This is a genomic window from Streptomyces sp. NRRL F-2580 (assembly GCF_000720115.1).
Classification (GTDB): Bacteria; Actinomycetota; Actinomycetes; order Streptomycetales; family Streptomycetaceae; genus Streptomyces.
In genome coordinates this window covers 57,672-288,357 of sequence record NZ_JOIR01000011.1, presented here as the reverse complement: position 1 = coordinate 288,357, position 230,686 = coordinate 57,672, and the positions used below count along the sequence as shown (strand labels likewise).

At 71.3% G+C, this 230,686-nt stretch carries 197 protein-coding genes, 7 tRNA genes and 2 pseudogenes (2 of these 206 only partly in view); 69 read left to right on the top strand and 137 right to left on the bottom strand.

All coding sequences use genetic code 11. From position 1 onward, the window contains the following. The 3 genes in view from IF88_RS0114750 to IF88_RS0114740 are tightly spaced (at most 55 nt apart) and all read right to left on the bottom strand, a layout consistent with a single transcriptional unit that may run on beyond the window. Window positions 1-233 carry the 5' end (the start) of a multicopper oxidase family protein gene (locus IF88_RS0114750; RefSeq protein WP_030711123.1) on the bottom strand. The gene continues 1,366 nt to the left of window position 1, outside the view, so 233 of the gene's 1,599 nt are visible here — the first part of the coding sequence; the start codon lies at window positions 231-233; the stop codon falls past the left edge of the window. Between the two features lie 11 nt (window positions 234-244). Beyond that, complete coding sequence (locus IF88_RS40315; RefSeq protein ID WP_199808074.1) at window positions 245-706, bottom strand: hypothetical protein; 462 nt, start codon at window positions 704-706, stop codon at window positions 245-247. 55 nt (window positions 707-761) lie between these two features. Further along, window positions 762-1,085 (bottom strand): darcynin family protein, encoded by a 324-nt coding sequence (locus IF88_RS0114740; protein WP_199808073.1) that lies wholly within the window; start codon window positions 1,083-1,085, stop codon window positions 762-764. A 153-nt stretch (window positions 1,086-1,238) separates the two neighbouring features. Between IF88_RS0114740 and IF88_RS0114735 the strand changes: the two genes are divergently transcribed. Together IF88_RS0114735 and IF88_RS46485 are read left to right on the top strand one after the other, a co-directional pair. Beyond that, the gene (locus IF88_RS0114735) at window positions 1,239-1,970 is read left to right on the top strand and encodes a TetR/AcrR family transcriptional regulator (RefSeq protein ID WP_030711119.1); all 732 of its coding nucleotides are present in this window, start codon (window positions 1,239-1,241) and stop codon (window positions 1,968-1,970) included. Between the two features lie 121 nt (window positions 1,971-2,091). Next, complete coding sequence (locus IF88_RS46485; RefSeq protein ID WP_030711117.1) at window positions 2,092-2,610, top strand: 2'-5' RNA ligase family protein; 519 nt, start codon at window positions 2,092-2,094, stop codon at window positions 2,608-2,610. A gap of 267 nt (window positions 2,611-2,877) precedes the next feature. Here IF88_RS46485 and IF88_RS0114725 read toward each other — a convergent pair whose 3' ends face one another. From IF88_RS0114725 to IF88_RS0114700, 5 genes are all read right to left on the bottom strand, one after another. Further along, on the bottom strand, window positions 2,878-3,783 hold the full coding sequence (locus IF88_RS0114725; protein ID WP_234323530.1) for a carbon-nitrogen hydrolase family protein: 906 nt from the start codon (window positions 3,781-3,783) through the stop codon (window positions 2,878-2,880). A 556-nt stretch (window positions 3,784-4,339) separates the two neighbouring features. Further along, window positions 4,340-5,194 carry a phosphotransferase gene (locus IF88_RS0114715; protein WP_063754798.1) on the bottom strand — a complete coding sequence of 285 codons (855 nt, stop codon included), beginning with the start codon at window positions 5,192-5,194 and terminating at the stop codon, window positions 4,340-4,342. 235 nt (window positions 5,195-5,429) lie between these two features. After that, the gene (locus tag IF88_RS0114710) at window positions 5,430-5,729 is read right to left on the bottom strand and encodes a hypothetical protein (protein WP_030711108.1); all 300 of its coding nucleotides are present in this window, start codon (window positions 5,727-5,729) and stop codon (window positions 5,430-5,432) included. A gap of 252 nt (window positions 5,730-5,981) precedes the next feature. Then, entirely contained in the window at window positions 5,982-6,941 is a 960-nt protein-coding gene (locus IF88_RS0114705) for an endonuclease domain-containing protein (protein ID WP_234323529.1), read from the bottom strand. Window positions 6,942-7,356: 415 nt separating this feature from the next. Continuing rightward, on the bottom strand, window positions 7,357-8,892 hold the full coding sequence (locus tag IF88_RS0114700) for a hypothetical protein (protein ID WP_158754380.1): 1,536 nt from the start codon (window positions 8,890-8,892) through the stop codon (window positions 7,357-7,359). Between the two features lie 303 nt (window positions 8,893-9,195). On the opposite strand from IF88_RS0114700, the gene IF88_RS0114695 reads away from it, so the two are divergent. After that, window positions 9,196-9,555, top strand: coding sequence for a hypothetical protein (locus tag IF88_RS0114695; protein WP_158754378.1), 360 nt, complete (start codon window positions 9,196-9,198; stop codon window positions 9,553-9,555). A 17-nt stretch (window positions 9,556-9,572) separates the two neighbouring features. On the opposite strand, the gene mobF is transcribed toward IF88_RS0114695, so the two are convergent. Then, the gene (gene mobF / locus IF88_RS0114690; protein ID WP_234323528.1) at window positions 9,573-14,006 is read right to left on the bottom strand and encodes a MobF family relaxase; all 4,434 of its coding nucleotides are present in this window, start codon (window positions 14,004-14,006) and stop codon (window positions 9,573-9,575) included. Between the two features lie 362 nt (window positions 14,007-14,368). Between mobF and IF88_RS43485 the strand changes: the two genes are divergently transcribed. Further along, window positions 14,369-14,572, top strand: coding sequence for a hypothetical protein (locus tag IF88_RS43485; RefSeq protein ID WP_078892888.1), 204 nt, complete (start codon window positions 14,369-14,371; stop codon window positions 14,570-14,572). A 308-nt stretch (window positions 14,573-14,880) separates the two neighbouring features. Here IF88_RS43485 and IF88_RS0114680 read toward each other — a convergent pair whose 3' ends face one another. The 17 genes from IF88_RS0114680 to IF88_RS0114600 all read right to left on the bottom strand — a co-directional run bounded on the left by IF88_RS0114680 (window position 14,881) and on the right by IF88_RS0114600 (window position 28,907). Further along, window positions 14,881-15,537, bottom strand: a complete 657-nt coding sequence (locus IF88_RS0114680; protein WP_234323527.1) for a hypothetical protein — start codon at window positions 15,535-15,537, stop codon at window positions 14,881-14,883. A 38-nt stretch (window positions 15,538-15,575) separates the two neighbouring features. Beyond that, on the bottom strand, window positions 15,576-15,854 hold the full coding sequence (locus IF88_RS0114675; RefSeq protein ID WP_030711095.1) for a DUF6211 family protein: 279 nt from the start codon (window positions 15,852-15,854) through the stop codon (window positions 15,576-15,578). 202 nt (window positions 15,855-16,056) lie between these two features. After that, window positions 16,057-16,665, bottom strand: a complete 609-nt coding sequence (locus tag IF88_RS0114670) for a DUF6349 family protein (RefSeq protein ID WP_030711089.1) — start codon at window positions 16,663-16,665, stop codon at window positions 16,057-16,059. Continuing rightward, complete coding sequence (locus IF88_RS0114665; RefSeq protein WP_030711087.1) at window positions 16,662-17,063, bottom strand: DUF6181 family protein; 402 nt, start codon at window positions 17,061-17,063, stop codon at window positions 16,662-16,664. Before IF88_RS0114665 ends, IF88_RS0114670 begins: the two co-directional genes overlap by 4 nt. A 42-nt stretch (window positions 17,064-17,105) precedes the next feature. Continuing rightward, on the bottom strand, window positions 17,106-17,555 hold the full coding sequence (locus IF88_RS0114660) for a DUF6197 family protein (protein WP_030711085.1): 450 nt from the start codon (window positions 17,553-17,555) through the stop codon (window positions 17,106-17,108). 58 nt (window positions 17,556-17,613) lie between these two features. Further along, on the bottom strand, window positions 17,614-18,312 hold the full coding sequence (locus IF88_RS0114655) for a hypothetical protein (RefSeq protein ID WP_030711082.1): 699 nt from the start codon (window positions 18,310-18,312) through the stop codon (window positions 17,614-17,616). 72 nt (window positions 18,313-18,384) lie between these two features. Then, the gene (locus tag IF88_RS0114650; protein ID WP_234323526.1) at window positions 18,385-19,398 is read right to left on the bottom strand and encodes a DUF3560 domain-containing protein; all 1,014 of its coding nucleotides are present in this window, start codon (window positions 19,396-19,398) and stop codon (window positions 18,385-18,387) included. A gap of 315 nt (window positions 19,399-19,713) precedes the next feature. Next, on the bottom strand, window positions 19,714-20,136 hold the full coding sequence (locus IF88_RS0114645) for a DUF6409 family protein (RefSeq protein ID WP_030711079.1): 423 nt from the start codon (window positions 20,134-20,136) through the stop codon (window positions 19,714-19,716). 119 nt (window positions 20,137-20,255) lie between these two features. Further along, a complete protein-coding gene (locus IF88_RS0114640; RefSeq protein ID WP_030711077.1) occupies window positions 20,256-21,146 on the bottom strand; it encodes a hypothetical protein in 891 nt (296 codons plus the stop codon). A gap of 123 nt (window positions 21,147-21,269) precedes the next feature. Next, complete coding sequence (locus IF88_RS0114635) at window positions 21,270-21,629, bottom strand: hypothetical protein (RefSeq protein ID WP_030711074.1); 360 nt, start codon at window positions 21,627-21,629, stop codon at window positions 21,270-21,272. 67 nt (window positions 21,630-21,696) lie between these two features. After that, a complete protein-coding gene (locus IF88_RS0114630) occupies window positions 21,697-22,071 on the bottom strand; it encodes a hypothetical protein (protein WP_030711073.1) in 375 nt (124 codons plus the stop codon). Between the two features lie 471 nt (window positions 22,072-22,542). Continuing rightward, complete coding sequence (locus IF88_RS0114625; protein WP_051836866.1) at window positions 22,543-23,649, bottom strand: hypothetical protein; 1,107 nt, start codon at window positions 23,647-23,649, stop codon at window positions 22,543-22,545. 378 nt (window positions 23,650-24,027) lie between these two features. Further along, window positions 24,028-25,245: a hypothetical protein gene (locus IF88_RS0114620; protein WP_234323525.1), complete on the bottom strand. Its 1,218-nt coding sequence runs from the start codon at window positions 25,243-25,245 to the stop codon at window positions 24,028-24,030. A gap of 136 nt (window positions 25,246-25,381) precedes the next feature. Next, window positions 25,382-25,804, bottom strand: a complete 423-nt coding sequence (locus IF88_RS0114615) for a hypothetical protein (protein ID WP_030711067.1) — start codon at window positions 25,802-25,804, stop codon at window positions 25,382-25,384. A 65-nt stretch (window positions 25,805-25,869) separates the two neighbouring features. After that, entirely contained in the window at window positions 25,870-27,648 is a 1,779-nt protein-coding gene (locus tag IF88_RS0114610; RefSeq protein ID WP_030711065.1) for a ParB/RepB/Spo0J family partition protein, read from the bottom strand. Window positions 27,649-27,744: 96 nt separating this feature from the next. Continuing rightward, a complete protein-coding gene (locus IF88_RS0114605; protein ID WP_030711063.1) occupies window positions 27,745-28,215 on the bottom strand; it encodes a DUF6197 family protein in 471 nt (156 codons plus the stop codon). 68 nt (window positions 28,216-28,283) lie between these two features. Continuing rightward, window positions 28,284-28,907, bottom strand: coding sequence for a DUF7168 domain-containing protein (locus IF88_RS0114600; RefSeq protein WP_158754376.1), 624 nt, complete (start codon window positions 28,905-28,907; stop codon window positions 28,284-28,286). Window positions 28,908-29,338: 431 nt separating this feature from the next. Here IF88_RS0114600 and IF88_RS0114595 point away from each other — a divergent pair, with 431 nt between their 5' ends. Next, window positions 29,339-29,788 carry a hypothetical protein gene (locus IF88_RS0114595; RefSeq protein WP_158754374.1) on the top strand — a complete coding sequence of 150 codons (450 nt, stop codon included), beginning with the start codon at window positions 29,339-29,341 and terminating at the stop codon, window positions 29,786-29,788. A 100-nt stretch (window positions 29,789-29,888) separates the two neighbouring features. Next, window positions 29,889-30,413, top strand: a complete 525-nt coding sequence (locus IF88_RS0114590) for an HNH endonuclease (RefSeq protein WP_078892906.1) — start codon at window positions 29,889-29,891, stop codon at window positions 30,411-30,413. A 67-nt stretch (window positions 30,414-30,480) separates the two neighbouring features. Here the strand turns inward: IF88_RS0114590 and IF88_RS46480 are convergent, their stop codons facing one another. The 5 genes from IF88_RS46480 to IF88_RS0114565 all read right to left on the bottom strand — a co-directional run bounded on the left by IF88_RS46480 (window position 30,481) and on the right by IF88_RS0114565 (window position 35,008). Next, window positions 30,481-32,424: a tetratricopeptide repeat protein gene (locus IF88_RS46480; RefSeq protein WP_158754372.1), complete on the bottom strand. Its 1,944-nt coding sequence runs from the start codon at window positions 32,422-32,424 to the stop codon at window positions 30,481-30,483. 829 nt (window positions 32,425-33,253) lie between these two features. After that, window positions 33,254-34,489 (bottom strand): tyrosine-type recombinase/integrase, encoded by a 1,236-nt coding sequence (locus IF88_RS0114580; protein WP_030711054.1) that lies wholly within the window; start codon window positions 34,487-34,489, stop codon window positions 33,254-33,256. Between the two features lie 104 nt (window positions 34,490-34,593). After that, window positions 34,594-34,667, bottom strand: a tRNA-Ile gene (locus tag IF88_RS0114575). A 190-nt stretch (window positions 34,668-34,857) separates the two neighbouring features. Beyond that, window positions 34,858-34,930 (bottom strand) — tRNA-Asn (locus IF88_RS0114570). Between the two features lie 5 nt (window positions 34,931-34,935). After that, window positions 34,936-35,008: transfer RNA gene (locus tag IF88_RS0114565), tRNA-Asn, on the bottom strand. 145 nt (window positions 35,009-35,153) lie between these two features. Here IF88_RS0114565 and IF88_RS0114560 point away from each other — a divergent pair. From IF88_RS0114560 to IF88_RS0114540, 5 genes are all read left to right on the top strand, one after another. Next, a complete protein-coding gene (locus IF88_RS0114560) occupies window positions 35,154-35,453 on the top strand; it encodes a hypothetical protein (RefSeq protein WP_030711052.1) in 300 nt (99 codons plus the stop codon). Between the two features lie 98 nt (window positions 35,454-35,551). Next, window positions 35,552-37,009: an FGGY family carbohydrate kinase gene (locus IF88_RS0114555; RefSeq protein ID WP_030711050.1), complete on the top strand. Its 1,458-nt coding sequence runs from the start codon at window positions 35,552-35,554 to the stop codon at window positions 37,007-37,009. A gap of 159 nt (window positions 37,010-37,168) precedes the next feature. Beyond that, window positions 37,169-38,902, top strand: a complete 1,734-nt coding sequence (locus IF88_RS0114550) for an ABC transporter ATP-binding protein (RefSeq protein ID WP_030711048.1) — start codon at window positions 37,169-37,171, stop codon at window positions 38,900-38,902. Next, window positions 38,899-40,875: an ABC transporter ATP-binding protein gene (locus IF88_RS0114545; protein WP_030711046.1), complete on the top strand. Its 1,977-nt coding sequence runs from the start codon at window positions 38,899-38,901 to the stop codon at window positions 40,873-40,875. The genes IF88_RS0114550 and IF88_RS0114545 overlap by 4 nt, the downstream gene beginning before the upstream one ends. A gap of 115 nt (window positions 40,876-40,990) precedes the next feature. Next, window positions 40,991-41,506: a GNAT family N-acetyltransferase gene (locus tag IF88_RS0114540; RefSeq protein WP_030711043.1), complete on the top strand. Its 516-nt coding sequence runs from the start codon at window positions 40,991-40,993 to the stop codon at window positions 41,504-41,506. Between the two features lie 53 nt (window positions 41,507-41,559). On the opposite strand, the gene IF88_RS0114535 is transcribed toward IF88_RS0114540, so the two are convergent. Then, entirely contained in the window at window positions 41,560-42,615 is a 1,056-nt protein-coding gene (locus IF88_RS0114535) for an RNA polymerase sigma factor (protein ID WP_030711041.1), read from the bottom strand. Window positions 42,616-42,788: 173 nt separating this feature from the next. Between IF88_RS0114535 and IF88_RS0114530 the strand changes: the two genes are divergently transcribed. Both IF88_RS0114530 and IF88_RS0114525 read left to right on the top strand, forming a co-directional pair. After that, entirely contained in the window at window positions 42,789-43,412 is a 624-nt protein-coding gene (locus tag IF88_RS0114530) for a hypothetical protein (RefSeq protein WP_107050544.1), read from the top strand. Then, window positions 43,409-44,389, top strand: a complete 981-nt coding sequence (locus tag IF88_RS0114525) for a nucleotidyl transferase AbiEii/AbiGii toxin family protein (RefSeq protein ID WP_030711037.1) — start codon at window positions 43,409-43,411, stop codon at window positions 44,387-44,389. The genes IF88_RS0114530 and IF88_RS0114525 overlap by 4 nt, the downstream gene beginning before the upstream one ends. On the opposite strand, the gene IF88_RS0114520 is transcribed toward IF88_RS0114525, so the two are convergent. Together IF88_RS0114520 and IF88_RS0114510 are read right to left on the bottom strand one after the other, a co-directional pair. Continuing rightward, complete coding sequence (locus IF88_RS0114520; RefSeq protein WP_030711035.1) at window positions 44,390-46,465, bottom strand: molybdopterin oxidoreductase family protein; 2,076 nt, start codon at window positions 46,463-46,465, stop codon at window positions 44,390-44,392. A gap of 306 nt (window positions 46,466-46,771) precedes the next feature. Continuing rightward, window positions 46,772-47,479 carry an ElyC/SanA/YdcF family protein gene (locus IF88_RS0114510; protein ID WP_051836862.1) on the bottom strand — a complete coding sequence of 236 codons (708 nt, stop codon included), beginning with the start codon at window positions 47,477-47,479 and terminating at the stop codon, window positions 46,772-46,774. Window positions 47,480-47,632: 153 nt separating this feature from the next. On the opposite strand from IF88_RS0114510, the gene IF88_RS0114505 reads away from it, so the two are divergent. From IF88_RS0114505 to dnaG, 4 genes are all read left to right on the top strand, one after another. Further along, entirely contained in the window at window positions 47,633-48,550 is a 918-nt protein-coding gene (locus IF88_RS0114505) for a CbiX/SirB N-terminal domain-containing protein (RefSeq protein ID WP_030711031.1), read from the top strand. A gap of 37 nt (window positions 48,551-48,587) precedes the next feature. Next, window positions 48,588-49,913, top strand: coding sequence for a deoxyguanosinetriphosphate triphosphohydrolase (locus tag IF88_RS0114500; protein WP_030711029.1), 1,326 nt, complete (start codon window positions 48,588-48,590; stop codon window positions 49,911-49,913). A gap of 93 nt (window positions 49,914-50,006) precedes the next feature. Beyond that, entirely contained in the window at window positions 50,007-51,281 is a 1,275-nt protein-coding gene (locus IF88_RS0114495) for an NAD(P)/FAD-dependent oxidoreductase (RefSeq protein ID WP_030711027.1), read from the top strand. Between the two features lie 34 nt (window positions 51,282-51,315). Further along, window positions 51,316-53,214 carry a DNA primase gene (gene dnaG / locus IF88_RS0114490; protein WP_030711025.1) on the top strand — a complete coding sequence of 633 codons (1,899 nt, stop codon included), beginning with the start codon at window positions 51,316-51,318 and terminating at the stop codon, window positions 53,212-53,214. A 7-nt stretch (window positions 53,215-53,221) separates the two neighbouring features. Here dnaG and IF88_RS47790 read toward each other — a convergent pair whose 3' ends face one another. Beyond that, window positions 53,222-53,686 (bottom strand): gamma-glutamylcyclotransferase family protein, encoded by a 465-nt coding sequence (locus tag IF88_RS47790; RefSeq protein WP_030711023.1) that lies wholly within the window; start codon window positions 53,684-53,686, stop codon window positions 53,222-53,224. 467 nt (window positions 53,687-54,153) lie between these two features. On the opposite strand from IF88_RS47790, the gene IF88_RS0114480 reads away from it, so the two are divergent. Both IF88_RS0114480 and IF88_RS0114475 read left to right on the top strand, forming a co-directional pair. After that, window positions 54,154-54,696 carry a hypothetical protein gene (locus IF88_RS0114480; protein ID WP_234323523.1) on the top strand — a complete coding sequence of 181 codons (543 nt, stop codon included), beginning with the start codon at window positions 54,154-54,156 and terminating at the stop codon, window positions 54,694-54,696. A gap of 130 nt (window positions 54,697-54,826) precedes the next feature. Then, a complete protein-coding gene (locus IF88_RS0114475) occupies window positions 54,827-55,543 on the top strand; it encodes a class F sortase (protein WP_078892885.1) in 717 nt (238 codons plus the stop codon). Window positions 55,544-55,564: 21 nt separating this feature from the next. On the opposite strand, the gene IF88_RS0114470 is transcribed toward IF88_RS0114475, so the two are convergent. Further along, entirely contained in the window at window positions 55,565-56,341 is a 777-nt protein-coding gene (locus IF88_RS0114470) for a sulfite exporter TauE/SafE family protein (RefSeq protein ID WP_030711017.1), read from the bottom strand. A 328-nt stretch (window positions 56,342-56,669) separates the two neighbouring features. On the opposite strand from IF88_RS0114470, the gene IF88_RS0114465 reads away from it, so the two are divergent. Genes IF88_RS0114465 through nirD form a run of 3 tightly spaced genes read left to right on the top strand, consistent with a single transcriptional unit; the run spans window position 56,670 to window position 60,917 of the window. Further along, on the top strand, window positions 56,670-58,061 hold the full coding sequence (locus IF88_RS0114465) for an NAD(P)/FAD-dependent oxidoreductase (protein WP_030711015.1): 1,392 nt from the start codon (window positions 56,670-56,672) through the stop codon (window positions 58,059-58,061). Between the two features lies 1 nt (window position 58,062). Beyond that, entirely contained in the window at window positions 58,063-60,588 is a 2,526-nt protein-coding gene (gene nirB / locus IF88_RS0114460; RefSeq protein WP_030711014.1) for a nitrite reductase large subunit NirB, read from the top strand. Beyond that, window positions 60,585-60,917, top strand: coding sequence for a nitrite reductase small subunit NirD (gene nirD, locus IF88_RS0114455; RefSeq protein ID WP_030711012.1), 333 nt, complete (start codon window positions 60,585-60,587; stop codon window positions 60,915-60,917). The genes nirB and nirD overlap by 4 nt, the downstream gene beginning before the upstream one ends. A 15-nt stretch (window positions 60,918-60,932) precedes the next feature. Here nirD and IF88_RS0114450 read toward each other — a convergent pair whose 3' ends face one another. Beyond that, window positions 60,933-61,346, bottom strand: a complete 414-nt coding sequence (locus IF88_RS0114450; RefSeq protein WP_030711007.1) for a VOC family protein — start codon at window positions 61,344-61,346, stop codon at window positions 60,933-60,935. 243 nt (window positions 61,347-61,589) lie between these two features. Here IF88_RS0114450 and IF88_RS0114445 point away from each other — a divergent pair, with 243 nt between their 5' ends. Further along, the gene (locus IF88_RS0114445; protein ID WP_030711006.1) at window positions 61,590-62,750 is read left to right on the top strand and encodes an alkaline phosphatase PhoX; all 1,161 of its coding nucleotides are present in this window, start codon (window positions 61,590-61,592) and stop codon (window positions 62,748-62,750) included. Between the two features lie 172 nt (window positions 62,751-62,922). Here IF88_RS0114445 and IF88_RS0114440 read toward each other — a convergent pair whose 3' ends face one another. From IF88_RS0114440 to dusB, 3 genes are all read right to left on the bottom strand, one after another. Continuing rightward, the gene (locus IF88_RS0114440; protein ID WP_030711004.1) at window positions 62,923-63,921 is read right to left on the bottom strand and encodes an ArsR/SmtB family transcription factor; all 999 of its coding nucleotides are present in this window, start codon (window positions 63,919-63,921) and stop codon (window positions 62,923-62,925) included. Window positions 63,922-64,308: 387 nt separating this feature from the next. Further along, entirely contained in the window at window positions 64,309-67,017 is a 2,709-nt protein-coding gene (gene ppdK, locus IF88_RS0114435; protein WP_030711002.1) for a pyruvate, phosphate dikinase, read from the bottom strand. Between the two features lie 364 nt (window positions 67,018-67,381). Beyond that, a complete protein-coding gene (dusB, locus tag IF88_RS0114430; RefSeq protein ID WP_051836913.1) occupies window positions 67,382-68,542 on the bottom strand; it encodes a tRNA dihydrouridine synthase DusB in 1,161 nt (386 codons plus the stop codon). 34 nt (window positions 68,543-68,576) lie between these two features. Between dusB and IF88_RS0114425 the strand changes: the two genes are divergently transcribed. The 4 genes from IF88_RS0114425 to IF88_RS0114410 all read left to right on the top strand — a co-directional run bounded on the left by IF88_RS0114425 (window position 68,577) and on the right by IF88_RS0114410 (window position 72,972). Beyond that, the gene (locus IF88_RS0114425) at window positions 68,577-70,025 is read left to right on the top strand and encodes an MFS transporter (RefSeq protein WP_030710998.1); all 1,449 of its coding nucleotides are present in this window, start codon (window positions 68,577-68,579) and stop codon (window positions 70,023-70,025) included. 433 nt (window positions 70,026-70,458) lie between these two features. Further along, on the top strand, window positions 70,459-71,502 hold the full coding sequence (locus tag IF88_RS0114420) for an aldo/keto reductase (protein WP_078892884.1): 1,044 nt from the start codon (window positions 70,459-70,461) through the stop codon (window positions 71,500-71,502). Between the two features lie 21 nt (window positions 71,503-71,523). Then, on the top strand, window positions 71,524-72,117 hold the full coding sequence (locus tag IF88_RS0114415; RefSeq protein ID WP_030710994.1) for a TetR family transcriptional regulator: 594 nt from the start codon (window positions 71,524-71,526) through the stop codon (window positions 72,115-72,117). Window positions 72,118-72,258: 141 nt separating this feature from the next. Beyond that, window positions 72,259-72,972: a VC0807 family protein gene (locus IF88_RS0114410; protein WP_037805917.1), complete on the top strand. Its 714-nt coding sequence runs from the start codon at window positions 72,259-72,261 to the stop codon at window positions 72,970-72,972. Window positions 72,973-73,052: 80 nt separating this feature from the next. Here the strand turns inward: IF88_RS0114410 and IF88_RS0114405 are convergent, their stop codons facing one another. Then, complete coding sequence (locus IF88_RS0114405) at window positions 73,053-74,435, bottom strand: glycine--tRNA ligase (RefSeq protein ID WP_030710990.1); 1,383 nt, start codon at window positions 74,433-74,435, stop codon at window positions 73,053-73,055. A gap of 155 nt (window positions 74,436-74,590) precedes the next feature. On the opposite strand from IF88_RS0114405, the gene IF88_RS0114400 reads away from it, so the two are divergent. Genes IF88_RS0114400 through IF88_RS0114385 form a run of 4 tightly spaced genes read left to right on the top strand, consistent with a single transcriptional unit; the run spans window position 74,591 to window position 77,735 of the window. Further along, window positions 74,591-75,571, top strand: a complete 981-nt coding sequence (locus IF88_RS0114400; RefSeq protein WP_030710988.1) for a metal ABC transporter substrate-binding protein — start codon at window positions 74,591-74,593, stop codon at window positions 75,569-75,571. A 29-nt stretch (window positions 75,572-75,600) separates the two neighbouring features. Further along, entirely contained in the window at window positions 75,601-76,392 is a 792-nt protein-coding gene (locus tag IF88_RS0114395; RefSeq protein ID WP_030710986.1) for a metal ABC transporter ATP-binding protein, read from the top strand. After that, entirely contained in the window at window positions 76,392-77,255 is an 864-nt protein-coding gene (locus IF88_RS0114390; protein ID WP_030710984.1) for a metal ABC transporter permease, read from the top strand. Before IF88_RS0114395 ends, IF88_RS0114390 begins: the two co-directional genes overlap by 1 nt. Window positions 77,256-77,306: 51 nt before the next feature. After that, window positions 77,307-77,735, top strand: a complete 429-nt coding sequence (locus IF88_RS0114385; protein WP_078892882.1) for a Fur family transcriptional regulator — start codon at window positions 77,307-77,309, stop codon at window positions 77,733-77,735. A 4-nt stretch (window positions 77,736-77,739) separates the two neighbouring features. Here the strand turns inward: IF88_RS0114385 and IF88_RS0114380 are convergent, their stop codons facing one another. The 5 genes from IF88_RS0114380 to IF88_RS0114360 form a co-directional block, all read right to left on the bottom strand. Continuing rightward, on the bottom strand, window positions 77,740-78,276 hold the full coding sequence (locus IF88_RS0114380) for a hypothetical protein (RefSeq protein ID WP_030710980.1): 537 nt from the start codon (window positions 78,274-78,276) through the stop codon (window positions 77,740-77,742). 32 nt (window positions 78,277-78,308) lie between these two features. Continuing rightward, window positions 78,309-79,130, bottom strand: a complete 822-nt coding sequence (locus IF88_RS0114375) for an isoprenyl transferase (RefSeq protein WP_030710978.1) — start codon at window positions 79,128-79,130, stop codon at window positions 78,309-78,311. A gap of 11 nt (window positions 79,131-79,141) precedes the next feature. Then, entirely contained in the window at window positions 79,142-79,888 is a 747-nt protein-coding gene (recO, locus tag IF88_RS0114370; protein WP_030710976.1) for a DNA repair protein RecO, read from the bottom strand. A gap of 94 nt (window positions 79,889-79,982) precedes the next feature. Further along, entirely contained in the window at window positions 79,983-81,536 is a 1,554-nt protein-coding gene (locus IF88_RS0114365; protein ID WP_234323522.1) for a nucleobase:cation symporter-2 family protein, read from the bottom strand. Between the two features lie 570 nt (window positions 81,537-82,106). Then, window positions 82,107-82,688: a TetR/AcrR family transcriptional regulator gene (locus IF88_RS0114360; protein ID WP_030710973.1), complete on the bottom strand. Its 582-nt coding sequence runs from the start codon at window positions 82,686-82,688 to the stop codon at window positions 82,107-82,109. 56 nt (window positions 82,689-82,744) lie between these two features. On the opposite strand from IF88_RS0114360, the gene IF88_RS0114355 reads away from it, so the two are divergent. After that, window positions 82,745-83,614 carry an alpha/beta fold hydrolase gene (locus IF88_RS0114355; protein ID WP_030710971.1) on the top strand — a complete coding sequence of 290 codons (870 nt, stop codon included), beginning with the start codon at window positions 82,745-82,747 and terminating at the stop codon, window positions 83,612-83,614. Here IF88_RS0114355 and IF88_RS0114350 read toward each other — a convergent pair. Beyond that, the gene (locus IF88_RS0114350) at window positions 83,611-84,306 is read right to left on the bottom strand and encodes a TerB family tellurite resistance protein (RefSeq protein ID WP_030710969.1); all 696 of its coding nucleotides are present in this window, start codon (window positions 84,304-84,306) and stop codon (window positions 83,611-83,613) included. The genes IF88_RS0114355 and IF88_RS0114350 overlap by 4 nt on opposite strands. Before the next feature lie 216 nt (window positions 84,307-84,522). On the opposite strand from IF88_RS0114350, the gene IF88_RS0114345 reads away from it, so the two are divergent. Further along, window positions 84,523-85,281 (top strand): SDR family NAD(P)-dependent oxidoreductase, encoded by a 759-nt coding sequence (locus IF88_RS0114345; protein ID WP_030710968.1) that lies wholly within the window; start codon window positions 84,523-84,525, stop codon window positions 85,279-85,281. 75 nt (window positions 85,282-85,356) lie between these two features. On the opposite strand, the gene leuA is transcribed toward IF88_RS0114345, so the two are convergent. Next, a complete protein-coding gene (leuA, locus tag IF88_RS0114340; protein ID WP_030710967.1) occupies window positions 85,357-87,120 on the bottom strand; it encodes a 2-isopropylmalate synthase in 1,764 nt (587 codons plus the stop codon). Window positions 87,121-87,485: 365 nt separating this feature from the next. On the opposite strand from leuA, the gene IF88_RS0114335 reads away from it, so the two are divergent. The 4 genes from IF88_RS0114335 to IF88_RS0114320 all read left to right on the top strand — a co-directional run bounded on the left by IF88_RS0114335 (window position 87,486) and on the right by IF88_RS0114320 (window position 90,504). Beyond that, window positions 87,486-88,559, top strand: coding sequence for a M4 family metallopeptidase (locus IF88_RS0114335; RefSeq protein ID WP_030710966.1), 1,074 nt, complete (start codon window positions 87,486-87,488; stop codon window positions 88,557-88,559). 9 nt (window positions 88,560-88,568) lie between these two features. After that, entirely contained in the window at window positions 88,569-88,838 is a 270-nt protein-coding gene (locus tag IF88_RS0114330) for a protealysin inhibitor emfourin (protein ID WP_030710965.1), read from the top strand. A 27-nt stretch (window positions 88,839-88,865) separates the two neighbouring features. Further along, window positions 88,866-89,696, top strand: coding sequence for a GNAT family N-acetyltransferase (locus IF88_RS0114325; protein WP_051836854.1), 831 nt, complete (start codon window positions 88,866-88,868; stop codon window positions 89,694-89,696). A 106-nt stretch (window positions 89,697-89,802) separates the two neighbouring features. Continuing rightward, window positions 89,803-90,504, top strand: a complete 702-nt coding sequence (locus IF88_RS0114320; RefSeq protein WP_030710963.1) for a class I SAM-dependent methyltransferase — start codon at window positions 89,803-89,805, stop codon at window positions 90,502-90,504. A 13-nt stretch (window positions 90,505-90,517) separates the two neighbouring features. Here the strand turns inward: IF88_RS0114320 and era are convergent, their stop codons facing one another. The 3 genes from era to IF88_RS0114305 all read right to left on the bottom strand — a co-directional run bounded on the left by era (window position 90,518) and on the right by IF88_RS0114305 (window position 95,007). Continuing rightward, on the bottom strand, window positions 90,518-91,468 hold the full coding sequence (era, locus tag IF88_RS0114315) for a GTPase Era (protein WP_030710962.1): 951 nt from the start codon (window positions 91,466-91,468) through the stop codon (window positions 90,518-90,520). Window positions 91,469-92,547: 1,079 nt separating this feature from the next. After that, window positions 92,548-93,840, bottom strand: coding sequence for a beta-xylosidase (locus tag IF88_RS0114310; protein WP_037805914.1), 1,293 nt, complete (start codon window positions 93,838-93,840; stop codon window positions 92,548-92,550). Window positions 93,841-93,957: 117 nt separating this feature from the next. Further along, entirely contained in the window at window positions 93,958-95,007 is a 1,050-nt protein-coding gene (locus IF88_RS0114305) for a GlxA family transcriptional regulator (RefSeq protein ID WP_037805912.1), read from the bottom strand. 71 nt (window positions 95,008-95,078) lie between these two features. Here IF88_RS0114305 and IF88_RS0114300 point away from each other — a divergent pair, with 71 nt between their 5' ends. Continuing rightward, complete coding sequence (locus tag IF88_RS0114300; RefSeq protein WP_030710959.1) at window positions 95,079-96,356, top strand: MFS transporter; 1,278 nt, start codon at window positions 95,079-95,081, stop codon at window positions 96,354-96,356. Between the two features lie 345 nt (window positions 96,357-96,701). On the opposite strand, the gene IF88_RS0114295 is transcribed toward IF88_RS0114300, so the two are convergent. The 12 genes from IF88_RS0114295 to hrcA all read right to left on the bottom strand — a co-directional run bounded on the left by IF88_RS0114295 (window position 96,702) and on the right by hrcA (window position 107,226). After that, window positions 96,702-97,061, bottom strand: coding sequence for a cytidine deaminase (locus IF88_RS0114295; protein ID WP_030710958.1), 360 nt, complete (start codon window positions 97,059-97,061; stop codon window positions 96,702-96,704). A 73-nt stretch (window positions 97,062-97,134) separates the two neighbouring features. After that, complete coding sequence (locus IF88_RS0114290; RefSeq protein WP_030710957.1) at window positions 97,135-97,488, bottom strand: MmcQ/YjbR family DNA-binding protein; 354 nt, start codon at window positions 97,486-97,488, stop codon at window positions 97,135-97,137. Beyond that, entirely contained in the window at window positions 97,485-98,789 is a 1,305-nt protein-coding gene (locus IF88_RS0114285) for a hemolysin family protein (protein WP_030710956.1), read from the bottom strand. The genes IF88_RS0114290 and IF88_RS0114285 overlap by 4 nt, the downstream gene beginning before the upstream one ends. Beyond that, complete coding sequence (gene ybeY, locus IF88_RS0114280) at window positions 98,786-99,283, bottom strand: rRNA maturation RNase YbeY (protein WP_030710955.1); 498 nt, start codon at window positions 99,281-99,283, stop codon at window positions 98,786-98,788. The genes IF88_RS0114285 and ybeY overlap by 4 nt, the downstream gene beginning before the upstream one ends. Before the next feature lie 13 nt (window positions 99,284-99,296). After that, window positions 99,297-100,340: a PhoH family protein gene (locus IF88_RS0114275; protein WP_037805910.1), complete on the bottom strand. Its 1,044-nt coding sequence runs from the start codon at window positions 100,338-100,340 to the stop codon at window positions 99,297-99,299. 157 nt (window positions 100,341-100,497) lie between these two features. After that, window positions 100,498-101,592, bottom strand: a complete 1,095-nt coding sequence (locus tag IF88_RS0114270) for a carbohydrate kinase family protein (RefSeq protein WP_051836850.1) — start codon at window positions 101,590-101,592, stop codon at window positions 100,498-100,500. A gap of 94 nt (window positions 101,593-101,686) precedes the next feature. Beyond that, complete coding sequence (locus IF88_RS0114265; RefSeq protein WP_030710952.1) at window positions 101,687-102,592, bottom strand: ribonuclease Z; 906 nt, start codon at window positions 102,590-102,592, stop codon at window positions 101,687-101,689. Between the two features lie 3 nt (window positions 102,593-102,595). After that, a complete protein-coding gene (locus IF88_RS0114260; protein ID WP_030710951.1) occupies window positions 102,596-102,955 on the bottom strand; it encodes a histidine triad nucleotide-binding protein in 360 nt (119 codons plus the stop codon). Window positions 102,956-103,084: 129 nt separating this feature from the next. Further along, entirely contained in the window at window positions 103,085-103,828 is a 744-nt protein-coding gene (locus tag IF88_RS0114255; RefSeq protein WP_030710950.1) for a 16S rRNA (uracil(1498)-N(3))-methyltransferase, read from the bottom strand. Further along, a complete protein-coding gene (locus tag IF88_RS0114250) occupies window positions 103,825-104,916 on the bottom strand; it encodes a nitronate monooxygenase (protein WP_030710949.1) in 1,092 nt (363 codons plus the stop codon). Before IF88_RS0114250 ends, IF88_RS0114255 begins: the two co-directional genes overlap by 4 nt. Window positions 104,917-105,072: 156 nt before the next feature. Further along, the gene (gene dnaJ, locus IF88_RS0114245; protein WP_030710948.1) at window positions 105,073-106,209 is read right to left on the bottom strand and encodes a molecular chaperone DnaJ; all 1,137 of its coding nucleotides are present in this window, start codon (window positions 106,207-106,209) and stop codon (window positions 105,073-105,075) included. Further along, window positions 106,210-107,226, bottom strand: a complete 1,017-nt coding sequence (gene hrcA / locus IF88_RS0114240; RefSeq protein ID WP_030710947.1) for a heat-inducible transcriptional repressor HrcA — start codon at window positions 107,224-107,226, stop codon at window positions 106,210-106,212. Between the two features lie 148 nt (window positions 107,227-107,374). On the opposite strand from hrcA, the gene IF88_RS0114235 reads away from it, so the two are divergent. Both IF88_RS0114235 and IF88_RS0114230 read left to right on the top strand, forming a co-directional pair. Beyond that, window positions 107,375-108,100: an MBL fold metallo-hydrolase gene (locus tag IF88_RS0114235; RefSeq protein WP_030710945.1), complete on the top strand. Its 726-nt coding sequence runs from the start codon at window positions 107,375-107,377 to the stop codon at window positions 108,098-108,100. Window positions 108,101-108,128: 28 nt separating this feature from the next. After that, window positions 108,129-108,932 carry a DUF3097 domain-containing protein gene (locus IF88_RS0114230; RefSeq protein WP_030710943.1) on the top strand — a complete coding sequence of 268 codons (804 nt, stop codon included), beginning with the start codon at window positions 108,129-108,131 and terminating at the stop codon, window positions 108,930-108,932. A gap of 1 nt (window position 108,933) precedes the next feature. Here IF88_RS0114230 and IF88_RS47785 read toward each other — a convergent pair whose 3' ends face one another. The 5 genes from IF88_RS47785 to lepA form a co-directional block, all read right to left on the bottom strand. Beyond that, window positions 108,934-109,071, bottom strand: coding sequence for a hypothetical protein (locus tag IF88_RS47785; RefSeq protein ID WP_234323521.1), 138 nt, complete (start codon window positions 109,069-109,071; stop codon window positions 108,934-108,936). Window positions 109,072-109,097: 26 nt separating this feature from the next. Beyond that, window positions 109,098-109,190 (bottom strand): Uma2 family endonuclease, encoded by a 93-nt coding sequence (locus IF88_RS47780; protein ID WP_234323520.1) that lies wholly within the window; start codon window positions 109,188-109,190, stop codon window positions 109,098-109,100. A gap of 56 nt (window positions 109,191-109,246) precedes the next feature. Beyond that, window positions 109,247-110,479: a radical SAM family heme chaperone HemW gene (gene hemW / locus IF88_RS0114220; protein ID WP_030710941.1), complete on the bottom strand. Its 1,233-nt coding sequence runs from the start codon at window positions 110,477-110,479 to the stop codon at window positions 109,247-109,249. Window positions 110,480-110,901: 422 nt separating this feature from the next. Further along, complete coding sequence (locus IF88_RS0114215) at window positions 110,902-112,791, bottom strand: AMP-dependent synthetase/ligase (protein ID WP_030710939.1); 1,890 nt, start codon at window positions 112,789-112,791, stop codon at window positions 110,902-110,904. Window positions 112,792-113,026: 235 nt separating this feature from the next. Further along, on the bottom strand, window positions 113,027-114,892 hold the full coding sequence (lepA, locus tag IF88_RS0114210) for a translation elongation factor 4 (protein ID WP_030384650.1): 1,866 nt from the start codon (window positions 114,890-114,892) through the stop codon (window positions 113,027-113,029). A gap of 198 nt (window positions 114,893-115,090) precedes the next feature. Here lepA and rpsT point away from each other — a divergent pair, with 198 nt between their 5' ends. Next, a complete protein-coding gene (gene rpsT, locus IF88_RS0114205; RefSeq protein WP_030384651.1) occupies window positions 115,091-115,357 on the top strand; it encodes a 30S ribosomal protein S20 in 267 nt (88 codons plus the stop codon). A 171-nt stretch (window positions 115,358-115,528) separates the two neighbouring features. Here rpsT and IF88_RS0114200 read toward each other — a convergent pair whose 3' ends face one another. Then, on the bottom strand, window positions 115,529-116,092 hold the full coding sequence (locus IF88_RS0114200; RefSeq protein WP_030710936.1) for a TetR/AcrR family transcriptional regulator: 564 nt from the start codon (window positions 116,090-116,092) through the stop codon (window positions 115,529-115,531). Window positions 116,093-116,184: 92 nt separating this feature from the next. Here IF88_RS0114200 and IF88_RS0114195 point away from each other — a divergent pair, with 92 nt between their 5' ends. After that, entirely contained in the window at window positions 116,185-117,564 is a 1,380-nt protein-coding gene (locus IF88_RS0114195) for an MFS transporter (protein WP_030710934.1), read from the top strand. A 52-nt stretch (window positions 117,565-117,616) separates the two neighbouring features. Here IF88_RS0114195 and IF88_RS0114190 read toward each other — a convergent pair whose 3' ends face one another. Together IF88_RS0114190 and holA are read right to left on the bottom strand one after the other, a co-directional pair. Further along, a complete protein-coding gene (locus tag IF88_RS0114190; protein WP_051836847.1) occupies window positions 117,617-118,408 on the bottom strand; it encodes an N-acyl homoserine lactonase family protein in 792 nt (263 codons plus the stop codon). A 162-nt stretch (window positions 118,409-118,570) separates the two neighbouring features. After that, window positions 118,571-119,563, bottom strand: coding sequence for a DNA polymerase III subunit delta (gene holA, locus IF88_RS0114185; RefSeq protein WP_030710930.1), 993 nt, complete (start codon window positions 119,561-119,563; stop codon window positions 118,571-118,573). A 76-nt stretch (window positions 119,564-119,639) separates the two neighbouring features. Here holA and IF88_RS0114180 point away from each other — a divergent pair, with 76 nt between their 5' ends. After that, on the top strand, window positions 119,640-119,882 hold the full coding sequence (locus tag IF88_RS0114180; RefSeq protein ID WP_030710928.1) for a hypothetical protein: 243 nt from the start codon (window positions 119,640-119,642) through the stop codon (window positions 119,880-119,882). 14 nt (window positions 119,883-119,896) lie between these two features. On the opposite strand, the gene IF88_RS0114175 is transcribed toward IF88_RS0114180, so the two are convergent. From IF88_RS0114175 to IF88_RS47235, 14 genes and pseudogenes are all read right to left on the bottom strand, one after another. Next, window positions 119,897-120,778 (bottom strand): YceI family protein, encoded by an 882-nt coding sequence (locus IF88_RS0114175; RefSeq protein WP_063754797.1) that lies wholly within the window; start codon window positions 120,776-120,778, stop codon window positions 119,897-119,899. Between the two features lie 136 nt (window positions 120,779-120,914). Beyond that, a pseudogene (locus IF88_RS43470) lies at window positions 120,915-123,305 on the bottom strand (ComEC/Rec2 family competence protein); the annotation flags it as partial. Next, window positions 123,302-124,168 carry a helix-hairpin-helix domain-containing protein gene (locus IF88_RS43465; protein ID WP_420710953.1) on the bottom strand — a complete coding sequence of 289 codons (867 nt, stop codon included), beginning with the start codon at window positions 124,166-124,168 and terminating at the stop codon, window positions 123,302-123,304. The gene IF88_RS43465 and the pseudogene IF88_RS43470, both read right to left, overlap by 4 nt. A gap of 290 nt (window positions 124,169-124,458) precedes the next feature. Continuing rightward, window positions 124,459-125,304, bottom strand: a complete 846-nt coding sequence (locus IF88_RS0114155; protein ID WP_030710923.1) for a DegV family protein — start codon at window positions 125,302-125,304, stop codon at window positions 124,459-124,461. Between the two features lie 163 nt (window positions 125,305-125,467). Then, complete coding sequence (locus IF88_RS0114150; RefSeq protein ID WP_030710921.1) at window positions 125,468-126,205, bottom strand: hypothetical protein; 738 nt, start codon at window positions 126,203-126,205, stop codon at window positions 125,468-125,470. Between the two features lie 185 nt (window positions 126,206-126,390). Next, window positions 126,391-129,261 (bottom strand): leucine--tRNA ligase, encoded by a 2,871-nt coding sequence (gene leuS / locus IF88_RS0114145; RefSeq protein ID WP_030710919.1) that lies wholly within the window; start codon window positions 129,259-129,261, stop codon window positions 126,391-126,393. A gap of 245 nt (window positions 129,262-129,506) precedes the next feature. Beyond that, window positions 129,507-129,579 (bottom strand) — tRNA-Ala (locus tag IF88_RS0114140). 131 nt (window positions 129,580-129,710) lie between these two features. Next, window positions 129,711-129,944, bottom strand: a complete 234-nt coding sequence (locus IF88_RS0114135; RefSeq protein WP_008738908.1) for a hypothetical protein — start codon at window positions 129,942-129,944, stop codon at window positions 129,711-129,713. 143 nt (window positions 129,945-130,087) lie between these two features. Further along, window positions 130,088-130,160, bottom strand: a tRNA-Ala gene (locus IF88_RS0114130). 133 nt (window positions 130,161-130,293) lie between these two features. Beyond that, complete coding sequence (locus IF88_RS0114125; protein WP_030710917.1) at window positions 130,294-130,950, bottom strand: histidine phosphatase family protein; 657 nt, start codon at window positions 130,948-130,950, stop codon at window positions 130,294-130,296. Beyond that, the gene (gene rsfS / locus IF88_RS0114120; RefSeq protein ID WP_030008628.1) at window positions 130,947-131,393 is read right to left on the bottom strand and encodes a ribosome silencing factor; all 447 of its coding nucleotides are present in this window, start codon (window positions 131,391-131,393) and stop codon (window positions 130,947-130,949) included. Before rsfS ends, IF88_RS0114125 begins: the two co-directional genes overlap by 4 nt. Before the next feature lie 119 nt (window positions 131,394-131,512). After that, window positions 131,513-133,186, bottom strand: coding sequence for an LCP family protein (locus tag IF88_RS0114115; RefSeq protein ID WP_030710915.1), 1,674 nt, complete (start codon window positions 133,184-133,186; stop codon window positions 131,513-131,515). 24 nt (window positions 133,187-133,210) lie between these two features. After that, entirely contained in the window at window positions 133,211-133,828 is a 618-nt protein-coding gene (nadD, locus tag IF88_RS0114110) for a nicotinate-nucleotide adenylyltransferase (protein WP_030710913.1), read from the bottom strand. 36 nt (window positions 133,829-133,864) lie between these two features. Further along, window positions 133,865-134,032 carry a hypothetical protein gene (locus tag IF88_RS47235; protein ID WP_037805903.1) on the bottom strand — a complete coding sequence of 56 codons (168 nt, stop codon included), beginning with the start codon at window positions 134,030-134,032 and terminating at the stop codon, window positions 133,865-133,867. 140 nt (window positions 134,033-134,172) lie between these two features. Here IF88_RS47235 and IF88_RS0114100 point away from each other — a divergent pair, with 140 nt between their 5' ends. After that, window positions 134,173-135,255: a M48 family metallopeptidase gene (locus IF88_RS0114100; protein WP_030710911.1), complete on the top strand. Its 1,083-nt coding sequence runs from the start codon at window positions 134,173-134,175 to the stop codon at window positions 135,253-135,255. Here the strand turns inward: IF88_RS0114100 and IF88_RS0114095 are convergent. From IF88_RS0114095 to IF88_RS0114065, 7 genes are all read right to left on the bottom strand, one after another. Continuing rightward, window positions 135,239-136,384 (bottom strand): hypothetical protein, encoded by a 1,146-nt coding sequence (locus IF88_RS0114095; protein ID WP_030710904.1) that lies wholly within the window; start codon window positions 136,382-136,384, stop codon window positions 135,239-135,241. The two genes, IF88_RS0114100 and IF88_RS0114095, sit on opposite strands and share 17 nt — an antisense overlap. A gap of 68 nt (window positions 136,385-136,452) precedes the next feature. After that, window positions 136,453-137,004, bottom strand: a complete 552-nt coding sequence (locus tag IF88_RS0114090; RefSeq protein WP_063754796.1) for a hypothetical protein — start codon at window positions 137,002-137,004, stop codon at window positions 136,453-136,455. 77 nt (window positions 137,005-137,081) lie between these two features. Further along, window positions 137,082-138,365, bottom strand: coding sequence for a glutamate-5-semialdehyde dehydrogenase (locus IF88_RS0114085; RefSeq protein ID WP_030710900.1), 1,284 nt, complete (start codon window positions 138,363-138,365; stop codon window positions 137,082-137,084). A gap of 214 nt (window positions 138,366-138,579) precedes the next feature. Continuing rightward, window positions 138,580-139,041, bottom strand: coding sequence for a hypothetical protein (locus tag IF88_RS0114080; protein ID WP_051836843.1), 462 nt, complete (start codon window positions 139,039-139,041; stop codon window positions 138,580-138,582). A gap of 34 nt (window positions 139,042-139,075) precedes the next feature. Beyond that, window positions 139,076-140,203 (bottom strand): glutamate 5-kinase, encoded by a 1,128-nt coding sequence (proB, locus tag IF88_RS0114075; protein ID WP_030710893.1) that lies wholly within the window; start codon window positions 140,201-140,203, stop codon window positions 139,076-139,078. A 76-nt stretch (window positions 140,204-140,279) separates the two neighbouring features. Continuing rightward, a complete protein-coding gene (locus IF88_RS0114070; protein ID WP_037805901.1) occupies window positions 140,280-140,708 on the bottom strand; it encodes a GtrA family protein in 429 nt (142 codons plus the stop codon). Beyond that, window positions 140,705-141,700 carry a glycosyltransferase family 2 protein gene (locus IF88_RS0114065; protein ID WP_037805899.1) on the bottom strand — a complete coding sequence of 332 codons (996 nt, stop codon included), beginning with the start codon at window positions 141,698-141,700 and terminating at the stop codon, window positions 140,705-140,707. The genes IF88_RS0114070 and IF88_RS0114065 overlap by 4 nt, the downstream gene beginning before the upstream one ends. 188 nt (window positions 141,701-141,888) lie before the next feature. On the opposite strand from IF88_RS0114065, the gene IF88_RS0114060 reads away from it, so the two are divergent. Together IF88_RS0114060 and IF88_RS0114055 are read left to right on the top strand one after the other, a co-directional pair. After that, the gene (locus tag IF88_RS0114060) at window positions 141,889-144,777 is read left to right on the top strand and encodes a bifunctional glycosyltransferase/CDP-glycerol:glycerophosphate glycerophosphotransferase (RefSeq protein ID WP_030710882.1); all 2,889 of its coding nucleotides are present in this window, start codon (window positions 141,889-141,891) and stop codon (window positions 144,775-144,777) included. Then, window positions 144,774-145,946: a glycosyltransferase gene (locus tag IF88_RS0114055; RefSeq protein ID WP_030710879.1), complete on the top strand. Its 1,173-nt coding sequence runs from the start codon at window positions 144,774-144,776 to the stop codon at window positions 145,944-145,946. The genes IF88_RS0114060 and IF88_RS0114055 overlap by 4 nt, the downstream gene beginning before the upstream one ends. Window positions 145,947-146,040: 94 nt before the next feature. On the opposite strand, the gene galE is transcribed toward IF88_RS0114055, so the two are convergent. From galE to IF88_RS0113955, 20 genes and pseudogenes are all read right to left on the bottom strand, one after another. Further along, entirely contained in the window at window positions 146,041-147,054 is a 1,014-nt protein-coding gene (gene galE / locus IF88_RS0114050) for a UDP-glucose 4-epimerase GalE (protein ID WP_030710877.1), read from the bottom strand. Between the two features lie 60 nt (window positions 147,055-147,114). Beyond that, window positions 147,115-148,731, bottom strand: a complete 1,617-nt coding sequence (locus IF88_RS0114045) for a glycosyltransferase family 2 protein (protein WP_037805896.1) — start codon at window positions 148,729-148,731, stop codon at window positions 147,115-147,117. A gap of 70 nt (window positions 148,732-148,801) precedes the next feature. Further along, window positions 148,802-150,247, bottom strand: a complete 1,446-nt coding sequence (gene obgE, locus IF88_RS0114040) for a GTPase ObgE (RefSeq protein WP_030710874.1) — start codon at window positions 150,245-150,247, stop codon at window positions 148,802-148,804. A gap of 168 nt (window positions 150,248-150,415) precedes the next feature. Next, a complete protein-coding gene (gene rpmA, locus IF88_RS0114035) occupies window positions 150,416-150,670 on the bottom strand; it encodes a 50S ribosomal protein L27 (RefSeq protein WP_030027134.1) in 255 nt (84 codons plus the stop codon). A gap of 13 nt (window positions 150,671-150,683) precedes the next feature. Beyond that, complete coding sequence (gene rplU, locus IF88_RS0114030) at window positions 150,684-151,004, bottom strand: 50S ribosomal protein L21 (protein ID WP_030013082.1); 321 nt, start codon at window positions 151,002-151,004, stop codon at window positions 150,684-150,686. A gap of 286 nt (window positions 151,005-151,290) precedes the next feature. Then, window positions 151,291-154,925, bottom strand: a pseudogene (locus IF88_RS40285) (Rne/Rng family ribonuclease). A 235-nt stretch (window positions 154,926-155,160) separates the two neighbouring features. Beyond that, complete coding sequence (locus tag IF88_RS0114020) at window positions 155,161-155,940, bottom strand: TIGR03936 family radical SAM-associated protein (protein ID WP_030710872.1); 780 nt, start codon at window positions 155,938-155,940, stop codon at window positions 155,161-155,163. Window positions 155,941-156,067: 127 nt separating this feature from the next. Next, window positions 156,068-157,153, bottom strand: coding sequence for a hypothetical protein (locus tag IF88_RS0114015; protein WP_051836841.1), 1,086 nt, complete (start codon window positions 157,151-157,153; stop codon window positions 156,068-156,070). A gap of 63 nt (window positions 157,154-157,216) precedes the next feature. Next, entirely contained in the window at window positions 157,217-159,142 is a 1,926-nt protein-coding gene (locus IF88_RS0114010) for a TIGR03960 family B12-binding radical SAM protein (RefSeq protein WP_199808072.1), read from the bottom strand. 72 nt (window positions 159,143-159,214) lie between these two features. Continuing rightward, on the bottom strand, window positions 159,215-160,735 hold the full coding sequence (locus IF88_RS0114005; protein ID WP_030710866.1) for a CYTH and CHAD domain-containing protein: 1,521 nt from the start codon (window positions 160,733-160,735) through the stop codon (window positions 159,215-159,217). 49 nt (window positions 160,736-160,784) lie between these two features. Then, a complete protein-coding gene (rodA, locus tag IF88_RS0114000) occupies window positions 160,785-161,984 on the bottom strand; it encodes a rod shape-determining protein RodA (protein ID WP_030710864.1) in 1,200 nt (399 codons plus the stop codon). A gap of 12 nt (window positions 161,985-161,996) precedes the next feature. Further along, window positions 161,997-164,195, bottom strand: a complete 2,199-nt coding sequence (mrdA, locus tag IF88_RS0113995; protein WP_030710862.1) for a penicillin-binding protein 2 — start codon at window positions 164,193-164,195, stop codon at window positions 161,997-161,999. A gap of 13 nt (window positions 164,196-164,208) precedes the next feature. After that, window positions 164,209-164,916, bottom strand: a complete 708-nt coding sequence (mreD, locus tag IF88_RS0113990) for a rod shape-determining protein MreD (RefSeq protein ID WP_030710860.1) — start codon at window positions 164,914-164,916, stop codon at window positions 164,209-164,211. 13 nt (window positions 164,917-164,929) lie between these two features. Then, complete coding sequence (gene mreC / locus IF88_RS0113985) at window positions 164,930-165,877, bottom strand: rod shape-determining protein MreC (RefSeq protein WP_037805894.1); 948 nt, start codon at window positions 165,875-165,877, stop codon at window positions 164,930-164,932. Window positions 165,878-166,012: 135 nt separating this feature from the next. Then, complete coding sequence (locus IF88_RS0113980; RefSeq protein WP_030710856.1) at window positions 166,013-167,032, bottom strand: rod shape-determining protein; 1,020 nt, start codon at window positions 167,030-167,032, stop codon at window positions 166,013-166,015. 306 nt (window positions 167,033-167,338) lie between these two features. After that, window positions 167,339-167,749, bottom strand: a complete 411-nt coding sequence (ndk, locus tag IF88_RS0113975; protein WP_030710854.1) for a nucleoside-diphosphate kinase — start codon at window positions 167,747-167,749, stop codon at window positions 167,339-167,341. 98 nt (window positions 167,750-167,847) lie between these two features. Continuing rightward, window positions 167,848-168,216 (bottom strand): DUF4233 domain-containing protein, encoded by a 369-nt coding sequence (locus tag IF88_RS0113970; protein WP_030710852.1) that lies wholly within the window; start codon window positions 168,214-168,216, stop codon window positions 167,848-167,850. Between the two features lie 3 nt (window positions 168,217-168,219). After that, window positions 168,220-169,758 carry a bifunctional tetrahydrofolate synthase/dihydrofolate synthase gene (gene folC / locus IF88_RS0113965; RefSeq protein WP_030710850.1) on the bottom strand — a complete coding sequence of 513 codons (1,539 nt, stop codon included), beginning with the start codon at window positions 169,756-169,758 and terminating at the stop codon, window positions 168,220-168,222. 352 nt (window positions 169,759-170,110) lie between these two features. Further along, window positions 170,111-171,265 (bottom strand): sensor histidine kinase, encoded by a 1,155-nt coding sequence (locus IF88_RS0113960; RefSeq protein WP_030710848.1) that lies wholly within the window; start codon window positions 171,263-171,265, stop codon window positions 170,111-170,113. A 327-nt stretch (window positions 171,266-171,592) separates the two neighbouring features. After that, a complete protein-coding gene (locus tag IF88_RS0113955; protein WP_030710845.1) occupies window positions 171,593-174,214 on the bottom strand; it encodes a valine--tRNA ligase in 2,622 nt (873 codons plus the stop codon). Between the two features lie 141 nt (window positions 174,215-174,355). On the opposite strand from IF88_RS0113955, the gene IF88_RS0113950 reads away from it, so the two are divergent. Further along, window positions 174,356-175,285, top strand: coding sequence for a hypothetical protein (locus IF88_RS0113950; RefSeq protein ID WP_030710843.1), 930 nt, complete (start codon window positions 174,356-174,358; stop codon window positions 175,283-175,285). A 71-nt stretch (window positions 175,286-175,356) separates the two neighbouring features. Here the strand turns inward: IF88_RS0113950 and clpX are convergent, their stop codons facing one another. From clpX to IF88_RS0113925, 5 genes are all read right to left on the bottom strand, one after another. Beyond that, window positions 175,357-176,643 (bottom strand): ATP-dependent Clp protease ATP-binding subunit ClpX, encoded by a 1,287-nt coding sequence (gene clpX, locus IF88_RS0113945; protein WP_030710841.1) that lies wholly within the window; start codon window positions 176,641-176,643, stop codon window positions 175,357-175,359. Window positions 176,644-176,796: 153 nt separating this feature from the next. After that, window positions 176,797-177,462 carry an ATP-dependent Clp protease proteolytic subunit gene (locus tag IF88_RS0113940; RefSeq protein WP_030710839.1) on the bottom strand — a complete coding sequence of 222 codons (666 nt, stop codon included), beginning with the start codon at window positions 177,460-177,462 and terminating at the stop codon, window positions 176,797-176,799. A 54-nt stretch (window positions 177,463-177,516) separates the two neighbouring features. Beyond that, window positions 177,517-178,134 (bottom strand): ATP-dependent Clp protease proteolytic subunit, encoded by a 618-nt coding sequence (locus IF88_RS0113935; protein WP_030649990.1) that lies wholly within the window; start codon window positions 178,132-178,134, stop codon window positions 177,517-177,519. A gap of 276 nt (window positions 178,135-178,410) precedes the next feature. Continuing rightward, complete coding sequence (gene tig / locus IF88_RS0113930; RefSeq protein ID WP_030710837.1) at window positions 178,411-179,805, bottom strand: trigger factor; 1,395 nt, start codon at window positions 179,803-179,805, stop codon at window positions 178,411-178,413. Between the two features lie 164 nt (window positions 179,806-179,969). Then, window positions 179,970-180,046, bottom strand: a tRNA-Pro gene (locus IF88_RS0113925). Window positions 180,047-180,214: 168 nt separating this feature from the next. Here IF88_RS0113925 and IF88_RS0113920 point away from each other — a divergent pair. Both IF88_RS0113920 and IF88_RS0113910 read left to right on the top strand, forming a co-directional pair. Further along, window positions 180,215-180,285: transfer RNA gene (locus IF88_RS0113920), tRNA-Gly, on the top strand. Between the two features lie 766 nt (window positions 180,286-181,051). Then, on the top strand, window positions 181,052-181,462 hold the full coding sequence (locus IF88_RS0113910; protein WP_030710833.1) for a VOC family protein: 411 nt from the start codon (window positions 181,052-181,054) through the stop codon (window positions 181,460-181,462). A gap of 186 nt (window positions 181,463-181,648) precedes the next feature. On the opposite strand, the gene IF88_RS0113905 is transcribed toward IF88_RS0113910, so the two are convergent. Beyond that, window positions 181,649-181,915: a hypothetical protein gene (locus IF88_RS0113905; RefSeq protein ID WP_030710831.1), complete on the bottom strand. Its 267-nt coding sequence runs from the start codon at window positions 181,913-181,915 to the stop codon at window positions 181,649-181,651. 223 nt (window positions 181,916-182,138) lie between these two features. On the opposite strand from IF88_RS0113905, the gene IF88_RS0113900 reads away from it, so the two are divergent. Continuing rightward, window positions 182,139-182,609 carry a hypothetical protein gene (locus IF88_RS0113900; RefSeq protein ID WP_030710829.1) on the top strand — a complete coding sequence of 157 codons (471 nt, stop codon included), beginning with the start codon at window positions 182,139-182,141 and terminating at the stop codon, window positions 182,607-182,609. A gap of 66 nt (window positions 182,610-182,675) precedes the next feature. On the opposite strand, the gene IF88_RS0113895 is transcribed toward IF88_RS0113900, so the two are convergent. From IF88_RS0113895 to IF88_RS0113885, 3 genes are all read right to left on the bottom strand, one after another. Then, the gene (locus tag IF88_RS0113895) at window positions 182,676-182,870 is read right to left on the bottom strand and encodes a membrane protein (RefSeq protein WP_030710827.1); all 195 of its coding nucleotides are present in this window, start codon (window positions 182,868-182,870) and stop codon (window positions 182,676-182,678) included. A gap of 176 nt (window positions 182,871-183,046) precedes the next feature. Further along, window positions 183,047-183,502 carry an HD domain-containing protein gene (locus tag IF88_RS0113890; protein ID WP_030710825.1) on the bottom strand — a complete coding sequence of 152 codons (456 nt, stop codon included), beginning with the start codon at window positions 183,500-183,502 and terminating at the stop codon, window positions 183,047-183,049. Further along, window positions 183,499-184,911 (bottom strand): pyridoxal phosphate-dependent decarboxylase family protein, encoded by a 1,413-nt coding sequence (locus tag IF88_RS0113885; RefSeq protein ID WP_030710823.1) that lies wholly within the window; start codon window positions 184,909-184,911, stop codon window positions 183,499-183,501. The genes IF88_RS0113890 and IF88_RS0113885 overlap by 4 nt, the downstream gene beginning before the upstream one ends. Window positions 184,912-185,476: 565 nt before the next feature. Between IF88_RS0113885 and IF88_RS0113880 the strand changes: the two genes are divergently transcribed. After that, window positions 185,477-186,112, top strand: coding sequence for a DUF4232 domain-containing protein (locus IF88_RS0113880; protein ID WP_078892879.1), 636 nt, complete (start codon window positions 185,477-185,479; stop codon window positions 186,110-186,112). Further along, complete coding sequence (locus IF88_RS0113875; RefSeq protein WP_030710819.1) at window positions 186,109-186,711, top strand: AAA family ATPase; 603 nt, start codon at window positions 186,109-186,111, stop codon at window positions 186,709-186,711. Before IF88_RS0113880 ends, IF88_RS0113875 begins: the two co-directional genes overlap by 4 nt. A 268-nt stretch (window positions 186,712-186,979) precedes the next feature. On the opposite strand, the gene IF88_RS0113870 is transcribed toward IF88_RS0113875, so the two are convergent. Together IF88_RS0113870 and IF88_RS0113865 are read right to left on the bottom strand one after the other, a co-directional pair. After that, window positions 186,980-187,795, bottom strand: coding sequence for an ABC transporter ATP-binding protein (locus IF88_RS0113870; RefSeq protein ID WP_030710817.1), 816 nt, complete (start codon window positions 187,793-187,795; stop codon window positions 186,980-186,982). Window positions 187,796-187,907: 112 nt separating this feature from the next. Next, window positions 187,908-189,050, bottom strand: coding sequence for a PP2C family protein-serine/threonine phosphatase (locus IF88_RS0113865; RefSeq protein WP_030710815.1), 1,143 nt, complete (start codon window positions 189,048-189,050; stop codon window positions 187,908-187,910). Between the two features lie 117 nt (window positions 189,051-189,167). Between IF88_RS0113865 and IF88_RS0113860 the strand changes: the two genes are divergently transcribed. Further along, window positions 189,168-190,403 carry a GNAT family N-acetyltransferase gene (locus IF88_RS0113860; protein ID WP_030710813.1) on the top strand — a complete coding sequence of 412 codons (1,236 nt, stop codon included), beginning with the start codon at window positions 189,168-189,170 and terminating at the stop codon, window positions 190,401-190,403. Between the two features lie 25 nt (window positions 190,404-190,428). Here IF88_RS0113860 and IF88_RS0113855 read toward each other — a convergent pair whose 3' ends face one another. Both IF88_RS0113855 and IF88_RS0113850 read right to left on the bottom strand, forming a co-directional pair. Further along, window positions 190,429-191,235, bottom strand: a complete 807-nt coding sequence (locus IF88_RS0113855; protein WP_030710812.1) for an Fpg/Nei family DNA glycosylase — start codon at window positions 191,233-191,235, stop codon at window positions 190,429-190,431. Window positions 191,236-191,304: 69 nt separating this feature from the next. Further along, window positions 191,305-191,790, bottom strand: coding sequence for a ribose-5-phosphate isomerase (locus IF88_RS0113850; protein WP_030710811.1), 486 nt, complete (start codon window positions 191,788-191,790; stop codon window positions 191,305-191,307). Window positions 191,791-192,008: 218 nt separating this feature from the next. On the opposite strand from IF88_RS0113850, the gene IF88_RS0113845 reads away from it, so the two are divergent. Next, entirely contained in the window at window positions 192,009-193,445 is a 1,437-nt protein-coding gene (locus tag IF88_RS0113845) for an amino acid permease (protein ID WP_030710810.1), read from the top strand. Window positions 193,446-193,551: 106 nt separating this feature from the next. On the opposite strand, the gene IF88_RS0113840 is transcribed toward IF88_RS0113845, so the two are convergent. After that, a complete protein-coding gene (locus IF88_RS0113840) occupies window positions 193,552-194,136 on the bottom strand; it encodes a biotin transporter BioY (protein ID WP_030710808.1) in 585 nt (194 codons plus the stop codon). Between the two features lie 287 nt (window positions 194,137-194,423). Between IF88_RS0113840 and IF88_RS0113835 the strand changes: the two genes are divergently transcribed. The 3 genes from IF88_RS0113835 (at window position 194,424) to IF88_RS0113825 (ending at window position 198,258) form a co-directional block, all read left to right on the top strand. Beyond that, on the top strand, window positions 194,424-195,815 hold the full coding sequence (locus tag IF88_RS0113835; protein ID WP_030710806.1) for an amino acid permease: 1,392 nt from the start codon (window positions 194,424-194,426) through the stop codon (window positions 195,813-195,815). Between the two features lie 222 nt (window positions 195,816-196,037). Further along, window positions 196,038-197,441, top strand: coding sequence for an amino acid permease (locus tag IF88_RS0113830; RefSeq protein ID WP_030710805.1), 1,404 nt, complete (start codon window positions 196,038-196,040; stop codon window positions 197,439-197,441). A gap of 160 nt (window positions 197,442-197,601) precedes the next feature. Next, window positions 197,602-198,258: a superoxide dismutase gene (locus IF88_RS0113825; protein ID WP_030710803.1), complete on the top strand. Its 657-nt coding sequence runs from the start codon at window positions 197,602-197,604 to the stop codon at window positions 198,256-198,258. Between the two features lie 151 nt (window positions 198,259-198,409). On the opposite strand, the gene IF88_RS0113820 is transcribed toward IF88_RS0113825, so the two are convergent. Next, window positions 198,410-199,054: a DsbA family protein gene (locus tag IF88_RS0113820; protein WP_030710797.1), complete on the bottom strand. Its 645-nt coding sequence runs from the start codon at window positions 199,052-199,054 to the stop codon at window positions 198,410-198,412. Between the two features lie 139 nt (window positions 199,055-199,193). On the opposite strand from IF88_RS0113820, the gene pepN (IF88_RS0113815) reads away from it, so the two are divergent. Next, entirely contained in the window at window positions 199,194-201,749 is a 2,556-nt protein-coding gene (pepN, locus tag IF88_RS0113815) for an aminopeptidase N (protein ID WP_030710795.1), read from the top strand. A gap of 301 nt (window positions 201,750-202,050) precedes the next feature. Beyond that, complete coding sequence (locus IF88_RS0113810) at window positions 202,051-203,013, top strand: hypothetical protein (RefSeq protein WP_030710793.1); 963 nt, start codon at window positions 202,051-202,053, stop codon at window positions 203,011-203,013. Here the strand turns inward: IF88_RS0113810 and IF88_RS0113805 are convergent. Further along, the gene (locus tag IF88_RS0113805) at window positions 202,989-203,876 is read right to left on the bottom strand and encodes a pyridoxamine 5'-phosphate oxidase family protein (protein ID WP_030710791.1); all 888 of its coding nucleotides are present in this window, start codon (window positions 203,874-203,876) and stop codon (window positions 202,989-202,991) included. The genes IF88_RS0113810 and IF88_RS0113805 overlap by 25 nt on opposite strands. Further along, window positions 203,876-204,334: a VOC family protein gene (locus tag IF88_RS0113800; RefSeq protein WP_030710789.1), complete on the bottom strand. Its 459-nt coding sequence runs from the start codon at window positions 204,332-204,334 to the stop codon at window positions 203,876-203,878. Before IF88_RS0113800 ends, IF88_RS0113805 begins: the two co-directional genes overlap by 1 nt. Window positions 204,335-204,467: 133 nt before the next feature. Between IF88_RS0113800 and IF88_RS0113795 the strand changes: the two genes are divergently transcribed. Beyond that, window positions 204,468-205,028, top strand: coding sequence for a CGNR zinc finger domain-containing protein (locus IF88_RS0113795; RefSeq protein WP_030710787.1), 561 nt, complete (start codon window positions 204,468-204,470; stop codon window positions 205,026-205,028). A gap of 262 nt (window positions 205,029-205,290) precedes the next feature. Further along, on the top strand, window positions 205,291-208,614 hold the full coding sequence (locus IF88_RS0113790; RefSeq protein WP_030710785.1) for a S8 family serine peptidase: 3,324 nt from the start codon (window positions 205,291-205,293) through the stop codon (window positions 208,612-208,614). An 86-nt stretch (window positions 208,615-208,700) separates the two neighbouring features. Here the strand turns inward: IF88_RS0113790 and IF88_RS0113785 are convergent, their stop codons facing one another. Next, window positions 208,701-210,194, bottom strand: a complete 1,494-nt coding sequence (locus IF88_RS0113785; RefSeq protein WP_051836839.1) for a M28 family metallopeptidase — start codon at window positions 210,192-210,194, stop codon at window positions 208,701-208,703. Between the two features lie 260 nt (window positions 210,195-210,454). Between IF88_RS0113785 and IF88_RS0113780 the strand changes: the two genes are divergently transcribed. Further along, window positions 210,455-211,483: an aspartate-semialdehyde dehydrogenase gene (locus IF88_RS0113780; RefSeq protein WP_030710781.1), complete on the top strand. Its 1,029-nt coding sequence runs from the start codon at window positions 210,455-210,457 to the stop codon at window positions 211,481-211,483. 164 nt (window positions 211,484-211,647) lie between these two features. Further along, a complete protein-coding gene (gene pepN / locus IF88_RS0113775; protein ID WP_030710779.1) occupies window positions 211,648-214,239 on the top strand; it encodes an aminopeptidase N in 2,592 nt (863 codons plus the stop codon). A gap of 177 nt (window positions 214,240-214,416) precedes the next feature. Here the strand turns inward: pepN (IF88_RS0113775) and IF88_RS0113770 are convergent, their stop codons facing one another. The 4 genes from IF88_RS0113770 to IF88_RS0113755 are packed head-to-tail and all read right to left on the bottom strand — an operon-like array spanning window position 214,417 to window position 218,674. Then, complete coding sequence (locus tag IF88_RS0113770; protein ID WP_030710778.1) at window positions 214,417-215,316, bottom strand: LysR family transcriptional regulator; 900 nt, start codon at window positions 215,314-215,316, stop codon at window positions 214,417-214,419. Between the two features lie 10 nt (window positions 215,317-215,326). Then, entirely contained in the window at window positions 215,327-216,334 is a 1,008-nt protein-coding gene (locus tag IF88_RS0113765; protein ID WP_420710951.1) for a DMT family transporter, read from the bottom strand. Window positions 216,335-216,375: 41 nt separating this feature from the next. Next, the gene (locus IF88_RS0113760) at window positions 216,376-217,308 is read right to left on the bottom strand and encodes an EamA family transporter (RefSeq protein WP_030710776.1); all 933 of its coding nucleotides are present in this window, start codon (window positions 217,306-217,308) and stop codon (window positions 216,376-216,378) included. A 49-nt stretch (window positions 217,309-217,357) separates the two neighbouring features. Continuing rightward, window positions 217,358-218,674 (bottom strand): MFS transporter, encoded by a 1,317-nt coding sequence (locus IF88_RS0113755; protein WP_051836837.1) that lies wholly within the window; start codon window positions 218,672-218,674, stop codon window positions 217,358-217,360. Between the two features lie 108 nt (window positions 218,675-218,782). On the opposite strand from IF88_RS0113755, the gene IF88_RS0113750 reads away from it, so the two are divergent. Next, entirely contained in the window at window positions 218,783-219,274 is a 492-nt protein-coding gene (locus IF88_RS0113750; RefSeq protein ID WP_030710773.1) for a MarR family winged helix-turn-helix transcriptional regulator, read from the top strand. A gap of 126 nt (window positions 219,275-219,400) precedes the next feature. On the opposite strand, the gene IF88_RS0113745 is transcribed toward IF88_RS0113750, so the two are convergent. Together IF88_RS0113745 and IF88_RS0113740 are read right to left on the bottom strand one after the other, a co-directional pair. Further along, window positions 219,401-219,640, bottom strand: a complete 240-nt coding sequence (locus IF88_RS0113745) for a hypothetical protein (RefSeq protein ID WP_030710771.1) — start codon at window positions 219,638-219,640, stop codon at window positions 219,401-219,403. Between the two features lie 20 nt (window positions 219,641-219,660). Beyond that, the gene (locus IF88_RS0113740) at window positions 219,661-221,655 is read right to left on the bottom strand and encodes a 4-alpha-glucanotransferase (protein ID WP_030710769.1); all 1,995 of its coding nucleotides are present in this window, start codon (window positions 221,653-221,655) and stop codon (window positions 219,661-219,663) included. Between the two features lie 230 nt (window positions 221,656-221,885). Here IF88_RS0113740 and IF88_RS0113735 point away from each other — a divergent pair, with 230 nt between their 5' ends. After that, entirely contained in the window at window positions 221,886-224,909 is a 3,024-nt protein-coding gene (locus IF88_RS0113735; protein ID WP_030710767.1) for a beta-N-acetylglucosaminidase domain-containing protein, read from the top strand. A gap of 263 nt (window positions 224,910-225,172) precedes the next feature. Here the strand turns inward: IF88_RS0113735 and IF88_RS0113730 are convergent, their stop codons facing one another. Further along, entirely contained in the window at window positions 225,173-225,709 is a 537-nt protein-coding gene (locus tag IF88_RS0113730) for an HNH endonuclease (RefSeq protein ID WP_030710765.1), read from the bottom strand. A gap of 260 nt (window positions 225,710-225,969) precedes the next feature. On the opposite strand from IF88_RS0113730, the gene IF88_RS0113725 reads away from it, so the two are divergent. The 4 genes from IF88_RS0113725 to IF88_RS0113710 all read left to right on the top strand — a co-directional run. Next, window positions 225,970-227,052: a mechanosensitive ion channel family protein gene (locus tag IF88_RS0113725; RefSeq protein ID WP_420710949.1), complete on the top strand. Its 1,083-nt coding sequence runs from the start codon at window positions 225,970-225,972 to the stop codon at window positions 227,050-227,052. 136 nt (window positions 227,053-227,188) lie between these two features. Further along, the gene (locus IF88_RS0113720) at window positions 227,189-228,442 is read left to right on the top strand and encodes an ROK family transcriptional regulator (RefSeq protein ID WP_030710761.1); all 1,254 of its coding nucleotides are present in this window, start codon (window positions 227,189-227,191) and stop codon (window positions 228,440-228,442) included. A 68-nt stretch (window positions 228,443-228,510) separates the two neighbouring features. Beyond that, on the top strand, window positions 228,511-229,845 hold the full coding sequence (locus IF88_RS0113715; RefSeq protein WP_030710759.1) for an ABC transporter substrate-binding protein: 1,335 nt from the start codon (window positions 228,511-228,513) through the stop codon (window positions 229,843-229,845). Between the two features lie 15 nt (window positions 229,846-229,860). Continuing rightward, window positions 229,861-230,686, top strand: partial view of a carbohydrate ABC transporter permease gene (locus tag IF88_RS0113710; protein ID WP_030710757.1) — the 5' portion only. The gene runs 116 nt beyond the window's last position; the window shows 826 of its 942 coding nt (coding positions 1-826); the start codon lies at window positions 229,861-229,863; its stop codon lies off the right edge, out of view.

Genomic DNA, 230,686 nt, shown 5'->3' with positions numbered 1-230,686 from the left:
CCCTCCCGCTGGTCGAGTTCGTAGAAGTCCGCGCCCGCTTCCGTGCGGGCCGGGCGCGCCGCTGGAGGCACCGGCAGCGGCACCCGGAACGGTTCGGGCACCGGACCCACCGTGCGCAGGATCCGTCCGGTGGAGGGCTGCGCGAGGCGGGAGTAGCCGGCCGCACCCAGGGTGATGGCCGCACCCGCACCGGCGGTCAGTCCCAGAAACCCCCGGCGGCTCAGCCTGCCCATACGCCGCGGGCTCACCGCGCCCCGCCCGCGACGTGAGCAGTCGGGCGGTGGGTGAAGGCCCAGCAGGTCAGGGCTGTTGCGCAGCCGAAGACGGCCATGCCGAGCGGCATGTGCCCGGCCAGTACGCGCGCCTCGCCCAGCCCCTGCTGCACGAAGACGAGCACGACCAGCAGGGCGCTCGCCGCGGCCGGCCAGCCCGGCCCGCGCAGCAGCCGCCACACCAGCACCGCCGCCACCGTCTGCACGACGGTCAGCGCGCCCAGCACGGCTGCGTTCGCCGCATGCCAGACCAGCAGATCGAGGTCGCCGGTCACGAACAGGCCCGCGAGAGCCGCCTGCACGAGGGTGTCCAGCAGCACCAGCACCGCGCCGGCCCGCAGCAGGCGCAGCGGCCAACGCCGCCGAGGCGGGGGCTCGGGCGGAGCCGCCGGGGCGACGGGGGCGGGTATGAGGTTGGGGATGGCACGGGGCATGACTGAACTCCCTGTATTCCTGGGCTGGTCGTCTCGGACTGCTCGGCTGCGCGGACTATCGGAGTCCGGCGGCGCGCGTGCGCTCGTACTCCGCGAAACCGTCGGCGACGCCCAGGAAGATCTCACCGAAGGACAGGTAGCCCTCGGCGATGAGCGGGGTGTCGCGCAGCGCCTCGACGAGGAAGTAGTAGGCGCCCAGGTCCTCGGTCTCCAGCACGGCGAAGTCGGAGAAGCGGCCGTGGAAGGCCTCGGCGTCGAAGAACCGGGCCGAGACCCGGTCCGCGTACGCGGCGAACACCGGCTCGATGTGCTCGGCGCGCATCGCGCCCCGTTCCGGGCGCGACAGCGCCAGCCAGCGCGGGGCGAACGTGTAGGTCAAGACGATGCCGTACTTCATGGGTCCCCCGGATCACAGCTACGAGCCAAAGCTAACGGTGTTAACTTTCGAGGGGTCAGCTAAAGTTACAGGTGTTTACTTTGTCAAGCGGGTCCACGTCCCGGACCCCGAGAAGGCACAGACCGAAAGGCCGCCGTGACCAGCACAGGCAAGCCCTCCCCGAGCCGCCGGCACCGGGTCCGCGAGGACGCGCTGGAGGAGATCCTGCGCACCGCCCGCCGCCTGCTCGTCGAACAGGGCCCGACCGCCGTCACCCTGCGGGCCATCGCCCGCGAGATGGGCATGAGCGCACCAGGCCTGTACCGCTACCACCCCAGCCACCACGACCTCATCCAGGCCCTGACGTCCCACCTGTACGAGGAACTCGCCACCGCCCTGGCCACTGCACGCGACCAGGAACCCGCCTCCGAACCAGGGAGGAGACTGCGGGCGGTAAGCCGGGAACTCCGCCACTGGGCGCTAAGCCATCCCCGCGAGTTCGGCCTGCTGTTCACCAAGCCGCTCACGGACGCCGACACCGCCCCCGGAACCGCCGCCCACGACCCCAGCTGGCGTTTCGGCGGCATCCTCCTGGACCTGATGGTCCAGATATGGCACCGCGGCGGCATCCAGCCACCCCCCACACTCGACACCACCTGGATCACCCAGCTCGAAGAAGTCCGCGAACACCTGGCCGGCGAACCGGTCCCTCTGGAGGTGATCTACGTCTTCGTCGCCTGCTGGACCCGGCTCTACGGGACCGTCGCCGTCGAGGCCTTCGGCCACCTCGACTTCGCCCTCACCGACCCCGAACCGCTCTTCGAACACACCCTCACCGACATCCTGACCACCCTGGGCGTAGCCGAGTCATCCCGGGACAGGACCTGACAGGCCAAGATCGTGAGACTGGAGGCCGGGCCATCCGAATGAGACAACGCGAGACGACACAGGCCGTCTCGACGGAACGGGACATTCAATTGCGGACCTACACGATGCCTGCCACGCGGCGATGACTCCCTACCCGATCCGGGCGCTCGGCAACGACCAGCTGCACCTCACCGTCGAGATGGTCACGGATACCACCGCCGACGCGATCGGTGACTCCGAGCGAGAGGTTCTCGTCGAAGCCCTGCGCGAGAAGCTGGCCGCAGCCGAACCGGTCCACACCGAGATCGGCCACCCTTACAGCAACCGCGCCGGCGTCCTGTTCGATGTCTGGCCCGACCAGGACCTGCTCAACGTGCGAGCACTGGTCCGTGACGCTGTGCGGGAAGTACGTGGAGACGGCGCCGTTTTCCATGACGGCGGCCGGCCCCACATGGCGCTCGGGTACAGCTGGGAAACCGCCGACTCCGACCCACTCAACAGCACCCTGCGAGCCATCACCCCGCGGCGGGTCCCGGTCACCATCTCCCGCCTGCACCTGCTCGACGTGACGTTCACCCAACAGCCCCGCGCCGACGGCCACAGCTCCTGGGACATCTCCTGGATGCCGATCGCCGTGCTCCCCCTCGGCCGCGGGCACTGAAACCTCACCGGCAAGCAGCCCGAACCCACAGCCCATACAAAACCCATTCACGAAGGAGCACCGCAGATGACGCTCACACCTCCTCTGGAAAAGACCCTGGTGCAGGCCGAACAAGCCCGACACCAGGGTCGGCTCAACGAATCAGAGCAGCTCTACGACAGCGTGGTCACCGCGCTCTCAGCAGTCCCGGACACCGACGAAGAATCCGAGGGGTTCGCGGGTACAGCATGGCTGCGCGCCGCGAACACCTCGGATTCTGCCTCTGCGCTAGAAGGCCGTAGTGCGGTCTTCGCTGCGCAGGTCGGTCACCTGGTGTCCTGCGTAGACGCCCGCGCGCGACTCACGACGCCAGGGACGCGCGTAGGTCACTGATTCGACGGCGGCCTCGGAATTGTCGTCAAGGTTCACGACTGCCACCGATGGCGAACCGTCCGCGGGGCACCGCTCGATCCAGTCGCCGTTGGGGGCGATGACTCCGGACGGCGCGGTGGCGCTGTGCTGTGTCGGCACCGAGAAGCTGACCCAGTAGCTGTTGACCGCGGCATGGCCTTGGGCTTGGGCTGCGACGGCACCTGGTGAGACGCCGGTCGTGGAGAACAGGACGCAGTCGACATCCAGCTTCTCGTATTCGGCGAACAACTCCGGGTAGTGGATCTCCATGCCGAGCAGGCAGCCGAAGCGCACACCGTCCACCTCGAAGGTCACCGGTGAGATGCCCGGCGAGTACATGTACGAGACCTTCGTCTTCGACAGCAGGCGCTCGTCGTAACGCGTGACGACCTCGCCGCGATCGGAGATGACGTAGAGGCTGTTGTGCGGGCGATTCGGCTCCGTCAAGCGGTGCACCGAGGCGATCACTGTCCACAGCCGCAACTCGCGTGCCAACTTGGCGATCGCAGCCAACTCCGATTGGAGAACCGGCCACTGGCACCGATCCCAGTCCGCCGGGCCGACCGCGTCAGGGCCGTGGACGGACATGACAAGCTTGTTGGGAAAGCAGATCGCGCCTTCCGGAAAGTGCACGATCCTTGCTCCCTGAGCACTAGCCTCGCGCATCAGAGCGCGGACCTGACGGCCACTGTTGCGCAGCGCTTCAACGTCTCGGGGGTCATCGCGTACGGGGGTCTGCGCTACGGCGAGCCGCACGCTCTTGAGATTCCTTGCTTCCGACATGACGTCTCCTGATGGAGTCGGACGGAAGTGCCGGAGGGCAGACGTGTAAGACTCGCCGGTCTTAGCGGCGCGGGCACGCACTTGGTCCTTGAAGTTCCTACGGGCTGTCATCGCGGCCTTCCACGCCTTGAGCGACGGTTCCCCAGCAACTTCGCCCGAGGCGATCGGGCTGCGACAACGACCTGAGACGCTGGTCCCTTTGCCTCCGATGGAAGACCGTGCTGGGGACGGTCGCGGGAGGTTCGGCGTAGGCCACGCAATGGGTCATCATGTCGTCGCCCACGGGCTCCGTCAACCTCGCCGTCAACCTGTCGAGTGCCTTCCGCGAGGTCCGGCACATCGAGTGCACCAGCGCCATCTGAGCATGACCTCCAGGGCCTGGCCGTCAGCTGATGCCGGAGGGAACCTTCTGGATGGGTCAAGGGGGGGTGGGGCGTAGACCGGAGCAAGGCCAGCGCTGCCGCGATGGACGCCGCGTCTGCGGGAGCTGACCGAGGCCCTCGCGTACGAAGTCGACGACCAGGTGGTCCGAATACCGCCACGTCCTGCGGACGCGTCAGGCCGCCTGAATTTCGGCCACCAACCGCGCGACTTCCTTCCTCGCCGGCACCAGCAGGGGATCGTCCTCGTAGGCATGGGGGCCGACGATCTTCGACAGGAAGAACAGCGCCATCAGCTTGCCGTCCCGGCTCTCCAGATCCGCCCGCCGCTCGCGGTGGACCCGGTCCGCGAGTTCCGGGACGGCAAGAGCGTTGCCCCACAACGTTGCTGCGTCCAGTCCGCGCGGAGCCATGCCCCAGTCCTCCCAGTCGATGACGCAGAACTCCGGGCCCATCACGTTCGCCCACGTCAGATCCGCGTGCGCCGCAGCCCACTGCCCGACCAGAGTGTCCTCGACCTCGGGGAATACCTCACCCAGCTTCGCCGTCACCAGTTCTTGCGTCATCAGCTCGGTATCCGGGGTGGCGACACGCAGGGTGCGGTGGGCGGCAAGCGCGTCGAGGGAGGTGTTCAGCGCGGCCCACCACGTCTCGGGCAACTCAGGGTCCCTGAGGGACAGGGCGCCCTTCCCGATCGGCGGGGCACTGATCAGCTCCAGCTCATCCGCCCGCCACATAGCCGGCTCACTCTCGTCCCGCCAGGCCAGCCCCCGGTACCACTGCGGCATCACCACACCGCCAAGGACAGCGGCGGCCTCGGTCCCGTTGCACCCCTGGACGCCGATCCGCTCGAACCCCCGCCGCTCGATCCGCACCCACGTACCCCGGTCGGTCCGGCCGCCCAGCGACCGGCGTTTACGGATCACCGCGGCCCGGTCCAGGCGCACCCCCAGCCCCTGCTCTACCCGGTCCAGCACCGCATCGACTGGTTCCTTACGCAGATCCACCATGCGAGCCGCAGCCAGAGCCATAAAAGCGAGGGTAGCGAGCCATCCCTGCTCAGGCAGACGATCCGGACACACCCACCGTTCGACACGCCGGGAGGGTGGGGCGGTATCGCTCCCCGGCTCGGGAGATCACCCCCGGGGTACGCAACCCGGACCGGCCAGGCCAGGCCCATGCCCGACGCCTTCGAAGACCCCCTAGCAACACGCTCCGAGGCTGACCGAGACTCGTTACCCGCGCGCACCACGAAGCGTCTACTGGTCAGACGGGATCGGTGAACGAGATCGGCTTGCCGGTGGCGTGGGCGTATGCGATCTCCCTGCTCGTGGACTCGCCGATATACCCGCCTGGGTTGACGACCAGAACCCGGTCAGCCAGGTCGATCTTGCGCAGGTGGAGGGCGTCCAGCGCGGTCTTCTGCTCGTTGGTGATCAACTCGCCTGCTTCGCCTGGCGCGACGACAATTGCACCTGCGAAAGTCAGATCACGGTTCGCCGTACGCATCTGGTCCACGAACCGGGTAGAGCCGCAGATGCAGACAATCTCAGGTCGGTCGGGCACGGCTCAGTCCTTCGGTCGATCGGGAAACCGTCAGTGTGCATGTTGACATCACAGACAGGCACATGAGCCAACGGTCTACGCAGCGAGATGAACACCACGCGGATGCACCGTCGCAGTCGGGAGGCGTGGCCCGTACTGGGAATGGCGCTGCTCGACGGCGAAGTCTGGGGTGCTTCCGGCTCACCACCTTTCTTTAGCAACACGGCCAGGGCCGAGCGCAGCTCAGCCCCGGGAGTACCACTGACATCGCGCCTACCTTGCACCTGACCTTTCATAACTACCGACGGACAGGGACAAGCGCAACGCAGCCCGGATCCGCTCGGCTGCCTGCCACCAGCCGCGGGACTCCCCCTGTGTGAACACCGGGGCCCCGGCCTCCTGGTGCGGCAGACGCAGCAAGACGTGGAGGGCTACCAAGCCGATGGACGTCGCGGTGAGCTCCAGAGCCGAGGACCGCCCCCTCCTGGTCCAGGTCCTGCCAAGCGTGACCTTCTCCAGCAGGCGTCCCAGCACCCTCTCCAGGCGCAGTCCGAACAAACCGGGGATGACGACGGTCACTGGCTGATGCCAAGCGGATCCCGCATCCGGCGGCCCGGCCTGCTGCGGGACATCCATCCAGAAGACAGGGGTGTTCTCCGCTACCCAACGAGGACCCTCGCGAGGCATGAGCTGGCCGGCGAGGTGCAGTCCGGCCGCCAGGCGAACAGTATCGAGCAGCTCGAAGTCTGCCCGGCTGATGGACAGGCGCCACCGTGCGTCACAGTCCTTGTCGCTACAGACCGCATACGCGTTCAGGTACCCGCCGGACAGATCACGAAAGACGTCTGTCCAGCTCTCCTCGATGTCCTCCCCTTCCCAGCGGCCATGGCAATAGATCTTGGTCTCTCCAGGATGGGAGAGGTCCATGACGAGCCTCAGCGTCGGACCGATGCGGGCAATGCGATTGCGCATCCGGGGGTGCCCAGCCTCCCGGCAGCCGGGGCAGCGCATCAGGTGCTGTACACCGCGATTGGTGTGCACCCAGAGGAATTCGCTGCCATTGCAACTGCGGCACAACGGGCCCCGGATCAAGCCATGGTCATGGCAGTGATCCCAAAACGCAGCCTGATCCGGACACAGGTCGCACCAGTACCCGCGTGCCGGCGGCCTGTACCCCGGCCGGTAACGGGACCCACTGTGCTGGCCGAGATGACCCTGCAATTCGTCGCTCATATCCGCACCGTGCTGGCCACCGGGTGAAGTCGTCACGCTTCTCATCATGAACGAACCCACCGACAACGCAGCGATTCGATGTGTCTCCCCGACGCACCCGCCTGCTCCCGGCTATGGCCGCTACCAGCCTGCGAACAGTGTCGTAGCGCCCCCCGAGAGGACGCCCCTCACCCTGCAGACTCCGCACCGTCGTCATCGCCCAAGCACCGGCCCACCGGCCGGCGCTGGAGCCGTACCCCGCCGCCCCGCCGTACGCCCAACCGTCGGTACGGCCTCTTCCTGTGACGTTGTACGGCGACGCGATCCCACCACCCGCACGTGACTACCCGCCCGAGGAGGTGCAGGAGATCACGTCGGACTCCCACGGTTCTTGGCCGGGCCGCCGGTCAGGCATCTGGATCAGTGCTGGCCCCTGTCAGCGGGTCTCGGTCTCACCGCCCAGCAGCCAGAGAGTCGTCTCTGAAAGGACGTTCGGCTCCGGTGGCCACGTCGCCGGCAATTTGCGTCCGGTCAGGGCCCCGGCATCCTGCACCTGGGCACCGGGGGCGCAGATGGCGGAGAGAAGTCCGGTGTACAGCCCCATCACGTAAGCGTGTTCGGCATACTCGGCCTCCTCGGCTGGATGGGGTTTCGTGCCCCCGTTCTTCACCACGGCGTCGTCGTAATACCCCTGGGTGATCTTCACAGCGTCAAGCAGGTCAGTGCCTGTGAGGAACACGGTGAGCTTGCTGACGTCCTCGATCATGTGTGCCGGATTGCCGTAGTTGGAGATGAGTACCAGCTCGGCGTCTGCGGGCCCGTGATCGCTGACATCGTCGAGGAACGCCAGCAAAAGGTGGATTCTGCCGTTGTCGTCGATGACCACCCCGAGGCCGGGCGCGGGCATGGCCTCGGGGAGGTGTACAGGGACCCGGTCGCTGGCGGTTGCCTGAAGGCGCAGGGTGGTCAGGACGCTGTGGCGGCCGCCGCTCCGCCAGGCTCCGAGGGCGGCGATTCGGTGCCCGTCCCACATGGCCTGGTCCACCGGCGCGTCGTACATCTCCACGAGCCAGGCCGCCACATGGTCACTAGGCACCCAGCACCACGGCTTCCATTGCTCGTGCTCACGGACGCGCAGCTCTTCCAGATTCTCGAAGACGCCGGGATACCTCTGGGTGGCCTGCATTTCCAGCCGGTGCCAGTGGTCTGCCGCCTCGCGGTAGATGTGGGCGGTGCGCCGGTTGCCGGCGTCGAGCTGGTGGTCCAGCGCGGCCTCGAAGACGCCGTGATCGACCTTCTTCGGGGTGGCGGCGAACTCAGGCGACGGCGCGAACATCTCGGACTGCTCGTTCACGTTGCGCATCCTCTGCGCGGCCCGCTCGGTGATGGCTCGGTGTGCGGTGTCGGCTCCGCTGGTCGTGCCGACCTGCACGCCCCGCTTCTTCGCCCTCAACTCTTTCAACGCCTGCGTGACGGCCGCGTGGGGCCGCTGTTCGGACAGTGTCGTGCTGTCCGCAGTGAGCGCGTACCAGGCGGCCACCACGGTACGGAGTGGGACAGCCGAGTAGAGCAGTCCGGACGGAAGCTCCTCGAGGCACAAGCGGGTGTCGAAGAAGGGGTGGAAGGACAGGTGCAGGTCGAAGTCCGGCACCATCGGGATCAGCCGGCCCCGCGCCACCGCGTCCGGTTCCTGGTCCTGGTCGGGCATCGCCGCCCACCAGGTCAGGTGCACGCCTGGGGAGAACCCCTCCATGGGAGGCCCCCAGGTGACCGCGACCACGGGAGCCCCCGGGCCGACATGCATCAACGGCTCTTCCGGAGAAAAGGCGAGCATCCCGGATGACGCCGGCAGCACGTCCGGGGTGAACGGCAGCGCAATCGACTGGTCCTGGCCGACCGCGCGGGCTGCCTGCACGAGGTCTCCGGTCATCGCGAACGTCGTTCCGTCGGAGACCCTCTTGCCCTCCGCCACGACCATGGACTCGATCTGCCGGGTCCGGGGCAGTGCCGACCACGAGGCGGGCATGATGAAGCTGTGCCCCCGGTTCATGAGCATGGCCCAGAGCTCACGGCTCACCGGGGCGCGCAAGAAGGTCAGAGTCTTGGACCGCAGGGTGGCGGCCTGGTCAGCCAGCGGGTGTGCAGGGGGCATGGGACAAACCCTAGATCGCGCCCCAGCGAGCGGGAACCCGTTCCGAAAGCCTGACCAGTCTTCAGCCGACATCCGCCACCCGGAAGTACGCAAACTTCGTGAACTTCGCCGAGCGATTCCCCCGTGCGAGATGCGAGGCAACGGGTCGAAGCGCTCGTCACCGCTGTACTGCAGGAAGCCGTTCACGATCTGTCGCGCACTACGCCGACCGGCGATCCGGTGACCGAATGCTGGCGTTGGCTCACCCGGACCTGGGATCCGAACGCCCCGGTGAAGTCCTCCTTCATCGAGCCGCTCCTGGCCGGCGAGGGCGCCTCGCGGAGCGGCTGGGTGCCGGATGCCCCCGAGCCCCGGTGGGGCGGGATGAGCCGGAGTATCGGGGCCGGCCTGCCCGACCTGGCCCTGGAGGTGTCCACGACCTGGGCGGCGGGTGTCGTCCAGACCGCGATCATCACCGAGCTCGGCGGACAAGGGCCGACCTAAGCAGTCTCCGGCGCCTTCTATACGGGCGGTGCGTCCTGTGCGTTGTCTGGCGGCGGACTGGGCTGTACGAAGTCCATCGCGGTTCGGTTGGCGTACGGGTACTCGGGCTTCGGGGCGGACCGTGCTGCGGACTCCTCTACGTCGGCGCGCTGACGCCCATGTTGAGTTCGCAGGGTCATCTCCTCCTGGAGGCCGGACACTCGGTGGTCGGCGCCGCGAGCAGTGCTGCGCGCCTTGGCTGCCTCGGTCCGGAGTTGTTTGGCTGCCTGGTTGTCCTTGTCCTTGGCACGTCGCAGGAGTGCGGCCTTCTCCTGCTGCGGCCTGTCCGCTTCGGTGAGCACGGCTTCGTGTTCGCTGACGGGTCCGGCCAGTTCGGCAGCCTCGTGGAGCCGCTTGTTCATCGGCTCCAGTTCCCGCCCGGTCTCCTCACACGTACGAAGCAGTTCCTCACGATCTGCCTGGACCGCAGCACGCTCGTCCCCGCGCAGCACCGAACGCCCGAACCGGCCGGTGGCGGTCAGCTGCTGTTCGAGTCCTTCGATTCGTTCATGCGTGTCGCGCAGTCCGGCAGTACGTTCCGCGATCGTGCTCCTCAGTGCCCGGACTTCGCGAATCGCCACGGCACGTTCGGCAACGTCCTGGTGTCGACGGTTGAGCGCGAGCGCGTTCGGCCCTGTTCCGGCGGCGGCCTGCAGTTCGGCACGGTCGGCGGCGGCCTCCGTCTTCTCAGCCGCCGTCCTGGTGGCGCGCGCGGCCGTGGCAGCCTTGCGCGCGGCGTCACGCAGGGCCGCGGTGCTGAGGTGAGCGTACGGGCGGTCAGCCGTCGGCGCGGGTTCCGGAGGTGTGGCCGGCGCCGCGGGCAGTTCCGTGGTGTCCGGAGTACGCCGATCCTCGGACTCCGGCGCGTCCTGGGTGCCGTCCACCTCGTGGGGGTCGCCGGTGCCGGGAGCGCGTGGGGTCGGCAGATCCGCTACGGCCTGACGGACGTGGGCGGGGACCGCGTTCTTGGGGAGTTCGGTGAGGATCATGCGCTCCTCGGTGCCGCTCTCGATTTCGCGGATGAGGCCCGCGACAGCGCGGTCAAGCTGTTCCTGCTCGGTGAGCGCGTCACCTCCACGAGCACGGTCGGCGTCGGACTCGTAGACGGACAGCGGCAGGAAGAGGTGGGACTCCTTCTTGTCGCGGCTCATCATCGTGTAGAGCGCGTTCGCCTGCGCGCCGGGGCCGTAGACCAGGGCCTCCTGGACGCTGAGGCCCTGAGACTTGTGGCCGGTGATCGCGTATCCGAGGCTGAGTCCGCCTTGCACGATGTAGTCGGCGTCGACCCATTCGGCGACGTCGCGGTGTCCGTCGGCGGTCTTCTCGCGCCACTCGACCAGAACCCGGCGCTCGGCGTCCACGGCTCGCACGATTCCGCGGTAGCCGTTCAGCACGTCTTCGTTCTCGCCTCGGCTCCGCTTGCCTCGGTAGTCGTTGGTCCGAAGGAGAACCTGGTCACCGACGGACAGCGTCAGTTCATCGCCACCTGGCAGGGCGTAGACGTGTTCCGGGCCGGTGAGGTCGCCGCTCGCCTTCCGCAGGGCGCGGGCGCCGACGTTCAGTTCTTCCACGATTTCGTTGGTGGCGGCGAGCATGAGGAGCTGCTGCACGGCCGTGTGGTCGTCGGTGTGCGCGGCGCGCTTGTCGGCCCAGACGGTGAGCATCGCGGCAAGGGTGGCGTCCTTGTCCGCGAGGGCGTGCACGCGGCCCGTTCCGGCGAAGGTACGGAGTGCTTCTACTCGGTTGTCGTCGCGCCACAGCTCCAGTGCCCGGCGCTCGACCATGTCCTTCTGCCGGAAGTTCTGGTTGAGGGTGAGGCCGCCAACAAGGTGGTGGACGGCGGCGAAGCTGCCGCCGATGCCGGGCGAGTGCAGCTGCTTCGGGTCACCGATGCCGACGACCTTCGTGCCGGTCTGGGCGGCGTGGGTGAGGAGTTCGGCGATGTCGCGGTCATCGCACATCGCGGCCTCGTCCACGACCAGCACGTCGACGCCCGTGAGGCCGGCGCCGCCGGTGCGGATGCCGGTGAGCCAGGACGCGAGGGTGCGTGAGGTGATCCCGGCCTCGGCCTTGAGGTTGGCCGCGGCGACGGCGGCCGTGCTCGCTCCGGCGATGACGAGTCCGTGTGCCTCCCATGCCTGCCGGGCGGTGTCCATGATCGTGGTCTTGCCCGATCCGGCGATGCCTACCACGGCGTCGATTCCGTGTCCGGCGGTCAGCAGCCGTTCGAGCACGGCGCGCTGCTCGTCGGAGAACTTGAAGGTGCCGCCGTGCTGGGCTTCGACGGTGGACAGGGTCATGTCGACCGTGTCGCGCCTTACGACGGCGGCCTGTGTGTCGAGACGGCTGGTCGCCTCGGAGACGATGAGCGTTTCCGCGGCCACCACGTCCGCCGTCGTGTACCGGTCGGCGTGCGCGAAGTGCTGGGCGCCCTTCGGGCTCAGCTTGACCGCGTGCCCGGCGTGCCGGAGCACGGAGTTGGTGAGCTGTTCGGCCTCCTCGGCGTTCGCGACTCCGTGCGGGAGGGCGTCCAGGACGGCAGCGATGGCGGCGGCGTGGGTGAAGTCCTTGGAGTGGCTGGTCAGGCCGGTCTTCGGGTCGAAGACCTGGGCACACAGCTCGTCCAGGCTGGGGTTCCGCTTCGAGCTGCCCTGCGCCATCGCGCTGGCCGCGATGGCGTCGGGGTCGTCACCGGCGGCGCGGCCTTCGGCCTGCCAGTAGTCGCGCAGTACGTCGTCCGCGACTCCGGCGGCTTCTCCGTTCTTCGCGGCCTTGGACGCGGTGGAGGCGGCAGTGCGCTCGCGTGTCGTGGCGCTGTCGTAGTCGATGCCCAGCTTGGTCAGCAGGTCCCGGACCTGGTTGTCGCGCTTGCTGAAGAGGCGGATCGTGGCCTCGGGGATCGCCGCGATTTCCCACGCGCCGGTTCGCTCTTCACGGCGGAAGCTGATGCCGAACTCGTCGGTCAGCTCGCGCCGGATGCGGGCGTTCATGAGCGACTGGGTGGCGCGGGCGTGCCGGTGAAGGTCTCGGCCCCCGCTGGCCATGGTGGACCACTTGCCGTCGGTGCCCTTGACCATGTTGGCCAGGGTGAAGTGCAGGTGGAAATGAGGGTCGCCGTGCGGGGCGCCATCCACAGGCCGGGCCGCGCGGTGGACCATCATCCAGCCGGAGAATCCGCTCGTCTTCACGGTCTCCGCCTCGTCACCATCGCCGTGGCGACCGCGCATGCCGTACGCGCTCCACCGCTCCAGGGCGCCGATGGACTCACGGCCGGCGGAGGTGTAGATGCCCTCCACCTGAGCGGCGATCTCCTTGGGCGCGTAGGCGAGGAACGCGGACTTCGACTTCGCGAGATCCAAGGTGACGTCGGCGCCGAAGTTGCCGACCTGCACTCGTCCTTCGAGGAGGGCTGCCTTGATCTCCTCGGCGTCCCACACGTCCTCGGGCGCGAGCCCTGCCGCCTTGGCCATGGCGACGGCTTCGCGGACGTCCATGGGCAGGTCCCGAAGGCGGCGTTCGCCCTCGCCCGTAGTCTGGACGTACCGGCGCTTCAGGGACGCCGCGGTGAACAGGTCGGTGGGCTGCTGCCCGGTCTCGGTGGCGCGGGCCTCGACGGCACGCAGGAGTGCGCGGGCGTCCAGGTGACCGCCCGCCTCGGCGGCCACGGCCTTCTCCAACGCGTCTTCGCCGTACAGGGCGACGGCGTCGATGCCGACGGCGTCAGCGAGCTTGAGCAGCGTGGAGACCGGGACGCGGTGCGATTCCCCGAACCGCTTGAGCTGGCTCTCCATCCTGCGGAAGGCGTCCTGCTTCCTTTTGGAGTCCAGCAAGGTCACGGGGTTCACGCTGCGTTCGGCGGCGGCGCGGCGGATGGCACGAGCCAACGGGGCGGCGGGGAGCTTCGCGGCCGGCGCTATGGCGAGCTTGGGCTCCACGAGGGTCTGCCCGGTCCGGGGGTCCTCGCCGTGCATGAGGCGGCGGGCGGCCTGGAAGTGCTCGGGGGCGAGGACGCTCCCGGGCGTGATGTCGAACTCAGTGAGACCGTTGCCGATCCAGACGAGGGGGCGTTCGCTGGCGTCCAGGTGGTAGTCCACCTGTCCGTCGGCGGCACGCTGGGGAAGGGCCTGCTCGCCGTACAGATCGCGGGCGTCGAGACCGGCTGCGGCGGCGACTTCGACGGCGTCGAACCCAGCGAACCGGGCCGCTCCCTTGCTGCGGATCAGTCCGCGGGCGCGGAAAAAGGCGCGCTTGGACTCGCGGGAGCCGAGCAAGGAGGCGACGGGGGCACCGGCCGCTTCGGCCTTGGCCTCGACGGCGGCGACAAGGGGGGCCGCGTCGACCGTGGTGGACTTTCCGCAGCCGTGACCGCCGGTCAGACGGTACTCAACCTGCTCGTCGGACGGGCCGATCATGGTCACCCACCCCATCGGCCCGCTCACCCCCCGCTCTTATCCGGTCAGATTCGGTCGTCTTGGCTGATTGTATCGTCACGAAGTGACGATACCTTGGTCCTTAAAATTCAAGATCATGATCAATGGGGAGGGACTGGGGGCACTCGGGGCGGCTGGTCGCTGCTGTGGATCGGGCTCCTTGGAGCCTGATGTCCTGGCGGACTGTTACCTCGGTGCCGTTGGGCATCGAGGTGTCGGGGGCTTGGGCATCACAGTCAGGGGGCGGGTCGCCGGAGGATGTAGGCAGGTGAGGACGTGGCAGCGCAGAGTCCGGGCCTGCGGCTGGTGACGGCTCTGAGCCGCGGGTCCGGCAGGATGCCGGTATGACGAACCGATACGGCGAGCCGATACGAACTGTGCGCGAGGCGCATTGCCCCCGCTGCAAGGCTGGGCGGGCGGAAATGGTCCACCTGCGCTTCGACGGCGATGCCGACGTGCGCCGCTGCGGCGAGTGCGGGGAAGAGTCCGGGCTGGAGATCCTTGTGTACGCCAAGCCGAGCGAGGTGACCCACCCGGGCGCAGGGTGACGCCACACGCTGCACTGACACCGCGCGGGGGCTCCGACCGGCCGGTGACTGGTGATACGGGAAGGTCCCCGTTCCGAGAACTGGAGCGGGGACCTTCTGATGTCACCGGGTGAGCTCGTGGCCGGGGCCTACGTGTTCAGCGGCCACTCGCCGAACGGCAAGGGTGCCTGGCGCTGGGCTTCGCGCACGGCCTCGTCCGTCCCGCACGTCGTGCAGATGAGGACATCGCGGTCAGCGGTCAGCCGGGAACGCGCGGGCCGATCACCGAGTCGGCCGCCGCAGCGTGGGCAGCGGGTATCGGTCAACGGTCACTCCTCGGGGTGCTCGCGGGCGGACTTGAGGATCAGGTTCCAGGTCGGGCGGGAGTAGGTCTTCTCCGTCTGCTCCTGGAGCTGGGGGATCAGCTCGGCGTTCGTCGCCCGAGGGTTTTCCGCGATGGCTCGCCGCGCGAGGGTCAGCCGTTCGTCCCCCTGATACGGGTAGGCCACCCGCGCGCGGGCGCCCGAGGGGCGTCCGCCGGCGTGGCCGCGGCCCTTGCGGTCCGCGAGGTACTGCCACAGCCTCCAGCGCTTCCACTTCGGGCGCCGGCGGGACGGGAGCTCGTCCCAGTCGTCGGGCTCGGGCCACCCTTCCGGCGGGCTCTTGACGTAGTGGGAGACGGTGGCGGAGTCGGCGAACCCGCAGACCTTCGCCGCTTCGGCCGGGGTCACCAGATCCTCGGGGTCGCCGTCGAGGTTCGGCGGGTTCGTGGTGCTCGCGGCAGCGCGCTGACGCTGAAGCTCGTGGTGCCACGTCGCCCATTCGTCGCCGTCCCAGTGCATGACGCCGTCGATGGTCTCCGTAACGGGCGGGTGCCCGTTGTTCTCCCGGTCGGTCCAGAGGTTCTGAAGCGTCGGCTCACTGATGTTGTGGACCTTGCGCAGGTCCGCTCGCGAGTAGAGCGTGCGGCCGGTCTTGCGGGGCACGGTCGTCTCCTGTTCGGGGTCGTGATTGCTCGGCGGGGTCATTGGAGGTCGTCCGGTTCCGGGGCCGGCGCCCACGTGCGGCTGCCGGTGGGTTCGAGCCGGGTGAGGGCGGCTATGTCGTCCAGGGGAACGGCGGCGGCCCAGTCGGCGCGGCCGGGGTGGTCGGCGGGGTGGTTGAGCACGAGGTGCCGACCGGTCGGAGGGAAGTCTTCGACGATGACGAAGCTGTCGGTGTCGTCGGCGCCGATGCTGTTACCCCTCTTGAGCTGGGCGATGTCGCCGGGCTGGGGACAGTCGGGGTGTCGGTCGCATAGCATGGTGGGGTTCTTTCTGGTGAGAGAACACTGACGGCCAGCGCCTTGTTGCCCATGTGCGCTGGCCGTCACTCGTTGTCTGGGGTGGTACGGCGTCGGTTCGACGCTCGGCCGGTCGGAGGTTGCCCTACTCCGCTGATGGCGAAGTAATTAAACCACCTTTACCGTGGCCGGGGCGGGGCCCTGGTCCGGAGGACGGCGGTAATCAGAAGAGGGCCCCCTGATCTGTCGGGGGCTCGCCCCGGTCGCTCGGCGGCTGGTCGATCCGGAGTTCGTAGCGGGGGCGTCCCGCGTGCGGTGGGGCATGGGCTTCGCGGCGGTGGCGGCTCCAGGCCAGGAGCGGTGCGCCCTGGTCCACCCACCCCGCCGGGTACAGGGATGTCAGCTGATTCCAGCGGCCTCGGCGTTGCGGGATCTTCCACCGGTCCTTGACCCTGGTGATCGGCGGCAGCGTCCGCCACCCAGGGAACGCGTGGTCGTGGGCGTCCTCCACCGCCTCGTTGTCACCGTCGCCGTACCCGTCGCCGCGGTGGACGGGGCCCTCCCAGTCACAGGTGAGGCACCCGCCGCGGAACTCCTGCTCATCCCGGCGGCCGGGGGGCCGGCTGCGGGAGAGCAGGGTCGGTGCGTGATGTGCGGGCCGGTCCCGTTCGTGCCCGAGGTCGCAGTACGCGCCGCCCGGGTGTCCGGGCTGGATGTGCCACGTCTGCGCCGCGCTCTGCTTCGCGAGGGCGCGCGTCCGTGCGGTGCGCACCCGCCAGTAGTACGTCTGTCGCGCTCGTGCGCCGGTCGGCTCGGTGACGGTCGCGGTCATGGCTTCTCGCTCCGTGCGGCGACGAGCACTTCGCGGAGGGGATCGGCAAGGACGGCTTGTTCGTCGGGGGCGTCGATGAACCGCGGGCCGTACGCGCGCCGGATCGCACGGCGGGCGTCCTGGTGGCGGTCGAAGTCGGGGTAGAACGGCGACCGGTCGAGTACGTCGTAGCCGTGCTGGGTGAGCACGTCGGCGATGAGTGATCGGACCTGTACGGGGTCAAGGGTGTGAAGGTCGGTCTCCACGGGGGCCGCGAGGAGTACGCGGATCAGCTCGGACGCGCTGAGCCGGGGTTGGAGTGGGACACCGATCCGGTGGACGCCGTCCCGGCTCGGAGTGGCGCCCCCGCGGCGGCTCGGCGTCCTGGTGGTGCTGCGGGATTCTGTCGTCTCGTCCATGGTGCTGGCCTTCGAAGACTCGATGTGGGGAGAGAGAGGCGGTCAGAGGGATAGAAGGCCCTGTGCGCCGTGCGCACGTTCAGCGCGGGCGGCGGCGGCACGGAAGGCGCGGGCGGCGTCGGTGGCGGTGCGGCCGGGCTCGGCGCTCCACCGGTCGATCACCTCGCGGTGTAGGGCTTTCTCGGCGGCGGGCTCGTTGGCGTCGCCGGGGTGACCGGTGAGGGTCTCGGCGAGGACGCCGAACGCGTGGTCGCGGGCTCGGTGGATGCGGTCCCAGTCGTACGTCCGGCCGGCGGCTCCCCGCCCGTGTCCGGCGGCGACTTCCAAGGCGCCGCGCGGCCAGCACGGCAGGGTGGCGGTGCGGCCGGGGCCGGCGAACAGGCGGGGGCCCTGGTGGATGCCGACGTGTTCGATGTGGTGGGCGGCCCATTCCAGGATTCCGGCCGGGGTGTCCGCGATGACGACGCTTTCGGGGCTGTAGCGGATCGGCATGGTGGTGTCCGTTTCGGGAGGCCGGGGGCGGCGGCGTCGCGCCGCCCCCGGGGTCGGGCTAGTGCTGGTAGGCGGGGATCAGCTGGCGGACCTTGTCCTTGCCGATGCAGCCGCCCTCGTGGCGGTGAGCGCTCGGCGGGGCCCCGTTGCGCCCGCGCAAGTGCGACCAGAACTTCGGGCCCTCCCACGGGCACAACAGGCAAGAGAGGAACCAGTGGTTATCGGAGCCCGGGAACCCTGTGAGGACCGCCCGCCAGTGGTGGGCCGCGAGTCCCGCGAACGCCGTCTGCGCGCTCTCGATGTTGCGATCGGTGACGGGCATCCGCGGGTGCAGCAGGGGCACCGGCCCGTTGAGCGGCTTGGGCGCTTCGGCCCGGACTTGGTCCAGGGGAACGGCGGTGATGCGTCCGGCGGCGTACTCCTGGGCTAGGTGGGCGGCAGCCATCTCGATGCCTGGGACGCCTGTGGGCGGGCGGCGGAGGTTGTGTTCCCCCGTGCTGGTGTCGACCCACCAGTCCCGGTGCCACCGGTGGGCGCGTCCGATGACCTGGTCCTCACCGATGATCACGGGGTACCGGCACGACATGTCCGGGACTCCGACGCGGTACGGCATGGCGGCCTGAAGGGAGGCGGTCGCCGCAACTTCGCGGACGGCCGTCCGGTGGTCGAGTTGGCTGGGGTCGGGAGTGCGGTGGTCGCCCGTCTCGTCGTCGGAGACGGTGACGATCGCGGGTCGTTCGAGGAGTTGAGTGCTCATGGTGGTGCCCTGTTCTGGTGAGAGAGGGGCCCGCCCCGGGACGCACGGCCGCCGGGGCGGGCGGGGCAATCGCTACGCGGCCTCGGCCGGGGCCGTCGGCTGCATCTCGTCGGCGCTCTTGCGTCCCGAGACGTCGTCGTAGGGGACGGTCCAGGTCCAGTCGTCGTGCCGGTTGCCCGTGGCGCGGACGACGTGCTGACCGACGCCGTTGTGGATGTGCGGGATGGTCACGGACTTCGGGTTGACGCGCAGGACCTCGTACCAGGTGCCTCGGTAGAGAACGAAGTCACCGCGCGTGAAGTCGGCCTTCGACCAGACCTTGAAGCCTTCGGCCTCGGCGTCCTTGATGATCTGCTGCCAGTGCTCGATCTCTTCGGTCAGTTCCTCGTGCCGGATCGTCAGCTCGGGGTCGTTGGGGTTGCGGGAATAGCCCTTGGCGGACTTGCCGCGCTGCCACTTCTCAACCGCGCGGAGGTCGGCCCGCAGCTTGTCGAGACGGCGGAGCGTGCGGCCGGGGTCCTTCTTGAACCGCTCGTAGTTCGCGGCGGCCTGGGCGCGGCCGGTCCAGTGCTCGGCACGGTCGCGCTCGCCGATGCTCTTGCGCATCGCGTTGTCCATCCGGGCGTGATCACGGCGGGCGCGGCCCTCGGAGTGGTGGCCGATGAGGATGGGCTGACCATAGGCAAACCGCTCGGATATCTCGTGGCTCGACTTCCACGCGGCCTCGGAGTTGCGGGCGGCGTTGTCGGCGTATCCGCCGAACCTCTCGGCCCGGCCCTCGGCCTTCTCCTCCCGGTCCTGCTCGGCCTCGGAGAACGATCGGCGGTCCGCGTTGTCGATGGTCAACGTGACCTCGAAGCCCGTGTCTCGGAGTCGCTGCGCGAGGAGTTCGAGCGAGGGGGTGTAGGTGGCGTGGTCGCGGCTGTGGGGGAGGTACCAGCAGTCAAGGTTCCTGCTCCAGCGGAAGGGCTGGCGCTGGGTGCGGCCGTACTCGCGGAGCCGCAGGATTTCGGCTGATCCGTCGTTCCGACTGGTGCCCTCGATCAGGGTTCCTTCTCGGCGAGTGTGGGTGATCTCGATTGTCACTGAACTGGTCTTTTCTGGTGAGAGTTTGTGGTCCGGCCTGTCCGGACCGTGCGTTGGCAGCGGTGCTGCACCACGGGCGCGGGCCGTGAGGGACGATCGGCTCGCGGGCCGTCGCGCCTGCGCGACGGCAGGGGCTGCCGCGCCCCCGCGGGGCGCGTCCTTCGCGGTCCGGTGCCCGTCGTCAGTCGGCGGAGCCGGCTGGCGGCGGTGAACGCACCGGACCTTGCTGCTGCCGCCCCGAAGGGGTGTCCGCTTGGGTGCTGGGGGCCTGCCGGTCCGGGGGTGTTGCCCTCCCCCGGACCGGCGGGGCCGTGGTCAGCTGCGGTGGAGCGTGTGCCGCGCGGCCGGGTCGGCGTCGGCCAGTCCGGCACGCTCGCGCCATGCCTGGCGCACGGCGGCGCGGAGTGCGTCCCCGTCGTCGTAGGCGAACCGTCCCCGGCGCAGGCTGCGGGCGATGTCGCGGAACGTGTCCTGGTGCATCGTGGTCAGCGTGTCGTCAATCGGCGTCAGCTCGTGCGGGAACATCGCCTGGACGCTGTCGCCGGGCTGCGGGGCACCGAGGGTGAAGTACCAGACCACGGACATGGTGGCCTCGTCCGCGAACTCCGGTCCGCCGAAGGGACCGACGACGACGGCGGGGCGGGTGTCGAGCTGGTGGCCCCGGAACCAGGGTCCGGCCAGTACGAGCGTCGCGGTGGGGAAGTCCTGGACGGTGGGGGTCTGGCGGGTGGAGAGCATGTCGTGTCCTGTCTGGTGAGAGGTTCCGCCGGGGCCGGTCGGCCCCGGCGGGGATGTCGGTCGGGGGTGTTGCCCTCCCCCTCCGACACCATTAATTAAACCATGTTCTTGGGTGAGGGTCAACCAGCCGGGGCAAGCTCGCGGCGGCGCTCGGCGGACGTGGCGACGGCGTGGGCGATGGCACGGCCGGTCTCGATGACGCGGACGGCGGACTCGTGAACCGGGGGCTTCTTGTCCTGGGTGATGATGCCCGCGAGCGGGGGCATGACGGCCGGTCCGGGGCCGACTCCGAGGATCAGCGCGGCGACGTGGGCGGCTGAGGCGACCTCGGCCGCGTGCTGACCGGGAAGCGGGGCGTCCGCCTCGGTAATGCGTCGCCATGCGTGGCCGTACAGCAGGATGCGGACGGCGTTGCCGGGGGCCTCCTGGGTGAAGTCGAACCCCCCGGCCTGCTCGGGGTCCTCGTGGTACTGGTCCCGGTACTGGCTCACCAGGACATCCCGGATGACCTCGGCGGCGAGCGGAGCAGCGGCGGGCGGCTCGTAGGCGTCGCCGTCGGTCTGGCTGATGTCGAACACAGGCCCCGCCTTGAAGCCGGACACCTTCCGCCCCTCCCCCTCGGCGGCGCCGTTGGCGGCCTCCCCCTGCCCGCTGTCGGCGGCTGCGGCCGCGGCATCCTGGGCATCTTCGGAACGGCGCTTAATCGGCGTCCATATGCGGATGGAGGTGGACCCCTTGACCGGGAAGCGCCCGGCCTTTCGCCAGTCTCCGGAGCTGAGTACGTGGGTTGCATGCGGGCACTGGGCGGCGACGGCGATGCAGTTGGCGGGGCTACGGTCGTCGCGGTCCGGGTGGGTCAGCTTCGCGGCCGTGCGCATGACCGTGGTCCAGAATTCCTCGCTGGCGACCATCGCGCCGTAAGCGCGATCCATGACGGCTTCGAGTTCACCGCGCATCTTGGCGCTGTAGGCGCGGCGCTCTTCGTCGGTCATCTTCGGCTTACGGGGCATGTCGCGGTCCTCCTGGTGAGAATTGGGAGTCCAGGGCCGGCTGGCCCTGCGATGTCGGTTCGGGGTGTTGCCCTCCCCTTCCGACACCACTAATTAAACCATGTTCTAGGGTTTTCGGCAACCCTAGATCCAGTGCAGCCCCTCCGCGTGGCACGCACCCCGGTACCCCTCTATGACCTGGTCCTCTATCTCTGTCCAGTGTTCGAGGATATCGGGGGCGGTTTCCCGGTCGCTGGCCGCACGCTTGGCCCTGCGCCACTCAATCGCGATTTTGAGCGTGCGAAGCTGGGAGCGAGTGAGAAGCCATCGGCCGGAATCCGGGAGTTCGTCACCGTAGGCCATTGCTACGGCGTTGTTGATGTTCTCGGTACCGGACCACACATTCTGTGCGGACTGGAGAGCAAGAGCCCGTTTAAGGGTGCACCGGAGGTGCGGGGCCTGCACGGTCCATCGCGGCTTGATAACGAATATGTCGGCGCTCATCGCGTGGCCTTTCGCCGTTGAGGGGGCGGCGCGCTACGGGAGCGCGTCGCCGGGAATGCTAGGGGGGTTAGAGGGCGTATTCGTGCTCGTCGCGCTCGCCCTCGGGGGTCTGGACGTGGGGCAGGAAGCGGCTTACTGCGAATACGACGGCGTCGGCAATGATCCGGGGCGCGTCGTTGAGCACGACGTTCACCGCGCCCCCGTCGAGCCCAATTCGCACTTCGCCCGGCTCAAGGTTCATGTAGATATAGGCACTTGTTCCGTCGACCCGGGTACGGGCTCCGGGAAGCCGGTCGGAAAAGTCGCGGGCGAGTTCTTCAACGTCACGTCGAGCCTCGGCCCGTTCGTGGTTGTGCTGCTTCACGCGCTCGTGAACGTCGCGGTGCACGGGGATGAGGTCGCCGGAGATCAAGGCTGCGATGTCTGCGGGGGCCTCGCTCATGGCGACGCGGACGCTGTCCCGCTCCCCCCTACGGAACGGGTAGTCCGTGGCGGGGAATGCGCCTCTGATGTGGAGTTGCCCGGGGTCGTCGAAGCGCTCGGAGAGGTGGAGCTGTCGGCCGTCGAGGTGGGTGAGGGTGGCGGCGTGGTTCAGTTCCTGGATGCCGTGGTACGCCTGCTGGCTCGGCCGGGCCCGGCCACAACGGGCCTGGGCGGGGTTCCCTCCTCGGTCGGACAGCTCCGCCGTACCAGGGTTCCGGGCGCGGTGTCCTGGCTCGCGCAGCGACCGCGCAGCGGCTCGGCCTGGACGCCGTGCCCGGGTTCCTGGTACGCCCCTTGGGGTGTCCGGCCGAGGAGGGAACCCCGCCTTCTACCTCAACCACGACGGCGCGGCACCCAACCGACCAGCCCCCACCCCCTCCGAGAGAGGACCCGCCGGAGGCAAGAAGCCTTTCCGGCCGGCACCCCGGCATCACCACAACGCGGACTGTACGGCGAACTTCCCGCTCGTCCACGACCTCGTTGGGGCCGGCGGGGTCTCGACGGGGGTGGTCGCTGGGCGCGGCGCCTTCACCGCGGGGCAGTATCCGCCTTCGTTCTCCCACTGGTCGGTCGCGTCGCTTCCGGCGCGCTCCTCTTGTTCAGCGAGCGTGACCGGTCGCCGGTACAGCCGCTGTGCGCTGGTGTCGAGCGGCGGCAGGCAGCGGGCGGCGGCCTTCTGCTCGTCGCGGCGCTTGTACCGTCGGCGGACCTGGGCGAATCGTGCCTCGTAGGCGGCCTGGTCGCTGGCGTGCAGTCCGGCCGGGTGCAGCCGGGCGAGTTCTAGGGCGACCTGGCCCATTGGGCTGGGGGTCAGCACGCGGGTACCGTCGTCCTGGCGGGCGGCGACGAGGAACCGGGCGGCGAACAGTGCCTGCGTCCTCTCCTGGCTGACCCTGCGGCCACCGCCGCATACGCCGTGCCGCGCCGCTTGCCGGGCTCGCCCGCCTCGCCAGTACAGGCGGCCGGTCTCGGCGGCTGCCAGCACACGGACGTGTCCCGCCGTCCAGCCGAGTTCGGCAACGTGCCGCTCCGCGAAGTACCGGTTCGCCGCCGCCCGATCCCGGTTCTCGCGGTCCATGCCGGTGGCGGCCCGCTCCTCGGCTTCCTGCTGGGCTTCCTCCTGGCGGCGGGCGCTCTCCTGCTCGGCGTACTCGGTCGCAGTCAAGGTCCGCTCCAGCTCGGCCCGCAGGTCGGCGGCCGTCGTCTCGACCCCGGCCGCCAACTGGGCGCGAACGGCGTGGTCGACGACCTCTCGGGCGCAGTACAACAGTGCACTGCCCGGCATGTCGTGGTCGTCGGCGTACCGCTCGGCGCGGTCGGCGTGTCCCTCGGCCTCGACGGCTTCCTTGTGGGCCGTGTGCATGGCCGCCTCTAGGCGGGCGGTGGCTCCGGATCGGCTGCGGCACACGGCGGTCATGGCGTCGTCGGCGGCGGTGACGGCGAGGAGGGCGGCTTGCCTGGCGACCTGGAGGCAGGTCTGCGGGGACGGCTCTCCTGACGGGGCGGCCGGACGGCTGGCATACGCGTTCTCGGGCATGGGGTGTCCCTCGTGGGTATCTCGGTGGTGCAGTCGGGGGCGTGCCGTGCCCCGGCCGGCGGCTCCCCGCCCGGGGTCGCGCGGAGCGCGATGGACAGCGCTGTCGTGCCCCCAGGGCATGCCCTTCGGCCCGGCGTCCGGACGGGGCGGGAGGGCCGCCCGCGGCCCGGACGTTCCGGCCGGCTGCGAGCCGGGCCAGGCTGAGCCGTCCCGAAGGGGCGCCCTTTGTACGGGGGCTGGTGTGCGGGGCCGGCCGCCGACGCGGTCGAGCTCGGTCGGCGGTGGGCGGAGCGTGGGGTGGGCGGCTCGATGCCGACCACCCCACGGCCCGGCGGCCGGGGTCCGGCCGGGCGGCGGCCCACCGCCCGGCCGGGCCTCCTACGCGGCGACCGGTTCGCGCTCCGCGACGCGGCACCGGGTGAGTACGGTCTGCGCGGTCTCGCCGTAGATGCTGTGGTCCTTGACCGTGCCGGTCAGCTCGACCTCGTCGCCCTGGTCGGGGACGGTCCCGGCGCTGCTGAACCAGACGAACACGTTGCCCTGCGGGTCCTGGAACTTCACCAGTCGGCGGCGCTGGGTCTGGTAGCCGTACGTCCGGCCCTCCAGCTCGATCACGGTCGTGACGGTGACGTTCGTGGTGATGCGCTCGCCCACGGTGCCCTGCGGCTTGCTGTTCTGGGCGGCCCGCTCGGTGGCCTCCTTCTCCTGGTCGCGGTGCCATCCCGCGATGGCGGACACCAGAGTCGGCAGGTGGCGCGGGTCGACGGTCTCCCCCTTGGCCAGCTGACCCACCTTGTGGCGATAGTCGGACAGGCTGCCGTACCCCTGGATGGCCCATGCCCGGACGGCGGCGGCGGTGCTCGGGGCGTCGGGCTCGGCGTCGACGGCGGCCCGCCACTCCATCGGGGCCTTACGGTCGAAGAAGTACGCTTCGACCGAATCGGCGGTCGGCACGGTGTTCTTCCACTGCTCGGACCGGCCGTAGAAACGGCCGTCCTGCTGCACGATCGCGGCGGCCACGCGCAGGACCTCAGCCACCGGCACACGGAGATCGGCCGGAATGCCCCCCTCGCCGCCGTCCCAGTCGGAATCCTTCAGCGTGCCGAACCTCCACAGGGCCTCAAGACCCTTGATCGGGAGACCGGTGTACGGCTCGACGCACGTCGTGCCCAACTGCTTCATCTCGCCGTTCTCGTGGCGGGCGAGATAAGTGGCGGTGCGGTGTCGGGCGATGTTGCAGCCGTGGCAGACGTTCGCGATGGCGTGGTGTCCGCGCACGGCCTCGGCGTCCTGCTCGGGCAGACCGGGGAACAGGCTGGTGATCGTCTCGCCCTCCTCGTCGTGGTCCAGGCGGGCAAGGACGGTCCAGCCGTGGTGACGGGGAATGTCACCGGAGATCGTCACGGTGACGGTGGGGCGCTTGCCGATCAGGCGCCCGTCAATGTCGTGGTAGTCAGCCAGGAAGGACGCGGAGATGTCGAGCGTGTACGCGGTGAGCTGGTGGACGGCGGCGCGCGCGTTGGTGGCCTCGACAAGCTGACGGACGCGGGACTGGGCCGTGGCGGGGATGGAAAATCGCATGGCTGCGCTGGTCATCGTGGGTGCTCCTGCTGGTGAGAGAGGATTCGAGGGCCCGGCCGGGCGGGTTGCCCTCCGCGTACGGCCGGGGTCGGGGCCGGCTGGCGGCCCGTGAGTCGGAGGAGGTGTTGCCCTCCCCCTCCGACACCACTAATTAAACCATGTTTTTGGATGTGGGGCAAGTATCCCGGCCGGGGATGTCGAGTGCGGCGCGGTCGCGCAGGAACGCGGCGAACAGGGCGGCGGTGTAGCTGTCGGCGGTGCCGTAGGTGCGGCGGCAGTCCAGGGCTCCGATGCGCTCGCCCCGGTGGCGGACGGGGAACGGCTGGCCGGTGGCGGGGATGGCGAGTGCGTACAGTCCGCGCGGGGTGTCCACGCGCAGGACGACGGCGGCGGCCTGGTGGTCGTAGGCGGCGGACCAGCGGGCGGGCCCGATGCCGAACTCCGCAAGTCCGGACGCGATGGCGCGGGCCTGCATGATGTCGGCGGTGGTGCTGGGGTCGGGCTCGGCGGGGGCGGGGACGCATCCGCAACCGTGGTCGTCGGCGTGGGTCTCGAACAGAGCTGTACGGGTCACTGCGGGGCTCCTGGGGTGGCCGGGGGCGGGGATTTTCCCGCCCCCGGCATCGGGCGACTGAGGGGTTAGGCGGCGGATTCGTCGTCGCTTGACGGTTCGTCGGCCTCGGCCTCCGGCTCGCTCGACTCCTCGTCAGTGCCGGTCTCCTGCTCGGTCTCCGGCTCACTGCCGGACGTGATCGCGGCGCGAGGCTTCTTCTTCGCCGGGTCGTACGGCTCCCCATCCACGACGGACTGCTCAATGGGCGTGAGCGGGTACCCCAGGGACTCCAGCACCCGGAACCACTGGCCGGTCGGCTTCCGCGTCCACGGGGCGTGCTGGTCGTCGGTCCGCCATGCCGACCGGTTCGCGCACTTCTCGCGGACGGCGGCTATGGCCGCGAACTGGAGCTGCGGGGCCCGGCGGGGGTCCTTGGCGATGTGCTCGGCAAAGCTGCTCCGGTCCTTGGCCTGCTGGGTGTTCAGCCCCAGGAAGGCGGCCAGGATGCCGGTGGTGCCTTCCTTGTTCAGGTCGTCGGAGACTCCCCACGTGCCGCTGATAAGAGCCTCGTTGACGTGGCCGATCAGGGCATTGGTGATGTTCTTCGCGAGAGTGCGGCGCTTGATGAGATCGGTGATCCACTTCCTGCGGACCGATTCGGCGGCGTCCCAGTCGATGTTCCCCTTCTTGACGGCGGCGCGGGCGGCGCGCTCGGCCTCCTTCTCGGCGGTGGTCTTCGTGCCGCCGTTACTGCTGCCGCTGGCACTCTCGGGCACCGTGTGGCCGTACAGGCCGGGGGCGGAGCAGTAGGGCTCGTACCGGTCGCCCCGCCGCTCGTCGAACACCCACACCAGCCCCTTGCACTCGGCGTGCTCCTCGGTGCTGGTGCCGCGCAGTCGCCACACGGGCATGGCGCGCTCGGACAGTTCGTCGGCGTCCCTGATCTTCTGTCCGGCCGTCTCCAGCTCCGCGCGGTGCGCTTCAGCCTTGGTCCGCTTGTCGCGCTTGGTCCGCTCCACGGCAATGGCCCAGTCGACGTCTCCGGCGTCCGCGTCGACCTCGGCGGCGGCCTCGGTGATCGCGGCGAGCGCTTCGGCATCGTCGGCAAACTCGGTGAGGGCGGCCATGTGCTCGAACGTCCACGCGTAGCTGCTCGCGCCCGTGAGGGCGGCGCTCAACTTCTCGTCGGACCGGACCTTGACGACTGTCTTCACGTCCTTCTGCCGCACGCCTGCGGCTCGGGCGATACGGCCGACCTGTGCGCCTGCCTCGGCGGCGCTGAACATCGCCTGGTTCATCTCGGACGGCGTCAGGCTCTTGCGGTGCTGGGCGGTCGTGATCATGTCGAGGAACTGCCCGGCCGCGTCGCGGTCGTCGTCGTCCCACTCGTACGGCAGGTGAGTAAGACCCGCGTCCTTTGATCCGTAGAAGCGACGGTTTCCGTCGTTGACCTGGAGGACTCCGCCGTCAACTCGCTGGATCTTGACGGGGATGCGGCACCCCTCGGTACGGAGGGAGTCCACGAACGCGCCGCTGATGTCGAGGTCTTCGCGGGCGTTCTTCGGGTGCGGGGTGAGCGCGTCGAGCCGGATGACCGGGCGGGACGTGGCCGGGACGGTCTCCAGCTCTGTGGCGACGGCGGCGGCGAGACGCTGGAACCCGTCGATGACCTGCGGCACGTCGCCGTGGGTCCGTACGACGTACAGCGGCTCCTTGACCCCGTTCTCCTTCACGTCCGCCAGCAGATCGGCCGGGGTCTCGATGGCGCGGAGGTTGCCGGGGTGCGCGGCGAGTTCGGCGACGGTGAGGGTCGGCCACGGGGCAGGGGCAGCCTGGACGCCGGCCTGGGTCTTGATGTTGGTCATCGTTCCTTCTCTTCCTGGTGAGAGTTCCGTCGTGGCCGTTCGGCCCGGTGGGGGTGTCGGTCGGGGGTGTTGCCCTCCCCCTTCCGACACCATTAATTAAACCATATTCTGAAGGCTGGGGCAACCGGGAGTGATGTGATCGGCGCCACTCGGGTAGAGGGCTGCGGCGGCGCGGATCATCGCGGCGGCCTCGGCGGTGGTCCGCTCAGGCCCGTCTCCCCAGCACCACAACATCGTGCGGCGGTAGGCGTCTTCGGTAAGCCGCAGCTTCCGCCACCGGACGCCGGACACGGGGCGGCCGTTGACGTGGTTGGTGAGCACCACAAGGGAGTCGGTAAGGGCTCGGTGGAAAATGTCCCACGGTTCGCCGCGTACGGACCAGCGGGGCCGGGCGGCGCGCACGCCGCGCCCCCATGCGTGCAGCACGGTGCACGGAGCGGTGTCGCCCATCCGGCCGGGCTGCCAGAGGTGGTCACCCTGGTACAGGCCGACGCGTTCGATGTGGTCGGCGGCGGCAGTGAGGATGCGGGCGGGAGTGGCGGGCGGCTTGCGAGACGGCACGATCATGCTCCTGGGGTAGGTCGCGGGCGGGGCGGCCGGGGGCGGCGGGACAGCCGCCCCCGGCCAAGATGTGGCTACGCGGCTATGGACCCGGCCGTTGTGCGGCCGATCCGCTTACCGCCGATGTCGGCGCGGCTCCCAGCGGCCCAACCTGCCCCGTACCCGTTGCCGGTCATGGTCGTCCGGCCGCCGCTACGGGCACGCGGGTACGCCTGCCGATAGCTACGCTCGACAACGGACTTGCGGTCCGCCAGCACAAGGGCGGCACTGCGGCCCGTGGCCGTGGTCTCGCCCCTGGCCTGCTCGCGTGCGCCACGCTCGGCCTCTTCGATCCGGTCGCCAACGCGGCTGATGAAGCCGAGGAGCCAGGATCGACGCCAGGCACGCACGCCGCTGCGCATGGGTACGGTCTGGGCGTTGAGTCCGCCGTTCATCTGGAGCAGGAGAGAGGTGTAGAGCAGTTCGACGCGCTCAAGATCGCTGGCGTAGCCGAAGATGTGCACCCGGCGGGCCGGGCCGTCGCCGTCGCGCCCAAGGTGGATGAGCTGGCAACCGAGAGCAAGGGCTATGCGGTTGATCAGTCGCACCCGCTCCATGGCCCAGGGGTTGTCCAGGACGATCTGACGGTCAGCCGGGGCGTCACCGGCCGGGTTCGCGTCGTTCAGCATCGCCTGCTCAACGCCGTACTTCGCCATCATCTCGAAGGCCCGCTTCCGGGCCAGCTCCGCTTCCGGCTCCGCTCGGCCGGGCCCGGCCACAACGGGCCTGGGCGGGGTTCCCTCCTCGGTCGGACAGCTCCGCCGTACCAGGGTTCCGGGCGCGGTGTCCTGGCTCGCGTAGCGACCGCGTAGCGGCTCGGCCTGGACTCCGTGCCCGGGTTCCTGGTACGCCCCTTGGGGTGTCCGGCCGAGGAGGGAACCCCGCCCTCTACCGCAACCACGACGGCGCGGCACCCAACCAACAAGCCCCCACCCCCTCCGAGAGAGGACCCGCCGGAGGCAAGAAGTCCTTCCGGCCGGCACCGACTGGGCGTCTGTGCCGACCGCTGCTGTGTGGTTCGAGATGTCCGCGGACCTGTGCCTACGGTGCGCGCGATGAGCAGCGATTTCGCACAGAACAGGGGGTACGGGTGAGCACGACACCGGCAGCATCGGTGAGCGCGGCAGAGCTGCGGCGGCGGGTTCGCGCTGTCGAAGCAAACCAGGCGAAGACACGGGAGATGGCCGCGGCGAACGTGTTGACAACGCGCGAGACCGCGACGAAGGCGGCGCGGGCGAAGGACGAGGCCGACATAGCGGCACGAGAAGCCGCTGCCGTAGCTCTGCGCTTGTTCGACAACGACACAGAGCTGGTCGCGAAACTGCTGGGGGTGCCGGCGGAGGAACTGGAACGCGAGGCGAAGCCTGTTACCGCCGCCCGCGCGAAGGAGATCATCGAGATGCTGCGGGCCCGCGCTGAACGCCCACGCACCAGCCGACCCCGTAAGTCTCGGGCGGAAGCGTCGGACCCGTCTCCTCCGGCTCTGGACACCACAGCTCCGATCCTCGCCCCGGACGGCAGTCGGGCTGATGGCGCCTGAGAACGACCTCGGGCCCGGACTCTTCCCGCTCACGGCGGTGAATGGGTCCGGGCCCGCTCCCGTTGATACACAGCTCGCCCTCATCGGTGAGCCAACGCCTGTGCGGATACCAGCGGTTGAGTGGGCGATCTGGCTGGCCGACGAGTCCGTTCAGGCCCGCTACTGGGCCAAGGTCTACCGCACCTCGTCAACCGAGGGCTGCTGGTTCTTCTGCGGCGGAATCTCCAGCACCGGCCACGCCAGTTTCCGTGCCGCCTCGCGGCCGGGCAGGACGCGCCGCGGCACGGTACCGGCTCACCTGTACGGGTACCAGCTCGCGCACGGCGTCATCCCTCGCCTCGGCTGGGGGACCGACAGCCCGACCGTCTGCCACACCTGCGACAACCACTCCTGCCAGCAGCCGGCGCACCTCCGGCTGGGCACGGCGGCGGAGAACCGGGCCGAATGGCTGGCCCGCCGCAGAGATCCAGGCAGCCCCTTGGCCGACCTCCGCGGCCCGGCCGGGCGCTCCCGCGCGATCGGCGCTGCCATCCGCGCCGGCCAGGAAGGCGGGGAGCCCGAAGGGGAGATCGCTACGCGCATACGCGTGGCGATCTCAGCGGGCCGCCCGCTCAGCCTCTGGTGACGACCAAGCGAGCCCACATGGCGAGAACATGACACTCAACGCCCCGCACCGCGCCCTGGTGTACGTATCACCTGTTGTCGGGTCGCCCTTCTTTCATTCTGGCGATCACTTGATTCAAAGCTGTCAGAAAGCCCGGAGTAATTATAGAATCTGGCTGCAATTTCCCCGAAGAAAGCGCGAGGTCGACCCAATAGGCAAACTCCTGTAAGTCGACACGATCTTCTCTCATCAAAAGTTTACCGAAGTCAAGTGCCGATTCGGGCCCTCGACGATCGAAGACTCGCCGCCACCAATACCTGGCTTCTTCTCGCGTTTCCCGCTCATAGAGGCTGTAGCCAACAAGAACCCACAACAGCAAGGCATCGTCCCCCGAGAGGGCCTGATCACAGAAGAGACGGGCCTCTGTCGGATCGATCTCGTAGAGCTCTACCACGATCTGCGACGCGAGAACTCGTCGATTATCACCCGCAGCCGCAATTGCCCTTTTCCACCAACTTCGAGCGAGATCAAGTTCATCATACTTCCGCAGCCACATCCCGATCTTCGCCGAAGCGGAAGCACCTTCAAGCTGGACTGCTTTATCCCACCACAATTCAGCTGCGTCGCGCTCGCCTTTCACGTGATGGGCAACCCCGATAATTCCTGCTGCTTCAGCACCTTCGCGGTCAACAGCGCGTTGAAGCCATACTTCTGCCTCGTCAGATTTCCCTGATGATCTGAGCCCCAGCCCATAAACCAACGCGCCACCCTGGAAATCACTTGCGGCAAGTTCCTTAGCTCCCGCCAGCACAACGTCCGCCCTGTCTACATGTGTCGCCGCAACCAGGATATGCAACAGAGTTTCATTTGTATCCGTGATGCTTAGGGCTGTTTTCCATGCCTGATCAGTTACGGATTGAGAATCTTCATCCCGTTCCACCACATCCACCAGATATTCGAACGGATACCATGCTCCGTCGATTGCGCCTGGAAGGAGCATGGACGTGACACCGAGGCGCACAGCAGTAACCCACTGCAACGCTGAATCCCACGGCTCCGGCCGAAGGGCTGGATCAGTCAGATAATACTGATGCAGCTCTTGGAGGAATGAAACCGGTACAGGCCAGCGGACTCCCGCGCGCACCAGGTCGATCGCAGCCGTGACGAGAGCAACGCCTCTCGGGTGCCCGCCACTACTGGAAGAACGGTTGGCCCTTACCAATTCATGGTGAAGCTTCGGCCCTGCAGCCAGATACTCGGCCACACCGTGAGGGCCGCTACTTTCTGCTGCGGCAATTAGGAGAGCGTCACCCGTTGATTCAGCACGAGCCAGTTCATCGGCGCTCCAGATTCGGTCAAACCTCACTAGTCGGGCAGCATTCAGAACTCGCGCCCCTGATTGCAGATGTAGGTAATCTACCGCCTGCCCAAAATCAAAGGGTGAATAGCTGCGGGACACGTCCTCGTACATGTCATACACATGGTCCCGGATCGTGGCCATCAAGAGAGTCTTGCTCCCTTTCAGTCCGGCCAATAGGCTGACGCTCACCGAGTTAGCGGAAAGGTACCTCTCTAGATCGTCTAACCAAACGATCACCGGATCCGCCACATTTGACACTAGATCCGGGAGTTCCCTAAGGTCGTCCTCAGGATCAGGAATTAGAACCCTGTTGCTGGGGAGCAAGCTTCGAATTGCTTGCACGGCAGAACGTGTCTTTCCTGCGGTGGAGTCCCCCACGAGCAGCAGGAATCCACCATCAGCCATTCCACTACGGACCGCTTCGCGTAATTCACGATCCGCATCCCGGAGCACGTAAGGGATCGCCTGCTCTCCGCTCGGGCCTGGCAGCGACCGATGCACACCGAGTTCAAGATCCGTCAGGTCCTTGACGCGAGGCCAAGTTTCGACGGAGCGCAGAGATTTTTCCGACTGAGTGACATAGAATTTTGGGTTCGTGAAGATCGGGGCGTTGGCGTCGCCGCCGATGGCGACAGCTGCGTCAGCGTTCGCCTGTACTTTCTTCCCGTTCACGGCTCGATCTCAGTGCTAATTTCGCCTTCAGCGTCCTGTCCGACGGTCACGCTTCCGGCCCCGGAGGCGGAGACACCTCCCGTCCTGCTCGATCCAGCGGCACCAGATCCCTTCACGCGAGTGGTGATCTTCTCTCGCGCGGAACCACCGATTGACACAGCGCCAGCGCCGGACGCGGTGACCTTGTTGCCTGTGTCCAGCAAACTGATCAGGACTTGAAGCAGCACGCCGATGATCACCAAGACGCCCAGACCCACCCACCAAGCCCAACCAGGCTCTTGTGTTGCGATGTTGGTGACGACACCACTAGCCGCTGCAACCACGACCGTCGCGCCAGCGGCAACTGCTCTCATCGCCCCCGATGCCATGTCTTCTCCCCGACGTCAGACAGCAGATGCATCGAATCATCCCCCACTGGTTTGCGTTGGAACAGGAAAATGGGAAGGTTCCCGCACTCAGTCCGCGGATGGGCTCAGATCGCGCCGATCATGCCACCCAGGGGAGCCGGACCTGACAGCCGGCGGTTCGCACTGGACTAGAGTCACCGACGCCGACACCCGCCTGGTCGTCGTAGTCGGCCGGCCGGTCGGTGGCCGATAACCATGCCGACTGCACGGCATGCGAGGAGTCCGGCGCCAGGGCCACGGTCATAGCACGGTCACGATCGCCGACGGCGGCTACCCGGGCACCGAGGCGTCCGCCATGCATGCTCGGCGTCGCCCGGATGCACAACCCCGCCCTCGCTGAATAGGGCGGCGGACCGTAGCGCAGCCCCCAGCCGAGGCAACTCGGAGGGGTGTCCGGCCTCCTGCCGTCCGCCAAGGCGCCCTCAGGCCGCCTTGGCCAGGCTCTGCGGAATCGCAGCGCTCATCGCCCACTTAACGGCTGCCACGACCTCATCGTCCGAGGACTCCAGGAGGTGTCCGTACCGGTCGACGGTCGTCGTGATCGACTCGTGGCCCAGGCGGGCCTGAATCACGGGCAGCGGGACCTTGCCGGCGATAAGCCAGGAAGCGTGGGTGTGGCGAAGGTCGTGGACACGCGGGCGCTTGGTGAGACCCGCGGCGTTGGCTCCGTCCAGGGCGGGCTTCCAGCGGTGCGCATGGAACACGCCGGAGTGCCAGGCCCCTCCCTCTGGGGCGGTGAACACCAGGTCGGTCGGCTTCTTTCCCCGGCAGATCCGCTGGAACAGCTCCACCTGCTCGGGAGTGAGCACGAGAGTCCGGCGCGACTTCTTCGTCTTGGGGGCCCCGAGGAACGTCCCACCCTCTCCTCTCCGCTTCCAAGCGCGCTGTACGCGCAGCGTCGGCCTCTTGGACGCGAAGGTGAAGTCCCGGGGTTGCAGCGCCGTCACCTCGCCCCAGCGGAGGCCGGTGCTCACCAGCGCGTCGATGATGTCGACGGCATCGGCACGTACGTGCGCCCGCAGGACTGCGTACTCCTCCGGCTCGAGGAACACCTCGTCGTCCTCGGTGTCGTTCCCTTTGGGCAACTTGGTGTGCGCGCAGGGGTTCGAGTCACGCAGCGCCGGATCGGCGTCCACGGCTGACTGGAGGATGCCGTAGAGCAAGCCGTGGAGGTTGGCAATCGTCTTCGCCGCGTACTTGCGGCGCTCCGTCCCCTGGGGGTGAAGGGGGCCGGGCCGCCCGTTCTGGAGGTCCAGAATCCACTGGCTGACGTGATCTCGGGTGAGCCTCTCCCCCCGATCGGAGGCGGACAGCTCTCCGAACCACGGGACCATGTGGTTGTCAATGAACCTGGTGTAGTTAGTCCTGGTGTGTTCGGATATGTCCGTCAGGAGCTCTACGTAGGCATGGGCGTAGGCCGGGAACTTCTCCGCTTCCAGTGCCGGCGACTCGCCCGACTCGACGAATCCCTCGCCCTTGACCCAGCCCGGCGGCCATTGCTGTCCGTGACCGTTCACCAAGTCGCGGAAACGTTCCGCCAACTTCTCATCGTCGAAGGTCTCACGGCACCAACGGCCCGTTCGGGAACCTCCAGCCCGCCACACAACGGTGTAGGAGGGGTCTCCGGACATACGTTCGTTGGTCTTGATCGAGGCCATACGGGGAATCGTACGGCGTGTCGGTGTGGCGCTCGTGTGGCGAACACCTCGGCGACGCTATCGTCAGATCAGCGTTTTACCTGGTCAGCGACGTTTCAGCTGAGTGGGGCGGGTGGGACTCGAACCCACGGCCGACGGATTATGAGTCCGCTGCTCTAACCGGCTGAGCTACCGCCCCTTCACGGCGTGGCGCGTACACGTGTGCGCGCCGTCTGCCGCAGCATAGCCGCTCATACGATCTCCTGCCTCGGATGCCTCGCATGATCGGCTTCGCCTGTTCAGAGAGACCGCGCTGCGGGCTGCCCGGTTCCGGGACGGGGTGGCAAAGAAAAGAAGAGGACCCCGTGGGGCCCTCTTCTTCTTCCGTGCTCCCCCGGCTGGACTCGAACCAGCAACCCTCCGGTTAACAGCCGAATGCTCTGCCAATTGAGCTACAGGGGACCGCGCTCCCCCGACTGGACTCGAACCAGTAACCTGCCGGTTAACAGCCGGCTGCTCTGCCAATTGAGCTACAGGGGATTGCTGCGGTGCATCGAACAGCCCACCTCCGGCCTTGCCGGGGGGCGAGTGCCCGTTGCGAGTCATAGATTAGCGCAAGCAGGGGGGTGCTCCGCCAATCGGTATCGGCAGCAGGCCGGGCACCACACGACGAAGGGTGACAGGCATGCGGTACAAGGTCACGTTCGTGGTCGGACTGGCCCTCGGGTACGTGCTCGGGACCCGGGCCGGACGCGAGCGCTACGAGCAGCTGAAGAAGTCCGCACGCGAGGTCGCGCAGAACCCGGCGGTGCGCAACGCCGCCGAGACCGCGGGCCACACCGGGCGCGAGTACGCCGGCAAGGCCTTCGCCGCGGTGAGCGAGAAGGTCGGCGACGCCGTGCCCGCCTCGCTGGCCGGGCGGGTACGGGGACTGCGCGACCGGTCCGGCGGCGGCGAGGACGACTGGGGCACGAGCAACACCTGAGGCGTCCGGCGTCCGCCGCGTGGGGTTCCCGGGACCGGTGAGGTTCCGGGGGCTCCGCAGCGGTCGAGACCGGCCCCGCGTGCGGCAGAATCCTCCACATGGGGATAGTCGCCGGGCTGGACAGCTCTTCCGCCTTCACACGCATCGTCGTCTGTGACACCGAGACCGGCGCCGTGCTGCGCCAGGGGTACGCGCCCCATCCGCAGCCCACGGGCGAACCCGACGGCGCCAGCCCCCACGAGACCGATCCACAGGCCTGGCTGCTCTCCCTCGGTGAGGCCGCCGGCGGCGGGCTCCTCGAAGGGGTCCAGGCCATAGGGGTCTCCGCGCAGCAGCACGGCCTGCTGCCGCTGGACCCGCAGGGCGGCCTGGTCCGCCCCGCCCTCGTCGGCAACGACAAGCGTCCTCAGGTCGCCGCCGTCGACCTCACCGAGGCACTCGGCGGCCGGCACGCCTGGACCGAGGCCGTGGGATCGGTCCCGCACGCCGCGCTGCCCGTCGCGAAGCTCGCCTGGCTGGCCCGCAACGAACCCGAGGCGGCCCGCCGGGTGGCCGTGCTGATGTCCCCGCACGACTGGCTGGTCTGGCAGCTGCTGGGCCGGCCGGCCCGGCGGACCACCGACCGGGGCGGCGCCTCGGGGACCGGGTACTGGTCGGCGGCCTCCGGAGCCTGGCGGCCCGACCTGGTGGAGCTGGCGCTCGGGCACCGGGCGCTGCTGCCCGAGGTGCTCGGCCCGGCCGACACCGCCGGGACCACGCCCGAGGGGCTGCTCATATCCGCCGGCACCGGCGAGACGATGGCCGCCGCGCTCGGGCTGGGGCTGGGCCCCGGCGACGCGGTGGTCTCGCTCGGCGCCTCCGGTTCGGTGATGGCGGTGCACCACGAGGCGCTGTCGGAGCCGGGCGGACTGATCACCTCCCTGGCCGACGCCACCGGCATGCACCTGCCCGTGGTGAACACCTCCAATGCCGTACGGGCCCTGCGCGGCACTGCCGAGCTGCTCGGCACCGATCTGGAGGGGCTGTCCGAGCTCGCGCTGAAGTCGACGCCGGGCGCGCACGGCCTCGTACTCCTGCCGTACCTGGAGGGTGAGCGGACGCCGAACCTGCCGCACACCGCCGGGACCCTGTCCGGGCTGCGCCGGGACTCGATGAAGCCGGAGCACCTGGCCCGGGCCGCGTTCGAGGGCATGCTCTGCGGGCTGGTGGACGCGCTCGACGTGCTGCGCTCGCGCGGGGTCGAGATCCGCCGGGTGTTCCTGCTGGGCGCGGCGGCCGAACTGCCCGCCGTACAGGCCGCGGCTCCCGGGCTGTTCGGGACGCAGGTCGTCGTACCGGCGCCGGCGGACTACGCGGCGCTGGGCGCGGCGCGGCAGGCGGCCTGGGCGCTCGGTGTGGCGCAGGGCACGCTGTCCCCGCACACCCCGCCGGTCTGGCCGGCCCCCGCGGCGCAGGTCTTCGAGCCGGGCGAGGAGTTCCCGGCGTGGCAGGCGGTGCGCCAGCAGTACATCGCGACGCGGGAGCAGATCCACCCCGGGGCGTTCCAGGGGGCGTGAGGGGGCCCGTCCGGGTCCGGCTCGTCTTGGAGGCCTAGGGCCGCAGCGCCCGGTGGCCTACTCCTTTTGACCGGCCTTTGCGAAATCCGCTGGGGATCGATGGGCCGGTTGGCCCAAGATGGGGTGAACCCCCTCGATCATGCCGACCGGAGCCTGCGCGTGCTCATACGACTTCTGCGGACCCATCTGGGTCTGTACCGGAAACCCATCGCGGTGCTGGTCCTGCTGCAGCTGCTGCAGACCAGCGCCAGCCTCTACCTGCCCACCCTCAACGCCGACATCATCGACACGGGTGTAGTCAACGGCGACACCGGCTACATCCTTCGCTTCGGCGCCCTGATGCTCGGCGTCTCGCTCGTCCAGCTCGTCTGCAACGTCGGAGCCGTCTACTACGGCGCCCGGACGGCGGCGGCCTTCGGGCGGGACGTCCGCGCGGCCGTCTTCGACCGCGTGCAGAGCTTCTCCGCACGGGAGCTCGGCCAGTTCGGCGCCCCGTCCCTGATCACCCGTACGACGAACGACGTCCAGCAGGTCCAGATGCTGGTGCTGATGACCTTCACCCTGATGGTCTCGGCCCCGATCATGTGCGTCGGTGGCATCGCCATGGCGCTCTCGCTGGACGTGCCGCTGTCGGGCGTGCTGCTCGCCGTGGTCCCGGTGCTCGGGATCGCGGTCGGCGCCATCGTCTACAAGACGCGGCCGCTGTTCCGCCAGATGCAGGACCGCCTGGACACCGTGAACCGGGTGCTGCGCGAGCAGATCACCGGCAACCGGGTGATCCGTGCCTTCGTCCGCGACGACTACGAGAAGGACCGTTTCCGCGAGGCCAACGCCGACCTGACCGGCGTCTCGCTGGCCTCCGGCAAGCTCCTGGCGTTCATGTTCCCCACGGTCATCGTGGTCGTGAACATCTCCAGCGTCGCCGTCATCTGGTTCGGCGCGATGCGCGTCGACAGCGGCGGCATGGAGATCGGCCAGCTGACGGCCTTCCTCGCCTACCTGATGCAGATCGTCATGTCCGTGATGATGGCCACCTTCATGTTCATGATGGTGCCGCGCGCCGAGGTGTGCGCCGAGCGCATCCAGGAGGTCCTGGACACCGAGTCGAGCGTGGTCCCGCCCACCGACCCGGTGCGCAAGCTGCTGCGCAGGGGCGTACTGGAGCTGCGCGGCGCGGACTTCGGCTACCCGGGTGCCGAGTCCCCGGTGCTGCGCGGGGTGAGCCTGGTGGCCCGCCCCGGCGAGACCACGGCGGTGATCGGCTCCACCGGAAGCGGCAAGTCCACGCTGCTGGGCCTGGTCCCGCGGCTGTTCGACGCGACCGGCGGTGACGTGCTGGTCGACGGGGAGGACGTACGCCGGCTCGACCCGGAGCTGTTGGCCAGGACGGTCGGCATGGTTCCGCAGAAGCCCTACCTCTTTTCCGGGACGATCGCCTCCAACCTGCGCTACGGGCGCCCGGACGCGAGTGACGAAGAGCTGTGGCAGGCGCTGGAAGTGGCGCAGGCCAGGGAGTTCGTGTCCGCGCTGGAGGGTGGCCTGGAGGCCCCCGTCACCCAGGGCGGAACCAATGTCTCCGGCGGCCAGCGCCAGCGTCTGGCCATCGCCCGCACCCTCGTGCAGCGCCCGGAGATCTACCTGTTCGACGACTCCTTCTCGGCCCTGGACTACGCGACGGACGCGGCGCTGCGCGCGGCGCTCGCCCGCGAGACCGGGGACGCGACCGTGGTCATCGTCGCCCAGCGGGTCTCCACGATCCGTGACGCCGACCGGATCATCGTCCTGGACGAGGGCCAGGTCGTGGGCGAGGGGCGCCACCACGAGCTGATGGCCGGCAACGAGACCTATCGGGAGATCGTGCTCTCCCAGCTGACGGAGGCGGAGGCCGCATGAGCGGGCCCGGAGGACGAATGATGATGGGGCCGGCCGCTCGGTCCATGGACTTCAAGGGCTCGGGCAAGCGGCTGCTCGGCCAGCTCGCGCACGACCGCGCCAAGATCTGGGGCATGGTCGCGGCCGTCGTCGGCAGCGTCGGCTGCGCGGTGGTCGGCCCGAAGATCCTCGGTGGCGCCACCGACCTGGTCTTCGCCGGGATCGTGGGCCGGGAGATGCCGGCCGGGATCACGAAGCAACAGGCCCTGGACGGGCTGCGCGCCAAGGGCCAGGACGGCATGGCGGACATGCTGTCCGGCACCGACTTCACCCCGGGGCAGGGCATCGACTTCGGCGCGGTGGGGGTCGTGGCGATCTGGGCGCTGGTGGTCTTCACCCTGGCCGGCCTGCTGATGCTGGTCGCGACCCGGCTGTCGAACCACGTCATGAACGGCACCGTCTACCGGATGCGCGAGGAGCTCCAGGCGAAGCTGTCGCGGCTGCCGCTGTCGTACTTCGACCAGCAGAAGCGCGGCGAGGTGCTGAGCCGGGCCACCAACGACATCGACAACATCGGCCAGACGATCCAGCAGACGATGGGTCAGCTGCTGAACTCGCTGCTGACGATCGTCGGCGTGCTCGCCATGATGTTCTGGATCTCGCCGCTGCTGGCACTGGTCGCGCTGCTGACCGTGCCGCTGTCGGTCTTCGTCGCGGCGAAGATCGGCAAGAAGTCGCAGCCGCAGTTCGTGGCGCAGTGGAAGACGACGGGAACGCTCAACGCCCACATCGAGGAGATGTACTCGGGGCACAACCTGGTGAAGGTCTTCGGCCGGCAGAAGGAGTCCGCGGCCGTCTTCGCCGAGCAGAACGAGGCGCTCTACCGGGCCTCCTTCAAGGCGCAGCTGGTCAGCGGCATCATGCAGCCGGTGATGTTCTTCATCTCCAACATCAACTACGTGCTGATAGCCGTCGTCGGCGGGCTGCGGGTCGCCTCCGGCACCCTGTCGATCGGTGACGTGCAGGCCTTCATCCAGTACTCGCGGCAGTTCTCGATGCCGCTGACGCAGGTCGCCTCGATGGCGAACCTCGTGCAGTCCGGCGTCGCCTCGGCGGAGCGGGTCTACGAGCTGCTGGACGCGTCGGAGCAGGAGGCGGACGCCGAGGTTCCGGAGCGTCCGGAGGAGCTGCGCGGCCAGGTCACCTTCGACAAGGTGGCCTTCCGCTACGAGCCGGACAAGCCGCTGATCGACAACCTCTCGCTGTCGGTCGAGCCGGGCCAGACGGTCGCGATCGTCGGCCCGACGGGCGCCGGCAAGACGACGCTCGTGAACCTGCTGATGAGGTTCTACGAGGTCACGGGCGGGGAGATCGCCCTCGACGGGGTGGACATCGCGAAGATGACGCGCGAGGAACTGCGCACGGGCATCGGCATGGTGCTCCAGGACACCTGGCTGTTCGGCGGCACCATCGCGGAGAACATCGCCTACGGTGCCGGAGTGGGAGGGGGTGCGCGCAGCGCACTCGGTCAGGGTGGTGGTGGGCGACGGGTGGGCGAGGTCACGCGCGCCGAGATCGAGGAGGCGGCGCGGGCCGCGCACGCGGACCGTTTCATCCGCACCCTGCCGGACGGCTACGACACCGTCCTGGACGACGAGGGCGCGGGCGTCAGCGCGGGCGAGAAGCAGCTGATCACCATCGCCCGGGCGTTCCTGTCGGACCCGGTGATCCTGGTGCTCGACGAGGCGACGAGCTCGGTGGACACCCGTACCGAGGTGCTGATCCAGAAGGCGATGGCGCGGCTCGCGCACGGCCGTACGTCCTTCGTGATCGCGCACCGGCTCTCCACGATCCGCGACGCGGACGTGATCCTGGTGATGGAGAGCGGCTCGATCGTGGAGCAGGGCACGCACGAGGAGCTGCTGGCCTCGGACGGCGCGTACGCGCGGCTGTACGCGGCGCAGTTCGCGCAGGCGGTCGTCGAGGTCGAATAGTCGACCAGGCCGTCTCTCTGGTGCGGCGCAGGGCGGAGGGGCGCTCGGGTACGGGACGTACCCGGGTGCCCCGGCACCCCGGGGCCCACGGCGCGACAGCCCTTAGCATGACGGCATGGCATTGGACGTGGTGATACGCCCGGCCCGGGCGGAGGACGAACACGAGATCCTGGAGCTGCACCGCTCGGCGTGGTCGCGCGTGAGCGAACCCGGCCCCAAGCGGCCGCCCGACGCGGCCGTCTTCGACGAGCGCCACGCCGTGGAGAGCTTCCTCGTCGCGGAACACGGGCGCAGGGTCGTCGGATACATCGCCCAGGCACCGGCCAGTCCCCTCGCGTCCAATCGGCACGTCCGTCACATCCAAGGACTGGCCGTACTCGAATCCGCCCGTGGCGGCGGAGTCGGGCAGGCCCTCGTCGAGGCCGCCTGCGCCGCCGCCCGGGCCGGTGGTGCCCGCCGCATGACCCTGCGCGTGCTCGGGCACAACGGGCCGGCGCAGCGGCTCTATCGGCGATGCGGCTTCGCGGTGGTCGGCGTCCTGCCCGAGGAGTTCCTGCTGGACGGGTCCTATGTCGACGACGTCTGGATGAGCCGGAGCCTGTCCGACCGCGACGGGCCCGCGCCCGCGTAGCCGGGGAACGAGGTGGGGGCGCCTGGCGGGGCGCCCCCCTTTCCCGTCGGCCGTCAGTCCAGGTAGCCCCTGAGCTGATCGGCGAAGGCGTGGTCGCGGAGCTTGTTGAGGGTCTTTGACTCGATCTGGCGGATCCGCTCGCGGGTCACGCCGAAGATCCGGCCGATCTCCTCCAGGGTGCGCGGCCGCCCGTCGGCGAGCCCGTAGCGCAGCTGCACGACCTTGCGCTCGCGTTCGCCGAGGGTCGACAGGACCGCTTCCAGGTGCTCGCGCAGCAGGAAGAACGCGGCCGACTCCACGGGGGAGGCGGCGTCCCCGTCCTCGATGAGGTCACCGAGGGCGACGTCGTCCTCCTCGCCGACCGGCGCGTGCAGCGAGACCGGTTCCTGGGCGAGGCGGAGCACTTCCATGACCCGCTCGGGGGTCAACTCCAGGTGGACGGCGACCTCTTCGGCGGTGGGCTCGTACCCGCGCTCCTGGAGCATGCGGCGCTGGACGCGCACGACGCGGTTGATCAGCTCGACGACGTGGACGGGCACGCGGATGGTCCGGGCCTGGTCGGCGAGGGCCCGGGACATCGCCTGCCGGATCCACCAGGTGGCGTAGGTCGAGAACTTGTACCCGCGGGCGTAGTCGAACTTCTCGACGGCCCGGATGAGCCCGAGGTTCCCCTCCTGCACGAGGTCGAGCATGGTGAGCCCGCGGCCGACGTAGCGCTTCGCGACGGAGACGACGAGCCGCAGGTTCGACTCGATGAGCCGGCGCTTGGCCATCCGCCCCATGACGACGAGCTTGTCGAGGTCCAGGGCGAGCCGGGAGTCGAGATCGGGGGTGTTGCCGAGCTTCTCCTCGGCGAACAGCCCGGCCTCGACGCGTCGCGCGAGGTCCACCTCCTCGACGGCGGTCAGTAGGGGGATCCTGCCTATCTCGCGAAGGTACTGCCGGAACAGATCGGCGGAGGGACCCGCTCCGCCCCCGCCGCCGTCGCTGCTGCCGCGCCTGCGCGGGGCGGGCACCGGATCGATCAGCTCCGGTACCTCGGGCTCTTCGTCCACGGCCTTGGCCTCCGAGGACTCGCTCACGTTCACGGTCAGGGTCCGGGTCTGCACGGGGGCGACCTCCAGGGCTCCGAGGACGGGGGCACCGCCTTCAGTGTGGGGTACGACACATCGCGGCCACGAGGGGCGTGCGAGCACTTTCTGAGTCCGGTGCGTGACCGGATGGTTACCCCCCGGCGGGAACCCCGATGCGGATCGGACGCATGTCCGAGATGATCGGCTCCATGTCTGAGTACGAGACCCACGTGACGGTGCGCTGCGCGGACGCGGCGGCACTGGACCGCCTCGACGCGTGGGCCCGGGCGCGGGATCTGAAGGTCACGCACATCGTGCTGGCCCGGGGCCGGATGGTGTCCCAGCCGATGCTGACGCTGCGGGACCGCACGAGCCACGAGAGCCTGGTCCCGCAGCTGTGGGCGGCCGGCTTCGACCCGGTGCGCGTCAAGGTGGAGACGGTCCCGTGGACCACGGACCCGCCGGGCCCGGGCGGCGGCTACTTCGAGCACCACCTCAAGCTGCGGCTCCCCGCGGACTTCGACCGCGCGGCCCTGGAGTCCCTGGTGACCCCGCACGGCGCCCACCTGTCGTGGAACGCGCGCCGGGCCCTGCCGGGCGGCGGCCACGAGCGGTTCGTGACCCAGCGCCGGCGGGGGACGGCGGCCGGGGCGACGGCGGCGTGCGACGCGCTGGTCGCGGCGCTCGGCTCGGCCGGGTACGAGATCCGCTCGGAGGAGCGGGAGTTCGTGCTGTACGACAGCGACCTGTCGGTGGACGACGGGTGGATCACCGAGGAGGGGGCGGCCGCCGAGCGGCTGCCGGCGGCGGTGTTCGAGGGGGCCGGACGATGAGTTCGTGGCGGGAGTTCGGCCTCGGGAGCACGCACCTGCCGAGCGAGCCGCTGGACGAGGAGACGCGGTCGGCCCGGTTCCTGCCCCGGACGCTGCGTCCGGTCGTCGGCGACGACGTACGGCAGCCGTCCGTCTTCGATCCGTCGCTGCGGCACCACTTCCAGGCCTACCGGGCCGGTGACCCGGTCTTCGACGACCCGGCGAAGACGGTCGCCTGGGCGCGGGCGCGGCGGGCCGCGATGGACGCCGTACTGCTGGCGGTCTCGCGGTCCCCGTGGGCTCGGTCCCTGGTGCTGCGCGGGAGCGTGCTGCTGGCGGACCGGTTCGGGCGGGCGGCGCGGGAGCCGGGCGACCTGGACTTCGTGGTGGTCCCGCCCACCTGGGTGATGGACGACGGGCGGACCGCCCGGATGCTGGACGGCATCGCGGCGGCGGCCGACGGGCGGGCCGGGATCAAGGCCTCGGGGGCGGTGTCCGAGGACATCTGGACCTACGACCGGGTGCCGGGGCGGCGGATGGTCCTGCCCTGGTCGGTGCCGGGCCTGCCGGACGGACAGGTCCAGCTGGACTTCGTCTTCAACGAGAGGCTCGCGGAGCCGCCGGAGCCGGTCGAACTCGCCTGCGGGGCGGTGGTCCTGGCGGCGACGCCGGCCCTGTCGCTGGCCTGGAAGGTGCTGTGGCTGGTCAGCGACCGGCACCCGCAGGGCAAGGACCTCTATGACGCGGTGCTGCTGGCCGAGCACTGCCACCTGCCGAACGCCCTGGTGCAGGAGGTGTTCCGGGAGGCCGGGGAGTGGCCCTACCCGAACGCCGAGCTGGGTCTGGCGCACATCGCCGACCTGGCCCCGAGCGGATACGTCGGCGCCGAGTGGGAGCACTTCGAGGCCGAGTACCCGCACCTGGCCGGGCCCGGCGAGGAGGCGTTCATCGCGCGCCTGGTCGAGGCCCTGCGCCCGACCTTCCCCGACGCCCCCTGATCAGGCAGGCTCGACGCGGACCGCGCAGACCTTGAACTCCGGCATCCGGGAGACCGGGTCGAGGGCCGGGTTGGTCAGGGTGTTGGCGCGGCCCTCGCCGGGCCAGTGGAAGGGCATGAAGACGGTGTCCGCGCGGATGGTGTCGGTGATCCGGGCCGGGGCCACCGCGCGGCCGCGGCGGGAGGTCACGGCGAGGGGGCTGCCGTCGACCGCGCCGATGCGGGCGGCGAGGCGCGGGTGGAGTTCGACGAAGGGGCCGGGGGCCGCCGCGTTGAGCTCCTCCACCCGCCGGGTCTGGGCGCCGGACTGGTACTGGGCGACCACGCGCCCGGTGGTGAGCAGCACCGGGTAGTCGGCGTCGGGGACCTCGTCGGCGTCGCGGTGGGAGACGGGCACGAAACGGGCCCGGCCGTCGTCGGTGGCGAAGCGGTCCAGGAAGAGGCGCTCGGTGCCCGCGGAGCCCTCGGGGCAGGGCCAGAACACGCCCTGTTCGGCCTCGATGCGGGCGTAGGTGATGCCCGAGTAGTCCGCAGGGCCGCCGGCGGAGGCGCGGCGCAGTTCCTCGAAGACCTCCTCCGGCGCGGTCGGGAAGCCCTTCTCGATGCCCATGCGGGCGGCGAGTCCGTGGAGGACGTCCAGGTCGGAGCGGACGCCCGGGGGCGGGGTCAGGGCGCGGCGGCGGAGCAGGACGCGGCCTTCGAGGTTGGTGGTGGTGCCGGTCTCCTCGGCCCACTGGGTGACCGGGAGGACCACGTCGGCGAGGGCCGCCGTCTCGGAGAGGACGACGTCGGCGACCGCGAGGAAGTCCAGGGAGCGGATGCGGTCCTCGATGTGGGCGGCGCGGGGGGCCGAGACCACCGGGTTGGAGCCCATCAGGAGCAGGGCCCGGACGTCCGTGCCGAGGGCGTCGAGGAGTTCGTAGGCGCTGCGGCCGGGGCCGGGGAGGTCGTCGGGGTCGACGCCCCAGACCTCCGCCACGTGCGCGCGGGCGGCGGGGTCGGTCAGCTTGCGGTAGCCGGGGAGCTGGTCGGCCTTCTGGCCGTGCTCGCGGCCGCCCTGGCCGTTGCCCTGGCCGGTGAGGCAGCCGTAGCCGGAGAGCGGGCGGCCGGCCCGGCCGGTGGCGAGGCACAGGTTGATCCAGGCGCCGACGGTGTCGGTGCCCTTGGACTGCTGCTCGGGGCCGCGTGCGGTGAGGACCATGGCGGATTCGGGGGCGCAGAACAGGGCGACGGCCTCGCGGAGCTTGGGCACGGGGACGCCGGTGATGCGTTCCACCAGCTCGGGCCAGTGGGCCATGGCGGCCGCCCGGGCCTCCTCCCAGCCGGTGGTGCGGGCGGCGATGAACTCCTCGTCCGTGCGCCCCTGCGCGACGATCAGGTGCAGCAGGCCGAGGGCGAGCGCGAGGTCGGTGCCCGGGCGGGGCGCGAGGTGCAGGTCGGCCTGTTCGGCGGTGCGGGTGCGGCGCGGGTCGATGACGATCAGGGTGCCGCCGTTGGCCTTGAGCTCGGTGAGGTAGCGCAGGGCGGGCGGCATGGTCTCGGCCAGGTTCGAGCCGACGAGGATCACGCAGCCGGTGCGCGGGATGTCCTCCAGCGGGAAGGGCAGCCCGCGGTCCAGCCCGAAGGCCCGCTGGTGCGCGGCGGCGGCCGAGGACATGCAGAACCGGCCGTTGTAGTCGATCTGCGAGGTGCGCAAGGCGACGCGGGCGAACTTGCCGAGCGCGTAGGCCTTCTCGTTGGTGAGCCCGCCGCCGCCGAAGACCCCGACCGCGTCCGGACCGTACGCGCGGCCCGTGCGGGTGAGGCCCTCGGCGACGGCGTCGAGGGCCTCCTCCCAGGTGGCCGGCTCCAGCCGCCCGGCGTGGGTGCGGACGAGCGGGCCGGTCAGGCGCACCCGGGAGGAGAGCACGGCGGGGGCGGTGCGGCCCTTGCCGCACAGCGCGCCCCGGTTCACGGGGAAGTCGGCCCGCTCCTCCACCGTCACACCCGCGCCGCCGTCCGCGGGGCGCAGGTTCATGCCGCACTGCAGCGCGCAGTACGGGCAGTGCGTGGCGGTGACCGGCTCCGAGGTGTGCATGCGACCAGGCTGCGCCGCCGGTGTTACGCGGACCGCAGCACCGCGTTACGGGCCGGGATGCTCTGCCTCAGCGCGGCCCGGCGGCGCCGGTGAGGAAGCCGCGGCCGACGGGGGTGCCGGCCCGGCGAGGGCTATCGGCCCGTCAGGTACATCACCGCCGCGGAGCCCGGGCCGCGGGCCCCGCCGGTGATGACGACGACCTTGTCGCTGAGATCCACGACAGCCACGGTTCCACACCCCTGATGCTCGGACGGACGGACCGGGCCGACTCTCATATATGACTATTCGAAATAGCCGGTGCGCGCGTCAGTCTGCCAGAGCGGCCAGGGCCCGCGACACCCCCTGCTCCTTCGGTCCGAGGAACCGCGGGGCCGGCTTGAAGGCCGCGTCCAGCGCCGCCTTGCCGGCCGCGAAGACCTCGCGGGTCTCGCCGTAGTACCAGGTGGCGTCGTGCACGTCGGCGACCCCGACGCCGTACGCGTCCAGGCCCGCCGCCTGGCAGAGGGCGACGGCCCGGCGGATGTGGAAGCCCTGGGTGACCAGCACGGCCCGCTCGACCCCGAAGATCTTCTTGGCCCGCACGCAGGAGTCCCAGGTGTCGAAGCCGGCGTAGTCGCTGACGATCTGCGTGTCCGGCACCCCCTTCCCCGTGAGGTAGGTGCGCATCGCGTTCGGCTCGTCGTACTCGGTGCGGCTGTTGTCCCCGGTGACCAGCACGACCTTGACCTTGCCGGTGCGGTACAGCTCGGCGGCGGCGTCGAGCCGGTCGGCCAGGTAGGGGGTGGGCCGGCTCCCCAGCAGGCCCGCCCCGAACACCACGGCCACCTCGGAGGCCGGCGCGTCGGCCGTGGTCCGCAGCCGGTCGGCGGCCGCCGCGTGCATCCACGCCGAGGGCAGCAGCGCCAGCACGCAGCCCGCCATGACGGTCTGCACCGCCAGCCTCCGGGCCCGTACGGTGCGCAGCGCGGCCGCCGTCCGGCTCCACGTGACTCTCGGCAGGCGCGGTCCGCGCATCATCCATCCCCTGGTGTCTCGACTGCTGGTCCCCTGGTCAGGACGTCGCCGGGGGCCGCTTGGTTCGCCGGCCCGCCCCACCGGGGGCGGGCGCGGCCCCCGGCAGGGGCGGCAGGAGCGGGCGCGGGCCCCGACATCCGGGCGGACGGCCCTGTGAGCACCCGGCAAAGACCCGTCACCCCCGCGCAACGCACCGGCAACGTCCGGCGCGCAGGATCGGTTCATGACGGAGCCGGTGCACCCTCCCGAATTTCCCGCCCTCCCCTTCGACAGTGCGGCCGAACTCCTCGGCCGCGTCACCCTCCAGCTGGGCACCCAGCTCAGCGGCCTGCGCCGACCCGGAGTCCGCCCATGCAGCCCACCCTCGTCGCCGTGGCCCACGGCAGTCGCGACCCGCGCGCCCCGCACACCGCCCTCGCCCTCCTCGAACGGGTCCGCGAGCTCCGTCCCCGGCTCGACGTCCGCCTCGGCCACATCGAGCTGAACGAGCCGCTGCTCGGCTCCGTCCTCGGGGAGCTGCGCGGTGCGGCGGTGCTCGTCCCGCTGCTGCTCGGCCGCGGGTACCACGTCAAGCGCGACCTCCCTGCGGCCGCCGCCGGGGCCGCGCACCTGAGGGTCCGCATCGCCGCCCCGCTGGGCCCGCACCCGCTGCTCGTCGAGGCCCTGTACGAGCGGCTCGTGGAGGCCGGCTGGAGCGCCGGCACCGCGGTCGTGCTCGCCGCCGCCGGTTCCCGCGACCCCGACTCGGCGGCCGACACCCGCCGCACCGCGGCCCTGCTCGCCGAGCGCCTCGGCGGTGTCCCGGTGGTCCCGGCCTACGCCTCGGCCGCCGCGCCGAGCGCCCCCGAGGCGGTCCGCGCACTGGCCGCCCACGGCCACCACCGGATCGCCGTGGCCTCGTACTTCGCCGCTCCCGGCCGGTTCGCCGCGCAGAGCGCCGCGGCGGCGCCCGCGCTCGCCGCCGCCCCGCTGGGCGACCACCCGGCCCTGGCCCGCCTGTTGCTGCACCGCTACGACGAGGCCCTCGCCCGCCCCGCCCGACCCGTGCGGCCGGAACTCGTCTCCGCCTGATCCCGGTTTGTCAGTCATTCCGGTTACCGTCTCTTCCATGGAAGGCACCGCGCACGCCCCCGCAGACGACCACGACGACCTCTACGACGCAGCCGACACCGAGCGCTGGGCCGCCGAACCCGACAAACGGCCCGGACGGACCGCCTTCCAGCGCGACCGCGCCCGTGTGCTGCACTCCGCCGCGCTGCGCCGCCTCGCCGGGAAGACCCAGGTCGTCACGCCGGGCACCCGCTCGTACGACTGGGACGCGAGTCCCCGTACCCGCCTCACCCACTCCCTGGAGTGCGCCCAGGTCGGGCGGGAGCTCGGCGCCGCGCTCGGCTGCGACCCCGACCTGGTCGAAGCCGCGTGCCTCTCGCACGACATGGGCCACCCGCCCTTCGGCCACAACGGCGAGGAGGCGCTCAACGAGTTCGCCAAGGACTGCGGGGGCTTCGAGGGCAACGCCCAGTCGCTGCGCCTGCTGACCCGGCTGGAGCCCAAGCGGTTCGTGCCCGACCCGGCGAGCGGCGAACTCGTCAGCGTCGGCCTCAACCTCACCCGGGCCTGCCTGGACGCCGCCACCAAGTACCCGTGGGCCCGCGGGAACCACCCCACCGACCCCGGCTCCGTGAAGTTCGGGGCGTACGAGGACGACCTGCCGGTCTTCGCCTGGCTGCGCCGCGGCGCGCCCGCGGACCGCAAGTGCTTCGAGGCGCAGGTGATGGACTGGGCGGACGACGTCGCATACTCCGTCCACGACTTCGAGGACGGCCTGCACGCCGGCCACCTCGATCCCAACCTCCTCTTCGCCGAGCCCGAGCGCACCGCGATCTGGCGGGTCGCCATCGGCCGCTACGTGCCCGCCGACACCGAGCCGGAGGAGCTGCGGGCCGCCCTGGACCGGCTGATGGAGGAGGAGTGGTGGCCGCACGGGTACGACGGCTCGGCCGTCGCCCAGGCCCGGCTGAAGGACGCGACGAGCCAGCTGATCGGCCGCTTCTGCCTGGCAGCCGAGGGCGCCACCCGTGAGGCGTACGGTTTTGGCCGCCTCACCCGGTACGGTGCCGAACTGGTGGTCCCCCGCGAGGCGCGCAACGAGTGCGCCGTGCTCAAGGCGGTCGCCGACCTGTACGTCATGCAGCGCGACGAGCAGGAGCGGATCCGCGCCGACCAGCGCATCGTCCTGGCCGAACTCGCGGAGGCGCTCAGCGCCCGGGCACCCGAGGGGCTGGACCCGCAGTTCCGGGCGATCTTCGACGCCGCGCCGGACGACCGGGCCAGGAAACGGGCGGTCATCGACCAGATCGCGTGTCTCACCGACGCAGCCGCCCGTTCCCTGCACGCACGTCTCACGCGGCGCACCCGACGCGCCGATGGGTGAGCCGATCGCGCCACTCCCCCTTCACGCGGCAGGCTCAGTGCGGGACGCTCGCATGTGGTCGCATGTGGCGGAGAGGTTATGAGGAGGCATCAGGTGGTCGACGCACACCGGACATTCGTCATCGTCGGCGCAGGGCTCGCCGGGGCTAAGGCGGCCGAAACGCTGCGGTCCGAGGGGTTCACGGGGCGGGTGATCCTGATCGGCGACGAGCGCGACCACCCGTACGAGCGGCCCCCGCTCTCCAAGGGCTACCTGATGGGCAAGGAGGACCGCGACAGCGTCTTCGTCCACGAGCCCTCCTGGTACGCGGCCTCCGACATCGAGCTGCACCTCGGCCAGCCGGCCGTCCAGCTCGACCGGGACGCCAAGAAGGTGGTCCTCGGCGACGGCACGGCCCTGCACTACGACAAGCTGCTGCTGGCCACCGGCGCCGAACCGCGCCGCCTGGACATCCCCGGCACGGGTCTCGCCGGGGTGCACCACCTGCGGCGCCTCGCGCACGCCGAGCGCCTGAAGGGGGTCCTCGCCGGACTCGGCCGGGACAACGGCCACCTGCTCATCGCGGGCGCCGGATGGATCGGCCTGGAGGTCGCCGCCGCGGCCCGCGGGTACGGCGCGGAGGTCACCGTCGTCGAGCCGGAGGCCACGCCGCTGCACGCGGTGCTCGGCCCGGAGGTCGGCCGGCTCTTCGCAGACCTGCACACCGATCACGGGGTGCGCTTCCACTTCGGGGCGCGGCTGACCGAGATCGTGGGTCACGACGGCATGGTGCTGGCCGCCCGTACGGACGACGGGGAGGAGCACCCGGCGCACGCGGTGCTCGCCGCGATCGGGGCCGCGCCGCGGACCGCGCTCGCCGAGACCTCCGGCCTGGCCCTGGTCGACCGGGAGCACGGCGGCGGGATCGCCGTGGACGAGTCCCTGCGCACCTCCGACCCGGACGTCTACGCGGCCGGGGACGTGGCCGCCGCCCACCACCCGGTGCTCGGGACCCGGCTGCGGGTCGAGCACTGGGCCAACGCGTTGAACGGCGGTCCGGCCGCAGCTCGGGCGATGCTGGGCCGGCAGGTCAGCTACGACCGGGTGCCGTACTTCTTCTCGGACCAGTACGACGTGGGTCTGGAGTACTCGGGGTACGCGCCGCCCGGCGGCTACGACCAGGTGCTGATCCGCGGCGACGCGGGCAAGCGGGAGTTCATCGCCTTCTGGCTCTCCGAGGGACGCGTGCTGGCCGGAATGAACGTGAACGTGTGGGACGTCACCGACCAGATCCAGGCCCTGATCAGGTCGAAGGCGCCGGTGGACCGGGAGGCCCTCGCGGATCCGTCCGTTCCGCTTGAGTCGCTGGTCACGGCGGAGGGTGCCTGACAGGTTTGCCCGCGCCCGGCCGTAGACTTCACGGGTGGCTGGACGGATCAATGACGACGACGTGAAGGCGGTACGGGACGCGGTCCCGATCGACGCCGTCGTCTCCGAATACCTCCAGCTGCGCAACGCGGGCGGCGGCAACCTCAAGGGCCTGTGCCCCTTTCACGACGAGAAGTCCCCGTCCTTCCAGGTCAGTCCCAGCAAGGGCCTGTACCACTGCTTCGGCTGCCAGGCGGGCGGGGACACCCTCGACTTCGTCATGAAGATCGACCACCTCTCCTTCTCGGAGGCGGTCGAGCGCCTGGCCGGCCTGGCCGGCATTACCCTGCGGTACGAGGAGGGCGGCTACACCTCCGGCACCAGCGGCCGCGGTGACCGCATCCGGCTGGTCGAGGCCCACAAGGCGGCCGCCCAGTTCTACGTCGACCAGCTCGGCAGCCCCGAGGCGGAGATCGGCCGCAAGTTCCTGGCGGAGCGCGGCTTCGACCAAGCCGCGGCCGCCCACTTCAGCGTGGGCTACAGCCCGGCCGGCTGGGACCACCTGACCCGCTTCCTGCGCGGCAAGGGCTTCACCGACAAGGAACTGATCACCTCCGGGCTCGCCCAGGACAGCCGCAGCGGCAAGCCCATCGACCGCTTCCGCGGCCGGCTGATGTGGCCGATCCGCGACATCAGCGGCGAGGTCGTCGGCTTCGGCGCGCGCAAGCTGCGCGAGGACGACAACGGCCCCAAGTACCTGAACACCCCCGAGACGGCGATCTACAAGAAGTCCCAGGTGCTCTACGGCATCGACCTGGCCAAGAAGGAGATCGCGAAGACCTCCCGGGCGGTCGTGGTCGAGGGCTACACCGACGTGATGGCCTGCCACCTCGCCGGCGTCACCACCGCCATCGCCACCTGCGGCACCGCCTTCGGCGGGGACCACATCAAAATCCTGCGCCGGCTGCTCATGGACAACGCGACCGCCGAGGTGATCTTCACCTTCGACGGCGACGCGGCGGGCCAGAAGGCGGCGCTGCGCGCCTTCGAGGACGACCAGAAGTTCGCCGCCGAGACCTCCATCACCATCGCCCCGGGCGGGATGGACCCCTGCGACCTGCGGCTCGCCCAGGGCGACGCGGCCGTCTCGGGGCTGGTGGAGTCCCGCACCCCGCTGTTCGAGTTCGCGCTGCGGCACATCGTCTCGCGGCACAACCTGGAGAACCCGGCGGGCCGCGCCGCCGCGCTGGCCGAGGCCGCTCCGGTCGTCGCGAGCATCAAGGACCTGTCGATCCAGCACGAGTCCGCGGTCCAGCTGGCCGGGATGCTGGGCATCCTCGACGAGCAGTTCGTCGTCAAGCGGGTCGCGCAGCTGGCGCGGTGGGCGCGCGAGCGCGGCAACCAGCCCCAGCAGCAGGGCCGGGGCCGCCCCCAGGCGCCGGCCCCCGCCGCGCCGTCGCCGGTCGGTGGCGGACCCGCCCTGAACCTGCGCAGCCCCGCCCACCGCACCGAGCGGGAGCTGCTCAAGCTGGCGCTCCAGCGGCCCGCGCTGGTCTCCCCCGCCTTCGACGCGTACGGGATCGACGAGTTCACCGCCCCGCCCTACGCCGCGGTCCGCCAGGCCATCCAGGACGCGGGCGGCGCCTCGCAGGCCGCCGACGACTACCTGGCCCGCGTCCGCGACGCCGCCCCGAACGACACCGTCCGCGCGATGGTCACGGAGCTGGCGGTGGAGGCCATCCACGCCAAGACGGTGGACGAGGTCTACGCCGGGGTCCAGCTGGTCCAGGTCCGCCTGCGCGCCGTCGACCGCCGGGTCCTGGAGATCCAGGGCGCCATGACCCGCCTGAGCCCGCAGGCCCCGCCGGAGCAGCACGCGGCGGTCCAGGAGGAGCTGTGGGTGCTCCAGCAGTACGGCCAGCGCCTGCGCAACCGCGGCGCCGAGGGTCTCTGACCGGCCGCTACCTCGTCCCGGCCGGGCCCCGGCGCCCGAACCAGTCGCCGCCCGGTATCTCGGTCCCCGATTCCCGCAGGTCGCGGGCGAGCAGCGGCGCCGCCAGGTAGACCCAGGCCCGGACCGCGCTGCCGTCGGGGCGCAGGGCCCGGCGGGCGATCCGGTCGTAGACGTTGCCCGGGCGGTCCGGGCCCCCGTACTCCTCCAGCACGTCCAGCGCGGCGAGCAACTCCCCGTACCCGCCCGGCGCCGCCGTGATCAGCTCGCCGACGACGGCCGAGCCGGGCCGGTGCACCGCGTACGGATATCCGGGGCCGTCGTAGAGCACCGCGTCCGGGAGGGTGGCGGGCTCCTCCGAGGCCGTGCGGCCGCGCAGGAACAGGGCGTGGTTGACCTCGCCGGGACGCAGCGTCCCGTAGACGAAGAACGGGAGCGGGGCGGTCGGGTCTTGTGGCCGTTCGACCGATGTCACGGGGCCCTCCCTCGGGATACGGCGCAGCGTCCGCCGACCGGGCCGAAAGTCCCGACTTCCCTGCGCCCCACCACCGTACGCACCGCTGTTGCAGAACCTCCCGGTGCCCGTGACCCGCGCCGTCCAGCGTCGGCCTCCTCCCCTCCCCTCACGGTTCTGCGCCCGTGACACTTCGTCCCGCCGGGGGCTCGCCGCCCTCCTGTGCGCCTGCGCGCTCGCCGCCGGCGGCTGCACCGCGCCCGCCGGCCCGTGTCGGCCGAACCCGGCCCGGCCCGAGCAGGGTGGGGAGTCACCCGGACGGCGCGGACCGCGCGGACGGCCCGGATGGCGGCACGAGCCGCCTTGACCTGCGGATACGGCTCGCGCGTGGACCGTGTACGGGCACACCTGACGGAACATCAGCAGGCGCGCGGCGGCCCGGCCGGGTTATCTCGGAAGCACGACCCCGTGTCTTCAGGAGAGCCCCCATGCGCCGACGTACCGCACACGTGCTGACCGCGACCGCGCTGACCGCCGCCGCGTTCACCGGGCCGGTCGCCGGCGCGGTCGCCGCCGTGGACCTGGGCATGGTGGGCTTCGCGCCCGGGGACTTCGCCCGGCTGGAGGTGTGGCCCAAGTCCGCCGCCCCCGCAGCCACCGTGACCGTGAACACCACCGCCTGCGGGTCCGGCAGTCACGCGGAGGGCGATGCCACCACGGTCGGCGGCGGCCGGTTCAAGCTGGTCCCGGGCACCCACAAGGAGGTGGTCGTGGGGCAGTTCCAGGTGGCCCACGGCACCCGGCCCGGCACCTATGGCATCGGCGCGACCTGCGCGAACGGCAAGTTCGCCACCGGCGACCTGGTCGTCACCGAACGCGGCCCGCAGGGCCACGTCAACACCGGGGTGGGCGGTGGCACGACCACCACCACCGACCCCGCCAAGATCGCGGTGGGAGCTGCCGTACTGGCCGCTGCCGCCGTCGGCGGTACCTGGCTCCTGCGTCGCCGGGCGAGCGGCACGCGGAGCTGACGGACGCCCACCGCGGCTCCGGCCGCGGTCCGACCGGTACCGTCCCCCGTCGCCCGCCCCGCGAGGTCCCCCCCGTTCGCGGGGCCGGGCGACGGCCAGTCACCCCGAAACGGAAGCCGAGGGGGTACGCATGGGTGGCGCATTCGGTGGTGTCCGGGGCCCCGACCGGCAGCCCTGGCCCCCGCCCGGCGGCCGCCCCGGACCCACCGCGCGCCCCCCGGCCCGGGGCATCCGCCCGACCGCCCGCCACGGGGGACTCGTCGCGCTCGCCGCCTGCATCGGCATCTGGCTCGTCACCAGCGGTTCCCGGGAGCCGGTCGGACCGCCGCTGCCCTCCCCCGCCGAAGCCCTGACCGCCGCCGGCATCATGGGCCCGGGCATCGCCCCGCTCCCCGGGTCCCCGCCCGGCAGGATCCGGATCCCCTCCATCCGGGTCGACGCGCCCCTGACCGGTCTGGGGCTGGAGCGGGACGGCAGCCTCGAAGTGCCACCGCCGGACCGGCGCGACCTGGCCGGCTGGTACAGCGAGGGCACCACCCCGGGCGCCACGGGCACGGCCGTCATCGCCGGGCACGTGGACGACGCCGCCGGGCCGGGCGTCTTCTACCACCTGGGCGCGCTGCGCCGGGGGGCCGCGATCGAGATCCCGCGCGCGGACGGCCGTACGGCCGTGTTCACGGTCCACGCGGTCGAGGTCTACGACGCCAAGGCCTTCCCCGACACTCGCGTGTACGGCCCTTCGGCGCGGGCCGAGCTGCGGGTGATCACCTGCGGCGGCGGCTTCTCGCCGCGCACCGGCTACCGCGGCAACGTGGTCGTCTTCGCGCACCTCACCGGGACGTACTGATCGCCAGGTCGAAAGAGAGGCTCAGCCCCACTGCTCGAAGCCGAGCTTGACCACCAGCGCGCCCACCACGGTGAGCAGCACGCCGCGGACGAAGCCGCTGCCCTTCTTGAGCGCCATGCGGGCACCGATCATGCCGCCGGCCAGGTTGAAGACCGCCATCAGCGCGGCGAGCTGCCAGAGCACCATGCCCTGGTAGGCGAACATCGCGAGCGCCCCCGCGTTGGTGCAGCAGTTGACGATCTTGGCGGTGGCGGAGGCGGTGACCAGGTCCAGGTGGAGGAGCGCGGTGAGCGCGAGCACCAGGAAGGTGCCGGTGCCGGGCCCGATGAGGCCGTCGTAGAAGCCGATGCCGAGGCCGGCGAGCGCGATGGCGAGGAGCACCCGTCGCCGGCTGACGGGCGCGGTCGAGGGGGCGGTGCCGAAGCCCGGCTTGAAGATCACGACGCCCGCGACGATCACGAGCACGCCCATGATCAGCGGGCGGAGCGCGTCCTTGCTGATGCCGCCGGCGAGCGCGGCGCCGCCCATCGAGCCGGCGAGCGCGGCCAGGCCGATGCGGACGGCGAGCTTCACGTCCACCGGCGCCTTGCGGACGTAGGTGACCGCGGCGCCCGCCGTGCCGACGATGGCCACGGCCTTGTTGGTGCCGAGGACGGTGGCGGGGTGGGCGTTCGGCAGGCCGAGCAGGAGTGCGGGCAGGAGCAGCAGGCCGCCGCCGCCCACCACGGCGTCGATCCAGCCGGCCGCCGCCGCTGCCACGCACAGGACAATGATCATGGTCGTTGATATGTCAGGCACGACATGACCTTATGGAGCTGTCAGCTGCAGGCACCATCAATCCCCGGAAACTTGCGCAAAGGTTGAGCTTTGCCGGGCCGGCGCCCGGTCCGCAGCCACCGGGGCCGCCGGGTCCACCACCGCCGCCCCGCCCAGCATCCCGCGCCTGACCCGCACCACCGCATCTCGCATGCGGAGCACGCCAAGGGTCCCGGCGGCGGTCCCGCCGATCCTTCAGACGGCCCTGAGGAAGGCCTCACCGACCCTCAACCCCGGCGCTGAGGCCGGCGTTCCGTCCGGGTAACAGGGGCGATGCGGAGGGGAAACAGCGGCCGCGCACGCTCATGCCATGACCTCGGACCAGCGTGTGGTGGTGATCGGCGGCGGCCTCGCGGGACTGCGACTGGCCGCGCGCCTGACCGGTGCGGCGGCGGTGACCGTCCTCGGCGAGGAGCCGCACGTCCCCTACAACCGCGTCCTGCTCGCGGAGGTCCTCGCCGGCCGCTACGCACCGGAGGTCACCGCCCTCCCGACGCCCGGCCCGGCGCTGCGCCGGGGGGTCCGCGCGGTGCGGATCGACCGCGCGGACCGGACCGTACAGTGCGACGACGGCACGGTGGCGGAGTACGACACTCTGGTGCTGGCCACGGGCTCCAACGCGGTGCTCCCGCCGCTGCGCGGGCTGTTCGAGCCCGAGGGGCGGGATCTCCCGGACGGGGTCCACGCCTTCCGCACGATGGACGACTGCCTGGCCCTCTCGGCGGCCGTACGCCCCGGGGTGCGGGCGGTGGTGATCGGCGGGGGCCTGCTGGGCGTCTCAGCGGCGCGTGCGCTCGCCGCGCGGGGGGCGGTGGTGGTCCTGGCCCAGCAGGGCGAGCGCCTGATGGAACGCCAGCTGGACACCGAGTCCTCGGCCCTGCTGGCCGCACACCTGACCGACCTCGGCGTGGAGATCCACACGGAATGCCGGGTCCGCGGCCTGACCACATCTGCGGCGCCGCTGCCGGGGGCTCTGCCCCCGGACCCCCGCGCCTCAAACGCCGGCCAGGCTGAAGTCGCCCTGCGGGCAATCCGGCCGCGCCGGCCAGGCGAGGCCGCACAAAATCCAGCCCCTCCGCCGTTTGAGGAGCGGGGTCCGGGGCGGAGCCCCGGCAGCGGCGCCGCACAGGGGCATCGCAAGGTCACCGGGGTCGAGCTCGCCGACGGCTACCGGCTGGAGGCCGACCTCGTCGTGCTCGCCTGCGGCGTCCGCCCCCGCACGGGCCTGGCCCAGGCCGCCGGACTGGAGACCCGCCGGGGCATCGTGGTCGACGACCACCTCCGCACCAGCGACCCCCGCGTCCACGCCATCGGCGACTGCGCCGAGCACGCCGGGCAGGTGTACGGCCTGGCGGGCGCCGCCCTGGAGCAGGCGGACGCCCTCGCCGCGGTCCTCACCGGAACCCCCGCGCGCTACACCGGCACCCGCGCCCTCACCCGCCTCACCCTCGGCGGAGCCGAGACCGGCTCCCTGGACCTCGCCGCCTTCGGCGAGACCACCCCCCGCCCCGGCGACGACGTGGTCCGCCTCGCCGACGCCACCCGCCGGACCTACCGCAAGGTCGTCCTCCGCGACGACCGGCTCGTCGGCGGCGTACTGCTCGGCGAGCTCTCCACCGTGGGCGCCCTCGCCCGCACCTGGGAGGGCGGCGAGTCCCCGGACGACCTGTTCCACCTGCTCACCGACGACGGAGGCCACTGAGATGACCGAGCCCCTGCCCACGATCGTGCTCATCGGGCACGGCATGGTCGGCCAGCGCTACCTCGAAGCGCTCGCCGAGCGCGGGGTCACCGCCACGCACCGGGTCACCGTGCTCTGCGAAGAGCCCCGGCCCGCCTACGACCGCGTGCACCTGACCTCGTATTTCTCCGGCAGCACCGCCGAGGACCTCTCCATGACCCCCGCCGGGTTCATGGAGGAGCACGGCATCGCCCTCCACCTCGACGACCCCGCCGAGCACATCGACCGGGCCGCCCGCACCGTCACCTCCCGCTCCGGGCAGGTGTTCCCGTACGACGTCCTGGTCCTGGCCACCGGCAGCTACCCCTTCGTACCGCCCGTCCCCGGCAAGGACGCCCCCGGCTGCTTCGTCTACCGCACGATCGAGGACCTCCTCGCGATCGAGGAGTACGCCAAGACCCGGACCAGCGGCGCGGTCGTCGGCGGCGGGCTGCTCGGGCTGGAGGCCGCCGGCGCCCTCCAGGGGCTCGGCCTCACCACCCGCATCGTCGAGTTCGCCCCGCGCCTGATGCCCGTCCAGGTCGACGAGGGCGGCGGCGCGGCCCTGTTGCGCACCATCGAGTCCATGGGCCTGACCGTCCACACCGGGGTCGGCACCCAGGAGGTGGTGACCGGCGAGGACGGCCGCGTCAGCGGCATGCGGCTCTCCGACGGCTCGACCGTCGACACCGACCTCGTGGTCTTCTCCGCGGGCGTCCGCCCCCGCGACCAGCTGGCCCGCGACGCCGGGCTGGACATCGGCGAGCGCGGCGGCATCGCGGTCGACGCCCGCTGCCGCACCTCCGATCCGCACGTCTACGCCATCGGCGAGTGCGCCCTCGCCGTGGACGGCCGGGTCTACGGCCTGGTCGCTCCCGGCTACGAGATGGCCGAGACGGCCGCCGAGGACCTGCTGGGCCGGGAGAAGGAGTTCACCGGGGCCGACCTCTCCACCAAGCTCAAGCTGCTCGGCGTGGACGTGGCATCCTTCGGCGACGCCCACGGCACCGCCCCCGGCAGCCTCGACGTCGTCTGGTCGGACTCCCGTTCCGGCGTCTACAAGAAGCTGGTCGTCTCCCCCGACGGGGTCCTCCTCGGCGGTGTCCTGGTCGGTGACGCGGACGCGTACGGCCTGCTGCGCCCGCTCACCGGCAGCGTCCCGCCCGTCGCCCCCGAACAGCTGGTGCTGCCCGCCGGGGTGGGCGCGCCGGTCGCGCTCGGCCCGTCCTCGCTCCCCGACCACGCCGTGATCTGCTCCTGCCACAACGTCACGAAGAAGGCCATCGCCGCCTGCGCCACCCTCGCCGAGGTCAAGAAGTGCACCAAGGCGGGCACCGGCTGCGGCAGTTGCGTCAAGGTGATCGGCCAGCTGCTGCCGGCCGCCGCCGACAAGGGGCTGTGCGGCTGCTTCCCGTACACCCGCTCCGAGCTGTACGAGATCGTCCGCACCCGGCGGCTGACCTCGTACGAGCAGCTCCTCGACGGCCACGGCCGCCCGGAGGCCCGCGGTGGCGACGGCTGCGAGGTCTGCAAGCCCACTGTCGGCTCGATCATCGCCTCGCTCGCCCCGACCCTCGGCGCCAGCGGCTACGTCCTGGACGGGGAGCAGGCCGCCCTCCAGGACACCAACGACCATTTCCTGGCGAACATGCAGCGCAACGGCTCGTACTCGGTCGTCCCGCGCATCCCGGGCGGTGAGATCACCCCCGACAAGCTGATCGTGATCGGCGAGGTGGCCCGCGACTTCGGCCTCTACACGAAGATCACCGGTGGTCAGCGGATCGACCTCTTCGGGGCGAGCGTGGACCAGCTCCCGCGGATCTGGGCCCGGCTCGTCGACGCCGGCTTCGAGTCCGGGCACGCGTACGGGAAGGCCCTGCGGACGGTGAAGTCCTGCGTGGGGCAGACCTGGTGCCGCTACGGGGTCCAGGACAGCGTCAGGATGGCCATCGACCTGGAGCTGCGCTACCGCGGGCTGCGCGCCCCGCACAAGCTCAAGTCGGCGGTGTCCGGATGCGCCCGCGAGTGCGCGGAGGCGCAGAGCAAGGACTTCGGGATCATCGCGACAGCGAGTGGCTGGAACCTGTACGTCGGCGGCAACGGCGGGGCCACCCCGCGCCACGCCGACCTCCTGGCCCAGGACCTCTCGGACGCGGAACTGGTCCGGCTGATCGACCGGTTCCTGATGTTCTACATCCGCACCGCCGACCGGCTGGAGCGGACCTCCACCTGGCTGGAGCGGCTGGAGGGGGGCCTGGCGCACCTGCGGGACGTCATCGTGCACGACTCGCTCGGGCTGTGCGCAGAGCTGGAGTCCCTGATGGCCGACCACGTGGCGCACTACCGGGACGAGTGGGCCGAGACGCTCCAGGACCCGGAGCGGTTGCGCCGGTTCGTGTCCTTCGTGAACGCGCCCGGCGCCCCCGACCCGACCGTGAGGTTCGTCCCCGAGCGCGACCAGGTCAAGCCCGACCTGGCCGTCCTGACCATAGGAGGTGCCGTCCGATGACCGTGGAACTGCAAGTGGCGCAGGGCTGGCTGACGGTGTGCGAACTGTCCTCGCTGGTCCCCGGGCGCGGGGTCGCGGCCCTGCTGCCCGACGGGAGCCAGGCCGCGGTGTTCGTCGACCGCGCGGGGCGCCCGTACGCGATCGGCAACCAGGACCCCTTCACCGGTGCGCACGTGCTCTCGCGCGGGCTGGTGGGGGCCGTGGCGGGCCGGCCCTTCGTGGCCTCGCCGCTGCTGAAGCAGCGCTTCGACCTGGAGTCGGGACGCTGCCTGGACGACGAGGAGGTGGCGGTCCGGACCTACCCGGTGCGGACCGCCGCGACCTCGTGATCATCGGGCGGACGGTCAGCCCTGGTCCTGGACCATGGCCGGGTCCATCCACATGATCTCCCAGGTGTGGCCGTCGAGGTCGTCGAAGGCGCGGCCGTACATGACGCCGTGGTCCTGGGCGGGGCGGGGCTCGGTGGCGCCGGCCGCCAGGGCCCCGTCCACCAGCTCGTCGACGGCGGTGCGGCTGGGGGCGCTCAGACAGAGCAGCACCTCGGAGGTCTTCGTCGCGTCCGCGATCTCCTTGTGGGTGAAGTCCTTGTAGCGGTCCTCGGTCAGGAGCATCGCGACGATGGTGTCGCTGATGACCATCGAGGCGCAGTTCTCGTCGGTGAACTGGGCGTTGAAGGTGTAGCCCAGCTTGCCCCAGAAGGTCTTGCTGGCCTCCAGGTCCTTGACCGGCAGGTTGACGAAGATCATGGTGGCGGACATCGAGGTCCCTCTTCTCTCGGGTGCGGCACGCGGTGCGTGCCGCTCGGTGCTTTCGGGAGGTAGACCGGGGGGCCGGGAGAAACTCATCGCTCCCCGCGAAGTTTTTTTCGGGATTGAACGTCGAGCGGTCGCTCGTGCGTAATGAGGAGTTGGCGCCCCGGCAACTGGCGTCTCCTAGGTTCCTCGACGCGTGCGACCCCGCACTCGACCGGGTGCGGGGGCCTTCCTCCCACAGGAGTGACCGTGGAACGTCGTACCTTCCTGCGCGGCGCCGTCATCGGCTCGTCGGCTGCCGCCTTCGGCGGCACGTTGATGCACGGGGCCGCCTACGCGGCGCCCGCCCAGCCCGGCGCCGGACCCTACGGGGCCCTCGGCGCGGCGGACGCCAACGGCATCATGCTCCCCAGCGGCTTCACCAGCCGGGTGATCGCCCGCTCGGGCCAGACCGTCGGCGGCACCTCGTACACCTGGCACAGCGCCCCCGACGGCGGTGCGTGTTTCGCCGACGGCTCGGGCTGGATCTATGTCTCCAACTCGGAGATCAACCCCTCCGGCGGGGCGAGCGCGGTGAAGTTCAACTCGTCCGGCACCGTCACCGGCGCCTACCGGATCCTCTCCAACACCCGGCAGAACTGCGCGGGCGGCAAGACCCCGTGGAACACCTGGCTGTCCTGCGAGGAGGTCGACCGCGGCTTCGTCTACGAGACCGACCCGTACGGCCTGAACGCGGCCGTGCAGCGTCCCGCGATGGGCCGCTTCAAGCACGAGGCAGCCGCCGCCGACCCGGTGCGCCAGGTGATCTACCTGACCGAGGACGAGACGAGCGGCTGCTTCTACCGGTTCATCCCGACCACCTGGGGCAACCTCTCCTCCGGCACCCTCCAGGTCCTCACGGCCGGCACCGCCACCTCGGGCTCCTTCACCTGGGCCAACGTCCCCGACCCGGACGGCTCCCCGACCGCGACCCGCAGCCAGGTGTCCGGCTCGAAGAAGTTCAACGGCGGCGAGGGCTGCCACTACGCCAATGACACCGTCTGGTTCACCACCAAGGGCGACAACCGCGTCTGGCAGCTCAACCTCACCAGCAACACGTACGAACTGGCCTACGACGACTCCCTCGTGCCCGGCGGCGCGGCCCCGCTGACGGGCGTCGACAACGTCACGGGGTCCTCGTTCGGCGACCTGTACGTCGCCGAGGACGGCGGCAACATGGAGATCTGCGTGATCACCCCGGACGACGTGGTGGCCCCCTTCCTGCGGATCACCGGCCAGTCCTCCTCGGAGATCACCGGCCCGGCCTTCTCCCCGGCCGGCAACCGCCTCTACTTCTCCAGCCAGCGCGGCACCACCGGCAGCTCCTCCGCCGGCATCACATACGAGGTCACGGGCCCCTTCCGCGTCTAAGCCCCGCCGCACCACCCCAGCCCTGCCACACCACTCCAGCCCCGCCACACCACTCCAGCCCCGCCGGCGTTTGAGGCGCGGGGGCTCGGGGGCAGCGCCCCCGCAACGGACCGGCACCCGCACAACCGGCCGCACCCCCACGGGCAACCCCGCAGGGTTGCGGCGGCCACCGTCATGAGGCCACGGCCCCGCCCTTGAGCAGCGCAGCGCCCAGCGGCGTCACGGTATGCAGCACCGCGTTCCCCCGCCGCAACGTGGTCACCAGCCCCGCCTCCCGCATCACACACGCGTGCTGACTCGCGGACGCCAGCGAGACCCCGGCCCGGCGGGCCAGCTCACTGGTGGTCGCGCCGTCCCCTATGGCCCTCAGCACCACCGACCGGGTGTGCCCCACCAGCTTGCCCAGGGTGCGCTGGCGCTGCTCCTCCACGGGCCGCGCCGCCTCACCCCCCGCCGGCGCCGAGGCCAACTGCGCCGCCGCCGGATAGACCAGCACCGGCGGCAGCTCCGGATCGTGCAGGGTCACCGCGGTGCGCCGGCAGAAGAAGGACGGCTGGAGCAGCAGCCCGCGCCCCCGCAGCCGTACGTCCCGGTCCACCGGGTAGTCGCACTCCAGCACCGGCGCCCGCCAGCGCAGCATCGGCGGCAGCGAGTCCAGCAGCTCGTCCGCGCCCCCGTCCAGCAGGGCCCGGCCACGCGCGGCGCGCTCGGCCTCGATCTGGGCCTGGATGTGCGTCCAGTACGGCTCCACGGCGGCCCGGTGGTACGCGCGGAGCTCGCCCATGAGCCGCGGCAGCTGCTTGTCGCCGCTGTCCATGAACTCCCGTAGCCGCGGCGTCATCGGAGCACCGGCGGCCAGCAGCTGGAGCTCGCGCCGCATGCGCTCGGGACGGATCCCGCGCAGCGCGTCGAGGCCCACGTCCCACCCGTACTGCCCCTCCACAGGGGTCAGGAAATCGGGGAAATAACCACGGCTCGGTATGAGCATACCGAGCGTGCGTGTTTCACTATTCAACCTGCTCCGGGTTTCCGTACGCCATTCACCGAACAACCGGGCGTCGCGCCGGTCTCTTAAGCGGTGAAAGCTGAGAATCGTTTCCCACAACGCATCGGGACGCCCTGCCATCCGTACGCGTGCCAGGTCCACTCCAGTGAAATGGATACGCAGCACCGAACCCCCACCTGTGCAACCGCAATCCCCCCGCCCCATGAGTATGCACGCCGTCACACGTGGTCACCACGCCCTTTCGGCCACAGTTGAAACCCCTTTCGGCAGGGGCGTGACAACCGAAATCCTGTACTCCGCCGGGCACACTCCGATGCGACCGAAACGCTCCGCGAAGGCCGTGGGGGGCTTTGCGGGGCCTGGCGGTCGGTCGCACCGGGAAGCGCCGACGTGCCCGGCAGAATGACAGCGGCGGTGGACGGGTGGGGATCCGTCCACCGCCTGCTGGCGTAAAGATTTGTTGAACAACGGAAATAGGCGCGCCCGCCACCGGGCAGTCAGGGAACCCGGGGGCAGGCGCGGTCTATGGGAGCCCTTGGCAGGGCCGGGGGGTCAGCGGCTGTCGCTGCCCTTCGCCTCGGCGGCCGCACGACCGGCCTCCAGGCGCGCCACCGGAATCCGGAAGGGCGAGCAGGAGACGTAGTCGAGGCCGACCTCGTGGAAGAAGTGGACGGACTCGGGGTCGCCGCCGTGCTCACCGCAGACGCCGAGCTTGAGGTCGGGGCGGGTGGCCCGGCCCTGCTCGACCGCGTGGCGCACGAGCGAGCCGACGCCGTCCTTGTCGATGGTCTCGAAGGGCGAGACCCCGAAGATGCCCTTCTCCAGGTACGCGGTGAAGAAGCTGGCCTCGACGTCGTCGCGGGAGAAGCCCCACACCGTCTGGGTCAGGTCGTTCGTACCGAAGGAGAAGAACTGCGCGGCCTCGGCGATCTGGGCGGCGGTCAGCGCGGCGCGCGGCAGCTCGATCATGGTGCCGATGGACAGCTTGAGGCTGGTGCCGGTGGCGGCCTCGACCTCGGCGATGACCTGGTCGGCCTCCTCGCGGACGATCTCCAGCTCCTGGACGGTGCCCACGAGCGGGACCATGATCTCGGCGCGCGGGTCGCCCTTGGCGTTCTTGCGCTCGGCCGCGGCCTCGGCGATCGCCCGGACCTGCATCTTGAACAGGCCGGGGATGACCAGGCCGAGGCGGACACCGCGCAGACCCAGCATCGGGTTCTGCTCGTGCAGCTTGTGCACGGCCTGGAGCAGCCGCAGGTCGTTCTCGTTGGCGTCCTGGCGGGACTCGGCGAGGGCGACGCGCACCGACAGCTCGGTGATGTCGGGCAGGAACTCGTGCAGCGGCGGGTCGAGCAGGCGGACGGTGACGGGCAGGCCGTCCATCGCCTCGAACAGCTCGACGAAGTCCTTCTTCTGCAGCGGCAGGAGGGCGTTGAGTGCCTCCTCGCGCTCGCCGTCGGTGTCCGCGAGGATCAGTCGCTCCACCAGTTCGCGGCGCTCGCCGAGGAACATGTGCTCGGTGCGGCACAGGCCGATGCCCTGGGCGCCGAAGCGGCGGGCGCGCAGCGCGTCCTCGGCGTTGTCGGCGTTGGCGCGCACCCGCAGGCGGCGGACGCGGTCCGCGTAGGCCATGATCCGGTGCACGGCGGCGACGAGCTCGTCGGCGTCGTCGGCGCCGGCGTGCATGCGGCCCTCGAAGTACTCGACGACCGGGGAGGGTACGACGGGTACCTCACCCAGGTAGACCTTGCCGGTGGAGCCGTCGATGGAGACGACGTCGCCCTCTTCGATGACCGTCTCGCCGACCGTCATGCGGCGGCGCTTGGTGTCGACGTCGAGCTCCTCGGCGCCGCAGACACAGGTCTTGCCCATGCCGCGGGCGACGACGGCGGCGTGCGAGGTCTTGCCGCCGCGCGAGGTCAGGATGCCCTCGGAGGCGATCATGCCGTCCAGGTCGTCCGGGTTGGTCTCGCGGCGGATCAGGATGACCTTCTCGCCCGAGCGGGACCACTTGACGGCCGTGTAGGAGTCGAAGACGGCCTTGCCGACGGCCGCGCCCGGGGAGGCGGCGATGCCGCGGCCGAGCAGGGTGGTCTTCGCGCCCTCGTCGAAGCGCGGGAACATCAGCTGCGCCAGCTGGTGACCGGTGACGCGCTGGAGGGCCTCGGCCTCGTCGATCAGGCCCTGGTCCACGAGCTGGGTGGCGATGCGGAAGGCGGCGCCGGCGGTGCGCTTGCCGACACGGGTCTGGAGCATCCACAGCTGGCCGCGCTCGATGGTGAACTCGATGTCGCAGAGATCCTTGTAGTGGGTCTCCAGCGTCGTCATGATCGTCATGAGCTGGTCGTACGAGGCCTTGTCGATGCCCTCCAGGTCCGCGAGCGGCACGGTGTTGCGGATGCCCGCCACCACGTCCTCGCCCTGGGCGTTCTGGAGGTAGTCGCCGTAGACGCCCGCGTGGCCACTGGCGGGGTCGCGGGTGAAGGCGACACCGGTACCGGAGTCGGGGCCCAGGTTGCCGAAGACCATGGAGCAGATGTTGACCGCGGTGCCCAGGTCGCTCGGGATGCGCTCCTGGCGGCGGTAGAGCTTGGCGCGGTCGGTGTTCCACGAGTTGAAGACGGCCTCGACGGCGAGGTCCATCTGCTCGCGGGCGTCCTGCGGGAACTCGCGGCCGGCTTCCTTCGCCACGATCTTCTTGAAGTGCTTGACCAGCTTCTTCAGGTCGGCGGCGTCGAGGTCGGTGTCGACGGTGACCTTCTTGGCGGCCTTGGCCTCGTCGAGGGCGTCCTCGAAGAGCTCGCCCTCGACGCCGAGGACGGTCTTGCCGAACATCTGGATGAGGCGGCGGTACGAGTCCCACGCGAAGCGCTCGTCACCGGCCTGGGAGGCAAGGCCGGTCACGGACTCGTCGGAGAGGCCGATGTTCAGGACGGTGTCCATCATGCCGGGCATCGAGAACTTGGCGCCGGAGCGGACGGAGACCAGCAGCGGGTCGTCCGACTGTCCGAGCTTCTTGCCCATCTTCGCCTCGAGGGCCGCAAGGTGGGCGCTGACCTCTTCGCGCAGCGCGGCCGGGGCCGTGCCGCTCTCGAGGTAGACCTTGCAGGCCTCGGTGGTGATGGTGAAGCCGGGAGGGACCGGCAGACCCAGGTTGGTCATCTCGGCGAGGTTGGCTCCCTTGCCGCCGAGAAGGTCCTTGAGGTCGCGGTTGCCCTCGGTGAAGTCGTAGACGAACTTCTGATCTTTGTTTTCCGACACGGGTCTCGACTCCTCGAGGCTCGGTGGCTGCCCTGACGGCCAGGAACATACCCAGATCGAAGGCTTCTGGGTACGTCCACTTGGTCGTCATGCGGCTGTAACCACCCGTGCGCCAGCAGATCGAAAGTAACTCATGGGTAATCAGAAAGTACGCACAGCGTTCACCTCTCGAAGGAGAAGGGGCCTCCTGGGGCCTGATCACGCTCGCATGAGCGATCATCGATCCATTTGCCTTCAAGAGTTGAACGCACAAAGGGTGGCACCCAGTGCCACCCTTTGAAAGTCTTACCCGTGACTTTAGTGCTCATCTGAGCGAAACCCTTCCCATGCGTGGCGTATATCACGCGCCACGGAGGGCGATTTGTCAGCCTCCGGAGGTGTCCAGTTCAGCGTCCTCGCTCACACCCGCGCAGTCGTACGGGTCCTTCAGCCAGCCGTCCGGCAGGACAACTCGGTTGTTTCCGGACGTCCGACCGCGCGGGCCGTCCGCACTCTCGGGCCACGCCTGGTCCAGGTCCAGCTCGCTCAGATGAGCGTCCAGCTCGGCCAGGGAAGAGGTGACCGCGAGCTTCTTGCGCATCTCGGACCCGACCGAGAAGCCCTTCAGGTACCAGGCCACGTGCTTACGGAAGTCGATCACCCCGCGCGCCTCGTCGCCGATCCACTCCCCCAGCAGCTGTGCGTGCCGGTGCATGGTGGCCGCGACCTCGCGCAGCGTCGGCTTGTGGAAGTCCTCCGGGCGGCCCTCGAAGGCCGCCACCAGGTCGTTGAACAGCCACGGCCGCCCCAGGCAGCCGCGGCCCACGACCACGCCGTCGCAGCCGGTCTCGCGGACCATGCGCAGGGCGTCCTCGGCGCACCAGATGTCGCCGTTGCCGAGCACGGGGATCTCCGGCACGTGCTCCTTGAGCCGCGCGATGGCGTCCCAGTCGGCGGTGCCGCCGTAGTGCTGGGCCGTGGTCCGTCCGTGCAGGGCTATCGCGGTGACCCCCTCCTCCACGGCGATCCGTCCGGCGTCGAGGTAGGTGAGGTGGTCGTCGTCGATGCCCTTGCGCATCTTCATGGTGACCGGCAGGTCGCCGGCGCCGGCGACGGCCTCGCGGAGGATCGCGCGGAGCAGGTTGCGCTTGTACGGGAGGGCCGAGCCGCCACCCTTGCGGGTGACCTTGGGGACCGGGCAGCCGAAGTTGAGGTCGATGTGGTCGGCGCGGTCCTCTTCGACGATCATCCGGACGGCCTTGCCGACCGTCGCCGGGTCGACCCCGTACAGCTGAATCGAGCGAGGCTTCTCGATCTCGTCGAAGTGGATCAGCTGCATGGTCTTCTCGTTGCGCTCGACCAGGGCGCGGGTCGTGATCATCTCGCTCACGAACAGCCCCTTGCCGCCCGAGAACTCGCGGCAGAGGGTACGGAACGGGGCATTGGTGATGCCGGCCATGGGCGCGAGCACCACTGGGGGCTGCACGGTGTGCGGGCCGATCGCGAGGGGCGGGGGGAGCGTGGTCATCCGCCCATTGTCCCGCATGCCGAGGGGGTGCGGCAGACGTAGCATCGGCGGCATGATCGAGCCGAGTCCCCGGCAGCGCATGCTCGTCCTGGCGATCTGCTGCATGAGCCTGCTGATCGTCAGCCTCGACAACACCGTGCTCAACGTCGCGCTGCCGTCGATGCGCCGAGAACTCGACGCCTCGGTCGCGGGGCTGCAGTGGACCATCGACGCGTACACCCTGGTCCTGGCCTCGCTGCTGATGCTCGCGGGCTCCACGGCCGACCGAATCGGCCGCCGCAAGGTGTTCGTCGCCGGCCTGCTGGCCTTCGGCTTGGGCTCCCTGCTGTGCTCGCTCGCCCCCAGCCTCGGCTGGCTCATCGTCTTCCGGATGGTGCAGGCGGTCGGCGGCGCGATGCTCAACCCGGTCGCGATGTCGATCATCACCAACACCTTCACCGATCCGGCCGAGCGGGCCCGGGCCATCGGCGTGTGGGGCGCGGTCGGCGGCGTCTCCATGGCCGCGGGGCCGCTGATCGGCGGGGTGCTGGTGGACTCGGTGGGCTGGCGCTCGATCTTCCTGATCAACTTGCCGATCGGTCTGGCGGCGCTCGTGCTGACCCTGCGCCACATCCCTGAGTCCCGGGCCGCCCGGCCGCGGCGGCCGGACCCGGTGGGCCAGGTGCTGGTCATCGCGCTGCTCGGCAGTCTGACGTACGGGATCATCGAGGCTCCGGCCGCCGGCTGGCGCTCGCCGCTGATCATGGGGTGCGCGGTGGTGGCCGTGGCCTCGCTCGTGGGGCTGCTGGTCTACGAGCCCCGGCGCGAGGAACCGCTGATCGACCTCCGGTTCTTCCGGAGCGCGCCCTTCAGCGGGTCGACCGTGATCGCGATCAGCGCCTTCGCCGGTCTGGCCGGCTTCCTCTTCCTGAACACGCTCTACCTCCAGGACGTACGGGGGCTCAGCGCCCTGCACGCCGGGCTCTACATGCTGCCGATGGCGGCCCTGACCGTCCTCTTCGCCCCGCTGGCGGGGCGGCTGGTGGGCAGCCGGGGGCCGCGGATCTGCCTGCTGATCGCGGGCGTGGCGATGGCGTCGAGCGGGCTGCTGTTCGCCCTGTTCGAGGCCGAGACCTCCAACCCGCTGCTGTTCACCGGGTACGTGCTCTTCGGGCTCGGCTTCGGCATGGTGAACGCGCCGATCACCAATACGGCGGTGTCCGGGATGCCGCGCTCCCAGGCGGGCGTCGCGGCCGCCATCGCCTCGACCAGCCGCCAGACCGGCGGCACGCTGGGCGTCGCGGTCATCGGCTCGGTCCTGGCGGCGGGGCTGGCCGGCGGCTCCGACTTCTCCGGGGCGGCCCAGCCAGCCTGGTGGATCATCACGCTGTGCGGGCTGGCGGTGCTGGTCGTGGGTGCGGTGACGAGCGGCAGCTGGGCCCGGGCGACGGCGGAGCGCACGGCCCGCACCCTGGAGGAGCCCGTCAGCCCGTCCGCGACGGCGGGTTCGCCGCGCGGCTGACCGCGGGCATGTGCACGCGCCCGAGCACGCGCGTGACCGCGCGGCCGGCCCGGGCGGTGGCTGCTCGCCGCACTCGAAGTCCTCGGCCGAGGTGTTGACCCGGTCGAGGAGGCCGCGCAGGAGTTCGCGCTCCTGCTCCGACAGCCCCGCGAACATGCCGCCTTCGACCTCGTCGAGGGCGGCGTTCGTCTTGCGCAGTGCGGCCTCCCCGGCGGCGGTGATGGCCACGTTGTGACGGATCGCACCCCCCGCAGCGGCTGGGCCTGCTGCTCGCCTGGCACGGAGCGGTCACCCAGACCCGGATGAAGAGGGCGCTCAGCGGTCCCGGACTCGTGGCTGCCACGGCTGGCACCCTCAAGGCCGGCGGATCCTCACGCAACACTGACGAGTGACAGATGTTGAAATCTGTCATCCGTCATGTCATTCTCGTTGCATGACGACGAACGAGAAGATCCCGACGACCACGATGACCACCCTCGGCAGCACCGGCCCCTCCGTCTTCCCGCTGGGGCTGGGCTGCATGGGGATGTCCGCCCTCTACGGCGAGGCCGACCGCGCCGAGTCCCTCGCGACCATCCACGCCGCCCTGGACGCGGGCATCACGCTTCTCGACACCGGCGACTTCTACGGCATGGGGCACAACGAGCTGCTGATCAACGAAGCCCTGCGCACGGCGCCCGCCGCGGCCCGCGAGCGGGCGCTGACCAGCGTCAAGTTCGGCGCGCTGCGCACGGTCGAGGGCGGATTCACCGGCTATGACGGGCGGCCCGAGGCCGTCAGGAACTTCCTGGCCTACTCGCTCCAGCGGCTCGGCCGGGACCACATCGACATCTACCGGATCGCCCGTGTGGACCCGGACGTGCCGATAGAGGAGACGGTCGGGGCCATCGCCGAGGCGGTCCAGGCCGGACACGTGCGCCACATCGGCCTGTCCGAGGTCGGCGCGGAGACCATGCGCCGGGCCGCCGCCGTGGCCCCGATCTCCGACCTCCAGATCGAGTACTCGCTGATCTCCCGCGGCATCGAGGAGGAGATCCTGCCCACCGCCCGCGAGCTCGGGATAGGGATCACGGCGTACGGAGTGCTGTCCCGCGGCCTGATCAGCGGCCACTTCACCCGCGACCGCGCGCTGGCCCCGGGCGACTTCCGCGGGATGAGCCCGCGCTTCCAGGGCGACAACCTCGACCGGAACCTCGATCTGGTGGAGGCCCTGCGCAAGGTCGCCGAGGACAAGGGGGTCAGCGTCGCCCAGACCGCGATCGCCTGGGTGCTCGCACAGGGCCCCCGGCAGGGCGTGGACCTCGTGCCGCTGGTGGGCGCCCGGCGCCGGGACCGGCTCGCCGAGGCACTGGGTGCCATGGACATCACGTTCAGCGCCGCGGACCTGGCGGCCATCGAAGAGGCCGTGCCCGCCGGCGCGGCGGCCGGCGAGAGGTACCCGGAGGCCCAGATGGCCCACCTCGACAGCGAGCACTGAGCTGACGGTACGGTCGTACCCATGCCCCCCGCTGCCGCCGAGCCCCTGACCCCCGAGCGCATCCTCGAGACCACCGAGGAGGTGCTGCGCCGCTTCGGCCCCACCAAGGCGACCGTGGTGGACGTGGCGCGCGCCCTCGGTGTCAGCCACGGCAGTGTGTACCGGCACTTCCCGTCCAAGGCGGCGCTGCGCGAGGCCGTCACGGACCGCTGGCTCGCCAAGAGCGTGGTCCTGCTGGAGGAGATCACCTCGGCACCCACCGGGAGCGCCCCCACCAAGCTGGAGGCGTGGCTCGGGGCCCTGTTCGAGGCCAAGCGCCACAAGGCGGGCGCGGATCCGGAACTGTTCGCGACCTACACCGTGCTGCTCGCGGAGAACAGCGGAGTGGTGGACGCGCATCTGGCCGAGCTGATCGACCAGCTGGCCCGGATCATCGCGGAGGGCGTCGCCGCCGGGACGCTCGCCGCCGAGGACGTGCCGGCCGCCGCCCGGGCGGTCTTCGACGCCACCGGCCGCTTCCACGATCCGCAGTACGCGGCCGACTGGCTGTCGCCCACGATCTTCACGGAGTTCGAGGCGGTCACCACGCTGATCATCCGGGGTCTGCGCGCCTGATCCGGGCCGGCGGGGCCTGTCCGGAACCAGTCGGTCCGGAGAACTTGATGATCATTTTGGGCGCGCTTGTCTTGTCCCTGCCATCCCCCCGTCCCTACGGTCCCCCTACCGCACTCCATCAGGCACGCCCCAGGGGGAACCTTGTCCACCCAAGTAGCACGACCCGCGCCTCCCGCCCGTTCGGGGGCCGCGACCGCCATCGGCTGGATCCTGACCATCGGCCTCAACGTGGTCGCGCCGATCATCACGTACAACACGCTCGTGGACGACCACGGCTGGAGCGAGTTCTCGGCACTGCTCCTCAGCAGCGCCTGGCCCGTGCTCGACAGCGCCATCAGCGTGGCCTGGCACCGCAAGCTCGACGAATTCGCCGTGGTCACCCTCGTGTTCATAGTGATCACGGCCGGGGTCTCGCTCGTCGGTGACCCCTCGGCTCGGGCCCTGCTGGTCAAAGACTCCGCCGTGACCGGGCTGTTCGGGCTGCTCTGCCTGTCCACCCTGCTGGCGAAGCGCCCGCTGATGTTCTACTTCGGCCGCAAGTTCGCCACCGACGGCACTCCCGAGAGCACGGCCTGGTGGAACGGCCTGTGGCAGTACGAGGGCTTCCGGACCACGATGACCCGGATGACCCTGGTCTGGGGCGTCGCCTACGTCATCGAGGCCGTCGTCCGCGTCATCCTCGCGTACACGCTGAGCACCAAGACCATGGTGACCCTCAGTCCGATCATGATCTACGGGGTGCTCGGCGCGCTGGGCGTGTGGACCGCCCTGTACGGCAAGCGCTCCCAGGCGGAGGGCGAGCGCCGCGCCGCGGAGGCCGCCGCAGCCGAGGCGGCCGGGGGCTCCGCGTCCTGACCCGACGCCCCGGAAGACGAAAGACCGGTGGCCCGGTGCGCTTCTCGCGCACCGGGCCACCGGTCTTCGTGCGTCCTGGCCTAGCAGCCGAGCAGGCGGCTGCCGAGGTAGGTCTGGATCTGGTCCAGGGAGACGCGCTCCTGCTTCATGGTGTCGCGCTCGCGCACGGTCACCGCGTTGTCGTCCAGGGTGTCGAAGTCGACGGTGACGCAGAACGGCGTACCGATCTCGTCCTGGCGGCGGTAGCGGCGGCCGATGGCGCCCGCGTCGTCGAACTCGATGTTCCAGAACTTGCGCAGGTCCGCGGCGAGGCCCTTGGCCTTCGGCGACAGCTCCGCGTTGCGGGACAGCGGCAGGACGGCGACCTTGATCGGGGCCAGGCGGGGGTCGAGGCGCATCACGGTGCGCTTCTCCATGACGCCCTTGGCGTTGGGGGCCTCGTCCTCGACGTACGCGTCGAGCATGAAGGCGAGCATGGCGCGGTTGACACCGGCCGCCGGCTCGATGACGTACGGGGTGTACTTCTCCTTGGACTCCTGGTCGAAGTACACGAGGTCCTGGCCGGAGGCGGCGGAGTGCGCCTTGAGGTCGAAGTCGGTGCGGTTGGCGACGCCTTCGAGCTCGGAGAACTCGTTGCCACCGAAGTTGAAGCGGTACTCGATGTCGGCGGTGCGCTTCGAGTAGTGGGACAGCTTCTCCTTCGGGTGCTCGTACCAGCGGATGTTCTCCTCGCGGATGCCGAGGTCGCGGTACCAGTTCCACCGCTCCTGCATCCAGTACTCCTGCCACTGCTCGTCCTCGCCCGGCTTGACGAAGAACTCCATCTCCATCTGCTCGAACTCGCGCGTGCGGAAGATGAAGTTGCCGGGGGTGATCTCGTTGCGGAAGGACTTGCCCATCTGCGCGATGCCGAACGGGGGCTTCTTGCGCGAGGTGGTCTGCACGGTGGCGAAGTTGGTGAAGATGCCCTGGGCGGTCTCGGGGCGCAGGTACGCCTTGGAGCCGGTGTCCTGGGTCGGGCCGAGGTGCGTCTCCAGCATGCCGGAGAACTGCTTGGGCTCGGTGAACTGGCCCTTCACGCCACAGTGGGGGCAGTTGATGTCGGCGAGGCCGTTGGCGGGCAGGCGGCCGTGCTTGGCCTCGTACGCCTCTTCAAGGTGGTCCGCGCGGTGGCGCTTGTGACAGGCGGTGCACTCGGTCAGCGGGTCCGAGAAGGTCGCGACGTGGCCGGAGGCCACCCAGACCTCGGGGGCCAGGATCACGGACGAGTCGATGCCGACGATGTCCTCACGCCCGGTGACCATCGCCTTCCACCACTGGCGCTTGATGTTCTCCTTGAGCTCGACACCCAGCGGGCCGTAATCCCAGGCGGCCTTGGAGCCGCCGTAGATCTCACTGCACGGGAAAACGAAGCCACGGCGCTTGCTCAGGCTGACGATGGTGTCGATCTTGTCGGCGGCCACGGTGCTCTCTTCATTACGAGGACGAACGGCGAAGTCTTTAGGTTACCGGCGCCCGCACCCCCCCTTTCAAATCGGATCCCCCTCCACGGCCGCCCGCCCGGCCCCCCCACCAGGGTTTTTGACAATCGTTTCCATTTTTGATGAAAATGGATGTCATGAACGTACGACGCCTCATACCCACCGCCGTCCTCGCCGGAGCCGTCGCCCTCGGCGCCACGGCCCTCACCGCCTGCTCCGGAGGCGGCGCCACCGGCGGCAAGGACGGCAAGCTCGGCGTGACGGCGTCGTTCTATCCGATGCAGTTCCTCGCCGAGCAGATCGGCAAGGACCACGTGAAGGTCGACGGCCTGACCAAGCCGGGCGTCGAACCGCACGACCTGGAGATCACCCCACGGCAGACCGCGCAGCTCGGCGAGGCCGATGTGATCCTCTACCTCAAGAGCCTGCAGCCCGCCGTCGACAAGGCCGTCGCCCAGTCCGGCGTGAAGAACGTCGTCGACGCCGCGACCCTCACCAAGCTGGAGGCTCACGCCTCCTCCGGCCACGACCACGGGGCCGAGGAGGGCCACGCCGAGGGCGAGGGCGAGGGCCACGACCACAGCCACGGCGAGTCCGGAACGGACCCCCACGTCTGGCTCGACCCCGCCAAGTACGCGGAGATCGCCAAGGGCGTCGGCGCCGCCCTGGAGAAGGCCGACCCCGCCCACGCTGCGGACTACAAGACGAACACCGACGAGCTGGTCGGCAAACTGACCGCGCTGGACACGGAGTTCAAGGACGGCCTGAAGAACACCGCCTCCCGGACCTTCATCACCACCCACTCCGCCTTCGGGTACCTCGCCGAGCGCTACGGCCTGGACCAGGAGGGCATCTCCGGCGTCGACCCCGAGTCCGAGCCGAGCCCGGCCCGGATGAAGGAGCTCCAGGAGGTCGCGAAGAAGGAGAACGTCTCCACCGTGTTCTTCGAGACCCTGGCCAGCGACAAGACCGCGAAGGTCCTCGCGTCGGACACCGGCCTGAAGACCGACGTCCTCGACCCGCTCGAGGGAATCAGCGACAAGTCCCAGGGCGCTGACTACTTCGAGGTCATGCGGTCCAACCTGAAGAACCTCCAGAAGGCACTCGGTAGCAAGTAATGGCAGCAGCAGCAACGGAGGCGCGAGCCATGCAGTCCACGCCCCGCCCGGCGGACGACCAGCCCGTCATATCCCTGCGCGGGGCCACGGCCTCGCTCGGCTCGCGCCCCGTGTTGCGCGGGATCGACCTCACCGTCCACCGCGGGGAGGTCGTCGCCCTGCTCGGTGCCAACGGCTCCGGCAAGTCCACGGCCGTCCGCGCCGTGGTCGGCCAGGTCCCGCTGACCGCCGGCTCCCTCAGCCTCTTCGGCACGGACTTCAAGCGCTTCCGCGACTGGTCGCGCATCGGGTACGTCCCGCAGCGCACCACCGCCGCCGGTGGCGTCCCGGCCACCGTCCGCGAGGTCGTCTCCTCCGGCCGGCTCGCCCGCTCCCGCTTCGGACTCCTGCGCAAGACCGACCGGGCCGTGATAGAGCACGCCCTGGCCCTGGTCGGCATGGACGGGCACGCCGACGTCTCGGTGGACGCCCTCTCCGGCGGCCAGCACCAGCGCGTCCTCATAGCCCGGGCACTCGCCGTCGAACCCGAACTGCTGATCATGGACGAGCCGATGGCGGGCGTGGACCTGGCCAACCAGGAGGTCCTGGCGGGCGCCCTGCGCGCGCAGGTCGCCGCCGGCTCCACCGTCCTGCTCGTCCTGCACGAGCTGGGCCCGCTGGAGCCCCTGATCGACCGCGCCGTCGTCCTGCGCGACGGCTGCGTCGTCCACGACGGCCCGCCGCCGGAGGCCGTCGGCCAGCACGCCCTGCCCGGCCACGACCACGTACACCCCCACGCGGCGCACGACGCCGAGCCCCTGCGGACGGGACTGCTGAGCTGATGGACATCCTCGACTACGCCTTCATGCAGCGAGCGCTGATCGCGGCCGCCCTGGTCGGCATCACGGCCCCCGCCATCGGCACATACCTCGTCCAGCGCCGCCAGGCGCTCATGGGCGACGGTCTCGGCCACGTCGCGATGACCGGCGTCGCCCTCGGCCTCGTGCTCCACACCAGCCCGGTCTGGATGGCCACCCTCGTCTCCGTCCTCGGCGCCGTCGGCATGGAGCTGATCCGCGCCCGCGGCAGGACCAGCGGGGACGTCGCCCTCGCCATGCTCTTCTACGGCGGCCTCGCCGGCGGCGTCATGATCATCAACCTCGGGGGCGGCCAGACGGCCAGCCTCCTGGGCTCCATGTTCGGCTCGATCACCACGGTCGCCGCCGAGGACGTGACCGCGATGGCGATCCTCGCCGCGTTCGTCCTCGCCGTCGCCATCGGCCTGCGCCGCCAGCTCTTCGCCGTCTGCCAGGACGAGGAGTTCGCCCGCGTCACCGGCCTGCCCGTGCGCGCGCTGAACCTGCTGATCGCGGTCACCGCGGCGGTCACCGTCACCGTCGCCATGCGCATCGTCGGCCTGCTGCTGGTCAGCGCGATGCTGGTGATCCCTGTCGCGGCCGCCCAGCGGCTCACCCGCAGCTTCGCCACCACGCTGGGCCTGGCCATGGCCATCAGCCTGACCGTCTCCCTGACCGGCACGGCGGCCACCTACTACATGGACGTGCCCTCGGGCGCGACGATCGTCCTGCTGGCCATCGGCGTCTTCATGGTGCTGACGGCCCTGTCCGCCCCCCTGGCCCGGCGCCGGGCGAAGGCGGCCCGCACCGCCGAAGAGGTGTGCACGCGGGACGACGTGAAGGTCTAGAGTCCTCGGCCGCCTGGCACAATGGCGGCAGGCCGATACGAGGAGGAACCGGTGGCGACTGCGCCTGGCGAGATGAATACCGCGCCAGTACGAGGGCGATCCACCCGGCAGCGGGCGGCCGTGGCGGCGGCGCTGGACGAGGTGGACGAGTTCCGCAGCGCCCAGGAGCTCCACGACATGCTCAAGCACCGTGGCGATTCCGTGGGCCTGACCACCGTCTACCGCACCCTCCAGTCGCTCGCGGACGCCGGTGAGGTCGACGTCCTGCGCACCAGCGACGGCGAGTCCGTCTACCGCCGCTGCTCCACCGGCGATCACCACCACCACCTGGTCTGCCGCAAGTGCGGCAAGGCGGTCGAGGTGGAGGGCCCGGCCGTGGAGAAGTGGGCGGAGTCCATCGCGGCCGAGCACGGCTACGTGAACGTGGCCCACACGGTGGAGATCTTCGGCACCTGCGCCGACTGCGCCGCCGCCGCGTAGCGGCTCACAGCCGCCGCAGGTTCCGGGCGTGGATCTCGCGGACCCGGCCCAGCTCGGCGTCCGTCAGGGCGGCGCGCTTGGGCAGCCACTTCACCGCGCCGTTCTCCTTCACCAGCAGGACGAACAGGTTCCGGGTCTCGCCATACCCGGCGCACCAGTCCCACGAGAACTCGCCCGAGGTCCCGTCGGGCAGCCGGGTCACCACCCCCGTGTCGCAGAGCGTGCAGCGGTACTCGGGGTACCGCGCCGACCGGTGGTACATCCGGTGCGCCCGCCAGTCCACGCTCAGGTACGCCCCGTACCAGCCGACGGCGGGCCCCAGCACGGCCAGCGCCAGCGTGTGTTCTGCCGGAATGCCCCGGGCGGCCCCCAGTGCGGCGGGCACCAGGGGCAGCCCCAGCCACAGGAGCAGCCAGAGGCGGCCCCTGAGCGTCTTGCGGATCCGCCACCTCAGCGCCTCGCGGGCATCGCCGGGGAGGGGACTGTAGTAGACCTCGACCTCCCCCGGGCCGACGCCCCGCACCTCGTCTGTCGCGTCCATGGCGGCAGAGCGTACCCGCAGGTCAGCCCGGGTCAGCCCTTCAGGCCCTCGGGCTGGTTCGGGACGGCGCCGCCGAAGCGGCGGTCGCGCTGGGCGTACTCCAGGCAGGCCGCCCACAGGTTGCGGCGGTCGAAGTCCGGCCACAGGACGTCCTGGAAGACCATCTCGGCGTACGCGCTCTGCCAGAGCAGGTAGTTGGAGGTGCGCTGCTCGCCGCTCGGGCGCAGGAACAGGTCCACGTCCGGCATGTCCGGGTAGTACATGTACTTCGCGAAGGTCTTCTCGTTGACCTTCGACGGGTCGAGCTTGCCGGCCGCCACGTCGCGGGCGATCGCCTGCGCCGCGTCGGCGATCTCCGCGCGGCCGCCGTAGTTCACGCAGAAGTACAGGGTCATGGCGTCGTTGTCGACGGTCTGCTCCTGGGCGACCTGGAGCTCCTGGACGACCGACTTCCACATCTTCGGCATGCGGCCGACCCAGCGGATGCGGATGCCCAGCTCGTTCATCTCGTCGCGGCGGCGGCGGATGACGTCACGGTTGAAGTTCATCAGGAAGCGGACCTCGTCGGGCGAGCGCTTCCAGTTCTCCGTCGAGAAGGCGTACAGGGAGAGGTTCTTGACGCCCATCTCCAGGCAGCCCTTGAGCACGTCGAGCACGACGCCCTCGCCGACCTTGTGGCCCTCGGTGCGCGGCAGACCGCGCTCCTTGGCCCAGCGGCCGTTGCCGTCCATGACGACCGCGACGTGGTTCGGGACGAGCTCGCCGGGGATCTTCGGCGGGACCGCGCCGGACGGGTGCGGCTCGGGAACCTTGTACTCGCGGCGAGAGCGCCCCAGAATCCCGCGTCGTGCCATGTGTCCAGCTCCTATTTCTCGACGTATCGCAGGGAGCGTAGCCCGCGCTCCAGATGCCAGTGCAAATAGGCCGAGACCAGCCCGCTGCCCTCCCGCACGTGACGCGCCTCGCACGCGTCGGCATGCCCCCAGTCGCCCGTCAGCAGGGCGCTGAGCAGGGCGATGGCCTCAGACGAGGGTACGACGCTGCCGGGCACCCGGCAGTCCCCGCATATCACTCCGCCCGCGGCCACGGAGAAGTGGCGGTTGGGGCCGTGGATCCCGCACTTCGCGCAGTCGTCGAAGCTGGGGGCGTACCCGTTGACGGCGAGGGAGCGCAGCAGGAAGGCGTCGAGGATGAGATGGGGTTCGTGTTCGCCGCGCGAGAGCGTGCGCAGGGCGCCGACGAGCAGCAGGTACTGCTGGACGGAGGGCTCGCCCTCGTTCTCGGTGAACCGCTCGGCGGTCTCCAGCATGGCGGTGCCGGCGGTGTAGCGGCCGTAGTCGGTGACGATGCCGTTGCCGTACGGGGCGATGATCTGGGTCTGGGTGCAGAGCGGCAGGCTGCGGCCGATCAGTTCGCTGCCGCGGGCGAAGAACTGCACGTCGGCGTGGGAGAAAGGTTCCAGCCCGGCGCCGAACTTGGACTTCGTACGCCGGACCCCGCGGGCGACGGCCCGCACCCGGCCGTGGCCCCGGGTCAGCAGCGTGATGATGCGGTCCGCCTCACCCAGCTTCTGGGTGCGCAGCACGATGCCGTCGTCGCGGAACAGACTCATGCGCCCATTGTCCCGTACGGAGACCCGCCCGGAGACAGTGATGACCCCTCGCCCGGGCGTCGGCCGGGCGAGGGGTCAGCACCCCTTGGGAGGATCAGCCGGCGGAGGACGTCTCCGCGTCGTCCGCCTTCTCGGCGCCGGCCGGCGCGGCCACCGGCTGGGCGGGCAGCTCGGCCTTGGCGGCTTCGGGGGCGGTGGCCGTGACGGTGGCGGTGGCGTCCGAGCCGGGCGCCGTGTCGACCTCCGCATCGGCGAGGGCCTGGGCACCCGCCTCCGGGGCGTCGTGGGCGCCGTCCTTGGCCAGGCCGTTGAAGACGAGGTTGAGGACGATGGCGGCCGTGGCACCGAGGGTGACACCGCTGTTGAGGAGCGAGGACAGGTCCGCGTCCATGTGCTTGGTGAAGAAGACCGGCACGGTCGCGGGGAGCAGCGCGAAGGCGAGGGAGACGCCGACGATCAGCGCGTTCCTCTCCTCCTTGAGGTCCGCCTTGGCCAGGGTCTGGATGCCGGCCAGGGCAACCATGGCGAACATCACGGTCGCGGCACCGCCGAGGACTCCGTGCGGGACGGCGGCGACGATCGCCGCGGCCTTGGGCAGCAGACCCAGGATGATCATGAACACGCCCGCGGCGACGACCACGAACCGGCTCTTCACCTTCGTCATCCGCACCAGGCCGACGTTTTCGGCGAAGGCGACGTACGGGAAGGAGTTGAGGACACCGCCGAGGGCGGTCGCGGCGCCGTCGGCACGCAGGGCGCGGGCCACGGTCTCGCTGTCGACCTCCTTGCCCACGATGTCGCCGACGGCGTAGGTGTCACCGGTCGTCTCGACCATGGTGATCAGCATGACGATGAGCATCAGGACGATCGGGAACCACTCGAACTTCGGGACGCCGAAGTGGAACGGGGTGCTGACACCGACCCAGTCGGACTTGCTCACGTCGCCGAACTTCGCGTCCCCGAGGAGGAAGGCGACGGTGGTGCCGACGACCAGGCCCAGGAGGATCGAGATGCTGGAGAGGAACGGCTTGCCGATCTTCATCAGGACGAGGATGAAGAGCATCGTGCCGCCGGCGTAGGCGAAGTTCTTCGGGTCGCCGAAGTCGGGGCTGCCGAGGCCGCCCGCCGCGTCGTTGAGGCCGACCGGGATCAGGACGATGCCCAGCACCGTGATCACCGTGCCGGTGACGACCGGCGGGAACAGCCGCATGACCGCCCGGAACGCCTTGGCCGGCAGCCAGGCGAAGGCGAAGGTCGCGATGCCGGCGGTGATGACCGCGCCGTAGATGACCAGCAGGGCGGCGGTTCCACCGCCCGCGCCGAGGCCGATGGCGATCATCGGGGACACGGCGGTGAAGGTCACGCCCTGGATCAGCGGCAGTCGGGCACCGATCCGGCCGATGCCCCAGGCCTGGATGATCGACGCGATACCGCAGGTGAAGAGGTCCGCGTTGATCAGGTAGACCAACTGTTCAGGGCTCAGCTTCAGCGCGTTGCCGACGATGATCGGGACGATCACCGCACCGGCGTAGAAGGCGAGTACGTGCTGGAAGCCGTACAGCGCGAGCTTGGGGAGGGGGAGCACCTCGTCGACCGGGTGCGTGCTCCGCTCTCCGTTTTCGGAAAGCCGGGCGGCGACACGTGCCATCTCTGCCTTGCCCTTCAAAAGGTAGGTAACTGAGAGGAATCTCTGGTTATCCCTGGCCGGAGTGGGTCGCTATCCCGTTTTCCGCCAGGGTTGTCAGTGCGTTCACGTGAATCGAAGCCCGCCTGTGTTACCGGCCGCGTCTCCCCGTGTGACCGGAATTGAACGCCTGTGGGGCCGCTCACAGATATCGTCGACTTCCACAAAGTGTTGAGGCTTGGCGATCTTCACTTTGGAGGGTTCTCCCATGGCGCTCAGCGCACCGGCGGAGTAAGGCACGGTTTCGCCGAGAGGTCCGTCCCCCCTGCGCGACTGCGAATACCACCCGCGGTGACCAGCGGGGGCAGGGTTCACGTCCTTCCGTGGCGCAAACCCGAGCGCATGATTCCGGCCATCGGATTGGGTGACCCACCGAGCGCGGAGGGTACGGCTCCACGCATTGCACGACCGTCGGCGGAACGCGGTTCACGTCCGCAAGGCCGGATCGTTACCTGAATTCGCCGTAGTTCGTACGCATTCCGGTATGACTTGTACGTTTTCCGGGACACGCGCACCTTCCGAGAGGGGAAGGGGTCAATTCCGGAGCGCCGCCGACACGATCGCGGCCGCCGCCGAGGCCGCCGTGAGCACCGGCTCCGGGGACCGGTTCGCGCGGCCGAGCATGAAGGCACCTTCCAGGAGGGCGATCACCGAGGTCGCCGTGGCCCGCGCGGAGCCGATGCCCCGGGAGGCGTAGGAACCGGCCAGGGCGTCGATCCAGGAGGCGAACACCTCCGCCGTGGCCCGCCGCAGCCCCTCGTGCGTACTGGCCACCTCCAGCGCGACCGTGGCGATGGGGCACGGGTCGGCGAAGTCCAGCGACTCCAGGGTCGCGGCCGCGCCGAGGAAGGCCTCGCGGGTGGCTTCCACGGGATCGGTGCCCGCGTCCTCGCCGAACAGCTCCCCGATCAGGGCCAGATAGGCCGCCCCCGAGGTGCGCACGACCTCCTCCCCCAGCTGGGCCTTGCCGCCCGGGAAGAAGTGGTACGCGGATCCGTACGGGGCCTCGGCCGTCGCCACGATCTGCTTCATGCCGGTGGCCGCGTAGCCCTGGCGCCGGAACAGCTCGGTCGCCGCGGTCAGGATGCGGGCTCTGGTATCGCCTGTCGTCGTCATCGCGACTAGCCTCTCACTAGATCGGTCTATCCAGAACCTTTCCACTGGGGGAACGCGTGCCTGTCATCGAACTCGCCTCGGGCGCCATCGAGTACACCGACACCGGCCCCGACCCGGCGCGCGAGACCGTCGTCCTCATCCACGGGCTCGGCTTCGACGAGTCCCTCTGGCAGCACGTCGTGGCGGACCTGCGGGCGGACTTCCGCGTCGTCGTCCCCGTCCTGCCCCTCGGCAGCCACCGCCGCGCCATGCGCCCCGGCGCCGACCTGTCCGCGCACGGGATCGCCGCCCTGCTCGCCGAGTTCCTCGACCGCATCGACCTGCGGGCGGTCACCCTCGTCCAGAACGACGCCGGCACCGCCCAGCTCCTCGTCGGCGACCACGACGAGCGCATCGGCCGCCTGGTCCTCACCTCCTGCGAGGCCCTCGACAACTACCCGCCGGGCCTCCAGGGCCGGACCCTCCAGGCCGCCTCACGCGTACCGGGCGGCGTCTTCCTGCTCCTGCAGTCCTTCCGCTCGCCCTTCCTCGCCGGGCTGCAGAGCTCACTGGGCGGCATGGCCAAGCGGCCGATCCCTTACGAGCTCGTCCGCCGCTGGTACCGCCCGTTGCTGACCGACCCGGCCGTCCGCCGCGACTTCACCGCGTTCCTGCGCAGCACCCGAAAGGACACCTACCTGCGGGCCGCCGAGCGGCTGCGCTCCTTCGACCGCCCGGCCCTCGTCGCCTGGGGCGCGGAGGACCGCATGATGCCGCCCGAGACCGGCCGCCGGCTCGCCGGGCTGCTGCCGCACGGCCGGTACGAGGAGATCCCCGACGCCCGCACGCTGATCCCGCTCGACAACCCGGCGGGCCTCTGCGCGGCGCTGCGCCGTTTCGTCGCACAGACGCCGCCGGCCGGGCAAGATCCGAAAGAGAAGGCCTAGGGGGCGCGTACCGCCGACAGCAGGCGCGCCACCTCGTCCGCGTCGATCCGCAGCGCCGCGCCGACGGTGGCGAGCACCTCGCGCTCGGCCGGGATGTACGGGCCGTCCGCGAGCGCGATACGGGCGCCCTGCAGCAGGATCGACTCGCGGCCCGGGCCCGCCAGGTGCGGGGCCAGCGGCTCCAGGGCCTCGTGGAGCTCTATCGACAGGGCGGCCCCGCAGCACTCCGGGACGTCGTACAGCCCGAGCCGGCCCTCGTCGGTGGAGAGCGCCTCCACGAGGGACTCCAGCTGTTCCTCCGTGCAGTCCGGGAAGCCGGCGGCCCGTACGGCGCCCACCGCGGCCTCCAGCGCGCTGCGCGAGGCCGTCCCGCCCGCGGTCAGCACGGCCAGCGCGACGGTGTGCACGGCGTCGCGCAGCAGCGCCGTGAAGCGGGTCGTGGTGAGGTGGTCCAGGACGTCGGTGCCGAAGCGGGCGCGGCAGCCCTGGCACTCGACGACGGGCCCCTCCTGTCCGCGCGGCAGCACCGGCACCCCGACGACGGTGAACCGGCGCCGCCCTGTACGCCTGCGGTAATTGCGGTCTCCACCGCAGGCGGGGCAGAAGAACTCCCCGTCGCCCACGGTGCTCCAGGTGGTACGGATGCCCCAGACCGTCAGCTTCCGGCCGTCCCCACCCCGAACTGGCAGCACGTCGCACCTCCGTAACTCCCCCGTCGCCCCGCGGGCACGGGAGGGACCCCCACGGCAGCATCGCCGGGTTGGCGTGATGTTAGCCACATCGGTGAGGATGCGTCAGTCGTGTGACAAGACAACATGTGCCGGAGCGCGCACTTGGCCGATCTGCGCCCCCCGCGTCCGCCCCTGTCCTCCCCGCGCCCCCGCCGCGCTCCCCCTAAGGTCGGCCGCATGGAAGAGAAGTCCTGTCTGGTGACCGGCGCCGCGAGCGGGATCGGCCGGGCGACCGCACGGCTGCTGGCCCGCTCGGGAGCCCGGGTCACCGCGGCCGATATCAACGGCCCCGGGGTGGAGTCCCTGCGTACGGAACTGGCCGCCGAGGGGTACGAGGTCACCGCGGTCGCCGGTGACGTCGCCGATCCGGAGGCCAGTCACGCGATGGTCGCCGCCGCCGTCCGGGCGTACGGACGCCTCGACGTGGCCGTCGCGAACGCCGGGGTGCTCCCCCTTTCGGACGTACGGGAGACCACCCCGGAGGACTGGGACCACGTCATGGCGGTCGACGGCCGGGGGATGTTCCTGACCTGCAAGTACGCCATCGAGGCGATGACGGCACAGCCTCGGCCCGGCGGGGCGCTGGTCTGCGTGTCCTCGATCTCGGGCGTGGCCGGGCAGGCGCGCCAGGCGGCGTACGGACCGGCGAAGTTCGTGGCGTCGGGGCTGACCAAGCACCTCGCGGTGGAGTGGGCCGCGCGCGGGATCCGGGTCAACGCGGTGGCACCGGGCACCATCCGTACGGAGCGGGTGATCGCGCTGAAGGACGAGCCGGGCGGGCCGGAGTACCTGGAGGAGATCGCCGGGTTGCACCCGATGGGCCGGCTCGGGGAGCCGGAGGAGGTGGCCCGGGTCATCGCCTTCCTGGCCTCCGACGCCGCCTCGTTCGTGACGGGCGTGGTGCTGCCGGTGGACGGCGGCTACCTGGCCCGCTGAGGCCGGGAACGACGCGGCCCCGCCCCTCCGGGAGGAGGGACGGGGCACACGTACGGGCGATGGGCTCCCGGGGGATCAGCGGCCCGCGCGGTTGACGGCGGAGATGACGGCCTTCAGGGAGGCGCGGGTGGTGTTGGCGTCGATGCCGATGCCCCACAGGACGCGGCCGTCGATCACGCACTCGATGTACGAGGCGGCCACGGCGGAGGCGCCCTCGCTCATGGTGTGCTCGGTGTAGTCCAGCAGGCGGGCGTCGATGCCGATGCCGGCCAGCGCGTCGAAGAAGGCCGAGATCGGACCGTTGCCGGTGCCGTTCAGCACGGTCTCCACGCCGTCCACGACCGCCTCGACGGTCAGCGTGTCCGTGCCGTCCTTGTCGGTGGCCGTCGAGCCGGAGCGCAGCTGGATGCGGCCCCACGGGTTCTCGGGGTTGGGCAGGTACTCGTCCTCGAAGATCGACCAGATCGCCTTGGGCGTGACCTCGCCGCCCTCGGCGTCGGTCTTGGCCTGGATGATCCGGGAGAACTCGATCTGCATGCGGCGCGGCAGCTCCAGCTTGTGGTCGTTCTTCAGGACGTACGCGATGCCGCCCTTGCCGGACTGCGAGTTGACCCGGATGACGGCCTCGTAGGAGCGGCCGACGTCCTTCGGGTCGATGGGCAGGTACGGGACCGCCCACTCGATGTCGTCGACGGTCTTGCCCTGGGCGGCCGCGTCGGCCTCCATGGCGTCGAAGCCCTTCTTGATGGCGTCCTGGTGGGAGCCGGAGAAGGCGGTGTAGACCAGGTCGCCCGCGTAGGGGTGGCGCGGGTGGACCTCCATCTGGTTGCAGTACTCGCTGGTGCGGCGGATCTCGTCGATCTGCGAGAAGTCGATCTGCGGGTCGATGCCCTGGGAGAACAGGTTCATGCCCAGCGTGATCAGGTCGACGTTGCCCGTGCGCTCGCCCTGCCCGAACAGGCAGCCCTCGATGCGGTCGGCGCCGGCCATCAGGGCCAGCTCGGCGGCGGCCACGGCGGTGCCGCGGTCGTTGTGCGGGTGCACGGAGATGCAGATGTGCTCGCGGCGGGTCAGGTTGCGGGCCATCCACTCGAAGCGGTCCGCGTGGGTGGACGGCGTGGAGCGCTCCACGGTCGCGGGCAGGTTCAGGATGATCTCGCGGCCCTCGGCCGGCTGCCAGACGTCGCAGACGGCCTCGCAGACCTCCAGGGCGAAGTCCAGCTCGGTGTCGGTGAAGATCTCCGGGCTGTACTGGTAGCCGAAGGTGGTCTCCGGGCCCAGCAGCTTGTCCGCGTACTCCATGACCAGGCGGGTGCCGTCGACGGCGATCTGCTTGATCTGCTCCTTCGAGCCGCGGAAGACCACGCGGCGGAAGGTGGGGGCGGTCGCGTTGTACAGGTGCACGGTGGCGCGCTTGGCGCCGACCAGGGACTCCACGGTCCGCTCGATCAGGTCCTCGCGGGCCTGGGTCAGTACGGAGATCGTCACGTCGTCCGGGATCGCGCCCTCTTCGATGATGGAGCGCACGAAGGCGAAGTCGGTCTCGCCGGAGGAGGGGAAGCCGACCTCGATCTCCTTGTAGCCCATGCGCACCAGCAGGTCGAACATCTCGCGCTTGCGGGCGGGGGTCATCGGGTCGATCAGCGACTGGTTGCCGTCACGCAGGTCGGTGGACAGCCAGCGGGGGGCCTTGGTGACGCGGGCGTCCGGCCAGGTGCGGTCCGGGATCTCCACCTGCTCGTAGGAGCCGTACTTGTGGATCGGCATCCCGGAGGGCTGCTGGGTGTGGGTCGCGTTGGTGATGGGCGTGGGGCGACCGACAAAAGGCTGCTGGCTCATGGCGTTGGGCTCCTCGCGTGTCCGCGTGTAGTTCGCTGAACGGCCGACGGCGGTCGTAAAAACCGCAACACCAAACTCCGCGGGGAGGGGGCCGGCCTACGACTACAGACCCTCGCCGCGGCAGCTAAGGAGAAGCAGCCCGAAACGCATGATGGACCGAGCCTAGCCGAGCCGCGCGGTGACGCGAGGACCTGTTTCAGTATGCAAGACCCCGCCGTCCGATTTGCACCAAATGTGAGCTAAGCCTCTTCCAAAGCGCCAGGGTCAGGGTGATCCGTCAATCCGGCGCCAGCTCTTTCAGACAAGCGAATGAATCATGGTCGCAGGTAGTGACACCGTCATGACCCACTGCCACATTGCCGGGCATGGATGCCTCCCACGCTCACCGCCACCCGGTCTTCTGCACCGTGGTGCCGCCCCACCTCCTCGACAAGGCCGCCCTGTCCGGGGACTCGCGGCGCGCCGATCTCGCCCAGCGCACCCTCGAACGCGACTCCCTGCTGCGTACCCGGCGCCGGGTCACCGCCGTCCGCGGGATCGTGCCGACGCTCGGGGCGCCGGCCTCCGACGAACCGAACCGGACGCTCTACGACGCCCAGCACCGCACGCAGCTGCCCGGGAAGAAGGTCCGGGGGGAGGGCGACCCGCTGAGCAAGGACGCCACCGTGAACCGCGCCTACGCGGGGCTCGGGGCCACGTACGAACTGTTCCTGAAGGGCTTCGGGCGGCGCTCGATCGACGATGCCGGGCTCCCGCTGGACGCGACCGTCCACTACGACGAGGACTACAACAACGCCTTCTGGGACGGGCAGCAGATGGTCTTCGGGGACGGCGACGGGGACCTCTTCCTCGACTTCACCGTGTCGGTGGACGTCATCGGGCACGAGCTGACCCACGGGGTCACCCAGTACACGGCGAACCTGAGGTACCGCGGGCAGTCGGGCGCCCTGAACGAGTCGATGTCCGACGTCTTCGGCTCGCTGATCAAGCAGTACTCGCTGGAGCAGACGGCCGACCAGGCCGACTGGCTGATCGGGGCCGGCCTGCTCGGCCCCAACGTGACCGGGGTCGCGCTGCGCTCGATGAAGGCGCCGGGGACCGCGTACGACGACGACGAGCTCGGCAAGGACCCGCAGCCGGCCACGATGGACGACTACGTCAACACCCACAGCGACAACGGCGGCGTCCACATCAACTCCGGCATCCCCAACCACGCCTTCTACATCGTGGCGACCGAGCTGGGCGGCAAGGCCTGGGAGCGGGCCGGGCAGATCTGGTACGACACCCTGACCGGCGGGGAGCTCGCCTCGAACGCCGACTTCGAGGACTTCGCCCGGCTCTCGACGGCGGCGGCCGTGACCCGGTACGGCGACGGCGGCGCCGAGCACCAGGCCCTGCAGAAGGCCTGGTCCGCGGTGGGCGTCCCGCTCGCGGGGTAGACCGCTCCCATGCGCATTCAGGTGGTTCGGACGGGCGGTTTCGCGGGCATCGAGCGCCGGGCCGAGGTGGACACCTCGGGCCGGCCGGACGAGGACGAGTGGCAGGCCCTGGCCCAGCTGGCGCTGCGGCCCGGCCCGCCGGGCGATCCGGCGGACCGGGTGCGGGACGGGTTCTCGTACCGGATCACGGTCGACGGCCGGACGGTTTCCTGCGCCGAGCCGCGCCTCTCGGAGGCGCAGCGGACGCTGATCTCGCGGGTCCTGAAAGAAGGTGCCTGAGCAGCACCGTTTTGCTTGGATGTCCGGATGACCGACCACATGATCGATTCGACGCTGTCCGAGCTGGAGCGGTACTACGACACGGCGCCGCGGGCGGGCGGGGCGCGGGCCGAGGACTTCGGCCCGCTGACCCTGTTCGTCCAGGAGGGCTCGGGCTGGCCGTACTACGCGCGGCCCGCCCTCGGCGGCTCCGGCGAGGTGAGCGCGGCGGACGTCCGGCGCGTGCTGTCCCGTCAACGGGAGCTCGGGGTCCCCGAGGCCTTCGAGTGGGTGGCCGAAACCAGCCCCTCGCTGCGGGCCGCGGTGGAGGAGGCGGGACTGTCCGTCCACGCGCATCCGCTGATGGTGCTGGACCCCTCGGCCGAGGTCCTCCCCCCGCATCCGGAGGTCCGTCTGCTCGGCGCGGACGACCCGCTGCTGACCGCCGCGGTGACGGTCCCGGCCCTGGCCTTCGCGGCGCCGGGCACGGCGGTGGGCGAGGCCGGGCCCGCGGAACTGGCGGCGGCGACGGCGGATCCCTCGGCCGAGGAGGGCCGGGCCCGGGTGTCCGGGAAGCTGGCGGCGGGCACCTCGGCCATGGCGGCGGCCGTACGCGACGGCGTCGTGCTCTGCTCCGGCATGTACACCCCGATCGGGGACGTCGCCGAGGTGGTGGGCGTCGGCACCCTTCCGTCGGCCCGCCGCCAGGGCCTGGCCCTCGGGGTGACGGCCGCGCTGGTCGCGGAGGCGCTGTCGCGCGGGGCCCGTACGGTCTTCCTCTCGGCCGGCGACGAGGACGTGGCCCGCGTCTACTCCCGCATCGGCTTCCGCCGGGTGGGCACGGCCCTGATCGCGGAGCCGCAGGCCGCCGCCGCGTAGGGACGGCCGCGCCGGATGTTTTGCCGGACCGGCAACAGGGTTTGCCGTGCGTGCCGGTCCGGGCGGAGCATCGGGGCCACCGAGACCCGTAGCGGAAGAGGCCCCCATGTCCAAGAACGAACACGTACACGAACACCAGCCCTCGCACTCGCACGCGCCTCACGAGCCCGCCGCGCCCGGCGCCCCGCGCGAGGGCGGCGCGGAGTTCTGGGACGAGCGCTACAGCGAGAGCACGCGCATCTGGAGCGGCAATCCCAACGCGACCCTGGTCCGGGAGGTTCAGCGGCTCGCCCCGGGCCGGGCCCTGGACCTCGGCTGCGGCGAGGGCGCCGACGCCGTCTGGCTCGCCCGCCGGGGGTGGCGCGTCACCGGCACCGACATCTCGAAGGTCGCCCTCGGCCGGGCGGCCGAGCACGCCGCCGAGGCGGGGGTGGGCGACCTGGTGGAGTGGCAGCGCCACGACTTCACCGAGTCCTTCCCCGAAGGGGAGTTCGACCTCGTCTCGGCGTGCTTCCTGCACAACTACGGGGACTTCCCGCGCGCCCGGGTCCTGCGCACGGCCGCCGCCGCCGTGGCCCCCGGCGGGGTCCTGCTGGTGGTCGGCCACGCGGGCGGGCCGTCCTGGGACCCGGACAGGCTCGCGGGGATCGGCTTCCCCACCCCGGACGACGTCCTCGCCCAGCTGGAACTGGCGGAGGGCGCGTGGGAGGTGCTGCTCGCGGAGGAGCACGTACAGGCCCTGACCGGCCCCGACGGCCGGCCCGGGACCCGTCCGGACAACGTGGTGAAGGTGCGGCGGCTGCGCTGACGCGCCGCGCCGGCTAGAAGCCCAGCTTGCGGAGCTGCTTGGGGTCCCGCTGCCAGTCCTTGGCGACCTTCACGTGGAGGTCGAGGAAGACCGGGGTCCCGAGCAGCGCCTCGATGTGCTTGCGCGACTTCATCCCGACCTCCTTCAGGCGGGAGCCCTTCGGGCCGATGATGATGCCCTTCTGGCTCGGCCGCTCGATGTAGACGTTCGCGTGGATGTCGAGCAGCGGGCGGTCGGCCGGGCGGTTCTCGCGCGGGATCATCTCCTCGACGACCACGGCGATGGAGTGCGGGAGCTCGTCCCGTACGCCTTCCAGCGCGGCCTCGCGGATCAGTTCCGCGACCATCACCATCTCGGGCTCGTCGGTGAGGTCGCCCTCCGGGTACAGCGGCGGGCTCTCCGGCAGCAGCGGCGCGATCAGGTCGGCCAGCAGCTGGACCTGGGTGTCGCCGACCGCCGAGACGGGGACGATCTCGGTCCACTCGAAGCCCAGCTCCTGGGCGAGCTGGTGGACGGCGATGAGCTGCTCGCCCACCTGCTTGGACTCGACCAGGTCGGTCTTGGTGATGATGGCGATCTTGGGGGTCTTCTTGATCCCCGCGAGCTCCTTGGCGATGAACTTGTCGCCGGGGCCGAGCTTCTGGTCGGCCGGCAGGCAGAAGCCGATGACGTCGACCTCGGCCCAGGTGGTCCGTACGACGTCGTTGAGGCGCTCGCCGAGGAGCGTGCGCGGCTTGTGCAGACCGGGCGTGTCGACGAGGACGAGCTGCGCGTCGGGGCGGTGCACGATGCCGCGGACGGTGTGGCGGGTGGTCTGCGGCCGGTTGGAGGTGATCGCGACCTTGGTGCCCACGAGTGCGTTGGTGAGGGTCGACTTCCCCGCGTTGGGGCGGCCGACGAAGCAGGCGAAGCCCGCACGGTGCGGGCTGGTGGACTCGGGGGAACGATCGCTCATACGGGCCATTCTCCCCGATGCCGCTCCCAGCGCCGACCAGATCACCGCAGTGAGGGCAAGCACAGTCGTCAGCCGGGGGTGCTCGGCATGCGCGGCGCGGCCCTGAGCTGTGGTTCCTTCGGCCCGGGCGCGCACCGTCAGCTCGGCCCATTCCGCGACGGGCGGACCCTCCCAGCGGGTGCCGAGGCGCACTTCCTGACCCGGCAGCAGTTCGGCGGGCAGGCCGGTGAGCTCGCGCCGCAGCAGCGTGCGGCCGAGGGCGCCGGAGGCGGTGAGGGTGGCGCGCGGGCGGAGGGTGACGTTGCCGGTGTTGTGGAGCGTGTAAGAGATCTCCGCGCCCGCGCCGCGGCGGTGCACGCAGACCCCCTCGACGGCGAGGGCGGCGAAGGTCGGTCCGGTCACCCGCAGGTACACGCGGGCGGCGACGGCCTGCTGAACGCCGATCCCCCGGTCCGTGGTGGCGGCGGGCCGGTCCTCCAGGGCCACGATGGCACCGGGATGGTCCCCGGGCTCCGCCCGCTCGGGGACGGCGAGGGTGAAGCCGACGCGGACCTCGCCCCGGGCCGGTACGGTCACCCGCTCCTGGTCGAGCCTCGCCCAGGCGGCGGTGGCCCGGCGCGCCTCGTCGGGGCCGCGCAGGGCGAAGCCGCCGTCGCGGGCGGTGTTGTAGGCGTCGGCGGCGTAGAGCCGGAAGGTGCGGGGGCGGTCGGTGCGGTTGGTGACGGTGACGGCGTCGGTGACGGCCTGGCCGGGCGCGGCGGCGAGGTAGAGGTACGGCCGCCGGCCGACGCCCGTCGCGGCGGGCAGCACGGACCACTGCCCGTCGTCCGACGCCTCGGCCGACGCGGCGGGCAGGAGGAGGACCCCGGCTGCGACGAGCAGGGCCCCTGCTGCGCGGAGCCGTCCTGGGGCTCCGCCCCGGACCCCGCGCCTCGAACGCCGGCGGGGCTGAATCGTCAGCCCGTCCGGCGTTTGAGGACCGGGTCCGGGCAGAGCCCGGGTGGGGGGCCCTCCCGGACGGAGTCTGGGGGAGGCGAAAGGGCGGGGTGGGGGAAAGGCCCCGCGCAGCGGCATCCGCAGGCGGGGCGTCACGACAGGGTCAGGGTCAGCACCGCCGTGTACGCCCCCGGCGGGGTGTAAGGCGGGACCCGCAGCGTCACCGTGGCGTCGATGGTGAAGGTCCCGCCGACCAGCGGGGCGTTGGCGGTGGAGGCCAGGAGGGCGCCCTCCGGGCCGACCACGCCCGCACTGCCCGGCGTACACGCGCTCGGGCTGCCGGCGGCCGCCACGCAGGTCGGGGTCCAGGACAGGGACGCGCCCGGGATGCGCACCCCGCCCGGTCCCGTGAAGTCGGTGACCTTGCCCGTCAGGGACCAGCCGGCCGGGCCACCGCGGGCGTCGGTGACGGTGACGGTGCCGATCCGGCCGGGGGCGGCGCCCCCGTCGCCGTACGGGACCGCGCCGAGGGTGATGTCCTCACCGGCCTGGGTCATGCCGAGGGCGCCCGGTTCGACGGTGGCCGTGACCTTGCGGGTGCCCGTCGTCATCGGGGCGACGTCGATGACGGTGTACGCGGCCGGGCCCGAGCCCCTGCTCGCGGACCAGGCCGGGCCCTCGTAGGCGATCACCGCGGTGGTGGCCTTGTCCGTGACGGGCAGCTCTACCGCGGCCGTGCCCAGCTCGTCGGCGGTGGCGCTCACCCGGTCCGCGGTTTCGGCGGCGCCGGCCCGTCCGGCCACGGTCAGGGCCGTGCCCGGGGGGAATCCGGCGGCGGTGACCTTGACCTTGGCGCCCGGTTTTCCGGAGGCCGCGGCGAGGAAGACGCTGCGCAGGTTGGCCGTGGGCAGCGCGGTGGCGGTCAGGCGTGCGGGGACGGGGGTGGCGGACGGTTCTGCGGCGGTGCAGGTGGTGTCGAGGTCCAGCGGGTGGCTGGTGTGCAGGGTGTAGCCGCCCGGGGCGAGGGTGGTCTCGCCGGGCGCGGTGACGGTGAAGGTGCCGGTCATGGTGACGGCGGGGAGGGGTTCGCCGGCCCGGACGGGGTCGTTGCGCTTGGCCCCGACGACGGTGACCTCGCCGCTCTGGGCTCCCGCCAGCAGGATCCGGCCGGTGGGGGTCAGCACGTCGGCGGGGAGTTCGCCGCCGGCCGGGTTGGCGGCGGGGGTCCGGACCACCTGGTAGGTCACGGTGACGGTGTCGCCGACCTGCGGAGCCGGGTTGTCGACGGTGATCCGGGCGGTGGTGGGCCCGTCGGCGGGTGGGAGTCCGGCCTCCTGGGGCGGCAGGCAGTGCGTCGGGAACTCCACCTGGCCGGGGGGTGTCTCCCCCTCGGCCGCGGCCGGTGCGCTCAGGGCGCTCCCGGCCGTGGCGGCGAACACCGCCATGCCGACGGCGGCCGACCATCTCCGCTTCCGCGCCCCTGTTCGCACTGCCCGCCCCCTGGGTTCCCTCGCGCCGAGCCCCTGCGCCGGGGGCCATTCACGAGCGGGCGGCGGAAGAAGTCAATGCACGGATCCGGCGCCAACTGATGACCCATCAGGAGATGGCAGGTTCCCGCCTCCGCGCCCCTCTTCGCCCGCGTCCCCGCCGGACGCGCGGAACGTGCGCCGGTAGGCCGTCGGGCTCACCCCCAGCGCCGCCTGCACGTGCTTGCGCAGCGACTGGGCCGTCCCGAAGCCCGTCTCCCGCGCCACCTGTTCCATCGGCAGATCGGTCCGCTCCAGCAGCCGCCGGGCCCGTTCCACCCGCTGTCCGACGATCCACTCGCCGGGGCTGATCCCGGCCTCCTCCCGGAACCTGCGCGTGAACGTCCGTACCGACATGGCCTCCTGCCGGGCCAGGTCGACCAGCCGCACCGGCTCGTGCAGCCGGTCCAGCACCCACGCGCGGGCCGCCGCGGTGCTGGCCAGCTGCGGCTGCGGCACCGGGCGTTCGATGAACTGGGCCTGCCCGCCGTCCCGGTGCGGCGGTACGACGGTCCGCCGGGCCACGTCGTTGGCGACGGCCGCCCCGTGGTCACGGCGCACGATGTGCAGGCACAGGTCGATACCGGCGGCGACCCCGGCCGAGGTCAGCACGTCCCCGTCGTCGGTGTAGAGCACGCCGGCGTCCACCCGCACGGCCGGGAAGAGCCGCTGGAAGTGCTCGGCGTGGAACCAGTGCGTGGTGGCCGGGCGGCCGTCCAGGAACCCGGCGGCGGCCAGCACGTACCCGCCCGTGCAGATGGAGACGAGCCGGGTGCCGGGCCGGATGTGCGCGAGCGCCGCGGTGAGCTCCGCGCTCAGCCTGCCCTCCTCGTACACCGGCCCCAGCTCGTACGAGGCGGGCACCACCACCGTGTCGGCCGTGGCCAGCAGCTCGGGGCCGTGCTCGACCTGGACCGCGAAGTCGGCGTCCGTGCGCACCGGCCCGGGGGTCAGGGCGCAGGTCAGGATCTCGTACAGCGGCCGGCCGGCGGAATCCTTGGCGCGGCCGAAGATCCGGTGCGGTATGCCGAGCTCGAAGGGCAGCAACCCGGTGAGCGCGAGGACGACGACACGGTGAAGGGCCATGGCCCGATCATATCGAAGGGTGTCGGTCAGGCCACTGTCGTCGGCGACCCTTCCGGCCGGAAGCTGTCCGCGTGACGCAGACAGCCCCCACCCCCGCCCCCACGACCACGCCTGCGGCCGTCCCGGGACGCATCCACCGCGCCTGGTTCGTCGCGGCCGTCGCCTTCGTGACGATCATCGGCGCCGCCGCCTTCGCCTCGCTGCCCGGACTGCTCATCGAGCCGCTGCACGAGGAGTTCGACTGGTCGCGCGGCACGATCGGCATCGCCGTCTCGGTGAACCTCGCGCTGTACGGGCTCACCGCCCCCTTCGCCGCGGCGCTGATGGACCGCTTCGGCATCCGCAAGGTGGTGGCCCTGGCCCTGCTGGTCATATCCGGCGGCACCGCGGCCACCGTGTGGATGACGGCGTCCTGGCAGCTGGTGCTGTTCTGGGGCGTGCTGGTGGGCCTGGGCAGCGGCTCCATGGCACTGGCCTTCGCCGCCACGGTGACCAACCGCTGGTTCACCGCCCGGCGCGGCCTCGTCACCGGCATCCTGACCGCGGCCGGGGCCTCCGGTCAGCTGGTCTTCCTGCCGCTGCTGTCCTGGCTGGTGGAGCACCACGGCTGGCGTCCGGCGGCGGTGACGGTGTCGCTGGCGGCCCTGGTCGTCGCCCCGTTCGTCTGGCTGCTGCTGCGCGACCACCCGGCGGACGTGGGGCTCGCGCCGTACGGGGGCACGTACGCGGAAAAGCCCGCCCCGGTGACGGGCGCGGCGCGGCGGACGGTGACGGTGCTGTTCAAGGCGGCCCGGACCGGCCCCTTCTGGCTGCTCGCGGGCACCTTCGCGATCTGCGGGGCCTCGACCAACGGGCTGGTCAAGACCCACTTCGTACCGGCGGCCCACGACCACGGGATGCCGGTGACGGCGGCCGCGGGGCTGCTCGCGGTGATCGGGGTGTTCGACGTCGTCGGCACCATCGCCTCCGGCTGGTTCACGGACCGCTTCGAGGCGCGCCGCCTGCTGGCGGTGTACTACGCGCTGCGCGGGATCTCGCTGCTCTTCCTGCCGATGCTGCTGGCGCCGTCCGTGCACCCGCCGATGGTCTTCTTCATCGTCTTCTACGGGCTGGACTGGGTCGCGACCGTCCCGCCGACCATCGCGCTCTGCCGTGAGCACTACGGGGAGGACAGCGCGATCGTCTTCGGCTGGGTGCTGGCCTCGCACCAGGTCGGCGCGGCGGTGGTGGCGTTCCTGGGCGGCCTGGCCCGGGACCTGACCGGCTCGTACGACGTCGTCTGGTACGCCTCGGGCGCGCTGTGCGCGATGGCCGCGCTGATGGCGATGGTCATCCGCCGCCGCCCCTAGCCTCCGGCGGACCCGCGCCACATCCAGCTCTGCCGACGGCGCGATCCGGCTCCGCCCGGGCCAAATCCGGCCCCGCCGCCACCTTCTCGCCCGCCCGGGCAACATCCAGCCCCGCCGCCACCCTCTCGCCCGCCCGGGCAACATCCAGCCTCGCCGGCGTTTGAGTGGGGGTCCCCCCGGACGAAGTCTGGGGAGGGTCCGGGCAGAGCCCGGTGCCCGGCGGAGCCGGGTTCTCTAGGGCTCCGCCCCAGACCCCGCGCCTCAAACGCCGGCGAGGCTGAAACCGGCCCGGCGGGGCTGGATGTGCGCGGGCGCGCAGAGAGGCGCGGCCACCCCGCCGGGAGGCTAGCGGCGGCCTGCCGGGGTGGTGGACTTCAGGGTGCCGTCCGGGGCGGCCAGCAGCACCGGCGTGTCCGGGCCGCCCAGGTCGCGGACGGCCGCGCGGTCGGCCTCGGCGGGGGCGTCGGCCGCGCTGACGACGGCCGCGGCCTCCAGGGACCGCGCCCCGCTCGCCACGGCCATCGCGACCGCGGTCTGCAGCGCGCTCAGCTTCAGGGAGTCGAGCTCCACCGTCCCGGCGACGTACGTGCGGCCCGTCTCGTCGCGCACCGCCGCCCCCTCGGGCACCCCGTTGCGGGCCCGGGCGCTGCGCGCCAGCGTGATGATCTTGCTGTCCTCGGGGTCGATCCCGGTGCTCTCGGTCATGGTCGAAAGCATAGGGAGCGCCCCGGCCGGGCCGCGCAACGACCCCGCCGCGGCGCCCCGGCCACGGCCCGGCTCACGGCCGGTCGAGCCTCAGCCGCTCCGCCCGCGGCAACCCGGCGACGACCAGGTCGTACGAGTCCTCGACGAGCTCGCGCAGCATCGCGTCGGGGATCCCGCCGACGGTCACCGTGTTCCAGTGCCGCTTGTTCATGTGATAGCCCGGCACGATCGCCTCGTGCTCCTCCCGCAGCCGCACCGCCAGCTCCGGCTCGCACTTGAGGTTGACCTTCAGCGGCTCCGCGTCCAGCGCGGAGAGCGCGAACACCTTGCCCAGCACCTTGAACACCGAGGTCTCCGGCGTGAAGGGGAACTCCTCCACCGACGCGTTGAAGCCCAGACAGAATTCCCGCAGCTCCGCCGGGGTCATTCCCCCTCCTCCCCCGCGGTCTCCGCCGCGGCCACCGGTTCCACCAGCACCGTAACGATCTTGTTCCGCCGCCCCGCCGTGGACTCGGCCGTCATCCGCAACGGACGCCCGTCGGGCAGTTCCACCAGCGCCGAGGCGCCCGCGATCGGCACCCGGCCCAGCGCCTTCGCCAGCAGGCCGCCGACCGTCTCCACGTCCTCGTCGTCGAAGGCCTCGACTTTGAACAGCTCGCCGAGGTCGGTGATGTCGAGGCGCGCCGTGACCCGGTAGCGGTCCTCGCCCAGGTCCTCGACCGGCGGGAGCTCACGGTCGTACTCGTCCGTGATCTCGCCGACGATCTCCTCGAGGATGTCCTCGATGGTGACGATGCCGGCCGTGCCGCCGTACTCGTCGATGACGACGGCGACGTGGTTGCGCACCTGCTGCATCTCGCGCAGCAGGTCGCCCGCGTTCTTGGTGTCGGGCACGAAGACGGCCGCCCGCATCGCCGTGGAGACCAGGTCGGACTCCGCCTCACGGCTGATGTGGGTCTTGCGGACCAGGTCCTTCAGGTAGACGATCCCGACGATGTCGTCCTCGTTCTCCCCGGTCACGGGGATGCGCGAGAAGCCGGACCGCAGCGCCAGCGTGGTCGCCTGACGGACCGTCTTGTACCGCTCGATGCAGACCAGGTCGGTGCGGGGCACCATCACCTCGCGCACCAGGGTGTCGCCGAGCTCGAAGACCTGGTGCACCATCCGGCGCTCGTCGTCCTCGATCAGCGATTCCCGCTCCGCGAGGTCCACCATCGCGCGCAGCTCCGCCTCGGAGGCGAACGGCCCCTTGCGGAAGCCCTTTCCGGGCGTGAGGGCGTTGCCGATGAGGATCAGCAGCTGCGGGATCGGCCCCATCACCCGGGCGAGGGGGACGAGGACGTACGCGGCCGCCGTCGAGGTGTTCAGCGGGTGCTGGCGGCCGATCGTGCGCGGGGAGACCCCGACGGCGACGAAGGAGACGAGCACCATCACGGCGATGGCCACGAGCAGCGCGGTCCAGTTGTCGCCGAACTCGTCGAGGCAGACGTAGGTGACGAGCACCCCGGCCGCCATCTCGCAGGTGACGCGGACCAGCAGCGCCACGTTGAGGTAGCGGGTGGGGTCGCCGGCGACCTGGGCGAGCTTCTCGCTGCCGCGCCGGCCCTCCCGTACGGCCTGCTCGGCGCGGAAGATCGAAGTGCGGGCGATCCCGGACTCGGCGCACGCCGCGAACCAGGCCACCACCACCAGCAGTACCGCGCCGGTGATCAGCTGCGCGGCGTTCACGAGACGGTGGGCGCCGGGGACGGACCGGTCATGCCGCGCTCACCGCGCCAGCCGTCGACGATGGCCGCCTGGAGGCCGAACATCTCGGCCTTCTCGTCCGGTTCCTCGTGGTCGTAGCCGAGCAGGTGCAGCACTCCGTGGACGGTCAGGAGCTGGAGCTCCTCGTCCATGGAGTGCTGCGTGGGCGCGTCCTCACCCTGCTTCTTCGCGACCTCGGGGCAGAGCACGATGTCGCCGAGGAGCCCCTGCGGGGGCTCCTCGTCGTCCTTCGCCGGCGGACGGAGCTCGTCCATCGGGAAGGACATGACGTCGGTCGGGCCGGGCAGGTCCATCCACTGGATGTGGAGCTGCTCCATCGCGTCCTCGTCGATGACGATGACGGAGAGCTCGGAGAGCGGGTGGATCCTCATCCGGGTGAGCGCGTAGCGGGCGATGTCGAGGATCGCCTGCTCGTCGACCTCGGTTCCGGACTCGTTGTTGACGTCGATCGACATGGTGCGCTGGGGTCTACTTCCGCTGGTGGCCGTTCGCGGCCTGCTGGCCGTCGTCGTACTTCTCGTACGCGTCGACGATACGGCCGACCAGCTTGTGGCGGACGACATCCTCGGACGTGAGCCGCGCGAAGTGGATGTCCGGCACCCCGTCCAGGATCTGCTGGACCTCGCGCAGACCGCTCTTGGCGCCACCCGGCAGGTCGATCTGCGTGATGTCACCGGTGACGACGATCTTCGAGTCGAACCCGAGCCGGGTCAGAAACATCTTCATCTGCTCGGCGGTGGTGTTCTGCGCCTCGTCGAGGACGACGAAGGCGTCGTTGAGCGTGCGTCCGCGCATGTACGCCAGGGGCGCGACCTCGATGGTCCCGGCGGCCATGAGCCGCGGGATCGAGTCGGGGTCGAGCATGTCGTGCAGCGCGTCGTAGAGCGGGCGCAGGTACGGGTCGATCTTGTCGAAGAGGGTGCCCGGCAGGAAGCCGAGCCGCTCCCCCGCCTCGACGGCGGGCCGGGTCAGGATGATCCGGCTGACCTGCTTGGACTGCAGGGCCTGGACCGCCTTGGCCATGGCCAGGTAGGTCTTGCCGGTACCGGCGGGGCCGATGCCGAAGACGATCGTGTTCTTGTCGATCGCGTCGACGTACCGCTTCTGGTTGAGGGTCTTGGGTCTGATGGTGCGGCCGCGGCTGGAGAGGATGTTCTGGGTGAGCACCTCGGCGGGCGTTTCCTCGGGCCCGTTCCCGTTGCCGTTGCCGCTCGCCTTGAGCATGGCGATCGAGCGTTCCACTGCGTCCTCCGTCATCGGCTGCCCGGTGCGGAGCACCAGCATCATCTCGTCGAACAGGCGCTGGATCAGCGCGACTTCCGCCGCGTCGCCGATCGCGCTGACCTGATTGCCCCGAACATGGATGTCGGCCTTCGGGAAGGCCTTCTCGATCACGCGCAAGAGGGCGTCACCGGATCCGAGCACCGTGACCATCGGGTGCCTGGCCGGGACGGTGAAGTGGGCTCGCGCCTGCCCCGGCACTGGAATGTGGGCTGTGGGTGTCTGAGTCATGGGCCGGCACTGTGGCCTGCACATACCTCCCGCTGAGGGGCCGCGCCGATCGACGACCTCCGGAATACCAAGCGTACGTCGCCGCCGCTGCTTCCCCGAGAGGTTTTACGCCCTCGCCGCGCGGCCCCCGTGGCGCCACGGCCCTGTGGCCGTGCGGTCACGCGGAGTGCCGGAAGCCGATCGTGGGCACGGCTCTGCGCCGGGCCGCCGGGCCGGAGCCGGGCGGGATCAGGTCGTCCAGGAAGCCGTAGCGGCCGCGCAACGCGTGCGGGGCGGTCCGCCACCAGTGGGCCACCTCCGGCCAGCCGGGGGCCGACAGGGAGCCGCCGAACTCCTGGACGGACAGGGCGGCCGTCAGCCCGGCGAAGGCGAGGCGGTCCGCGAGGGGCCAGCCCGCCAGGGTGCCGGTGACGAAGCCCGCCACGTACACGTCCCCCGCCCCCGTCGGGTCCAGCTCGTCCACCGTGATCCCGGGGACCTGGGCCGTCTCCCCGGTGCGCCCGTCCACCGCGTACGAACCCTCCGCACCCATCGTGACCACGGCGATCGGCACCTTCTCCGCGAGCGCCCGGGCGGCGGCGCGCGGGCAGTCGGTGCGGGTGTACCGCATGGCCTCGCCCGCGTTCGGCAGGAAGGCCTCGCAGTGCTCCAGGTCGGCCAGGGCCCCCAGGTCCCACCGCCCGCTGTCGTCCCATCCCACGTCCGCGAAGATCCGCGAGCCGTGCCGGGCGGCCTCGCCGATCCACTCCTCGCCCCGGCCGGCACCGAGCGCGGCCACGGCCGCGCGGGCCCGCGGCGGGCAGTGCGGGAAGGGGCCGGCGTCGGCGGGCGGCGGTGCCTCGTGGCCGTGCGAGACCATCGTGCGCTCGCCCTCGTAGGCCATCGAGACGGTGACGGGGCTGTGCCAGCCGGGGATCGTGCGCGACATGGACAGGTCGATGCCCTCGCCCTGCTCCAGGGCGTCCCAGCAGTACTCGCCGTAGTGGTCGTCCCCGAAGGCCGCGGCCAGCGAGGTGCGCAGGCCCAGCCGGGCCAGGGCGGTGGCCATGTTGGCGACGCCGCCGGGGCTGGAGCCCATGCCGCGCGCCCAGGACTCCGTACCGCGGACGGGTGCCGAGTCGAGGCCCGTGAAGATGATGTCGAGGAAGACCGTCCCGGTCAGGAAGACGTCACAGCCCGGTTCCTGCGGATCGCGCACCGGACCGAGCGGGTCCACTGCGGCTGCGCGGCTGTCGAGGTCCCTACTGGTCACGGTGTACTCCCCGATGAGTTTCCGGCGGAAAGCTGCCAGCCCTGCCCGCCCGGGGCAGGGCCGAACCCCAGTGTGGCGCAGATCACCCGCCCGTTCAGCCGCGCTTGGGGAGCGGCACGCGCACCAGGTCCTCCGCCACCGTCAGCTCGCCCTCGAAGCCCGCGGCCCGCGCCTGCCGTTCGAACGCGGAGGGGTCCGTGTACCGCTGCGAGAAGTGCGTCAGCACGAGGTGCCGTACCCCCGCGGCCCGCGCCACCCGCCCCGCCTGGCCCGCCGTGAGGTGCCCGTGGTCGGTGGCCAGCCGCTCGTCCTCGTCGAGGAAGGTCGACTCGATCACCAGCATGTCGCAGCCCTCGGCGAGCGCGTCCACGCCGGGGCACAGCCGGGTGTCCATGACGAAGGCGAACCGCTGTCCGGGCCGGTGCTCGCTGACCTCGTCGAGGGTGACCTCGCCGAGCCGCCCGTCGCGCTGGATCCGGCCCACGTCGGGCCCCTTGATGCCGTGCCGCGCGAGCAGCTCCGGCACCATGCGGCGCCCGTCGGGCTCGGTGATCCGGTAGCCGAAGGACTCCACCGGGTGCGAGAGCCGCCGGGCCTCCAGGACGTACGGCGGCCCCTGCGCCAGCGTCCCGTCGGCGGCCACCGGTTCCTCGCGCAGCGGCACGGTCTCGCGGTAGGCCGTGGCGTACCGCAGCCGGTCGAAGAACTTCTGTCCGGAGGCCGGGTAGTGGGCGGTGACGGGGTGCGGGACCTGGTCGAGGTTGATCCGCTGGATCACCCCGGCCAGTCCGAGGCTGTGGTCACCGTGGAAGTGGGTGACACAGATCCGGTTGATGTCGTGCGCGGCGACCCCGGCCCGCAGCATCTGCCGCTGCGTGCCCTCGCCCGGGTCGAAGAGGATGCCCTCGCCGTCCCAGCGCAGCAGGTATCCGTTGTGGTTTCGATGCCGGGTGGGCACCTGGCTGGCGGTGCCCAGCACGACGAACTCTCTTACGGACACGTGCTATCCGGGGGGCCACTGGAGGCCACGGCCTCCGATGACGTGCGCGTGCGCGTGGAAGACGGTCTGCCCGGCGCCGGGGCCGGTGTTGAAGACCACGCGGTAGCCGTGGTCGACGATCTTCTCGTCGAGGGCGATCTGACCGGCCTCGCGCAGTATGTCGGCGGCGACGGCCGGCTCGGCGGCGGCGAGGGAGGCCGCGTCGGGGTAGTGCACCTTGGGGATGACGAGCACGTGCGTGGGCGCCTGCGGGTTGATGTCCCGGAAGGCGACCGTGGTCTCGGTCTCGCGGACCACGGTCGCGGGGATGTGCCCCTCGACGATCTTGCAGAACAGGCAGTCCGCCTGCGGTTCCCCGGCCATTGCTGAGCCTCCCGTGATGTTGATCGGTCCGGGCATCGTATCCAGCCTGGGGCCCGCCGCGGGCGGCCGTTTCGGCCCGTCGGCCCGGGACCGGGAGGCGGAGCGGCCCCTCGGGACCGGCCGGCGCCCTCAGGCCCAGCGGCCGGTGCGGGCCAGCAGGACCGCCGTGGCCGCGGTGCCGGCCGTGGAGGTCCGCAGGACGGAGCGGCCCAGGCGGTAGGGGCGGGCCCCCGCCGCGGCGAAGGCCGCCAGCTCCTCCGGGGAGACGCCGCCCTCCGGGCCGACGACCAGGACGACGGAACCCGAGGACGGCAGTGCGGCCGTGGCCAGGGCGTCGGAGGGGGTGTCGCGGTCCTCGTGCAGGACCATCCCCAGGTCGGCTTCGGCGAGCAGCGCCGCCACCTGCTTGGTGGACATGGCCTCGGCCACCTCCGGGAAGCGGACCCGGCGGGACTGCTTGCCCGCCTCGCGCGCGGTGGCCCGCCACTTGGCCAGGGACTTGGCCCCCCGGTCCCCGCGCCACTGCGTGATGCAGCGGGAGGCCTGCCAGGGCACGATCGCGTCCACGCCGGTCTCGGTCATGGTCTCGACGGCCAGCTCGCCGCGGTCGCCCTTGGGCAGGGCCTGGACCACGGTGATGCGGACGGCCGGTTCCGGTTCCAGTCCGGCCGAGGACACGGCCACGACGAGCCGGTCCTTGCCCTCCGCCGCCTTGACCACCGCCTCCGCCCAGCCGCCCCGGCCGTCAGTCAGGACCAGCGCCTCGCCCGGGTTCAGCCGTTTCACGGACACCGCGTGCCGGCCCTCCGGGCCGTCCAGGACGAACTCCGCTCCCGCGGGGACCTCTTCGACCACGAACACCGGGGCGGTCATGACGCACTCCTCATCTGCATTGCCTTCAACGTGCTCTGTGCCTCGGCCAGTTCGGCCGCCAGTACCTCCACCAGCTCCGCCGCCGGCAGCGCCCGCGCCAGCCGGTGCCCCTGGCCCGCCCACAGGGCCATGCCCTGCGGGTCCCCGGCCGCGGCGGCCGCCTTGCGCAGCCCCGAGGTCAGGTGGTGGACCTGGGGGTAGGCGGCCGGGGCGTACGGGCCGTGCTCGCGCATGAAGCGGTTCACCAGCCCCCGCGCCGGCCGCCCGGAGAACGCCCGGGTCAGCTCGGTCCGGACGAACAGCGGGTCGGTCAGTGCCTTCTTGTGCGCAGGGTCCGCCCCCGACTCCGGGCAGGCCAGGAAGGCCGTCCCGAACTGCGCCGCCTCGGCGCCCGCCGCCAGCAGCGCCGCGATCTGCGAGCCCCGCATCAGGCCGCCCGCCGCGATGATCGGCAGGGCCACGGCCTCCCGCACCTGGGCCACCAGCGCGAGCAGCCCGACGGCCGCCGTGCCGTCGGCCTGCGGGTCGTCGCGGTGGGTGCCCTGGTGGCCGCCCGCCTCGACGCCCTGGACGCACACGGCGTCGGCGCCCGCCTGCTGGGCCGCACGGGCCTCCTCGACGGAGGTCACCGTGACGACCGTGTACGTACCGGCCTTGCGCAGGGCGGCGAGGGCGGAGGAGGAGGGGCAGCCGAAGGTGAAGGAGACGACCGGGACCGGGTCTTCGAGGAGGATGGCGAGCTTGGCGTCGTAGCCGTCGTCGCTGGTGCCGATGATGTCCTCGTCGGCGAGCGAGACCGCGTACCAGCTCGCCTCACCGGCCAGCTGCCCGCGGTACGCCTCCACCGCGGCCGGGTCCACGTAGCCGGTCTGCGGCATGTAGAGGTTGACGCCGAACCGGCGCCGGGTCAGGGCGCGCACCTGCTTGATCTCCTGGTACATCCCGTCGGCGGTCTTGTAGCCGCCGGCCAGGAAGCCCAGCCCGCCCGCCTCGCACACGGCGGCCGCGAGCGGCGGGCAGGAGACGCCGCCCGCCATGGGAGCCTGCACGATCGGGTAAGGGGAGAGACCGTTCGGCACGGAGGACATGGACTGCATCGTGCCATGTCCCGCTCATGGGGCCGAATCATGGCATTCGCCTGGCATAGTCCGCTTGCGGCCCCGCTCCCGGGCCGCCGCCGGGCCCATGCGAAGAGCCCGGCAGGGAATCCCCTGGCCGGGCTCTCGGCGGTGTCCGCCGGCCGCTCAGCGACCGTTGAACGCGTCCTTCAGGCGGCTGAACAGCCCCTGCTGACCTGGCGCGAACTGGCCCATCGGCCGCTCCTCGCCGCGCAGCTTCGCCAGCTGGCGCAGCAGCTCCTCCTGCTGGGCGTCCAGCTTGCCCGGGGTGGTGACCTCGACGTGGACGATCAGGTCGCCGCGTCCGCCGCCGCGCAGGTGGGTGACGCCCCGCCCGTGCAGCGGGATGGCCTGCCCGGAGCCGGTGCCGGGCCGGATGTCGATCTCCTCCAGGCCGTCCAGCGTCTCCAGCGGGCATTTGGTGCCCAGTGCGGCCGCCGTCATCGGGATCGTCACCGTGCAGTGCAGGTCGTCCCCGCGCCGCTGGAAGGTCGGGTGCGCCAGCTCGTGGATCTCCACGTACAGGTCGCCGGCGGGGCCGCCGCCGGGGCCGACCTCACCCTCGCCCGCGAGCTGGATCCGGGTGCCGTTCTCGACGCCGGCCGGGATCTTGACCGTGAGGCTGCGACGGGAGCGGACCCGGCCGTCGCCCGCGCACTCGGGGCACGGGGTCGGGACCACGGTGCCGAAGCCCTGGCACTGCGGGCAGGGGCGCGAGGTCATGACCTGGCCCAGGAAGGACCGGGTGACCTGCGAGACCTCTCCGCGGCCGCGGCACATGTCACACGTCTGCGCGGAGGTGCCGGGAGCGGCCCCCTCACCGGAGCAGGTGGTGCAGACGACGGCCGTGTCGACCTGGATGTCCTTGGTCGTCCCGAAGGCCGCCTCGTCCAGCTCCAGGTCCAGGCGGATCATGGCGTCCTGGCCGCGCCGGGTCCGCGAGCGCGGTCCGCGCTGCTGACTCTGCCCGAAGAAGGCGTCCATGATGTCGGAGAAGTTGCCGAAGCCACCGGCTCCGAAGCCGCCCGCGCCGCCGCCGCCCGAGGAGGACAGCGGGTCGCCGCCGAGGTCGTAGACCTGCTTCTTCTGCGGGTCCGAGAGGACCTCGTAGGCGGCGTTGATCTCCTTGAAACGCTCTTGCGTCTTGGGATCGGGGTTCACGTCCGGGTGCAGCTCGCGCGCGAGCCGCCGGAAGGCCTTCTTGATCTCGTCCTGCGATGCGTCGCGGCGCACGCCGAGAACGGCGTAGTAGTCCGTGGCCACTTACGACTCCGCCAGGATCTGTCCGACGTAACGTGCCACTGCGCGTACCGCTCCCATCGTTCCGGGGTAGTCCATGCGGGTCGGTCCGACCACGCCGAGTTTGGCGACTGTTTCGCCGCCCGAACCGTAACCGACGGAGACGACGGACGTGGAGTTCAGTCCCTCGTAGGCATTCTCATGCCCGATCCGTACGGCCATTCCCGACTCGTTGGCCTCGCCGAGCAGCTTGAGGAGCACGACCTGCTCCTCCAGCGCCTCGAGCACCGGCCTGATCGTCAGGGGAAAATCGTGTCCGAAGCGCGTGAGATTGGCGGTGCCGCCGATCATCAACCGTTCCTCGGCTTCCTCGACCAGGGTTTCGAGGAGCGTCGACAGCACGGTGGAGACCGTGCCGCGGTCCTCGGCCTCGAAGGATTCGGGGAGGTCCTGGACGAGCGGGGGCACATCGGTGAAGCGCCGCCCGACGACCCGGCTGTTGAGCCGGGCCCGCAGGTCGGCGAGCGAGGCCTCGCTGAAGGGGCTCGGGCAGTCGACGAGCCGCTGCTCGACCCGTCCGGTGTCCGTGATCAGTACGAGCATCAGGCGCGCGGGAGCGAGCGAGAGCAGCTCCACGTGCCGGACGGTCGACCGGGTCAGGCTCGGGTACTGCACGACCGCTACCTGCCGGGTGAGCTGCGCGAGCAGCCGCACCGTGCGGCCGACGACGTCGTCGAGGTCGACGGCGCCGTCGAGGAAGTTCTGGATGGCCCGGCGCTCGGGCGTCGACAGCGGTTTGACCCCCGCCAGCTTGTCGACGAAGAGCCGGTAGCCCTTGTCGGTGGGGATCCGGCCGGCGCTGGTGTGGGGCTGGGCGATGTAGCCCTCGTCCTCCAGCACGGCCATGTCGTTGCGCACGGTCGCGGGCGAGACGCCGAGCCGGTGCCGCTCGGTGAGCGCCTTGGAGCCGACCGGCTCCTCCGTCCCGACGTAGTCCTGGACGATGGCGCGCAGCACTTCGAGTCTGCGTTCGCTGAGCATCGCGGGCACACCTCCAGCTCTGGTCCGTTGCCGTGTTCTGCCGTGTTCGTTGGCACTCTGTCCGTTCGAGTGCCAGAGATCCCCCGCTCAGTGTACGGCCGGGTAGTCAGACCCTGGCAAGGGAGGCCCGCCAGGGTAGCGTCGCGGCATGGACGTGCGTTGGGAAGAGGAAGGCTGGGAACGGCTGACCGGACGGGCCGGCCGGCGGCGGCTGCCGGTGTGGGACTGCACCGTGGGGCTGGTGGTGGGCGACGAGTCGGTCCTCCTGATCGACCCCGGTTCCTGTCTCCGGGAGGGCGCGCAGGTGCGGGCCGAGGCGGAGCGGCTGGCGGGTCGGCGCGTGACCCATATCGCATTCACGCACGGCCATTTCGATCACGTGCTGGGCGGTGCCGCCTTCTCCGGGGCGGAGGTCTTCGGTGCGGTCGGGCTGGACGCGCTGCTCTCGACGGGCCGTGAGGACCTGCGCGGGGACGCGGTGCGCCACGGCCTGGCGGAGGCGGAGGCGGCCGAGGCGGTGGACCTACTGGTGGTGCCGAAGCACCTGGTGTCCGGGGAGTGGACGCTGGAACTGGGCGGGCTGCAGGTGCTGCTGGCCAATGTGGGGCCCGGGCACACCCGGCACGACCTGGCCGTCTTCGTGCCGGGCGAGCGCGAGACGGCGTTCTGCGGGGACCTGGTCGAGGAGTCGGGCGAGCCCTTGGCGGGTCCGGACGCGACGCCCCGGCAGTGGCCGGCCGCCCTGGACCGGCTGCTCGCGCTCGGCGGGGACGACGCACTGTACGTGCCGGGTCACGGAGCGGTGGTCACGGCCGACTTCGTCCGTGCGCAACGCGCCACACTGGCAGCCCGTTTCGGCGTGTCGGAGACATGACGCGGGCCGCTCTCCTACTGTCGGCCGGATGCGCGAGTACTCCCCCGACCTGACCCCGCAGTGGAAGCGCCCCCGGGCGGTGCCCGAGGTGGCGGCCGAGCCCGATCTGGTGGTCGAGGTGGCGGGTACGGACTTCTGCGGCGCGGTGGTGGCCTGCGAGGCGGGCACGGTCACCCTGGAGGACCGCTTCGGCAAGCGGCGGGTGTTCCCCATGGAGCCGCGGGGCTTCCTGCTGGAGGGCGCGGTCGTCACGCTGGTCCGCCCGCCCCGGGGCCGGTCGGCGCCCTCCCGTACGGCCTCGGGCTCGATCGCCGTCCCGGGAGCCCGGGCACGGGTGGCGCGGGCCGGGCGCATCTACGTGGAGGGCCGCCACGACGCGGAACTGGTCGAGAAGGTCTGGGGCGACGACCTGCGCATCGAGGGCGTGGTGGTGGAGTACCTGGAGGGCATCGACGACCTGCGGGCCGTCGTCGCCGACTTCGCCCCGGGCCCGGACGCCCGCCTGGGCGTCCTGGTGGACCACCTGGTGCCCGGCTCGAAGGAGTCCCGCATCGCGGCCTCGGTGACCTCGCCGGACGTCCTGATCGTGGGCCACCCGTACGTGGACGTCTGGCAGGCGGTGAAGCCGTCCGCGCTGGGCATCGCAGCGTGGCCGGTGGTCCCGCGCGGCCAGGACTGGAAGACGGGCATCTGCCGGGCGCTCGGCTGGCCGGAGAACACGGGCGCAGCGTGGCAGCACATCCTGTCCCGCGTGACGTCCTACAAGGACCTGGAGCCGACGCTCCTGGGCCGCGTCGAGGAACTGATCGACTTCGTCACGGCACCGGTCTGAGCTACGGCAGGGTGTCGAACTCCGCGGTGTCGAGCGTGACACCGAGGACGTCGAGCGGGACCGGTTCACCGAACGTGCCGGTCCGCTCGGTCCGGTAGTCGGCTTCCTCTCCGGCGCCGAAGGGTTCGGTGAGCACCACGCACTTGGCTTGGCAGGGGCCGATGATCAAATAGTGGGGATGCCGCCCGCCGCGTAGACGGAGCGCTTCGTCACGTAGTCGCGGAGCTTGCTGGTCTTGGAGACGACCTCGACCACCATCGCCAGAGCGGGGCCGCGCCTGGCCCCTCATTCGCAGCGATTCACTCCGCGGGTGATCAGTCCACCAGGTCGCGGACCACCGCGTCGGCGAGGAGCCGGCCGCGCAGGGTCAGGACGGCCCGCCCGGCCTCGTACGGCGCGGCCTCCAGCAGCCCGTCCGCGAGGGCCCTGCGGGAGGCGGCGAGCCCGGCCGGGGCCAGCAGGGACAGCGGGACGCCGTCCACGAGGCGCAGCTCCAGCAGGATCCGCTCGACCCGCCGGTCCTCCTCGGAGAGGAGCTCGCGCCCCGCGCCCGGGGAGCGGCCCTCCGCCAGCGCGGCGGCGTACGCTCCCGGGTGCTTGACGTTCCACCACCGGACGCCGCCCACGTGCGAGTGCGCGCCCGGCCCGGCGCCCCACCAGTCGGCGCCGCGCCAGTACAGCTCGTTGTGCAGGCAGCGCCCGGCCTCCGAGGTGGCCCAGTTCGAGACCTCGTACCAGGAGTACCCGGCCCCGGCCATGACCTCGTCCGCGATCAGGTAGCGGTCGGCGTGCACGTCGTCGTCCGTCATCGGGACCTCGCCCCGGCGGATCCGGCGCGCCAGCTGCGTGCCCTCCTCCACGATCAGCGCGTAGGCGCTGACGTGGTCCGGGCCGGCCCCGAGGGCCGCGTCCAGCGACGCCCGCCAGTCCTCGTCCGACTCCCCGGGCGTGCCGTAGATCAGGTCGAGGTTGACGTGCTCGAAGCCCGCGGCCCGCGCCTCGGCGACGCAGGCCTCCGGGCGGCCCGGGGTGTGGGTGCGGTCCAGCACCTTCAGGACGTGCTGCTTCGCGCTCTGCATGCCGAAGGAGATCCGGTTGAAGCCACCGGCGCGCAGCTCGGCCAGGTACTCCGGGTTCACGGACTCAGGGTTGGCCTCGGTGGTGATCTCCGCGTCCTCGGCGAGGCCGAATTCGTCGCGGATCGCCGCGAGCATCCGTACGAGGTCCCCGGCCGGCAGCAGCGTGGGCGTACCGCCGCCCACGAACACGGTCCGTACGGCCCGCGGGTCGTCCCCGAGCACCTTCCGTGCGAGGCGGACCTCGTCGATCAGGGTGTCGGCGTAGTTCTCCCGGGAGGCGAGCACGCCTCCGGTGCCCCGCAGCTCGGTGGCCGTGTAGGTGTTGAAGTCGCAGTACCCGCAGCGCGTGGCGCAGTAGGGGACGTGCAGGTAGAAACCGAGCGGCCGCTCCCCCGCGCCCACCAGGGCATGCGACGGCAGCGAGCCGTCTTCGGGCATGGGTTCACCGTCGGGCAGTGCGGAAGGCATACCCCCATCATCCCGCACGAAAAAAGCCCTGCGGGCGTTTGCGGCGCGGGCCTGCCCGGGAAGCGACCCGCACCACTCCAGCCCCGCCGGCGTTTGAGGCGCGGGGCCTGCCCGGGAAGCGGACCCGCACCATTCCAGCCCCGCCGGCGTTTGAGGCGCGGGGCCTGGCCGGGGGGGGCGGACCCGCACCATTCCAGCCCCACCGGCGTTTGAGGCGCGGGGCCTGGCCGGGGGGGGCGGACCCGCACCATTCCAGCCCCGCCGGCGTTTGAGGCGCGGGGTCCGGGGCGGAGCCCCGGGAAGCGGACCCGCAGGGCAGCACGGACCGGCAGCCCCCTCCCAGGCCCGCCAGGGAGCGGCGGGGGCCGGCGGGGTCCGCGGGGCGGCCCAGCCGCCCCGCCCTGCCAAGCCCGCGGCAGGCGCTACGCCTCGCGCGACCCCTCGTACATCTCCTCGATCAGGTGCTTGAACTCACGCTCGACCACCGGCCGCTTCAGTTTCAGGCTGGGCGTCAGGTCCCCGTGCTCGACGTCGAGGTCCCGCGGCAGCAGCCGGAACTTCTTGATCGTCTGCCAGCGCTGGAGGCCCTCGTTCAGGGTCTGTACGTACGTCTCGATCAGGCGCTCGGTCTCCGGCGCGGCCAGGACCTGTCCGTACGTCTTGCCCTCCAGCCCGTTGTCCGCCGCCCAGGTGAGGACCGACGGCTCGTCGAGGGCGATCAGGGCCGAGCAGAAGTTCCGGTCGGCGCCGTGCACGACGATGGTCGACACGTACGGGCAGATCGCCTTGAACTGGCCCTCGATCTCCGCCGGGGCGACGTACTTGCCGCCCGAGGTCTTGATCAGGTCCTTCTTGCGGTCGGTGATGCGCAGGTAGCCGTCGGCCGACAGCTCGCCGATGTCGCCCGTGTGCAGCCAGCCGTCGGACTCCAGGACCTCGGCGGTCTTGTCCGGCTGCCGGTGGTAGCCCTGCATGATGCCGGGGCCGCGCAGCAGGACCTCGCCGTCGTCGGCGATGCGGACCTCGGTGCCGGGGAGCGGCTTGCCGACCGTGCCGGTGCGGTAGGCCTCGCCCGGGTTGACGAAGGAGGCCGCGCTGGACTCCGTCAGGCCGTAGCCCTCCAGGATGTGGATGCCCGCGCCTGAGAAGAAGTAGCCGATCTCGGGCGCCAGCGCGGAGGCGCCGGAGACGGCGGCGCGCAGGTTGCCGCCGAAGGCCTCGCGGAGCTTGGAGTAGACGAGCGCGTCGGCGATCTTGTGCTTGGTGGCGAGGCCGAAGGGGGCGCTCGCCTGCCCGGTGCGGCGGAAGTTGTCCTGGGTGACCTTGGCGTACTCGCGGGCGACGCCGACCGACCACTGGAAGATCTTGTACTTGGCGCCGCCGGCGGCGCGGGCCTTGGCGGCCACGCCGTTGTAGACCTTCTCGAAGATGCGCGGGACGGCGGCCATGTAGGTGGGCTGCACGATCGGCAGGTTCTCGATGATCTTGTCGATCCGGCCGTCGACGGCGGTCACGTGCCCGGCCTCGATCTGTCCCGAGGTCAGCACCTTGCCGAAGACGTGCGCCAGCGGCAGCCAGAGGTACTGGACGTCCTCCCGGCCGATCAGGCCGGTGGCGACCATGGCCTTGGCCATGTACGACCAGTTGTCGTGCGGCAGCCGCACGCCCTTGGGGCGGCCGGTGGTGCCGGAGGTGTAGATGAGGGTGGCGAGCTGGTCGGAGGTGATGGCCGAGACCCGCTCCTTGACCGCCGCGGGGTGCTTGGCGAGGTACTCCTTGCCGCGCGCCTCCAGTTCGGCGAGCGAGAGCACCCAGCCCTCGGGGTCGCCGTCGGCGGCGACCGCGTCCGCGGCGTCGAGGACCACGACGTGCTCCAGCTTCGGCAGGTCGGCGCGCCGCTCGCGCGCCTTCGCCAGCTGCTTGGCGTCCTCGGCGATGAGCACCCGGCTCTCGGAGTCCGCCAGGATGAAGGCCGACTCGTCCGCGTTGGTGCTGGGATAGACGGTGGTGACCGCGCCGCCCGCGCACATCACGCCGAGGTCGGAGAGGATCCACTCGACCCGGGTGTTGGAGGCGAGCGCGACGCGCTCCTCGGTCTGCAGGCCGAGGGCGATCAGCCCGGCGGCGATGGCGAAGACCCGCTCGGCCGCCTGGCCCCAGCTGAGCGACTTCCAGTCGTCGGCGCCCTGGCCGTCGGCCGCGGGCACCGGGAACCGGTAGGCCTCCGCGTTCGGCGTCGCTGCGACGCGCTCAAGGAAGAGCACCGCCACGGTGGGCGGGCGGTTCTCGAGATAGGCCTGTGTGTCGCTCACGACATCCTCCGGACCGATCCACGCGGTAGTGCGTGGGCGTGGGGCGCTTGGGGGCGCTGGGGACTGGCGGGTTTGAGACGTGCCAGCTAGTGACTGGCGAGTAACCATCGAGCAGTGATCAGACTAAAGCCCGTCCGGCGCCTGCGTAAGAGCCCGCGAGCGGCCGGTTCATAACGAAACAGGCCCCCGCGCCGGAGCGTGGGGGCCTGGTTCCGTCGGGTGGCGGCGGCGACGGCTACTTCTTCTTGCCGCCGGACTCGTCGCTGGACAGGACGGCGATGAAGGCCTCCTGCGGGACCTCCACGGAGCCGACCATCTTCATCCGCTTCTTGCCTTCCTTCTGCTTCTCCAGCAGCTTCCGCTTACGGGAGATGTCACCGCCGTAGCACTTGGCGAGGACGTCCTTGCGGATGGCGCGGATGGTCTCGCGCGCGATGACGCGGGAGCCGATCGCGGCCTGGATCGGCACCTCGAAGGCCTGCCGCGGGATGAGCTCGCGCAGCTTGGCGACCAGGCGCACGCCGTAGGCGTAGGCGGCGTCCTTGTGCGTGACGGCGGAGAAGGCGTCGACCTTGTCGCCGTGCAGCAGGATGTCGACCTTGACCAGGCTGCCGGACTGCTCGCCGGTGGGCTCGTAGTCGAGGGAGGCGTAGCCGCGCGTCTTGGACTTCAGCTGGTCGAAGAAGTCGAAGACGATCTCCGCGAGCGGGAGCGTGTAGCGGATCTCGACGCGGTCCTCGGAGAGGTAGTCCATGCCGAGGAGGGTGCCGCGGCGCTGCTGGCAGAGCTCCATGATCGCGCCGATGAACTCGGTGGGCGCGAGCACGGTGGCCCGGACGACCGGCTCGAAGACGTCCGAGATCTTGCCCTCGGGGAACTCGCTCGGGTTGGTGACGGTGACTTCCTTGCCGTCCTCCATGACCACCCGGTAGACCACGTTGGGCGCGGTGGCGATCAGGTCGAGGCCGAACTCGCGCTCCAGGCGCTCGCGGACCACGTCCAGGTGGAGCAGGCCGAGGAAGCCGACGCGGAAGCCGAAGCCGAGCGCCGCCGAGGTCTCCGGCTCGTAGACGAGCGCGGCGTCGTTCAGCTGGAGCTTGTCGAGGGCCTCGCGCAGGTCCGGGTAGTCGGAGCCGTCGAGCGGGTACAGGCCCGAGAAGACCATCGGCCGCGGGTCCTTGTAGCCGCCGAGCGCCTCGGTGGCGCCGTTGTGCAGGCTGGTGATGGTGTCACCGACCTTGGACTGACGGACGTCCTTCACGCCGGTGATGATGTAGCCCACCTCGCCGACGCCGATGCCGTCGGAGGGGGTCATCTCCGGCGAGGAGACGCCGATCTCCAGCAGCTCGTGGGTGGCGCCGGTGGACATCATCCGGATGCGCTCGCGCTTGTTGAGCTGGCCGTCGACCACACGGACGTAGGTCACGACGCCGCGGTACGAGTCGTAGACCGAGTCGAAGATCATCGCGCGGGCCGGGGCGTCCTTGACGCCGACCGGGGCCGGGACGGTGGCGACGACCTTGTCGAGCAGCGCCTCGACACCGAGACCGGTCTTCGCCGAGACGCGCAGCACGTCCTCCGGCTGGCAGCCGATCAGGTTCGCGAGCTCCTCGGCGAACTTCTCCGGCTGGGCCGCCGGCAGGTCGATCTTGTTCAGGACGGGAACGATCGCGAGGTCGTTCTCCATCGCCAGGTACAGGTTGGCGAGGGTCTGTGCCTCGATGCCCTGGGCGGCGTCCACGAGGAGGACCGTGCCCTCGCACGCGGCGAGCGAGCGCGAGACCTCGTAGGTGAAGTCGACGTGCCCGGGGGTGTCGATCATGTTGAGGATGTGGGTGTTGCCCTGACCCTCGCCCGTGGTGGGCGCCCAGGGCAGCCGGACCGCCTGGGACTTGATCGTGATGCCGCGCTCACGCTCGATGTCCATGCGGTCGAGGTACTGGGCGCGCATCTGCCGCTGGTCGACCACACCGGTGATCTGGAGCATCCGGTCGGCAAGCGTCGACTTGCCGTGGTCGATGTGCGCGATGATGCAGAAATTGCGGATCAGCGCCGAGTCGGTACGGCTCGGCTCGGGCACGTGGCTGGGGATCGCGGGCACGCAGTGTCCTGATTCTCGGTCGCAGTCGGATCTCGGAACGAAGTCTGAGTCCTCCCATGGTCCCATGGATGGGGCAGTGCGCTCGGTTTGGGCCGCCCGGAGCGTGCCTGGTAGCCTGGGCAGCTGTGTCTCGTATGCCCTCTCAGCTGTCGAGGCACAATCCGAAGAACAAAACTCTGAACCTGAAAAGGCTCTTTCGTGGCGAACATCAAGTCCCAGATCAAGCGGAACAAGACCAACGAGAAGGCGCGCCTGCGCAACAAGGCCGTCAAGTCGTCGCTCAAGACCGCGATCCGCAAGGCCCGCGAGGCCGTCGTCGCCGGTGACGTCGAGAAGGCCACCGTGGCTTCTCGCGCCGCCGCGCGTGCGCTCGACAAGGCTGTCTCGAAGGGTGTCATCCACAAGAACGCCGCCGCCAACAAGAAGTCGGCGCTGGCCACCAAGGTTGCCTCCCTCCAGGGCTGAGCTCTCGATGTGAATCGCCGGTAAGGACCCAGCGGGCCCTCTCTTCCGCTCCTTCACCGGCACACCGCGCCGCACGCGGCCTGCGTTCGCCACGCGGGTGCGGCGCACCAACGCAGTGACCGAAGGCCCCGGCCTCCACCCTTCCCCAGGGTGGCGGCCGGGGCCTTCGTGTTACCCGCGGAGGGCGGCGAGGACGGTCGAGGTCAGGACCTCGGGGGCGTCGGCCGCGTCCATCCGGCCGGCCTGCACCTCGGCGGCGGCCGCGTGAACCAGGCTGTAGACGACGGTGACCAGCCAGTCGGCGGACAGGTCGGTGCGCACGTCACCGGCCTCCTGACCGGCCACGACCAGGCGGCGGACGGGGGCCAGGATCCGGTCGTGGCGCTCGCGGAGCTGTTCGGGCGGGAACGCGGCGGAGGCGGCGGCGAAGACGGCGGAGTGCCGGTCGAGCAGCCGCCAGGAGGTGCGGACGAGCGAGGCGAGGTCGGCCCCGTCCGCGAGGGCGGCGGCGGCTTCGTCGGAGGCCCGGGCGAAGGCCGCGTCGAGGAGCGCCTCGCGGGTGGGGAAGTGGGAGTAGAGGGTGACCCGGCTGACCCCGGCGGCGCGGGCGATGGCGGCCATGCTCGCCTGGGGGTCGGCGAGGAAGCAGTCCAGGCCGGCGTCGACGATCGCGGTGGTGTTGCGCTCCGCGTCGGCGCGACGGGGCCGGGGGGTGGGGGCGTCGGTTGCTGCCATGCAGCCAAACTTAACATCGCTGTTCACATTCCAGAGGCGGGCCCGCATACTCAATTCCTAACAGCCCTGTTAACTTTAGGAGCGGCCTCGCCATGCCCTCTCGCGCCCACGCCCACGCCGACTCCCCCGCCGGCTCCCACGCACCTGCGCCTCCGCATCCGCACCGGTGGCGGCTGCTGGCCCTCCTCTGCCTGGCCCAGTTCATGCTCATCGCGGACGTCACCGTCGTGAACGTGGCGCTGCCCGCCGTCGGCGCCGACCTCGCGCTCTCCGGCACCGGCCTCACCCGGGTCGTCACCGTGTACACCCTGCTCTTCGGCGCCCTCCTGCTGGTCGGCGGACGGCTGGCCGACCGGTTCGGAGCGCGGCGGATGTTCCCCACCGGACTGACCCTCTTCACCGCGGCCTCGGCGGCGGCCGGCCTCGCGGGCGACGGCGGCACGCTGATCGCGGCACGCGCGGGGCAGGGAATCGGCGCGGCGCTGCTCTCACCGGCCGCGATGTCGCTGGTCATGGCGCTGTTCCAGGGCCCGGCGCGGCACCGCGCCCTCGGCGTCTGGGCGGCGGTCGGCGGCGCGGGCGCGGCCGTAGGGGTCCTCCTCGGCGGCGTCCTCGCCGACGGGCCCGGCTGGCGTTGGATCTTCTACGTCAACCTGCCCGCCGGGATGCTGGCCCTCATCGCCGTCCCGCTGCTGCTCGGCCGCCCGCTGCGCGCACCCGGCGCCCGGGGGGCCGGCCGGACCCCCGTGGACGTGCCGGGAGCCGTCCTGCTGACGGCCGCTGCGGGCGGCCTGGTCCACGGGCTGACCGAGGGCTCCTGGCCCTGGCTCGCCGGGGCGGCGACGGCGGGGATCCTGCTGGTCCTGGCGCAGCGCCGGACCCCGCGCCCCCTCCTGCCCACCGCCCTGCCGGGCCGGCGCGCCCTGCTGGGCGGCAGCACGGTGATGCTCGGGGCGGCGGGGCTGCTGGTCGCGGGGTTCTACCTGAGTTCCCTGCACATCCAGCACACGCTCGGGCGCGGCCCCTTGGTCACCGGGCTCGCCTTCCTCCCGGTCGCGGTGGCCGTCACCGCGGGCGCGCACTCGGGCGGCCGGGCGGTGGTCCGGTTCGGCTGGCGCCCGGTCGGCGCCGCGGCCTTCGTCCTGGCCGCGGCCGGCGCCGCCCTCGCCCCGCACGGCGGCCTGTGGACGGGCCTCGTCCCCGGCTTCGCGCTGCTGGCGTTCGGCCTCGGCGCGGCCTTCGTCTGCGCGACGACGGCGGCCCTGTCCGAGGTCGCCCCGGAGCACTCCGGGCTCGCCTCCGGCATCGTCGGCACCTCGCACGAGCTCGGCGCGGCCATCGGCGTCGCCGCCCTGGCCTCGGGCGGTTTCACCGCGCTGCCCTTCCCGGCCTTGGCCCTCGCCCTGGCCGCCGCCGCCCTCCTCCCGAGCGGGCGCCCCTCACCGACGGCGGCCCGCGCCATGGCCCACTGAGCCCGGCCCTGACCGGCGCTTTGTCGTGGCCTGGATCGAAAGAGACGGCGGCCTAGTCCCAGAACTCGCCGTCGTGCGGCAGTTCGGCGAAGTGGCCGGGGTCGTGGGAGAGGAACACGGGGATGCCGGCCCGGGACAGCGCGCGCAGTCGCCCGTAGGTGAGGAGCTTCTCCTCGATGTTCCAGTCGCTGGGCATGGGCGCGTTGCGGTCCAGTCCCTGTTGCAGGTGCGCGGCGTCGCCCATGAGGCCGATCCGTCCGTGGTGGACGAGGTCCAGGACGACGCCCTGATGGCCGGGCGTGTGGCCGGCGGTGTGCAGGAGGGTGAGCGTGCCGTCCTGGAACAGGTCGGCGTCGCCCCGGAGCTCGATGAACTCGTAGTCCCGGCTGCCCGCGTAGTCGTTGAACGCGTAGGCCCGCGCGGTCCAGCGGTCCGGCCACCAGGCGTGGCGCAGTTCCTCGTGCTGGGCCACGTGCACGGCGTGCGGGAAGTAGGTCATCCCTCCGGCGTGGTCGAGGTGCAGGTGGGAGTAGAGGACGTACCTGACCTCGTCGAGCCGGTAGCCGAGGCGTTCCAGTTGGGCGTCGACGGCGTGGGCCCGGGTGAACCCCTGGGCCCCGTACTCCGCCCGCCGTCCCGGACCCCAGTGGGCCTCGGCGGCCTCGGGGTCGGCCACGCGGTGGTTGATCCCGGTGTCGAAGAGGATCAGCCCGTGGGTGGCGTGCTCGATGACGGCCACGGTCGACGGCACGGTGATCGTGCCGGAGGCCCCGTACAGGAGATCGCTCATCGGCGTGGTGAAGGGTCCGGCGTCCACCGTCGTCACGCGCACTCTGCCGGCCATGGAACCTCCCTCTCGCCCACCGGGACGCCCTTGCCGTCCGGTGGTGAAGGCGGCCTGGCCCGGCGAATTCCCCCGTGTCCAGGCTAGCCCTGACACGACGGCCCCACGCGTCGGCGGACAGCAGACCGTCTCCGCGGGCCCGACCGGATCCGGGGAGGGGGCCTAGCGGCGCTGCGGGCGGGCAGCTCGGGCCACCGCCACGACCGCTTTCTCCAGGGCGTACTCGGGATCGTCGCCGCCGCCCTTGACCCCAGCGTCGGCGGCGGCCACGGCGCGCAGCGCGTCCGCGACGCCGTCCGCGGACCAGCCCCGCATCTGCTGGCGCACGCGGTCGATCTTCCACGGCGGCATGCCCAGGTCCCGGGCGAGGTCGCCGGGGCGGGCCCCGCGCGGGGCGGAGGCCAGCTTGCCGATGGCGCGTACCGCCTGGGCCAGGGCGCTGGTGATGAGGACCGGCGCCACCCCGGTGGACAGGGACCAGCGCAGGGCCTCCAGGGCCTCGGCCGCACGCCCCTCGACCGCCTTGTCGGCGACCGTGAAGCTGGAGGCCTCGGCCCGGCCCGTGTAGTAGCGGCCGACCACGGCCTCGTCGATGGTGCCCTCGACGTCCGCGCACAGCTGCGCGGCCGCACTCGCCAGCTCCCGCAGGTCGCTGCCGATCGCGTCGACCATGGTCTGGCAGGCCTCCGGGGTCGCCGCCCGGCCCAGCGTGCGGAATTCGCCCCGCACGAACGACAGCCGGTCCGCGGCCTTCGTCATCTTCGGGCAGGCGATCTCCCGCGCGCCGGCCTTCCGCGCCGCGTCGAGCAGACCCTTGCCCTTGGCCCCGCCCGCGTGGAGGAGGACCAGGATGATCTCCTCGTAGGGCGCGTCGAGGTAGGCCTTGACCTCCTTGACCGAGTCCGCGGACAGGTCCTGCGCATTGCGTACGACCAGCACCTTGCGCTCGGAGAAGAGCGAGGGGCTCGTCAGCTCGGCCAGCGTGCCGGGCTGGAGCTGCTCGGACGCGAGGTCGCGGACGTCCGTGTCGGCGTCGACGGCGCGGGCGGCCGCCACCACCTCCCGAACGGCACGGTCGAGCAGCAGCTCCTCCTGCCCCACCGCGAGTGTGAGCGGGGCAAGCGGATCGTCGGTGGGGTTCTTCCTGGTGGCCATCGCCTCCAGCATCCCACGCCGCACTGACAGTCCCCCGCCCCGCGGCCCCTCTCGCCGGATCCTTGAGAATGGTCACGTGAACGTGCGACATGTACTCGTCCTGCCCGACCGCGACGCCGCCGAGGAGGTGGCGCAAGAAGCCGTCGACCGCTTCGGCCTCCCGGAGGAACCGCAGTTGGTCCGCGACGCGCTGGCCGGCGAGGACGACGCCGAGGACGCCCAGTGGCTGGTGGTCGTCGAGGATCCGCGGGAACGGCTCGACGCCGCCACGCTGGACGATCTCGCCGCCGAGTACGAAGGCTGGCTGGAAGCCCCGTAGGGGAGCGTTGGGGATCAGGCCTTGTGCACGATCTGGACGTCCAGCGTCACGTCCACGCTCGGACCGATCGCCGCGATCCCCTGCGCCAGCACCGACTGCCAGTTCAGGGCGAAGTCCTCGCGGTGCAGTTCGGTGGTGGCCCGGCAGGCGGCCCTCGGCTCGCCGTCCAGGCCCGTACCGAGACCCAGGTACCGGGCGTCCAGGGTCACGGACAGGCTGACCCCGTGGAGGGTGAGGGCGCCGGCCACGGTCCAGCGGCTGCCGCTGCGGTGGATGAACCGTTCGCTGTAGAACTCCACCGTGGGATGCCGGACCGCGTCCAGGAAGTCCGCCGACCGCAGGTGGTCGTCCCGTAGCCGCAACCCGGTGTCGATGCTCGCCGCGTCGATGATCACGTGCATGGACGAATCCTCCATGCGCTCGGCTATCCGTACCGCCCCGGCGAACGTGTTGAACCGGCCGCGGATCCGGGCCATCCCGATGTGCCGGGCGGTGAAGGCGATGGACGAGTGCGTCGGATCGAGCTCCCAGTGACCGGGCTGCGGCAGCAGCGGCGGCTCCACCGCGTCGAGGATGATCTCCCCGGTGCCCGGCTGCGCCGGGTCCCCCACGAGCGTCGCGCCGTGGAACGGTGCGTACCCCTCGGCGGTGACCGACAGCCGGTACTCCCCCTCCGGCACGGCCGCGGTGAAGCCGCCGTACGGGTCGATCTCCCCGCTGACGATCCGGCGCCCGATCGGGTCGGTCACCTCGAACGTGGCCTGCCGGACCGGCTGGTGGACCGTGTCGAGAACCCGGCAGCTGAGCAGACGCGCCGTCGGCGGCAGCGTCAGCGTCGCGGATGTCTGTGGGCTGGAAGTTCCGGCCGGCTCCATCCCCCGTCGGCGACCGAACATGACTGATGCACCCCCGTGCTGTGTGGACTTGGACCGTTCTGGCGAAGACGCATTCGATCATGCTGTCGGGTTGTGGGCAAACAGAGCGGTCCCGCCCGGTATGACCGCGCCGGATCCGGCGCCGGTTGGCCGGAAACGCACGCATCCGAACGCCCGTTCCGCTGACGGCGATCGAGCCGTCGATGTCGGTACGCAGCACCGTCGCCCCCACCGCCCGCAGCCGTGCGAGCGTATCCGGCGCGGGATGCCCGTAGCGGTTTTTTGTGCCGACGGGAACAATCGCGAGCCTCGGCCGGGCCCGGGCGGTCAGCTCGGGGTCCTGGTGCGCGGAGCCGTGGTGGGCGACCTTGAGGACGTCCACCGGACCCAGTTGCGGATGCTCCCTCAGGAGTGCGTGCTGTGCGGGTGGTTCGAGGTCGCCGAGCAGGAGCAGGGTCAGGCCCGCGCCCCGCACCAGCAGGGCGACGCTGGCATCGTTGGGCCCGTCGGGCGGCGGTCCGGCCGCGGGCGGCCAGAGCACCTGCCACTCCAGCGGGCCGGCCCGGCGCCGCTCCCCCTGGGCCGCCCGTACGACGGGCACACCGGCGGCCGCCGCGGTCCGGCGGACGAACTGGGCCTGCGCCGCGGGCTCTTCCAGCGTAGTGGCCTGAATCACACCCACGGACCGGCCCTTCAGCACCCCGGACAGTCCTCCGACGTGGTCGGCGTGAAAGTGCGTCAGCAGCAGCATCGGCACCCGGTGCACGCCCAGCGCGCGCAGGCAGCGGTCCACCGGCCCGGGCTCCGGTCCGGCGTCCACGACCAAGGCCTCGCCCGGGCCGACCGCGAGGACGGCGGCATCCCCCTGTCCCACGGCGCACTGGACGTAGCTCCAGTCGGGCGGCGGCCAGCCGGTGAGGGTACGGGTGAGCTGCGGCGGCCGCAGCACGGCGAGGAGCAGCACCGCCGCCAGCGCGGAGCAGATCCACCGCCACCGCCACCGTCGCCCGATCCTTCCGCCCACGGTCACGACTGCCACCGTGGCCACCACGGCTACGGCCAGCAGCAGGCCGCCGGTGAGCCCGCCCGGCCAGGGCAGCTCGGCCCCCGGCACCCCCGCCCCGGTCCGGGCCACGCCCGCGATCCACCCGGCCGGCACCCCCGCGCACCAGGCGAGCACCCGCGCGGCGGGCATCCACAGCGGGGCCGCGGCGAGCGAGGCGAAGCCGAGGACCGTCGCCGGACCCGCCGCGAGCTCGGCCAGCAGGTTGCACGGCACCGCCACCAGACTGACCCGGGCCGCCAGCACCGCCACCACCGGCGCGCACACCGCCTGGGCGGCCGCGGCGGCCCCGAGCGCCTCGGCGAGCCGCGGGCCCGTCCCGCGCCGCCGCAGGGCTTCGCTCCACCGGGGAGCGAGGGTGAGAAGCGCCCCGGTGGCCAGCACGGAGAGCATGAAGCCGTAACTGCGGGCCAGCCACGGGTCGTAGAGCACGAGCAGCAGCACGGCGGCGCCCAGGGCCGGGATCAGGGACCTGCGCCGCCCGGTGGCGATGGCCAGCAGGGTGACCGCCCCGCAGGCGGCGGCCCGCAGCACGCTCGGCTCCGGCCGGCACACCACCACGAACGCCAGCGTCAGGGCCGTCCCGCACAGGGCGGTCACCCGCAGCGAGAGCCCGAGCCGGGGCGCCAGCCCGCGCCGCTCGGCCTGCTGCGCGCGGGCCGGGGGCCCGATGAGCAGGAACAGCACCACGGTCAGGTTGGACCCGGAGACGGCCAGCAGGTGCAGCAGGTCGGTGGCCCGGAAGGCCTCGTACAGGTCGGGCGGCACCCTGGACGTGTCCCCGACGACGAGCCCCGGCAGCAGGGCCCTGCCGTCCGGCGCGAGCCCCTCGGTGGCCTCGCGCAGCCCGGCCCGCAGCCGCCCCGCGATCCGCTGCGCGGTGTCCGGGCCGCCGGTCACCCGGGGCGGGGTGTCAGCGGCGGGCCGGAGCAGCGCCACGGCCCGCTCACCGTCCCGCGCCGGAGCCAGCCGCGCGACCACCATCACTCGGGTGGACGGCTGCAGCCGGGCCCATCCCGCGTGCCCGGCCAGCACCCGCACCGGGGTCTCGACCCGGGTGCCCGTCCCGTCGGGCCCGGTCACCCGGGTCACCACCGCGTCCAGCACCACCACCGGCGGCCCGCTCCCGCCGCGGGCGGTCCTCGGGTCGGAGCCGACGGTGAGCTCGGCGAGGACGCGGGCGTGCTCCCGCGCGAGCCCGACGACCGGTCCGGCCCGCGCCTCGGCCCGCTGGAGCCCCGCCACCCCGGCCCCGGCCGCCGCGCAGAGCAGGGCCGCGGCCAGGGCCGGGGCGACCCTCCACAGCGAGCCCGGGCGCAGGTACCCGGCCAGGACCAGCAGGCCCGCTCCGACCACTCCCAGCCCCACCCCGAGGGCGGTCCGGCCCGCGGGCGCGTCCAACGCGAGGGCGGCGGCCGCCCAGGCGGCCACGGCCGGCACCGCGAGGCGCAGATCCACCGGGCCCGGCCCCTCGGGGCGGTTCACGGCCGCACCCGCGTGCGCAGGTCGGCGAAGCGCCGCTCGCCGATGCCGTCGACCTGGCGGAGCTCCTCCACGGACCGGAAGCCGCCGCGTGCGGTGCGGAAGTCGACGATGTGCTGGGCCAGCACCGGCCCGACCCCCGGCAGACCGTCCAGCTGCGCGACCGTGGCCGAGCCCAGACTGAGGGGTCCCGCTCCCGCCGGTCCCGGACCGGCGCCGCCGACGGCCCCGCCCGGCGGCGGCTGCGCCGGGGCGCCCACCAGCACCTGCTCGCCGTCCACGAGCACCCGGGCCCGGTTCAGCCCGGTGGTGTCGGTGCCCGGACGCACTCCCCCGGCGGCGGCCAGCGCGTCCTCCACCCGGGAACCGGCGGGCAGCCGGCGCACCCCGGGATCCCTGACCTTGCCGCTGACGTCCACGACGATCCGCGCGCCGCCACCGGCACCACCGCCCCCGGCCGGCGCGGCAGCCGGGCCCGCGGCCGCCGTGGCCGCCGCCGGGACCACCCCAGGGGCGACCAGCGCCGGTACGGTCACCTCCCGTGGCCGGGCCGACCAGTACTGCTGCCCGGCGAAACCGACGGCGGCGACCAGCACCACCGCGACGGCGGCCACCGTGCGCGGCTCCACCCCGCACCGGGCCTGCAACCACAGCGGCAGCCGCTCCCGTACGGCCAGCCTCCGCGCGGCGCCGGGCGACAGCCCGGCCGTCCCGAGCCCGGCGGCCTCGTCGGGCCGGGTCCCGGCAAGGGGCCCGGGACCGGTCCCGGAATCAGTCCCGGGACCGGTACCGGGATCCGCCTCGGCCTCCGGCGACGCCTGCGGCGGACCGCTGCCACCGAGCAGGGCCTCGGCCCGCCGGCGCACCGCGCCAGGCTCCGGAGGGGGAACCCGGTGCACCGGACGCCCGCGGCGGCCAGGCCGGTGGCGGAGACGGCTGCCCGCTGAACGACCGTCGGAGAATCGGCCGTCGGAGAGACGACCGTCGGAGGGACGGGGACGGCCCGGACCACTGGCGGCGCCGCCCGACGGATGCGAAGTACGCGTTCGAAGAGTCATGCCACGACGGTAGGGGCCCGCCCCGACCCCCGTTCGGAGCCTTCAATTCCGGTGGACAACAAGCCCGTTGTGGATAACCGGGCCACTCGTTCCGGTGATCAGCGAGGGGAGACGACCGCCGCCAGCAGCCCCGGCCCGGTGTGCGCGCCGATCACCGCGCCGACCTCGCTGACGTGCAGCTCGACCAGCCCGGGGATGCGCTCGCGCAGCCGCTGGGCGAGCTTCTCGGCCCGCTCCGGAGCCGCCAGGTGGTGCACCGCCACGTCGACGGCCGCGGACCCGGCGCGCTCGACGGCCAGCTCCTCCAGGCGGGCGATGGCCTTGGAAGCCGTACGCACCTTCTCCAGCGGCTCGATCCGCCCGCCCTCCAGCGTCAGCAGGGGCTTCACCGCCAGGGCCGAGCCGAGGAGGGCCTGCGCGGCCCCGATGCGGCCGCCGCGGCGCAGGTAGTCGAGGGTGTCGACGTAGAAGTACGCGGTCATGTCCGCCGCCCGCTTCTCGGCGGCCGCCACGGCCTCGTCCACGGAACCGCCGCCCTCGGCCACCTCGGCGGCGGCCAGCGCGCAGAAGCCCAGCGCCATCGCGATCATGCCGGTGTCCACGACGCGCACCGGCACGGGTGCGGTCTTCGCGGCGAGCACGGCGGCGTCGTAGGTGCCGGAGAGCTCGGCGGACAGGTGCAGGCTGACGATGCCGGTCGCCCCGGCGTCCGCGGCCGCCCGGTAGGCCCGGACGAACTCCTCCGGGCTGGGGCGCGAGGTGGTCACCGACCGGCGCTTCTGCAGGGCCACGGCCAGGCTGCGCGCCGAGATCTCGGTGCCTTCCTCAAGTGCTTCGCCGCCGAGCACCACGGTCAGCGGGACGGAGGTGATTCCGTGCCGCGCCATGGCCGGTTGGGGCAGGTGGGCCGTGGAATCGGTGACGATGGCGACAAGGCGGGACATGAGGCGGAGGTTACCGCCCGTGGGGGCGTGACGGCAGCCTGGGCCCCTCGCCGGGACCTGCGGTCGGCCCTGCGGGGCTCCCCGACACCGGGGTTCCGCCCCGGACCCCGCGCCTCAAACGCCTCCGAGGCTGGATTCCGCCGGCGAGGCTCACGATCTGCGATCAGGTCGTGCTCTCCGGGCGGCGCGCCTTCTGCCAGGGGTATTCGGGCGCCGGGGCGGCCGGGTTCAGCGCAGCCTTCCGAGGCTGCTCACGCCGCTGCGTCTGTTGCGGCTGCTGCGGCTGCTGCGTCTGTTGCGTCTGCTGTGCCGCGTCCCACTCCGCGGCCGCCGCCGCCAGGTGGTCCACCGACTCCGGCGACCAGTCCCGCAGCGCGCCGGACTCCATCTCGATCCGGGCCGACAAAGCGGACAGGTCGTCCTCCGCGAAGCGGCTGGCACGGTCCCGCGCGGCCCAGCGCAGCGAGTCCGAGGCCTGCGTGATCTTGGCCGTCCGCTCCCGCAGCTCGGGCAGGCGCTCCGCGATGCGCTGGCGGTCCGGATCCTGCTCCAGCCGCTTCAGCTCGCCGTCCAGCTCGTGCCCGTGCGCGCTGAGCTGCTCGAACAGGGCGATCGACTCCCGCAGCGAGGCGTCCAGCCGGACCCCCTCGTGCAGTGCCTGCTGCGTGGAGCGCATCGACGTCCGCAGGTCCAGCCGCAGCTGCGCCAGCGCACCCGTGACCCCGACCTGGCCGAAGCTCTTGGCCCGCAGGGTGGTGTCCTCCACCGTCCGCCGGGCCTGGGTGATCGTCCGGTCCACTCCGCGCTTGGTCGCCTGCACCACCTTGACGGTCGCGTACACGCCCAACCCAAGGAAGGTGAAAAGCACCATCAGCGCGAAGATGATCAACGCGGCCTCCATGAGTGTCCCTTCCCCAGTCCCCGCGGTTTTCTACCGTCCTCTCAACCGTAAACGCCACGGGCAGGCCGGGGGTTCCATTCGAACCCCCAACCTGCCCGTACGGGATCTCCCCCATGCCCCCGTGGAGGGGGTACCGGGGGGGACCGGGATACCTGGGGTACCTCGGGTGCCTCGTCCGACCGAGGTCAGATGACGATGTTCACCAGCTTCGGCGCGCGCACGATCACCTTGCGGATCTCCGCGCCCCCCAGCGCCGCCACGACACCCTCATCGGTCACGGCCAGCTGCTCCAGCTCCGCCTCCGAGATCGTCGGCGACACCTCCAGCCGCGCCTTGACCTTGCCCTTGACCTGCACCACGCACGTCACGCTCTCGTCCACGACGTACGCCGGGTCCGCGACCGGGAAGTCCTGGTGGACGACCGATTCCGCGTGGCCCAGGCGGCTCCACAGCTCCTCGGCGATGTGCGGGGCCAGCGGGGCGATCAGCAGCACCAGCCGCTCGGCGACCGAGCGCTCCAGCGGGCGGCCCGCCTTCGTCAGGGCGTTGTTCAGCTCGGTGATCTTCGCGATGGCGGTGTTGAAGCGCAGCCCCGCCATGTCCGCACCCGCACCGTCGATCGCCTTGTGCAGGGCGCGCAGGGTGTCCTCGCCCGGCTCCCCGTCGACGACCGTCACCGCGCCCGTCTCCTCGTCGACGATGTTGCGCCACAGGCGCTGCAGCAGGCGGTACTGGCCGACCACGGCGCGCGTGTCCCACGGACGCGAGACGTCCAGCGGACCCATCGCCATCTCGTACAGGCGCAGGGTGTCCGCGCCGTACTCCTCGCAGATCTCGTCGGGCGTGACGGCGTTCTTCAGGGACTTGCCCATCTTGCCGTGCTCGCGCTTGACCTGCTTGCCCTCGTAGAAGTACGCGCCGTCGCGCTCCTCGACCTCGGCCGCCGGGACGTACACACCGCGCTCGTCGGTGTAGGCGTACGCCTGGATCATGCCCTGGTTGAACAGCTTGTGGAACGGCTCCGCCGACGACACGTGACCCAGGTCGAACAGCACCTTGGACCAGAAGCGCGCGTACAGCAGGTGCAGCACCGCGTGCTCGGCGCCGCCGACGTACAGGTCGACGCCGCCGTGCGGCGCGCCCTCGCGCGGGCCCATCCAGTACTGCTCGATCTCCGGGTCCACCAGGGCCGACGCGTTGTGCGGGTCCAGGTAGCGCAGCTCGTACCAGCAGGAACCGGCCCAGTTGGGCATGGTGTTGGTCTCGCGGCGGAAGGAGCGCACGCCCCGGCCGTCGCCCAGGTCCAGCTCGACGTTGACCCACTCGGCGTTGCGCGACAGCGGGGTCTCCGGCTTCGAGGCCGCGTCGTCCGGCTCGAAGGTGCGCGGCGAGTAGTCCTCGACCTCCGGCAGCTCCAGCGGCAGCATCGACTCGGGCAGCGGGTGCGCGACGCCGTCCTCGTCGTAGACGATCGGGAAGGGCTCGCCCCAGTAGCGCTGCCGGCTGAACAGCCAGTCGCGCAGGCGGAAGTTGACCGTCCCCTCGCCGATGCCGCGCTCGGTCAGCCAGTCGGTGATCGCGGCCTTGGCCTCGACGACGCCCAGGCCGTCCAGCGAGATGCCCTCGCCCGTGGAGTTCACCAGCTTCGCGTCGTACGCGACGAAGGCGTCGTCCCACTCGGCCGGGTCGATGTCGCGCCCGTCGGTCGGCTCGACCACGCAGCGGACGGGCAGCTCGAAGGCGCGCGCGAACTCGAAGTCGCGGGCGTCGTGCGCCGGGACCGCCATGATCGCGCCGGTGCCGTAGCCCATCAGCACGTAGTCGGCGATGAAGACCGGGACCTTCTGGCCGCTGACCGGGTTGACCGCGTACTCACCGGTGAAGACGCCGGTCTTGTCCTTGGCCTCGGCCTGTCGCTCGACGTCCGACTTGGCCGCGGCCTGCTTGCGGTACGCGGCGACGGCCTCGGCCGGGGTGGCGTGACCGCCGGTCCACACCTGGTGCGTGCCCTCGGGCCAGGCGGCCGGGACGAACTTCTCGACCAGCGGGTGTTCGGGCGCCAGCACCATGTAGGTGGCGCCGAACAGGGTGTCCGGGCGGGTGGTGAAGACGGTGATCGCCTCGTCGCCCAGCGCGAAGTCGACGCGCGCGCCCTCGCTGCGGCCGATCCAGTTGCGCTGCTGCAGCTTGATGGCCTCGGGCCAGTCCAGCGCGTCCAGGTCGTCCAGCAGCCGGTCGGCGTACGCGGTGATCCGCATGTTCCACTGGCTCAGCCGGGACTTGAAGACCGGGAAGTTGCCGCGCTCGGACCGGCCGTCCGCGGTGACCTCCTCGTTGGCCAGTACGGTGCCCAGCCCGGGGCACCAGTTCACCGGCGCGTCCGAGGAGTACGCCAGCCGGTACCCGTTCAGTACGTCGGCCCGCTCGCCCGCGGTCAGCTCGGCCCAGGCACGGCCCCCGGGGACCTCGCGGGAGCCGTCCTCGAAGGCGGCGACCAGCTCGGTGATCGGCCGGGCCTTGCCCGCGTCGGCGTCGTACCAGGAGTTGTAGATCTGCAGGAAGATCCACTGGGTCCACTTGTAGTAGTCCGGGTCGATCGTCGCGAAGGACCGGCGCTTGTCGTGGCCCAGGCCCAGCCGGCGCAGCTGGACCTTCATGTTCTCGATGTTGGCCTCGGTCGAGACCCGCGGGTGCGTGCCGGTCTGCACGGCGTACTGCTCGGCCGGCAGTCCGAAGGCGTCGAAGCCCAGGGTGTGCAGGACGTTGTGGCCCGACATCCGCTGGTGGCGGGCGAAGACGTCGGTGGCGATGTAGCCGAGCGGGTGACCGACGTGCAGCCCCGCACCGGAGGGGTACGGGAACATGTCCATGATGAACTTCTTGGGCCGTGCGACCACCGCGGGGTCGCCGGCCAGGTCACCGGTCGGGTTCGGGGCCTCGTAGGTGCCCTGCGCGTCCCATACGTCCTGCCAGCGTGCCTCGATGTCGGCGGCCATGGCAGCCGTGTAGCGGTGCGCCTCGGCCGCCTCGGGGGCCGGGGTGTTCGTCTCGCTCATGATTTCTGAAGCTCCATCGATCGTCTTCGCCGTCTCTGCCTGCCCAAACGAAAAAACCCCTCGCACAGGAGGGGACGCCGCGCCGATGCCGACCTCTCGCAGGTCGGCGCTGATCAGCGCGGCTCGGTAAGCAGAAGGCGTACGGCACGCATGGCGTCAGGGTACCGCAGCACCCGTGGCGCCCGCTCGGACGACCGCACAACGAGAAGCGGGCCACCCGGATCGGGTGGCCCGCTTCTTCACTGTGGAGCTAAGGAGAATTGAACTCCTGACCTCCTGCATGCCATGCAGGCGCTCTACCAACTGAGCTATAGCCCCTTGTTCTGCTTGCCGCTTGGGTTTCCCTTGCCGGTTCCCCTTGGCGACGTCCCAAACATTACACGGTCATGGCCCTGGTCCAAAAATCGGTTTCCACCGACTGCGGGCCATGTCCGATTTAAACCAACTTGTCACGCTCTCGCGAACTGATAGAAGCGCTTGAGCGTGCAGTGCTCGTCGAGCAGCCGGCCGTAGATCGGCTCCCCTTCCAGCTCACGGTACGTCTCGATCGGGTCGCCTTTTATGATCAGCGCCCGCGCGCATTCCTCGCACCAGTACTGGTAGTCGGGGTTGACCGGGTCCATGTCCCGCACGATCGGCGTGCCGTTGTTGCACCAGTCGCACCGGCGCCGGTGTGCACCCATCCGTCAGCGACTCCCTCCCGCGTCGGGCCGTCGTCTCCCCCTCCGGCGGTCCGATTCTGCCATGCCGGTGCGGGCCAGGTCAGCAAACGCAAAGGGTACAAAAACAAGGACCCCGCCCCCTATTGGGGACGGGATCCTGATTGTGGAGCTAAGGAGAATTGAACTCCTGACCTCCTGCATGCCATGCAGGCGCTCTACCAACTGAGCTATAGCCCCGCTCTCCGCCGCGCTCCCCCCGTCTCCGGTGTTCCGCGCTGCGAACAAGAAGAACTCTAGCCTGTGACCAGCCGGAAAGTGAAATCCGGGCGGCAGCCCCGGCAGGGAGCGGCAAGGAGCGGCAGGGAGCAGCTCAGTCGTCGTCGCCGAGCACCGGTTCCGGCAGGGTGCCGGCGTTGTGCTCCAACAGGCGCCAGCCGCGCGCGCCCTCGCCGAGGACGGACCAGCAGCAGTTGGAGAGCCCGCCCAGGCCCTCCCAGTCGTGCGCGTTCAGGCCCAGGAGGCGCCCGATCGTCGTACGGATGGTGCCGCCGTGGCTGACCACGACGAGGGTGCCGCCCTGCGGCAGCCGGTCGGCGTGCGCCAGCACCACCGGTGCGGCGCGGTCGGCGACCTCGGTCTCCAGCTCACCGCCGCCGCGGCGGACCGGTTCGCCGCGCTTCCACGCGGCGTACTGCTCGCCGTACTTCTCGATGATCTCGTCGTGCGTGAGGCCCTGCCACTCGCCGGCGTACGTCTCGCGCAGCGCCTCGTCGTGTGCCACGGGCAGCCCCGTGACGGAGGCCAGTTCGGCCGCCGTGGCGGAGGCGCGCCGCAGGTCGGACGCCACGATGGCAGCCGGCTTCAGCGAGGCGAGCAGCCGCGCGGAGCGGCGCGCCTGCGCCACGCCCGCCTCGGTCAGCTCGATGTCCGTGGAGCCCTGGAAGCGCCGCTCCAGGTTCCACGCGGTCTGGCCGTGCCGCCAGAGGACGATCTTGCGTCCGGACTTGCCCGAGGTGCTCGCGCTCAGAACAGATCACCGTCCAGTTCGTCGTCGCCCGCCGCCTCGCGCAGCTTGGCGTGCTCCTCGGCCTTGCCGATGGTGAGCTTGGCGTCCTCGGGGAGCTCGATCTCGGGGCAGTCCTTCCACAGGCGCTCCAGCGCGTAGAAGACCCGCTCCTCGCTGTGCTGGACGTGGACGACGATGTCGACGTAGTCGAGCAGGATCCAGCGGGCGTCGCGGTCGCCCTCGCGGCGCACCGGCTTGGCACCGAGCTCCTTGAGGAGGCGCTCCTCGATCTCGTCGACGATCGACTTGACCTGGCGGTCGTTGGGCGCCGAGGCGAGCAGGAAGGCGTCGGTGATCGACAGCACGTCGCTGACGTCGTACGCGATGATGTCGTGCGCGAGCCGGTCGGCCGCGGCCTGGGCGGCGGCGGTGATGAGCTCGATGGAGCGGTCCGTGGCGGTCACTGGCCATGCTTTCGGGTTGGCGGGCAGATCCTTACAAGGGTCTCATGTACCGCCGACACCGCCCGCGCGGAACGGCCCGCGCGGGCGAAAGCACCTTCCGGGACCGGGCCGGAGCCCGGTCAGGACGCCTTGTAGTCCTTGCCCAGGATCACCACGACCTCCGCGTTCACGGCGTTCTCGGCCTTCTTCACGACCGTCTCGGGCAGCCCCAGCGTCTTGGCGACCTCGATCGCGCGGTCCCGCTGCGCGTCGTCCTGGTACGTGATCTGCGAGGCGGCCGCGGTCTTGTCGGCCTTGCCGCCGTCCACGAATGTGTAGCCGCCGTTGGTCAGCGCCGCCTTCGCCGCGATCTGCGCCTTCTCGTCGCCGGTGGCGTCCTTGAGGCCGACTCGCGGGGTGGCGCCGGGCTGCGCCTCGGTGGCGGATCCGCCGAGCACCTCCTTGACGACCTTCTTGTTGGCGTCGTCCGTGAGCGTGCCGTCCGCCTTCACGGCGAGGGTGTCGGTGCGGTACGCGCCCACCTTGGCGTGCTCGCCGAGCCGGGCCAGCAGGGCGCCGAGGGTCTGCGCGTTCAGGGCCGGGTCGAGGATCTGGCCGATGCTCTCGACGGTCACGGCCGCCGCCTTCGGGTCGCTCGGGACCTTGCGCAGCACCGCCTGGAGCACCTTGCCCACGCGCTCCAGCTGCTTGGCCTCCGGTTCGCCCTGGCCGCGGTACGTGGCGTACGCGACGGCCATGGCGCCGCTCAGGCTCTGCTTCTGACCCTGGGCCACGGCCGGGGTCTTGGCCGCGTCGTCGGCCGGGACCGCGGTGTCGGTGTCGACCTCGATGCCGCCGACCAGCTCGACCAGGTTCTCCAGGAAGGGGGTGTCCAGCCGCCAGGTGCCGCCGATGTGGGTGCCGAGCACCGAGTCGAGGGCTTCCCGGGTGCCGATGCCGCCCTCCTCGACGGCCTTGCCGAGGCCCGTCGCGGAACCGTCCTGGCCGGTGAGGGCGAGGGTGTTGGGCAGCAGGACGGTGGCGCCCTGCTTGGTGGTGACGTTGTCGACGAGCAGCGCCGAGGAGGTGCCGCCCTTCTTGGTGTTGTGCAGGTGGACGACGATCATGTCGCGCTTCTGCGCCCCGGCGGCGGTCGCACCGGTCTTGTCCTGGCCGGGGCCGTCGAGGAACGGCAGCTTGCCCGCGTACCAGAGGTAGCCGAGGCCGCCGACGACGAACACGGCGAGGACGACGATCAGCGCCACCACCCGGTTGCGGCCGCGGCGGCGGGCCTCCTCGCGGCGCTCGGTCCGGCTCTCGGTGAACTTGAGCCAGTCGATGACGTCTTCGGAGTCCTCGTCCGGCTGGTCGATGAAGGCGAACATCTCGGTGCGGTAGTCCCGGCCCGCCTCGGGCTCGCCGTCGGGCCGGCGCGGCTCGGGGACCTGGGCGGACCGGCGCTCGGCCGGGGCCGGCGTCTCGGGGGCGGCCGGCTGCTCCGGAGCGGCCTGGGGGGCTGCCTGCTGCGGGATCCACTGCTGGGTCTGCTGCGTGTCGTACCCGTAGCCGGGCGCCTGCACATACTCCTGCTGCCCGTACTCCTGGGCGGCCGGCTGCTGCGCGTAGTACTGATGCGGCTGCCGGCCGTAGTCCTGGTAGTCGTAGCCGTACTGCTGCTGCTCGTACTGCGGCGGCGCGGGCTGGACGGGCTGGGCGGGCACCTGGCCGTACACCGGCCGTCCGTACGCGTCGTAGCCGACGAGCTGCTGCTCTTGGGCGGCATACGGGTCGTACGGATCCTGTCGGTCGTTCACCGCGGGGCCCCTCTCTCCGGAAGCTCAGGCTCCCCGGTACAGCTCACGCTTGTCGATGTAGCGCACGACGCCGTCGGGCACCAGGTACCAGACGGGATCCCCCTGGGCCACCCTCGCACGGCAGTCCGTGGACGAGATCGCCAGCGCGGGCACCTCGACGAGGGAGACGCCGCCCTCGGGCAGCCCGTCGTCGGTGAGCACGTGGCCCGGGCGGGTGACGCCGATGAAATGGGAGAGCGAGAAGAGCTCGTCGGCGTTGCGCCAGGTCAGGATCTGTGCGAGCGCGTCGGCACCCGTGATGAAGAACAGGTCGGCGTCGTCGTTCAGCGCCTTGAGGTCCCGCAGGGTGTCGATCGTGTACGTCGGCCCGCCGCGGTCGATGTCGATGCGGCTCACCGAGAACTGGGGGTTCGACGCCGTGGCGATGACCGTCATCAGGTAGCGGTCCTCGGCGGGCGACACGGCCCGCTGCGACTTCTGCCACGGCTCGCCGGTCGGCACGAACATCACCTCGTCGAGGTGGAAAAGGGCGGCCACCTCGCTGGCGGCCACCAGGTGTCCGTGGTGGATCGGGTCGAATGTCCCGCCCATCACGCCGAGCCGGCGCTTGACCGGACCGGTAGGCGTCTCCTGCTCTCCCATGAGCGCAGAGCCTACTGGCCCGGCGGACCGGTCGGTCTAGCGGTCGCGGTTCAGGCGCGTGGTGACCCAGAGCATGAGCAGCAGGACGACGAAGGCACCGCCGCCGGTCAGGTACGGGCTCAGGCTGTCGTGGTTGCCGCCGTGCTGTTCGGCCCCCTCCGAGGCGAGGACGACCAGGTTGTGGGCGGTGGAGGCGAGGCTCATCAGGCAGGTACCTATCGAGTCGGGGAGCGGGCGGAGACTTCGCTCACATCGTATGCGGGGGCCTGGGGCACGCTCACGCCGACTCAGGCGTTGGAGAGGATAGACGCACGGCCAGGCAGGTCCATCCAGGGGAGGGCGCTATGACGGAGACGGGTTTCGAGAAGGCACCGGCGCGGGACCGCAGGAGGTTCCCCGGTATCTCCTCGCGGGCGTACGAGCATCCGGCGGACCGCTCGGCGCTGGTGGCGCTGCGCAAGCTGACCGGGTTCGACACCGTGTTCAAGGCCCTGAGCGGGCTGCTCCCGGAGCGGAGCCTGCGGCTGCTGTTCCTGTCGGACTCGGTGCGGGTGGGCGAGACGCAGTTCCCGCACCTGTACGCGATGCTGCGCGACGCCTGTTACATCCTGGACCTGGAGAAGGTCCCGCAGATGTACGTGCAGCAGGACCCGAAGCCCAATGCCATGTGCATCGGGCTGGACGAGCCGATCATCGTGGTGACCACGAGCCTCGTCGAGCTGCTCGACGAGGAGGAGATGCGGGCGGTGGTGGGCCACGAGGTGGGCCACGCCCTGTCGGGGCACTCCGTGTACCGCACGGTCCTGCTGTTCCTGACGAACCTGGCGCTGAGGGTGGCGTGGATCCCGCTGGGCAACGTGGCGATCACGGCGCTCGTGGCCGCGCTGCGCGAGTGGTTCCGCAAGTCGGAGCTCTCGGCGGACCGGGCCGGGCTGCTCGTGGGGCAGGACGTGCACGCCTCGATGCGCGGCCTGATGAAGGTCGCGGGTGGCAACCACCTCCACGAGATGAACGTGGACGCCTTCCTGGCCCAGGCCGAGGAGTACGAGTCGAGCGGCGACCTGCGCGACTCCGTCCTGAAGATCCTCAACGTGCTGCCCCGGACGCACCCCTTCACCACGGTGCGGGCCGCCGAGCTGAAGAAGTGGTCGGAGAGCCGTGACCACCAGCGGATCATGGACGGCCACTACCCGCGGCGCGACGAGGACAAGGACACCTCGGTGACCGACTCCTTCCGGCAGTCCGCCGCGCACTACGCCGACTCGGTGCGCACCAGCAAGGACCCGCTGATGAAGCTGGTGGGCGACATCGCGGGCGGGGCGAACGACCTGGGCGGCAAGCTCCGCGACAAGTTCACCGGCGCCGGCGGCGGATCGGCCGCGGGCACCGGGCCGGCGGCCAAGGGCGGGGCTACGGAGCAGGGCTGACCTGGGTCTCCCCCGGGGTCGCGGAGGGCGCCAGTACGCCGCACAGCCCGGCCGTGCGCCGCGGCTGGCCGGTGGCGTACGGGTCGCTCGCGGGCGGGCCCACCGTGGTCGGGCCGGCGCCGGCCAGCACGGGGCGGAAGCCCCCGGCCGGGTCGCTGGAGCAGTCCTGCGGCCCGGCGATCACGTAGGCCGTGGCAAGCTCCAGCCGCCGGGCGTTCAGGTCGTCCCGGTCGAAGCGCAGCCGCAGCTCCCGCCGGACGGTGAAGAGCGAGGCGCCCTCGGCCGCGGCCGGGACCCCGGTGGCCGGCCGCACGGCGTACACGAAGGTGTGGTCGGTGATCACCTCCAGCACCTCCGGGGCGACCTCCGCGTAGGCGAGGCTCCCGCTCACCCGGACCCGGGAGTCGGCCACGACGGCGACGGCCGGGTCGAAGCGGACCAGCCAGCCGGTGACCGCGTGCCGGCCGTCGCCGGCGGGCGAGGTCATGCTGTGGTCGAACTGCGCCAGCTGGTCGGGGTCGAGCAGGACGCGCACGGGCCGGTTGGCGGCTCCGGCCAGGACGTCGGGGTCCAGCGAGGAGTTCACCAGGTAGTCCTTGGCGATGGACAGCGCGGTGAGGATCTGGACGTCGGTGAAGTGGTCCGTGCGGCGCACGGCGGGCAGGGTGATCCCGGCCGCCCCGACGCGGTAGTCGGCGGCGGGGCTCTTCGCGTACAGGTCGGCGGGCCGCCCGCCGGGCACGGCGGTGCTCGGCGCGAGCGGGACCACGGTGCTGCCGAGTGGCTGGGCGTGTCCCCCGGGCGGGGGGACGTAGGGGTTGCGCAGCCCCATGTAGACGGCGGCGGCGAAGGCCGTGGCGATGAGCAGCACGAGCAGCATGCCCTGGCGGGCGCCGCGGCCGGGGGTGCCCGTCCGGGACCCGGCTCCGCCGCCCGACCAGATGGAGCGGCTGCGCACGGCCCGGGCGTGCTCGCCCATGCGTTCCTGTGCCGAGTACTCCTGGAGCCGGGCAGCCCGGACGAAGTCCTCGTCGAACACCACCGATCGGTACTCGTCCGACCGGAACTCGTCGTCGCCCCCGCTCATGCCTTCGGGGGTGCCGTTGGGCGGATCTCCTGGAACGGCCATCGCTTCTCCCCGCTGTCCCCGCTTCAGAGAAGCCCCCGGCTCCGACGTACGCGAGTGGGGTCGTACCTTCAGGGTTGGCGGACGGAGGGGTACGTAAACGCGCCGACGCCGGTGACTTCGCGCCGGGGGGTGCTGGCGGGGGCCGGGGCAGGATCCGCCTCGCCCGCGGCACTGCGGTAGACGGCGCTGAAGGCGAGCGCGACCATGCCGAGGCCCATCACGAAGGCGAGCACCCAGGCGACGGGGCGCAGCCAGGGCGCGCGGCCGCGGTACGGGCGCAGGCTGCCGCCGTAGGCTCCGTACGGGCCGTCGGGGTAGCCGTGGCGGCGGTCGCCCCAGCCCTGGTCGTCGACCTCGTACCCGTCGGGGTGGCCGTATCCGTATCCGTCGTAGTCGTCGTCGCCCGTCCAGCCGCCGGCCACGGCGCGGGCGGCTTCCGCCTCCGCGCGCGCCCGGTCGGCCGCCCGCTGGCGTTCGGCGGCACTCGGTTCATGGATCTCGGCGTTCCGGACGAAGGCCTCGTCGAACACCACGGAGGCGAAGTCCTGATCCGCGCCTCCGCGGTCGTCGTCGGGCTCCCCGTCGTCCGGGAACGGCTTGCCCCCCACGTCGTCCGGCACAGGACCAGCCTAGACCTGGGGGACGCCTTTGGGCAGGGTGTGAGCCGAATTCCGGCCACACCGCGTCCAGGCGTCGACTACCGAACGTGACCGTCGCCGGTGACGATGTACTTGGTGGAGGTGAGCTCGGGAAGGCCCATCGGGCCCCGGGCGTGCAGCTTCTGGGTGGAGATGCCGATCTCGGCGCCGAATCCGAACTGACCACCGTCCGTGAACCGAGTGGATGCATTCACGGCGACCGTGGTCGAGTCGACCAGCTGGGTGAAGCGGCGGGCGGCGGCCTGGGAGGTGGTGACGATCGCCTCGGTGTGGCCGGAGGTCCAGCGCCGGATGTGGGCGACGGCGTCGTCGAGGGAGTCCACGACGCCCGCGGCGATGTCGTAGGAGAGGTACTCGGCGGCCCAGTCCTCGTCGGTGGCGGGCAGGGCGGTGACCTTGCCGCCCTCGGCCGCGGCCAGGACCCGGGCGTCGCCGTGCACGGTGACGCCGGCGTCGGCGAGCGCGTCGAGGGCGCGGGGCAGGAAGGCGTCGGCGATGTCGCGGTGGACGAGGAGGGTCTCGGCGGAGTTGCAGACGGAGGGCCGGCTGGCCTTGGAGTTGACGAGGACGTCCACGGCCATGTCCAGGTCGGCCTGGGCGTCGACGTAGACGTGGCAGTTGCCGGTACCGGTCTCGATGACCGGCACGGTGGACTCCTCGACCACGGTCTTGATGAGGGAGGCGCCGCCGCGCGGGATGAGCACGTCGACGAGGCCGCGGGCGCGCATCAGCTCGCGGACGGAGTCGCGGGACTCGCCGGGGACGAGCTGGATCGCGTCGGCGGGCAGGCCGGCCCCCGTGATGGCGTCGCGCAGGATGGCGACGAGCGCGGTGTTGGACGCGTAGGCGGAGGAGCTGCCGCGCAGGAGGACCGCGTTGCCGGACTTGAGGCAGAGGGCGGCGGCGTCGACGGTGACGTTGGGGCGGGCCTCGTAGATGATCCCGACGACGCCGAGCGGGACGCGGATCTGCCGGAGGTCGATGCCGTTGGGGAGGGTGCCGCCGCGGACGACCTCACCGACGGGGTCGGGGAGGGCGGCGACGTCGCGCACGTCGGAGGCGATGGCGGCGACGCGCTCCGGGGTCAGCGTGAGGCGGTCGATGACGGTCTCGCTGGTGCCGGCGGCGCGGGCCTTGTCCGTGTCCACGGCGTTGGCGGCGATGATCTCGGCCGTACGGGCCTCCAGCGCGTCCGCGATCGCCAGCAGGGCCGTGTCCTTGGCGGACCGCGGCAGTGGCGCGATGGCGGCGGCGGCGGTGCGGGCCGCCTGCGCGGTGGCGATGACGGGCGAGGTGGCGGTGGCGGCATCGAGCGAGGTCATGCCGCCCAGGGTAATCCCCCGCCGGTGCCCGGCCGATGGGGTTCCATCCCCCGAGACGCCGCCGTCGGCCGTCTGCGGGGCCGCTGCGCGGAGCCATCTCCCCGCCCCGCCCTTTCTCCCGTTCCCGGGCTCTGCCCGGACCCGGTCCTCAAACGCCGGACGGGTTGAAGCGCGCGCCTCAAACGCCGGCGGGGCCGGAGTGGCGGGGCCTGGATCAGTACGGGTGCACGCCCACCGGGTGGGCTGGGGGTGGGCCGTAGCCCTCGGCCACTCGTTGGCGGTAGGTGGCGCGGTCGATGACCTCCAGGCCGACGATCTCCCAGGGCGGGAGCTGCGCCGAGGAGCGGTGCTCGCCCCACAGGCGCAGGGCGACGGCCGCCGCGTCGTGGAGGTCGCGGGCCTCTTCCCAGTAGCGGATCTCCGCGTGGTCGTCCGCGTACCGGCTGGTGAGCAGGAAGGGGTGGTCGTGGGCCAGTTGTTCCAGTCCGCGCCGGACCTCGGACAGCGGGGCCGGCTTGCCGGAGACGCTCAGGGTCACGTGCCACAGGCGCGAGGCGTGGTCCTGCTCCTCCCCGCCACCGCCGCCGTCCCCCGGACCGACGCTGGTCAGCGCTCGTCTCACCAGCCGCCTCCTGTCTCCGCTGCGCGTGTCCGCCCGCCCCTCACAGTTGACCAGTCCCCGGCCCTCCGCGCTGCGCTTTTACCGAACCTCAGCCCTGCAGCAGGACCAGATCGTCCCGGTGGACGACCTCCCGCTCGTACGCGGGTCCGAGTTCCCGTGCGAGCTCGCGAGTGGAGCGGCCGAGGAGCTGCGGGAGCTCCTTGGCGTCGAAGTTGACCAGGCCCCTGGCCACCGCGCGGCCGTCGGCGGCGCGCAGTTCCACGGGGTCCCCGGCGACGAAGTCGCCCTCGACCGCGGCGATGCCGGCCGGGAGGAGGGAGCTCCCGCGTTCGGTGACGGCGCGCACCGCGCCGTCGTCCAGGACCAGGTGGCCCTGCGGGGTCGACGCGTGCTGGAGCCACAGCAGCCGGTCCGCGGAGCGGCGCCCGGTGGAGTGGAAGAACGTGCCGGTCCCCCGCCCGGCCAGGGCGTCGGCGGCCTGGCTGGCGGAGGTCAGCACGACCGGGATCCCGGCGGCGGCCGCGATCCGGGCCGCCTCGACCTTGGTGACCATGCCGCCGGTGCCCACGCCCGCCTTGCCGGCGCTGCCGATCGAGACGTGCGCGATGTCCTCGGGTCCGCGGACCTCGTCGATGCGGGTGGTGCCGGGCTGGGACGGGTCGCCGTCGTAGAGGCCGTCCACGTCGGAGAGGAGGACGAGGAGGTCGGCGCGGACGAGGTGGGCGACGAGGGCGGCCAGCCTGTCGTTGTCGCCGAAGCGGATCTCGTCCGTGGCGACGGTGTCGTTCTCGTTGACGACCGGGAGGGCGCCCATGGCGAGGAGCTGGTCGAGGGTGCGGTACGCGTTGCGGTAGTGCGCGCGGCGGCTGGTGTCGTCGGTGGTGAGCAGCACCTGGCCGACGCGGAGGCCGTAGCGGGCGAAGGAGGCGGTGTAGCGGGCGACGAGCAGCCCCTGGCCGACGCTGGCGGCGGCCTGCTGGCGGGCCAGGTCCTTGGGGCGCCGGCGCAGGCCGAGCGGGGAGAGTCCGGCGGCGATGGCTCCGCTGGAGACGAGGACGATCTCCTTCTCGCCGCCGCTGCGGGCCTTGGCCAGGACGTCGACGAGCGCGTCCACCCGGTCGGCGTCGAGTCCGCCCGCCGCGGTGGTCAGGGAGGAGGAGCCGACCTTGACCACGATCCTGCGGGCGTCCACGACACCTTGCCTAGCCGCTGACACGTCTGTCCCCTTGCCCCTTGCCGAAATGCCTGCCACCTCAATCTACGGGGTGGGCGCGAAGGGCTGCTCGGGGGTTTCAGACCCTGGACGGGCCGTCGTGCGCGTGCTCCGGCTCGGGGGCCCGCGCCGCGCCCGGGACGAGGATCTTGCGGGAGAGGAGGAAGGTGAACGGGATGGCCACGACCGCCGCGACCAGCGGGGCGATCCGGGTGTCCATTCCCGCCCAGGTCACCAGGGCGTAGAGGCCGGCCGACTGGATGACGTAGTTGGTCACGTTCGTCAGCGGGAAGAGGAAGAACTTCTTCCAGGTCGGCCGGGTCCGGTAGGTGAAGTAGGTGTTCATGAAGAACGAGCCGACCATCGCCAGGACGAAGGCGAGGGAGTAGGCGGCGAAGTACGGCATCCACGGGTGCAGCAGGAGGTAGATGCCGAAGAAGGTGCCGGTGTTGACCCCGCCGACGAGGGCGAAGCGGAAGATCTGGCCGAGCTGGTCCCTGCGGCTCATGGGGCGCTGCGCTCCACGACGGCGGGCTCCGCCGTCGGCTTGGTCCGGCCGTCGCGCGGGGGGTGCTCCGCGCCGTGGGACTCCTTCACCAGGAAGTGCGGCCGGCGCTTGGTCTCGTAGTAGATGCGGCCGATGTACTCGCCGATGAGGCCGAGCATGATCAGCTGGACGCCGCCCAGGCCCGTGATGATGGCCACGAGGGTGACGTAGCCCGGGGACTCGACGCCGTTGGTGATCGCCATGATGGTGATCCAGAGCGCGTACAGGCCGGTCAGGGCGACCAGCGACACGCCGAACCAGATGCCGATGCGCAGCGGCCGGTTGTTGAAGGAGATCAGGCCGTCCATGCCGTAGTTCAGCAGGGAGCCGAACTTCCACTTCGTCTCGCCGGCCTCGCGCTGCGCGTTGCGGTAGTCGAAGTGGACGGTGTCGAAGCCGATCCAGGAGAAGAGGCCCTTGGAGAAGCGGTTGTACTCCGGCAGCGACAGCAGGGCGTCCACGGCCGGGCGCGACAGCATGCGGAAGTCTCCGACGCCGTCGGTGAGCTCGACGTCGACCCAGCGGTTGACGCCCCGGTAGTAGAGGCGGCTGAGGGCGGTGCGGAGCTTCTTGTCGCCCTCGCGGGTGCGGCGGGCGATGATCTGGTCGTGGCCCTGCCGGTAGAGCTCCAGCATGCGCTCGATGAGCTCCGGCGGGTGCTGGAGGTCGGCGTCCATGATCACGACGGCGTCGCCGGTGGCCTCGCGCAGGCCGGCGAGCATGCCGGCCTCCTTGCCGAAATTGCGGCTGAAGGAGACGTAGCGCGTCTGCTCACCGTGTTCCGCGGCGATCTTGCGCAGTTTCCCGAGGGTGCCGTCGCGGCTGCCGTCGTCGACGTAGCAGATCTCGTACTCGACGGGGAGGGCGTCCAGGACCCTGCGGACCTCCGCGTCGAAGCTGTCGATGACGGCCTCTTCGTTGTAGCAAGGGACAACTACGGACAGCTTCGTCATGAACACTTCCTGCTGGGTCCGAACGGGTGATTGTCGGCGACCGGACCGGCCTCTCACCTCTTCCTTAGAAGTATGCACGGCGAGGGTGGAGCGTCGGTCGGCCTGCCTGAGCCGAGAGCGGTACACGGTAGCTTTGACGAGATAAGCGGAATGAGCTGAACGAAACGCAACGAAACGAAGGGATCGAGGTGCACGTGCCCGACGTCTCCGTGGTCGTCATCGTCTACAACGACGCAGAGCGTCTGTCGACAGCAGTCCAGTCCGTTCTGGACCAGACCCTGCACGGGGTCGAAGTCGTGATCGTCGACGACTGCAGCAAGGACCGTTCCTACGCGGTCGCCCAGGAACTGGAGGCCGCGCATCCGGGGAGAGTGCGCGCTTTCCGGCTGCCGGAGAACAGCGGTGGCTGCGGCGCGCCGCGCAACCACGGCATCCTGCAGGCCACCGGAACGTACGTGATGTTCCTCGACAGCGACGACGTGCTGGAGCGCAACGCCTGCCGGAACATGCTGCAGGCCGCCGAGCGGACCGGCTCCGACCTGGTCTCGGGCATGTGCGTACGCGTGCACCTCGACAACCGGTGGGGCAAGACCACCGAGTGGTACCCCTGGATCTACTCGCGCACCCGCACGCTGGAATCGATCACCGAGTTCCCCGACCTGCTGGTCTACGACACCCTCTCCACGAACAAGTGCTACCGGCGCGCCTTCCTGCTGGAGCAGGGCCTGGAGTTCCCTGTCGGCATCCACTACGAGGACCTGCTGTTCTCGGCGCAGGCCTACGTCGCGGCCGCCCGCATCACGCTGATCCCCAACCACGTCTACTTCTGGAACGTGGTCGAGAAGGCCGCCGCCCTGTCGATCAGCAACCGGCGCCACGAGATCGAGAACTTCGTCCACCGGATGGAGATCCACCGCCGCGTCGACGACCTGCTGGCGGCCAAGGGCCACGCGGACATCAAGTCCGCGAAGGACGCCAAGTTCGTCAAGCACGACCTGGTGCTGCACCTGCGCGACCTGCGCCTGCTGAGCGACGAGTACCGCCAGGAGTTCGCCCGGCTGGCCAACGGCTACCTCGCGGGGATCGACCCGGCCGCGTACGAGAACGTCACCCACCTCCAGGCGATCTGCGCCTACCTGCTCGGCAAGGAGGACTGGGACAACCTGCTCCCGGCCGCCGACGCCATGACCAACAAGGGCCGGCTCACCTCCCCCCTCGCCGAGCGCGACGGCCGCGTCTACTGGTGCGGGCGGCACATCGACAGTCCCGACCCCGCCGAGGCCGCCGAGGCCCGCCGGATACTGGACGTCACCGAGCAGGGATTCCACACCACCCCGCTCACCTCCCTCACGCTCGGCAACCGCCTCACCTCCTACCAGGACGACGGGCGCGGCACCGTCACGATGTCGGGCTCCCTCGTGAACCCGTTGGGCCGGATCCCGGCCGACGCGGAGCTGAAGGCCACGCTCGAGTTCCGGGCCCGCCGGCAGGTCGGCGTGCGTTCCTTCGGCTTCCCGGTGGCAAGCGTGCGCCACGCCGGTGACACGATCGAGTGGACCGGCACCGCCGACGTCGCCGGAACGGTCCGCCCCCTCGGCATCATCGACGCCGTCTGGGACGTCCGCCTCAAGCTGACCGCCGGGGGCCAGCGGCTGACCACCCGCGTCTCGGTGGGCGGGGTGGACCTGGACTCGGCGGCCCGGCTGCGCGTACGGCCGCGCCTGACCCGGCTGGTCTCCGACCGCTTCGGGCCGGAGATGACCAAGAAGGGCAACCTCAGCTACGTCCTGACCGCCGAGGGCGCCGCCGCCGTACGCACCCAGTCGCTGATCAACAACGCCATACAGGGCAAGGCGGCCGGCGTGGTCAAGCGGGGCCTGCGCAAGGCACTGCGGGCCCGCCGGAACATGGGCTCCGGCGAGCAGAAGGTGAAGCTCTACCACGAGGTCTTCTCGAAGCTGCCGATCAAGAAGGGCACGGTCGTCTTCGAGAGCCACATGGGCAAGCAGTACAGCGACAGCCCGAAGGCGATCTACGAGGAGATGGTGCGCCAGGGCGCGCCGTTCGAGGCGATCTGGTCGTACGCGGGCGGCAAGCCGACCGGCTTCCCCAAGGAGGCCACCCTGGTGCGGCGCTGGAGCTGGCCCTACCTGCGGGCCCTCGCCCAGGCCGAGTACTGGGTCGACAACCAGGGCTTCCCGCTGGCGCTGGCCAAGCGCCCGGGCACCACGTACATCCAGACGTGGCACGGCTCCGCGCTCAAGCGCATGGGCTTCCACGAGCCCCGGACCAAGGCGCAGGGCCGGGCCGGCCAGAAGCGCTTCCAGGAGGCCGTCGACCGTTTCGACCACTTCCTGATCCGCTCGGAGCACGACACCCGCACCCTCGCCAAGGGCTTCCGGCTGCGCGACGAGGTGCTGCTGCGCACGGGCTACCCGCGCAACGACGCCCTCGTCGAGGCGTACCGGACCGAGGCGGACAGCGGTGAGCGGGTCCGCGGACCCCTGGCGACCGAGCTCGGCATCGACCCGGACAAGAAGGTGCTGCTGTACGCGCCGACCTTCCGGGCGGGCGCGGACGGCGCGGTGGAGGGCTTCACCTTCCCCTTCGACGTGGAGGAGTTCGCGGACCGGCTCGGCGACCGGTTCACGCTGCTGGTGCGGACGCACTACCTCAACAGCGTCTCGCTGCCGCCGTCGGTCGCCGGCCGCGTCCTCGACGTGTCCCGGCACCACGACATCACCCCGCTGCTGGCCCTCGCCGACGGACTGATCACCGACTACTCGTCCGTGATGTTCGACTACGCGGTCCTGGACCGGCCGATGCTGTTCTTCGCGTACGACTACGAGAAGTACGCCACCGACATCCGCGGCACGTACTTCGACCTGAAGGAGAAGGCCCCGGGCCCGGTGGTGGCCACCGCGGACGAACTCCTGCAGGCGGTCGCCGCCTTCGAGGAGGCGGACGTCAAGTACGCCCAGGCGCGCCAGCGCTTCCTCGCCGAGTTCGGCGAGTACGACCGCGGGGACGCGGCCCGCCAGATCGTCGAGAAGTTCTTCACCAGGAGCGGCAAGTGAGCCAGGAGACCACCACCCCGGGCGGCCGTGACATCTTCATCGTCTCCAACAACGTCGACGAGCTCGGCGGCGTGACCACCTGGTCGCACCAGATGGCCCGTCAGTTCACGGACCGCGGCCACCGCGTGCACATCGTCGGCATCGCCCCGGTCGCCGAGGAGATCCGGCAGAAGCTGCCGCAGGACCTGCCGTACGCGATGACCACGCTCTACGAAGCCCACCCGCCGTCGGCCCGCCGGCTGCGCGGCATCAAGGGCCGGCTGAACGCCCCCGAGCGGCGCCGTCAGGCGGCCCGGCGGGCGAAGATGCGGGTCAAGGCGGAGCAGCTGAGCGAGCTGCTGCGCACGGCCCGTCCGGGTGGTGTGGTCATCGTCACGCAGGTCTGGGCGATGGAGTGGGTGGCGCTCGCCGACACCAAGGGGCTCAGCGTCATCGGCATGAGCCACGAGTCCTTCGAAGCCAGCCACAAGTCCACCCGCGGCGAGCGGGTCCGCCGCTACTACTCCGCGGTCGACCGGCTGCTGGTGCTGACCGCCGAGGACGCGGACCTGTGGATCCGGGCGGGCATGGAGAACGTCGCCAGCATGCCGAACCCGCTGCCCTTCATGCCCGACACTCCCGCCCCGCGCACCGAGAAGGTCGTGGCGTGCGTGGGCCGCCTCGCCTTCGAGAAGGGCGTCGACCTGCTGCTCGACGCGTGGGCTGACGCCGCGCCGCACCACCCCGACTGGGTCCTGCGGATCTACGGGGCGGGCGCGGAGGAGGAGGCGCTGCGGGCGCACTGCACCTCGCTCGGGCTGGACGACTCCGTGCAGTGGATGGGCAGCACCGGCGACGTGCTGGGCGCCCTGCGCGGGGCCTCGGTCTTCGCCCAGGCCTCGCGGGCCGAGGGCTTCCCGATCACGCTGCTGGAGGCGATGGCGGCGGGCGTTCCGGTGGCCGCCTTCGACTGCGCGCCGGGCGTACGGGAAATCGTCGAGCACGGCGAGGACGGGCTGCTGGCCCGGCTGGGCAACACGATGGAGCTGGCCGGGCACCTGGACGCGCTGATGTCCGACCGCGAGCTGCGCGACCGGCTCGGGGACAACGCCTTCCACGCGGTGAAGCGGTACTCCAGCGCCGACATCACCGACCGGTGGGAGAAGCTGTTCTCCTTCCTGGAGCGCTGAGCGCGCACACCGCGCACCACATGCGGCCGCCCGCCCCGGACGTACCCGGGGCGGGCGGCTGTGTATCCGGTGTCATCCGGTGACCGTCGGCCGGTCAGGCCGTGTGGACGTCCTTGTGGCGGTCCGTGCGGGCGGCCTTGTTGGCCTCCCAGCCCGCCCAGGCGGAGGTGACCATCTCGCGGACGTCGTGCCGGGCCTTCCAGCCCAGCTCGCTGGTGATCTTGTCGGCCGAGGCCACGACCTTCGCCGGGTCGCCGGCGCGGCGCGGGCTGATCACCGGCGGGTAGTCGTGCCCGGTGTTCTTGTTCAGGAGCGCCACCATTTCGGCGACCGAGACCCCCTCGCCGCGCCCGATGTTGACGGTGAGGTCCTTGTACTCCCCGGCCGCACCCCACTCGGCGAGCTTGCGGGCCGCCGCCACGTGGGCCTCCGCGAGGTCCTCGACGTGGATGTAGTCGCGGATGCAGGTGCCGTCGGGGGTCGGGTAGTCGTCACCGAAGATCTTGGCGCCCTGGCCGGCGTCGTAGCGCTCGAAGACCATCGGGACCAGGTTGAAGACGCCGGTGTCGGCCAGCTCGGGGGTCGCCGCGCCGGCCACGTTGAAGTAGCGCAGGCAGGCGGTGGAGATGCCGTGCGCCTTGCCCGCGGCGCGGACCAGCCACTCGCCGGCCAGCTTCGTCTCGCCGTAGGGGCTCAGCGGCGCGCAGGGGGTGTCCTCGGTGACCAGGTCCACGTCGGGCATGCCGTAGACGGAGGCGGAGGAGGAGAAGAGGAAGTTGCGGATGCCCGCCTCGGCCACGGCCTGGAGCAGGACCGTGAGGCCCTGCACGTTCTCGTGGTAGTAGTACAGCGGCTTCTCGACGGACTCGCCGACCTGCTTCTTGCCCGCCAGGTGCACCACGCCGGTGATCTTGTGCGCGCGGAGGGTCTTGTCCAGGGTCAGCCGGTCCAGGACGGAGCCGACCACCAGCGGGACGCCCTCCGGGACGCGGTCCTCGTTGCCCGTGGACAGGTCGTCGAGCACGACGACCTTCTCCCCCGCGAGCAGCATCGCGCGGACGACGTGCGCGCCGATGTAACCGGCGCCACCGGTGATCAGAAACGTCATGTGTATCTCCTTGGTTCTGTCCGACTTCGGTGGGGAAACGCAGCGGTGTGGATGGGGTCGTCAGCCCGCCCCGCGGCCCGCCCGGGCCCGGTGGAGGCGGTTGCGCACGAGGTACAGCGCTCCCTCGGCACCGGGCGCGAGGCGCAGCGCGAGGGCGCCGGCCCCCGTCCGGTAGGGCTGCGCCAGCAGAACACCGTACCGGCTGCTGGGCAGGGCCCGACGGCGGAGCAGACGACCACCGGGGCGCAGGGAGGTGAACACCGAGCTCCCGTCGGCGCACTCCACGCGCACCCCGACGTTCCAGGCCTGCATCCTGCGCAGCCCCTGGCGGCGGCCCGTGACGGCCAGGTCGGCCAGCCGGAAGGGCAGTACGGCGATCCAGCCGCCGTTGCGGTCGGGGCGCAGCTCGACCGGCTGGGCGAGGACCGGCTCGGCTCCCGCGCGCGGGATGAAGCTCAGCTGCACGGTCCGGGGCCCGGCCTCGGCGAGGCGCCCGTACAGGTCGTGCAGGCGGATCCGGACGGCGCCGCGGCCGGCCGGTTCGGCGTCGACGGTGACGGGCAGTTCGGCGACCGGCAGCCCGGCCAGGCCGTCCAGCTCGACCGGGATCTCCTCGCTCCACACCGGGGCACCGGTGGGCCCGACCGCGTACGGGGGCAGCAGCCGCGGCGGTTCCGCGGCCAGCCGGGTGAGCCGGCCGACGTCGGCGGGCGGGGTCTCGGTGGCGCGCAGCACCCCCACGATCCAGCGGGCGTGGGCGGCGGCGGACGCGATGTCGGCCTCGGCGAAGGTGTCGAGGTACTCGCGGGTGAGGGTCCACCAGGCGGCCTGGTACTCGGGGTCCTTGCCGAGCTCGCGCAGGTACATGCGCAGGTCGTACTCGAGGAACTTCACCTGGCAGGCGCTGCCCAGCGCCGGGGAGGCGGCGGCGAGGGTCCGGGCGGCCGTCCGGTGGGCCTCGATGCGGGCGCGCCAGTTCCCGACGTCCTTGCGGTCCAGGGAGATCGACACCTGGGCGGCGCTGCGGCGCACATGCCAGACGTAGACGAGGTCGCCGGTGACGGCGATGCGCGGGGCCGCGGCCAGCATGCGCGAGGTGAAGACGAAGTCCTCGTAGACGAAACGGCCGTCGGGGAAGCGCAGGCCGTGCTCCTCCAGGAAGGCGCGGTCGTAGAGCTTGTTGACGCAGAGGGTGTCGCGCACGAGCTCGGGCCGGTCCGCCGGCCGCTCGATGACGTCGCCGGGCGTGTACAGCCCGGGCATCCACGGCACGTCGTGGCGCTGGGGCAGCTCGCGCCGGACCGCCGCGCCGACGGTGACCGGGGCGCCGTGCTGTTCGGCGGTGCGCACCAGGGCGTCGGCCGCACCCGGCGGCAGGACGTCGTCGCTGTCGAGGAAGAGGACGTACCGGCCGGACGCGGCCGCGATCCCGTCGTTGCGCGGGGTGCCGCACCCCCCGCTGTTCTCCGTGCGGTGCACGACCTTCAGGCGGGGGTGCGCGGCCGCCAGCTCGTCCAGCACCCGCGCGGTGCCGTCGGACGAGGCGTCGTTCACCGCGATGACCTCGGCGACCACCGGGCCCTGGGCGAGGGCCGAGGAGACGGCCTCGCCCACGAGCCCGGCGTCGTTGTACGCGATGACCACGACGGAGACCGTGGGGAGGTTGCTGCTGTTCACCCGAAGGATCCTAGGCGACCCACATAAAGACGCCTTCAAACCCTCCGGGGCAGATTCCCCCGGGAGGGGACTAGAACGGCCGGAATTCGTCGTACTCCTTCTGCACCGAGTCCCCGCGCTGGGCTTCCTTGTCCTTGCGGCGGGTGGTGGCCGGACGCGGGGCGTCCAGACGGTGGTCCTCGCCGCGGCGGCCCAGCATCTCGGCGCCGGCCATCACGGTCGGCTCCCAGTCGAAGACGACCGCGTTGTCGTCGGAGCCGATCGCCACGCCGTCGCCGGCGCGGGCGCCGGCCTTCTTCAGCGCTTCCTCGACACCGAGGCGGTTGAGGCGGTCGGCGAGGTAACCGACGGCCTCGTCGTTGTTGAAGTCGGTCTGGCGGACCCAGCGCTCCGGCTTCTCGCCGCGCACCGTGTAGACGTCCTCGACCTCGTCGTAGGTGACGGTGAAGCCGGCGTCGTCCACGGCCTTCGGACGGATGACGATGCGGGTCGCCTCCTCCTTCGGCTTGCGGGCGCGGGCCTTGGCGATCACCTCGGCGAGGAAGAAGGAGAGCTCCTTCAGGCCCGTACGGGCGACCGCGGAGACCTCGAAGACCTTGTAGCCGCGGGCCTCCAGGTCCGGGCGGACCATGTCGGCGAGCTCCTGGCCGTCCGGGATGTCGACCTTGTTCAGGACGACGAGGCGCGGGCGCTTCTCCAGACCGCCGCCGTAGAGCTTGAGCTCCTCCTCGATGACGTCGAGGTCGGCGATCGGGTCGCGGTCGGACTCCAGGGTGGCGGTGTCCAGGACGTGCACGAGCACCGAGCAGCGCTCGACGTGGCGCAGGAACTCAAGGCCCAGGCCACGGCCCTGGCTGGCGCCGGGGATCAGGCCCGGGACGTCGGCGATCGTGTAGACCGTCGAGCCGGCCGTGACGACGCCCAGGTTCGGGACGAGGGTGGTGAAGGGGTAGTCCGCGATCTTCGGCTTGGCCGAGGAGAGCACCGAGATCAGCGAGGACTTGCCGGCGCTCGGGAAGCCGACCAGCGCCACGTCGGCGACGGTCTTGAGCTCCAGGACGATGTCGCCGGTGGTGCCGGGGACGCCGAGGAGCGCGAAGCCGGGCGCCTTGCGGCGGGCGGAGGAGAGCGCGGCGTTGCCGAGACCGCCGCGGCCGCCCTCCGCGGCCACGTAGGTGGTGCCCTGGCCGACGAGGTCGGCGAGGACGTTGCCCTCCTTGTCGAGGACGACGGTGCCGTCCGGCACGGGCAGGATCAGGTCCTGGCCGTCCTTGCCGGAGCGGTTGCCGCCCTCGCCGGGCTTGCCGTTGGTGGCCTTGCGGTGGGGGCTGTGGTGGTAGTCCAGCAGGGTGGTGATCGCCTGCTCCACCACCAGGATGACGTCGCCGCCACGGCCGCCGTTGCCGCCGTCGGGGCCGCCGAGCGGCTTGAACTTCTCCCGGTGAACGGAGGCGCAGCCGTGGCCCCCGTTACCCGCGGCGACGTGCAGCTCGACGCGGTCCACGAAGGTGGTCATGGTTGTTCCTCCAGTTACATACGGGAATGTCCCGGACAGGCCTTGCTGTCCATTAAAACGTCTGTACGTACCAACGCACCGAGGGCGGACCTCTCTTCCCGGCCAGTGCCGGGAAGAGCTGAGATCCGCCCTCGGGAAGTTACGAACGCTTGATCAGCCGAAGCTGGATCAGGCGGCCGGAACGATGTTGACGACCTTGCGGCCACGGTGCGTGCCGAACTGCACGGCACCCGCCTGCAGCGCGAACAGCGTGTCGTCGCCACCACGACCGACACCCGAACCCGGGTGGAAGTGGGTGCCACGCTGGCGGACGAGGATCTCGCCGGCGGAGACGACCTGACCGCCGAAGCGCTTCACGCCGAGCCGCTGGGCATTGGAGTCGCGCCCGTTCCGGGTGGACGATGCGCCCTTCTTGTGTGCCATGTCTCAGTCCCTCTTACTTCGCAGCCGCGGGGATACCGGTGACCTTGATCGCCGTGTACTGCTGGCGGTGACCCTGGCGACGGCGGTAGCCGGTCTTGTTCTTGTAGCGCAGGATGTCGATCTTGGCGCCCTTGTGGTGGTCCACGACCTCGGCCGTGACCTTGATACCGGCCAGCACCCACGGGTCGCTGGTCACGGCTTCGCCGTCGACAACGAGCAGGGTCGAGAGCTCGACCGTGTCGCCAACCTTGGCAGTGGAAATCTTGTCAACCTCAACGATGTCGCCGACAGCAACCTTGTGCTGGCGACCACCGCTGCGCACGATGGCGTACACGCGGATCTCTCTCTCACTCGGGACGGATGCTCCTGAAGCCAGCCGCTCAGGCAGGCCCCTCGTACGGACGGGGACGGCTCTGATCCGGATTGGACGAGCGGCCTCTCTCGACGACGCTCGCGCGTGCGGAACGGGAGGAAGGTGCTCAGGAGCGCGGCGCACACTGGACGGATTCGTCCAAGACACGCCGACGGTCTAGGTTACGGGGCCGGTTCCGGAGGGTCAAACCGGGCCCCGCATGACCCGTGGGCCCCGCCGAGCGGCGGGGCCCACGGTCATGTGCGGATCAGGCTTCGGCCGGAGCCGAGACGGACGGGGCGCCCTGCTGCTCGGCCGCCGCCGTCTTCTTCGTCGCCCGCTTCGCCGCGGTCTTCTTGGTCGTGGCCGCCTTCTTGGCCACGGTCTTCTTGGCGGCCGCCGCCTTCTTGGCCGGGGCCTTCTTCGCCGTGGTCGCCTTCTTGGCCGGAGCCTTCTTGGCGGCCTTCTTCGCCGGCGCGGCCTCCTCGGCGGGAGCCGGGGCCTCGGTCACCGGGGCCTCGACGACCACCACGGCGGCCTCCGCCGCGCCCGCCGGGGAACCGGCGGGTGCGGTGGCCTTACGGGTGGCACGCCGACGCGGACGGGCCGGTGCGGCCTCCGCCACCGGGGCCTCCTCGACCACGGCCACGGCCTCGGGCTCGACGACCGGCTCGGGCTCCGGCACGACGACCGGCTCCGGCTCCGGGGCCACCTCGGCCGCGGGGGCCGGGGCACCCGCCGGGGCGGTGGCCTTACGGGTCGCACGGCGACGGGTACGGCCCTTGGGGGCCTCCTCCGCCACCGGCTCCGAGACGACCTCGGCCACGGGCTCGGCCTCGACGACGGGCTCGGGCTCGGGCACCAGCACCGTGTCGGCCGGCTCGATCACCGGCTCCGCCTCGGCCGCGGGGGCCGGGGCCTGCGCCGGAGCGGCAGCACCGCGCGGGGCGCCCGCCGGAGCGGTCGCCTTGCGGGTGGCGCGGCGCCGGTTGCGACGGCTGCTGAGACCCGCAGCGGCCTCGGCCTCGGCCGGGCTGCTGTAGAGCTCCTCGTCCGCGACGAACTCCGGCTCGGGCAGCGCCCGCGGAGCGGCGGCCTCGGCAGCCACCTCCGCCTCGGACTCGAAGTCCGTCTCGACCGTCTCGACCGCCTCGACCGTCTCGATTTCGTGGTCGTGCTGGTCGAACTCGCCACGGCCACCGCGGCGCTTCGAGCGCTTGCCGTTGCCACCGCCGCCGATCGCGGTCGGCGTCTCCATGTGGACGATGACACCGCGGCCGTTGCAGTGGACGCAGGTCTCGGAGAAGGACTCCAGCAGGCCCTGGCCCACCCGCTTGCGGGTCATCTGGACCAGGCCCAGCGAGGTGACCTCGGCCACCTGGTGCTTCGTACGGTCGCGGCCCAGGCACTCCAGCATCCGGCGCAGGACCAGGTCGCGGTTGGACTCCAGGACCATGTCGATGAAGTCGATGACGACGATGCCGCCCAGGTCGCGCAGCCGCAGCTGGCGCACGATCTCCTCGGCCGCCTCCAGGTTGTTCCTGGTGACGGTCTCCTCGAGGTTGCCGCCCTGACCGGTGAACTTGCCGGTGTTGACGTCGATGACGATCATCGCCTCGGTCTTGTCGATCACAAGCGAGCCGCCCGAGGGCAGCCACACCTTGCGGTCGAGCGCCTTGGCGAGCTGCTCGTCGATCCGGTACGTCGCGAAGACGTCGACCTCGGAGGTCCAGCGCGACAGCCGGTCGGCCAGGTCCGGGGCCACGTGGTTCACGTAGCCGTGGATGGTCTCCCACGCGCCGTCACCGCTGACGATGACCTTCGAGAAGTCCTCGTTGAAGATGTCGCGCACGACGCGGACGGTCATGTCCGGCTCGCCGTACAGGAGGCTCGGCGAAGAGGTCGAGATCTGCTTCGACTTCTTCTGGATCTCCTCCCACTGGCCCTGCAGACGCTCGACGTCGCGGCGCAGCTCGTCCTCGCTCGCGCCCTCGGCGGCGGTGCGCACGATGACGCCCGCGTCCTCGGGGACGATCTTCTTGAGGATGGTCTTCAGACGCGCGCGCTCGGTGTCGGGCAGCTTGCGGCTGATGCCGGTCATCGAGCCCTCGGGCACGTAGACCAGGTAGCGGCCGGGCAGCGAGACCTGGCTGGTCAGGCGGGCGCCCTTGTGGCCGATCGGGTCCTTGGTGACCTGCACCAGGACCGACTGGCCGGACTTGAGGGCGGACTCGATGCGGCGCGGCCCGTTGGCCATGCCGAGCGCCTCGAAGTTGACCTCACCGGCGTACAGGACCGCGTTGCGGCCCTTGCCGATGTCGATGAAGGCGGCCTCCATCGACGGCAGCACGTTCTGGACCTTGCCCAGGTAGACGTTGCCGACGTACGACGTGGCCTCTTCCTTGTTGACGTAGTGCTCGACGAGCACGTTGTCCTCGAGGACGCCGATCTGGGTGCGCTCGCCGGCCTGGCGGACGACCATCACGCGCTCGACGGCCTCACGGCGGGCCAGGAACTCGGCCTCCGTGATGATCGGGACGCGGCGGCGGCCCTGCTCGCGGCCCTCGCGGCGGCGCTGCTTCTTCGCCTCCAGGCGGGTCGAGCCCTTGATGGACTGGACCTCGTCGGACGGCTCGGCCTTCTCCCGGGCCGGGCGCGGCTCGCGGACCTTGACGACGGTGCGCACGCCGTCCTCGTCACCCGCTTCGGCGGCCTCGGCGGCGGTGTCGCCACTGCGGCGACGACGACGGCGGCGACGGCGGCTGGAGCTGGACCCGAAGGCCTCCTCGGCCTCGTCCTCTTCGTCCTCGTCGGTCTCCTGCTCGGTGACCTCGGCCTCTGCCCCGGTCTCCTCCTCGGCGGACTCGTCGAGGTCGGCGGCCTCACCGCGGCGGCGGCGACGGCCACCGCGACGGCGGCGGCGCGACGGGCGCTCGCCCGACTCGTCGCCCTCGTCGAACTCGGCGGACTCCTCTTCGAGCTCGGCCTCGGGCTCCTCCTCGGCGAGCACCTCGGGGAGGGAGACCGGAGCGGACTCGGCGGCCGGAGCAGACTCGGCGGCGCCGCGCCCACGGCGACGGCGGCGGCCGGCGGGCTGCGGGGCGGGGGTCTGGACGACCTCGGCCTCGACCTCCGTCTCCTCCTCGACCTCGTCGGCCGGGGCGGCGGCGCGGGCGGCCGCGGCGGCCATGGCGGCGGTCTCCGGGGTCTGGAACATCGGCTCGGCGAAGACCGGGGCCTGGAAGACGGCCACGGCCGGACGCGCGGCGCGGCGGGCACGGGCCGGGGCGCCTCCGGAGCGGTCACGGCGCGGGTCGCACGGCGGCGGGCACGCGGGGCGGGAGCGGCCGGAGCCTCCTCCTCGACCACCGGCGCGGCCTCGACCACGGGCGCCTCGACGGCGGCGGTCTCGGCGGCCGGAGCGGTCACGGCGCGGGTGGCACGACGACGGGCACGCGGGGCGGGAGCGGCCGGAGCCTCCTCCTCGACCACCGGCGCGGCCTCGACCACGGGCGCCTCGGCGGCCGGAGCCTCCGGAGCGGTCACGGCGCGGGTCGCACGACGACGGGCACGCGGGGCGGGAGCGGCGGGCTCCTCGGCGGCCGGGGCGGCGGCGGGAGCCGCTGCGGCGGGGGCCTCGACGACGGCCTCGGCCGTGGTCTCGGGAGCGGCCACGGCGCGGGTCGCGCGGCGGCGGGTACGTGCGGGGGCGGCGGCCGGAGCGGCCTCCTCGACGGGGGCGGCCGCGGCGGCCTCCGTCACCGGGGTCGCCTCTGCGGTGGCCCCGCCGGGCGGCCCGGCGGGCCGGGAAGCCGCGCGGCGACGCCTGCGCGGGGGCAGGTTGTCGCTGGGGCTGCCGCTGTCGGCGTTACCTGCGGTGGTGTCGTTTTCGTTGTTGAGCATTGCGGGCGGTTCTCCCGTCACGCTCCCGGGCGCCGCGGCTGACTTCCGGTCCGGCTCGGCTCCGCGTAATGAGCGCGGAACCGGCCTCCGGGGCGCGTTCGCCACACGGGAGCTGTAGTCCATGGCCACCGGTTCCGTACGTGTTGTCCGTACGGCCTGGCGGAAGTCTTCAGGTCAGTGCGCGGCCCGACCCAGGTGGCTCCCGAGTACCAGGGCTGCGCGACGACGACGATCCCTACGCGGCGGGACCTTCCGGCGCCTTCGCGTCGGCGGCTACGGCGGCCGTGGGTGGAGCGGCCGTATCAGCCTCGCGGTCGGGCGCGAGCGGGTCGGTCACCGTGCCGGACTCCTCGTCGAAGAGCCCCTGCGCCAGCCTGGTCACCGCTGAGGGGACCGGCGGCGCCAGGTCGGCCACAGCTCGGAGACCGGACAGGACGTCGTCGGGTCGCACGGCAGGTGTCAGATGCCGAACAACCAGCCGCAGTATCGCACAGGCATTGTCCAGCGGCCTATCAACCGGGGCAGGAAGGGCTTCGAGGGAGACGACGGCGCCGCGCGTGTCGAAGGTCCGCATCCCGTTCTTGGTCTTGCGCTGCACCTCCACGGTCTCGGCGGCGAGGAAGGCCGTCACGGCCCGCTCGGCCTCGGCGGGCTCCACGCCGTCCAGGCGCAGCTCCCACACGGAGGCGGTCAGCCGGTCGGCGAGGCCCGAGATGCGGGCCTCGACGGCGTCGATGATGTCGAGCCCGGTCGGCATCGACTCGTCGAGCAGCTCGCGGAGCTTCTCGGGGTCGCGGGGCTCGGCGAGGGCGATCTCCAGGTATTCGGCCTCGCTGCCGGTCCCGGTGGGGGCGGCGTTCGCGTACGAGACGCGCGGGTGGGGGGTGAAGCCTGCCGAGTACGCCATCGGCACCTCGGCGCGGCGCAGGGCCCGCTCGAAGGCGCGCTGGAAGTCGCGGTGGCTGGTGAACCGGAGGCGGCCGCGCTTGGTGTAGCGCAGTCGAATGCGCTGCACCACCGGTGCGGGAGGCGGGCCTTCGGGCTGTCGCTTGCCCAGTGGTTCTTCTCCTTGTGCGGGGCTCCGCGGCTCGCGCGTCGCCCTGAGCGTCTGTGGGACCGGCCGGCGCCGCCCTGCCCCCGGCTCACCCCTGCCGTTCGTGGAGGGAGATCTCGGGAGCGGGCGTGTTGCCTGCGGCTGTCGTACTACCCAGAGTACGCGCCCGTGACCTCGCCGGTTCCACGGGAGGAGTACCGAACAGCGCCTTGCGCACCGCGGCGCGCGCCTCACGGACCGCGGCGCGGCCGGTGCGCCAGACCTCGCGGACGGCGTGGCCGGCGGGGGTCAGCACGTGCCGGTACACCCGGGACGCGGGCCAGCCGACCAGCACCCAGCCGATCCACTTGAGCCCGCGCCACAGGGCCGCGACGATCCGCCCGGCCACGTGCCAGGCCCACAGGAGGACCTGCCCGAGCGGGGTGAGCACGTACCGGTACAGCGCGACCGCCAGCCACGCCAGGCCCAGCCCGACGGGCCGCAGCAGGTACCGGTACACCGCCACCGCCAGCCACGCGAGGCCCAGCCCGACCGGCCGCAGCAGGTACCGGTACACCGCGGCGGCCAGCCACGCGAAGCCATGTCCGAGCGGGGTGAGCACGTACCGGTAGGCCGCCTCGGCCAGCCGGGCGAGGCCCCGGCCGACGGGCGCGAGCACGTACCGCCACAGCCCGACCCACGGCCACACGAACAGCGCCATGGCCAGGGCCCACGCAACCCACGCCACTCCCTTGCCGAGCGGGGCGAGCAGGTACCGCAGCCCGCCCCGGCCGGCCCAGGTCAGCGCTGCCCAGAGCGGCCGGAACAGGTGGGTGCTCAGGAACCGGCCGGCCGGCGCGAGCAGGTGCGCGTACGCACCGCGGCCCAGCCACGCGAGGCCCCGCCCCACCGGGGCGAGCACGTACCGCCACAGCCCGACCCACGGCCAGACGAAGACCAGCTTGAGCAAGGTGGCAAGCACCCAGCCGAGGACCCGCAGCGCCGGCTCGACGACGTGGACGTACAGCGGCCCGAGGACGTGCCGGTGCGCGGCCCGGCCCAGGGCTACGAGCAGTTCCCAGACCACTCGTACGGGCAGTACGACGAGTACGGCGACGATCTTGACGGGGATCCTGATGGCTCCCACCAGGCATCCGTCGCCACCGCCGCCGGGAGGCCGTTCGTCCAGTTCCATGCAGTCAAGGACACGGCAGAGGCCCCCACCCGTTGCGGGCGGGGGCCTCTCGTGACCCAAGGGTTACTTCACGACCGTCAGCGGCAGCAGCTTCTTGCCGGTGGGGCCGATCTGGATGTGCGTGTCGAGCTGAGGACACACGCCACAGTCGAAGCAGGGGGTCCAGCGGCAGTCGTCGACCTCGGTCTCGTCGAGGGCGTCCTGCCAGTCCTCCCAGAGCCAGTCCTTGTCGAGACCGGAGTCCAGGTGGTCCCAGGGCAGGACCTCCTCGTACGTGCGCTCGCGCGTCGTGTACCAGGCCACGTCCACGCCGTAGGCCGGCAGCGTCTTCTCCGCGGCCTCCATCCAGCGGTCGTACGAGAAGTGCTCGCGCCAGCCGTCGAAGCGGCCGCCCGACTCGTACACGGCGCGGATGACGTCGCCGATGCGGCGGTCGCCGCGGGAGAGGAGGCCCTCGACGATGCCCGGCTTGCCGTCGTGGTAGCGGAAGCCGATGGAGCGGCCGTACTTCTTGTCGCCGCGGATCTTGTCGCGGAGCTTGCCCAGGCGGGCGTCCGTCTCCTCGGCCGACAGCTGCGGCGCCCACTGGAACGGGGTGTGCGGCTTGGGGACGAAGCCGCCGATCGAGACGGTGCAGCGGATGTCGTTCTGGCCCGAGACCTCGCGGCCCTTGGCGATGACGTTGACCGCCATGTCGCCGATCTGGAGGACGTCCTCGTCGGTCTCGGTGGGCAGGCCGCACATGAAGTACAGCTTCACCTGGCGCCAGCCGTTGCCGTACGCGGTGGCGACGGTCCGGATCAGGTCCTCTTCCGAGACCATCTTGTTGATGACCTTGCGCATGCGCTCGGAGCCGCCCTCAGGGGCGAAGGTCAGACCGGAGCGGCGCCCGTTGCGGGTCAGCTCGTTGGCCAGGTCCACGTTGAAGGCGTCCACGCGGGTCGACGGCAGGGACAGGCCCACCTTGTCGTCCGTGTAGCGGTCCGCGAGGCCCTTGGCGATGTCGGCGATCTCCGTGTGGTCCGCCGAGGAGAGGGAGAGGAGACCCACCTCCTCGAAGCCCGTGGCCTTCAGGCCGCGCTCCACCATCTCGCCGATGCCGGTGATGCTTCGCTCCCGCACGGGGCGCGTGATCATGCCGGCCTGGCAGAAACGGCAGCCGCGGGTGCAGCCGCGGAAGATCTCCACCGACATCCGCTCGTGGACGGTCTCGGCGAGCGGGACCAGCGGCTGCTTGGGGTAGGGCCACTCGTCGAGGTCCATGACGGTGTGCTTGGACACGCGCCACGGCACTCCGGAGCGGTTCGGCACGACACGGCCGATGCGGCCGTCCGGCAGGTACTCCACGTCGTAGAAGCCCGGAACGTAGACGTTGCCGGTCTTCGCCAGGCGGAGCAGGACTTCCTCGCGCCCGCCCGGCCGCCCCTCGGCCTTCCAGGTGCGGATGATCTCGGTCATGTCGAGGACGGCCTGCTCGCCGTCGCCGATGACCGCGCAGTCGATGAACTCCGCGATCGGCTCGGGGTTGAAGGCCGCGTGGCCGCCCGCGAGGACGATCGGGTGGTCGACCGTACGGTTGCGGGCCTCCAGCGGGATGCCCGCGAGGTCCAGCGCCGTGAGCATGTTGGTGTAGCCCAGCTCCGTGGAGAAGGACAGGCCGAACACGTCGAAGGCGGAGACCGGGCGGTGGCTGTCCACGGTGAACTGCGGCACCTTGTGCTCGCGCATCAGCTCTTCGAGGTCCGGCCACACGCTGTACGTGCGCTCGGCGAGGACGCCCTCGCGCTCGTTCAGCACCTCGTACAGGATCATGACGCCCTGGTTGGGCAGCCCGACTTCGTACGCGTCCGGGTACATGAGCGCCCACCGGACGTCGCAGCTCTCCCACTCCTTGACCGTGGAGTTGAGTTCACCGCCGACGTACTGGATGGGCTTCTGCACGTGCGGAAGCAGGGCCTCAAGCTGAGGGAAGACCGACTCGGTCATCACGCGACTTTCGTGAAGCGGGCAGGGGGCAGCTCTCAAGCGTACCTCCCGGCTCAGCCGCCCCCACCCACATGATCATTCCAGTCCGGAGCGCACCGCCGGGCCGGAGGCCTTCGCCCACATATCCGGAAGCTCCCTTTCGCTCCGCTCGGCCAGGGCTTCCTCGCGGGCGTAGAGCACGCCCCAGGTGAAGGCCGACTCCCCCGCCCCGGCCGCCTGCACGGCGAGAGCGCGCAGGGCATCGCGGGCGACGACGCTGTCCTGGTGGTCGCCGAGCAGGGATTGGACCTTCTTCACCGCCTTGGCCAGGCGTTTCGCCGGTTTCCCGAGGGCCGGTACGGCCGCCTCCGCCGCGTACCGGGACCGCTTGGCCGCCTTTCGGGCCTCATGCAGCGCCAGGTCGCGCTCGTGGCCCACGTCGAGGGAGAGCGCGGTGTCGATCCGCTCGGCGAGGCGTTCGTAGTCGTGGAGCACGGCCTTCGGCAGGATGCGTTCGGGCCGCCCGTCCGCGGCCTTCAGCAGCGGCGGCCGCTCCAGCAGGGCGTCGAGGGAGTCCAGGAGGGCCAGGTGGCGCGCGCTGTCGAGCGCACCGAGCGACCGGCGCCGCGCATCCGAGCGGCGGGCAGCGTTCCAGATCTTCAGCCGGGCCCGGACGGGTCCGAGCAGCAGGCTGCGGGGAAGCTCGCCGAGGTGGTCCTGGATCCGCTCCAGCAGGACCTCCCGGTCGCGGTCGACGCCGAGTTCGGCTGCGAGCCAGCGCAGTTCCTCCCCGATCGGGTCGGTGACGCCGCGGTCGAGGACCTTGCGGTAGGTCTTCAAGGCGCTGCGCAGCCGGCGGCAGGCGACCCTCATCTGGTGGACGGAGTCCGGCAGGCCCCGCCGCACGGCCGGGTCCTGCGCGATCAGGGCGTCGCGCTGGTCCCGCAGGTACGCCAGCACGTACGCGCCCGCCGTGCCCTCGGGGCCGCCGCTCTCGGGCCGGGGCGGGGGCGCGGCACCGGTCTCAGCGAGGGCCCGGGCGAGCTTCGAGGGGGCGTCGGAGACCCGGAGCCCGGCCTTGCGGAAGGCCTTCTCGACGGCGTCGAGCAGTTCGGGGTCCACCCCGTCGGCGAGTTCCACCTCGACCTCGGTCCAGGAGGCGCCGGCCTGGCCCCGCTCGGCGAGGACCTCGTCGGTGCTCAGCTCGGCGAGGAGGGCCCCGTCGGCGTCGAGCAGGTGGCTGACGCGGCGCGAGGAGACCAGCCTGACCTGCGGCTGGAGTCCGGCGCCGCGCACGCGGGAGCGGACGAGGGCGGCGAGGGCGGGCGGGACGGTGTCACTGAGCGCGGCCGTGACCTCGTCCCGCACTCCGGGGGAGACGGGGAGTTTGAGGTGCCAGCCCGCGTCCGCGCCGCCCGTTCTGCGCCGCAGGGTGAGACCGTCGGCGGCCAGCCGGTGGTCGGGGGTGTCGTAGTAGACGGCGTCGAGGTCGACGGTGCCCTGGTCGGAGACGGCCGCGATCGCGGCCGTGCCCGTCAGGTCCGGCACCCCTCGCCGGGCAGATTTGGCCTTGGAGAACTCGAATTTACGCTCGATTTCGCGCTTGGTGTCCGCCATAGACCGAACTTAGTCCTGAACGGATCACGGCGGCAGGGTGAACAGGGGATCAGGCTGACAATGGCCGCTGCACCTTGATCGATTGCAGCAGTCCGATCGCCACCCACACCGCGAACATCGACGAGCCTCCGTACGAGACGAACGGCAGTGGCAGCCCGGCCACCGGCATGATCCCGAGGGTCATCCCGATGTTCTCGAAGGACTGGAAGGCGAACCAGGCGATGATCCCGGCGCACACGATCGTCCCGTACAGCTCCGTGGTCTCCCGGGCGATCATGCAGGCCCGCCACAGGATGACGGCCAGCAGGAACAGGATCAGCCCGGCCCCGAGGAAGCCCAGCTCCTCCCCCGCCACGGTGAAGACGAAGTCGGTCTGCTGCTCCGGCACGAACTGGCCGGTGGTCTGCGATCCCTTGAACAGCCCGGAGCCGGTGAGGCCGCCGGAGCCGATCGCGATGCGCGCCTGGTTGGTGTTGTAGCCGACGCCCGCGGGGTCGAGCTCGGGGTTGGCGAAGGCCGCGAAGCGGTTGATCTGGTATTCGTCGAGGACGCCGAGCTGCCAGATCAGGACGGCGCCGCCGGCGCCGGTGCCGAGGAGTCCGAGCACCCAGCGGTTGGAGGCGCCGGAGGCCAGCAGCACGCCGAGCACGATGACGATCATGACCATGACGGACCCGAGGTCGGGCATCAGCATGACGATGCCCATCGGGGCGGCGGCCAGGCAGAGCGCCTTGACGACCGTGCGGTGGTCCGGGTGGGTGAGGTCGCCCGCGTCCACCCGGGTGGCCAGCAGCATCGCCATGACCAGGATGATCGTGATCTTCACGAACTCGGAGGGCTGGAGGGAGAATCCGCCGCCGATCACGATCCACGCGTGGGCGCCGTTGATGGTGGCGCCGAGCGGGGTGAGCACGGCCAGGATGAGCACCAGCGAGAGCCCGTAGAGGACCGGCACCGCACCGCGCAGGGTGCGGTGGCCGAGCCAGACGGTGCCGATCATCAGGACGAGGCCGATGCCGGTGTTCAGGGCGTGCCGGGCCAGGAAGTAGTACGGGTCCCCCTGGTTCAGCTGGGTCCTGTTGCGGGTCGCCGACCACACCAGCAGGGAGCCCATGAAGGACAGGGCGAGCGCGGAGAGGAGTATCGGCCAGTCGAGCCGGCGCACCACGGAGTCGCGGGCGGTGAGCTTGGCCATCGCCCCGCGCTCGGGCGCGTACCGGGAGACGGAGAACTTGTTGGCGGTCTGCATGTCTTTCGGTCCTCAGTCGTGCCGTGCGGGAGGCGGGGCGGGCGGCCCGGCGAGGGCGGGCGGCCCAGCGAGGGCGGGCGGTTCGAGCTCCTCCGGGGACGGCGGCACGTACGGCCGGATCTCCGGGGAGTCGATGGAACCGTCGGGGCGGATCTTGGGCAGGTTCGCCTCGGGCCGCAGCAGCAGGGCCTTCTTCGGGTCCTGCTTGCCGGCCATGTCGAGACCGTAGATGGCGTTGTAGAGGTTGCGGACGGCGGGGCCGGAGGCTCCGGAGCCGGTGCCGCCCTGGGAGATCGTCATGACGATCGTGAAGTCCTTGGTGTAGGTCGCCAGCCAGGACGTGGTCTGCTTGCCGTACACCTGGGCGGTGCCGGTCTTGGCGTGCATCGGGATCTTGTCCATCGGCCAGCCGATGAACCGCCAGGCGGCGGTGCCGCCGGGTTCGGCGACCGAGCGCAGGCCCTTGTCGAGGTCGCCGATGGTCTTGGCGTCGATCGGCAGCCGGCCGTGGGACTGCGGCTTGATCATCTCGATGCGCTTGCCGTCGGGGCTGACCAGGGCCTTGCCGACCGTGGGGTTGTAGAGGGTGCCGCCGTTGCTGATGGCGGAGTACGCGGTGGCCATCTGGATGGGGGTGACGAGGACGTCTCCCTGGCCGATGGCGAAGTTGATGCTGTCGTAGGCCTTCAGCTGGTTGCCTTCGAGGCAGCTCTCGTAGGCGATCTGCTCGACGTAGCTGCCGCCCCGCTTGCCCTGCTTGCACCAGGAGTCCTTGTTGGCCGCCCAGAAGCTCTGCTTCCACTTGCGGTCGGGGATGCGGCCGGTGACCTCGTTCGGCAGGTCGATGTGGGTCTCGGAGCCGAGGCCGAACTCGCGGGCGGTCCGGTAGAACCAGTCGTGGGCGTTCTTCTTGGGCTTGAGGCCGCCGTCGCGCTGCCACTCCTTGTGGCCGAGGGCGTAGAAGACGGTGTTGCAGGAGAACTTGAGCGCGTCGCCGAGGGTGATGGGGCCGTGCCCCTTGGACTCGAAGTTCGCGAAGCTCCGGCCGCCCATGTTGTAGGAGGCGCTGCAGTTGTACTTGTCGTCGAAGTCGTAGCCGGCCCGCACGGCCGCGCTCGCCGAGACCACCTTGAAGATGGAGCCCGCGGGGGCCTGGCCCTGGATGGCCCGGTTGAGCAGCGGGTAGTTGGAGTTCTTGCTGGTGAGCCTGGCGTAGTCCTTGCCGGAGATGCCGCCGACCCAGGCGTTGGGGTCGTAGTCGGGCTGGGAGGCCATCGCGACGACGCGGCCGGTCTTGGCCTCCATGACGACGACGGCGCCCGAGTCGGCCTCGTACTTGCGGCCCGTGATGTTGTCGGTCTCGTTGCGGACGACCTTCATCGCCTGCTGGAGCTCGAACTCGGCCACGGCCTGGACCCGGGCGTCGATGCTCGTGATGAGGGTGGACCCGGCCACGCCCGGGTCGGACTTGGTCTGGCCCATGACCCGGCCGAGGTTGTCGACCTCGTACGAGGTGACTTCCGCCTTGCCGCGCAGCTGCCGGTCATAGGTGCGTTCGATGCCGGAGCGGCCGACCTGGTCGGACCGCAGGTGCGGGGAGTCGGTGTCCTTGGCCTTCTGGATCTCGTCGTCGGTGACCGGCGAGAGGTAGCCGAGCACCTGCGAGGTACGGGCCCCGCCGGGGGCCGGGTAGCGGCGGACGGCGGTGGGCTCCGCGGTGATGCCGGGGAATTCCTCGGGGCGCTCGCGCAGCTGGAGCGCCTGCTGCGTGGTGGCCTCCATGGTGACCGGGATCGGCTGGTACGGGGAACCGTTCCAGCAGGGCGCGGGGGTCTGGGAGTCACAGAGCCGGACCTTCTCCATGACCTCCTTGGGGGTCATGTCCAGGACGTCGGCGAGGCGGGTCATGACGCCCTTGCCCCGGTCCTTCATCTTCATCAGCGCGGTGCGGCTGGCGGAGACGACGAGCCGGGTCTCGTTGTCGGCGAGGGGGACCCCGCGGGCGTCGAGGATCGAGCCGCGCACGGCGGGCTGGACCACCCGCTGCACGTGGTTGCTCTTGGCCTCGTGGTAGTACTCCGCGCCGTTGCGGATCTGGAGGAACCAGAGCCGGCCGCCGAGGGTGACCAGCATCGAGACGATGAGCACCTGCATGATGACGAGCCTGATCTGTACCCGGGAGGTGCGGCCGGTCTCCGGAACGTTCGTCACGCCTGCTCCTCCCTCACAGCTTCTTGACGCTCTTCACACCCTTGACTGCCTTGACGCCCTTTATGCGGACGGCCTTGTTGGCGCGGGAGCGCGCGGTCTTCAGTCGCAGGCCGCCGCGCTGGCTGCCGATGCTCAGGCCCGTGCCGCCGGCGAGCCAGCCGGCGGAGACGTCGGCGGCCTTGTTCGTGGGGCCGCCGCCGGCCTCGACGGCCATCGGGTCGTTCTCGGCGCGCCGGGCGAGGGCCATGATGAACGGCACCGTGAAGGGTGCGAGCAGCAGGTCGTAGAGGGTCGCCGTGAACAGCAGCCCGGTCAGGCCCACGTGGCGGGCGGCGGTGTCGCCGACGAGGGCGCCGACACCGGCGTAGAGCAGGGTGGAGCCGATCGCGGCGGCGACGACGGTGAGCATGGGGCCCCAGGCGGAGCGGAACCGCCCGCCGTCGGGCCGGACCAGCCCGCAGACGTAGCCGATGACGCACAGCACGAGCGCGTACCGGCCGGCGGCGTGGTCGGCGGGCGGGGCCAGGTCGGCGAGGAGACCGGCGGCGAAGCCGATCAGGGCGCCGCTGACGTGCCCGTACACGAGTGCGAGGGCGACGACGGTGAGGAGCAGCAGGTCGGGGACGGCGCCGGGCAGTTGGAGCCGGCCCAGGACGGTGACCTGGATGACGAGGGCGACCACGACGAGCGTGGCCGAGAGCAGGATCCGGTTGAAGCGCATGGGCGGTCTGCTCCTATTCGTCGGCCGGCTTGCCGGGCACGCTGGCGGACCCGGACGGGGTCACCGTGACGGTGACCGTCGGGGTGGGCTTGGGGGCCTCGGGCTTGGGCGGCAGGACGGCGTCGCGCGGGTCCTCGCGCGGCGGCATCACGACGACGCCGACGATGTCGAGGCGCGAGAACGCGACGGCCGGGTTGACCCATACGGTGCGGGTCAGGTCTCCGCGCGAGGGGTCGACCTTGACCACCTCGCCGATCGGCACGCCGGGCACGAACGGCTTGTTGCCGCGTGAGCCGAAGGTGACGAGCCGGTCCCCGGGGTTGATCTTGGCCTTGCCGTTGAGCATCTGCACGGACATGGGGCGGTCGCCCTGCCCGGTGGCGAAGCCGAGTTCGCCGGTCTTCTCCAGCCGGGTGCCGACGGTGAAGTCGGGGTCGTTGGCGAGGACGACGGTGGCGGTGTCCGGGCCGACGGTGCTGACCCGGCCGACGAGGCCGTCCCCGTTGAGGACGGTCATGTCGCGTTCGATGCCGTCCTTGCTGCCGGCGTCGATGGTGACGGTCCAGGAGAAGCCCTGGGCCGCTCCTATCGCGATGACCTCGGCGCCCTTGATGCCGTACTGTCCGGCGCCCGCCCGCTTGAGCATCTCGTCGAGCTCGTGGATGCGGCTGCGGGTCTGCTCGTCGCTGCCCAGTTTGGCCTTCAGGGCGGCGTTCTCACGCTCCAGCGTGGCGATGCGGTTGTGCCGCTCGCCCGAGTCCCTTACCGCCCCTATGGCGTTGGCGACCGGATCGACAGCGGTCGCCACACCCTCCTCGACCGGCCCGAAGACCGCTGCCGCGGCCTGCCGGGCACCGTCGACCGGCGACTCCTCGCCTGCCCTGATGTCCACCGTGATCAACGCGAACGCGATGGCGATCAGAAGCACCAGGAGCAGCCGGCTTTCTCGTGTGTCCCTCACGTGCGGCGGCCGTGCCTTCCTCGTCGGAATTCTCTTTTGCCTGTATATCAACGATCCGCCGCACGGGCCCGGTAGCACCCGTACGGCGGATCCTTGTGTGTTCCGCATGGCCCCTCCGGCAGGGAGGGGTGTCTGTCAGCGACGGGGCTGGGCGTCCAGGACCTGCTGGAGCGCCTCGAACTCCTCGACGCACTTGCCGGAGCCGAGCGCCACGGAGTCGAGCGGGTCCTCGGCGATGTGGATCGGCATGCCGGTCTCCCGGCGCAGCCGCTCGTCGAGGCCGCGCAGCAGGGCGCCGCCGCCGGTCAGGACGATGCCGCGGTCCATGATGTCGCCGGAGAGCTCCGGCGGACACTTGTCGAGCGTGGTCTTGACCGCGTCGACGATGGCGTTGACCGGCTCCTCGATGGCCTTGCGGACCTCGGCGGCCGAGATGACGACCGTCTTGGGCAGGCCGGAGACGAGGTCGCGTCCTCGGATCTCGGTGTGCTCGTCCTTGTCGAGGTCGTACGCCGACCCGATGGTGATCTTGATCTGCTCGGCCGTCCGCTCACCGAGGAGGAGCGAGTACTCCTTCTTGATGTGATGGATGATCGCATTGTCGAGCTCGTCGCCGGCCACCCGGATGGACTGCGCCGTGACGATTCCGCCGAGGGAGATGACGGCGACCTCCGTGGTGCCGCCGCCGATGTCCACGACCATGTTGCCGGTGGCCTCGTGGACGGGCAGGCCCGAGCCGATGGCGGCGGCCATGGGCTCCTCGATGATGTGCACCTGTCGTGCGCCGGCCTGCGTGGACGCCTCGATGACGGCGCGTCGCTCCACCCCGGTGATGCCGGAGGGGACACAGACCACGACCCGCGGACGTGCCAGGTAGCGGCGCTTGTGGATCTTGAGGATGAAGTACCGGAGCATACGCTCGGTGATCTCGAAGTCGGCGATGACGCCGTCCTTGAGGGGTCGTACGGCGACGATGTTGCCGGGCGTGCGCCCGATCATCTTCTTCGCCTCGGAGCCGACCGCCAGAATGCCGCCGGTGTTCGTGTTGATGGCGACCACGGACGGCTCGTTCAGGACGATCCCCCGGCCCCTCACGTACACCAGCGTGTTGGCGGTCCCGAGGTCGATCGCCATGTCACGGCCGATGAACGACATGTTGTTCCCCTTGTTCCCCATGAGGAGCGTCTGGCCTTCCAGTTGATAGCGGCTGCTGTCAGGTCGGCGAGGTGGGTGTGTGGGTGGAGGCCCCATCGTAGTCACGGTTGTACGAACACCGCGCGACGGGACTCCGGCAATCCCGCCGGAATGGATACCCGCCCCCTTAGTGGTGACGACGTGTCCTGCCCAGGCGTTCCCGCTCGTGGCCGGAAATACCAAGGGGCGACCGAAATTACTTCGGTCGCCCCAGGTCGTGAGCGCTATTTGGCTGATGTCTCGTCAGGAAAGAGTGCTCCGGAAGAGTCAGAGAGCGGGAAAGAACAGCTTCAGCTCGCGCTCCGCGGACTCCTCGGAGTCCGAGGCGTGGATCAGGTTCTCCCGGGTGACGGTGCCGAAGTCACCCCGGATGGAGCCGGGCGCCGCGGCGATCGGGTCGGTGGGTCCGGCCAGCTGGCGGACACCCTCGATCACACGTTCCCCTTCGACGACCAGGGCGACCACGGGACCGCTCGCCATGAAGCCCATGAGGGGCTCGTAGAACGGCTTGCCCTTGTGCTCGCCGTAGTGCGTCTCCAGGGTCTCCTGGTCCAGCGTGCGCAGCTCCAGTGCGGGAATCGTCCAGCCGGCCTTCCGCTCGATGCGGCCGATGATCTCGCCCACCAGACCACGACGGACGGCGTCGGGCTTGAGCAGGACGAGGGTGCGCTGGGTCATGTTTCGGCTCCTTGCGGCAAACGGGTGCGGTGGGACGAATCTACAGGGCCATCAGGGGGCGGTCCGGCCGGTGCCCGGCCGGACCCGGAGGGGACCCGTCACGCGGTGTCGGGCGCCGCGGACGCCCCGGACGGCTCCTGCGCCGCCGCCCACCTCGCCTTGATCGTGTCGATCTTCCGGCCGTAGTGCACCGAGCACCACCACAGGCCCGCGAACACCGCGCCGAGGAAGAACATCGTCGGGACGACGAAGCCGCTCACGATCAGGCCGACCTGCAGCGCCCAGCCCAGCTGGACCGCCCCGGGACGCGACAGCATCCCGCACAGCAGCACCGACAGCAGCATCGCGACCCCGCAGACCGTCCAGACCGTGGCCTGGGTCAGGTCGGGGTCCTTCATCGCCACCAGCCCCGCGAAGCCGATCACGAAGAACTCGCCGATCAGCGTGCTCGCACACAGCGTGCGCATCCCTCAGCCCCTCTTCAGCAGCAGGCGGGCCTCGCCCACCGTGATCACGGAACCGGTCACCAGGACCCCGGCCCCTCCGTACTCGGCCTCTTCCTCCGCCAGGGTGATCGCCGCCTCCAGGGCGTCGTCCAGCCGCGGCTCCACCTGCACCCGGTCCACGCCGAAGACCTCGACCGCGACGGCCGCCAGCTCGTCCGCGCCCATCGACCGGTGGCTGGAGTTCTCCGTGACCACCACCTCCGCGAAGATCGGCTCGAAGGCCTCCAGCACCCCGCGGACGTCCTTGCCCTCGCTCGCGGCCACGACCCCGATCAGCCGGCTGAAGCCGAAGGACTCGGTCACCGCGTCCGCCGTGGCCGCGGCACCCGCCGGGTTGTGCGCCGCGTCCAGGACCACCGTCGGGCTGCGCCGCACGACCTCCATGCGGCCCGGCGAGGTCACCGAGGCGAAGGCCCGCTGCACGGTCTCCAGGTCCAGCACCCGCGCGTGCTCCTGGCCGATCCCGAAGAAGGCCTCGACCGCCGCCAGCGCCACCGCCGCGTTGTGCGCCATGTGGGCGCCGTACAGCGGCAGGAAGATGCCGTCGTACTCCCCGCCCACACCGCGCAGCGTCAGCTGCTGGCCGCCGACGGCGACCTCGCGCGAGACGACGCCGAACTCCATGCCCTCGCGGGCCACCGTGGCGTCGACCTCCACGGCCTTCTTCAGCAGCACCTGCGCCGCGTCCACCGGCTGCTGCGCCAGGATCACGGTCGCGTCCTGCTTGATGACGCCGCCCTTCTCCACGGCGATCTCGCCGGGCGTGGAGCCGAGCCGGTCGGTGTGGTCCAGGCTGATCGGGGTGATCACCGCGACCGAGGCGTCGATGACGTTCGTCGCGTCCCAGCTGCCGCCCATGCCGACCTCGACCACTGCCACGTCCACGGGCGCGTCCGCGAAGGCCGCGTAGGCCATTCCGGTGAGCACCTCGAAGAAGGACAGCCGGAACTCCTCGGCGGCGTCGACCATCTCCACGTACGGCTTGATGTCCTGGTACGTCTCGACGAACCGCTCGGCGCTGATCGGCGCCCCGTCGAGGCTGATCCGCTCGGTGATCGATTGCACGTGCGGGCTGGTGTAGCGCCCGGTGCGCAGCTCGAAGGCGTTCAGCAGGCACTCGATCATGCGGGCCGTGCTCGTCTTGCCGTTGGTGCCGGTGATGTGGATGGAGGGGTACGCCCGCTGCGGCTCGCCCAGCACGTCCATCAGCGCCGCGATCCGCGACACCGACGGTTCCAGCTTGGTCTCGCCCCAGCGGGTGGAAAGCTCCTGTTCCACCTCCAGCAGCGCCTTCGCGGCCTCCGGGTCGACGGGCGGGGCGGGTACCGGGTCGCCCTGGGGCGGTCCGGCCTGGGCGCGCAGGGTACGGCTGCCGGCCTCGATCACCGCCAGGTCGGGGTCGCGGTCGGACTCTTCCGCCACGATCTGGTCGAACTCGTCGAAGGTACCGGCGAGGTCGTCGTTGTCGTCGCGGTCGTGGCTCTCGGGCTGCTGCTCACTCACAGGGCCAGTCTACGGACGGGGACCCCGAGGACTTTCGGCCCGGCCGTTCGGGGACCTTCGGCGGCAAGAGCGGCCGGATCGTTATGCAAGCCTTGCGGGCAGTAGATAGGGGAACAAATGCCGCAGGCCAGCATTAACAAGACGGCTTCCAGCCGCGACATAGCGATAGACCTGGGGACCGCGAACACCCTCGTCTAAGCGCGGGGCCACGGAATCGTCCACGGAATCGTCCTCGATGAGCCGTCCGTGGTCGCCGTCAGAGCGGGCACCACCACCGCCCTGGCCGTCGGGGGCGCTCGGCAGGCTGCTGGTCCCCGCGAAGGCCCAGAACCCTGCCCGGGGAGGGCGTCCGTCAGCCACGCGGCAGCGTGGCCACGACCTCGTACGCGTCCTGCGTGCGGCGCGCCGTCAGGGTCCCGCCCAGGCTGCGGACGCGCTCGGACATGCTCGCCGTGCCGGAGCCCGCCGAGACGGGGGCCCGGCGGCCCGGGGTGCGGGCCGGCAGCGCGTTGCGCACGGCGATCCGCAGCTGCGGTCCGTCGGCCGCGATCGACACGTGGATGGTCTCCCCGTGCGCGTGCTTGGCGGCGTTGGTCAGGCACTCCTGCACCACCCGGTAGACCGCCGCCTGGCGCAGCGGCGAGAGCCCGCGCACCTCCCGGTCCATGGCGAGCCGCACGGGCGATCCCGCCCGCCCGCTCTCCTCGGCCAGCGCGGGCAGCCCGTCCACGCCCGGGGTCGCGGCCCGCTCCCCGCGCTGCACGATGATCTCGTTGAGCACCAGGTGGGCGCGGCGCGCGGTGTCGGCCAACTCCTCGAAATCCGGTCCGTGGGTCGTCTCCCGCGCCCGCACCGACAGCACCTCGGAACGTACCGTCAGCAGGGTCAGCTCCCGCCCGACGAAGTCGTGGACGTCGCGGGCGACGGAGGTGCGCTCCTGCTGGACGGCCTGCAGCACGGCGGACTCGGCCCGCCGGGCGGTGAGCTCCCCCACCAGGTCGTGCCGGTAGGCGGCGATGCCGACCGCCGCGGCGAGCACCCCGATGGGCACGAACAGGCCGAGGAAGCCGCTGAGCGTCTCCGCCTTGTCCGCCGCCCAGCCCGGCACGCAGGAGAACAGGAGCAGCGCGAAGCCGACGTACCCGATGGTGGCCAGGACCGCGGCCCGCCGGCCCCGGTAGCGGCCCACCGAGTACAGCGCGAACTGGATCAGGGTCAGCTCGTGCAGCCATCCGATGAACAGCAGCGCGGCCACGTACGAGATCCAGGGCGTCCGGCGGCGCACCAGGAGGCTCGTGCAGCCCACGGCGAGCACGACGGCGGCGGCGGGCCCGCTCAGCGAGTTGTCGGTGGCGGCCAGTCCCGGCAGGTCGAGGGCCATCAGGCCGAGGCAGCTCAGTGCCGTGAGCACGTCCAGCGCGCGCGGCGATCCGGCCCAGCTCTCGGTGAGCCGGCGGCCGGAGGCCACCCACCGGTGGTACGCCGAGACGAGGGGCTGGACGCGCATGCTCCCCATCTTCCGTGGTCAGTGGATCGGATCGGATCGACGGAGACCGAAAACGCAGTGATTTAGGGCACTTCGGACAGGCCGGAGGCCCCGGCTTCCCGCGACCTTCCGCCCGGCCCCGGACCGGCCGCACCCGGCTGGCCTCGCCGCACTGGCTGGTGCCGCTCGCCGGGTACGCCGTACTGGCCGCGCCGGTCCTGGCGCAGTTCGGCACCCGCCTCCTGTGAGACCGTCCCCCGGACGGGGAACGCATAAGGCGAAGGCCCCCGCGTCGACCGACGGTGCGGGGGCCTTCGCCCTGTGCCTGTTGCCTGCGCCTGCGGACCGTCAGGCGGCGGGCAGCGCGGCCAGCTGGGCCTGGAGGCGCGCGATGTCCGCCTCGGCCTTGGCCAGCCGGCCCTTGATCTTGTCCACGACGTTGTCGGGGGCCTTGGCGATGAACGCCTCGTTCCCCAGCTTCGCCTCGGCCTGCTGCTTCTCCTTCTCGGCGGCGGCCAGGTCCTTGCTCAGCCGCTTGCGCTCCGCCGGGATGTCGATCGTGCCCGACAGGTCGAGCTCGACGGTGGCACCGCCCACCGGGAGGCTCGCGGTGGCCTCGAAGCCCTCGCCCTCCGGCTGCAGGCGCAGCAGCTGGCGGATGGCGGCCTCGTGCAGGCCCAGCGTCGTGCCCGACAGGTCCAGGCGGCCCGGGACCTTCTGCTTGTCGTCGAGGTTCTGCTCCCTGCGGAACCGGCGGACCTCACGGACCAGGCTCTGGACGGCCTCGATCTCGGCCTCGGCGGCCGCGTCACGGAAACCGCTGTCCTTCGGCCAGTCGGCGATCACGAGGGACTCGCCACCGGTCAGCGTGGTCCACAGGGTCTCGGTGACGAACGGGACCACCGGGTGGAGCAGGCGCAGCATGACGTCGAGGACCTCGCCGAGGACCCGGGCGGAGGCCTTGGCCTGCTCGCCGCCCGCGAAGAAGGTCGTCTTCGACAGCTCCACGTACCAGTCGAAGACCTCGTCCCACGCGAAGTGGTAGAGGGAGTCCGACAGCTTCGAGAACTGGTAGTCGTCGTAGAACGCGTCGACCTCGGCCACGGTCTTGTTGAGCCGCGACAGGATCCAGCGGTCGGTCGCCGACATCTCCTCGACGGCCGGCAGCTCGCCCTCGATCGTGGCGCCGTTCATCAGCGCGAAGCGCGTGGCGTTCCAGATCTTGTTGGCGAACTTGCTGGAGGCCTGGACCCAGTCCTCGCCGATCGGGACGTCGACGCCCGGGTTGGCGCCGCGGGCCAGGGTGAAGCGGACGGCGTCGGAGCCGTACCGGTCCATCCAGTCCAGCGGGTTCACCGCGTTGCCGAAGGACTTCGACATCTTCTTGCCGCGCTCGTCACGGACCATGCCGTGCAGGGCGATGGTGTGGAACGGCGGGGTGCCGTCCATCGCGTACAGACCGAACATCATCATCCGGGCGACCCAGAAGAAGAGGATGTCGTAGCCGGTGACCAGGACGGAGTTCGGGTAGAACTTCGCCAGGCTCTCGGTCTGGTTCGGCCAGCCGAGGGTGGAGAAGGGCCACAGGCCCGACGAGAACCACGTGTCGAGGACGTCGGTGTCCTGGGTCCAGCCCTCGCCCGCGGGCGGCTGCTCGTCCGGTCCGACGCAGACGACCTCGCCGTTCGGGCCGTACCAGACGGGGATGCGGTGGCCCCACCACAGCTGGCGCGAGATGCACCAGTCGTGGAGGTTGTCGACCCAGTCGAAGTAGCGCTTCTCCATCTCCTGCGGGTGGATCTTGACCCGGCCGTCGCGGACCGCGTCACCGGCGGCCTTCGCGAGCGGGCCGACCTTGACCCACCACTGCATGGACAGACGCGGCTCAATGGTGGTCTTGCAGCGCGAGCAGTGGCCGACGGAGTGGGTGTACGGGCGCTTCTCGGCGACGATCCGGCCCTCGGCGCGCAGCGCGGCGACGATGGTGGAGCGGGCCTCCAGCCGGTCCAGACCCTGGAAGGGGCCGTGGGCCGTGATGATGGCGTGCTCGTCCATGACGGCGAGGTTCGGCAGGCCGTGGCGCTGGCCGATCTCGAAGTCGTTCGGGTCGTGCGCCGGGGTCACCTTGACGGCGCCGGTGCCGAACTCCGGGTCGACGTGCTCGTCCGCGACGACCGGGATGCGGCGGCCGGTCAGCGGCAGCTCGATCTCGGTGCCGACGAGGTGCTGGTAGCGCTCGTCCTCCGGGTGGACGGCGACGGCGGTGTCGCCGAGCATCGTCTCGGCGCGGGTGGTCGCCACGACGATGGAGGCGTCGCCGTCCCCGTACCGGATGGACACGAGCTCGCCCTCGTCGTCCTGGTACTCGACCTCGATGTCGGAGATCGCGGTGAGGCAGCGCGGGCACCAGTTGATGATGCGCTCGGCCCGGTAGATGAGCTCGTCGTCGTAGAGCTTCTTGAAGATGGTCTGGACGGCCTCGGAGAGGCCCTCGTCCATGGTGAAGCGCTCGCGCGACCAGTCGACACCGTCACCGAGGCGGCGCATCTGGCCGGAGATCTGCCCGCCGGACTCGCCCTTCCACTGCCAGACACGCTCGACGAACGCCTCACGGCCCAGGTCGTGGCGGGACTTGCCCTCCTTGGCGAGCTCGCGCTCGACGACGTTCTGGGTGGCGATGCCGGCGTGGTCCATGCCGGGCTGCCACAGCGTCTCGAAGCCCTGCATGCGCTTGCGGCGGGTCAGGGCGTCGATGAGCGTGTGCTCGAAGGCGTGGCCCAGGTGGAGCGAGCCCGTGACGTTCGGCGGCGGGATGACGATGGTGTACGGCGGCTTCTCGCTCTTCGCGTCGGCCTCGAAATACCCACGCTCTACCCAGCGCTCGTAGAGCTTCCCCTCTACCTCGGCCGGCGTGTACGCGGTCGGCAATTCGGAGTTGGGGCTGCTGGGTGTCTGCGTGTTCTCGGTCACGGGCCACAGTTTACGGCCGTAACAGTCCAGTCATGAAACCGGTAATGAGGGGGCCCGCCGCCCCGGGTGCCATGCGCTTCCGCCAGGATGTGTGGAACGGATAAGCAAAAATGGACAGCCAACCTCATTGGGGGACGCGGGATGAGTTACAACCAGCCAGGGCCCTACGGCCAGCAGCCGCAGCAGCCGGGACCGTACGGGCAGCAGCCGCAGCCGGGTCCGTACGGCCAGCCCGCCCCCCAGCCCAACCCGTACGGCCAGCCCGCCCCGCAGCCGGGCTACGGCTACCCGCAGCAGCCGGGCGTTCCCCCACAGGGCTACCCGCAGCAGCCTCCGACGCCGGCGTACGGCTACCCGCAGCAGCAGGCTCCGTACGGCGGGCAGCCGCCGAAGAAGTCCAAGGCCGGGGTGATCATCGCCGTGGTCGTCGCGGTAGCGGTCGTCGCCGGCGCCGGCTGGTACTTCACGAAGGGCGGCGGCGCGGGCGGCGCCATCGCGGCCGACACCAAGGGCTACAAGCTGGTCGCCCCGGAGTCGGTGGACGACTTCAAGAAGGACCCGAAGTTCGAAGAGAAGCCCTTCACCGACAAGGACAAGAAGGAAGCCGAGTCGGTCGGCGTCAAGAACGCGACCCAGGTGGGCATGAACTACCAGGCCGGCGACCCGAAGAACCCGCTGTCGGCCAAGGGCCTCAACTTCTCCGGTGTCTACGGTGAGGTCAGCGACCCGGAGAAGGCGGTGGACGGATACTTCGCCATGGCCAAGCTGAACGCCTCCAAGGACGGCAAGTCGGAGGTGCAACTCGTCGGCAGCCCCAAGACGATGAACCCGGCGGGCTTCAAGGGCGCCGTCATGAAGTGCCAGGACATCAAGTTCACCTCGAAGGACACCAGCACCAAGGGGCCCAAGGAGGCCACGCTGCCGTTCTGCATCTGGGGTGACTACAGCACCCTGGCCATGGTCAGCGCCTCGGACGTGGCGTCCATCCTCGCCGGCAAGCCGGGCTACACCCAGGAGCAGGCCGCGGAGCTCGCCGCGAAGCTCTACAACACCGCCCGCGTCAAGAAGTAGCGGCGCGGCAGGACATGCAGAAGGGGCGCCCCCCGGCCGGGGGGCGCCCCTTCTGCATGCCGCTCTGCGGACTACGCGGACTTCTCTTGCGGGCCCTGGTCCTTCGGGACGATCCTCGGGACCAGCGTCGGGTTGACGTTGGAGCGGACCACGTCGGAGGTGATGACCACGCGGGCCACGTCCTTGCGGGACGGGACCTCGTACATCACCGACATGAGGACCTCTTCCATGATGGCGCGCAGGCCGCGCGCGCCGGTCTGGCGGAGGATCGCCTGGTCGGCGATGGCCTCGAGGGCCTCGCGCTCGAAGTCCAGCTCGACGCCGTCGAGTTCGAACAGCCGCTGGTACTGCTTCACCAGGGCGTTGCGCGGCTCGATCAGGATCTGGAGCAGGGCCTCGCGGTCCAGGTTGTGCACGGAGGTCAGCACGGGGAGGCGGCCGATGAACTCGGGGATCATCCCGAACTTCACCAGGTCCTCCGGCATGACCTCCTGGAACTGGTCGCTGGCCTCGATCTCGCGCTTCGAGCGGATCGTCGCCCCGAAGCCGATGCCCTTGGCGCCCGCACGCGACTCGATGATCTTCTCCAGGCCGGCGAAGGCGCCGCCCACGATGAAGAGCACGTTCGTCGTGTCGATCTGGATGAACTCCTGGTGCGGGTGCTTCCGGCCGCCCTGCGGCGGGACGGAGGCGGTCGTGCCTTCCAGGATCTTCAGGAGGGCCTGCTGTACGCCCTCACCGCTCACGTCGCGCGTGATCGACGGGTTCTCGCTCTTGCGGGCCACCTTGTCGATCTCGTCGATGTAGATGATCCCGGTCTCGGCCTTCTTGACGTCGTAGTCGGCGGCCTGGATCAGCTTCAGCAGGATGTTCTCGACGTCCTCGCCGACGTACCCGGCCTCCGTCAGCGCCGTCGCGTCGGCGATGGCGAACGGGACGTTCAGCATGCGGGCGAGGGTCTGCGCGAGCAGCGTCTTGCCCGAACCCGTGGGGCCCAGCAGCAGGATGTTGGACTTCGCGAGCTCGATCGCGTCGTCCCGGCCCTGCGCGCCGCCGTTCTCGCCCGCCTGGACCCGCTTGTAGTGGTTGTAGACCGCCACGGAGAGCGCCTTCTTCGCCGGCTCCTGGCCGACGACGTAGCTCTCCAGGAACTCGTAGATCTCACGGGGCTTGGGGAGTTCCTCCCACCGGACCTCGGAGGTCTCCGCGAGTTCTTCTTCGATGATCTCGTTGCAGAGGTCGATGCACTCGTCGCAGATGTACACACCGGGTCCTGCGATGAGCTTCTTCACCTGCTTCTGGCTCTTTCCGCAGAACGAGCACTTGAGCAGGTCGCCGCCGTCACCGATGCGTGCCACGAGGTGCTTCCCCTTCGCCTGGGAGACGCCTGGTTCAGCGCTCCTGGTGCCTCATATCCGACGGTACCTTGCCGGGGGCCCCATGCGGGGCCCCCTTGACGTGGTTCACATCGCCGAATCCGGCGGCGGTTCCACGCCAACTGGCGGCAAGGATCAGTGCGAACTCTTGCGGGTGGAGATGATCTGGTCGATCAGGCCGTACGCGAGCGCGTCCTCGGCCGTCAGGATCTTGTCGCGCTCGATGTCGTCGCGGATCTTCTCGATCGGCGTCGTCGAGTGCTTGGCCAGCATGGTCTCCAGCTGGTCGCGCATGCGCAGGATCTCGTTGGCCGCGATCTCGAGGTCCGAGAGCTGCTCACGGCCGGTGCCGCCGGACGGCTGGTGGATCAGCACGCGGGCGTTCGGCAGGGCCATGCGCTTGCCGGGGGTGCCGGCGGCGAGCAGGACCGCGGCGGCGGAGGCCGCCTGGCCCATGCAGACCGTCTGGATGTCCGGCTTCACGAACTGCATCGTGTCGTAGATCGCCGTCAGCGCGGTGAAGGAGCCGCCGGGGCTGTTGATGTAGATCGAGATGTCGCGGTCCGGGTCCATCGACTCCAGGCACAGCAGCTGCGCCATGACGTCGTTGGCGGAGGCGTCGTCGATCTGCACACCGAGGAAGATCACGCGCTCCTCGAAGAGCTTCGCGTACGGGTCGTACTCGCGCACGCCCTGCGAGGTGCGCTCCACGAAGCGCGGGATGACGTAGCGGTTGTCCACCTGCGGGCCGGTGTAGAGGCCGCTCGCGGAGAAGTTGTTCTGCATCTGGGTGTTCACCATCCTGGTGGCGTTCTGCGGGCTGTCGACTGCTGGGTACTGACGGTGGTGCCGGGATCAGGCCCCGGTGCCGCCGCCGCCCGGAACGTTGGACGCGGCCGAGATGATCTCGTCGATGAGGCCGTACTCCTTGGCCTCCTCGGAGGTGAACCAGCGGTCACGGTCACCGTCGCGAATGATCGCCTCGACGGTCTGGCCCGAGTGGAACGCGGTGATCTCGGCCATCCGCTGCTTGGTGCGCAGCAGGTACTGGGCCTGGATCTTGATGTCCGACGCGGTGCCACCGATACCGGCGGAGCCCTGGTGCATCAGGATGTCGGTGTTCGGCAGGGCGAAGCGCTTGCCCTTGGCGCCACCGGTGAGCAGGAACTGCCCCATCGAGGCCGCCATGCCCATGCCGATGGTCACGACGTCGTTGGGGATGTACTGCATGGTGTCGTAGACGGCCATGCCGGCCGTCACGGAGCCACCGGGGCTGTTGATGTAGAGGTAGATGTCCTTCTCCGGCTCGGCGGCCAGGAGCAGGAGCTGTGCGGTGATCTTGTTCGCGATGTCGTCGTCAACCTGCTGGCCGAGGAAGATGATGCGCTCGCCGAGCAGCCGGTTGTAGACATGGTCGCCGAGGCCGCCACCGATGGACGGCTCACCCGCGGCGTAAGGCTTCAGATTCGTCACGTATCCACCTGCTCGTCTCCGACGGCCATGTGCCGTCTCAGCGTCTCGTTCTGGGGCGCGGTCCGGCCGGTGCGGACGAGTCCGCCGGCGTCCGGGTACTCACGTGCCCTCGTATTCATGGACCCTAACGCGCAGGTCGGACAACGCCATCCCGCTTCCCGAACTGTTCGCTCGGAGCGCAAGGTCCCGAGGCCTTTCGGGCGCCATGCCGAAGGGCCCGGACGCGGCTGCGTACGGGCCCTTCGGGGCACTGCTCAGTGGGCTCCGCCCGGGGTGTTACTTGGCCTCGTCGGCCTTGACCTCGTCGTCACCCTCGACGGCGGCCTCGGCGGCCTCGACGGCCGTCTCGACCTCGTCCTCGTCGTCGGAGAGGTCCACGACGTCACCGTTGGTGTCGACGACCTTGGCGGCCTCGACGACGACCGCGAGGGCCTTGCCGCGGGCGACCTCGCCGACCAGCATCGGGACCTGGCCACCCTCGACGACCGCCTGGGCGAACTGGTCGGGGGACATGCCGGAGGACTGGGCACGGCGCATGAGGTGCTCGGTGAGCTCCTCCTGGTTGACGCCCAGCTTCTCCTTGTTGACCAGCGCGTCGAGGACGAACTGGGTCTTGATGCCCTTGATCGCCTGCTCGGAGGTCTCGGCGTCGAACTCCTCGACCGTCTTGCCCTGGAACTCCAGGTACTTCTCGATGGTCAGACCCATCTGGCCGAGCTGGTGGTGCTCCAGGTTGTGCTTGCGGGTCTGGACCTCGTCCGCGAGGAGCTTCTCGGGGATCGGGACCTCGACGAGCTCCAGCAGCTTCTCCAGGACGCGCTCCTGGGCCTGCGTGGCCTGGTCGTACTGCTTCATGTTCTCGAGGCGCTTGCGGCTGTCCGCCTTGAGCTCCTCAAGGGTGTCGAACTCGCTCGCCATCTGCGCGAACTCGTCGTCCAGCTCCGGGAGCTCCTTGGCGGAGACCTTGGTGACCTTGACGGTGACCTCGGCGTCCTTGCCCTCGGCGGAGCCGCCCTTCAGCTGGGAGGTGAAGGTGGCCTCGCCACCGGCCTCCAGGCCCGTGACGGCCTCGTCGATGCCCTCGAGGAGCTCGCCCGAGCCGATGGTGTACGAGACGTCGGAGGCGACGCCGTCGGGCAGCACCTCGCCGTCGACCTTGGCCTCCAGGTCGATGGTGACGACGTCACCGTCGGCGGCGGCGCGCTCGACGTCCTTGGTGGAGCCGAAACGGCCGCGCAGCTGCTCGACCGACTTCTCGACGTCCTCGTCGGAGACCTCGATGGCGTCGACCTCGACCTCGATGCCGGAGTAGTCCGGGATCTCGATCTCGGGACGGACGTCGACCTCGGCGGTGAAGGCCAGCAGCTCGCCGTCCTTCAGCTCCGTGATGTCCACCTCGGGCTGGCCCAGCGGGTTCAGGTCGGCCTCGTTGACGGCCTCGGTGTAGAACTTCGGGAGGGCGTCGTTGACGGCCTCCTCCAGCACCGCACCGCGGCCGAAGCGCTGGTCGATGACGCGGGCCGGGATCTTGCCCTTGCGGAAGCCCTTCACCGTGACCTGCTGGTTGATCTTCTTGTACGCCGCGTCGAGGCTGTCCTTGAGCTCCTCGAAGGGCACCTCAACAGTGAGCCGAACCCGAGTCGGGTTCAGGGTCTCCACGGCGCTCTTCACGGTTCGGTCTCCTTGTGGCTGACTTCTGGGGGATCTGCCGTCTCGCTGAGATGCAGCGGTTCAGCGGACTTCGGCCCGGTACATCAGACACACGGGCACGCAGCTTGCATAGTAGCCGCAAGCGGCAATCAGCCCACAACGCGATCTTGTGGAGACACTGCTGTTGGTCGGGGTGGCCGGATTCGAACCGACGACCTTCCGCTCCCAAAGCGGACGCGCTACCAAGCTGCGCCACACCCCGTCGGTGCGACACGTAGGGTACATGCCCGGAGACCCTCTGATGTGCGGGGTTTCCCGATGCGTTTCGGGCTCGTCCGGCGCGCGGGCGCGAAATGTGGTGTGCGCTCCCCCTGCGCGACCCGCTAGGATGCTGTCCGTGCCGCGGTCCCGGACCGTCGGCGCGCGCGTTGCGGGTGTAGCTCAATGGTAGAGCACTAGTCTTCCAAACTAGCTACGCGGGTTCGATTCCCGTCACCCGCTCTGAAGCACAGAGGGCCAGGTCAGAGGACGTTTCCTCGACCTGGCCCTTCGTCATTCCCGGGGCCCCGATCAGCTCCGCGTGCCCCCTGCGTGCCCCTTGCGCTGCGGATCTTCCTTCGTGCCCTTGGGCTCTTCCGGCCCTTCTTCACGAGCCCGCTCAGCGCGTCGGCGATCAGCCGGTCCCGGCCGGCGCTCGCGTGCTGGTGGATGAGTGCGGCGCGGGCGGTGCTGTGTCCCCTGCGCGTCGTCAACTCGCGTGTGCTGGCCCGTTGACGCGGCGAGCGTGTTGCCCGTGCGCCGGAGATCGTGAAAGTGCAGCCCCTTGAGCCCGGCTTCCCGACACGCCTTGTGCCACAGCCGGTTGAAGTGGCTCCGGCGCGGTGTCGTCCCCTTGGCGCCGACGAAGACACGCCCATCGGCGCCGGCCGGCTCAACGTCCCGCCGCTGGAGGCCGATCAGCTCACCCCAGCACAGGCCGAGGAACCCGGCCACGAGGACGAGGGCACGGTAGCCCGGCTGGATCGCCTCCGCCGGCGCGTAGACCTCCTTGAGGACGGCTCGTCCGGCCTCGTTCTGGAGCGTGACGACTCGCTCTCAGCAGCTCCGCCGAAGTCCGCCGCTGATCCGCACCTGCGGGACGAACCCAGCCGCCCCTGGTGAACGGGGTCCGGGGGCGAAGCCCCAGGACATTTTGTTCCCGCACCTCAGCAAAGCTGCTCAGGGCCTGCTCTCGAAGTCGGGTGTCAGGTTGTGCCAAGATCGCGGGATGCTGCGACTCACCGATTTCATCATCGACTGCCCGGACACGATGAAGCTGGCAGCTTTCTACTCCGAGGTGACGGGCCGTCCGATCAAGGAAGGCAGCTCTGAGGACTGGGCTGGCATCCGGTTCGGCGAGATCGAGCTGGCATTCATCCGGGTGGACGACTACCGCGCTCCGCAGTGGCCCGACAGCGAGCACCCCAAGCAGTTCCACCTCGACTTCGAAGTGGACGAGATCGAGTCCGAGCAGCGCCGCGTCCTCGACCTCGGCGCGACGCTGAGGCAGGACTTCATCGGCCCCAACGGCTACGGCTGGCAGGTCTACACCGACCCGTTCGGCCACCCCTTCTGCCTGTGCCGCAACAAGGGCGTCATCTGGACCGATCAGGGCCCGGTTTGGCCCAAGCGCGACTAAGCGGCTTCGACGTTGCCGACCGTCGGATCCGGTCGCGATGCGGTAGCGATGTGCCGCAACCTCAAGCCGCTCCCCGAAGCCCGGATCACCTGCCTGCTGAGCGACCTGGCGGCCCGGATCGACGCCAGCCGCATCGCCCTCGCAGCAACGGGCAACCAGCTCGGCAGGAGTTGCCGACGCGGCCGCTCAGGTCTCGAACACGCCCAGCCGTTCCCCCACGGCGAGCGCCACTGAGGCAGCCACCAGCACGAAGATGCCGAGGCCGCCGAGTACGTACGTCACCCATGGCATCGCTTGCCGCAAGCGGCCGGATCCCTCACGCCCACGCGCGACCCGGAAACGCCGGAGGAACAAAGCCACGCCCACCAGGCAGAGGGCCGCACCCCCGAGCTGCATCAGCTTCAGACCCCAGTGGAGAAGGGCGAGAAGCACGGTCGAGATCAGCAACCCCACAGCCGCGCCACTCCCTCTCTTCCACCGGTGATCATGGACCCGGACTCCCGGGCTCGGACTCCCGGGCTCGGACTCCCGGGCTCGGACTCCGGGCCGCAACCGAATGCCAGGGTGGGTCCGGAGCACCGCGGGCACAGCGCCCGCAGCCGAGAGTACCGCCGCGTACCTTGCCGGCTGACGGCCTCACCCTCAGAACCGACCACCCGAGAGGACCCCGCAGCTGATGTCCATATGGCCTTCGATCGTTGCCGTACTCGGCACCCTCGCCGGTGCCCTGACGGCCGGACTCCTCCAGCACCGTTCGGCACGCACCGCGCGCGCCGAGGAGCGCGCCGTCAGCCACCGCCAGGACCAGCTCGGCGCCGTCACCGACTTCGCGGCCGCCCTGGACGCGCACCGCTCGGCGATGTTCCATCGGGAGCGGCTGACCATGACCGAGGCGGGCGCCGAACACCAGCTGGACGCTCAGACGAAGTCCCACGACACCCGGGCGGCGATCACCGCGCCCCACATCCGCCTTCAGGTCCTGGTCCCCGAGCTGGCCGGCCCCGCCCAGCAGGCCGCGGATGCCACGTACGCGCTGCGCAAGGCCACCGACAGGGCCGAGCTGGACGCGCGGCGGCAGGCGGCCAAGGAAGCGTCCGCCGCCTTCATCGCCGCGGCCGCCACGCTGCTGAGCCCCGACCACCGCTGACCGAGGGCGGCAACCGGCACCGGAAGGCGAGTGGGAAGGTGCAGGTCAGTGGCGTGGCTGGGCGGCTCAGAGCTTGATGTTGGAGATCATCGTCGCGAGGGAGTTGAGGAAACGGTTCACGTCGTCCGCGATCGAGCTGGACGCCAGGAAGAAACCAAAGAGGGCCGCGACGATGGCGGGGCCCGTCTTGATGTGGTTGCCGCGGATCAGCACCACCAGGATGACCGCCAACAGAACCACCACTGACAGCGAAATGGCCACTACTGATCACACCTTCGGTCGTCCCCTGGTCGGCCCGGGGCGCACGGCCGCGCACACCCCCACATGGACCATCCTCCCACCAACGGGCCCCGGCTATCCGTCCCGTGGCGAATCGCCGTGCTTCCGTTTCCGCCCACCACATGTGCGCCGGGCATGTTTCGGGCGCGGGGCCCGGGTTACGGGGCGGTGAGACCGAGCAGGGACCGGACATACGCGTACTTCGCGGACAGCCGCTCGCGCGTGGGGTCGTCCAGTACGGAGAGGCGCACGGGGTCGGCGTTGTGCGCCAGGTCGGCCTCCTTGACGAGGAGGGCGCCGGGGGTGGCGAGGATGCGGGCCGTGTACTGCTCGACCGGTTCGCCGGGGCGCTTGGTGACCGCGAGGACCATGTCCTTCACGTGCTGCGGCAAGGCGGCGGAATCCAGCCAGGTGAGGCTGAGGGCCTCGTCCTCGATCGCGTCGTGGAGCCAGGCCGCCGCCTGCTGTTCGGGGCTGCCGCCGCGCAGGCGGACCCCCTCGGCGACGGCCGCGAGGTGCTCGGCGTACGGCCTGCCGGCCTTGTCGGTCTGGCCCTCGTGCGCCGTGCGCGCCAAGGCCTCGACCTCCACGAGTGTCAGGGGACGGCTGGTCATGCGATCTCCCTCGCTGCTGTGCCGAGGGCCTCGGCGGCCCGGCGTACGTCCGCCTGCGTGGTACGCCAGTTGGAGAACGCGGCGCGCAGGGCGGGGGTTCCACCGTAGACGGTCGGGGTGACGAAGACCTTGGCGGCCGCGGCCTCGCGCAGGGCGGTGAGCCGGGCGGGGGTGGGGTCGGCGGCGAGGGTGAAGCAGACGACGTTGAGGCGGACCGGGGCGAGGAGGGTGAAGGCGGGGTCCTCCTCCAGCGCGGCGCCCAGGGCGCGGGCGCAGGCGATGTCGCGTTCGACGATCTCGCGGTGGCCGTGGCGGCCGTACGCGCGGAGCGTGAACCAGGCGGCGAGGGCGCGCAGCCGGTGGGAGTTCTCCGGGGTGAGGTGGACGAGGTCGGGGTGGTCGCCGAGGGGGCCGAGGTAGGCGGCGGAGTTCTGGAAGACGCGGGCCTGGAGGTCTTGGCGGCGGGTGAACTGGACGGCGCTGTCGTAGGGGACGTTGAGCCACTTGTGCAGGTCGACGCAGAGGGAGTCGGAGGCGTCGAGGCCGGCGGCGAGGTGCGCGTGGTCCGGTGAGAGGGCGGCGAAGGCGCCGAACGCGGCGTCGGTGTGCAGCCAGAAGTCGTGGCGTTCGCGCAGGGCGGCGATGGCGGGGAGGTCGTCGAAGTCGACGGTGTTGACGGTGCCCGCGTTGGCGACGACCACGGCCGGGCCGGGGGTGCCGGCGAGCGCGCGGTCCAGGGCGGCCGGGTCCACGGCCTCGCGGCCGGGCAGGGTCGGGACCGTGACGAGGGAGCGGCGGCCCAGGCCGAGGACCGAGAGGGCCTTGCCGATCGAAGAGTGCGGGGCGCCGGAGAGCACGCGGACCGCGCCGAGGGCGGCGACGCCGTCCTCGGCCGGGGAGACGCCGAGGCGTTCGCCGAGCCATTCGCGGGCGATGGCGAGGCCGGTGGTGTTGGACATGGTGGCGCCGCTGACGAAGGTGCCGGTGTGGGCGGCGGAGAGGTGGAAGAGCTCGCGCAGCCAGCCGACGGTCTCGCGTTCGAGGTCCTGGCCGGCGCCGTCGAGGGCGGAGTTGGAGTTCTGGTCGTGGGCGGCGGTGAGCCAGTCCCCGGCGAGGGCGGCGGGGGTGGCTCCGCCGGTGACGAAGCCGAGGTAGCGGGGGCCGGCGGAGGCCGAGAGCCGCGGCTCCCAGCGCGCGCGGAAGGCGGCGAGGGCGGCGTCCGCGCCGGTGCCGTGCTCGGGGAGGGGCTCGGGGTCGGATCCGGGGTCGAGGGGCTTGCCGCCGGGCGGTACGACGGGCGGTACGACGGGACGCGCGTCGAGGGACGCGAGCGCGTCGGTGGCGGCGCGGCGGGTGGCGTCGAGCAGGTCGGGGAGCCGGGCGAGGTCGGCGGCGAGCGTGCGGTCCATGGGGGCACGGTAGGCGCGCCGCGCCCTGCCGGGGCGGGCCAATCCGCGCGAATTGGCCCACGCGTCGCCGCCGCCGGCCTGGCCGGCCCACGAGAAACGGCCCGCCGGCCGGACCCCGCGTGGTCCGGCGGCCCACGGGCGCGGCGGGCGCGGGCAGCACGGGCCGGGCGGGCCGGGCGGGCAGCACGAGCCGGGCGGGCAGCGCGGGCAGCGCGGGCAGCGCGGGCAGCGCGGGCAGTGCAGGCAGCGCGGGCAGTGCAGGCGGGTCGGGCAGTGCAGGCGGGTCGGGCAGCGCAGGCTGAACGGACACCGCTGGCGGGTCGGGCAGCGCAGGCTGAACGGACAGCATGGGGGGGCGGGCAGCAGGGGCAGCGGGGGCGTCTCCTCGGGCGCCGAACGTGACGAGGGGTCGGAGAGCTGGGCGGAAGTGCGTTCGGCGCCCTGCGGGGATCACCCCGACACACACCCGACCCGCCGAAACCGCCCTGGGGGTCGGAGCCTCCTGCCTGGTCCCACGGGAACCGGTTGGGGCCTCTGTGATGGCGGGGCGTCGTAGGCTCGGCGGATGGTCGCGAAGCGGTGGATGGGTGGCGTTGTCGGGGGCGTGGTCGTGGCGGGGGTGCTGGCGGGGTGCAGTACGCCGCCGGCGCCGCGGGCCGCGCCGGGGCCGACCTCCGGGCCGCAGGTCAGACCCACGCAGCAGGGCACGGAGGCGAGACCGAACCCCAACTCGCCCACCCCGGAGCCCACGCCTGACGGCAAGTGCCCCGAGGGCGGGGTCCGGCTCGTCGAGACGGGCGGGGACGCGGCGATGGGGCTGCGGGTGGAGGGCTTCCAGCTGGTCAACTGCGGTACGGAGCCCTACGTACTGGAGGGCTACCCGGAGGTGTCGCTGCGGGACAGCCGCAACGATCCGCTGGAGGTCACGGTGGAGCACGGCGCGGAGGGGATCACCACGGGCGTGCCGAACATCGACGCGGCCCCGGAGCGGGTGACGCTGGCGCCGGGACAGGCCGCGTCGTGGTCGGTGGTGTGGCGCAACCTCGTCACCGACGCGACGGTGACGGCCACGACGGTGCCGGTGCTGGAGATCGCGCCCCGCCCCGGAGCGCCCCGGCTGTGGATGCGGCTGGCCCGGCCGTTCGACCTAGGGAACACCGGGAAGCTGGGGATCGGCCCGTGGACGGCGGTGACCCGGTGATCGTCTGGCTCAACGGGCCCTTCGGGGGCGGCAAGACGCAGACGGCGTACGAGGTGCACCGGCGGCTGCCGGGAAGCGTCGTGTGCGATCCCGAGCACGTCGGGTTCGGGCTGCACCGGATGCTGCCGCCGGCGCTGCGCGGCGATTTCCAGGACCTTGCGGCCTGGCGCCAAGGGGTGTTCGAGGTGCTGGACCTCGCGGCGCGGCGGCATCCGGGCGTGGTGCTGGTGCCGATGACGGTCACGGAGCCGGCCTATTTCGCGCAGACCGTGGGGCGGCTGCGCGAACAGGGGCACGACGTACGGCATTTCGCGCTGCTGGCACAGCGGGAGACGGTGCTGCGGCGGCTGCGGGAACGCGGATTGGGCCGCGGGCTGAAGCGGGACAGCTTCGCGGTGGCCCGCCTGGACGGGTGCCTGGAGGCGCTGCGCGCGCCCGAGTTCGCGCAGCACGTGACCACCGACCGGCTGACCGTGTCCGAGGTCGCCGACAGGGTGGCCGCCTCGGCTGGGCTGGACCTGGCCCCGAACACCGACGGCGCGTTGCGGGGGCGGATCCGGCGCGCGCTGATCGGCGTGCGGCACATCCGCTTCGACTAGGCCGTCTGATTCAGCCCCGAACCCCGCTCCTCAAACGCCGATTGTGCGGCGGACGGTGTGGCGCGGCTCAAAGGAGACGCCCCGGCGCGCGCCCGCCCCCGGCACAACCGGCCCCCACCCGACCCCGCCCAAGCGGCGCAGCCAACCGGCCCCCACCCGCTCGGCCCCGGCGCAGCCCGACCCGGCCCGAGCGGCGCAGCCAACCGGCACAACCGGCCCCCACCCGACCCCGCCCGAGCGGCGCAGCCGACCGGCGCCCCGTGCCCGGCTAGGCCGCCGCGGGAGCGGGGGTGCGGTGGGGTGTGAGGGTCGTCATGCGGGCCGCGATGGTCGTGGCGGGGCTGCGCGGGAGGTGGTCCGCGATCAGGCCGTCGGCGAGGAAGAGCACCTGGTCGGCGTGGGCGGCGGCGGCCGGGTCGTGGGTGACCATGACGACGGTGGCGCCGAGCGCGTCCACGGCGTCCCGGAGCAGCCCGAGGACCTCGGCCGCGGTGGTGGTGTCGAGGGCGCCGGTGGGTTCGTCGGCGAAGACCACGTCGGGCCGGGTGACCAGGGCCCGGGCGAGGGCCACGCGCTGCTGCTGGCCTCCGGACAGTTCGGCGGGGCGCCGGCCGCCCTTGCCCTCCAGGCCGACGCGCGCGAGCAGGTCGGCGGCGCGGGCCCGGCCCTGGTGCGCGGACCGGCTGCCGGCGAGGCGCATCGGGAGCAGCACGTTCTGCTCGACGGTCAACGACGGCAGCAGGTTGAAGGCCTGGAAGACGAAGCCGAGGCGGCTGCGGCGGAGCTCGGTGAGCTCGTTCTCGTTCATGCCGGTGATCTCGGTGCCGCCGAGGCGGACGGAGCCCTCGGTGGGCAGGTCGGGTCCGGCGGCGCACTGCAGGAAGGTGGACTTGCCGGAGCCGGAGGGGCCCATCACGGCGGTGAAGCTGCCGCGCGGCAGGCTGAGGTCGATCCCGCGCAGTGCGTGCACGGTGGCGGCCCCCCGGCCGTACTCGCGCCGTACGCCGCGCAGCTCGACGGCGGCCGCGCCGTCGTACGCCGCCTGCGCGCTCTCGCGCCGGCGCCCGCTCCGTCGGAGCCCCATGGTGTGCCGCCTTTCGCCGTGGCCTTGATCGTGGTTGCGACGCTACGGATCACGGGGGCGGCCGGCCATGGCGCGGCCCGGCGCAGCGGTGGTGGGGCAAACCCCACCCCGTTCAGGCGGAGCGGCGGATGAGGAGCAGGGCGCGGTCGTCGTTGACGTCCTTGGCGACCTTCTCGATGAGGTGCCAGGCGGCGCCCTCCCAGCCGGCGGCGACGTAGCGGTCGGCCTCGCCGGTGAGGCGGTCGATGCCCTCGCTGATGTCGCGGTCGGAGGTCTCGACGAGGCCGTCGGTGAAGAGCATCAGGACGTCGCCGTGGCGGAGGTTGCCGCGGGCGGGGGTGAATTCGGCGCCGTCGTAGACGCCGAGCAGCGGGCCCTCGCCGGACTTCTCCTGCCAGCGGCCGGTGCCCGCGGAGAGTTGGAGGGCGGGGAGGTGGCCGGCCGAGAGGAGTTCGTAGTCGCCGGTCTGCAGGTCGAGGACGAGGTGGATGGAGGTGGCGAAGCCCTCGTCCCAGTCCTGGCGGAGCAGGTAGCCGTTGGCGGCGGGCAGGAAGCCGTGCGGGGGCAGGGCGCCGAGGAGTCCGCCGAAGGCGCCGGACAGCAGCAGGGCCCGGGAGCCCGCTTCCATGCCCTTGCCGGAGACGTCGGTGAGGACGATCTCCAGGGTGCGGCCGCCGTTGGTGCGGGCCGCGACGACGAAGTCGCCGGAGAAGGACTGGCCGCCGGCCGGGCGCAGGGCCATCTCGCGGTGCCAGCCGCGCGGCAGGGCGGGCAGTTTGCTCTGGACGCGGATCCGCTCGCGCAGGTCGAAGAGCATGGTGCCGCCGCGCCGCCAGGGCACGCCGACGCGGCTGCGGAACTGGGCGATGACCAGTCCGAAGAACCCGCAGGCGGCGACGACGAGGACGGTTCCGGGGGTGACGCGCGCCGGGCCCTGGGTGTAGGGGCCGAGCACGAGGGCCTCGACGATCAGGGCGGCCGCGGAGGCGGCGTACAGGCCGAGCAGGCTGGCGGGGCGCAGCAGCAGTCCGCCGGCGACGATCGGCAGGACGAGCGCCGACGGCGAGAACCAGACGGGCAGCATCATCGTGCCGCAGGCGATGGCGGGGACGGTCAGGAGGAGCCCGGCGAAGGCGAGCCAGTCGGAGGCGTCGCCGCGGAAGTAGTCGACCGCGGATTTGCGCAGGGCGGTGCGGCCCCGGTGCGACAGCATGCGCATCCGGGCCATGAGGGATTCCACGCGTGCTCCGGCCATTGCTTCGGGACCCTATCCATCCTGGCTGTGGATGCGCAGGGGTACCCCCGGACCCGGGGCCCGTCGGCGCTCGAAAACACTTCGACCGAGACGGAATGCCCTGATAGGGATGGCCGTATGGCTCTTGAGATGCGCGTATTACAGGCTGATGAGTGGGATGTCTGGTACGACCACCTGGAACTGGCGTTCGGCGGTGTGCCCGAGTCCCCCGAAGAGCGGAACCTCTACAAGGCGCTGACGGAAGCGGAGCGCTCGCTCGGTGTCTGGGACGGCGCCTCGTGCGTCGGCTCGGCCGGCGCCTTCAGCTTCCGCGTCTCGGTGCCGGGCGGGGCGGTCGTCCCCGCGGCCGGGGTCACGATGGTGGGCGTCTCCCCCACGCACCGCCGGCGCGGGGTGCTCAGCTCCCTGATGCGGCGGCAACTGGACGACATCCGGGCGGGTGGCGAACCTATCGCCGTGCTGACGGCCTCGGATCCGGCGATCTACGGGCGGTTCGGCTACGGCACCGCGACGTACGCCCTGGACGTGGACATCGACACGACCCGGGTACGGCTCTGCGTGCCGCCGGGCACGGACGAGGTGCGGCTGCGCCTCGTCGATCCGTCGGCGGCGCTGGCCGACTGCGAGCGGGTGTACGCGGCCCTGGTCCCGCGGCGGCCGGGCATGCCGGCCCGGCAGCCGGGCTGGGAGGGGCAGCCGCTGCTGGACCCGGCCGGGTCGCGCTCCGGCGCGTCGCCGCTGAAGTGCGTGGTCGCCGAGCGGGCGGACGGCGAGGTGGTCGGGTACGCGCGCTACCGGGTGAGGGCCGACTGGAGCCGGTCCGGCTCGGACGGCAAGGTCGAGGTGAGCGACCTCGACGCGCTGGATCCGGCGGCGTGCGCGGCGCTGTGGCGCTACCTCTTCTCGATCGACCTGACCTGGAGCGTGCGGGCGTCCCGGCGGCCGGTGGACGATCCGGTGCTGCACCTGGTCACGGACGTGCGGCGGTCGCAGCCGCGGGTCCGGGACTCGTTGCACCTGCGGCTGGTGGACCTGGCGGCGGCGCTGGAGGCGCGGACGTACGGGGCTCCGATGGACGTGGTCCTGGAGGTCGGGGACGCCTTCTGCCCGTGGAACGCGGGGCGGTGGCGGCTGGTCGCGGACGCCAGGGGCGCCGCCCGCTGCACGCGGACCGAGGAGCCGGCGGACCTGGAGCTGTCGGTCCGGGAGCTCGGTTCGGCGTACTTGGGCGGTTTCACCCTCGCCTCGCTCGCCGCGGCCGGCTTCGTGCGCGAGCTGCGTCCGGGCGCGCTGACGGAGGCCTCGCGCGCCTTCGCCGGGGACGTGGCCCCGTGGCTCCCGCACGGCTTCTAGTACCGGTTCCGGTACCGGGGCCGGTCTAGCGCTGCTGGCAGGTCGGGCACCAGAAGAGGTTGCGGGCGGCGAGGTCGGCGGTGCGGATCTCGCCACCGCAGATGTGGCAGGGCAGGTTGGCCCTGCGGTAGACGTACACCTCGCCACCGTGGTCGTCCACGCGCGGCGGCCGGCCCATCGCCTCGGGCAGGTGCTCGTCGCGGACCGTGTCGATGCGGTTGTTCCGTACGCCCTCGCGCATCAGGGCGGCCAGGTCCGCCCACATGGCGTCCCATTCGGCGCGGGTGAGGTCCTTGCCGGCGCGGTACGGGTCGATGCCGTGCCGGAAGAGGACCTCGGCGCGGTAGACGTTGCCGACGCCCGCGACGATCTTCTGGTCCATCAGCAGGGCGGCGACGGTGGTGCGGGACCGGGAGATCCGCTTCCAGGCCCGCTCGGGGTCGTCGTCCGGGCGCAGCGGATCGGGGCCGAGCCGTTCGTGTATCGCCTTCTTCTCGCCCTCGCCGATCAGCGCGCAGGCGGTGGGTCCGCGCAGGTCGGCGTAGTGCTCCTCGTTCAGCAGGCGCAGCCGGACCGTGTCGGTGGCGGGCGGGGCCGGGGCGGGGCCGAAGCCGAGCTTGCCGAAGAGTCCGAGGTGGATGTGGATCCAGGCGTCGCCCAGTTCGAGGAAGAGGTGCTTGCCGTGCGCCTCCGCGCCTTCCAGTGCGCGCCCGTCGAGCAGGGCCGCGCTCTCGGCGAAGCGGCCCTGGGGGCTGCTCACGCGGACCGGGCGGGCGGCGAACCGCTCGGTGTGGTCCTGGGCGAGTCGGTGGATCGTATGCCCCTCGGGCACGGCGGACTCCTGAGAAGAATGAAAACGGCCGTGCCACCCCAGGAGGGAGCGGCACGGCCGGAAGCGGGATCAGCCCTGCGGGTGGTGGGCCGGGATGGGGGGGAGCTCGCCGGTCTGCTCGTAGGCGGTGAGCATGTCGATGCGGCGGGTGTGCCGCTCCGCGCCGGAGTACGGGGTCTTCAGGAAGGTGTCGATGAAGCTGACGACCTCGTCCTGGGTGTGCATGCGGCCGCCGACGGAGATGACGTTGGCGTTGTTGTGCTCGCGGCCCAGCTCGGCGGTCTGGACGCTCCACGCGAGGATGGCGCGGATGCCCTTGACCTTGTTGGCGGCGATCTGCTCGCCGTTGCCGGAGCCGCCGATCACGATGCCGAGGCTGCCCTCGTCCGCGGCGGTCCGCTCGGCGGCACGCAGGCAGAACGGCGGGTAGTCGTCCACCTCGTCGTAGATGTGGGGCCCGCAGTCGACGGGCTCATGGCCGTTGTCCTTGAGCCAGTCCACCAGGTGGTTCTTGAGCTCAAAGCCGGCATGGTCGGATCCGAGGTACACGCGCATGGCACGAGTGTGGCACGAGGGGCTCCGACGACCCGCAGGGGGTGTCGCGTAAGTCACTTCTAAAGCTCAAGTAAACCCAAAGAGCGCAGATGGGACATGGCAGGACCTCGTCCGGGACGTTCGTCCAAACACAACGATCCGGATTGAGGTCTTCCGTCCTGCGTTCATCTCAGGTTTGAATGCCGGGGCTCGCAACCCGAGAACCTAAGGATCCGTCCATGAGCTCCACGACGACCCTCCAGAAGGAAGGCAACCCCACCGGTAACTCCGGTGAGGGCCAGCCCTCCGACGGTCTGAAGGCCGGTCTCAAGAACCGCCACCTGTCCATGATCGCCATCGGCGGCGTCATCGGCGCCGGTCTCTTCGTCGGCTCCGGTGGCGGTATCGCCAAGGCCGGTCCCGCCATCCTGATCTCCTACGCGCTGGTCGGCGCGATGGTCGTCTTCGTGATGCGGATGCTGGGCGAGATGGCCGCCGCCAGTCCGAACTCGGGCTCCTTCTCCGCCTACGCCGACCGTGCGCTCGGCCGCTGGGCCGGCTTCTCCATCGGCTGGCTCTACTGGTTCTTCTGGGTCGTCGTGCTCGCCGTGGAGGCCACCGCCGGTGCCGCCATCCTGGAGAGCTGGATCCCGGCCGTCCCGCAGTGGGGCTGGGCGCTGATCGTGATGGCGGTCCTGACCGCCACCAACCTCGGCTCGGTCGCCTCCTACGGTGAGTTCGAGTTCTGGTTCGCGGGCATCAAGGTCGTCGCCATCGGCGCCTTCGTGATCGTCGGCATGCTGGCCGTCTTCGGCGTGCTGCCGGGCTCGGACAACCCCGGCGCGGGCTTCGCGCACCTGACCGACGCGGGCGGCTTCTTCCCCAACGGCTACGGCGCGGTCCTCACCGGTGTGCTGATGGTCGTCTTCTCCTTCATGGGCAGCGAGATCGTCACCCTGGCGGCCGGCGAGTCGGAGAACCCCCGCAAGGCGGTCACCCAGGCCACCAACTCCGTCATCTGGCGGATCGGCGTCTTCTACCTGGGCTCGATCTTCATCGTGCTGACCCTGCTCCCGTGGAACGACAAGTCGATCACCGAGAAGGGCTCGTACGTCGCCGCCCTGGACTCGATCGGCATCGCGCACGCCGGCACGATCATGGAGGTCATCGTCCTGACCGCCGTGCTGTCCTGTCTGAACTCGGGCCTCTACACCGCCTCCCGCATGGCCTTCTCGCTCGGTGAGCGCGGTGACGCCCCCAAGGCGTTCGCCAAGGTCAACTCCCGCGGTGTCCCGGTGGCCGCGATCCTGGGCTCCACGGTCTTCGGCTTCGTCGCCGTCTACTTCAACTACGCCTTCAAGGACACGGTCTTCAACTTCCTGCTGAACTCCTCGGGTGCCATCGCGCTCTTCGTGTGGCTGGTGATCTGCTTCACCCAGCTGAGGATGCGCGGGATCCTGGTCCGCGAGGCCCCGGAGAAGCTGACCGTGAAGATGTGGCTCTTCCCGTGGCTGACCTGGGCCACCGCCGCTCTGATCATGTTCGTGATCGGCTACATGTTCGTGGACGACGCCAACCGCGAGGTCGTCACCCTGTCCACGCTGGTCGCCGGTGCCGTCGTGCTCGTCGGTGTGGTCCTGGACTTCCGCCGCAAGCGGGCGGCCGTGCAGGGCTGACCCCTTGGCCCCTACGTACGCCGGAGCCCGGCCCGCCCTCACAGGCGGGCCGGGCTCCGGCGCGTTCGGGGACCGCTCGGCCGGGGACCCCTCGGCCGGGTACCGGTCAGCCGCGGCGGCCGACCAGCTTCCAGGCGGCCGGCAGGACGCCCATGGCCAGCGCGGCCTTGAGGGCGTCGCCGATCAGGAACGGGACCAGGCCCTTGGCGACGGCGACACCGAGGGACATCCCGGTGACGGCCATCAGGTACGGCACGCCCACCGCGTAGATCACGGCCGAGCCCAGCACCATCGCGCCGGCCATGAGCAGGACCGAGCGGTCGGCGCCGCGCCGGGCGAGGGCGCCGACGAGTGTGGAGGCCAGCAGCATGCCGAGGACGTACCCGAAGGTCGCGCCGCCCGCGCCGGAGGCGCCGTCCGCGAACCACGGCACGCCCGCCATGCCGACCAGGGTGTAGAGGGCGAGCGAGAGGAAGCCGCGGCCGGCGCCGAGCGCGGTGCCGATCAGCAGCGCGGCGAAGGTCTGGCCGGTGATCGGGGCGGCCAGGCCGTCGACGTGGACGGAGATCTGGGCGGCCAGCCCGGTCAGCGCGGCGCCGCCGGCGACGAGCGCGATGTCGCGGACGCGACTCGCGGGCAGCAGATCGGCGAGGACGGCGCCGGGCCGGAGGGAGACGGAAGCAGTGCTCATGAGGGGCTCCGCGGGAGGGGACGGGGGCAGGACGATCACCGACGTTAGTCCGCGGCCCCGCGCCGACCCACCGCTGCCCGGGACAAAGCCCCACTCCCCCGATTGGTGGGGATCGCACAAAGCCCGACCCCCTCCATCACGTCGGCGTGATCCTCATCACGAGGAACATCTGACAACACGTCCGTTTTGCACGGACGGCCGCCGCTCAGTGAGACTGTAGGGTCCCGCCAATCCAGTTGCGGAGCCCCCACCACCGCTGGGCCGAACGAGAGTACGAGCACCCCCTCATGCGTGAGCCCCTGCACGAAGCACCTCCCACGACGGGCGACCTGCCCGCGGAACCACTGAGCCACAGCCTCAAGCAGCGCCACCTGACCATGCTGGGTCTGGGCGGCGTGATCGGCGCCGGCCTCTTCGTCGGCTCCGGAGCCGGCATCGGCATCGCCGGTCCCGCGATCATCTGCTCCTACCTGCTCGCGGGCGTCCTCGCGATGCTCGTGATGCGGGCGCTGGGCGAGATGTCGGCCGCGATGCCCGCCTCCGGCTCCTTCTCGGTCTACGCGGAGAAGGCGCTCGGCCGCTGGGCCGGTTTCTCGGCGGGCTGGCTGTACTGGTTCCTGCTGGTCGTGGTGCTGGCCGTGGAGGCCACCGGCGCGGCGAAGATCGCCAACGGCTGGGTGCCCGCCGTCGACCAGTGGGTGTGGGTGCTGCTCTTCATGGTGGTCTTCACCGTGAGCAACCTGGCCGCGGTGAAGAACTTCGGCGAGTTCGAGTTCTGGTTCGCGGCCCTCAAGGTCGGCGCGATCGTCCTCTTCCTCATCCTCGCCACCCTCGCGATCTTCGGCGTCCTCCCGGACACGGAGCCTGTCGGCATGGCCAACCTCACCGGCCACGGCGGCTTCTTCCCCGAGGGCTTCGGCGGGGTGGTCGCCGGCATGCTCGCCGTCATCTTCGCCTTCGGCGGCCTGGAGGTCGTCACCATCGCGGCCGCCGAGTCGGACGACCCGGCGCGCTCGGTGTCCCGGGCGGTGCGCAGCGCGGTGTGGCGCATCCTCTTCTTCTACGTCGGCTCGATGCTGGTCATCGTGACCCTGCTGCCGTGGGACTCGCTGGAGCCGGGCCAGAGCCCGTATGTGGCCGTCCTCGACTCGATCGGCATCCCGGGGGCTGGGCAGATCATGAACGTCGTGGTGTTCGTGGCCCTGCTGTCGGCGCTGAACGCGAACCTGTACGGGTCCTCGCGCATGGTGTTCTCGCTGGCCGAGCGCGGCGAGGCGCCGAAGTCGCTGCTGAAGGTGTCGGGCGGCGGCGTGCCGCGGCGCGCGGTGTTCGCCTCCGTGGCCTTCGGCTTCGTGTCGGTGGTGCTGAACCTGCTGTGGCCGGACACGATCTTCCTCTACATGCTCAACGCGGTCGGCGCGGTGCTGCTGTTCGTGTGGGCGCTGATCGCGGTCTCCCAGCTGAGGCTGCGCCGGATCATCGAGCGGGACATGCCGGAGCGGCTGACCCTGCCGATGTGGCTGTTCCCGTACGCGACCTGGGCGGCGCTGATCGGGATGGCGGCGGTGCTGGTCCTGATGCTGTTCGACGACTCGGCCCGGCCGCAGCTCCTGTGGTCCACGGGTGCGGCGGTCCTCGTCCTCGTGGTGGCCTTCGTACGGGAGCGGCGGGCCGCCTGACCCCGCTCCGGACCCGATGCACCACCGGACCCCCGTGCCGCGGCGCGGGGGTCCGGGCGTTCCCGGGTCGTGGGCGTTTGCGGGCCGTGCCGTTCCCGGGTCGTGCGGACGTGATCACGATCCGTCAAGCAACTGTCCGAATATCGGACGTCAGACGTCCGGTGATCGGACACTCGGCACACTGGGGCCCGCTCCACCCCCGCACCTGACAGGCACCCACCCATGAGCCACAGCAGCACCGTCGCACCCCCCGAACCGCCGCGGACCGACGCCGGATCTCCCCTCGGCAACGGGCTCAAGCAGCGCCACCTCTCGATGATCGCCCTCGGCGGGGTCATCGGCGCCGGGCTCTTCGTCGGCTCCGGGGCCGGCATCGCCGCCGCCGGCCCCTCGATCGTGCTCGCGTACGCCGCGTCCGGGCTGCTCGTGATGTTCGTGATGCGGATGCTCGGCGAGATGTCCGCCGCCAACCCCGCCTCCGGGTCCTTCTCGGTCCACGCGGAGCGGGCGATCGGCCCCTGGGCGGGGTTCACGGCCGGCTGGATGTTCTGGATCCTGCTGTGCGTGGGGGTGGCCATCGAGGCCATCGGCGCGGCGCACATCATGACGGGCTGGTTCCCGGGCACCCCCTCCTGGATGTGGGTGCTGGCCTTCATGGCGCTGTTCTGCGGCACCAACCTGGCCGCCGTCTCCAACTTCGGGGAGTTCGAGTTCTGGTTCGCCGCCCTCAAGATCGGTGCGATCGCACTCTTCCTGGGCCTGGGCGTCCTGGCCGTCCTCGGCCTGCTGCCCGGCACCTCCTCCCCCGGCACCGCCAACCTGCTGCACGACGGCGGGTTCCTGCCCAACGGCATGGACGGCCTGCTGGTCGGACTGCTCGCCTCGGTCGTCGCGTACGGCGGACTGGAGACGGTGACCATCGCGGCCGCCGAGTCCGAGAACCCCGTGGCGGGCGTGGCCAAGGCCGTGCGGACCACCATGTGGCGGATCGCGATCGTCTACGTCGGCTCCATGCTGGTCATCGTCACCCTGCTGCCGTGGAACGACCCGGCCGTGCCCAAGGACGGCCCGTACGCCGCCACCCTGGACCACCTGGGCATCCCGGCCGCCGGCGAGATCATGAACGTGGTCATCCTGATCGCCCTGATGTCCGCGATGAACGCCAACATCTACGGCTCTTCGCGCATGGCCTACTCCCTCGTCGCCCGCGGCCAGGGCCCCAAGGCGCTGGGCAAGGTCTCCGGCGGGGTGCCGCGCCGGGCGGTGCTCGCCTCGTGCGGCTTCGGCTTCGTCACCGTGCTGCTGTCGTACTGGTACCCGGACACCCTGTTCGCCTGGCTGCTGAACATGGTCGGCGGGGTCATCCTGATCGTCTGGGGCTTCATCGCCGTCTCGCAGTTCGTGCTGCGCCGGCGGCTGGAGCGGGAGGCCCCCGGGAAGCTCGTCGTGAAGATGTGGGGCTTCCCGTACCTGACCTGGGTCGCCCTGGCCGGGGTGGCCGGGGTGCTGGTCCTGATGGCACTGGGCGAGGACACCCGGGTCCAGGTCGTCTTCACCGGCGGGCTGACCGTCGCCCTCGCGGTGACCGGCTACGTGATGCAGCGCCGGGCGGCGGACGCCCGCTGACACCCGCTCCGCCCCAGGTCGGCCCCGTGCGTTCGCACGGGGCCGACCTGCGTTGTACAGAGGTGACCCTTACGTGTGAGGCGGAATAGATACTGCTAGCGTGCAGTTGCGCATTGATTGCAATAAGCAGTTGGCACGCTGAGGGGACCGGATAACACGCATGGCCATCTACACGCTTCCTGAGCTTCCGTACGATTACGCGGCGCTGGAGCCGGTGATCAACCCGCAGATCATCGAGCTGCACCACGACAAGCACCACGCGGCCTACGTCACCGGCGCGAACAACACGCTGGAGCAGCTGGCGGAGGCGCGCGACAAGGAGAACTGGGGCGCCCTCAACGGCCTTGAGAAGAACCTCGCGTTCCACCTCTCCGGCCACATCCTGCACAGCATCTACTGGCACAACATGGCCAGCCCGAAGACCGGTGAGGGCGGCGGCGAGCCCAGCGCGGCCGACGGTCTGGGCGACCTGACCGACGCGATCACCGAGTCCTTCGGCTCCTTCGCGAAGTTCAAGAAGCAGCTGACCTTCGCCTCCTCCGCCACCCAGGGCTCCGGCTGGGGCGTGCTCGCGTACGAGCCCGTCAGCGGCCGCCTGGTCGTCGAGCAGGTCTACGACCACCAGGGCAACGTGGGCGTGGCCAGCACCCCGATCCTGGTCTTCGACGCCTGGGAGCACGCCTTCTACCTGCAGTACAAGAACCAGAAGGTGGACTTCATCGAGGCGATGTGGAACGTCGTCAACTGGCAGGACGTGGCCGGGCGCTACGCCGACGCCAAGGCGAACACCCCGCTGCTGATCCCCGCCACGGGCTGATCGCACACCGCAGAGCCCTCCCCCAGCCTTCGGCCGGGAGGTGCCCCCAGCCTCGTGATCGTCTTCTCAAACATCACCTGCGGGGCATGTAGAGCGGAAGACCCCCGTGAGGACGTGACTCACGGGGGTCTTCTGTGCGTACCGGCAGGTCCTACTCGAAGGACGGGCCCTTGGTGCGGGTCCGCTTGATCTCGTAGAAGCCGGGGGTGGAGGCGACGAGCAGGGTGCCGTCCCACAGCCGGGCGGCGGCGTCGCCGCGCGGGGTCGGGGTGACGACCGGGCCGAAGAAGGCCACGTCTCCCTCGGCGCCCGGAACGGAGATCACCGGGGTGCCGACCTCCTGGCCCACGCGGTCGATGCCGTCGTTGTGGGAGGCCCGCAGCACCTCGTCGTACTCGTCCGAGTCGGCGTACGCGAGCAGTTCGGCCGGCAGGCCGACCTCGGCCAGCGCCTCGGCGATCACCTCGCGGGTCGGGCCCTTCTCCTCGTTGTGGATACGGGTGCCGAGCGCGGTGTAGAGCTTGCCGGTGACCTCGTCACCGTGCTTCTGCTGGGCGGCTATGACCACGCGCACCGGAGCCCAGCCCTTGGGGCCGAGCAGCTCGCGGTAGGTCTCGGGCAGCTCGTCGAGCTTGTTCTCGTTGAGGACGGCAAGGCTCATCACGTGCCAGCGGACCTCGACGTCGCGAACCTTCTCGACCTCGACCATCCAGCGGGACGTCATCCAGGCCCAAGGGCAGAGCGGGTCGAACCAGAAGTCGACCGGGGTCTTCTCGCGCACCTGGGTCTCGGTCATGTCTCTCCTCGGTCTCGTCTCAGTCGGAAAAAGGGCATCACTGGCGCATGTTCTCCGTGGCCAACCAGGACACCGCCGCACGCATTCCCCTCGTGCGAGGATTCGACTCAAGAACGCGATCACGCACGAAGGAGTGCACGTGCCCGGTGAGAATCTGTCCCGCGACGAGGCCCGTGAGCGGGCCGAACTGCTGTCCGTCGACGGGTACGAGGTGGTCCTCGACATCACGTCCGCGGTGGACGAGGCCGAACCGGCCGAGGGCCCACGGACCTTCCGTTCGGTGACGACGATCCGCTTCCGGGCCGCGGCCACCGGCAGCTCCACCTTCGCGGACCTGATCGCCCCCTCGGTGAACGCCGTCACCCTGAACGGGCGGGCGCTGGACGTGGCCAGCGTCTTCGACGGGGCGCGGATCGCCCTGGACGGCCTGGCCGCCGAGAACGTCCTGGTGGTCGACGCGAACTGCGCGTACAGCCGGACCGGCGAGGGCCTCCACCGCTTCGTGGACCCGGAGGACGGCGAGGTGTACCTCTACACCCAGTACGAGCCGGCCGACGCCCGGCGGGTGTACGCGAACTTCGAACAGCCGGACCTGAAGGCGCCCTACCGCTTCGAGGTGGCCGCCCCCGAGGGCTGGCAGGTGTGGAGCAACGGCGCGGAGGAGTCGCGCGAGGGCGGGGTCTGGCGGTTCGCCGAGACCCGGCCGATCTCCACGTACATCACGTGCGTGGTGGCGGGCCCCTACCACTACGTCACGGACACCTACACGCGCGGGGACCTGACCGTCCCGCTGGGCGCGATGTGCCGCAAGGGCCTGGCGAAGCACTTCGACGCGGACGACGTCTTCCTGGTCACCAAGCAGGGCTTCGACCTCTTCCACGAGATCTTCGACTACCCGTACCCCTTCGGGAAGTACGACCAGGCCTTCGTCCCGGAGTACAACCTGGGCGCGATGGAGAACCCGGGGATGGTGACCTTTCGGGAGGAGTACATCTTCCGCGGCAAGGTCACGCAGGCCTCGTACGAGCGGCGCGCGAACGTCATCCTGCACGAGATGGCGCACATGTGGTTCGGCGACCTCGTCACCATGAAGTGGTGGGACGACCTGTGGCTCAAGGAGTCCTTCGCGGACTTCATGGGCTCCTTCGGGCTCGTCGAGGCCACCCGCTTCGACCAGGCGTGGGTCACCTTCGCCAACAACCGCAAGGCGTGGGCGTACCGCGCCGACCAGCTGCCGTCCACGCACCCGATCACGGCCGACATCCGTGACCTGGAGGACGCGAAGCTGAACTTCGACGGCATCACCTACGCCAAGGGCGCGGCGGTGCTGAAGCAGCTCGTGGCGTACGTGGGCCGGGAGGCGTTCCTGGAGGGCGCGCGGCGCTACTTCAAGGCCAACGCGTACGGGAACACCACGCTCGACGACCTGCTGTCGGTGCTCGCCGAGGTCTCCGGGCGGGACATGGCCGAGTGGTCGCGGGCCTGGCTGCAGACGGCGGGCGTGAACGCCCTCGCCCCGGTGGTGACGTACGACGCCGGCGGGCGCGTGACGGAGCTGGCGGTCGTGCAGGAGGGCGAGGAGCTGCGGCCGCACCGGGTCGCGGTGGGCCTGTACCGGCTGGAGTCCGACGGGTCCCTGGTCCGCTACGCGCGGGCCGACGCGGACGTCTCGGGCGCGCGGACCGTGGTCGCCGAGCTGGTGGGCGCGGAGCGGCCCGACCTGGTCCTGGTCAACGACGAGGACCTCACCTACTGCAAGATCCGCTTCGACGAGGGCTCGCTGGCCACGCTGCGGGCCCACCTGGGCGACCTGACCGACCCGCTCGCCCGCGCGCTCAGCTGGTCGGCGCTGTGGAACCTGACGCGGGACGGCCTGATGCCGGCGCGCGACTTCGTCCAGCTGGTCCTGGCGCACGCGGGCCGGGAGACGGACGTCGGCGTCCTGCAGCAGCTGCACGCGCAGGCCCTGACCTCGGTCACCCACTACGCGGCACCGGACTGGCGCGAGCAGGGCGGCCGGGAGCTGGCGGCGGGCGCGCTGCACGAGCTGCGGCTGGCGGCGCCGGGGTCGGAGCACCAGCTGACCTGGGCCCGCTTCTTCGCCGCGAGCGCGGCCACGGAGGGCGACTTCCAGCTGCTGCTGGGGCTGCTGGAGGGCTCGGCGCGGATCGACGGGCTGGACGTGGACCAGGAGCTGCGCTGGGACTTCCTGCTGCCGCTGGCCGCGCACGGGGCGGTGGACGAGGCCGTGCTCACCGCCGAACTGGCGCGCGACGACACGGCGTCGGGCAAGCGGCACCAGGTGCGGTGCCTGGCGGCGCGGCCGTCGGAGGCCGTGAAGGACCAGGCGTGGGCGGCGGTCGTCGAATCGGACGCGCTGTCCAACGCGCTGGTGGAGGCGACGATCGCGGGCATGCAGCAGTCCTCGCAGCGGGGCCTGCTGGCGGCTTACGCGGGGCGCTACTTCGAGGTGATCGAGCGGGTGTGGGCGGACCGGTCGATCCAGATCGCGATGGATGTGGTGAAGGGTCTGTACCCGTCGCTGCAGGGCGACTCGGCCACGCTCGACGCCACTGACGCGTGGCTCGCGGCGCACGCCGATGCGGCTCCGGCGCTGCGCCGCCTGGTGCTGGAGTCCCGCGACGACCTGGCCCGTGCCCTGCGCGCCCAGGCCTGCGACGCGGCGGCGGGCTGACCCTGCGGGGCTCTCCCCCACCCCGCCCCTTCCCGAAACCGGGCTCCGCCCGGACCCGGTCCTCAAACGCCGGACGGGCTGGAAATCCAGCCCCGCCGGCGTTTGAGGCGCGGGGGTTCGGGGGCGGAGCCCCCGCAACGGCGCCGCGCCCGGGCACCCGCAGCCGGCCCGCACTGGATGCCCTGACCGGCGGAGCCCATCGGCAGTCGAACGCCCGTACTTTAGCCCCAGCTTGTCCGGATTTGTCGACGAGCCTGTAACAGGGGTTAGCAAGGCCATGGCCTGAGGGAATCACCGCGTCATGAACCACAACGCACCCCTCCCCCTCGCCCACCTCACCGGCAGCCGCCCCCGCGTGCTCACCCTCGCCCAGCTGCGCGAGCACGGCGTCACCGCCTCCGACGCCGCCGAACGGCCCTGGCAGCAGATCCTGCCGGGGGTGTTCCTGCTCCACTCCGGGCCCGCGACCAGCGAGGAGCGGCTGCACGCCGCGCTGCTGTACGCGGGACGGCGCGGCGCGGGCGAAGCGATGATCACCGGGCTGGCGGCGCTCGCCCTGTACCGGTTCGCCTCCGCGCCCGCGCTGCTCGCCCTCTCGCACATCGACGTACTGGTGCCCGGGACCCGGCGGCTGCGCTCCACCGGCGACGTGCGGATCGTGCGGGCGCACACCCCGCCCCGTTCGCAGGAGGTGACCGGCCTGCCGGTGGCGCCCGCCGCGCGGGCCCTCGCCGACGCGGTCTCCCAGCTCTCCGACGCCGGCACCGTACGCCGCCTGCTCAGCGAGGCCGTGCGTGGCGGCCACTGCGAACCGGCCGCCGTCGTAAGGGAGCTGACGGTGGCCCGGCTGCTGAACCGGCCGCACGTGGTCGACGCGGTCGAGTCGCTCCTCGCCGAGGGCCGCGCCATCGCCGAGGACCGGCTGTACCACCTCGTACGGGGCTACGAGCTGCCCGAGCCCGTGTGGAACGTGGACCTGCGACTGCCCGGCGGACCGCACCTCGGCGGGGTGGACGCGTTCTGGCCCGAGCAGTCCGTGGCCCTGGAGATCGACACGCGCGCCCCGCGCCAGGGCGAGGACGAGGAGTGGTCGGAGTCCGTCCGCAAGCGGGAGACGCTGGAGCGGCTCGGCGTGACCGTCATCCACATCACCCCGCGCAAGCTCCGCGACTGGCCCGAGCAGCAGGCCGCGGTGGTCCGCACGGCCCTGACGGCGTCCCGCGACCGCGAGCCCGCCGCCTATCTGGTGGTGCTCCCCAGGTGAGGCGAGTACTCCGGGGTGCTCCAGAGCAGCCGCCCCGGATGCAGGCCCTCCACCACCGACTCCACCCGGAAGCGGGTGCGGCGGCTCCCGTCGGCCCCGAACTCCGTCTCGGCCCGGCCGCTCAGCTGGAGGACCGCCCCGCTCTCCCAGTCCGGGAAGAGCAGCCCCGCCCGGGGATCGGCCGTCAGGTTCCCCAGGGTCAGGAACATGGCATTGCCCGCGTAGTCCGGCCAGGCCAGCTCGGTCGGCGAGAGCACCTCGACGAATCCGGGCAGCCCGCCCCGGTGACTGGCGTCGACCCCGTCCGCCTCGGCGGTGGTGGCGACGAAGAAGGTGTCGGCGGCGCGGACGGCCCGTTCCTGGTCGGGGGTGAGCGCGTGCCCGCGCCGCACGACACCGGCTCCTTGCGCGGCGAGCTCCAGGGGCTGCCGTTTCTGGAGGTACTTGGGGCAGTTGGCGAAGACCTGCTCGGCCCGGACCGCGAACCCGCGACCGGTCGGCTCCAGGGTTCCGTTCAGCCGCATCCGGCGCCGGGTGCGCGGGTCGAGCGCGATGGTGCCGACCCGGGTCCCGTCCGTGGCCAGCGCACCGGCGAGCGGATCGCCCGCCGGCGGTCCGCCGGTGACCGCGATCCGGTCCGGCCCGGTGGCCCGTACGAAGCCCGGCGGACCGGTGAGCAGGGAGGCCCACATCCGCCCGGAGGCGTCGGCCGCGCCGACGACGAGGTGCGGCTGGAGCCCGAGGAAGGCCGCGGCGACGTCCCGGATCCCCGCGCCGATCGAACGGCCGACGTGCTCGGCGAGCTCCCGTACGCCGACCCGCTCCTGCACGGCCAGCGCGCCCGCGTGGTAGGCCCCGGACATCAGAAGAACCCGCAGGTCGGCGCGGATTCCACGGGGGCGGGTGCACCCTCGGCCCCGGCCGGTACGGAGATCTCCAGGCGGGTCCCGTCGGGGTCGTGGAAGAAGATGCCGCCGGAGGCCGCTCCCTCGCGGTGGGCGACGACGCCCTCGTAGGCGAACGCGACGCCCAGGTCGCGCAACCGCGCCTCGTACGCCCGTACCTGCTCGATCGTGCCGGCGGAGAACGCCAGGTGGTGCAGTCCGGCCGCGGTCGGTGCGTACACCCCGTCGGCCTGCTGCCACAGGGTGAGGACGAGCTCGCCGTCCTGGCCGAGGAAGGCGAAGCGGCGGTCCTGCTCCTTGCCCTCGCCCAGCACCCGGAAGTCGAGGGCGTCCCGGTAGAAGGCGAGCGAGCGGTCGAGATCGGTGACGTTGAGGCCCACGTGTCCGGTGCGGAGCGTGCTGATGGCGGTCGTCATGACGGGTCCTTCCCCGAAAGAGACATACGAAGGTTCCTAACCTTCTAAATCGAGATTAAAGGTTAGGTCGAGAGAGGTCAACCGTTCACGTACTCTTGAGGGGTTAGCGACCCGCCCAGGAGGCGATACGGACATGACGGTGGCGGACCCACGGCCCCTGACCGGGGAGCCGGTCTCCCTCGACCTGCTCAACACCCGCTGGATGGCCGACGGGGAGCCTCAGGACCTCTTCGCCGGAGCGGCCGGACTGACCCGGGTGCAGGGACTCGCCGCCTGGCTGGAGAGCACCGGCCTCGCGGCGCGCTTCCGCGCCGACGCGGCCACCCTCGTCCATCTGCTGACCGCACGCGAGGCACTGGCCCGCGCGGTCGCGGACCCGGCCGACGAGAGCGCCCGTACGCTGGTCGACGCCGTGCTGGAGCACGGACGGATCCGTGCCACCCTGACCTCCGAGGGCCCGGGCGAGCGCACCGAGTTCGACGACCCGACCTGGGGTCCGGCCTGGACGGCGGCCCGGGACTACCTGGAACTGCTCGCCGGTACGCCCGGCCGGATCCGCAAGTGCGCGTCCGAGACCTGTGTCCTGCACTTCCACGACACCTCGCGCAACGGCACCCGGCGCTGGTGCTCGATGGCCGCCTGCGGAAACCGGGCGAAGGCCTCGCGCCACTACGCGCGCACGCGCGAGCGCTGAGCACCCCGAATCTGTCACACCCGCTCTGAGACCGTTCATGACGGCAAGGCGGGAAAGTCTATAAATCTACTCTCCAGCACCCTTGGTTCGCACCACTGTGCCCCGGTACGGCCGCGCTGGCGCATACTCCGCACTGGCGAGAGTCCGCCATGTCAGGTCTCGGTCAATGACAACTCTCCCCAAAGAGCTGTCGCGTGAGGAAAGCTGACCGGTCATCCGGCACCGAAATCCGGACCGTACCTTTCACTTACCAGGGATGCTGATGACCCTCGAATCCCCCAGCTCCATACCCGGGGCCAGACGCGTCGCACGCGTCGCGGCCGCGGCCGGCCTGGTCGCCGCCCTCGCGGCCACCGGCGCCGCGCCCGCGTTCGCGGTCACCGGCGCGGACACCCCGGGCACCACGCCCGCGGTCAAGTCCGCCGACCAGAAGCTCGGTTCGGCCGACGCCGAGCTGCTCCAGGAGGCCAAGGCCAAGGGTGACGCGAACGTCACCGTCATGGTCGCGACCGCCCCCGGGCAGACCAAGCAGGTCTCCGACCAGCTGGGTGCCGTCCAGGGCGCCTCGGTGGGCCGGACGTACGACAACCTCGGTTACGTGCGGGCCACCGTGCCCACCGGCAAGGCGGAGGCCGCGCTGAAGGCGGCCGCCAAGCTGTCCTCGGTGCACGGAATCGACCTGCGGCACGAGATCCAGCTGCCGGACCCCCGCCCCGACGCCAAGGGCGAGTCGGGCGCGGTCAAGAAGACCGCCGCCGAGACGTACCCGGCGCCGGACAAGAACACCCCGGCGAAGAACCCGTACAACCCGTCCTTCGAGACGGGTGCCGTTGACTTCGTGAAGCAGAACCCGCAGGCCGACGGCCGTGGCGTGACCATCGGCATCATGGACTCGGGCGTCGACCTCGGCCACCCGGCCCTGCAGAAGACCACCACCGGCGAGCGCAAGATCGTCGACTGGGTCACGGCCACCGACCCGATCACCGACGGCGACGCCACCTGGCGCGCCCAGATCACCCCGGTCACCTCCTCCGGCGGCACCTTCACCGCGGGCGGCCAGAGCTGGAAGGCCCCCGAGGGCGCCTTCCAGTGGAGCCGGTTCAGCGAGTCGATCACCGCCACCGGCGACATGAAGGGCGACGTCAACCGGGACGGGGACACCACCGACCGGTTCGGCCTGCTCTACGACGTCGCCGCCGGCACCGTCCGCGTCGACACCGACCAGGACGGCGACTTCACGAACAACGAGCCGATGAAGCCGTACAAGGACGGCTACCAGATCGGCTATTTCGGTACGGACAACCCGGCGACCGACGTCGCCGAGCGCATCCCGTTCGTGATCGAGATCCGCAAGGACGTCCCGATGGACCCGCTGGGCGGTGACTGGGTCGGCAAGAAGGCCGACTTCGTCAACGTCGGCATCATCGAGTCCGAGCACGGCACGCACGTCGCCGGCATCACCGCCGCCAACGGCCTCTTCGGCGGCGCGATGAACGGCGAGGCGCCCGGCGCGAAGCTCGTCTCCTCGCGCGCCTGCTCCTGGTCCGGCGGCTGCACCAACATCGCGCTGACCGAGGGCATGATCGACCTGGTCGTCAACCGCGGCGTGGACATCGTCAACATGTCCATCGGCGGTCTGCCGGCACTGAACGACGGCAACAACGCACGCTCGGAGCTCTACAAGAACCTCATCGACACCTACGGTGTCCAGCTCGTCATCTCGGCGGGCAACGAGGGCCCCGGTGTCAACACCATCGGCGACCCCGGTCTCGCGGACAAGGTCATCTCCGTGGGTGCCGCGGTCTCCAAGGAGACCTGGGCCGCCAACTACGGCTCCGGCGTGACCAAGAAGTACAACATGTTCCCCTTCTCCTCGCGCGGTCCGCGTGAGGACGGCGGGTTCACGCCGACCATCACCGCCCCCGGCGCGGCCATCAACACCATCCAGACCTGGCTGCCCGGCGCGCCCGTGAAGGAGGCCGGCTACACCCTGCCGGCCGGTTACGGCATGCTCCAGGGCACCTCGATGTCCTCGCCGCAGGCGACGGGCGCCAGCGCCCTGCTGATCTCGGCCGCCAAGCAGCAGAACATCAAGCTGACCCCGGCGAGCCTGCGCGTGGCGCTCACCAGCACCGCGAAGAAGATCGACGACGTCCCGGCGCACGCCCAGGGCTCCGGCCTGATCAACGTCCCCGGCGCGTGGGAGTCCATCCAGCGCGACGCGAAGGCCAATGAGTTCACCGTCAAGGCGCCGGTCGACACCGCGATCGACCAGTTCCTGAAGACCCCGGGCTTCGGCACCGGCCTCTACGACCGCGAGGGCGGCCTCAAGGTCGGCCAGAAGAAGGTCTACGACGTCGTCGTCACCCGCACCACGGGCGTCAAGTACGGCACCCGGCACGACCTGAGCTGGCGCAACAACGACGGCACCTTCAAGGTCGTCGGCGGTTACGACTACGTCACCCTGCCGCTGAACAAGCCCGTCACCATCAAGGTCGAGGCCAACGTGAAGTCGGCCGGCGTCCACAGCGGCATCCTGCAGCTGGACGACGAGACCACCGAGGGCATCGACAAGCAGATCCTGACGACCGTCGTCGCCTCCGCCCCACTGGCGAAGCCGTCGTTCACGTTCTCGGACACCTCCTCGGTGCAGCGCAACAGCCACAAGTCGTACTTCGTCACCGTGCCGCAGGGCGCGAAGACGCTGGAGGTCGCCCTCGGCGGTCTCAAGCCGGGCAGCCAGACGCGCTTCATCTCGATCCACCCGTACGGTGTGGGCGTCGAGGACAGCGCGACCACCCAGTGCTACCCGAACTACGACAACCCGGCCAACGCCTGCCGCCCCGACCTGCGTTCGTACGCCGAGCCGCAGCCGGGCGTCTGGGAGATCGAGGTCGAGTCGCGCCGTACGTCGCCGCTGCTCGACAACCCGTTCAAGCTGGACGTCTCCGTCCTCGGCGCGGGCTTCGACCCGGCGGTCAAGGTCCTCCCCGAGGTCAAGCAGGGCACCCCGGCGCCGGTCCAGTGGACCGTCAAGAACGACGCCGCGGCCATCTCCGGCGGCAAGCTCAAGGGCGGCCCGCTCGGCTCCGCGAAGGTCGCCAAGCCGACCATCGCGAACGGTGAGACCCAGACCTCCGAGGTCACGATCGGCGAGGGCGTCTCCCGCCTCGACGTCGCCATCGGCAAGGTCTCCGACACCGGTGCGGACCTCGACCTCGAGGTCTACAAGGACGGCGTCAAGGTCGGCTCCTCCGCCGACGGCGACTCCGAGGAGGCCGTGAGCCTGGTCAACCCGGCCGCCGGCACCTACAGCGTCAAGGTCATCGGCTACGCGATCCCGGCCGGCACCACCACGTACGACTACCGCGACGTGTTCTTCTCGGCCGCCCTGGGCTCCGTCCAGGTCGACGAGAGCGCCGCGGTGAACCTCGCCAACGGCGCCTCGGCGTCCGTCTCGGCGAACGTCCTGGTCAACAGCGCGGCCCCCGAGGGCCGGCAGTTCTTCGGCCAGGTCCAGCTGCTCAACGCCCGCGGCACCGCCGCCGGCACCGGCAGCGTGCAGATCGAGAAGGTCCTCCCGTAACCCGGTAGGCACCTGAGACGACAGCGGGGGCGGTGCTCGTACGAGCACCGCCCCCGCCTGTCTCCTCCGACCCGCGCGCTACGGGCCTACTTGCCCAGCGAGCGCAGCGACTCGGCGTAGGTGCCGACCGCGTGCGCGATCACGTCCAGGTTGGTGTCGAAGGCCTTGAGGTCCAGGTTCTTCAGGTTGTCGCCCGCGCCGTGGTAGTTCGGGTCGTACGGGGCCCCCGCGGTGCCGCCGTGGCGCTCGGCCTGCTCGGCGGTCTTGACGCCCTCGGCGCCGGTGAAGGTGCCGCCGGCCGGGATGCCGTTCGCGATGAAGGGGCCGTAGTCGGAGCGGCCGTCGAAGTCACTGCCCTCGTGCGGCTTGCCCTTCTTGTCGAGGAAGCCGTTGATCAGCGCCTCGATCTGCGCCGAGCCCGCCGGGCCGGCGCCCGCGCCCGTCTGGTCGGAGTCGTCGCCGTCGTAGACGAACTGCACCGGGTTCGGCGAGGCGATCATGTCGAAGTTCAGGTAGAGCGCGATGTCCTTCTTCTGCTTCTCCGACAGCTGCGCGACGTAGTGCTCCGAGCCCAGCAGGCCCAGCTCCTCGGCCGACCACCAGGCGAAGCGGACCTTGTTGGCGGGCCCCTTGCCCTTCTTGTTGGCGCCCTCGTCGGCCAGCTTCAGCGCGACCTCCAGCAGACCGGCCGAGCCGGAACCGTTGTCGTTGATGCCCGGGCCCTCGGGGACCGAGTCCAGGTGCGCGCCGACGCTCACCACACGGTCGCCGCGTCCGCCCCGGGTCTCGGCGATCACGTTGCGGGTGGTCTTCTTCACGTGCTCCTGGTCCAGGTCCAGGCGTACGCTCACCTCGCCCTGGGCCGCGGCCGCGGTCAGCGCCTCGCCGTCGGCCAGCGTGATGCCGGCGCTCGGGATGATCCCCTCGTCGGGCGAGGAGAACCCGCCGCGCACCGGGGTGGTGCCGCTGTGGTTGTAGACGATGACGCCGACGGCGCCGGCCGCGGCGGCCGCCCGCTGCTTCTCCACGAAGGTGCAGGCACCGCGCTTGACCAGGGCGATCTTCCCGGTGAAGGTGCCTGCCTGATAGTCGTCCGCCGTGCAGCCGGGGGTCTCGTCGACCCGTGCGAGGGCGAGCGGGGCGGCCAGGCCGCCGGCCGGGGTGGACTTGGTGAAGGTGAAGGCGGCGGTGGCCAGCTCGCGGCCCCCGGCGCCTCCGGCCCCGCCGAGGACGACGGTCTTCTCCGTCTTCGTGTGCGCCTCGTAGATGTCGAAGTCCTGGTACGAGACCTGGTACCCGGCCTTCTTCAGCGTGTCGTGCACGTAGGCGGCGGAGGCCGCGTGGCCGGGTGTGCCGGCGGCGCGGTTGCCGCCGTTGGCGTCGGCGATCTGCTGGAACCTCGCCAGGTGGCGGTAGGCGCCGCGGGCGGTGACCTCCTCCACCAGCTCCTTGGCGAGCCTGCCCTCCCGCGGGTGGGCGGCCGCCGGAGTGGCGATGAGCAGGACGGGCGCGGCTACGGCGGCGGCCGCGAGGGCGGCGAGGGCCGGTATGGACCGGCGGCGGTGGCGGATGGCGCGCACGGTGGATCTCCCCGAGTCGGATGTTCGTTCTGCGGTCGGCCATGTCCGGAATGCGGGTCATGACAGATCGGACGCTAACCGGCTCTGACCTGGCAAAACGGATGTTCAGCGGCCCTGCAACACACCCGCCACGGACTCGTCACACGCGTTCACGTTCAGGACACCGTCCGTTCCTCGGACAATGGATTGGACAAGGCTCGTGGGGTCGAACGCATGATGGCTCCACGCGCGCCCGCGTCGTACGTACCAAAGGAGTCACCGTGAGGGTCGGAATCGTCGGAGCCACCGGACAGGTCGGCGGAGTCATGCGCGGCATCCTCGCCGAGCGGAAGTTCCCGGTGGACGAGCTGCGGCTGTTCGCCTCGGCTCGTTCCGCGGGCTCCACCCTCGAGTGGGAGGGCCGGGAGATCACCATCGAGGACGCCTCCACGGCCGACTACTCGGGCCTGGACATCGTGCTCTTCTCCGCGGGTGGCGCCACCTCCAAGGCCCTGGCCGAGAAGGTCGCCGCGCAGGGCGCCGTCGTGATCGACAACTCCTCCGCCTGGCGCAAGGACCCCGAGGTCCCCCTCGTCGTCTCCGAGGTCAACCCGCACGCGATCAAGAACCGCCCCAAGGGCATCATCGCGAACCCGAACTGCACCACCATGGCCGCGATGCCGGTGCTGCGCCCGCTGCACGACGAGGCCGGCCTGTCCGCGCTGATCGCCACCACCTACCAGGCCGTGTCCGGGTCGGGCCTGGCCGGCGTCGCCGAGCTGCGCACCCAGGCCTGCGCGGTCTCCGAGGCCGCCGACCAGCTGACCTTCGACGGCGGCGCGGTGGACTTCCCGGAGCCGGCCGTCTACAAGCGCCCCATCGCCTACAACGTCGTCCCGCTCGCGGGCTCGATCGTCGACGACGGTTCCTTCGAGACCGACGAGGAGCAGAAGCTCCGCAACGAGTCCCGCAAGATCCTGGAGATCCCGGAGCTCAAGGTCTCGGGCACCTGCGTGCGCGTGCCGGTCTTCTCCGGCCACTCCCTCCAGATCAACGCCCGCTTCGACCGCCCGATCAGCGTCGAGCGCGCCTACGAGCTCCTGGGCGACGCCCCGGGCGTCGAGCTGTCGGAGATCCCGACCCCCCTCCAGGCCGCCGGCAAGGACGCCTCGTACGTGGGCCGCATCCGTGTCGACGAGACGGTGGAGAACGGCCTCGCGCTGTTCCTCTCGAACGACAACCTCCGCAAGGGCGCGGCCCTGAACGCGGTCCAGATCGCGGAGCTCGTCGCGGAGGAGCTCCGCGGCTGACGCCGCCCGTGCGACGAAGGGGAGGAAGCCCGTGCGGCTTCCTCCCCTTTCGCCGTATCCGGCCGGTTTCCGCCCCCGTGTTCGCCGGTGGATTACTCCGCGCCGGTGACGCCCCCCTCGTGGAAGGATGACGGGGCAACGTCACCATCAAAGGAGATGACCGCGTGCCAGGCACGAATCTCACCCGTGAAGAGGCTCAGCAGCGGGCAAAGCTGCTCACCGTCGACTCCTACGAGATCGAACTCGATCTCAGCGGGGCGCAGGAAGGTGGCACCTACCCGTCCGTGACCACCGTGCGCTTCCAGTCGGCCGAGGCCGGGGCCGAGACCTTCATCGACCTGGTCGCACCGGCCGTGCACGAGGTCGTCCTCAACGGCAGGTCGCTGGACGTCGCGGCGGTCTTCCGGGACTCCCGCATCGCCCTGGACCACCTGGCGGCCGGGGCCAACGAGCTCCGGGTCGTCGCGGACTGCGCCTACACCAACACCGGCGAGGGCCTGCACCGCTTCGTGGACCCGGTCGACCAGCAGGCCTACCTCTACACCCAGTTCGAGGTGCCGGACGCGCGGCGGGTCTTCGCCAGCTTCGAGCAGCCCGACCTGAAGGCCACGTTCCAGTTCACCGTGACGGCTCCCGAGGGCTGGACGGTCATCTCGAACTCCCCGACGCCGGAGGCCGCCGACGTCAAGGACAACGTCTGGCGCTTCGAGCCGACCCCGCGCATCTCCACGTACATCACGGCGCTCATCGTCGGCCCGTACCACGCGGTGCACAGCTCGTACGAGGGCAAGGACGGCCAGTCCGTACCGCTCGGCATCTACTGCCGTCCCTCGCTCGCCGAGTTCCTCGACGCGGACGCGATCTTCGACGTGACCCGGCAGGGCTTCGACTGGTTCCAGGAGAAGTTCGCCTACGACTACCCCTTCGCCAAGTACGACCAGCTCTTCGTCCCGGAGTTCAACGCGGGCGCGATGGAGAACGCGGGCGCGGTCACCATCCGTGACCAGTACGTCTTCCGCTCGAAGGTGACGGACGCGGCGTACGAGGTGCGCGCGGAGACGATCCTCCACGAGCTCGCGCACATGTGGTTCGGCGACCTGGTCACCATGGAGTGGTGGAACGACCTGTGGCTGAACGAGTCGTTCGCCACCTACACGTCGATCGCCTGCCAGGCGTACGCCGAGGGCTCGAAGTGGCCGCACGCGTGGACCACCTTCGCCAACTCCATGAAAACGTGGGCGTACCGGCAGGACCAGCTGCCCTCCACGCACCCGATCATGGCCGACATCCGTGACCTGGACGACGTCCTCGTCAACTTCGACGGCATCACGTACGCCAAGGGCGCCTCGGTGCTCAAGCAGCTCGTCGCCTACGTCGGCCAGGACGCCTTCTTCAAGGGCGTGCAGGCGTACTTCAAGGCGCACGCCTTCGGGAACACGCGCCTCTCCGACCTGCTGGGCGCCCTGGAGGAGACCTCCGGCCGCGACCTGACCGCCTGGTCGAAGGCGTGGCTGGAGACCGCCGGCATCAACATCCTGCGCCCGGAGATCACCACCGACGCGGACGGCCTGATCACCGCCTTCGGCATCCGCCAGGAGGCGCCCGCGCTGCCCGCCGGCGCCAAGGGCGAGCCCACCCTGCGCCCGCACCGCATCGCGGTCGGCCTGTACGAGCTCCAGGACGGCGCCCTCGTGCGCACCGACCGGATCGAGCTGGACATCGAGGGCGCGCTCACCACGGTGCCGGAGCTCGCCGGACGGGCCCGCCCGGCGGTCGTCCTGCTGAACGACGACGACCTGTCGTACGCGAAGGTCCGCCTCGACGAGGAGTCCCTCGCCACGGTCACGGCGCACATCGGGGATTTCGCGGAGTCCCTGCCGCGCGCCCTGTGCTGGGCCTCCGCCTGGGACATGACGCGGGACGGCGAGCTCGCCACCCGCGACTACCTCGCGCTGGTCCTCTCGGGCATCGGCAAGGAGACCGACATCGGCGTCGTCCAGTCGCTGCACCGCCAGGTGAAGCTGGCCGTGGACCTGTACGCCGACCCGGCGTGGCGGGAGCAGGGCCTGGCGGCCTGGACCGAGGCCACGCTGGAGCACCTGCGTGCCGCGGCGCCGGGCAGCGACCACCAGCTCGCCTGGGCCCGGGCCTTCGCGGCCACGGCCCGCACCGAGGGACAGCTCACCTACCTGTCGGCACTGCTCGACGGCGCGGCGGAGATCGAGGGCCTGGCCGTCGACACCGAGCTGCGCTGGACGTTCCTGGAGCGGCTCGCCGCGACGGGCATCGCCGAGGAGGGGGCCATCGCGGCGGAGCTGGAGCGGGACCCCACCGCGGCCGGTGAGCGCCACGCGGCGACCGCGCGGGCGGCCCGCCCGACGGCCGAGGCCAAGGCTCAGGCGTGGGCCTCGGTGGTGGAGTCCGCGGACCTCCCCAACGCGGTGCAGGAGGCCGTGATCGGCGGCTTCGTCCAGACCGACCAGCGCGAGCTGCTGGCCCCGTACACCGCGAAGTACTTCGCGGCGGTCAAGGAGGTCTGGGACACCCGCAGCCACGAGATCGCCCAGCAGATCGCGGTGGGGCTGTACCCGACGCTCCAGGTCTCCGCGGACACGCTGGACGCGACGGACGCGTGGCTCACCTCGGCCGAGCCGAACGCCGCGCTGCGCCGCCTCGTCTCGGAGTCCCGCGCGGGCGTCGAGCGGGCGCTGAAGGCCCAGGCGGCCGACGCCGCTGCCGCTGCCGCTCAGGTCTGAGGGCCCCCGGGCTCCGCCCGCACCCGCGGAAGCAACGTCTCCCGCGGGTGCGGCGACCCTGCTGGGGCTCCGCCCCAGACCCCGCGCCTCAAACGCCGGCGGGGCTGGATCTCTCAGCCCGCCCGGCGTTTGAGGGCAGGGGGCGGGGAGACGGCTCCGCGCAGCGGCCACCCGCGGTCAGCGGGCGGAGGCGACGGCGCGCAGCGCGGCCAGGACGTGGGACAGCGCGGGCGCGGACTCGGCGCCCCGCCGGACCGCGGCGATCACGTGCCGCGTCGGCCGGTCCCGCGACAGCACCCGCACCGCCACGCCCGACGCCCGGCTCGACACCATGCGCGGAACCAGCGCCACCCCCATCCCCGCCTCCACCATCGCCAGGATCGCCGTCCACCCCGACGCCGAGTGCGCCTGTTCCGGGACGAAGCCCGCCGCCTCGCACGCGCCGCGGGTGATCTCCGACCAAGGGCCGCTGCCCCCGTAGATCCACCGGTCGCCGGACAGGTCCGCCAGCCGAAGCCCCGCCGCGCCCGCCAGCGGATGCCCCGGCGGGAGCGCCACGTCCAGCGGGTCCTCCAGGAGCGTCACCCGGGTGAACCGGGCGTCCCGCGCGGTCGGCGCGTGCGCGGCCAGCGACAGGGCCAGGTCCACGCCCCCGGCCGACAGGAGCTCGTACGACTCCGCCGCCTCGGCCTCCCGGACCCGTACCTCCACCCCCGGACGGGTCTTGCGCAGGGCCGCCACCGCCGGGACCACGAGCGCCGGCACGGCCGTGGAGAAGGCGCCGACCCGTACCTCGCCCGCGTCCCCGGCCAGATATCCGGCCAGCTCCGCGTCGGCCGCCTCCAGCTGCGCGAACACCGCCTCCGCGTGCCGCAGTACGAGGTGGGCCGCGTCGGTGAGGCGGACCCGCCGCCCCTCGGCCTCCAGCAGGGTCACCCCCAGCTGCCGGGCGAGGTTCGTCAGCTGCTGCGAAACGGCCGAGGGCGTCATGTGCAGCGCCTCGGCCGTCGCGGTCACGGTCCCCTGTTCGGCGAGGGCCCGCAGGATCCGCAGCTTCTTGATGTCCCACTCGATCATGGGCCCGAACCTACCGCCGCGCACTGGGGGAGCGTCGTGTCGGTGAGGCCGGGCCCGCGACGCCTGGCACCGCGGGCTGATCCGGCCTCACCGACACGACGCTCCCCAGCCCCACACCGCCCAGGATCAACGCCATGCAGAGCAGTTGCGCCGGTCCTGTGTGCTCGCCCAGGAGCAGGAAGCCGAGCCCCGCCACGCACACCGGCTGGAGGTAGTAGACGACTCCGGCGCGGGCCGCCCCGATGATCGTGATCGCCTTGTTCCAGGCGAAGAAGGCGACGGCCGAGGAGAAGACCCCGACGTACAGCAGCGGTCCGACCGTCCCGGTGGTGACCTCGAAGCCGCCCTGCACGGAGACGGAGACGGCGTAGACGGGCGCCAGCATCAGCGCGCCGAGGACGAAGGTGGTGATCAGGAAGGCCAGTCCGCCCAGTTCGGCGGGCTTGCGCTTGAGCAGGGCGCTGTACGTGGCGAACGAGAGGGCGGCGGCGAACATCCACAGGTCGCCGGCGCCGAAGTCGAAGCCGAGGGAGCCGTCCCCGACGAGCAGCAGCACGCCGAAGGCGGCGAGCAGCATGCCGAAGGTGCGCCGCTTGCCGAGCCGTTCGCCGCCGAGGCGGGCGTAGAGCGCCATGATGACGGGCGAGGCGGCCATGATCATGCCCATGTTGGAGGCGGAGGTGGTCAGTCCGGCCTGGTGCACGAGGGTGTTGTAGAGGGCGACGCCGAACAGCGACGCGAGGGCGATGTAGCCGAAGTGCCGCCGGATCAGGGCGCGCTGCTGCCACGCCTGGCGGGCGGCGAAGGGGGCGACGGCGACGAGGGCGATGATCCAGCGCCAGAAGACGGCCTGGACGGGCGGGACGGTCTCGGCCATTCCCCGGGTGGCGACGAAGCTGCCGGACCAGACGACCGTCGCGAGCAGCGCGAGGAGCACGCCGAGCCCGGCGACACCCTTCCTGCCGGTGTTGCCGGGCTCGGTCTGCGAGACGGTACGGACGCGGTCCATGACGGCCACTGTGGGTCTGCTCCTCGGAGTCGGCGGGTGGTGCGTGTGCCCTACCGTCGCACCCCGTCATCCATCAGGTCCATCGAAATGTTCTGATCGTTCTTTTCAGGAGAACTGAATGATTGGGGGGTGCGGGCGGCCGCCAGCTGACCGGCGACGGTGGCCCCGAAGGCGATCGCCATGCCGACGAGCTGTACGGGCGAGAGCGCCTGGCCGAGCGCGGCCCAGCCGATGACGGCGGCGGTGAGCGGGGAGAGCGGGCCGAGCAGGGTGACCGAGGTGGCGGTGAGCCGGCCGATGCCGCGGAACCAGAGCCAGTACGCGATCCCGGTGTTGATCAGCATCATGTAGCCGTAGCCGAGGAAGGCGCTCCCGTCGAGCGCGGGCGGGGCTCCCTCGACGAGGGCGGCCACCGGGATGATGAACAGCCCGCCGGCGGTGAGCTGCCAGCCGGTCATGGCCAGCGGGCCGACGCCCTCGGGGCGGCCCCAGCGCTTGGTCATGACGGTGCCGGCGCCCATGGAGGCGGAGGAGATCACACCGGCGATGACGCCGACGAGGTCGAGCTTCGCCTCGGCGGTCAGGACGACCATGCTCACGCCCAACGCCCCCACGACGGCGGCCAGTACGGTGCGCAGGCTCGCCCGCTCCCCGAGGACGAGGGCGGCGAGTCCCACGACGAACAGCGGGCCGACGGCGCCCAGTACGGCCGCGACGCCGCCGGGGAGCCGGTAGGCGGAGAGGAAGAGGAGCGGGAAGAAGGCGCCGATGTTGAGGGTGCCGAGGACGGCGGACTTCCACCACCACGCGCCCTTGGGCAGGGTACGGGCCAGGGCGGTCAGCAGCAGGCCGGCGGGAAGGGCCCGCATGACGCCGGTGAACAGCGGCCGGTCGGGCGGCAGCAGTTCGGTGGCCACGGCGTAGGTGGAGCCCCAGGAGATGGGGGCGAGGGCGGTCAGGGCGACGGTGGCGAGACGCTTCATGGCGGGAGGCTCCCTGTCGGGTGAGGAAGGCGGGACCGGGCGGGGTGGTTCAGGCGACGACGGCGGCCGGCCGGCGCTCCGGGGCCGCTGCGTCGCCGGGGACGGCGGCGGCGGGCGGCTCGGAGTGCACGGCTCCGGCCGGCAGGTGCGGCTCCAGCCGGACCAGTGCGAGGGCGGCGCCGAGTGCGGCGACGGTGAGGACGGCCCAGGGCAGGCGGCCGTCGACGGCGAGCAGGGCGGTGAAGAGGGAGGGGGCGAGCGCGCCGGCCAGCGAGTAGGACAGCTGGTAGGTGGCCAGGTAGCGGCCGCGGACGGCCTCGGGGGCGGCGGAGACCGACAGGGCGCCGCCGGAGGGGCTGTGCACCAGTTCGCCGAGGGTGTAGACGACGACGATGGCCAGCAGGGCGACCAGCGTCACGGTCTGGCCGGGGCGCAGCGTGCCGAGCACGATCTGTCCGACGAAGGCGGCGGCGAAGAGCAGGGCGCCGAGTGCGGCCGAGCGGGTGCGGCGGGCACCGGAGCGGCGGACCCGGCCAGCGATCAGCACGCCGATCCCGGCGCACAGGACGGTGTTGACGGTGAAGGCGGCTCCGGTGAGGGAGTCGGGGGCCGCCAGCCAGGTGGAGAGGTAGAGCGGGAAGAGGACGGAGAGGGCGGAGTAGCCCAGCGCGGTGAGGAAGTTGGCGGCGGTGAGGCCGAGGAAGGGGCGGTCGCGCAGGACCATCCGGTATCCGGTGGGAGCCCGCCTCGCGGAGCCGGCCGCGTCGTCGCGGACCGGGCGGACCCGGCTGACGAGCAGTCCGGCGAGGGCGAAGGCGAGGGAGTTGCCCCAGGCGGTGTACGTGAACCCGCCCGTGCCCCACAGCGCCAGCACGCCGGAGACGAGCAGGGCGCCCGCGCCCATCCCGGCGTTCTGCAGGGCCCGGGTGGAGGCCTGGAGCCGGTCGCGGGCGGCGCCCCGCGCCACCTCGCCGATCAGGGACTGCTGCACGACGCTGAAGGAGCGGTCGGCGAGCGCGGTGATGAGGGCGACGGCCGCGAAGGCGGCCAGGGAGCTCGCGAAGGGGTAGAGGGCGAAGCCGAGCGCCCGGATCCCGTAGAGCACCAGGTTGACCCTCTTGGCACCGAACCGGTCGACGGCCGAGCCGGCCAGCGGCATGAACGCCAGCCCGGCCAGGCCGGTGACCGTCATGACCAGGCCGACGAGGGTGAGGGAGAGGCCGGTGACGTGGTGGAAGAAGACCAGCGAGAACGGGACGTACATGCCGATCCCGACCGCGCTGATGCCGATGCCGAGGAGAAGCGACCGCTCCCCCGCGACCTTCGCCTCCCCGGTGGTGGCTGCCTTGCTCCTGAACACTGCCATGACGGCCTCTCCCCCAGATTCGGTTGCTGGTAAGTAGCTTACCGCTAAGCTACTTTCCGTCAAGCAACTTTCTTGCGAACGATCTCCGGGAAGCGGAATACTGCACTCATGAGTGACGACAAGGACGCCGTCGACGCGATAACGGCCCAGTGGTTCGCCGTGCGCCCCGACTTGGACACGGCCCCCATGGCCGTCTTCGGACGCATCTACCGGATCGCCAAGGCCATGGGCGACGCGATGGAAGAGTGCTACTCGCGCTTCGGCATCTCGCGCGGGGAGTTCGACGTCGTCGCCACCTTGCGCCGTTCGGGCGCCCCGTACACGCTCTCGCCCCGCCAGCTCTCGGCGACGCTCATGCTCACCACGGGCGGCATGACCGGGCGGCTGGACAAGCTGGAGAAGGCCGGGCTGCTCGGCCGCAAGCCCGATCCGCACGACCGGCGGGGGCTCCAGGTGACGATCACCGACCGCGGCCTCGCGCTCATCGACGAGGCGGTCGCCGCCGGCCTGGAGGTGCAGCGCGACGCGCTGACCGGGCTGAGCGACGAGGAGGTCGACGTACTCACCGGCCTGCTCCGCAAGCTACTGGCCGGCATCTGAGCCATGTGCCGTACCCGCGGACACGACAAGGCGCCGGGGGTCGCCGCACGGCCGAGGTGAATCGGCGGGGCGGACCCCCGGCGCCCGGGAAGTCCAGCGGTCCCGGCCCCGTGGGGCCGGACCTGCTCAGGCCTGCTTCTGCGGCCTGTCCGACTTGTCGAGGACCATCACGAGACCCGCGATGACCAGGAACAGCACGATCGGCAGGGCCACGTACAGACCGAGCGTCTCGCCAATGCTCAGGCCCGGGCCCGGGTCGTCGCCGTCGTCGCGGGTCAGCGCGAGGGCGGGAGACGTCATCAGCAGCATCATCAGCGTCGTTCCGGCCGTGACGGCGCCGGCGCGCAGAGCGTTCTTCTTGTCCACGGTGCAAACGTAGCGAACACCTAAACGGGGCGCGCGCCCGGGGGTGCCGTACGAGGTCGCCCGCCCTCCGCCAGCGCCCCCAACAGGGCGTTCGCCCGGGGCGAGGCCACCAGTTCCTCCAGCGTCAGCGGCCGCCCCTCGGCATCGGCGACCGGAAGCCGCCAATTGGGGTACTGGTCCCAGGTGCCGGGCAGGTTCTGCGGCCGCCGGTCCCCCACCGCGTCCGGCAGCCAGACACCGACCAGCCGTGCCGGGGTGCGCAGCAGGAACTCGTACAGGGCCCGTACGGCGGCCTCCTCGCCCTTGGTCTCCAGGCCGAGCCCGTCCAGCAGCTCCAGCCACTCCGCGGTGTCGGCGGCGTCCTCGGCCCGCTCCTGCGCGGCCGGGCGGGTCAGCAGGCCGAGCCGGTCGCGCAGCTCCACGTGCGCGCCGGCGAGTTTGGCGGCCGTGGGCGGCAGGTCGTGGGTGGTGGCCGTGGCCAGGCAGTCGGCCCGCCAGGCGTGCGGCGGGAGCGGGCTGCCGGTGCCGGCCCAGTCCCGCTCGAACCAGAGCACCGAGGTGCCGAGCACTCCGCGCCGGGCCAGCTCCTGACGGACCCGGGGCTCCACCGTCCCGAGGTCCTCGCCGATGACCAGGGCGCCGGCCCGGTGGGCCTCCAGGACCAGGATCGCCAGCATGGCCTCGCCGTCGTAGCCCACGTACGTGCCCTCGGCGGGCGTGGTCCCCTCCGGGATCCACCACAGCCGGAACAGGCCCATCACGTGGTCGATCCGCAGCGCGCCCGCGTAGCTGAACACCCCGCGCAGCAGGGACCGGAAGGGGGCGTAGGCGGTGGCGGCCAGCACGTCGGGGCGCCACGGCGGCAGCCCCCAGTCCTGGCCGCGCGCGTTGAAGGCGTCCGGCGGGGCGCCGACCGAGATGTGCCGGGCGTAGCAGGGCGAACCGAACACGTCGGAGCCCTGCGGGTGCACCCCGACGGCCAGGTCGTGCACGATGCCGACCGCCATGCCCGCCTCCCGGGCGGCCCGCTGGGCGGCGGCGAGCTGGCCGTCCGTCAGCCAGACCAGCCAGCGGTGGAAGTCGCCGCGCTCCTTCGGGTCCTCCCCCGCGTGTTCGGCGCACCAGGCGGCGTGCACGTCCAGCGGTGCGCCCTGCTCGGCGCAGAACGCCCGGTAGGCGGCCTCGCGCCCGGGCGGGCGCGGGACGGCGTACAGCAGCTCCAGGGCCTGCCGCTTGAGGGCCCAGACGGCGTCGCGGTCGATGTGCGCGCCCTTCTCCAGCACCTCGCGGCGCAGCTGCGCGCCCTGCCCGGCGAGTACGGCGAGGGCCGCGCGGTCGGGGCAGTCGGCGTACTCCGGGACGTCCTCGATCCGCAGGTGGACCGGGTCCGGGAAGCGCCGGGAGGAGGGCCGGTACGGGGAGGGGTCGGTCGGGGTGCCGGGTACGGCCGCGTGCAGCGGGTTGACCTGGATGAAGCCGGCGCCGTGGGTGCGGCCGGCCCAGCGGGCGAGCGCGGCGAGGTCGCCGAGGTCGCCCATGCCCCAGGAGTGCTCGGAGAGCAGGGAGTAGAGCTGGACGAGCAGCCCGTGGGCCCGCTCGGGCGCGGCCGGGGCCCGCGCCGGGGCCACGACCAGGGTGGCCTCGGCGATCCGCCCGTCGGACGCCCGGGCGGTGAGCCGGTGGACGCCCAGCGGCAGCCCGGGGCCCCACGCGAGCTCCTCCCCCGTCTCCTCGGCCAGCACGCGGACCCGGGTGCCCGGCGGGAGGGCGGCGGGCCGCGGCGGCACGGGCTCCCCCTGCCAGAGCACCACCGTCGGCGGCAGGAGCCGCAGGGCCGTCTCGCGTGATTCCTCCTCGGCGGACACCCGGATGCTCTCGGCGTCGTCCGTGACCACCCCGAGCAGGCCGAGGACGGCCTTGACGGTGCTCTCCGGCACCTGGACGGTCACGTTCGCGGCGGGCTGGTAGGCGGTGGCGATGCCGTACAGGGCAGCGAGCCGGGCCAGGTCGTCCATCAACGGGTGCTCCTTCTTGCGTGCGGGCACGAGGGCTTGAGGGTGAGTCAGAAGCGTGGTGCAGAAGGGCGGGACGCCGCGGGGGAACACGCCAGCCATACCCACTCGGAGGGACCGCATTCCTGTCATATCCGGGTCAGATCACCCACCCGCATTGACACCCCAGCCGCACGAGTGGTGGGCTCGGGCTCATTCGTGCGAGTGGGGACGTCTCAGGACGAGGAGGCTCGGTGCAGCTCAGGGGCAGGAAACGGTCGACGGCCGCCGCCATCGCGGTGATCGGGTCGCTGCTCGGCGGCGCCGTGGCCGCCGCGCCGCCCGGCACCCTGACGGCGCCCTCCGTCCCGGACGCGCCGACCACCGCACCGGGCGGCGGCGCCGCCGCGGCAGGCGCCGCGGCCGGTGCCAACGGCGCCCTCGGGCCCGTACTCGACCCCGGCGCCGACACCCCCCGGGCCGCCTCCGAGGGACCCGCCGTGTGGCCCCGGCCGCAGTCGATGACCGCCGATCCGGCGCGCGAGGTTCCGCTGGGCGCGGAGGCCGTACTGGTGGCGCCGGCCGACACCGATCCGTACGCGCTCCAGGTGGTACGCGATGCCCTGCGCAAGGCGGGCGTGAAGACCCTGCACGAACCCGCCCCTGGGGCGCCGGTGCCCGAGCGGGGCACCGTCGTGCGGCTCGACGACGCGGGTGCCGAGCAGGCGCTGCGGGCGCTGGGCGCTGCCGCGGCGAAGGACCTGCCGGACGGGGGCTACCGGCTGGCGGTGGGGCGGCCCGGCGGCCGGGACACGGTCGCGCTCGCCGGCGTAGGGGACGCGGGGCTGTTCCACGCGGCGCAGACGCTGCGCCAGCTGCTCGCGGCGGGCGGCGGGAAGGTGCCCGGGGTACTGGTGCGGGACTGGCCGATCGCGCCGGTGCGCGGGATCACCGAGGGCTTCTACGGGCAGCCGTGGACCAACGAACAGCGCCTCGCCCAGCTGGACTTCATGGGCCGCACCAAGCAGAACCGGCTGCTGCTCGCGCCCGGGGACGACCAGTACCGGACGACGGGCTGGCGCACGGACTACCCGCAGGCGCAGCAGGAGGAGTTCCGCGCGCTGGCCGAACGGGCCCGCGCCAACCGGGTGGTCCTGGCGTGGGCGGTCACCCCCGGCCAGTCGATGTGCCTGTCCTCGGCCGCCGACCGGGCGGCGCTCGCACGCAAGCTGGACTCGATGTGGGACCTCGGCTTCCGCGCCTTCCAGGTGCAGTTCCAGGACGTCAGCTACTCGGAATGGGGCTGCCGCGCGGACCGGGAGCGGTACGGGAAGGGCCCGGCGGCGGCCGCGAAGGCGCACGCGGAGGTCGCGAACGAGCTGGCCGCGCACCTGGCCGCGAGGTATCCGGGCGCGCCCGCCCTGTCGCTGCTGCCGACGGAGTACTACCAGGAGGGCTCCACCTCCTACCGGACGGCCCTCGCGGGCGCGCTGGACGCGCGGGTGGAGGTGGCCTGGACGGGCGTCGGCGTGGTGCCGCGCACGATCACCGGCAGGGAACTGGCCGGGGCGCGCTCCGCCATGGGGCAGCAGCCCCTGGTCACCATGGACAACTACCCGGTCAACGACTGGGATCCGGGCCGCATCTTCCTCGGCCCGTACGCGGGCCGCGATCCCGCGGTGGCGGGCGGCTCGGCGGCGCTGCTGGCCAACGCGATGCAGCAGCCCATCCTGTCGCGGATCCCGCTCTTCACGGCGGCGGACTTCGCCTGGAACCCGCGCGGCTACCGGGCCGGCGAGTCCTGGCAGGCGGCGGTGCGCGATCTCGCGGGCTCCGACCCGCGGGAGCGCGCGGCGGTGGCGGCCCTCGCCGGGAACACCGCGTCGTCGGGGCTGAAGCAGGAGGAGTCGGCGTATCTGAAGCCGCTGGTCGAGCAGTTCTGGAAGGCCCGCGCCGCGGGCGATCCGGCGGCCGGGGCCGAGCTGCGCAAGGCGTTCACGGTCCTGCGCGAGGCCCCCGGCCGACTGCCGGTCCTGTCGGACGAGGCGGGGCCCTGGCTGGAGCGGCTGGCGCGCTACGGAACGGCCGGCGAACTGGCCGTGGACGTCCTCCAGGCGCAGGCCCGCGGGGACGGGGCCGCCGCCTGGCAGGCCTCCCTGGCCCTGGCCGAGGTCCGCGAGGCGCTGGCGGAACCGGGGACCGCCCGGGTGGACGAGGCCGTCCTGGAGCCCTTCCTGAAGAAGGCGGCGGCGGAGGCGGACGCCTGGACCGGAGCCGCCCGCACCACGGGCACGGTGACGAAGGAGCCGGAGTCCTGGACGGTCCGGCTGGACGCCGCGCGCCCGCTGTCGGCGGTGACGGTGATGACGGAGCCGTTCCCGGCGGGGGCGCGGGGCGCGGCGGTGGAGGCGCACGTACCGGGCGAGGGCTGGCGCAAGCTCGCCGACGCCGCGGCCTCAGGCTGGACCCAGGTGGACACGGCCGGGCTGAGCGCGGACGCGGTTCGGCTGTCCTGGGCCGGAACGGGCACCGCGCCCACGGTGCACCGGGTGGTGCCGTGGTTCGGGGACGGCCCGCGGGCCCGCTTCGAGCTGGCGGACGGGGCCGCGACCGACGCCGAGATCGGCGGCGCCCCGGGGCGGGTGTCGGCGCAGCTGTCCGCGCCGGGCCCCGCCGAGGTGCGCGGACCGCTGACGGCGCGGCCGCCGGCGGGCATCGAGGTCCGCCTGCCGGGGGTCGCGGTGGTGCCGCGCGGCGGGCAGGTGTCCATCCCGCTGGAGGTCGTGGTGGCACCGGGCACCGCGCCCGGCAGCTACGAGGTCCCGGTGACCTTCGGCGGCGAGACCCGGACCCTGACGGTGCGGGCCGTGCCCCGCACCGGCGGCCCGGACCTGCTGCGCACCGCGCGGGCCACCTCCTCGGCGGACGAGAGCCGCGCCTTCCCGGCCTCGGCGGCCGTGGACGGCTCCGCGACCACCCGCTGGTCCTCACCGCCGGTGGACGGAGCCTGGTGGCAGGCGCAGCTCCCCGCCCCGGCCCGGATCGGCCGGCTGGAGCTGCACTGGCAGGACGCGTACCCGTCCGCCTACCGGGTGGAGACCTCGGCGGACGGGGTCACCTGGCGCCCGGCCGCCACGGTCGCGGCGTCCGGGGGCGGTCGCGAATCCCTGCGCCTGGACGCGCCCGACACCCGCTTCCTCCGCATCACGTGCGACCGCCGCGCCACCCGCTACGGCTGCTCCCTGTGGTCGGCGGAGGCGTACGCGGTCACGCCGTAGCCCTGGCCGGGCCGGTCACGCCGTCTGCCGGGGCCGGACCGCGCTTGCGCCCGAGTGCGGCGCCGCCGCGGGGGCCAGCCCCCGAACCCCCGCGCCTCAAACGCCGGCGGGGCTGATCTTTCAGCGGGCTGAGGCCGGACAAACCCAGCCCCTCCGGCGATTGAGCAGCGGGGTCTGGGGCGGAGCCCCAGGAAGCCGGGCCGCGTCCGGCCTACGGGCGCAACCCGGCACGGTCTGGCTGCGAAGCCCCCCGCAATGGCCGGCTACGACGCCGCGACCCCGATGCGCTCCAGCGCGTCCTCGGCCCCGTACGGCTGGAGGTACGGCATCCAGCGGGGATCCCGGTGCCCCGTCCCGATGATCCGCCACGCCAGCCCGGACGGCGGCGCCGGCTGGTGGCGCAGGCGCCAGCCGAGTTCCAGCAGGTGCCGGTCCGCCTTGACGTGGTTGCAGCGCCGGCACGCGGCGACGACGTTGTCCCACGCGTGCTGTCCGCCCCGGCTGCGCGGGATGACGTGGTCGACGCTGGTGGCGACGGCCCCGCAGTACATGCAGCGGCCGCCGTCCCGCGCGAACAGGGCGCGCCGGGTGAGTGGAACGGGCCCCCGGTAGGGGACCCGCACGAAGCGCTTGAGCCGTACCACGCTGGGAGCGGGGACGGCCCTCGTCGCGCTGTGCAGATAGGCGCCGGATTCCTCCAGGGAGACCGCTTTGTTCTCCAGGACGAGGACGAGCGCGCGGCGGAGCGGTACGACGCCGAGGGGCTCGTACGACGCATTGAGGACCAGGACGTGCGGCACGGACTGCCTCCTTGTACGCCGGCGGCGCGTGGCTCGCGCCGGGACGATCTGCTCTCCAGTCTCTCCTTACGGCTGGTCGAAGCGCCACCACGCGCCCGTAACGGGTCCGAGGTGTTTTCAACCACAGTCAGTCATCCCCAGGTGAGTCTGGTCTCTCCCTCGAACACGGCACCAAGCTGAAGGGATTGCCCCGTTAGTGTGGTTGGTCTGCCCCTACAACCCGTTCCGCGGGCAGACCGCTACACCTGGAGGTTCCCGTCGTGCCCTGGCCCGCCGCTCTGCTGCCGTTGGCAGCCGACGTTCCGGACGCGCCCGCCTCGGTCAAGGAGGCGCAGGCCAGCGTCACCGAGGCCGCGAGCTTCATCGAGCAGAACTGGGCCACCTGGCTGAGCATCGGCCTGCGGATCCTGCTGATCGTGGTGATCGCCGCGGTCATACGCTCGGCGGTCCGCAAGGCGCTGACCAAGCTCATCAACCGGATGAACACCAGCGCGGAGGCGGTCGAGGGCACCGCGCTCGGCGGGCTGCTGGTCAATGCGGAGCGGCGGCGCCAGCGTTCGGAGGCGATCGGCTCTGTCCTGCGTTCGGTGGCCTCGTTCCTGATCCTCGGCACGGCCGCGCTGATGGTCCTGGCCGCGCTGAAGATCGATCTGGCCCCGCTCCTGGCGAGTGCCGGTGTGGCCGGTGTGGCCATCGGTTTCGGCGCCCGGAACCTGGTCACGGACTTCCTCTCCGGCGTCTTCATGATCATGGAGGACCAGTACGGCGTCGGCGACAAGATCGACGCGGGCGTGGCCTCGGGCGAGGTCATCGAGGTCGGGCTGCGCGTGACCAAGCTGCGCGGGGACAACGGCGAGATCTGGTACGTGCGCAACGGCGAGATCAAGCGGATCGGCAACCTCAGCCAGGGCTGGGCGACCGCGGGCGTGGCCGTCCAGGTCAAGCCCTCGGAGAACCTGTCGCGGATCCGCGAGGTGGTCCGGCAGGTCGCCGACACCCTGGCGAAGGAGTCTCCGTGGGACGAGCGCCTGTGGGGTCCGGTGGAGGTCCTCGGCCTGGACGAGGTGCTGCTCGCCTCGATGACGGTGAAGGTGTCGGCGAAGACCATGCCGGGCCAGCAGTTCGCCGTGGAGCGGGAGCTGCGCTGGCGGATCAAGGAGGCCTTCGACGCCGCGGGCATCCGGATCATCGGCGGCCTGCCGGCCGGGGACGAGGAGGAAGAGGCCCCGGCGGACCCGTCGGCCTCCGTCGCCGCGCCGTCCGCACTGGCGAACCCGGCCTCCCCGCAGTCGCTGGCCACGGCCCCCATCCCGCCGCCGGTCGGCCCGCGGATCACCAAGTAACCGCTCCGGCACCGTTCCGTCCCCGCTGCCCCGCAGGTCATTCGCGAATGACCTGCGGGGCAGCGGCATTGACACGGGTCAAACGGTGATAGGAAACTTACCTAACAGATCGCCTCGGTGAGGGAGAGACCGCTCCATGCCCGCCTCCACGCCCGGAACGCCCAGTCTGCTGCGCGCCATGAACGACCGGGCCGCGCTCGAACTCCTGCTGACGCACGGCCCGCTCTCGCGGACCCGCATCGGGCACCTGACCGGACTGTCCAAACCCACCGCCTCCCAGCTGCTGGCCCGCCTGGAAACCGCCGGTCTCGTCCTGGCCACCGGCACCGACGGCGGCCGCCCCGGCCCCAGCGCCCAGCTGTACTCGCTCAACCCCCGGGCCGCGTACGTCGGCGGACTCGACGTCACCCCGGGGCGCGTACTGGCGGCCGTGGCCGACCTCACCGGCACGGTGATCGCCTCCCACGAGGTCCCGTACACCGAGGGCGCCCAAGCCGTGGACCAGGTGACCGAGGCCCTCGGCGGGGCCGTCAAGGCCGCCGGTCTGCACCGCTCCGACCTGCACCGGGTGGTCATCGCCACCCCGGGCGCCTTCGACCCGCAGACCGGCCGGCTGCGTTACGCCAGCCACCTGCCCGGCTGGCACTCCCCCACCCTGCTCGACGACCTGGCGGCGGCCCTGCCGATGCCCGTGGAGTACGAGAACGACGTCAACCTCGCCGCCGTCGCCGAACAGCGCCTCGGCGCGGCCCGCGGCCACGAGGACTTCGTCCTGCTCTGGAACGAGGAGGGCCTCGGCGCCGCCCTGGTGCTCGGCGGCCGGCTGCACCGCGGCTGGACCGGCGGCGCGGGCGAGGTGGGCTTCCTGCCCGTTCCCGGCCGCCCCCTGGTTCGGCAGGTCACCCGGGCCAACTCCGGCGGCTACCAGGAGCTGGCCGGCGTGGAGGGACTGCCCCGGCTCGCCGCGGAACTGGGCATGGCGGCCGCACCCGGGCCCGCCGCCGACAGCCCGCACGGCCCGGACACCCCGCACGGCCCTGGCACCCCGCACAGCCCGGAGGTCGCCGCCGCCGTCGCCCTGCTCGGGCAGGCCGCGGCCGCGCCCGAGGGCGCGCACCTGAGCTTCCTCCAGTCGTACGCCACCGCGCTCGCCACCGGTCTGGCCTCCCTCGTCGCCGTGCTGGACCCGGAGATCGTGGTCCTGTCCGGGGCCGCGATCAGCGCGGGCGGCGAACCGCTGCGCGCGCTGCTGGAGGCCGAGCTCGCCGAACTGGCCCCCTCCCGGCCCCGGCTGGTCCCCGGCGAGGTACGGGAACGGCCGGTCCTGCACGGCGCGCTGGAGAGCGCGCTGGCCGCCACCCGGGACGAAGTGTTCGACACCTCCCGCTGAACCGCCCCGTCCGCCCCCCCCCCCACCCCCACCGGAAGTTTCGTCTCCCGCAGAGAGCGAGCCCCGCCATGCCCGGAACCGGACGCCTGACCACCGCAGCAGCCCTCCTCGTCGCGATATCCGCACTCGCCACGGCCTGTACCGGCCAGGGCGCCGACACCGCCTCCGACGACCCGAAGGCGGACGTCACCCTCACCTTCTGGCACGGCTGGTCCGCACCGAGCGAGGCCAAGGCGATCGAGGACAACATCGCCCGCTTCGAGCAGGCGCACCCGAACATCAAGGTCAAGGTCACCGGCAACATGACCGACGACAAGATCAACCAGGCCCTGCGCGCGGGCGGGGACAAGGCCCCCGACGTGGTGTCCTCCTTCACCACCGACAGCGTCGGCAAGTTCTGCAACTCCCGCGCCTTCGCCGACCTCAACCCCTTCCTGCGGAAGTCCGGGGTCGACAAGACGAAGGTCTTCCCCAAGACCCTGCTGGAGTACACCCAGTTCGACGGCAACCAGTGCACGCTGCCCCTGCTGCACGACGCGTACGGCCTCGTTTACAACAAGACCGCCTTCGCGGCCGCCGGGATCACCGAACCCCCCAGGACGTGGAGCCAGTTCACCGAGGTCGCGCAGAAACTCACCAAACCCAAGGGGGACTCGTACGAGCGGGTCGGCCTGATGCCCACCTTCCACGGCTACGAGACCACCCCCATGCGGCTCGCCGCGCAGTGGAGCCCCGCCTACTTCGGCGCGGACGGCAAGTCCGGCCTGGCCAAGGACCCCGGCTTCGTCAAGATGCTGACCGCGCAGAAGGACCTGGTGGACAAACTCGGCGGCTACGAGAAGCTGGAACGGTTCCGCAGCACCTTCGGCGACGAGTGGAGCGCCGAACACCCCTTCCACACCGGCCAGGTGGCCATGCAGATCGACGGCGAATGGCGGGCCCCGATGGCCAAGGAGGCCGGGGTCGCGTTCGAGATCGGCACCGCGCCGCTGCCCGTACCCGACGAGCAGGCGGCCGACTACGGCAAGGGCTACCTCTCCGGCACGGTCATGGGCATCGCCGCCGGCAGCAAGAAGCAGAACGCCGCCTGGGAACTGGTCAAGTACATGACCACCGACACCGAGGCGGTCGTGGCCTTCGCCAACGCCATCCACAACGTGCCGTCCACCCTGGCCGCCCTGGAGTCCCCGAGCCTCCAGGTGACCCCGGAGTTCAAGACCTTCCTCGACATCGCCCGGCACCCGAAGTCCGGCACCACCCCGGCCCAGGCCGACGGCGGCACCTACCAGCTGACCTTCCAGGACTTCGCGTACGCGGTCGAGAAGGGCGACGTCACCGACATCCCGGCCGGCCTCGCCAGGGCCGACCAGCAGATCGACACGGACATCGCGAAGGCGAAGTAGCCCCGGATGACCCGGCTGACCACCCCCACGCTGCGCTCGAAGCGCCGCCGCTCCGCCCTGCGGACCGCGGCCTTCATGTCCCCCTGGCTCATCGGGTTCGCGGTCTTCTTCGCCTACCCCCTGCTGTCCACCCTGTACTTCTCCTTCACGAAGTACGACGGCTTCCGCCCGCCCGCCCTCAACGGCACGGACAACTGGAGCTACGTCTTCACCGACTATCCGCTCTTCTGGCCCGCGATGCGCAACACCCTGTGGCTCGTGGTGGTGATGGTGACCTGCCGGGTCGTCTTCGGCCTCGGCGTCGGCCTGCTCGTCACGAAGATCAAGACGGGGGTCGGGATCTTCCGGACCCTGTTCTACCTGCCCTACCTGGCCCCGCCCGTCGCCGCGACCCTGGCCTTCGTCTTCCTGCTCAACCCCGGCACCGGCCCCGCCAACACCCTGCTCGACGCCGTGGGGCTGCCCACCCCGGGCTGGTTCACCGACGCCGACTGGTCCAAGCCCGCGCTCACCGCCCTCGCCCTGTGGGGGGTGGGCGACCTCATGGTCATCTTCATGGCCGCACTGCTCGACGTACCGAAGGAGCAGTACGAAGCCGCCGAGCTCGACGGCGCCGGGGCCTGGGCGCGGTTCCGGCACATCACCCTGCCCAACATCTCGCCGATCATCGCCTTCGCCGTGGTCACCGGCGTCATCCAGGCCATGCAGTACTACGCCCAGCCGCTGGTCGCGGGCAAGGTCGCGGCCGGGGTGATCGGCGGCTCCGGCCAGCAGTTCGAACCGGGCTACCCCGACAAGTCCACCCTCACCCTGCCGCAGCTCGTCTACAACCTCGGATTCC

Bases quoted from the DNA above. Each gene is read 5' to 3' on its own strand.
- IF88_RS40315 (WP_199808074.1), bottom strand. From the start codon at position 706: ATGCCCCGTGCCATCCCCAACCTCATACCCGCCCCCGTCGCCCCGGCG.
- IF88_RS46485 (WP_030711117.1), top strand. From the start codon at position 2,092: ATGACTCCCTACCCGATCCGGGCGCTCGGCAACGACCAGCTGCACCTC.
- IF88_RS0114725 (WP_234323530.1), bottom strand. From the start codon at position 3,783: ATGTCGGAAGCAAGGAATCTCAAGAGCGTGCGGCTCGCCGTAGCGCAG.
- IF88_RS0114715 (WP_063754798.1), bottom strand. From the start codon at position 5,194: ATGGCTCTGGCTGCGGCTCGCATGGTGGATCTGCGTAAGGAACCAGTC.
- IF88_RS0114705 (WP_234323529.1), bottom strand. From the start codon at position 6,941: ATGAGCGACGAATTGCAGGGTCATCTCGGCCAGCACAGTGGGTCCCGT.
- mobF (WP_234323528.1), bottom strand. From the start codon at position 14,006: ATGATCGGCCCGTCCGACGAGCAGGTTGAGTACCGTCTGACCGGCGGT.
- IF88_RS43485 (WP_078892888.1), top strand. From the start codon at position 14,369: ATGACGAACCGATACGGCGAGCCGATACGAACTGTGCGCGAGGCGCAT.
- IF88_RS0114675 (WP_030711095.1), bottom strand. From the start codon at position 15,854: ATGCTATGCGACCGACACCCCGACTGTCCCCAGCCCGGCGACATCGCC.
- IF88_RS0114670 (WP_030711089.1), bottom strand. From the start codon at position 16,665: ATGACCGCGACCGTCACCGAGCCGACCGGCGCACGAGCGCGACAGACG.
- IF88_RS0114665 (WP_030711087.1), bottom strand. From the start codon at position 17,063: ATGGACGAGACGACAGAATCCCGCAGCACCACCAGGACGCCGAGCCGC.
- IF88_RS0114660 (WP_030711085.1), bottom strand. From the start codon at position 17,555: ATGCCGATCCGCTACAGCCCCGAAAGCGTCGTCATCGCGGACACCCCG.
- IF88_RS0114655 (WP_030711082.1), bottom strand. From the start codon at position 18,312: ATGAGCACTCAACTCCTCGAACGACCCGCGATCGTCACCGTCTCCGAC.
- IF88_RS0114645 (WP_030711079.1), bottom strand. From the start codon at position 20,136: ATGCTCTCCACCCGCCAGACCCCCACCGTCCAGGACTTCCCCACCGCG.
- IF88_RS0114640 (WP_030711077.1), bottom strand. From the start codon at position 21,146: ATGCCCCGTAAGCCGAAGATGACCGACGAAGAGCGCCGCGCCTACAGC.
- IF88_RS0114635 (WP_030711074.1), bottom strand. From the start codon at position 21,629: ATGAGCGCCGACATATTCGTTATCAAGCCGCGATGGACCGTGCAGGCC.
- IF88_RS0114630 (WP_030711073.1), bottom strand. From the start codon at position 22,071: ATGAGCGAGGCCCCCGCAGACATCGCAGCCTTGATCTCCGGCGACCTC.
- IF88_RS0114625 (WP_051836866.1), bottom strand. From the start codon at position 23,649: ATGCCCGAGAACGCGTATGCCAGCCGTCCGGCCGCCCCGTCAGGAGAG.
- IF88_RS0114620 (WP_234323525.1), bottom strand. From the start codon at position 25,245: ATGACCAGCGCAGCCATGCGATTTTCCATCCCCGCCACGGCCCAGTCC.
- IF88_RS0114610 (WP_030711065.1), bottom strand. From the start codon at position 27,648: ATGACCAACATCAAGACCCAGGCCGGCGTCCAGGCTGCCCCTGCCCCG.
- IF88_RS0114605 (WP_030711063.1), bottom strand. From the start codon at position 28,215: ATGATCGTGCCGTCTCGCAAGCCGCCCGCCACTCCCGCCCGCATCCTC.
- IF88_RS0114600 (WP_158754376.1), bottom strand. From the start codon at position 28,907: ATGATGGCGAAGTACGGCGTTGAGCAGGCGATGCTGAACGACGCGAAC.
- IF88_RS0114580 (WP_030711054.1), bottom strand. From the start codon at position 34,489: ATGGCCTCGATCAAGACCAACGAACGTATGTCCGGAGACCCCTCCTAC.
- IF88_RS0114560 (WP_030711052.1), top strand. From the start codon at position 35,154: ATGCGGTACAAGGTCACGTTCGTGGTCGGACTGGCCCTCGGGTACGTG.
- IF88_RS0114555 (WP_030711050.1), top strand. From the start codon at position 35,552: ATGGGGATAGTCGCCGGGCTGGACAGCTCTTCCGCCTTCACACGCATC.
- IF88_RS0114545 (WP_030711046.1), top strand. From the start codon at position 38,899: ATGAGCGGGCCCGGAGGACGAATGATGATGGGGCCGGCCGCTCGGTCC.
- IF88_RS0114540 (WP_030711043.1), top strand. From the start codon at position 40,991: ATGGCATTGGACGTGGTGATACGCCCGGCCCGGGCGGAGGACGAACAC.
- IF88_RS0114530 (WP_107050544.1), top strand. From the start codon at position 42,789: ATGTCTGAGTACGAGACCCACGTGACGGTGCGCTGCGCGGACGCGGCG.
- IF88_RS0114525 (WP_030711037.1), top strand. From the start codon at position 43,409: ATGAGTTCGTGGCGGGAGTTCGGCCTCGGGAGCACGCACCTGCCGAGC.
- IF88_RS0114520 (WP_030711035.1), bottom strand. From the start codon at position 46,465: ATGCACACCTCGGAGCCGGTCACCGCCACGCACTGCCCGTACTGCGCG.
- IF88_RS0114510 (WP_051836862.1), bottom strand. From the start codon at position 47,479: ATGCGCGGACCGCGCCTGCCGAGAGTCACGTGGAGCCGGACGGCGGCC.
- IF88_RS0114500 (WP_030711029.1), top strand. From the start codon at position 48,588: ATGGAAGGCACCGCGCACGCCCCCGCAGACGACCACGACGACCTCTAC.
- IF88_RS0114480 (WP_234323523.1), top strand. From the start codon at position 54,154: ATGCGCCGACGTACCGCACACGTGCTGACCGCGACCGCGCTGACCGCC.
- IF88_RS0114475 (WP_078892885.1), top strand. From the start codon at position 54,827: ATGGGTGGCGCATTCGGTGGTGTCCGGGGCCCCGACCGGCAGCCCTGG.
- IF88_RS0114465 (WP_030711015.1), top strand. From the start codon at position 56,670: ATGACCTCGGACCAGCGTGTGGTGGTGATCGGCGGCGGCCTCGCGGGA.
- nirB (WP_030711014.1), top strand. From the start codon at position 58,063: ATGACCGAGCCCCTGCCCACGATCGTGCTCATCGGGCACGGCATGGTC.
- nirD (WP_030711012.1), top strand. From the start codon at position 60,585: ATGACCGTGGAACTGCAAGTGGCGCAGGGCTGGCTGACGGTGTGCGAA.
- IF88_RS0114450 (WP_030711007.1), bottom strand. From the start codon at position 61,346: ATGTCCGCCACCATGATCTTCGTCAACCTGCCGGTCAAGGACCTGGAG.
- dusB (WP_051836913.1), bottom strand. From the start codon at position 68,542: ATGCGGGACAATGGGCGGATGACCACGCTCCCCCCGCCCCTCGCGATC.
- IF88_RS0114425 (WP_030710998.1), top strand. From the start codon at position 68,577: ATGATCGAGCCGAGTCCCCGGCAGCGCATGCTCGTCCTGGCGATCTGC.
- IF88_RS0114420 (WP_078892884.1), top strand. From the start codon at position 70,459: ATGACGACGAACGAGAAGATCCCGACGACCACGATGACCACCCTCGGC.
- IF88_RS0114415 (WP_030710994.1), top strand. From the start codon at position 71,524: ATGCCCCCCGCTGCCGCCGAGCCCCTGACCCCCGAGCGCATCCTCGAG.
- IF88_RS0114400 (WP_030710988.1), top strand. From the start codon at position 74,591: ATGAACGTACGACGCCTCATACCCACCGCCGTCCTCGCCGGAGCCGTC.
- IF88_RS0114395 (WP_030710986.1), top strand. From the start codon at position 75,601: ATGCAGTCCACGCCCCGCCCGGCGGACGACCAGCCCGTCATATCCCTG.
- IF88_RS0114390 (WP_030710984.1), top strand. From the start codon at position 76,392: ATGGACATCCTCGACTACGCCTTCATGCAGCGAGCGCTGATCGCGGCC.
- IF88_RS0114380 (WP_030710980.1), bottom strand. From the start codon at position 78,276: ATGGACGCGACAGACGAGGTGCGGGGCGTCGGCCCGGGGGAGGTCGAG.
- IF88_RS0114375 (WP_030710978.1), bottom strand. From the start codon at position 79,130: ATGGCACGACGCGGGATTCTGGGGCGCTCTCGCCGCGAGTACAAGGTT.
- recO (WP_030710976.1), bottom strand. From the start codon at position 79,888: ATGAGTCTGTTCCGCGACGACGGCATCGTGCTGCGCACCCAGAAGCTG.
- IF88_RS0114365 (WP_234323522.1), bottom strand. From the start codon at position 81,536: ATGGCACGTGTCGCCGCCCGGCTTTCCGAAAACGGAGAGCGGAGCACG.
- IF88_RS0114360 (WP_030710973.1), bottom strand. From the start codon at position 82,688: ATGACGACGACAGGCGATACCAGAGCCCGCATCCTGACCGCGGCGACC.
- IF88_RS0114345 (WP_030710968.1), top strand. From the start codon at position 84,523: ATGGAAGAGAAGTCCTGTCTGGTGACCGGCGCCGCGAGCGGGATCGGC.
- leuA (WP_030710967.1), bottom strand. From the start codon at position 87,120: ATGAGCCAGCAGCCTTTTGTCGGTCGCCCCACGCCCATCACCAACGCG.
- IF88_RS0114335 (WP_030710966.1), top strand. From the start codon at position 87,486: ATGGATGCCTCCCACGCTCACCGCCACCCGGTCTTCTGCACCGTGGTG.
- IF88_RS0114330 (WP_030710965.1), top strand. From the start codon at position 88,569: ATGCGCATTCAGGTGGTTCGGACGGGCGGTTTCGCGGGCATCGAGCGC.
- IF88_RS0114325 (WP_051836854.1), top strand. From the start codon at position 88,866: ATGACCGACCACATGATCGATTCGACGCTGTCCGAGCTGGAGCGGTAC.
- IF88_RS0114320 (WP_030710963.1), top strand. From the start codon at position 89,803: ATGTCCAAGAACGAACACGTACACGAACACCAGCCCTCGCACTCGCAC.
- era (WP_030710962.1), bottom strand. From the start codon at position 91,468: ATGGCCCGTATGAGCGATCGTTCCCCCGAGTCCACCAGCCCGCACCGT.
- IF88_RS0114310 (WP_037805914.1), bottom strand. From the start codon at position 93,840: ATGGCGGTGTTCGCCGCCACGGCCGGGAGCGCCCTGAGCGCACCGGCC.
- IF88_RS0114305 (WP_037805912.1), bottom strand. From the start codon at position 95,007: ATGGCCCTTCACCGTGTCGTCGTCCTCGCGCTCACCGGGTTGCTGCCC.
- IF88_RS0114295 (WP_030710958.1), bottom strand. From the start codon at position 97,061: ATGACCGAGAGCACCGGGATCGACCCCGAGGACAGCAAGATCATCACG.
- IF88_RS0114290 (WP_030710957.1), bottom strand. From the start codon at position 97,488: ATGACCCCGGCGGAGCTGCGGGAATTCTGTCTGGGCTTCAACGCGTCG.
- ybeY (WP_030710955.1), bottom strand. From the start codon at position 99,283: ATGTCGATCGACGTCAACAACGAGTCCGGAACCGAGGTCGACGAGCAG.
- IF88_RS0114275 (WP_037805910.1), bottom strand. From the start codon at position 100,340: ATGACTCAGACACCCACAGCCCACATTCCAGTGCCGGGGCAGGCGCGA.
- IF88_RS0114260 (WP_030710951.1), bottom strand. From the start codon at position 102,955: ATGGCCGGGGAACCGCAGGCGGACTGCCTGTTCTGCAAGATCGTCGAG.
- IF88_RS0114255 (WP_030710950.1), bottom strand. From the start codon at position 103,828: ATGACCGCCCCGGTGTTCGTGGTCGAAGAGGTCCCCGCGGGAGCGGAG.
- IF88_RS0114250 (WP_030710949.1), bottom strand. From the start codon at position 104,916: ATGTCCTCCGTGCCGAACGGTCTCTCCCCTTACCCGATCGTGCAGGCT.
- hrcA (WP_030710947.1), bottom strand. From the start codon at position 107,226: ATGCTCAGCGAACGCAGACTCGAAGTGCTGCGCGCCATCGTCCAGGAC.
- IF88_RS0114235 (WP_030710945.1), top strand. From the start codon at position 107,375: ATGGACGTGCGTTGGGAAGAGGAAGGCTGGGAACGGCTGACCGGACGG.
- IF88_RS0114230 (WP_030710943.1), top strand. From the start codon at position 108,129: ATGCGCGAGTACTCCCCCGACCTGACCCCGCAGTGGAAGCGCCCCCGG.
- IF88_RS47780 (WP_234323520.1), bottom strand. From the start codon at position 109,190: ATGGTGGTCGAGGTCGTCTCCAAGACCAGCAAGCTCCGCGACTACGTG.
- hemW (WP_030710941.1), bottom strand. From the start codon at position 110,479: ATGCCTTCCGCACTGCCCGACGGTGAACCCATGCCCGAAGACGGCTCG.
- IF88_RS0114200 (WP_030710936.1), bottom strand. From the start codon at position 116,092: ATGGCAGCAACCGACGCCCCCACCCCCCGGCCCCGTCGCGCCGACGCG.
- IF88_RS0114195 (WP_030710934.1), top strand. From the start codon at position 116,185: ATGCCCTCTCGCGCCCACGCCCACGCCGACTCCCCCGCCGGCTCCCAC.
- IF88_RS0114190 (WP_051836847.1), bottom strand. From the start codon at position 118,408: ATGGCCGGCAGAGTGCGCGTGACGACGGTGGACGCCGGACCCTTCACC.
- holA (WP_030710930.1), bottom strand. From the start codon at position 119,563: ATGGCCACCAGGAAGAACCCCACCGACGATCCGCTTGCCCCGCTCACA.
- IF88_RS0114175 (WP_063754797.1), bottom strand. From the start codon at position 120,778: ATGTTCGGTCGCCGACGGGGGATGGAGCCGGCCGGAACTTCCAGCCCA.
- IF88_RS0114155 (WP_030710923.1), bottom strand. From the start codon at position 125,304: ATGTCCCGCCTTGTCGCCATCGTCACCGATTCCACGGCCCACCTGCCC.
- IF88_RS0114150 (WP_030710921.1), bottom strand. From the start codon at position 126,205: ATGGAGGCCGCGTTGATCATCTTCGCGCTGATGGTGCTTTTCACCTTC.
- leuS (WP_030710919.1), bottom strand. From the start codon at position 129,261: ATGAGCGAGACGAACACCCCGGCCCCCGAGGCGGCCGAGGCGCACCGC.
- IF88_RS0114135 (WP_008738908.1), bottom strand. From the start codon at position 129,944: ATGGGTGCACACCGGCGCCGGTGCGACTGGTGCAACAACGGCACGCCG.
- nadD (WP_030710913.1), bottom strand. From the start codon at position 133,828: ATGGGAGAGCAGGAGACGCCTACCGGTCCGGTCAAGCGCCGGCTCGGC.
- IF88_RS47235 (WP_037805903.1), bottom strand. From the start codon at position 134,032: ATGAGCCTCGCCTCCACCGCCCACAACCTGGTCGTCCTCGCCTCGGAG.
- IF88_RS0114100 (WP_030710911.1), top strand. From the start codon at position 134,173: ATGACGGAGACGGGTTTCGAGAAGGCACCGGCGCGGGACCGCAGGAGG.
- IF88_RS0114095 (WP_030710904.1), bottom strand. From the start codon at position 136,384: ATGGCCGTTCCAGGAGATCCGCCCAACGGCACCCCCGAAGGCATGAGC.
- IF88_RS0114085 (WP_030710900.1), bottom strand. From the start codon at position 138,365: ATGACCTCGCTCGATGCCGCCACCGCCACCTCGCCCGTCATCGCCACC.
- IF88_RS0114070 (WP_037805901.1), bottom strand. From the start codon at position 140,708: ATGAGCCGCAGGGACCAGCTCGGCCAGATCTTCCGCTTCGCCCTCGTC.
- IF88_RS0114065 (WP_037805899.1), bottom strand. From the start codon at position 141,700: ATGACGAAGCTGTCCGTAGTTGTCCCTTGCTACAACGAAGAGGCCGTC.
- galE (WP_030710877.1), bottom strand. From the start codon at position 147,054: ATGACGTTTCTGATCACCGGTGGCGCCGGTTACATCGGCGCGCACGTC.
- obgE (WP_030710874.1), bottom strand. From the start codon at position 150,247: ATGACCACCTTCGTGGACCGCGTCGAGCTGCACGTCGCCGCGGGTAAC.
- rpmA (WP_030027134.1), bottom strand. From the start codon at position 150,670: ATGGCACACAAGAAGGGCGCATCGTCCACCCGGAACGGGCGCGACTCC.
- IF88_RS0114015 (WP_051836841.1), bottom strand. From the start codon at position 157,153: ATGGAACTGGACGAACGGCCTCCCGGCGGCGGTGGCGACGGATGCCTG.
- IF88_RS0114005 (WP_030710866.1), bottom strand. From the start codon at position 160,735: ATGGCGGACACCAAGCGCGAAATCGAGCGTAAATTCGAGTTCTCCAAG.
- rodA (WP_030710864.1), bottom strand. From the start codon at position 161,984: ATGCAGACCGCCAACAAGTTCTCCGTCTCCCGGTACGCGCCCGAGCGC.
- mreD (WP_030710860.1), bottom strand. From the start codon at position 164,916: ATGCGCTTCAACCGGATCCTGCTCTCGGCCACGCTCGTCGTGGTCGCC.
- IF88_RS0113980 (WP_030710856.1), bottom strand. From the start codon at position 167,032: ATGTCGTTCATCGGCCGTGACATGGCGATCGACCTCGGGACCGCCAAC.
- ndk (WP_030710854.1), bottom strand. From the start codon at position 167,749: ATGACCCAGCGCACCCTCGTCCTGCTCAAGCCCGACGCCGTCCGTCGT.
- IF88_RS0113970 (WP_030710852.1), bottom strand. From the start codon at position 168,216: ATGCGCACGCTGTGTGCGAGCACGCTGATCGGCGAGTTCTTCGTGATC.
- IF88_RS0113960 (WP_030710848.1), bottom strand. From the start codon at position 171,265: ATGCGCGTCCAGCCCCTCGTCTCGGCGTACCACCGGTGGGTGGCCTCC.
- IF88_RS0113950 (WP_030710843.1), top strand. From the start codon at position 174,356: ATGAGTTACAACCAGCCAGGGCCCTACGGCCAGCAGCCGCAGCAGCCG.
- IF88_RS0113940 (WP_030710839.1), bottom strand. From the start codon at position 177,462: ATGGTGAACACCCAGATGCAGAACAACTTCTCCGCGAGCGGCCTCTAC.
- IF88_RS0113910 (WP_030710833.1), top strand. From the start codon at position 181,052: ATGCTGCGACTCACCGATTTCATCATCGACTGCCCGGACACGATGAAG.
- IF88_RS0113900 (WP_030710829.1), top strand. From the start codon at position 182,139: ATGTCCATATGGCCTTCGATCGTTGCCGTACTCGGCACCCTCGCCGGT.
- IF88_RS0113890 (WP_030710825.1), bottom strand. From the start codon at position 183,502: ATGACCAGCCGTCCCCTGACACTCGTGGAGGTCGAGGCCTTGGCGCGC.
- IF88_RS0113885 (WP_030710823.1), bottom strand. From the start codon at position 184,911: ATGGACCGCACGCTCGCCGCCGACCTCGCCCGGCTCCCCGACCTGCTC.
- IF88_RS0113880 (WP_078892879.1), top strand. From the start codon at position 185,477: ATGGTCGCGAAGCGGTGGATGGGTGGCGTTGTCGGGGGCGTGGTCGTG.
- IF88_RS0113870 (WP_030710817.1), bottom strand. From the start codon at position 187,795: ATGGGGCTCCGACGGAGCGGGCGCCGGCGCGAGAGCGCGCAGGCGGCG.
- IF88_RS0113865 (WP_030710815.1), bottom strand. From the start codon at position 189,050: ATGGCCGGAGCACGCGTGGAATCCCTCATGGCCCGGATGCGCATGCTG.
- IF88_RS0113860 (WP_030710813.1), top strand. From the start codon at position 189,168: ATGGCTCTTGAGATGCGCGTATTACAGGCTGATGAGTGGGATGTCTGG.
- IF88_RS0113850 (WP_030710811.1), bottom strand. From the start codon at position 191,790: ATGCGCGTGTACCTCGGATCCGACCATGCCGGCTTTGAGCTCAAGAAC.
- IF88_RS0113845 (WP_030710810.1), top strand. From the start codon at position 192,009: ATGAGCTCCACGACGACCCTCCAGAAGGAAGGCAACCCCACCGGTAAC.
- IF88_RS0113840 (WP_030710808.1), bottom strand. From the start codon at position 194,136: ATGAGCACTGCTTCCGTCTCCCTCCGGCCCGGCGCCGTCCTCGCCGAT.
- IF88_RS0113835 (WP_030710806.1), top strand. From the start codon at position 194,424: ATGCGTGAGCCCCTGCACGAAGCACCTCCCACGACGGGCGACCTGCCC.
- IF88_RS0113830 (WP_030710805.1), top strand. From the start codon at position 196,038: ATGAGCCACAGCAGCACCGTCGCACCCCCCGAACCGCCGCGGACCGAC.
- IF88_RS0113825 (WP_030710803.1), top strand. From the start codon at position 197,602: ATGGCCATCTACACGCTTCCTGAGCTTCCGTACGATTACGCGGCGCTG.
- IF88_RS0113820 (WP_030710797.1), bottom strand. From the start codon at position 199,054: ATGACCGAGACCCAGGTGCGCGAGAAGACCCCGGTCGACTTCTGGTTC.
- IF88_RS0113810 (WP_030710793.1), top strand. From the start codon at position 202,051: ATGAACCACAACGCACCCCTCCCCCTCGCCCACCTCACCGGCAGCCGC.
- IF88_RS0113805 (WP_030710791.1), bottom strand. From the start codon at position 203,876: ATGTCCGGGGCCTACCACGCGGGCGCGCTGGCCGTGCAGGAGCGGGTC.
- IF88_RS0113800 (WP_030710789.1), bottom strand. From the start codon at position 204,334: ATGACGACCGCCATCAGCACGCTCCGCACCGGACACGTGGGCCTCAAC.
- IF88_RS0113795 (WP_030710787.1), top strand. From the start codon at position 204,468: ATGACGGTGGCGGACCCACGGCCCCTGACCGGGGAGCCGGTCTCCCTC.
- IF88_RS0113790 (WP_030710785.1), top strand. From the start codon at position 205,291: ATGACCCTCGAATCCCCCAGCTCCATACCCGGGGCCAGACGCGTCGCA.
- IF88_RS0113770 (WP_030710778.1), bottom strand. From the start codon at position 215,316: ATGATCGAGTGGGACATCAAGAAGCTGCGGATCCTGCGGGCCCTCGCC.
- IF88_RS0113760 (WP_030710776.1), bottom strand. From the start codon at position 217,308: ATGAAGCGTCTCGCCACCGTCGCCCTGACCGCCCTCGCCCCCATCTCC.
- IF88_RS0113755 (WP_051836837.1), bottom strand. From the start codon at position 218,674: ATGGCAGTGTTCAGGAGCAAGGCAGCCACCACCGGGGAGGCGAAGGTC.
- IF88_RS0113750 (WP_030710773.1), top strand. From the start codon at position 218,783: ATGAGTGACGACAAGGACGCCGTCGACGCGATAACGGCCCAGTGGTTC.
- IF88_RS0113740 (WP_030710769.1), bottom strand. From the start codon at position 221,655: ATGGACGACCTGGCCCGGCTCGCTGCCCTGTACGGCATCGCCACCGCC.
- IF88_RS0113720 (WP_030710761.1), top strand. From the start codon at position 227,189: ATGCCCGCCTCCACGCCCGGAACGCCCAGTCTGCTGCGCGCCATGAAC.
- IF88_RS0113715 (WP_030710759.1), top strand. From the start codon at position 228,511: ATGCCCGGAACCGGACGCCTGACCACCGCAGCAGCCCTCCTCGTCGCG.